The sequence below is a fragment of the Geitlerinema sp. PCC 7407 genome (genome assembly GCF_000317045.1).
In the GTDB taxonomy this organism is placed as follows: Bacteria; Cyanobacteriota; Cyanobacteriia; order PCC-7407; family PCC-7407; genus PCC-7407.
Genome location: NC_019703.1, coordinates 1,510,451 through 1,740,360, shown reverse-complemented (window position 1 = coordinate 1,740,360; position 229,910 = coordinate 1,510,451). Strand labels below are relative to the sequence as shown.

General features: G+C 58.1%; 196 protein-coding genes, 2 tRNA genes, 1 other RNA gene and 2 pseudogenes (2 of these 201 running past the window's edge). 101 read left to right on the top strand and 100 right to left on the bottom strand.

Going from position 1 to position 229,910, the window contains the following annotated elements; genetic code table 11:
- Positions 1-804, top strand: partial view of an efflux RND transporter periplasmic adaptor subunit gene (locus GEI7407_RS07395; RefSeq protein WP_015171518.1) — the 3' portion only. Its footprint begins 537 nt before the window's first position; the window shows 804 of its 1,341 coding nt (coding positions 538-1,341); its start codon lies off the left edge, out of view; its stop codon occupies positions 802-804.
- A gap of 26 nt (positions 805-830) precedes the next feature.
- On the opposite strand, the gene GEI7407_RS07390 is transcribed toward GEI7407_RS07395, so the two are convergent.
- The 3 genes from GEI7407_RS07390 to GEI7407_RS07380 form a co-directional block, all read right to left on the bottom strand.
- Positions 831-1,763 (bottom strand): PrsW family glutamic-type intramembrane protease, encoded by a 933-nt coding sequence (locus tag GEI7407_RS07390; RefSeq protein WP_041268322.1) that lies wholly within the window; start codon positions 1,761-1,763, stop codon positions 831-833.
- 6 nt (positions 1,764-1,769) lie between these two features.
- A complete protein-coding gene (locus GEI7407_RS07385) occupies positions 1,770-2,714 on the bottom strand; it encodes a class I SAM-dependent methyltransferase (RefSeq protein ID WP_015171516.1) in 945 nt (314 codons plus the stop codon).
- Positions 2,715-2,900: 186 nt separating this feature from the next.
- Positions 2,901-3,362, bottom strand: a complete 462-nt coding sequence (locus GEI7407_RS07380) for a pentapeptide repeat-containing protein (protein WP_015171515.1) — start codon at positions 3,360-3,362, stop codon at positions 2,901-2,903.
- Positions 3,363-3,564: 202 nt separating this feature from the next.
- Here GEI7407_RS07380 and nei point away from each other — a divergent pair, with 202 nt between their 5' ends.
- From nei to GEI7407_RS07365, 3 genes are all read left to right on the top strand, one after another.
- The gene (gene nei / locus GEI7407_RS07375; protein ID WP_015171514.1) at positions 3,565-4,386 is read left to right on the top strand and encodes an endonuclease VIII; all 822 of its coding nucleotides are present in this window, start codon (positions 3,565-3,567) and stop codon (positions 4,384-4,386) included.
- A gap of 289 nt (positions 4,387-4,675) precedes the next feature.
- Positions 4,676-5,344, top strand: coding sequence for a 1-acyl-sn-glycerol-3-phosphate acyltransferase (locus GEI7407_RS07370; RefSeq protein WP_150109732.1), 669 nt, complete (start codon positions 4,676-4,678; stop codon positions 5,342-5,344).
- Between the two features lie 115 nt (positions 5,345-5,459).
- Positions 5,460-6,182 carry a lecithin retinol acyltransferase family protein gene (locus tag GEI7407_RS07365; protein ID WP_015171512.1) on the top strand — a complete coding sequence of 241 codons (723 nt, stop codon included), beginning with the start codon at positions 5,460-5,462 and terminating at the stop codon, positions 6,180-6,182.
- On the opposite strand, the gene GEI7407_RS07360 is transcribed toward GEI7407_RS07365, so the two are convergent.
- Together GEI7407_RS07360 and GEI7407_RS07355 are read right to left on the bottom strand one after the other, a co-directional pair.
- Entirely contained in the window at positions 6,128-6,829 is a 702-nt protein-coding gene (locus GEI7407_RS07360) for an HAD family phosphatase (protein ID WP_015171511.1), read from the bottom strand. The two genes, GEI7407_RS07365 and GEI7407_RS07360, sit on opposite strands and share 55 nt — an antisense overlap.
- Positions 6,830-7,010: 181 nt before the next feature.
- On the bottom strand, positions 7,011-7,346 hold the full coding sequence (locus tag GEI7407_RS07355; RefSeq protein WP_015171510.1) for a hypothetical protein: 336 nt from the start codon (positions 7,344-7,346) through the stop codon (positions 7,011-7,013).
- A 229-nt stretch (positions 7,347-7,575) separates the two neighbouring features.
- Between GEI7407_RS07355 and GEI7407_RS07350 the strand changes: the two genes are divergently transcribed.
- From GEI7407_RS07350 to GEI7407_RS07335, 4 genes are read left to right on the top strand one after another with little or no spacing between them, the layout of a single operon-like run.
- Positions 7,576-9,045, top strand: a complete 1,470-nt coding sequence (locus tag GEI7407_RS07350; protein WP_015171509.1) for a TldD/PmbA family protein — start codon at positions 7,576-7,578, stop codon at positions 9,043-9,045.
- A 38-nt stretch (positions 9,046-9,083) separates the two neighbouring features.
- Positions 9,084-10,421, top strand: coding sequence for a TldD/PmbA family protein (locus tag GEI7407_RS07345; protein WP_015171508.1), 1,338 nt, complete (start codon positions 9,084-9,086; stop codon positions 10,419-10,421).
- Between the two features lie 59 nt (positions 10,422-10,480).
- Complete coding sequence (locus tag GEI7407_RS07340) at positions 10,481-10,873, top strand: 6-pyruvoyl tetrahydropterin synthase family protein (RefSeq protein ID WP_015171507.1); 393 nt, start codon at positions 10,481-10,483, stop codon at positions 10,871-10,873.
- The gene (locus GEI7407_RS07335; RefSeq protein ID WP_015171506.1) at positions 10,866-11,477 is read left to right on the top strand and encodes a 7-carboxy-7-deazaguanine synthase QueE; all 612 of its coding nucleotides are present in this window, start codon (positions 10,866-10,868) and stop codon (positions 11,475-11,477) included. The genes GEI7407_RS07340 and GEI7407_RS07335 overlap by 8 nt, the downstream gene beginning before the upstream one ends.
- A 21-nt stretch (positions 11,478-11,498) precedes the next feature.
- Here the strand turns inward: GEI7407_RS07335 and GEI7407_RS07330 are convergent, their stop codons facing one another.
- The 6 genes and pseudogenes from GEI7407_RS07330 to GEI7407_RS20965 all read right to left on the bottom strand — a co-directional run bounded on the left by GEI7407_RS07330 (position 11,499) and on the right by GEI7407_RS20965 (position 17,468).
- A complete protein-coding gene (locus GEI7407_RS07330; RefSeq protein WP_015171505.1) occupies positions 11,499-11,789 on the bottom strand; it encodes a hypothetical protein in 291 nt (96 codons plus the stop codon).
- Between the two features lie 13 nt (positions 11,790-11,802).
- A complete protein-coding gene (locus GEI7407_RS07325; RefSeq protein WP_015171504.1) occupies positions 11,803-12,948 on the bottom strand; it encodes a class I SAM-dependent methyltransferase in 1,146 nt (381 codons plus the stop codon).
- Between the two features lie 748 nt (positions 12,949-13,696).
- Complete coding sequence (locus GEI7407_RS07315; protein WP_015171502.1) at positions 13,697-14,731, bottom strand: ParA family protein; 1,035 nt, start codon at positions 14,729-14,731, stop codon at positions 13,697-13,699.
- On the bottom strand, positions 14,728-15,918 hold the full coding sequence (locus GEI7407_RS19960; protein ID WP_015171501.1) for an ATP-binding protein: 1,191 nt from the start codon (positions 15,916-15,918) through the stop codon (positions 14,728-14,730). The genes GEI7407_RS07315 and GEI7407_RS19960 overlap by 4 nt, the downstream gene beginning before the upstream one ends.
- Positions 15,919-16,263: 345 nt before the next feature.
- Positions 16,264-16,758 (bottom strand): annotated as a pseudogene (locus GEI7407_RS07305) (diguanylate cyclase domain-containing protein); the annotation flags it as partial.
- A 404-nt stretch (positions 16,759-17,162) separates the two neighbouring features.
- A complete protein-coding gene (locus GEI7407_RS20965) occupies positions 17,163-17,468 on the bottom strand; it encodes a hypothetical protein (RefSeq protein ID WP_015171499.1) in 306 nt (101 codons plus the stop codon).
- A gap of 330 nt (positions 17,469-17,798) precedes the next feature.
- Between GEI7407_RS20965 and GEI7407_RS07295 the strand changes: the two genes are divergently transcribed.
- From GEI7407_RS07295 to GEI7407_RS07285, 3 genes are all read left to right on the top strand, one after another.
- On the top strand, positions 17,799-18,815 hold the full coding sequence (locus GEI7407_RS07295; protein ID WP_015171498.1) for a histone deacetylase: 1,017 nt from the start codon (positions 17,799-17,801) through the stop codon (positions 18,813-18,815).
- 138 nt (positions 18,816-18,953) lie between these two features.
- The gene (locus GEI7407_RS07290; RefSeq protein ID WP_150109731.1) at positions 18,954-19,814 is read left to right on the top strand and encodes a hypothetical protein; all 861 of its coding nucleotides are present in this window, start codon (positions 18,954-18,956) and stop codon (positions 19,812-19,814) included.
- 93 nt (positions 19,815-19,907) lie between these two features.
- Complete coding sequence (locus GEI7407_RS07285; protein ID WP_015171496.1) at positions 19,908-21,029, top strand: hypothetical protein; 1,122 nt, start codon at positions 19,908-19,910, stop codon at positions 21,027-21,029.
- Between the two features lie 49 nt (positions 21,030-21,078).
- Here the strand turns inward: GEI7407_RS07285 and GEI7407_RS21915 are convergent.
- The 5 genes and pseudogenes from GEI7407_RS21915 to GEI7407_RS20950 form a co-directional block, all read right to left on the bottom strand.
- Positions 21,079-21,416: pseudogene (locus GEI7407_RS21915) on the bottom strand (DUF5615 family PIN-like protein).
- Positions 21,413-21,637 carry a DUF433 domain-containing protein gene (locus GEI7407_RS19955; RefSeq protein ID WP_015171495.1) on the bottom strand — a complete coding sequence of 75 codons (225 nt, stop codon included), beginning with the start codon at positions 21,635-21,637 and terminating at the stop codon, positions 21,413-21,415. Before GEI7407_RS19955 ends, GEI7407_RS21915 begins: the two are co-directional and overlap by 4 nt.
- 372 nt (positions 21,638-22,009) lie before the next feature.
- Positions 22,010-22,489: a tetratricopeptide repeat protein gene (locus tag GEI7407_RS20960; protein ID WP_150109730.1), complete on the bottom strand. Its 480-nt coding sequence runs from the start codon at positions 22,487-22,489 to the stop codon at positions 22,010-22,012.
- Positions 22,490-22,615: 126 nt separating this feature from the next.
- Positions 22,616-23,311, bottom strand: a complete 696-nt coding sequence (locus tag GEI7407_RS20955; protein ID WP_015171494.1) for a hypothetical protein — start codon at positions 23,309-23,311, stop codon at positions 22,616-22,618.
- A 13-nt stretch (positions 23,312-23,324) separates the two neighbouring features.
- Positions 23,325-24,068 carry a hypothetical protein gene (locus tag GEI7407_RS20950; protein WP_015171493.1) on the bottom strand — a complete coding sequence of 248 codons (744 nt, stop codon included), beginning with the start codon at positions 24,066-24,068 and terminating at the stop codon, positions 23,325-23,327.
- 724 nt (positions 24,069-24,792) lie between these two features.
- Between GEI7407_RS20950 and GEI7407_RS07265 the strand changes: the two genes are divergently transcribed.
- Positions 24,793-25,113 carry a hypothetical protein gene (locus GEI7407_RS07265; protein WP_015171492.1) on the top strand — a complete coding sequence of 107 codons (321 nt, stop codon included), beginning with the start codon at positions 24,793-24,795 and terminating at the stop codon, positions 25,111-25,113.
- 174 nt (positions 25,114-25,287) lie between these two features.
- Here the strand turns inward: GEI7407_RS07265 and GEI7407_RS07260 are convergent, their stop codons facing one another.
- Both GEI7407_RS07260 and GEI7407_RS07255 read right to left on the bottom strand, forming a co-directional pair.
- Entirely contained in the window at positions 25,288-25,827 is a 540-nt protein-coding gene (locus GEI7407_RS07260; protein ID WP_015171491.1) for a DoxX family protein, read from the bottom strand.
- A gap of 348 nt (positions 25,828-26,175) precedes the next feature.
- Complete coding sequence (locus GEI7407_RS07255; RefSeq protein WP_015171490.1) at positions 26,176-28,323, bottom strand: S-layer homology domain-containing protein; 2,148 nt, start codon at positions 28,321-28,323, stop codon at positions 26,176-26,178.
- Positions 28,324-28,377: 54 nt separating this feature from the next.
- Between GEI7407_RS07255 and GEI7407_RS07250 the strand changes: the two genes are divergently transcribed.
- From GEI7407_RS07250 to GEI7407_RS07240, 3 genes are all read left to right on the top strand, one after another.
- Positions 28,378-29,679: an FGGY-family carbohydrate kinase gene (locus GEI7407_RS07250; protein ID WP_015171489.1), complete on the top strand. Its 1,302-nt coding sequence runs from the start codon at positions 28,378-28,380 to the stop codon at positions 29,677-29,679.
- 479 nt (positions 29,680-30,158) lie between these two features.
- Complete coding sequence (locus GEI7407_RS07245) at positions 30,159-31,265, top strand: glycosyltransferase family 4 protein (RefSeq protein ID WP_015171488.1); 1,107 nt, start codon at positions 30,159-30,161, stop codon at positions 31,263-31,265.
- Positions 31,266-31,409: 144 nt separating this feature from the next.
- Complete coding sequence (locus GEI7407_RS07240) at positions 31,410-32,483, top strand: glycosyltransferase family 4 protein (protein ID WP_015171487.1); 1,074 nt, start codon at positions 31,410-31,412, stop codon at positions 32,481-32,483.
- A gap of 30 nt (positions 32,484-32,513) precedes the next feature.
- On the opposite strand, the gene GEI7407_RS07235 is transcribed toward GEI7407_RS07240, so the two are convergent.
- Entirely contained in the window at positions 32,514-33,701 is a 1,188-nt protein-coding gene (locus tag GEI7407_RS07235) for an RNA-guided endonuclease TnpB family protein (RefSeq protein WP_015171486.1), read from the bottom strand.
- A 221-nt stretch (positions 33,702-33,922) separates the two neighbouring features.
- A complete protein-coding gene (locus tag GEI7407_RS07230) occupies positions 33,923-36,160 on the bottom strand; it encodes an amylo-alpha-1,6-glucosidase (protein ID WP_015171485.1) in 2,238 nt (745 codons plus the stop codon).
- 865 nt (positions 36,161-37,025) lie between these two features.
- Between GEI7407_RS07230 and GEI7407_RS19390 the strand changes: the two genes are divergently transcribed.
- Positions 37,026-40,781: a PAS domain S-box protein gene (locus tag GEI7407_RS19390; protein ID WP_015171484.1), complete on the top strand. Its 3,756-nt coding sequence runs from the start codon at positions 37,026-37,028 to the stop codon at positions 40,779-40,781.
- Here the strand turns inward: GEI7407_RS19390 and GEI7407_RS19385 are convergent.
- Both GEI7407_RS19385 and GEI7407_RS07205 read right to left on the bottom strand, forming a co-directional pair.
- A complete protein-coding gene (locus tag GEI7407_RS19385) occupies positions 40,769-43,348 on the bottom strand; it encodes an ATP-binding protein (protein WP_015171483.1) in 2,580 nt (859 codons plus the stop codon). The two genes, GEI7407_RS19390 and GEI7407_RS19385, sit on opposite strands and share 13 nt — an antisense overlap.
- Positions 43,349-43,928: 580 nt before the next feature.
- Positions 43,929-44,336, bottom strand: coding sequence for a PleD family two-component system response regulator (locus GEI7407_RS07205; protein WP_015171482.1), 408 nt, complete (start codon positions 44,334-44,336; stop codon positions 43,929-43,931).
- A 397-nt stretch (positions 44,337-44,733) separates the two neighbouring features.
- Between GEI7407_RS07205 and GEI7407_RS07200 the strand changes: the two genes are divergently transcribed.
- Complete coding sequence (locus GEI7407_RS07200; RefSeq protein WP_015171481.1) at positions 44,734-46,245, top strand: DEAD/DEAH box helicase; 1,512 nt, start codon at positions 44,734-44,736, stop codon at positions 46,243-46,245.
- Positions 46,246-46,324: 79 nt separating this feature from the next.
- Here the strand turns inward: GEI7407_RS07200 and GEI7407_RS07195 are convergent, their stop codons facing one another.
- Complete coding sequence (locus tag GEI7407_RS07195) at positions 46,325-47,620, bottom strand: D-Ala-D-Ala carboxypeptidase family metallohydrolase (protein ID WP_015171480.1); 1,296 nt, start codon at positions 47,618-47,620, stop codon at positions 46,325-46,327.
- Between the two features lie 608 nt (positions 47,621-48,228).
- Here GEI7407_RS07195 and GEI7407_RS20945 point away from each other — a divergent pair.
- Complete coding sequence (locus tag GEI7407_RS20945) at positions 48,229-48,849, top strand: hypothetical protein (protein WP_015171479.1); 621 nt, start codon at positions 48,229-48,231, stop codon at positions 48,847-48,849.
- 42 nt (positions 48,850-48,891) lie between these two features.
- Positions 48,892-49,677, top strand: coding sequence for a hypothetical protein (locus tag GEI7407_RS19950; RefSeq protein ID WP_015171478.1), 786 nt, complete (start codon positions 48,892-48,894; stop codon positions 49,675-49,677).
- Positions 49,678-49,760: 83 nt separating this feature from the next.
- On the opposite strand, the gene GEI7407_RS07185 is transcribed toward GEI7407_RS19950, so the two are convergent.
- Positions 49,761-50,150 carry a hypothetical protein gene (locus GEI7407_RS07185; protein ID WP_015171477.1) on the bottom strand — a complete coding sequence of 130 codons (390 nt, stop codon included), beginning with the start codon at positions 50,148-50,150 and terminating at the stop codon, positions 49,761-49,763.
- Between the two features lie 1,043 nt (positions 50,151-51,193).
- Between GEI7407_RS07185 and pyrC the strand changes: the two genes are divergently transcribed.
- Positions 51,194-52,246, top strand: coding sequence for a dihydroorotase (gene pyrC / locus GEI7407_RS07175; protein ID WP_015171476.1), 1,053 nt, complete (start codon positions 51,194-51,196; stop codon positions 52,244-52,246).
- A 31-nt stretch (positions 52,247-52,277) separates the two neighbouring features.
- Here pyrC and GEI7407_RS07170 read toward each other — a convergent pair whose 3' ends face one another.
- The 10 genes from GEI7407_RS07170 to GEI7407_RS07130 form a co-directional block, all read right to left on the bottom strand.
- Positions 52,278-52,781: a hypothetical protein gene (locus GEI7407_RS07170; protein WP_015171475.1), complete on the bottom strand. Its 504-nt coding sequence runs from the start codon at positions 52,779-52,781 to the stop codon at positions 52,278-52,280.
- A 474-nt stretch (positions 52,782-53,255) separates the two neighbouring features.
- Positions 53,256-54,098 (bottom strand): nitrate ABC transporter ATP-binding protein, encoded by an 843-nt coding sequence (locus GEI7407_RS07165; protein WP_223294495.1) that lies wholly within the window; start codon positions 54,096-54,098, stop codon positions 53,256-53,258.
- A gap of 258 nt (positions 54,099-54,356) precedes the next feature.
- Entirely contained in the window at positions 54,357-56,360 is a 2,004-nt protein-coding gene (locus GEI7407_RS07160) for a nitrate ABC transporter ATP-binding protein (RefSeq protein ID WP_015171472.1), read from the bottom strand.
- Positions 56,361-56,404: 44 nt separating this feature from the next.
- Complete coding sequence (gene ntrB / locus GEI7407_RS07155; RefSeq protein WP_015171471.1) at positions 56,405-57,250, bottom strand: nitrate ABC transporter permease; 846 nt, start codon at positions 57,248-57,250, stop codon at positions 56,405-56,407.
- Between the two features lie 210 nt (positions 57,251-57,460).
- On the bottom strand, positions 57,461-58,810 hold the full coding sequence (locus GEI7407_RS07150) for a CmpA/NrtA family ABC transporter substrate-binding protein (protein ID WP_015171470.1): 1,350 nt from the start codon (positions 58,808-58,810) through the stop codon (positions 57,461-57,463).
- 623 nt (positions 58,811-59,433) lie between these two features.
- Positions 59,434-59,874 carry a hypothetical protein gene (locus GEI7407_RS07145; RefSeq protein ID WP_015171469.1) on the bottom strand — a complete coding sequence of 147 codons (441 nt, stop codon included), beginning with the start codon at positions 59,872-59,874 and terminating at the stop codon, positions 59,434-59,436.
- A gap of 235 nt (positions 59,875-60,109) precedes the next feature.
- Positions 60,110-60,268 carry a hypothetical protein gene (locus tag GEI7407_RS21330; protein WP_190274180.1) on the bottom strand — a complete coding sequence of 53 codons (159 nt, stop codon included), beginning with the start codon at positions 60,266-60,268 and terminating at the stop codon, positions 60,110-60,112.
- A 19-nt stretch (positions 60,269-60,287) separates the two neighbouring features.
- On the bottom strand, positions 60,288-61,874 hold the full coding sequence (locus GEI7407_RS07140; protein WP_015171468.1) for a glucose-6-phosphate isomerase: 1,587 nt from the start codon (positions 61,872-61,874) through the stop codon (positions 60,288-60,290).
- A gap of 66 nt (positions 61,875-61,940) precedes the next feature.
- Positions 61,941-62,240, bottom strand: coding sequence for a hypothetical protein (locus tag GEI7407_RS07135; protein WP_015171467.1), 300 nt, complete (start codon positions 62,238-62,240; stop codon positions 61,941-61,943).
- A 47-nt stretch (positions 62,241-62,287) separates the two neighbouring features.
- On the bottom strand, positions 62,288-62,497 hold the full coding sequence (locus GEI7407_RS07130) for a hypothetical protein (RefSeq protein WP_015171466.1): 210 nt from the start codon (positions 62,495-62,497) through the stop codon (positions 62,288-62,290).
- Between the two features lie 225 nt (positions 62,498-62,722).
- On the opposite strand from GEI7407_RS07130, the gene GEI7407_RS07125 reads away from it, so the two are divergent.
- The 3 genes from GEI7407_RS07125 (at position 62,723) to GEI7407_RS07115 (ending at position 67,214) form a co-directional block, all read left to right on the top strand.
- Positions 62,723-63,853, top strand: coding sequence for a branched-chain amino acid ABC transporter permease (locus GEI7407_RS07125; protein WP_015171465.1), 1,131 nt, complete (start codon positions 62,723-62,725; stop codon positions 63,851-63,853).
- A gap of 52 nt (positions 63,854-63,905) precedes the next feature.
- Positions 63,906-64,745: an ABC transporter ATP-binding protein gene (locus GEI7407_RS07120; protein ID WP_015171464.1), complete on the top strand. Its 840-nt coding sequence runs from the start codon at positions 63,906-63,908 to the stop codon at positions 64,743-64,745.
- A 264-nt stretch (positions 64,746-65,009) separates the two neighbouring features.
- Positions 65,010-67,214, top strand: coding sequence for an ATP-binding protein (locus tag GEI7407_RS07115; RefSeq protein WP_015171463.1), 2,205 nt, complete (start codon positions 65,010-65,012; stop codon positions 67,212-67,214).
- A 51-nt stretch (positions 67,215-67,265) separates the two neighbouring features.
- Here GEI7407_RS07115 and GEI7407_RS07110 read toward each other — a convergent pair whose 3' ends face one another.
- On the bottom strand, positions 67,266-67,841 hold the full coding sequence (locus tag GEI7407_RS07110) for a GUN4 domain-containing protein (protein ID WP_015171462.1): 576 nt from the start codon (positions 67,839-67,841) through the stop codon (positions 67,266-67,268).
- 369 nt (positions 67,842-68,210) lie between these two features.
- Between GEI7407_RS07110 and rd the strand changes: the two genes are divergently transcribed.
- Positions 68,211-68,375: a rubredoxin gene (gene rd / locus GEI7407_RS07105; protein ID WP_041268790.1), complete on the top strand. Its 165-nt coding sequence runs from the start codon at positions 68,211-68,213 to the stop codon at positions 68,373-68,375.
- Here rd and GEI7407_RS07100 read toward each other — a convergent pair.
- A complete protein-coding gene (locus GEI7407_RS07100) occupies positions 68,349-69,482 on the bottom strand; it encodes a saccharopine dehydrogenase family protein (RefSeq protein WP_015171460.1) in 1,134 nt (377 codons plus the stop codon). The genes rd and GEI7407_RS07100 overlap by 27 nt on opposite strands.
- A 132-nt stretch (positions 69,483-69,614) precedes the next feature.
- Entirely contained in the window at positions 69,615-71,309 is a 1,695-nt protein-coding gene (gene crtO / locus GEI7407_RS07095) for a beta-carotene ketolase CrtO (RefSeq protein ID WP_015171459.1), read from the bottom strand.
- A 163-nt stretch (positions 71,310-71,472) separates the two neighbouring features.
- On the opposite strand from crtO, the gene msrP reads away from it, so the two are divergent.
- Positions 71,473-72,468, top strand: a complete 996-nt coding sequence (msrP, locus tag GEI7407_RS07090) for a protein-methionine-sulfoxide reductase catalytic subunit MsrP (protein ID WP_015171458.1) — start codon at positions 71,473-71,475, stop codon at positions 72,466-72,468.
- A gap of 77 nt (positions 72,469-72,545) precedes the next feature.
- Here the strand turns inward: msrP and GEI7407_RS07085 are convergent, their stop codons facing one another.
- Positions 72,546-73,385: a DUF3153 domain-containing protein gene (locus GEI7407_RS07085; protein WP_015171457.1), complete on the bottom strand. Its 840-nt coding sequence runs from the start codon at positions 73,383-73,385 to the stop codon at positions 72,546-72,548.
- A 108-nt stretch (positions 73,386-73,493) separates the two neighbouring features.
- Positions 73,494-74,021 carry a tetratricopeptide repeat protein gene (locus GEI7407_RS07080; RefSeq protein WP_041268308.1) on the bottom strand — a complete coding sequence of 176 codons (528 nt, stop codon included), beginning with the start codon at positions 74,019-74,021 and terminating at the stop codon, positions 73,494-73,496.
- A 133-nt stretch (positions 74,022-74,154) separates the two neighbouring features.
- On the opposite strand from GEI7407_RS07080, the gene GEI7407_RS07075 reads away from it, so the two are divergent.
- Positions 74,155-74,964: an ion transporter gene (locus GEI7407_RS07075; RefSeq protein ID WP_015171455.1), complete on the top strand. Its 810-nt coding sequence runs from the start codon at positions 74,155-74,157 to the stop codon at positions 74,962-74,964.
- 269 nt (positions 74,965-75,233) lie between these two features.
- Entirely contained in the window at positions 75,234-75,797 is a 564-nt protein-coding gene (locus GEI7407_RS07070) for a Uma2 family endonuclease (protein ID WP_015171454.1), read from the top strand.
- Between the two features lie 90 nt (positions 75,798-75,887).
- Here GEI7407_RS07070 and GEI7407_RS07065 read toward each other — a convergent pair whose 3' ends face one another.
- Positions 75,888-76,286, bottom strand: a complete 399-nt coding sequence (locus GEI7407_RS07065; protein WP_150109729.1) for a hypothetical protein — start codon at positions 76,284-76,286, stop codon at positions 75,888-75,890.
- 306 nt (positions 76,287-76,592) lie between these two features.
- On the opposite strand from GEI7407_RS07065, the gene GEI7407_RS07060 reads away from it, so the two are divergent.
- From GEI7407_RS07060 to GEI7407_RS07045, 5 genes are all read left to right on the top strand, one after another.
- Positions 76,593-77,774 carry a TRC40/GET3/ArsA family transport-energizing ATPase gene (locus tag GEI7407_RS07060; protein ID WP_015171452.1) on the top strand — a complete coding sequence of 394 codons (1,182 nt, stop codon included), beginning with the start codon at positions 76,593-76,595 and terminating at the stop codon, positions 77,772-77,774.
- Between the two features lie 154 nt (positions 77,775-77,928).
- Complete coding sequence (locus tag GEI7407_RS07055; RefSeq protein WP_015171451.1) at positions 77,929-79,137, top strand: 5-(carboxyamino)imidazole ribonucleotide synthase; 1,209 nt, start codon at positions 77,929-77,931, stop codon at positions 79,135-79,137.
- Positions 79,138-79,220: 83 nt separating this feature from the next.
- Positions 79,221-79,407, top strand: a non-coding RNA gene (ssrS, locus tag GEI7407_RS19945) — 6S RNA.
- Between the two features lie 295 nt (positions 79,408-79,702).
- On the top strand, positions 79,703-80,968 hold the full coding sequence (locus GEI7407_RS07050; RefSeq protein WP_015171450.1) for a pitrilysin family protein: 1,266 nt from the start codon (positions 79,703-79,705) through the stop codon (positions 80,966-80,968).
- 141 nt (positions 80,969-81,109) lie between these two features.
- Positions 81,110-82,429 carry a pitrilysin family protein gene (locus GEI7407_RS07045; protein WP_041268785.1) on the top strand — a complete coding sequence of 440 codons (1,320 nt, stop codon included), beginning with the start codon at positions 81,110-81,112 and terminating at the stop codon, positions 82,427-82,429.
- Here GEI7407_RS07045 and sipA read toward each other — a convergent pair.
- Entirely contained in the window at positions 82,426-82,698 is a 273-nt protein-coding gene (gene sipA / locus GEI7407_RS07040) for a regulatory protein SipA (protein ID WP_015171448.1), read from the bottom strand. The genes GEI7407_RS07045 and sipA overlap by 4 nt on opposite strands.
- Positions 82,699-83,112: 414 nt before the next feature.
- Between sipA and GEI7407_RS07035 the strand changes: the two genes are divergently transcribed.
- Positions 83,113-83,766 carry a (2Fe-2S) ferredoxin domain-containing protein gene (locus GEI7407_RS07035; RefSeq protein ID WP_015171447.1) on the top strand — a complete coding sequence of 218 codons (654 nt, stop codon included), beginning with the start codon at positions 83,113-83,115 and terminating at the stop codon, positions 83,764-83,766.
- A gap of 389 nt (positions 83,767-84,155) precedes the next feature.
- On the opposite strand, the gene GEI7407_RS07030 is transcribed toward GEI7407_RS07035, so the two are convergent.
- From GEI7407_RS07030 to petH, 4 genes are all read right to left on the bottom strand, one after another.
- Complete coding sequence (locus GEI7407_RS07030; protein ID WP_015171446.1) at positions 84,156-84,608, bottom strand: CAAD domain-containing protein; 453 nt, start codon at positions 84,606-84,608, stop codon at positions 84,156-84,158.
- Between the two features lie 290 nt (positions 84,609-84,898).
- Complete coding sequence (locus GEI7407_RS07025; RefSeq protein WP_015171445.1) at positions 84,899-85,897, bottom strand: L-lactate dehydrogenase; 999 nt, start codon at positions 85,895-85,897, stop codon at positions 84,899-84,901.
- Between the two features lie 96 nt (positions 85,898-85,993).
- Complete coding sequence (locus GEI7407_RS07020) at positions 85,994-87,328, bottom strand: homoserine dehydrogenase (protein WP_015171444.1); 1,335 nt, start codon at positions 87,326-87,328, stop codon at positions 85,994-85,996.
- Positions 87,329-87,609: 281 nt separating this feature from the next.
- A complete protein-coding gene (petH, locus tag GEI7407_RS07015; protein ID WP_015171443.1) occupies positions 87,610-88,842 on the bottom strand; it encodes a ferredoxin--NADP reductase in 1,233 nt (410 codons plus the stop codon).
- Between the two features lie 570 nt (positions 88,843-89,412).
- On the opposite strand from petH, the gene GEI7407_RS07010 reads away from it, so the two are divergent.
- The 3 genes from GEI7407_RS07010 (at position 89,413) to GEI7407_RS07000 (ending at position 93,965) form a co-directional block, all read left to right on the top strand.
- On the top strand, positions 89,413-90,423 hold the full coding sequence (locus GEI7407_RS07010) for a phosphoribulokinase (RefSeq protein ID WP_015171442.1): 1,011 nt from the start codon (positions 89,413-89,415) through the stop codon (positions 90,421-90,423).
- A 179-nt stretch (positions 90,424-90,602) separates the two neighbouring features.
- Positions 90,603-93,329 (top strand): valine--tRNA ligase, encoded by a 2,727-nt coding sequence (locus GEI7407_RS07005; protein WP_015171441.1) that lies wholly within the window; start codon positions 90,603-90,605, stop codon positions 93,327-93,329.
- A 144-nt stretch (positions 93,330-93,473) separates the two neighbouring features.
- Entirely contained in the window at positions 93,474-93,965 is a 492-nt protein-coding gene (locus GEI7407_RS07000) for a hypothetical protein (protein WP_015171440.1), read from the top strand.
- A gap of 191 nt (positions 93,966-94,156) precedes the next feature.
- Here the strand turns inward: GEI7407_RS07000 and GEI7407_RS06995 are convergent, their stop codons facing one another.
- Positions 94,157-96,211 carry an AarF/ABC1/UbiB kinase family protein gene (locus GEI7407_RS06995; RefSeq protein ID WP_015171439.1) on the bottom strand — a complete coding sequence of 685 codons (2,055 nt, stop codon included), beginning with the start codon at positions 96,209-96,211 and terminating at the stop codon, positions 94,157-94,159.
- A gap of 237 nt (positions 96,212-96,448) precedes the next feature.
- Between GEI7407_RS06995 and recN the strand changes: the two genes are divergently transcribed.
- From recN to GEI7407_RS06965, 6 genes are all read left to right on the top strand, one after another.
- On the top strand, positions 96,449-98,248 hold the full coding sequence (recN, locus tag GEI7407_RS06990) for a DNA repair protein RecN (RefSeq protein ID WP_015171438.1): 1,800 nt from the start codon (positions 96,449-96,451) through the stop codon (positions 98,246-98,248).
- Between the two features lie 526 nt (positions 98,249-98,774).
- Positions 98,775-101,399 (top strand): adenylate/guanylate cyclase domain-containing protein, encoded by a 2,625-nt coding sequence (locus tag GEI7407_RS06985; RefSeq protein ID WP_015171437.1) that lies wholly within the window; start codon positions 98,775-98,777, stop codon positions 101,397-101,399.
- A 110-nt stretch (positions 101,400-101,509) separates the two neighbouring features.
- Positions 101,510-101,869, top strand: a complete 360-nt coding sequence (locus GEI7407_RS06980) for a hypothetical protein (RefSeq protein WP_015171436.1) — start codon at positions 101,510-101,512, stop codon at positions 101,867-101,869.
- A gap of 606 nt (positions 101,870-102,475) precedes the next feature.
- Positions 102,476-102,985, top strand: coding sequence for an inorganic diphosphatase (locus tag GEI7407_RS06975; RefSeq protein WP_015171434.1), 510 nt, complete (start codon positions 102,476-102,478; stop codon positions 102,983-102,985).
- Positions 102,986-103,163: 178 nt separating this feature from the next.
- Entirely contained in the window at positions 103,164-103,562 is a 399-nt protein-coding gene (gene panD / locus GEI7407_RS06970; RefSeq protein WP_015171433.1) for an aspartate 1-decarboxylase, read from the top strand.
- Between the two features lie 12 nt (positions 103,563-103,574).
- Positions 103,575-104,480, top strand: coding sequence for an MBL fold metallo-hydrolase (locus GEI7407_RS06965; RefSeq protein WP_015171432.1), 906 nt, complete (start codon positions 103,575-103,577; stop codon positions 104,478-104,480).
- Here the strand turns inward: GEI7407_RS06965 and GEI7407_RS06960 are convergent.
- A complete protein-coding gene (locus GEI7407_RS06960) occupies positions 104,477-105,556 on the bottom strand; it encodes an anthranilate phosphoribosyltransferase family protein (RefSeq protein ID WP_015171431.1) in 1,080 nt (359 codons plus the stop codon). The two genes, GEI7407_RS06965 and GEI7407_RS06960, sit on opposite strands and share 4 nt — an antisense overlap.
- A 24-nt stretch (positions 105,557-105,580) precedes the next feature.
- Entirely contained in the window at positions 105,581-106,537 is a 957-nt protein-coding gene (locus tag GEI7407_RS06955) for a LysR family transcriptional regulator (RefSeq protein WP_015171430.1), read from the bottom strand.
- Between the two features lie 446 nt (positions 106,538-106,983).
- On the opposite strand from GEI7407_RS06955, the gene lptC reads away from it, so the two are divergent.
- Positions 106,984-108,171 carry an LPS export ABC transporter periplasmic protein LptC gene (gene lptC, locus GEI7407_RS06950; protein ID WP_015171429.1) on the top strand — a complete coding sequence of 396 codons (1,188 nt, stop codon included), beginning with the start codon at positions 106,984-106,986 and terminating at the stop codon, positions 108,169-108,171.
- 21 nt (positions 108,172-108,192) lie between these two features.
- Here lptC and GEI7407_RS06945 read toward each other — a convergent pair whose 3' ends face one another.
- Positions 108,193-109,524 carry a D-alanyl-D-alanine carboxypeptidase gene (locus GEI7407_RS06945; protein ID WP_015171428.1) on the bottom strand — a complete coding sequence of 444 codons (1,332 nt, stop codon included), beginning with the start codon at positions 109,522-109,524 and terminating at the stop codon, positions 108,193-108,195.
- A gap of 240 nt (positions 109,525-109,764) precedes the next feature.
- Between GEI7407_RS06945 and GEI7407_RS06940 the strand changes: the two genes are divergently transcribed.
- The 4 genes from GEI7407_RS06940 to trxB all read left to right on the top strand — a co-directional run bounded on the left by GEI7407_RS06940 (position 109,765) and on the right by trxB (position 114,933).
- Positions 109,765-110,430 carry a cofactor assembly of complex C subunit B gene (locus GEI7407_RS06940; protein WP_041268307.1) on the top strand — a complete coding sequence of 222 codons (666 nt, stop codon included), beginning with the start codon at positions 109,765-109,767 and terminating at the stop codon, positions 110,428-110,430.
- Positions 110,431-110,940: a DUF456 domain-containing protein gene (locus tag GEI7407_RS06935; RefSeq protein WP_015171426.1), complete on the top strand. Its 510-nt coding sequence runs from the start codon at positions 110,431-110,433 to the stop codon at positions 110,938-110,940.
- 154 nt (positions 110,941-111,094) lie between these two features.
- Positions 111,095-113,467: a bifunctional serine/threonine-protein kinase/ABC transporter substrate-binding protein gene (locus GEI7407_RS19380; protein ID WP_015171425.1), complete on the top strand. Its 2,373-nt coding sequence runs from the start codon at positions 111,095-111,097 to the stop codon at positions 113,465-113,467.
- A gap of 104 nt (positions 113,468-113,571) precedes the next feature.
- Entirely contained in the window at positions 113,572-114,933 is a 1,362-nt protein-coding gene (trxB, locus tag GEI7407_RS06925) for a thioredoxin-disulfide reductase (RefSeq protein WP_015171424.1), read from the top strand.
- Positions 114,934-114,936: 3 nt separating this feature from the next.
- Here trxB and GEI7407_RS06920 read toward each other — a convergent pair whose 3' ends face one another.
- Positions 114,937-115,848, bottom strand: coding sequence for an Npun_R2821/Npun_R2822 family protein (locus tag GEI7407_RS06920; RefSeq protein ID WP_015171423.1), 912 nt, complete (start codon positions 115,846-115,848; stop codon positions 114,937-114,939).
- A 132-nt stretch (positions 115,849-115,980) separates the two neighbouring features.
- Here GEI7407_RS06920 and GEI7407_RS06915 point away from each other — a divergent pair, with 132 nt between their 5' ends.
- Together GEI7407_RS06915 and GEI7407_RS06910 are read left to right on the top strand one after the other, a co-directional pair.
- Positions 115,981-117,198, top strand: coding sequence for an ABC transporter permease (locus GEI7407_RS06915; RefSeq protein WP_015171422.1), 1,218 nt, complete (start codon positions 115,981-115,983; stop codon positions 117,196-117,198).
- Positions 117,199-117,283: 85 nt separating this feature from the next.
- Positions 117,284-118,729, top strand: coding sequence for a glycoside hydrolase family 13 protein (locus tag GEI7407_RS06910; RefSeq protein ID WP_015171421.1), 1,446 nt, complete (start codon positions 117,284-117,286; stop codon positions 118,727-118,729).
- A 146-nt stretch (positions 118,730-118,875) separates the two neighbouring features.
- On the opposite strand, the gene GEI7407_RS06905 is transcribed toward GEI7407_RS06910, so the two are convergent.
- From GEI7407_RS06905 to GEI7407_RS06890, 4 genes are all read right to left on the bottom strand, one after another.
- Positions 118,876-118,949, bottom strand: a tRNA-Pro gene (locus tag GEI7407_RS06905).
- Between the two features lie 50 nt (positions 118,950-118,999).
- Positions 119,000-119,365 (bottom strand): DUF1818 family protein, encoded by a 366-nt coding sequence (locus GEI7407_RS06900; RefSeq protein WP_015171420.1) that lies wholly within the window; start codon positions 119,363-119,365, stop codon positions 119,000-119,002.
- A gap of 6 nt (positions 119,366-119,371) precedes the next feature.
- Positions 119,372-119,983, bottom strand: coding sequence for a hypothetical protein (locus tag GEI7407_RS06895; protein WP_015171419.1), 612 nt, complete (start codon positions 119,981-119,983; stop codon positions 119,372-119,374).
- 4 nt (positions 119,984-119,987) lie between these two features.
- A complete protein-coding gene (locus GEI7407_RS06890; RefSeq protein ID WP_015171418.1) occupies positions 119,988-120,215 on the bottom strand; it encodes a DNA-directed RNA polymerase subunit omega in 228 nt (75 codons plus the stop codon).
- A 482-nt stretch (positions 120,216-120,697) separates the two neighbouring features.
- Here GEI7407_RS06890 and GEI7407_RS06885 point away from each other — a divergent pair, with 482 nt between their 5' ends.
- Entirely contained in the window at positions 120,698-121,393 is a 696-nt protein-coding gene (locus GEI7407_RS06885) for a GDSL-type esterase/lipase family protein (RefSeq protein WP_041268777.1), read from the top strand.
- Here the strand turns inward: GEI7407_RS06885 and GEI7407_RS06880 are convergent.
- From GEI7407_RS06880 to GEI7407_RS06835, 10 genes are all read right to left on the bottom strand, one after another.
- Positions 121,390-121,935 (bottom strand): pyridoxamine 5'-phosphate oxidase family protein, encoded by a 546-nt coding sequence (locus GEI7407_RS06880; RefSeq protein WP_015171416.1) that lies wholly within the window; start codon positions 121,933-121,935, stop codon positions 121,390-121,392. The two genes, GEI7407_RS06885 and GEI7407_RS06880, sit on opposite strands and share 4 nt — an antisense overlap.
- Positions 121,936-122,000: 65 nt before the next feature.
- On the bottom strand, positions 122,001-122,531 hold the full coding sequence (locus tag GEI7407_RS06875; protein WP_015171415.1) for a pentapeptide repeat-containing protein: 531 nt from the start codon (positions 122,529-122,531) through the stop codon (positions 122,001-122,003).
- Positions 122,532-122,996: 465 nt separating this feature from the next.
- Positions 122,997-123,569: a PEP-CTERM sorting domain-containing protein gene (locus tag GEI7407_RS06870; RefSeq protein WP_015171414.1), complete on the bottom strand. Its 573-nt coding sequence runs from the start codon at positions 123,567-123,569 to the stop codon at positions 122,997-122,999.
- 102 nt (positions 123,570-123,671) lie between these two features.
- Positions 123,672-124,274: an urease accessory protein UreG gene (gene ureG / locus GEI7407_RS06865; RefSeq protein WP_015171413.1), complete on the bottom strand. Its 603-nt coding sequence runs from the start codon at positions 124,272-124,274 to the stop codon at positions 123,672-123,674.
- A gap of 132 nt (positions 124,275-124,406) precedes the next feature.
- Positions 124,407-125,102 (bottom strand): urease accessory protein UreF, encoded by a 696-nt coding sequence (locus GEI7407_RS06860; protein ID WP_015171412.1) that lies wholly within the window; start codon positions 125,100-125,102, stop codon positions 124,407-124,409.
- A complete protein-coding gene (ureE, locus tag GEI7407_RS06855; RefSeq protein ID WP_015171411.1) occupies positions 125,083-125,526 on the bottom strand; it encodes an urease accessory protein UreE in 444 nt (147 codons plus the stop codon). Before ureE ends, GEI7407_RS06860 begins: the two co-directional genes overlap by 20 nt.
- A gap of 36 nt (positions 125,527-125,562) precedes the next feature.
- Positions 125,563-125,802 (bottom strand): 2Fe-2S iron-sulfur cluster-binding protein, encoded by a 240-nt coding sequence (locus GEI7407_RS06850; RefSeq protein ID WP_015171410.1) that lies wholly within the window; start codon positions 125,800-125,802, stop codon positions 125,563-125,565.
- 148 nt (positions 125,803-125,950) lie between these two features.
- Positions 125,951-127,438, bottom strand: a complete 1,488-nt coding sequence (gene cobQ / locus GEI7407_RS06845) for a cobyric acid synthase CobQ (protein WP_015171409.1) — start codon at positions 127,436-127,438, stop codon at positions 125,951-125,953.
- A gap of 279 nt (positions 127,439-127,717) precedes the next feature.
- Positions 127,718-128,134, bottom strand: a complete 417-nt coding sequence (locus tag GEI7407_RS06840) for an Npun_F0494 family protein (protein WP_015171408.1) — start codon at positions 128,132-128,134, stop codon at positions 127,718-127,720.
- Between the two features lie 207 nt (positions 128,135-128,341).
- Entirely contained in the window at positions 128,342-129,196 is an 855-nt protein-coding gene (locus tag GEI7407_RS06835; RefSeq protein WP_015171407.1) for a pentapeptide repeat-containing protein, read from the bottom strand.
- 347 nt (positions 129,197-129,543) lie between these two features.
- Here GEI7407_RS06835 and ilvD point away from each other — a divergent pair, with 347 nt between their 5' ends.
- The 4 genes from ilvD (at position 129,544) to GEI7407_RS06815 (ending at position 133,291) form a co-directional block, all read left to right on the top strand.
- Complete coding sequence (ilvD, locus tag GEI7407_RS06830; protein ID WP_015171406.1) at positions 129,544-131,229, top strand: dihydroxy-acid dehydratase; 1,686 nt, start codon at positions 129,544-129,546, stop codon at positions 131,227-131,229.
- A gap of 165 nt (positions 131,230-131,394) precedes the next feature.
- Positions 131,395-132,117 carry a pyridoxine 5'-phosphate synthase gene (locus tag GEI7407_RS06825; protein WP_015171405.1) on the top strand — a complete coding sequence of 241 codons (723 nt, stop codon included), beginning with the start codon at positions 131,395-131,397 and terminating at the stop codon, positions 132,115-132,117.
- 73 nt (positions 132,118-132,190) lie between these two features.
- Complete coding sequence (locus GEI7407_RS06820; protein WP_015171404.1) at positions 132,191-132,517, top strand: MgPME-cyclase complex family protein; 327 nt, start codon at positions 132,191-132,193, stop codon at positions 132,515-132,517.
- A gap of 69 nt (positions 132,518-132,586) precedes the next feature.
- The gene (locus GEI7407_RS06815; protein ID WP_015171403.1) at positions 132,587-133,291 is read left to right on the top strand and encodes a hypothetical protein; all 705 of its coding nucleotides are present in this window, start codon (positions 132,587-132,589) and stop codon (positions 133,289-133,291) included.
- A 155-nt stretch (positions 133,292-133,446) separates the two neighbouring features.
- On the opposite strand, the gene GEI7407_RS06810 is transcribed toward GEI7407_RS06815, so the two are convergent.
- From GEI7407_RS06810 to folD, 3 genes are all read right to left on the bottom strand, one after another.
- A complete protein-coding gene (locus GEI7407_RS06810) occupies positions 133,447-133,911 on the bottom strand; it encodes a divergent PAP2 family protein (protein ID WP_015171402.1) in 465 nt (154 codons plus the stop codon).
- A 71-nt stretch (positions 133,912-133,982) separates the two neighbouring features.
- Positions 133,983-134,930, bottom strand: a complete 948-nt coding sequence (crtE, locus tag GEI7407_RS06805; protein ID WP_015171401.1) for a geranylgeranyl diphosphate synthase CrtE — start codon at positions 134,928-134,930, stop codon at positions 133,983-133,985.
- A gap of 158 nt (positions 134,931-135,088) precedes the next feature.
- The gene (folD, locus tag GEI7407_RS06800) at positions 135,089-135,970 is read right to left on the bottom strand and encodes a bifunctional methylenetetrahydrofolate dehydrogenase/methenyltetrahydrofolate cyclohydrolase FolD (protein ID WP_015171400.1); all 882 of its coding nucleotides are present in this window, start codon (positions 135,968-135,970) and stop codon (positions 135,089-135,091) included.
- A 300-nt stretch (positions 135,971-136,270) separates the two neighbouring features.
- On the opposite strand from folD, the gene GEI7407_RS06795 reads away from it, so the two are divergent.
- Positions 136,271-136,711 (top strand): CU044_2847 family protein, encoded by a 441-nt coding sequence (locus GEI7407_RS06795; protein ID WP_015171399.1) that lies wholly within the window; start codon positions 136,271-136,273, stop codon positions 136,709-136,711.
- A gap of 245 nt (positions 136,712-136,956) precedes the next feature.
- Positions 136,957-138,393 carry an amidase gene (locus tag GEI7407_RS06790; RefSeq protein ID WP_015171398.1) on the top strand — a complete coding sequence of 479 codons (1,437 nt, stop codon included), beginning with the start codon at positions 136,957-136,959 and terminating at the stop codon, positions 138,391-138,393.
- On the opposite strand, the gene GEI7407_RS06785 is transcribed toward GEI7407_RS06790, so the two are convergent.
- Complete coding sequence (locus GEI7407_RS06785; protein WP_015171397.1) at positions 138,390-139,202, bottom strand: EndoU domain-containing protein; 813 nt, start codon at positions 139,200-139,202, stop codon at positions 138,390-138,392. The genes GEI7407_RS06790 and GEI7407_RS06785 overlap by 4 nt on opposite strands.
- Positions 139,203-139,582: 380 nt before the next feature.
- Here GEI7407_RS06785 and smc point away from each other — a divergent pair, with 380 nt between their 5' ends.
- Entirely contained in the window at positions 139,583-143,206 is a 3,624-nt protein-coding gene (smc, locus tag GEI7407_RS06780) for a chromosome segregation protein SMC (protein WP_015171396.1), read from the top strand.
- Between the two features lie 45 nt (positions 143,207-143,251).
- Positions 143,252-144,256, top strand: coding sequence for a PRC-barrel domain-containing protein (locus tag GEI7407_RS06775; RefSeq protein WP_015171395.1), 1,005 nt, complete (start codon positions 143,252-143,254; stop codon positions 144,254-144,256).
- 99 nt (positions 144,257-144,355) lie between these two features.
- Here GEI7407_RS06775 and GEI7407_RS06770 read toward each other — a convergent pair whose 3' ends face one another.
- Both GEI7407_RS06770 and lipA read right to left on the bottom strand, forming a co-directional pair.
- Positions 144,356-145,273, bottom strand: a complete 918-nt coding sequence (locus tag GEI7407_RS06770) for an NAD(P)H-dependent glycerol-3-phosphate dehydrogenase (protein ID WP_015171394.1) — start codon at positions 145,271-145,273, stop codon at positions 144,356-144,358.
- Positions 145,274-145,278: 5 nt separating this feature from the next.
- Positions 145,279-146,175, bottom strand: coding sequence for a lipoyl synthase (lipA, locus tag GEI7407_RS06765; RefSeq protein ID WP_015171393.1), 897 nt, complete (start codon positions 146,173-146,175; stop codon positions 145,279-145,281).
- A 543-nt stretch (positions 146,176-146,718) separates the two neighbouring features.
- Here lipA and GEI7407_RS06760 point away from each other — a divergent pair.
- From GEI7407_RS06760 to GEI7407_RS06750, 3 genes are read left to right on the top strand one after another with little or no spacing between them, the layout of a single operon-like run.
- Positions 146,719-148,143 (top strand): N-acetylmuramoyl-L-alanine amidase, encoded by a 1,425-nt coding sequence (locus GEI7407_RS06760; RefSeq protein WP_015171392.1) that lies wholly within the window; start codon positions 146,719-146,721, stop codon positions 148,141-148,143.
- Positions 148,144-148,200: 57 nt separating this feature from the next.
- Positions 148,201-148,812, top strand: a complete 612-nt coding sequence (locus GEI7407_RS06755) for a hypothetical protein (protein ID WP_015171391.1) — start codon at positions 148,201-148,203, stop codon at positions 148,810-148,812.
- Positions 148,813-148,815: 3 nt separating this feature from the next.
- Positions 148,816-149,577: an ATP-binding cassette domain-containing protein gene (locus GEI7407_RS06750; protein ID WP_015171390.1), complete on the top strand. Its 762-nt coding sequence runs from the start codon at positions 148,816-148,818 to the stop codon at positions 149,575-149,577.
- Positions 149,578-149,623: 46 nt separating this feature from the next.
- Here the strand turns inward: GEI7407_RS06750 and GEI7407_RS06745 are convergent, their stop codons facing one another.
- Positions 149,624-150,418, bottom strand: a complete 795-nt coding sequence (locus tag GEI7407_RS06745) for a response regulator transcription factor (protein ID WP_015171389.1) — start codon at positions 150,416-150,418, stop codon at positions 149,624-149,626.
- A 279-nt stretch (positions 150,419-150,697) separates the two neighbouring features.
- On the opposite strand from GEI7407_RS06745, the gene GEI7407_RS06740 reads away from it, so the two are divergent.
- On the top strand, positions 150,698-150,940 hold the full coding sequence (locus tag GEI7407_RS06740) for a DUF6761 family protein (protein WP_015171388.1): 243 nt from the start codon (positions 150,698-150,700) through the stop codon (positions 150,938-150,940).
- 155 nt (positions 150,941-151,095) lie between these two features.
- On the opposite strand, the gene grxD is transcribed toward GEI7407_RS06740, so the two are convergent.
- The 3 genes from grxD to GEI7407_RS06725 all read right to left on the bottom strand — a co-directional run bounded on the left by grxD (position 151,096) and on the right by GEI7407_RS06725 (position 152,633).
- The gene (gene grxD / locus GEI7407_RS06735) at positions 151,096-151,419 is read right to left on the bottom strand and encodes a Grx4 family monothiol glutaredoxin (protein ID WP_015171387.1); all 324 of its coding nucleotides are present in this window, start codon (positions 151,417-151,419) and stop codon (positions 151,096-151,098) included.
- Positions 151,420-151,507: 88 nt separating this feature from the next.
- Complete coding sequence (locus GEI7407_RS06730; RefSeq protein ID WP_041268305.1) at positions 151,508-151,768, bottom strand: BolA family protein; 261 nt, start codon at positions 151,766-151,768, stop codon at positions 151,508-151,510.
- A 268-nt stretch (positions 151,769-152,036) separates the two neighbouring features.
- On the bottom strand, positions 152,037-152,633 hold the full coding sequence (locus tag GEI7407_RS06725; protein ID WP_041268304.1) for a hypothetical protein: 597 nt from the start codon (positions 152,631-152,633) through the stop codon (positions 152,037-152,039).
- A gap of 255 nt (positions 152,634-152,888) precedes the next feature.
- Here GEI7407_RS06725 and GEI7407_RS06720 point away from each other — a divergent pair, with 255 nt between their 5' ends.
- The gene (locus GEI7407_RS06720; protein ID WP_015171384.1) at positions 152,889-154,988 is read left to right on the top strand and encodes a S8 family serine peptidase; all 2,100 of its coding nucleotides are present in this window, start codon (positions 152,889-152,891) and stop codon (positions 154,986-154,988) included.
- Here the strand turns inward: GEI7407_RS06720 and GEI7407_RS06715 are convergent.
- The 3 genes from GEI7407_RS06715 to grxC are packed head-to-tail and all read right to left on the bottom strand — an operon-like array spanning position 154,938 to position 156,710.
- Complete coding sequence (locus tag GEI7407_RS06715) at positions 154,938-155,780, bottom strand: 1-acyl-sn-glycerol-3-phosphate acyltransferase (RefSeq protein WP_015171383.1); 843 nt, start codon at positions 155,778-155,780, stop codon at positions 154,938-154,940. The genes GEI7407_RS06720 and GEI7407_RS06715 overlap by 51 nt on opposite strands.
- A gap of 49 nt (positions 155,781-155,829) precedes the next feature.
- Positions 155,830-156,381 carry a tRNA adenosine(34) deaminase TadA gene (gene tadA / locus GEI7407_RS06710; protein WP_255347615.1) on the bottom strand — a complete coding sequence of 184 codons (552 nt, stop codon included), beginning with the start codon at positions 156,379-156,381 and terminating at the stop codon, positions 155,830-155,832.
- Between the two features lie 14 nt (positions 156,382-156,395).
- Positions 156,396-156,710: a glutaredoxin 3 gene (gene grxC / locus GEI7407_RS06705; protein WP_015171381.1), complete on the bottom strand. Its 315-nt coding sequence runs from the start codon at positions 156,708-156,710 to the stop codon at positions 156,396-156,398.
- A gap of 356 nt (positions 156,711-157,066) precedes the next feature.
- Here grxC and glpX point away from each other — a divergent pair, with 356 nt between their 5' ends.
- From glpX to GEI7407_RS06685, 4 genes are all read left to right on the top strand, one after another.
- On the top strand, positions 157,067-158,104 hold the full coding sequence (glpX, locus tag GEI7407_RS06700) for a class II fructose-bisphosphatase (protein WP_015171380.1): 1,038 nt from the start codon (positions 157,067-157,069) through the stop codon (positions 158,102-158,104).
- Positions 158,105-158,444: 340 nt separating this feature from the next.
- Positions 158,445-159,731 (top strand): glutamyl-tRNA reductase, encoded by a 1,287-nt coding sequence (locus GEI7407_RS06695; protein ID WP_015171379.1) that lies wholly within the window; start codon positions 158,445-158,447, stop codon positions 159,729-159,731.
- A 125-nt stretch (positions 159,732-159,856) separates the two neighbouring features.
- Complete coding sequence (locus GEI7407_RS06690) at positions 159,857-160,804, top strand: phosphodiester glycosidase family protein (protein WP_015171378.1); 948 nt, start codon at positions 159,857-159,859, stop codon at positions 160,802-160,804.
- Between the two features lie 76 nt (positions 160,805-160,880).
- On the top strand, positions 160,881-163,892 hold the full coding sequence (locus GEI7407_RS06685) for a UPF0182 family protein (protein ID WP_015171377.1): 3,012 nt from the start codon (positions 160,881-160,883) through the stop codon (positions 163,890-163,892).
- A 105-nt stretch (positions 163,893-163,997) separates the two neighbouring features.
- Here the strand turns inward: GEI7407_RS06685 and GEI7407_RS06680 are convergent, their stop codons facing one another.
- From GEI7407_RS06680 to GEI7407_RS06640, 9 genes are all read right to left on the bottom strand, one after another.
- A complete protein-coding gene (locus GEI7407_RS06680; RefSeq protein WP_223294494.1) occupies positions 163,998-164,690 on the bottom strand; it encodes a class I SAM-dependent methyltransferase in 693 nt (230 codons plus the stop codon).
- 206 nt (positions 164,691-164,896) lie between these two features.
- Positions 164,897-167,512 carry a M1 family metallopeptidase gene (locus GEI7407_RS06675; RefSeq protein ID WP_015171375.1) on the bottom strand — a complete coding sequence of 872 codons (2,616 nt, stop codon included), beginning with the start codon at positions 167,510-167,512 and terminating at the stop codon, positions 164,897-164,899.
- Positions 167,513-167,815: 303 nt separating this feature from the next.
- Positions 167,816-168,508 carry a manganese catalase family protein gene (locus GEI7407_RS06670; protein ID WP_015171374.1) on the bottom strand — a complete coding sequence of 231 codons (693 nt, stop codon included), beginning with the start codon at positions 168,506-168,508 and terminating at the stop codon, positions 167,816-167,818.
- A gap of 167 nt (positions 168,509-168,675) precedes the next feature.
- A complete protein-coding gene (locus GEI7407_RS06665) occupies positions 168,676-169,893 on the bottom strand; it encodes a DUF790 family protein (RefSeq protein ID WP_041268303.1) in 1,218 nt (405 codons plus the stop codon).
- A 143-nt stretch (positions 169,894-170,036) separates the two neighbouring features.
- Positions 170,037-171,629 (bottom strand): DHA2 family efflux MFS transporter permease subunit, encoded by a 1,593-nt coding sequence (locus GEI7407_RS06660; protein WP_015171372.1) that lies wholly within the window; start codon positions 171,627-171,629, stop codon positions 170,037-170,039.
- Positions 171,630-171,761: 132 nt separating this feature from the next.
- The gene (locus GEI7407_RS06655) at positions 171,762-173,144 is read right to left on the bottom strand and encodes an HlyD family secretion protein (RefSeq protein ID WP_015171371.1); all 1,383 of its coding nucleotides are present in this window, start codon (positions 173,142-173,144) and stop codon (positions 171,762-171,764) included.
- A gap of 172 nt (positions 173,145-173,316) precedes the next feature.
- Positions 173,317-173,808: a MarR family winged helix-turn-helix transcriptional regulator gene (locus GEI7407_RS06650; protein ID WP_015171370.1), complete on the bottom strand. Its 492-nt coding sequence runs from the start codon at positions 173,806-173,808 to the stop codon at positions 173,317-173,319.
- A 228-nt stretch (positions 173,809-174,036) separates the two neighbouring features.
- The gene (gene feoB / locus GEI7407_RS06645; RefSeq protein WP_015171369.1) at positions 174,037-175,830 is read right to left on the bottom strand and encodes a ferrous iron transport protein B; all 1,794 of its coding nucleotides are present in this window, start codon (positions 175,828-175,830) and stop codon (positions 174,037-174,039) included.
- A complete protein-coding gene (locus GEI7407_RS06640) occupies positions 175,827-176,093 on the bottom strand; it encodes a FeoA family protein (protein WP_015171368.1) in 267 nt (88 codons plus the stop codon). The genes feoB and GEI7407_RS06640 overlap by 4 nt, the downstream gene beginning before the upstream one ends.
- 607 nt (positions 176,094-176,700) lie before the next feature.
- On the opposite strand from GEI7407_RS06640, the gene GEI7407_RS06635 reads away from it, so the two are divergent.
- The 3 genes from GEI7407_RS06635 (at position 176,701) to GEI7407_RS06625 (ending at position 179,615) form a co-directional block, all read left to right on the top strand.
- Entirely contained in the window at positions 176,701-177,300 is a 600-nt protein-coding gene (locus tag GEI7407_RS06635) for a hypothetical protein (RefSeq protein ID WP_015171367.1), read from the top strand.
- Positions 177,301-177,605: 305 nt separating this feature from the next.
- Positions 177,606-178,403 carry a glycine zipper family protein gene (locus GEI7407_RS06630; RefSeq protein ID WP_015171366.1) on the top strand — a complete coding sequence of 266 codons (798 nt, stop codon included), beginning with the start codon at positions 177,606-177,608 and terminating at the stop codon, positions 178,401-178,403.
- Between the two features lie 360 nt (positions 178,404-178,763).
- Positions 178,764-179,615 (top strand): hypothetical protein, encoded by an 852-nt coding sequence (locus GEI7407_RS06625; RefSeq protein ID WP_051030700.1) that lies wholly within the window; start codon positions 178,764-178,766, stop codon positions 179,613-179,615.
- A gap of 9 nt (positions 179,616-179,624) precedes the next feature.
- Here GEI7407_RS06625 and GEI7407_RS06620 read toward each other — a convergent pair whose 3' ends face one another.
- The 5 genes from GEI7407_RS06620 to pcrA form a co-directional block, all read right to left on the bottom strand.
- The gene (locus tag GEI7407_RS06620) at positions 179,625-180,650 is read right to left on the bottom strand and encodes a glycosyltransferase (RefSeq protein ID WP_396229523.1); all 1,026 of its coding nucleotides are present in this window, start codon (positions 180,648-180,650) and stop codon (positions 179,625-179,627) included.
- A gap of 358 nt (positions 180,651-181,008) precedes the next feature.
- The gene (locus tag GEI7407_RS06615) at positions 181,009-181,572 is read right to left on the bottom strand and encodes a Uma2 family endonuclease (protein ID WP_015171363.1); all 564 of its coding nucleotides are present in this window, start codon (positions 181,570-181,572) and stop codon (positions 181,009-181,011) included.
- A 130-nt stretch (positions 181,573-181,702) separates the two neighbouring features.
- Entirely contained in the window at positions 181,703-182,329 is a 627-nt protein-coding gene (locus GEI7407_RS06610; protein WP_015171362.1) for a Uma2 family endonuclease, read from the bottom strand.
- A 39-nt stretch (positions 182,330-182,368) separates the two neighbouring features.
- Positions 182,369-183,304 (bottom strand): GIY-YIG nuclease family protein, encoded by a 936-nt coding sequence (locus GEI7407_RS19935; protein ID WP_015171361.1) that lies wholly within the window; start codon positions 183,302-183,304, stop codon positions 182,369-182,371.
- A 195-nt stretch (positions 183,305-183,499) separates the two neighbouring features.
- Positions 183,500-185,881, bottom strand: a complete 2,382-nt coding sequence (pcrA, locus tag GEI7407_RS06605) for a DNA helicase PcrA (RefSeq protein WP_015171359.1) — start codon at positions 185,879-185,881, stop codon at positions 183,500-183,502.
- A 202-nt stretch (positions 185,882-186,083) separates the two neighbouring features.
- On the opposite strand from pcrA, the gene GEI7407_RS06600 reads away from it, so the two are divergent.
- On the top strand, positions 186,084-187,862 hold the full coding sequence (locus tag GEI7407_RS06600; protein WP_223294493.1) for an ABC transporter ATP-binding protein: 1,779 nt from the start codon (positions 186,084-186,086) through the stop codon (positions 187,860-187,862).
- A gap of 11 nt (positions 187,863-187,873) precedes the next feature.
- Here the strand turns inward: GEI7407_RS06600 and GEI7407_RS06595 are convergent, their stop codons facing one another.
- Entirely contained in the window at positions 187,874-189,496 is a 1,623-nt protein-coding gene (locus tag GEI7407_RS06595; RefSeq protein ID WP_015171357.1) for a S8 family serine peptidase, read from the bottom strand.
- 122 nt (positions 189,497-189,618) lie between these two features.
- Between GEI7407_RS06595 and rpe the strand changes: the two genes are divergently transcribed.
- The 5 genes from rpe (at position 189,619) to ilvC (ending at position 194,518) form a co-directional block, all read left to right on the top strand.
- On the top strand, positions 189,619-190,320 hold the full coding sequence (gene rpe / locus GEI7407_RS06590) for a ribulose-phosphate 3-epimerase (RefSeq protein WP_015171356.1): 702 nt from the start codon (positions 189,619-189,621) through the stop codon (positions 190,318-190,320).
- Positions 190,321-190,508: 188 nt separating this feature from the next.
- A complete protein-coding gene (locus GEI7407_RS06585) occupies positions 190,509-192,032 on the top strand; it encodes an FAD-dependent oxidoreductase (RefSeq protein ID WP_015171355.1) in 1,524 nt (507 codons plus the stop codon).
- 401 nt (positions 192,033-192,433) lie between these two features.
- Positions 192,434-192,955 carry a photosystem I assembly protein Ycf3 gene (locus GEI7407_RS06580; protein WP_015171354.1) on the top strand — a complete coding sequence of 174 codons (522 nt, stop codon included), beginning with the start codon at positions 192,434-192,436 and terminating at the stop codon, positions 192,953-192,955.
- A gap of 54 nt (positions 192,956-193,009) precedes the next feature.
- Positions 193,010-193,300, top strand: coding sequence for an Asp-tRNA(Asn)/Glu-tRNA(Gln) amidotransferase subunit GatC (gene gatC / locus GEI7407_RS06575; protein WP_015171353.1), 291 nt, complete (start codon positions 193,010-193,012; stop codon positions 193,298-193,300).
- 222 nt (positions 193,301-193,522) lie between these two features.
- On the top strand, positions 193,523-194,518 hold the full coding sequence (gene ilvC, locus GEI7407_RS06570) for a ketol-acid reductoisomerase (RefSeq protein ID WP_015171352.1): 996 nt from the start codon (positions 193,523-193,525) through the stop codon (positions 194,516-194,518).
- A 103-nt stretch (positions 194,519-194,621) separates the two neighbouring features.
- On the opposite strand, the gene GEI7407_RS06565 is transcribed toward ilvC, so the two are convergent.
- Positions 194,622-194,795: a hypothetical protein gene (locus GEI7407_RS06565; RefSeq protein ID WP_223294492.1), complete on the bottom strand. Its 174-nt coding sequence runs from the start codon at positions 194,793-194,795 to the stop codon at positions 194,622-194,624.
- 216 nt (positions 194,796-195,011) lie between these two features.
- Here GEI7407_RS06565 and GEI7407_RS06560 point away from each other — a divergent pair, with 216 nt between their 5' ends.
- The gene (locus GEI7407_RS06560; protein ID WP_015171350.1) at positions 195,012-195,419 is read left to right on the top strand and encodes a response regulator; all 408 of its coding nucleotides are present in this window, start codon (positions 195,012-195,014) and stop codon (positions 195,417-195,419) included.
- 36 nt (positions 195,420-195,455) lie between these two features.
- Here the strand turns inward: GEI7407_RS06560 and GEI7407_RS06555 are convergent, their stop codons facing one another.
- On the bottom strand, positions 195,456-195,638 hold the full coding sequence (locus tag GEI7407_RS06555; RefSeq protein WP_015171349.1) for a hypothetical protein: 183 nt from the start codon (positions 195,636-195,638) through the stop codon (positions 195,456-195,458).
- Positions 195,639-196,282: 644 nt separating this feature from the next.
- On the opposite strand from GEI7407_RS06555, the gene GEI7407_RS06545 reads away from it, so the two are divergent.
- The 3 genes from GEI7407_RS06545 to GEI7407_RS06535 all read left to right on the top strand — a co-directional run bounded on the left by GEI7407_RS06545 (position 196,283) and on the right by GEI7407_RS06535 (position 197,808).
- Positions 196,283-196,468 (top strand): PCP reductase family protein, encoded by a 186-nt coding sequence (locus GEI7407_RS06545; protein WP_015171347.1) that lies wholly within the window; start codon positions 196,283-196,285, stop codon positions 196,466-196,468.
- Between the two features lie 132 nt (positions 196,469-196,600).
- On the top strand, positions 196,601-197,140 hold the full coding sequence (locus tag GEI7407_RS06540) for a phosphoribosyltransferase (protein WP_015171346.1): 540 nt from the start codon (positions 196,601-196,603) through the stop codon (positions 197,138-197,140).
- Positions 197,141-197,442: 302 nt separating this feature from the next.
- Positions 197,443-197,808 (top strand): hypothetical protein, encoded by a 366-nt coding sequence (locus tag GEI7407_RS06535; RefSeq protein ID WP_015171345.1) that lies wholly within the window; start codon positions 197,443-197,445, stop codon positions 197,806-197,808.
- A gap of 110 nt (positions 197,809-197,918) precedes the next feature.
- On the opposite strand, the gene GEI7407_RS06530 is transcribed toward GEI7407_RS06535, so the two are convergent.
- Positions 197,919-198,890 (bottom strand): AEC family transporter, encoded by a 972-nt coding sequence (locus GEI7407_RS06530; protein ID WP_015171344.1) that lies wholly within the window; start codon positions 198,888-198,890, stop codon positions 197,919-197,921.
- Positions 198,891-199,035: 145 nt separating this feature from the next.
- Here GEI7407_RS06530 and GEI7407_RS06525 point away from each other — a divergent pair, with 145 nt between their 5' ends.
- The 3 genes from GEI7407_RS06525 to GEI7407_RS06510 all read left to right on the top strand — a co-directional run bounded on the left by GEI7407_RS06525 (position 199,036) and on the right by GEI7407_RS06510 (position 204,399).
- Positions 199,036-199,857, top strand: a complete 822-nt coding sequence (locus GEI7407_RS06525) for a D-alanyl-D-alanine carboxypeptidase family protein (protein WP_015171343.1) — start codon at positions 199,036-199,038, stop codon at positions 199,855-199,857.
- Positions 199,858-199,991: 134 nt separating this feature from the next.
- Positions 199,992-200,687 carry a hypothetical protein gene (locus GEI7407_RS06520; protein ID WP_015171342.1) on the top strand — a complete coding sequence of 232 codons (696 nt, stop codon included), beginning with the start codon at positions 199,992-199,994 and terminating at the stop codon, positions 200,685-200,687.
- A gap of 964 nt (positions 200,688-201,651) precedes the next feature.
- Positions 201,652-204,399: a cadherin-like domain-containing protein gene (locus tag GEI7407_RS06510; protein WP_015171341.1), complete on the top strand. Its 2,748-nt coding sequence runs from the start codon at positions 201,652-201,654 to the stop codon at positions 204,397-204,399.
- Positions 204,400-204,407: 8 nt separating this feature from the next.
- Here GEI7407_RS06510 and sbcC read toward each other — a convergent pair whose 3' ends face one another.
- Positions 204,408-207,443: an exonuclease subunit SbcC gene (sbcC, locus tag GEI7407_RS06505; protein WP_015171340.1), complete on the bottom strand. Its 3,036-nt coding sequence runs from the start codon at positions 207,441-207,443 to the stop codon at positions 204,408-204,410.
- Between the two features lie 499 nt (positions 207,444-207,942).
- On the opposite strand from sbcC, the gene GEI7407_RS21965 reads away from it, so the two are divergent.
- The 7 genes from GEI7407_RS21965 (at position 207,943) to GEI7407_RS06470 (ending at position 213,442) form a co-directional block, all read left to right on the top strand.
- Positions 207,943-208,152 (top strand): hypothetical protein, encoded by a 210-nt coding sequence (locus GEI7407_RS21965; protein ID WP_015171339.1) that lies wholly within the window; start codon positions 207,943-207,945, stop codon positions 208,150-208,152.
- A gap of 227 nt (positions 208,153-208,379) precedes the next feature.
- Complete coding sequence (gene accD, locus GEI7407_RS06495) at positions 208,380-209,315, top strand: acetyl-CoA carboxylase, carboxyltransferase subunit beta (RefSeq protein WP_015171338.1); 936 nt, start codon at positions 208,380-208,382, stop codon at positions 209,313-209,315.
- A gap of 229 nt (positions 209,316-209,544) precedes the next feature.
- Positions 209,545-209,742: a translation initiation factor IF-2 gene (locus GEI7407_RS06490; RefSeq protein ID WP_041268766.1), complete on the top strand. Its 198-nt coding sequence runs from the start codon at positions 209,545-209,547 to the stop codon at positions 209,740-209,742.
- Between the two features lie 112 nt (positions 209,743-209,854).
- The gene (gene psbV / locus GEI7407_RS06485) at positions 209,855-210,346 is read left to right on the top strand and encodes a photosystem II cytochrome c-550 (RefSeq protein WP_015171336.1); all 492 of its coding nucleotides are present in this window, start codon (positions 209,855-209,857) and stop codon (positions 210,344-210,346) included.
- A 423-nt stretch (positions 210,347-210,769) separates the two neighbouring features.
- Entirely contained in the window at positions 210,770-211,267 is a 498-nt protein-coding gene (psbV2, locus tag GEI7407_RS06480; RefSeq protein WP_015171335.1) for a photosystem II cytochrome PsbV2, read from the top strand.
- A 152-nt stretch (positions 211,268-211,419) separates the two neighbouring features.
- Positions 211,420-212,571 carry a glutamate--cysteine ligase gene (gene gshA, locus GEI7407_RS06475; protein ID WP_015171334.1) on the top strand — a complete coding sequence of 384 codons (1,152 nt, stop codon included), beginning with the start codon at positions 211,420-211,422 and terminating at the stop codon, positions 212,569-212,571.
- A gap of 409 nt (positions 212,572-212,980) precedes the next feature.
- On the top strand, positions 212,981-213,442 hold the full coding sequence (locus tag GEI7407_RS06470; RefSeq protein WP_015171333.1) for a tRNA (cytidine(34)-2'-O)-methyltransferase: 462 nt from the start codon (positions 212,981-212,983) through the stop codon (positions 213,440-213,442).
- A gap of 208 nt (positions 213,443-213,650) precedes the next feature.
- Here the strand turns inward: GEI7407_RS06470 and GEI7407_RS21325 are convergent, their stop codons facing one another.
- Positions 213,651-213,818, bottom strand: a complete 168-nt coding sequence (locus tag GEI7407_RS21325) for a hypothetical protein (RefSeq protein ID WP_190274179.1) — start codon at positions 213,816-213,818, stop codon at positions 213,651-213,653.
- Between the two features lie 835 nt (positions 213,819-214,653).
- Here GEI7407_RS21325 and GEI7407_RS06465 point away from each other — a divergent pair.
- Positions 214,654-217,020, top strand: a complete 2,367-nt coding sequence (locus GEI7407_RS06465) for a peptidoglycan DD-metalloendopeptidase family protein (RefSeq protein ID WP_015171332.1) — start codon at positions 214,654-214,656, stop codon at positions 217,018-217,020.
- 204 nt (positions 217,021-217,224) lie between these two features.
- Positions 217,225-217,297, top strand: a tRNA-Met gene (locus GEI7407_RS06460).
- 97 nt (positions 217,298-217,394) lie between these two features.
- On the opposite strand, the gene GEI7407_RS06455 is transcribed toward GEI7407_RS06460, so the two are convergent.
- On the bottom strand, positions 217,395-219,392 hold the full coding sequence (locus tag GEI7407_RS06455) for an amylo-alpha-1,6-glucosidase (RefSeq protein ID WP_015171331.1): 1,998 nt from the start codon (positions 219,390-219,392) through the stop codon (positions 217,395-217,397).
- Positions 219,393-219,805: 413 nt separating this feature from the next.
- On the opposite strand from GEI7407_RS06455, the gene GEI7407_RS06450 reads away from it, so the two are divergent.
- The 3 genes from GEI7407_RS06450 (at position 219,806) to GEI7407_RS06440 (ending at position 222,201) form a co-directional block, all read left to right on the top strand.
- On the top strand, positions 219,806-220,411 hold the full coding sequence (locus tag GEI7407_RS06450; RefSeq protein ID WP_015171330.1) for a peroxiredoxin: 606 nt from the start codon (positions 219,806-219,808) through the stop codon (positions 220,409-220,411).
- A 155-nt stretch (positions 220,412-220,566) separates the two neighbouring features.
- Positions 220,567-221,109, top strand: a complete 543-nt coding sequence (locus tag GEI7407_RS06445) for a peroxiredoxin (protein ID WP_041268764.1) — start codon at positions 220,567-220,569, stop codon at positions 221,107-221,109.
- A 120-nt stretch (positions 221,110-221,229) separates the two neighbouring features.
- Positions 221,230-222,201, top strand: a complete 972-nt coding sequence (locus GEI7407_RS06440; protein ID WP_015171328.1) for a bestrophin family protein — start codon at positions 221,230-221,232, stop codon at positions 222,199-222,201.
- 11 nt (positions 222,202-222,212) lie between these two features.
- On the opposite strand, the gene GEI7407_RS06435 is transcribed toward GEI7407_RS06440, so the two are convergent.
- On the bottom strand, positions 222,213-222,644 hold the full coding sequence (locus GEI7407_RS06435; protein ID WP_015171327.1) for a hypothetical protein: 432 nt from the start codon (positions 222,642-222,644) through the stop codon (positions 222,213-222,215).
- 113 nt (positions 222,645-222,757) lie between these two features.
- On the opposite strand from GEI7407_RS06435, the gene GEI7407_RS06430 reads away from it, so the two are divergent.
- The 6 genes from GEI7407_RS06430 (at position 222,758) to GEI7407_RS06405 (ending at position 229,563) form a co-directional block, all read left to right on the top strand.
- Positions 222,758-223,159, top strand: a complete 402-nt coding sequence (locus GEI7407_RS06430; RefSeq protein WP_015171326.1) for a hypothetical protein — start codon at positions 222,758-222,760, stop codon at positions 223,157-223,159.
- Positions 223,160-223,215: 56 nt separating this feature from the next.
- Positions 223,216-224,226 carry a DUF4349 domain-containing protein gene (locus GEI7407_RS06425; protein WP_015171325.1) on the top strand — a complete coding sequence of 337 codons (1,011 nt, stop codon included), beginning with the start codon at positions 223,216-223,218 and terminating at the stop codon, positions 224,224-224,226.
- A 727-nt stretch (positions 224,227-224,953) separates the two neighbouring features.
- Positions 224,954-225,823 (top strand): 3-deoxy-7-phosphoheptulonate synthase, encoded by an 870-nt coding sequence (gene aroF, locus GEI7407_RS06420; RefSeq protein WP_015171324.1) that lies wholly within the window; start codon positions 224,954-224,956, stop codon positions 225,821-225,823.
- A 202-nt stretch (positions 225,824-226,025) separates the two neighbouring features.
- Complete coding sequence (locus tag GEI7407_RS06415) at positions 226,026-227,393, top strand: NAD-dependent succinate-semialdehyde dehydrogenase (RefSeq protein ID WP_015171323.1); 1,368 nt, start codon at positions 226,026-226,028, stop codon at positions 227,391-227,393.
- A gap of 46 nt (positions 227,394-227,439) precedes the next feature.
- Positions 227,440-229,098, top strand: coding sequence for an acetolactate synthase large subunit (locus GEI7407_RS06410; protein WP_015171322.1), 1,659 nt, complete (start codon positions 227,440-227,442; stop codon positions 229,096-229,098).
- A 57-nt stretch (positions 229,099-229,155) separates the two neighbouring features.
- Positions 229,156-229,563 (top strand): MAPEG family protein, encoded by a 408-nt coding sequence (locus GEI7407_RS06405; protein WP_015171321.1) that lies wholly within the window; start codon positions 229,156-229,158, stop codon positions 229,561-229,563.
- 14 nt (positions 229,564-229,577) lie between these two features.
- Here GEI7407_RS06405 and GEI7407_RS06400 read toward each other — a convergent pair whose 3' ends face one another.
- Positions 229,578-229,910, bottom strand: the 3' end of a protein-coding gene (locus tag GEI7407_RS06400; protein ID WP_015171320.1) for a caspase family protein. The gene runs 2,040 nt beyond the window's last position; the window shows 333 of its 2,373 coding nt (coding positions 2,041-2,373); its start codon lies off the right edge, out of view; it ends in the stop codon at positions 229,578-229,580.

Genomic DNA, 229,910 nt, shown 5'->3' with positions numbered 1-229,910 from the left:
GATCGCCTCGATGAAGTGCTCAATGAAGCCCGCAGCGCTCGGGCCGGCGTCGCCCAGGCCGAAGCCCGCGTCACCGAAGCCCGAGGGCGCCTCCAAGAGCTGCGCAACGGCAGCCGCCCCGAAGAGATCGCCGAAGCCGAAGCCCGGGTCGCCGAAGCTCGGGGGCGGCTGCAAGCCGTCGAGGTGCAGCAAGAAGACACCCTGATTCGAGCCCCCTTTAGCGGCGTGATCACCCAGCGCTACGCCGATCCGGGATCCTTTGTGACGCCGACCACCTCTGCGTCTGCCACCGAGTCCGCCTCTTCCACATCGGTGGTGGCCCTGGCAGAGGGCCTGGAGGTGCTGGCCCGGGTCCCCGAGGTGGACATCAGCCAGATTCGCCCCGGTCAGCCCGTCGAAGTGATCGCCGATGCTTATCCAGACGAGGCTTTTCAGGGAACGGTGCGCCTGGTGGCACCGGCGGCGGTGCGGGAGCGGGACGTGACGTCCTTTGAGGTGCGGGTCCAGCTCAATGAGGGCCAGGACAAGCTGCTCTCGGGCATGAATGTGGACCTCAATTTCCTGGGCGATCGCCTCCAAAATGCTCTGGTGGTGCCCACCGTCGCCATCGTCACCAAAGAGGGCAAAACCGGCGTCCTGGTCCCCGATAGCGAAAATCAGGCCGTGTTCAAGCCGGTTACCGTCGGCCCCTCGATCGGCGACCAAATCCAGGTGCTCGAAGGCCTCGACGAAGGCGATCGCGTTTTCCTAGAGCTCCCGGAAGACCAGAAACTCCAGGACATTCTCAGCGACGAGATTCAGTAGCCAAGATTCGACCCCCAGAGTCGCCCCTAGGGAAGGTGGCGGCGGCGGGCGGTGCGGCGCAGGTACACCCAGATCCCCCAGGCCAGCAGCGCCGAAACAACGTCCCGACTGAGAAACAGCAGCCAGCGCCCCTCCAAGACACCCCAGCCCGCCGAGGCGATCGCCCGTCCCAGCAGCAGCACCCCCAGCAGGGAGTTTCCCCCCAGGGCCAGCGCGAACGCCACCAGGCCCCGCTGCCACCAGCGCTCAGCCCGAGTCCGGCCCGAAATCAGGGTCAAGGGCACCCGGTCCCGCGATCGCCGTTGCAGCATCTCGAAGCGCCAAAACAGCCACACCAGCAGCGGAAAAAAGCCGTAGCTCAAAAACCGCGTCTCCGGAAAGCGAGCCGTCGACGACAGCCAATTGACCAGAGCGTGAAAGCCAATCCCTTGCAGTAGCCCCGCCAGGAGCGGCCCGCCCCCTCCCATGGCCAAGGCGTAGCCGTAGGGCGCTGCGAACAGAGCGTGCACCGGCGTCCCCAGGAGACGCTCGAAGGCTGAGGCCTGACCGCTGGCCAAGTAGAGCCAGGTTTCGTGGGCCGTGAAGCCGCAGGCGATCGCCGTCGCAGCGCTAAAGACCGTCGCAGGCGATCGCCTCTGGAGCTGAGCGAGGGCCGCGCTGGCCAGCAGCGCCCCCAGAAACTTCGCGCCCTCCTCGATAGGCCCCACGGCCAGCAGCTGGCGCAGGGCCGTCCCCAGCAAAAACACCCCCGGAAATCCCAGGGGCGATCGCCTCGCCAAGGCCATAAAGTCGAGATTCCAGCGCTGGCCGACCAGCAAGGCGCCCCCCGCCAGGAGCCAGCCCGCCACCAGGCCCGCCGCCCCAAGCCACCAAGTTGGCGATTGCCCGCGCCCCTCGCAGTACAGCCAAAAGAGCGCGGGCGGAATCACGGCCCAGGCCAGCTGCCCCAGCACTGCCACCCGGCGCTAGATCGCCTGGGCCACCAGGGTGACGTGGCGGGGTGTGTTGAAGGTGCGCGTGGGCCGTGTGAAGCCCGCCGCTTCGATGGCCTGCTCCATGTCTAGGGCGAAATAGGAATCGAGATAGGGCTCCGTGCTCTTGAGCAAGGTCAAGATGAAGGGCGGCATCTTGGCGTACACCTCAGACTGGGGGTTCATATCCATGATGGCCAGGTGGCCGCCTGGGCGGAGCAGTCGCCGAGCTTCTTTGAAAATCGCGATCGACACCTCTTGGGGCAGCTCGTGGAACATCAAGCAGGTGGATACCAGATCAAACGACTGGTCCGGCAGTCCCGTCGCCTCAGCGGGCGCGTGGACCCAGGTGACCGACTGCTGGCGGCGCTGGGCCTGGTAGCGGGCGATCGCCAAGAAGTAGGGCGACAAATCCAGCCCCGTCATCTCAGCCTCGGGATACACCTGCTGCAGCGCAAAGGCATTCATGCCCACCCCACACCCCAGGTCCAAAATCCGTCGGGGCGGCTCCGCGATCTGGGCTTGCAGCACCTCATGGTAGCTGCGGCGCATCCGCGCATCGCCCTCGACTCCAGCGTCGGGCCACAGGCGCGAGTGCACCGCGTAGGCCGCCACCTCTTCCTCCGCCGCCGGTAGCCAGCCCAGATTGCCCTCGTCGTAGGCGTGAAAGTTCTTGAGATAATAGTCGGGATAGCGGACTGCGGGGTTGGTCACCGCTGCCAGCTCCTGCTCCCATTCCGGGGCGATCGCCGCTGAGCCGCCCCGAGACAGCAGCGTCTGCACTTCTTGTTCCCAGTGGATTCCCATGGACTCCGCCCGCCGCATCATCATGGTGCGCGCTCGCTGCCGCATCAGGTTAAACAGCGGCTGAATTCCCAAAACGCCATTAATGAGCCGATCGGTGAGGCGAGGCCCCGGCTTCACAGTTCCCACAGTCATGAATTCACGCTCGTTATCGACGGTTTTGATTGCTTAGCAGGAATTTTCCCAAGCGCCTCCCCAGCCGCGGGAGCCAAGGGCTTCACTGGGTTCCCCAGGCCTATTATCCCAGAGCCTTTGGAGTTCCTAGCGGGCGATCGCCCCTATCGGGCCGCCAACCGTCCTCGAGCGCCTCCTAAACTTGCCTCAGCCCGAGACCCGCCCATCCGGCAGCACTGTCTCAAAAAGCACAGCGCTCTGGAGCGCCGCCACGGACACCTTGGCTCCCTGGAGGTTGGCGTTTGCCAGATCAGCGCCCGCCAAATTGGCCCCGGTCAGGTCAGCCCCGCTGAGGTTGACATAGCTCAGGTTGGCCTGCTGGAGATTGGCCGATCGCAGGTTCACTTTGCTCAGATCGGAGTAGCTGAGGTCGCAGGCTTGCAGACAGGCGTGCTCCAAGATGCCACCCGCCAGAGAGATGCGCGACAGGGTCTGATGGCTGAAATTGACGTAGCTCAGGTTGGGGGCAACCACCTGTAGTCGACCGTTGTTAAAGACGGCTTTGCTGAAGGTGCGATCGCCCGCTGCGTAGCGCTGGAGAAAGACACTGGCGAGGCGGGCCAAGTGCTGCTGTACCGCTTGAGCAGTGAAGCGAGGTTGGGTGTTCATTGGTGGGGCCACGGATACACTAGTAGTTCTTTTTAATACCATCTCTATTTATCCATGGCGGACAAAATTCAGTATATTTACTGAATTAACAACATTAATTTGCGTTAAGGCTCTGCACAAACGCAGAACCCCCTTTTTTCCGTCCCTTGCTCCCGCCGGGGACACCTGGCAAGCTAGGGTTGCTGCCACCCACCGTGCATCCATGCCAGAAGGTCCTGAAATTCGGCGCGCCGCAGACCAAGTCGAGCGAGCGATCGCCCGCCAGCCCCTGACAGAGATTTTCTTCGCCTTCGAGCACCTGAAGCCCTACGAAACCAAGCTCGTCACCCAAGAGATTCGCGGAGTCGAGACCAAGGGCAAAGGGATGCTGATCTGCTTCGCCCAGGGCCTGAATATTTACAGTCACAACCAGCTCTACGGTCAGTGGATGGTGCGGCGCGCCCAGGACTACCCCCCGACCAACCGGCAGCTTCGCCTCGCGATTCACACAGCCCAGAAGTCAGCCCTCCTCTACAGCGCGTCGGACATCGAGGTGCTGGCCGACGCCGAGCTGGCGACCCATTCGTTTTGGGGGCGGGTGGGGCCGGATGTGCTGAATCCTGAGACCACGCCCGAGCAGGTGCGCGATCGCCTGTTGGCTCCAGAGTTTCGGCGGCGGCGTCTGACCACCCTGCTGCTGGATCAGCATTTTTTGGCGGGCCTCGGCAACTATCTGCGCAGCGAGGTGCTGTTTGTGGCGCGGGTCCATCCAGCGCGGCGGCCCCTCGACTGCACCCCGGACCAGATGGCGCGCCTCGCCGAGGGGGCGATCGCCCTGCCGCGCCAGTCCTACGAAACCGGCGGCATCACCAACGACCTCACCCTCGCACAATCTCTCAAGGCAGCCGGCCAGCCCCGCCGACTCTATCGTCACTGGGTCTTTGGCCGCGACGGTCAGCCCTGCTTTGTCTGCGAGACACCGATCGAGAAAATCGACGCGGGCGGGCGACGCTGCTACTATTGCCCCCAATGCCAAAGCGCCTAGGGCCAAAGCGCTTTGGGCAGGCTTTTTGGCTCTTTGCAAGACGGATTTTCCGCGCTTCCGTCTGCCAGGATTTGCTACAATCCAAAACCGGTTTGGCGACTGGCTGGGGCGACCGGGTTCTTGACCTCACGCCAAAATTTTCGCTGGGTGGTCAGCCCCAAAACTCCAGCTTCTCTCCCGCGCTTTGCTGATCTCTGCTGGCTGGGGATAGGTTGACTGTTCCTCGCCCAAGTCGCCCCTAGGGAGCGCCAGTGCTCCCTTGATCCTGCCCGCGATAGGAACCTCTCCCTTGAGCAAAACAAACGTCAAAACCTGGTTTTATTGGGTCATTTTTCCCATCCATCGGCTCTTTTTGGGCTTTTATTTCCGAGCTATTTTGATCGAAGGGATCGAGCATCTGCCCCTAGAAGGCCCGTTGATTTTGGCACCGAAGCACTTCAGCCGCTGGGACCCGCTCCTCGTGGGACTGCTGAGCGTGGAGCCGCTGCGCTTCATGGCCAATGCCAATCAGTTTGAGGGGGTGCAGGGCTGGATGATCGAGCGCCTGGGGGCGTTCCCGGTGGATTTGGCGAAGCCGGGCATCTCAAGCCTGCGCTGCACCATCGAACTGCTGAAGGAAGGGCGCAAGGTGGTGCTGTTCCCAGAGGGGGGAATCGTGCGCAGCCAGGTGCTGCGATCGCTCAAGCCGGGTCTCGCGCGCTTGGTATTGCAAGCAGAGTCTTTGGCCAAGTTTTCGGAGTCGGTGCCGGTGGTGCCGATCGCGCTGCGCTACGAGCCGGGGGCCTTTTTCCGGGCAAAGGTCTATATCCAGATCCAGCCGCCCCTCTACAGCCGCCAGTTTGAGGGAGAGCGCGATCGCGATCGGGCCGATCGCTTCACCGAGGCGCTGGAGCGATCGCTGCGAGAGGGCCTGACCCACATTGGCGCGGAGAAAAGTCTCCAGCCCGATAGCGAATAGATTCAGCCGTACCGGTCCCTTCGGGTTTCCCGTCCCGTGGCTGCCGGTCGCCGCGTGCTACAACGGGGGTGCAAAGGGGCGATCGCCCCTCTCGCTCGTGACGTTTCTCCTGGCCATGGCACGCGCAGATCACCTTTACGTTTACCGCCACTACGGCTTCATCACCCACCACGGCATCGACTGTGGGGACGGCACCGTCATCCATTACAAAGAGGGCGAATCCATCGTTCGCACCACGCGAGATTTTTTTGCGCGGGGCGATGAGATTTTGGTGCGGGTCTACGATCGCTGCGACCCGCCCGACGTGGTTCTCAAGCGGGCCTTTAGCCGCCTGGGCGAACGAGACTACAGCGTCATTTTCAATAACTGCGAACACTTCGCGACCTGGTGCAAAACGGGCCAGAGCAGCAGCGACCAGATCAACAGTGCCCTGTCGGTGTCCTTTGCGGGGGGCGTGCTGGGAGGAACGCTGCTGGGGGGTGCCTTTGCGGCCCCGGCGATCGCCGCCCTCGGGCTCTACGGCGTCCACCAGCTCACCAGCCGCGCCGCCGCTACCCGCGATCCGCAGGCCAGCCGTGCCCTGCTCCAGGAGGCCCTAGAGCAGCTGCGCACCACCCACCAGCAGATCGAGCCAGCCTACCAGGCAGCCGTGCGGGAGGCCGCCCAGTGGCAGCAGGTCGCCGAAACCGCCCTGCGCCAGGGCAAGGAAGAGGTGGCCCGGGCGGCTCTCCTGCGCAAGCGCACCTGCCGCCTCCAGGCCGAAGAAAAGCGCGAACAGCTCAATCAGCTGCGGGCGATCGCCGTCTCCCTCGAAGGCAGCGTCAAAGCTTTGTCCTGATAGAGCCGCTCCAGCACCTCGGCTAGGCGCGGATCGGTGAAGTCCTGTACCACCAGATGCGCCCCCACCTCGTAGAGATGATCGGGGTCGTGGGTCGAGGCGATGCCCACGGTAAAGATCTCGGCGCCCACCGCCGAGCGAATCCCCGACGGCGAATCCTCAAAGGCGATCGCCCCCGCAGGCTCCTCCCCGAGCTGGGCCAGGGCGTGGCGGTAGGGGGCCGGGTGGGGCTTGCCCTGGGGCATCTCCGCCGCCAGCACCACCAGCCCAAAGGTTTCCTGGAGGCCCAGCCCCCGCAGCATAAATTCAGCGTTTTCTCGCGGGGCATTGGTGACCACCGCCGTTTTCAGGGCGCGATCGCTCAGCCAGCCCAGCACATCGTGCAGCCCCGCCATGGGCTGCAGCGTCTCCACCAGCTCCCGAAAATAGACCTCCTTGCGATCGGCAAAGGCCGTGCTGGTCGCCTCATCGTAGTGGGGAAACAGGTCCTGCATGATCACCGGATTGAGGCGGCCGCTGATCCGCGTTTGGTAGAAGTGCTCGTCGATCTCGAGGCCATGGTCCCGCAGCAGCTCCTGCCACGCCCGAAAGTGCACGGGATCGGTATGGGTCAGCGTGCCGTCCAGGTCAAAAAGAAGTGCCGCCATGGCTGTAACATTCCGCAAGGTTTCTACAGCCCCATTGTGCCTCGGGGGCGATCGCTTTTGTCGGTCACCCGGCGAACACCCCCTCGGTTTCACCTTCGTCACGCAGAGTCAGAGGAGCAGCCCTTGCGCTCCTCTGACACAGGCAACAATTCTCTGGCCAACTCCGATCGAAGCGCAGGAGTTAACGGGTCAAACTTTCCAGACTCAGGGGCACCAGATCCCCCGTCGTCGTCAACCCCAGCCACATCTGCTCCTGGGGGCGAATGCGCTTGCCCGTCAACACGCACTGCTCCTCGCGCTGGGCAGTGGCCGGCAAGCTGGCGCGAATTTCATCTTGGGAAAACTGAGGCCGATAGTCACCGGACTTTTGCTGGACGTAGCTCCACAGCACGTCGCGAATCAGGGCCTGATAGCCCTGGTGGCCAGCTAGCTCCTTGAGTTTGTCCTTCAGCTCGCGCTCCAGGCGGATGCTAGTGACTTCCATGTCGGTGGTGCTTGTTCTCATCATGGTGGGCATTGTTAAGCGCTCCTAGGAAATTTAGACAGCATGTACTACACCTGTAGTATGACACCCGTTCCTGGGAGTGTCCAATGTCCCCGCTCAGAGCGTCTCCCCCAGCCTTCCGAGACCCTTGCTAGACTGAGAAATGCAGGCGATCGCCCCTTGAAAGGGTTTTCAGAAGGCGATCGCCTTTGCTTTGGTTTTGCTTTGACTGTCTTCCTAGCGCTAGCAAAGGACGCGATTCATGCCGCCGACTCTTCTGCTCTCTCGCGAACTGCCTACCCTCCAGTACGACGCCACCCCCAATCGCTTCGATAGCAGCTGGGAGGCTCCCCTCTCCACCCTGCTCGGCCTGGGCCGCGCGGCAGGCGCAGACTTCGTGGAGTTCTTCTTGGAGCGCGTCAACTACATCAGCGCCCTGGCCGAAGACGAGCTGATCACCAGCATCTCGCCGCGTCTGTCCACCGGGGCCGGAGTCCGCATTTTCCGGGGCAAAGCCGACTGCTACGTCAGCACCAACAACCTCTCCTTCGACGGCCTCAAAACCGCCCTCGAGAAGGGCCTTTCGATCTTGGGCCTGCACCTGCCCGGCCCCAACGCCTACATTCCCGAGATCAATCTTGAGCCGCTGCGAGACTACGCCGTCCTGCGCAGCAAAGACGTCTGGCTGCCCGAGTGCAGCCCCATCAGCGAGATGGGCGATGTACTCCTAGCGGCCAATGCCAGCCTGGGCCAGAAAGCGACCCATGCCCAGTCTCGCCGCACCGCCTACTTCCGGGATTGGCAAGAGGTGCTCGTCGCGGCCAGTGACGGCACCTTCGCCCACGACATCCGCCTGACCCAGTCCGTCGGCTGTAGCCTCCTGTGCGCCGACGGTGCCCACCGCTCCTCCATCAGCAAGCGCGACGGCAGCACTGATGATCCGGCCTTCCTACGCACCTGGAACTACGGCGCCAACGCCGAGGAAGTCGCCGAGTCCGCGGGCAAAATGCTCTACGCCGACTACGTGGAATCCGGCACCTACCCGATCATCATGGCCAATCAGTTTGGCGGCGTGATTTTTCATGAGGCCTGCGGTCACCTACTGGAGACGACGCAAATTGAGCGCAAGACCACGCCCTTTGCTGACAAGAAAGGGGAGAAAATCGCCCACGAAAGCCTGACCGCCTGGGATGAAGGGCGATCGCCCAATGCCTTTGGCACCATCGACATGGACGATGAGGGCATGCCCGCCCAGCGCACCCTGCTGATCGAAAACGGCATTCTCAAGAACTTCCTGTCGGACCGCGCTGGCTCCTGGCGCACCGGCCATCCCCGGACCGGCAGCGGTCGTCGCCAGGGCTTCGCCTATGCGGCGGCGTCCCGGATGCGCAACACCTACATTGCGCCCGGTGACCACAGCCTGGATGACCTCTTTGCCTCCGTCGACAAAGGCATTTACTGCAAGAAGATGGGCGGCGGCAGCGTCGGCGCGACGGGCCAGTTCAACTTCGGCGTGGATGAGGCCTACCTGATCGAAAACGGCCAGATCACCAAGCCCCTCAAGGGCGCCACCCTGATCGGCGAAGCCAAGGAAATCATGAACAAAATTTCTATGTGCTCGCAAGATCTGGGTCTGGCGGCGGGCTTCTGCGGCTCCATCAGCGGCAGCATCTATGTCACCGTGGGTCAGCCCCATATCAAGGTTGATTCCATCACGGTGGGCGGTCGATAGACGCAAGCAATTGTGCAGAGATTCTAGGGAAGAGCGCAGTGTTAGATATTCAAGAGTTGTCCAAACAGGCCCAGATCGCAGCAGAAGCGCTGGGCATCCAGAAGTTCGATGTGTGTGGGTCTTCGGTGGACGAGACCAGTGTGCAGGTCGACCAGGGAGAGCCCAAACAGGTCAAAGCGTCCAATCGCTCGGGCGTGATCGTGCGGGTGTGGAATGACGAGCATCAGGTGGGGGTGACCAGCACCACCGATGTGGATCCAGAAGGGCTCAAGCTGGCGCTGAAAACCGCTCAGGAAGCGAGCTTTTTTGGCATTCGGGAGCACGCGCCGGACTTCAGTCCGGAGGCGGCAGTGGCGATCGAGGTGCCAGCCCACGAGCGGGTCGCGCCCGCCCCGGTCGACCAGCTGATCGAGAAGCTGGTCGACGCCGAGAAGCGCCTGACGGAAGCTCACCCGGCGATCGCCGGGGTTCCCTACAATGGCCTGTCCCAGCGGGACGTGGAGCGCTTCTATCTCAACAGTGAGGGAGCCAAGCGCCACGAGGTGGGGTCCTACGCGTCCATCTATCTCTACAGCAAGACCGAGGAAGAGGGCAAAAAGCCCCGCAGCGCGGGCGCTTTTCGGATCAGCCGGGGCCTGAATGCGCTGGATGTGGAAGGCTGCCTGACGGAGGCCGCCGAAAAAACCATCAGCCACCTCAACTACGACAAGATCCCCTCGGGCAAGTACCGCGTGGTCTTTTCGCCGGAGGCTTTCTTGAGCCTGCTGGGGGCTTTTTCGAATCTGTTCAATGCCCAGAGCATTTTGGATAAGCAAAGCCTCTCGACGCCGGAGTCCCTGGGCAAGGCGATCGCCTCTCCCCTGCTGTCGGTCTATGACGATGCGCTGCACCCGGCCAACGTGGGCGGCGAAGCCTTTGACGATGAGGGGACGCCGACCCGCCGGATCCCCCTGATCGAAAACGGCGTGCTAGCCAACTTCATTCACAGCGCCGGAACCGCCAAGCGGATGCAGGCCCAGCCCACCGGCCACGCCAACATCGGCGCTAAGGTGACCGTGAGTCCGCATTTTTACCATGTGGTGGGGGCACCGGCAGAGACGACCTACAGCCTCGATGAAGCCGAGAATGTGGTGCTGATCGACGATGTGTCGGCCCTCCACGCGGGGGTCAATGCCCTTCAGGGGTCCTTCTCGCTGCCCTTTGATGGCTGGCTGGTCAACAAGGGCGATCGCGTGAGTATCGAGTCGGCCACAGTTGCCGGAGATTTTCTGGAACTGCTACAATCCATTCTCTTTGTGGAGCCAGAGGCCGAACTCACGCCCAATGGGGTGAGCCCGCGCGTGTGGGTTGAGGGTCTCTCGATCACGGGCGAGTAGTTCGCGCAGCGCCTGGGGGCGATCGCCCGCCGTTCAATGTTTCTTTGAGTACCGCCAACATGCCCAAGTGGAAGCTGGTGACCGAGTTCACCTTCGACAGTGCCCATCAGATCCGTGACTATGACGGCCCCTGCGGTCGTCTGCATGGTCATACCTATCGGGTGCGCATCGAGGCCACCTCGCACCAGCTCCACGCCTCCCAGTACTGCCCCCATCCGGTGATGGTGGCGGACTTTCGGACCCTGCGCTGGGCTAAGCGCGACGTGACCAAGGGCGGCCTAGACCACGGCGTGCTCAATGAGGTGATGCCGCCAGAGTACGAAACCACGGCGGAGATGATCGCCCAGTACATCTACGATCGCACCAAGAAAGATCTGCCCGAAGGCATCAAGCTGAAGGTGGCAGTCTCCGAAACTCCCAACACCTGGGCTGAGTACGAAGACGATGACTAAGACCGAGGTCCTCACCTACCCTGTGGTAGAGATGTTCCACTCGGTGCAGGGAGAAGGCCACTGGGCCGGTACCAGCGCATTCTTTGTGCGGCTGGCGGGATGCGATGTGGGCTGCTGGTTTTGTGATACCAAGGAGTCCTGGAACGCCAAGCGCCACCCCCAGCACTCCGTGGAAGAAATTGCGTCAGCGGCGATCGCGGCTCGACCGGCGATCGCGGTGATCACGGGCGGCGAGCCGCTGCTCCACGATCTCGGCCCCCTCACCCAGGCCCTGCGATCGCGCGGTCTGCGGGTCCAGCTCGAAACCTCGGGTGCCCATCCCTTCAGCGGTCACCTAGACTGGGTTACCCTTTCCCCCAAACCCTTCAAGGCTCCGCATCCTAGCGTCTATTGCCACGTCAATGAACTGAAAGTGGTCATTACCCAGGCCCAAGACTTTGCCTGGGCCGAAGAACAGGCAGCTCAGGTGCCCGCCAGCGCGCTGCGGCTGCTGCAGCCGGAGTGGAGCACCCCCGAAAGCCAGCAGCTCATTTTTGACTACGTGCTCCAGCATCCCCAGTGGCGCGTTAGCCTCCAGACCCACAAGTTTTTGGGCGTTCGCTAGCGGTCCCGTGAGTCTCCCAGCCTAGGACTTGGGGGCGATCGCCTCCTGGTCTGCCGCCACAACTCGCAAAATGCGCTCGACGTAAGCCGATCGCTGCTGAGCGCGCTCCTTGGCTGCTGCCTCATCCGGCTGGTAAGCGGAGATTTCGGACTGGGACAGCAGGCCCTTGGCCTCGGCCAGCCGCTCCACTGCATCGAGGCGATCGCGCAGGACAGACACCTCTTCCGCCAGAGCCAGCACGATCGCCAGCAGCTTATCGGTCTCTGAATTTTCGAAATAGATGGGGCGCTTGCCCTTCGCAACTTTCGTCATAGATTCGCCTCAGCTATTTTTGCGCGACCAACAGATACCAACTCCCTCGACTGGCAAAGCCACCTTTTTGAGCTTGCTCTGGATCGACCGCCATCGGCGCAGCCGTCTGGGCCACTCGCTCCACCGCAAATCCAGCCTCGACCGTCAGGGCCACCAGATCCAGTTGCCGCATCGCACTCCACCACGGCTCATTGTTGTGACGGGTCTCCCAGTCAAACATGAAGGCCGAGAAAGGATCCATGGCTTGGTAGAGGGGCGCTTCTGCGTGGACCATCCAGCCCCCCGGCTTCAGCAGGCGGTGGCACTCTCGCAAGATGTTGGCGATCGCCTTGGGCGGAGCCTCATGCAGCAAAATGTGGGAGACCACTAAATCAAAGGATTCGTCCGCAAAGTCGGTGTGCTCAGCGTTTTGCTGGGAGAAATGCACCCGTTTCCCGAGGGCCTCGGCCCGCACGTGGGCATAGCGCAACACCGGCGCTCCCACGTCAATGGCGTACACTTCAGCTTCGGGGTAGGCGTCCACGTAAGGCAGGGTGCTATGGCCCACAGAGCAGCCCAGGTCAAGAATCTTGGCGGGTTGCAGATCGGGATGCTGAACCTTGAGATGGTTTTGCACCACGGCTTGTCCCATACCGTCGTTGAGCGGGCCAAGACGCCCCATGGCATAGAGATAGACGCCGCGATCGTAGGTGACGCCCGCCGCGATGTCGTCTGCCCGGTCTTCGCTGTGGTAGCCCCCCGGCATGCAATGGATATCCACCGCCGTGTGATAAGCCGGAACCTGAAAGGCTGGGTCAATCCGCAAAGACCCGACGGCCTGGGCCTGGAGCTGCTGCGATCGCGCCATGAGTTCGGGCAGCTGCCGCTCGACGCTGAGGTTGACGGACTCCCACATCATCTCCTGGGTGGTCCGCCGCAGAGCGCCCCACATCCGGTAAAAGGGCTCTTGCTCCATCAGCTGTCGCACTTCGTGGCGCGTTTCGGGCGATCGCTGGTGCTCCTGCTCAAACTGTGGCTTGAGGCGCTGCTCATAAATGGCGCGATTGCCTGGAGAAACGTGAGCTGCCACATACTGTTTGAGGCTGTGGACAAACTGCTGTCGCGCCAGTTCATCATGGTTTAGCTGCGGCAACATCGCGTGAAGCAACTGACCATCCATAGGGACATCTCCTGATGGTTCAAACCTACTGAGATCAATCGGCTAGTTCAAAACCAGATTGTGCAGATGTCCACTAATCTAACCGGTGATTCTCTGATAGCTGCGATCGCATTACAGAACTTAGAATTAAAGCCCTTTTATTTGAAGTTAAGTCGCACCATTTACACTTTCAAGCCCTTTTGTTGGGTTGTGTTGCTACTAAGCAAATTTACTTTTATCTTTGGTTATTTGTTGCTTTATTTCTTGGTGCTGAGGGCACACGCAAATTTTCTGATGATGTTTGAATTTTAGTTTAAAAATACTGCTGAGCTAGGTTCTCTAAAAACTGACGAGAAGATAGATAAAGCCATAATTTGATTCAAGCGATTTTGAGTGAGAATCATCGTTATAAAAACCTGCACTAAAAGGGCGGTTCAGGTTTCTATGGTTCAGGTCGCTAATCGTAGTGCTTTAGGCGAATTGCATCCTGCACCGGATCCAGCAATTTTTTAGGAAGTGGCTACATAGAGATGAGTAGATGCACTGTGTATTCAATAGTACATCTACTCATCTCCGTAAGGAATCTGAATTTATGCGGAAAGATTCTCGCTAATCAGCTCAAACGACGTATTATGCAGAAATACTCTATATAAGTAGTAATTTACATAGGCTGGATCATTCTGCCTAACTATCGCTATTGGGATCTTAGGCGGAAAAATTCCGTCTATTAATAGTTAGACCGATACCCCAAACCCTCAATGTATTTGAGCTACTTCAATTCTGGTTCGAGAGTGAGTTGGGAGTTGGGCAAAAATAGTTCCGTCCGATCAGCAATCCTTTGAGCTAGATCCTTGAAATCCCAGTACACTAGCTTTACAGCAGCAATGTGAGCACCGATCGCTCCATCAGCTGGTTTAAGCTGGAAAATGGGCTTATGAGACTCTTGAGCCATTGGCATCAAGCTTTGATAGTGTTTAAGTAATGCTAAACGATTTGGATCGATTGATTGCGTTGAAGTGGTTTCATTTGGTTCTTGAAGAACCTCAGCACTATAAATGTGTGGAATTCGTTCAATCCATCTTTGAAACGCCTTTACAGGACGGTCAAATCGAACACCATGCTGGAGAATAACATAGCCAACAGGTTGCATTTTCCCTTTTGGTAAAGCTAGATCTGAGACTGGGTTTTTTGGGATACGCTCCTTCCATTCTTCTCTCCAGCGTCTTACGGTTGGACCGAGGTTCTTGAGTCCCTGCAATGAGAAAAGATCTGGTGAGAGAGGAACTACAACGTAGTCTGAGGCAATAAGAGCTGCTCGGTTAATTGCTCCTAAGTTGGGTCCTAAATCAACTAAAACAATATCAGCACTATTAATAGATGCTGCTTGACTCAATATTCGCCAGAAAGCCGAGATAACTCTGAATGCTCGTTCTTTGCGATCAAGACAATCAGACCATTGGGAGGACAATTCATCTTCAAATCCAGATAGCTGTAAATCACCAATCAAAAGGCTTAATCCATCTTCTATTTTTTCTAGATTCGGAGTTGCAATATCACCAATACCACTTAATAAGGGTTTGACGCATCGAAAGATGGTATTAAAGCTACCGGCATTGCTCCCTTCCCAAATCTCTTCCAATCGATCTTCATCCAGAAAAGCCGCTGTTAAATTAGCTTGAGGATCTAAATCTGCTGCTATCACTTTTAGCCCTAAATCAAAGTACATCCAAGCTAAATGATAGACAAGGGATGTTTTTCCAACTCCTCCCTTATTATTGAAGAAGGCAATAATTGGTGCGGTCATGGTTGCCTCCTAATCACAACTGACATATATGAATCCTCAATAGCAAATTCTGCTGGGGGGTTCCCATTTTTCTTCAATTCCTTTTGAGCAGTTGGAATTCCTATACCAAAGCGCTGAACATATCCTAGGTTCTTCATTGCTTCCGCCAAATGAGGATTTCGATAATCGGTAACACCTTGACCAAAGTTTTGACGATTCACTTGTCCAAACAATCCACCTGGACTTTGAATTTCAATTCGATCATTAAACCAATAAACCCGCACCGGAGCATTGGTTTCTTCATATGAACGGTGCATGACAGCATTTCGTACAAGCTGCTGTAACGCGACGATAGGGTAATCAGGCTGCTTTATTTCTACAGGTTGCGCTGTGATATCAGAAGCTGTCGAAATATTGGCTTGTAGAACTTCATCTACATAACGTAGTAAATCGGTAAGAGAACCACTAATATCTTTTTGGTCTCGAATAGGATCGGTTAGGTCAGTTCCGTCAAAGCGGACAAATTGAATGTAAAATCCTGGAATAAACTGCCTAGGTTCTTTTCCAGCCACTAAAATACCCAAGCTAGTTGGACGCGAATCCGGTTCTGGAGTCGCAAATCGTAATGAGATTAGCTTCTGTGTTAAAGACCGCTGATTTTCAGCTAGCACTTCTGGTGCTAATGCTGATGTCAAATATTCGCGTTGAAAAATATCCAGATTTAAATCATCAATAGAAGCGGAAATAAAAGGGCGCAAATCAAAAGGTAAGTCTCTTGCGCGTCTTTTTTCATTAAGGCGACGTTCTTCTTCAGGTGTTGCTGTTGCGCGTCGGGGTCCAACTCGAATATATGTCCGTCCATCGAATCTAACTGGAGGAGCATCTGACGGTTCTACAATAACAACGGCTAACTCACAGTTACCTAAAGTACGTTTATTAACTTGTAGTACTGGGAACGGCAGAATCTTTCCTTCAGAGCGTATATTGGAGAGGCTTAGAAGAAGCTCGTCTGTAATAGGCAGGTTAGCACAGGTCCCATCATCGTTAACTCCCACAAAAAGGACTCCAGGCTTCTTGTGATTTGGTAAATCGTTAGCAAAAGCACAAATTGCCTGTCTAATTTTTTTTCCGTCTGAAATTGACGCTTTACGCTCAACTCTATCAGATTCAAGATCACCTAGAAGTGCCGTCAGCTCTTGATCATCCATGTATTAGTCTCTAAAGTCCTCCTTACTAATCATAATCATTAAGGGTAGAGTTGCGATAAATCGGTCTAACAACCGCGCTGCACCGGAACGCCGCAAAACGTTGGTTGAGTTGCAAAGGTTATCTACGTCCGGTGAGCGCGATAGTTTGCCCCTTTCTATTGACATCAAATGTTAGTGCTTGGGGACACTATAGCGGACAACATAACCTGTTGTTAACCGCACGGCGATCGCAAATCGGCGTTGCGGTTCAGCTCGATCTTATGCGGCTTGAGTGATTGGTGGGGGCGCAGCTAAAAGCTTATCTGTCAGTATTCAAAGCTATACAGGAAAACCTTGGTCTACCCATTAGTCGTTAGCCCAAGATTGGGGGACAGAGATCTGAAGAAGAGGGGCGGCAATGTCTATGCCATCTTGTTTGAAGATGTAATAACGATTTTTGCCACTCAGTTTAGCCTGGTACATGGCTTGATCGGCTTGGTTCAAGAGTTGCTCAGTATCCACGCAGTTAGCCTGCGGGTAAAAGGTCACCCCCAAGCTAGCGGAGACATGCATGACCGATCCGTTTAACTGCACGGGCTGGGATGCTGCCTCCAGCAAACGCTGAAAACTGGCAGCACTGGAGCCTTGGTTGCAATTGAGCAGTACCGCAACAAACTCGTCGCCCCCCAAACGAGTAATGGTATCCCCTTCGCGCAGAGTCTGTTTCATGCGCTGGGCGACAGTCACCAGCAATTGGTCACCGGCTTCATGACCATAGGTATCGTTAATTGCCTTGAAGCCGTCCAGATCAAGATAAACCAGGGCTAGTTGCTGTCGTGACATACTCCTACGCTGATACTGACGTATGCAGCGTAGGCTTCTCAGTGACCCCTGGTATCCCATCGGGCGTTTCCTGAGCTTTATTGACGATACGGGATGCCCCACCGCACCGGAACAATACAAAGAGTGTTGTTCTCTCCTTGGTACTGCTGGAATTTTACCTGCCCACAGATGCGACAACGAATCGTCTGTTTCTAGGCAGAACCCCATATTCCAGGTTGTCAAGGTTCAAGTTTCAGGGCGGCGATTAGCTCAAACCCTTAGCCTGATTATCTCACACCCGTTTTGCATCATGAGAGATTTGCTCGTTTTCTCCATCTCCCCTGCTCGGACCTGCGGCATAGGTCAGAGGAGTGTCGTTCGTTCGTTCGCATTCATCTCAACGCCAAATCAAAGATTATGGCGTGAGGCTTCTGCTGCTTTGGCTAACCGCTCGACCTGGGCCATGGCCTGGTGCAGGCGATCGCCCAGTAGCATACGATTGGGCAGATGGGTAAGCCTATGGTTGCAAGGGGTCGTTCATTGCCTAGCTGTCGCACTTCGTGGCGCGTTTCAGGCGATCGCTGGTGCTCCTGCTCAAACTTTGGCTTGAGGCGCTGCTCATAAATGGCGCGATTACCCGGAGAAACGCGAGTCGCTACATACTGCTTGAGGCTGTGGACAAACTGCTGTCGCGCCAGTTCATCATGGGTCGGCTGCGGCAACATCGCGTGAGACAACTGCCCATCCATAGGGATATCTCCTATTGGTTCAAACCTACTGGGATCAATCGGCTGATTGGAACCCAGATTGTGTAGATGTTCACTAATCTAGCTGGTCGTTCTCTAACAGCTGCGATCGCATTACAGAACTTAGAATTAAGGCCCTTTTGTTTGCAATTCGGTTGCACTGTTCCTGGTTCCAAGCCGCGTAAATCTTGTCTGCGGACTGGGAAATCTGAAATCAAAAGAAAGAAGTCCCTCAAGCCAACAGATAGGCTAGCGAGGTTAACATATTCAGACAACACAGCTTAGAAACCATCAATCTCTTGATTAAGCAAAACTATCCTTGAGGGAGCATTAATGAAGCTTGCTACTTCTTTTCACCCTCAAGCATTTCTCACATCAAAGCCATTTCAAGAAATTTCTTTCACAAAGTATTCTTTTACTTACTACAACCAAGTTCGGCAAGCCATTAAGCAGTCATTTTCAGATAACACCGAGCTGCCTTTACGCAAAGCTCGAATCGCCGATTATTTACGGGTTCACAGTCAGGCTTACCTGCATAAACTGGCCAAAAAAGCGTTAGGACAACCCCTGGATGCGGTCAGCTTAGGGTTGCCGCCGCTGAGCATCGAGTGTGAGGGCCTAGAGCACTGTTTACCGGGCTACCTCTACGGTTTGGGGAGCATGATGGAGGCGATCGATCAGATGAAAGAGGGGTATCTAGAGCGGGCCTACTGCTTTAGCATGGTGGGCCATCACGCCCATCGAAACTGGGGCCATGGATACTGTCTGCTCAATCCCCTCGCGGCGGCAGTTCGCTACGCCCAGACCCAGGGATTTAGCAACGTTTTGATCCTGGACTGGGACATTCACCACGGGGATGGGACGCAGGAAATTTTTAGCCATGACGCGACGGTTTACTGCATTAGTATTCACAGCGCCTTTGATCTCTACATGACCAAAGCCTCCGACCTAAAAGCTGGCACCACGACGACGGCAAAAGAGGTCGGTCACTGCAATATTCCGGTCGTGTCGGAGGGGTTTCCGGTAGAGGTCTTCGAGGAAGAGGGGATTACAGGAGCGTTCTATTTAGGGCGGGAAAGCCTCCAGGTGTTTCAGCAGGCCCTGGAAGAGGTGCCCTGGAGTCCGGACCTGATCGCGATTTTTTCGGGCTACGACTCCCACAAAGACGACTGCGGCGCCCAAACAACGGGCTGGAGCAACGACGATTTTTGTCGGCTCACCCAGATGGCGCTGGAGCTGGCGCGGCGATCGGGCTGTCCGGTGCTCTCGTGCCACGGCGGCGGCTACAACCTGCCGGTGACGGTCTCAGCGGCGATCGCCCATTTGCACACCCTGGCTACCTACGCCTAGATCTGGGCTGCTTTCAGCGGCACTTTTTGCCCCTTTGCGGAATCTTGCTATGGGACGCCGAAGACTTCAAAAAACCCGTTGTCTTCCGTTTTGTTCCTTCTCTTGCGCACTTTTTGGACTCCAAGGATGCACCAATCTATGACGTCAGTTTCCAAACTGGGGCTTTTGTCTCTGGCCTTTGTGCTGCCGGCGATCGCCGCGACGCCCTTTCCGGGCCTCAGTCTTACCCCACCGGCCTTGGTCAGCTTTGAGGCGTCCACTGAGCCCGACAGGGAGGGGCGGCACACCTTCTCGGCCTCGGCGGGAGACATCGTCGTCCTCACCCTGGAGACCCCACCGGGCGAGCGCCAGGCCTGCTATCCAGAGATGGTTGACGGCGGTCGCTTTAGCCCAGTGGGCAGCACGATCCGCCCCACGCCCAACAGCGAGAGCCTCGTGATCGAGATTGAGGAGTCCGGAGACTTCCAATATCAGCTGATGCCGCTGCGGCGATTTTCCCTGGGCGACACAGGCTCAGCTCCCATGGACCAGCCCCTGGCAGACCCCGCCTCCCACGGCTGCAAGGTCACGGCTCGGCTCGGCTCAGAGACTGAGAAAAACTGGGCGATCGCCAACCGCCTAATCGAGGACTACAGCGGCCCCGAGCAATCCCTCGAGCTCTACCGCCAAGTCCTGGCCACGCAGCCCGCTTCTCCCGAGCCCTACGAAAACTACGTGGGCCTGCTCATCAGCCTCAGCTTCCGCGACCAGCCAACAGTAGACGCCCGCGATCCAGAAGCCTTGGGCCAGATGTTCCTCGGCCTGCCGGATGACATGCGCTCGGAGCTGATCGGCGGCCTAAGGCAGCTAGCCGACATCTACGAGGCGAATCCCGATTGGGAATCTCGCTGGGGTAACGACCTTGTCGTTACCCCAACGCTGCTGCAAGAGTATGCCAGCTATGTGGAAACTGGCGTTGCTTCAGATTTGATGAAGTCAGTGATGTTTTCTGAGCAATAAGAAACCGTCCAAGCGATCTAGCCAAAGTCATTCGGAAGCGCTGACTAAATCTAGCTTTCATCAGCGCTTCCTCATCCTTAAAAGGAGTCCAAAATGTTGAGAATTTCTGCACGCTTTTCCGCTCGTTTTGCCGGAGCAGTTTTGTTGAGCTTGGCGAGTCTCGCGATCGCCGGATGTGCGAGCAGCGCTAGTTCCCAAAGGCCGCCTGACGCGAAGGCCAGCGTGAAGGCCAAGGCAGCGGACAAATCGGAGGCGATCGCCCAGCGCCAATCTACTCGTTCCCCAGCAACAACCGTCGCAGAACTCAGTCCCAGCGAAGCCTTTCAGCGCGATCTAGATCGGCTTGGGCTCAAGGAAGGGATGCCTTACGAAGAAGTGCGGAACTACCTGCTCGACCTGGGATGGCGAACGCATTTCGAGGGCGACGAGCCCAATCGGAATGACGCGACGGTCCGAGAGCTGCTGGACCTCGGCTATGAAGAAGTTAAAGACTGCGCCGGAACAGGTCTAGGGCCTTGCCGCTTTGAATTTATCAATGAGGGCGGCCAAATGCTGATCATTTCTACGATTCAGAATGGCTCTGGCAACAATCGAGAGCGGTTTCTCTGGCGCTGGTCTCTGGTCCAAGGGACCACCCCCGAATCAGGAAATATAGAGGATTTTCCTGACGGCCCGCCTTTTTACGGCACTCGATATTTCAATTTTTATGGGGGGAATGGTACGGGGCAATCTGTCACCATTGAGCAGGATGGTACGACCACAATTGAACGCCACGGCACGATGAGCAGTTTGGTCGAGTATCAAGGCGTCTTCTCGAATCCCATCATTCTTCCCGATCAAACGGGTCTTTTGTTCAAAGAAGGCAAAATCTATCGTCTCAGAGCCGATGGCGAGCTTGCTCAGAACTGCACCGGAGAGGAAACATTCTGTGAATCTGAGCTTTATGAACCTTCAGGACCTGCGATCGCGGACGGCTTCTATGGTGTAGGAAGCACGGGCCAGGGGCTAGAAGTTGCGGGCGATCGCTATCGATATTACGACGAGATGGGTCAACAGGACTGGCAGCCGATCGAGGACCTCACCTCGATCGCCGACGGCGTGATCTTCGACGGCCAAAACTATTGGTGCAGCCTCCCCCAAAACGAACCCGGCGCATGTACCGCTACCGGCTGGAAAACCATCGAAGAAAGCCTATCAGAGCAGGAAGACCAGTAGCTCACTCACCCTTCGCCATACACTGTTTTTCCTAACGCAGCCTGCACAGTTAGTCTCCGCTGATTTCTACTAGCGTCTCGCCAGAAGCTAAGAGTTCCAAAGCTTTAGGTAACGTCTTGCTCAGAATTTCGCGCAGTCTGGCATTGGAAGTGTTGCCACAGGTCAACCAAATAATCTGTGGCGGCGCACCTAGTCGATCCACCAAATCGACAAAGTCACTATCTTTGGTCATCACAATAGCCTCTTGAGCTTTAGCCGCTTCAAAGATTTCAAGATCTCGGCATCCCTTAACCCAAGCTCGCGTAAGGCTATTGCTTCGACCCCTAAGGTGTTGGTAATCCAAGTTGCTATGGCCGGAGGCAGGTGTGCATCTACCCAGATTGTCATGCCAATAAAACTGGGTGGTTCAGCTTGCGAGAAGCGTACAGAAGTGATGCTTTTAGATCGTCTGCTTCAAGATCAGGCATCTCTTCTAAAATTTCGTCCGCACTAAGACCCACTGCAAATAAATCTAGAACATCTGACACGCGAATTCTCATTCCTCTAATACAAGGACGACCACCACATTGGCGAGGATTGACAGTAACTCTTTCAAGTAGGTTTTGCATACCGTATTACTCAATACACATTTTAATAGTGTTAATGAATTTTCTAGCGCTGAAGAGGGAGCCATAGCCAGTCTATCTGCCTTAGAAAAGGTAGAACTCTAGAGTAATGACAAATTTGTAATAACGAAGTCTAAACATTGAGACTTAAACGCATTAGGCTCCAGACAACACTTTATAGACAATTCAGTAAATTAACAGTATCTATTACCAGCTGGCAGCCTTGAATCAGAGTCGATAACCTCTTGACGGTCAGTATATGTGAGTGTCGTATCATTAACCTGTGTTTGATACCTGTAGGTAGCAGTTGCTTAGTATTGGCTAAAGTTGATGAATATTGAGTTTCGTGCCCCAATTCGACCTACGCAAGCTGCATCACTCAATGCCCATTCTGCGCTCTTCAATCACTCCTTGCACAGATTCGGCCTGTGCGTCCATCCATCGAGCTCTCTCCTCATCTCCTCGTGCTCTTAAAATCTCTGCAGCCTTACGAGCATCCTCAATTCCTCTTTGTTCTTGACCGGGTATCATAGCAAATGCAGCACTACGAAAAGAGTAAGCCTCTACCATTTCAGGATTAAGTTCAATAGCTCGGCTATACTCGTCGACTGCTGCCTGATACTGTCCTGCTTTAGCCAGTTGACGAGCGTTCTGAAAAGCTTCTTCATATCTATTTGGCATATCTTCACCTTCTCTAGTCTTTGAATTACATAGATTTCCTAAATCACTCACCTGCCCAGACGAGTTAATAATAAAGCAACCTGGCTGTTCTTGAGCTTTAGCTACAGCATAGAAAATAGCAAGTGTAGAACTTAGAGTCACTGCTAATGATATAAATACTAATCTTGACTTCATTTAGTATGCCTCTTACATCTTTTCATGATTGGCACAGTGTCTTTAATAGCAAGAGTTAATTTTCAATCTCTGTAATTATTCAAGCCTGTTTGTGAAGTCAGTTTTCATTCACAATTTCCTTCCTTGTTATCGTCCTATGTAATCCATTTGTTCAATTTGATCAGATGCCAATCCATCTATTTTCAAGAAAGTTTTTTTTCCAATGTTAAAGCTTTCCATAACATCAATCGAGGGAATATACGCGTCTTTATTACGGATAGATTCATCAACAAATTTATATATATTCTTTATGTTTTTAGCCTGAATTTTTCTATAATTAGATTGAAATTCAATTAATAATCCTTCTTGAAAGAAGAATCTTTCTTCTAGTACACCATTTTTATAAATGTAATATTCAGTAAGTCCAAATGTATCGCTTGCTGAATAGAAAATCACACAAGTACGTAACAGTTCTGAAATTCTTAGAGCATCTGCTTCTAATAAATTAATTTTTAACTCTAACGGAGAATATAGTATTTCCTCTACTTCTTGAATACTAAGTTTAGTTGGATCGATCTCCTGTAGTGAAAAGTAAGGTACATATAGTAAGCTCCAAGGGTGTCCTTTTAATCGAAAAACAAAGGTACTATCTCTCCTAATCTCAATTTCACGTCCGTATACATTACTTTCCCAAATATTCATATTTTTTAATGACATAAAAACTTGAGCAACTGATTTAACTGATGCCTGAACAAGCATAATTCTCAGATTAGTGTCATAGCTGCAAACTCCTCTGGCTCCTTGTAGTGAAATTTTGTCTGGCTTTCGAATAAAGAGTGACATTTAAATTATAGGCCTATGGAAAAAACACTGGAGTTCCGGGATTGCGAGGAGAGAGTGGAATTGACAGTCCCGAAAGGTATACCCATGGATTAAGCAGGATTGATCCACTTACCTGAGCATAAGTTCTTGTACGACCTGGAACATTCTCATAACACCCTATCGCATGCCAAACAGCTACACCCTCATTAGCAGCAAGTTGTATTGTTAATTGACTGATAGCGCTTATATCAGACGTAGTAATAAAAGTAATTTCTGGTATTGATCCACTCAAGGTAGAAACACCAGCAGGGCTGAGATTGCCTAAATGATCTATGTGCCCGCGAATTTGATGATTCTCATAACTGGGTGGTAAGCGAGTACCTATCACTGCCTTTACTTCATCAAACACGCTATCAACGAAGATTTGGGATCCACTTGGATTTACAACTAGAAGTGGTAATACAACATCAGGTACTACATTAGGTATACCAGCAAATTGCTGTCGTGCAGGTGATTGAAATGCTCTTGTATTATTTAGGACTGGTGGATTGCTGTTAAAATATAATGAGCCTCGAGAAAAATCCTCAAATCTTCTTCCTGCATCTTGTGGTGTACCACCAACTAATTGGTTAACTTGGCTCTTAGGAAACGGAGACATTGGGGCAGTAACTCCAAAAGAGGGACAAGTTGGAGTTTGCGATAAGACTTTAAATGGCATCATGATATCTATAGTTAGCATTCCACAAATGATTGCTATTGTTTGCAATGAAAACTTCATAAGCAAAGCCTCTAAAACAAAAACAGCTTAACTACGAATAGATATATCACAAATTCGCTCTGGCAGTCATTTCAACCTTGTTAAAATTAGCATCTTTAAAAGACAAGTCATTGGTAGACAAAAAAGTTTTTCCCAAGATAACTAAATCAACAAATATTCAGAATTAGGTTCGCATGTTACTGAAGAATTAGAGCTTAATAAGCTTATTCTTTCATAGTATATTGTTTGTACTAAGTAGTAAGCATCTTTCAGGATATTTTCATATTTTCATACACATAATCTAAATTAACAGTTGAATACGTTCTAAGAAATTGCTAAATCATCAGGTGCGTGAAATTATCGCGGAGCCTGAAAGCGTTAGTGAAACAATTAGCCTAGGAAGTCAATTTTTTGGGTACTGCATCCTAAGCTTAGAGAATAGAGAATAGGGTGCTGGGGGCGATCGCCCTTTTTTAGGCCTAACTTTTCCTAAGAATTGGTACGAGATCTTTACACAATTTTGGGTGGGGCGATCGCCAGAAAGCTTGTGGCATCAAGGTCTTTAGACTTTTTCAAACGTTTCGATATATCAAGTCCCGCTAACAGCCATTAAGTCTTTTTTCAGGCCCGAGCATCGGGCAAAAGACATGCGCTTCAATGAAACTGTAGCAACCAACAGCCAGGCGTTTCGCGAGCTTGGTGCGGTTTGGCCTCCGCGCTAGATCCGCTATCGGAACCCTTTACTATGAATCTCTATTCCCAGCTAACTCAGCTTATTTTCGACTTCTATCGGGAAGATCCGCAGCCGCTCCAGCAACTGCAACCCCTGCGCCGATGCAAGGTTTCCCGTTGGTGGGGCACCTTCAACGTTCGATGCTTCGACCTCGAAACAGCCAACGCACTGATCGCCGCTCAATCTTCTCTTGTCGAGCCCATCGCTCAACTGCGCCTCGCTCACCAAATCAAAATTTTGCTCAACCGGGATGTCCTGACCGTTGTCCCCGTCCAGAAACACCGCAGCGGCTCCCGCAGCAATCAGCACCTGTGGCACGACGCAGAGTTTTGACTCACGACAAAGTTAAAGGGCGATCGCCCGCTTCCTTCAGACCCAAATGTCACTACAAGAAAAGGGGTTGTCATCACCGCGTGATCGACAACCCCTTTGTTTTGGGTTTTAACTAGGTCTTTCTGAAGTCGCTGCTAACAGCGCATCCGAGCGAGCCGGGACGGCACCACCATCCTATTTTTCAGAAACCACTTCCGAAGTTTGATAGGACTTTTCTAGAGAGCGGAGCTGGCTGTCTTGGGTGTCGCGGACCGCAGCGCTGAGCCAGCCGCTCAGGAGCGAGTCAACGGAGAACAGGCCCGCGCCATTGATCAGGAAAAACAGGAAGCAGGCCGCATAGATGGACGACAGCTCCAGATACGGAATGCTGAAGCCCGCCACCAGGACATGGTGGTACATCGCCACCAGCATGGTGCCAAAGAGGCCCGCCGCAGCCGGTCGCGTCAGGAAACCCAGCGCCAGCAGAGGAGCTGCGATCAGCTCGGTGTAGGCAGCGCAATAGCTAAAAAAGATGGGAAACGGCAAGCCGATGACTTTCACGTAGGCTTCCGCAAAGCCTTCGATGTTGCCAAGTTTATCGAGGCCGTTGTGGATCATCATGATCCCCACCACGAGGCGCAAAACAGTCCAGCCGATTTGGGATAGATAGCTCGGGGCGAAGGTGGGCTGCAGGGCGAGGGCAGTCCAGCCGCTCAGACGCTGAGTGAGTGCCATGTCGTTTCTCTCCAGAACAAGGGGGATTGGTCGCCTGTCAATTTAATAATCTTAACAAAAATCATTAAATCTCATAATAAAAGGTAAATAAAATGCTCTAAAAATGAGAAGTTTTTCTGGAAGAAATGCGGGGCTTCTCAGCGACTGTGTCAAGGTTTCCTGTCTTTTTAGCTGTCTCGCAGGGAGGGTCTTGGGCACAGTAAATTGTGAGAAGCTTTAGCGTTTGGTTGATTTTGATTAAAAAATGCAACAAAACGGCTGTTTACGGGCCGCTCTGCTGCATTTCGAAGAAAGCAAGAACAAATTGGGGATCAAGTCCCAGGCTCTGGGGATCAAGATCGAGAAAGATTAGGGGGTGACGATATGAGGAGAGGCGATCGCCCCTAGGCGGCCCTGATAGACCAGCGCTTGGTAGACCATGGCCGCCACCTCGGCGCGGGTCGCGTCTCGATTGGGGCTTAGCCGGTCCGCGCTGGGATAGCTCACCACCAGGCGGCCCTGGGTCGCGGCGGCGACGGCAGCCCGGGCATAGCCAGGAATCTGGGCGCGATCGCCAAAGCGATCGAGCACCGACTCCTCAACGGGCGGCAGATTCAGGCCGCTGGCCAGACTCACGATCACCTGCACCCTCGGCAGGGTCCGGTTCGGCGCAAAGCGGCTCTCCGAAACCCCCGCCAGGAAGCCGCCGCGATAGGCTCGGTCGATGGCCCCGTAGGCCCAGAAATCCGCCGGCACATCCTGAAACTCAAGGCTGGGCCGCAGGGGCGCCGGGTCGAGAGCCTTGGCCAAGAGGGCCGCATACTGGGCTCGGCTCATGGTGCTCTCGGGCTGGAAGGTGCCGTTGGGCAGGCCGCTGATCAGCCGCTGGCTCGCCAAAGCGCGAATGAAGTCCGCCGCCCAGTGCCCCTCGATGTCGCTGAAGGTGGGGCTGACGGGGTCCGGCTGGACAATATAGGGAGAGGCAAGCGCTGGCACCCGCCCCTGGACCACCAGGCTTTGGTAGACCAGGGCGACGACTTCGGCGCGGGTGATGTCTCGCAGGGGATCGAGCTGGGCCACATTGGGATAGCTGACCACCATCCGGCGATCGACGGCAGCGGCGACCTCGTCGGCGGCGTAGCTGGGGATCTGGGCGCGATCGTCAAACACCAGCAGCGAGTTGGGAGAGCCGCCCGTCAGCTTGAGACCGCTGATCAGAGAGACCACAGCCTGGACGCGGGTCAGGTTTTGGTTGGGCCGAAAGGTGTTGTCCGGAAAGCCCGACACAAAGCCCATTCGGCTGGCCTTGGCGATCGCCCCCCGCCCCCAAAAGTCCGCCGCCACATCCTCAAAGCTCGGCTCCGGCAGCACCAGCGGCTGATCAAACACCTGAGACACCAGCGCCGCGTACTGGGCGCGGGTCAGCTTCTCATTGGGCCGGAAGGTGCCATCTTCAAAGCCGCTCACCAACCCCCGACTCGCCAAGCCCTGGACAAACCCCGCCGCCCAGTGTCCTTGCAGATCGCTAAATCCAGAGGCGATCGCCGTGGGCAGTGGCGTCGTGGGGCTCGGGGCCGGGGTGGGGCTCGACGACGGCGCTGGCAGCGGGCTCAGACTGGGGTTGGGCACCAAAATCTGATTCGCCTCGAAGGCGACGCTGCCCTTCACGCGGGTGGGGTTGAGGTGGTTGCCCACCGACAAAACGTTCAGCGTGGTGGCATTGTGCAGATCGAGCGCGCCGTTGCCGCGAAAGAAATTGCCGCCGGGGTCTTGGCCTTGGCCCAGATCTGGCAGGGCCATTTGGGTCGCCACGAGGCCCGCTTCGCGATTGTTCTCAAAGCGGTTGTTGCGCAGGACCGGGCGGCTTTCTCCGGCCAGCACCAGGCCCGAGCGATTTTCGGTGAAGCTGTTGCCCACCAGCAGCGGCGCGGCGTCAGCCTTGAGGGAAGCGCCGTAGCCCGTATTTTGAAAGCGGTTCTCCCGCAGCTCGCCCTTGGCGTTGCGATCCATGGCCAGGCCGCAGGAGCCATTGGCCACAAAAACGCAGTTCTGGACTAAGGGGCGCGCATTGCCCGTCACAACCACTCCTTCGCGCTGGCAGTTTTTGAGGGTGCAGTGGGCGAGGGTGGGGGCGTCGTTGCCCTGGATCCAGACGCCGGTGCCGCTCGTGGCGGGATTGATCACCGTGACGCCGCGCAGTTCGCTGCGATCGCCCAACAGCACAGTGATTTGCTGGTCTCCGTCCAGGGTGGGCCGGAGACCGCTGCCCTCCAGGATCACGCTGCTGCCCTGACTGCCCTCGTCGCCGACCACCTGCACCCCAGCGGGCACCCCCAGCGGAAAGGTTTCGCCGCTGCTGGCGCGGTAGGTGCCCGGAGCAACCCGAATCACTGCGCCAGCGCGGGCCTGAGCCAGAGCGCGGCTCACGGTTTTTAGGGGAGCGCTGGCGGTGCCGGGGGCGCTGTCGCTGCCGCGCAGGCCATTGACATAAAGGATGGTGGACGGAGACTGGACCATGGAAGGCCTCGCTTTGAGATGATGTGAAAGCTGAGCAACGGAGAAGACAACGGGATGGCGCTGGCGCTGGGGTTTGATTTTGGGACGTCGGGGGCACGGGCGATCGCCCTGGATGGGGCAGGCGCGCTCCGGGCAGAAGCCGTCTGCCACTTCACCGGATCCGCTATCACCGACCCCGAGCGCTGGAAAAGCGCTTTATTTGACCTTTTGGGGCAGCTTCCGCCAGAAATTCGCCAGCAAATCACGGCGATCGCCCTCAATGGGACCTCTTCGACGGTTTTGCTGTGCGATGGGGCCGGTCAGCCCTTGGCTGCTCCCATCCTATATAACGATGGCCGAGGCGCAACGGTGCTTGACCACGTGCGGGCGATCGCTCCAGCGGGCCACACTGTCCTGAGCGCCACCTCGTCCCTGGCCAAGCTGCTGTGGTGGCGCCGCCAGGGCCTCACAACTGGCGCAAAGTCGATCTATTTACTGCACCAGGCGGACTGGCTGAGCTTCTGGCTCCACGGACGGCTGGGGATCAGCGACTACCACAACGCCCTGAAGCTGGGCTACGACGTGGCGGCCCTGGCCTATCCCCAGTGGCTCACCGATGCCCTCGACACTCTCATGCCCGGGCTGCGGCTGCCTCACGTTTTGGCTCCCGGCGATCCCATCGGTCCGCTCCAGGGCGCGATCGCCCAGGGCTTTGGCCTGCCGCCCCAGTGCCAAATCTACGCGGGCACCACCGACAGCATCGCCGCCTTTTGGGCCAGCGGCGCTGAACGTCCGGGCGAGGCCGTCACCTCCCTGGGCTCCACCCTGGTGGTCAAGCTGGTGAGCGATCGCCGCGTCGACGATCCGCGCTACGGCATCTATAGCCATCGCCTGGGCGATCGCTGGCTGGTGGGGGGCGCTTCTAACACTGGGGGAGCCGTGCTGCGCCATTTTTTTGATGATGAAACCCTGACATTGTTGTCCCAGCAGATCGATCCCCACCAGGACAGCGGTCTAGACTATTACCCGCTGCTCGCGCCGGGGGAACGCTTTCCCCACAATGATCCCCGGCTTTTGCCCCGGCTGACGCCCCGCCCCGCAGACGATCGCCGGTTTTTGCAGGGGCTGCTGGAGGGGATCGCTCGCATCGAAGCCAGCGCCTACGAGCGGCTGAGCGCCCTCGGAGCCTCGCCCGTCCAGCGGGTGTACACGGCGGGGGGCGGTGCGCGCAACGCAGTCTGGACCGAAATGCGATCGCGCTATTTGGGGGTGCCGGTGCGGTCCTCGCCCCACACCGAAGCCGCCTACGGGACCGCCTGCCTTGCAGCGGGGCTTGTGGGCGCGCCTGAGGGAGCAGAGACGCGCTTGGGCGAATAAAGAACTGAAAAAAGTCTTAATGTCGCTCAATTAGCCAGAATTTGCCAATAAATCTACGGATTTTAGCAGCCTTTTTGACCGGCGATCGGTCTAATCCGGTGATTTCCAGCCTTTCTCAGCGCAAATGCCCTGAAAGCACCACTAAAGGCCGCAAAACTCCCTAAAACTCTTTCAAAAGGCCCAAAAAAGTCAGTTGGAGAACTGGGAATAAGGGTGTTAAAACCTTTAGCAAATTCCTCACGTTTCTTAATTCTTGGAAATTTGAGGCAACAATGAGCAGCAGTGCCCCTCTCATCGTCTTTCCATCGTAAGGATGAGATACACCCGCAAGAGAATTCGTAAACTTTGACGTAAATTGCGACGAATGCGATCGCATTTCGTCCCCTCTCGGACGCTATCGAGAGATTTCAGCGCGTTGCAACGCTTGACAGCTGTCTACCTGAACCTAATTCAATTTACCGATCACGAGGAGGTTCACAGTGCGAATTGCACAGGTAGCCCCGCTATGGGAGCGAGTTCCCCCCCCTGCCTACGGTGGGATTGAACTCATCGTTAGCCTCTTGACTGAAGAGTTGGTGCGGCGGGGTCATGAAGTCACGCTCTTCGCTTCTGGAGACTCCATCACCACCGCCAAACTGTCGTCGGTTCACCCCCGAGCGCTCCGCCTAGACTCCAGCATTCGCGAGTACGGCATTTATGAAATGCTGCACTTGAGCAGCGTCTACGATCGCGCCGCCGACTTTGACGTCATTCACTCTCACATGTGCTGTGCGGGCTTGCCCTACGCCAAGCTCGTCAAGACGCCCACAGTGCATACCCTGCACGGCATCTTCACGCCGGACAACGAAAAGCTTTTTGTCCACGCTCGTCGCCAGCCTTTTGTCAGCATCTCCGATGCTCAGCGAGAGGAGCGTCTCGGCCTAAACTACGCGGCGACGGTCTACAACGGCATTGATACCAGCCAGTACCCCTTCCACGCCCAGCCAGATGAGTCGCCCTATCTGGCTTTTGTGGGGCGGATCTCGCCGGAGAAGGGGGCGCACCACGCGATCGCGATCGCCCGTCAAGCTGGCTGGAAGCTCAAGATGGCCGGGAAAGTAGACCCCGTTGACGTGGGCTATTACGAGTCCGAAATTAAGCCCCTAATCGACGGCCAGCAGATCGAGTATCTCGGGGAAGTCACCCACAGCGAAAAAACGGCCCTGCTGGGCGGCGCGGTGGCGACGCTGTTCCCGATTACCTGGCGCGAGCCCTTTGGGCTGGTCATGGTGGAGTCCATGGCCACCGGGACGCCGGTGATCGCGATGCGCATGGGCTCGACGACGGAGGTGATTCGCCATGGACAGACCGGGTTCCTGTGCGATCGCCTGGAGGACTATCCGGCGGCGATCGCCCGGGCTGGCAGCCTTGACCGAATGGTCTGCCGCGAGCACGTGCTGACCCACTTCAGCGTCAAGCAGATGGTGGACGGCTACGAAGCGGTCTACCGGCAGGTGATGGCTCAGCGCTTTGTCAACAATGGCCATCACGCGCCGAGCGCTGGCTCCGGCAGCCCCGCCTCGACCTCTTTCTACACCTCTCTCTAACTCCCGCTTTGCCTAACCCTGGTCCTCTCACCCTGTTCCTTTAATCGGGATCGCTGTCATGGGCAGGCCTCAGAGCATCTCTGCTTGGGCCCTCCATGACAGGCGCTATCCCCTACTCTCGTTTTTTGTGAGGTCTCACGTTGTATGCGGATTGCTCAAGTTGCGCCTCTATGGGAGCGAGTTCCGCCTCCCGGCTACGGTGGCATTGAGTTGGTGGTTGCCCATCTGACTGATGAGCTGGTGCGGCGCGGCCACGAGGTCACCTTGTTTGCGTCGGGAGACTCCGAAACCCAGGCTAAGCTGATTTCCGCCGTGCCCCGGGCGATTCGCCTCGATCCGTCGGTCAAGGAACCCGGGATCTACGAATATTTGCAGCTGGCCAGCGTGGGCGATCTGGCCGATCAGTTTGACCTGATCCACTTCCACACGGGGCTGTCGGCTTTGCCCATCGCCCATCTGCTCAAGACCCCAGCGATGCACACCCTCCACGGCCGCTTCTCGGCAGACAACGCCAAGGTGTTCGATCGCTATCGGTCCCAGTCCTATATCAGCATTAGTTTGTCTCAGCGCGAGGGCGGCCCAGAACTGAACTACGCCAGCAATGTCTACAACGGCATTGACGCTGGAGCTTATCCCTTTTGTGCGCAGCCCCAAGGGGAGCCCTACCTGGCCTTTTTGGGTCGCCTGTCGCCGGAAAAAGGCCCCCATCACGCCATCGAGCTGGCCCGCAAAACGGGCTGGAAACTGAAGATGGCGGGCAAGGTGGATGTGGTGGATCGGGCTTTCTTTGAGGAGGCGATCGCCCCTCAGCTGGACGGGGATCAGATCGTGTATCTAGGCGAGCTGGACCACGACCAAAAAGCGGCACTGCTGGGCGGTGCGGTGGCGACGCTGTTTCCCATTACCTGGCGCGAGCCCTTCGGGCTGGTCATGATCGAGTCCATGGCCACCGGGACGCCGGTGATCGCGATGAATCTGGGCGCGGTGCCCGAGGTGATCGTCCACGGACAAACGGGATTTGTCTGTGAGAGCCTGGCGGAGATGGAGGCGGCGATCGCCCAGGTGTCTAGCCTCCAGCGCCAAGCTTGCCGAGATCACGTGCTGAATCGCTTCAGCGTGGCGTGCATGGTGGATGGCTACGAAGCGGCCTATGGCCAGGTTCTCGGAGAAACTGCGGTGTCCGTGCCAGCGCGGCGATCGCCCCGGCGCGTCGCCTAGGCCGAGATTCCCAAAACCCCATTTAGTAAACTACCCCGCCCTAAGAGGGACGGAGCTTTCAGTAGCCCTCAAAACGACATCCTGCAAAGAGCAAGACATCATCTCGGAGCCTCTAGGCGCGTTTACGATGCGCCCCAAAGTGGCAATATTTTTTGCCCCATTCACATCCGCATCTCCAATCCAGCCGCAATTTTGGTTCAAGCACTCAAACTTTTTGCCCTGCCGGTTGCCAATCACCTTGCAGCAATGGCACGTCTTAGACGTGTAGCGAGGGTCCACAAACCGGATGCTGACGCCAAACTTCACGCCCTTATAGGTCAGAAATTGGCGTAGCTGATAAAACGCCCAACTGTTGCTGCGTCTGCGCTCTGTCTTGGAGCGGGGCATCTGATTGGTGCGCTCTCTGATGCCGGTTAAGTCCTCTAGAGCAATGGCTTGATGGTTGTTTTTTGCTTGCTGGATCAGTCGATAGCTGATGGTGTGGTTGAGCCATGCTTGGAATCTTCGCTCTCGTCCACTCAACCGTTGCAAGACCTGTCTCGCTCGTCTGCGAGTAGATCTTGTGCCTTTGGACGCTTTGCGTTGCAGCGAAGCTCGCACACGACTGTACTGGTCTCTGACTTTCGTGACCTCCTTGCCGCTAAACTTTGAACCTTCAGAGGTACAGGCGATGTCTGTTCGTCCCAGATCTACACCTAATACTTCGTCTGTCTCTGAAATCTCAGGGGGCTCAGACTCTAGCTGGATTTGCAGATAGAAGCTGCCATCTTTTCGTTTGACCAGGGTGGCTGATTTGGGATTCTGGCCCTGCAAGAGATGCTTTTGGTAGTTGCCGATATGCAGTCTGAACTTTTCTCGCCCTTTCAACATCGTCAGGCTGACTATCCAGCCGGATTCTTTGAAGGTGAATGTTCGGGCGTCATAGGTGGCTGAGGTGGGAGCAAATCCTTTGACGGGTCTTCCTTTTTGCTTGGCTGTCTTTCGATTGGCACAAACCCGCCGGATGGCGTGGATGGTCATCTGGGCAGACAGGCCTGAGTGTGCTCTAGCCTCTTTGTAAATCAGGGACTGAACGGCGATCTGATTAGTCAGTTTCTCGGGAGTCTGAGCATTCACGAACTCACAGCATTTTGCAAAGGCAGAAAGGACCGCATCAAGCTTTTCAACCTGTTGCGGTAATACTTCTAGCTTGCAAGACACTGTGAGGACTTGAGGCATTTTTAAAGCGTGAAGTTTTTTGTTCTAACCATAACTTATTGGGGTGTATTGGGAGGCATTGAGCCCCCAATACACTCCGCTCTTCCTCCCTACCCTGAAGAGGGATGGGGACTCTCGCGACTTAGTTGAATTCATTACTTGTTTAAACGCTGCATCGGCGGCGTATCGGGTCAGGCTTGGGTTTGCCCGATACGCTGCTTTGGCGCGATCGCGCCTCCCGGCTACGCTTCGATCACCACCCGCAGGTTGCCCCGCTTTTTCACCACCCGACAGGACAGCGTCTCGCCCGATCGCTCAAACTCCAGGTCCAGCAGCGTCGAGCCGATGCGCAGATTCTGCATCGACAGGCGCTGGAGAGACGGCAGCAGGGCCGGGTCGAGAATGCGCAGGTTGTTGGCCGGGGCGTCGGGGACCAGGTTCACCATCAGCGTGATCAGCTGGAATAGGCTACCGGTGGCCCAGGCCTGGGGCGAGCAGGCCACGGGGTACTGCACGGGGCTGTTGTTGGTGAGGCGCTCATAGCCGCAAAAGAGCTCCGGCGGGCGCTGATAGGGCTGCTCTAGGGTCATGTCGATGATGCCCTGGGCCACCTCGAGGGCCGGCGCCATGTGCCCCGTCGATCGCAGGCCCAGGGCCGTCAGGGCATTGTCGTGGGGCCAGACGGACCCAACGTGGTAGCCCATGGGGTTGTAGGCTGGGGACTGGCTGCTCAGGGTGCGGATGCCCCAGCCGCTAAAGAGATCCGGCGCCATCAGCCGCTCGGCCACGCTGTCGGCCTTCTCGGGGGTGAAGATGCCCAGATGCAGGCAGTGGCCCGGGTTGGAGGTGATGCTGTCGACGGGGCGGCCTTGGCCATCGAGGGCGAGGGCGCAGTACTGCTCCTCTTCGAGCCAAAAGTCTCGGTTGAAGCGGACCTTGAGGCTGCGGGCTTCTTCTTCGAGGCGATCGCCCAGTTCGTGCTCCTTGCGCAGGCGGGCGATCTGGCTGAGCCGAATCTTGGCGGCGTAGACGTAGGCCTGGACCTCGCACAGGGCGATCGCCCCCTCGGCGAGATGGCCCTTGCTATCGACAATGCAGTTCCCCGAGTCCTTCCAGCCCTGATTGACCAGGCCCCGCTTGGACTTGCGGGCGTAGGACAGGTAGCCCCGGTCATCCAGACTGCTGTCGATCCACTCCATGGCGGCGATCGCGTTTGGCCAGAGGCGATCGAGGGTGTCGCGATCGTGGGTCCAGGCGTAGTACTCGGCATAGAGCATGATCCACAGCGGCGTGGCGTCGATGGTGCCGTAGTAGGGCGTGTGGGGAATCTCTTGGCAGCGAGCCATCTCCCCAAAGCGCAGCTCGTGAAGAATCTTGCCCGGCTCCTCGTCTCGCCAGGGATCATGGTTTTCTCCCTGGAATCGGGCCAAGAGGGACAGGGTTTCTAGGGCGATCGTCGGGTCCAAAATCAGGGTCTGGGACGCCGCAATGATCGAGTCGCGGCCAAACAGAGTCGAAAACCACGGCACCCCCGCCGCCAGGAACTTCGACTGCTCAAAGCTCTGGCGCAGCAAATAGACGTCCTGCTCCGCCCGATCCAGGATCTGGTTGAAGGCCTCGTTGTCCGTGCGGATGCGCGCGATCTGGTGCTGCCACTCCTGCTCATCGAGAATGTTGGCCGCCAGGGCCTGGGTGAGGGTACTGGGCGCTGAGGTCGCGGTGTTTTGGTCATGGCTCAGCAGCGCCAGGCGGTACCCCAGGCGCTGCTTGGCCTGGGGTTCGAGCTTCAGATGCCACACCGCCGTTTGCCCCTTGAAGTAGCTCGGTAGGGTGTGGCTGAAGTGGATTCGCGACTCCATCAGCACGCCGTCGAGTCCCTGATAGGCCAGCACGAGGCGATCGGTTTCTAGGGTTTGGCGAGACAAAACCTCCTCTAGGGTCAGGCCGGGAGGCAGCATGCGCATCAGCCGGCCCCGCTGCTCTCGCCCGAAGCCGCGAATCTCAAACAGGTCCACAAAGTCCGCATCGAAGCTCAACGAGAGGGTGAGCTCCACCGGCTCGGTGTTGTAGTTGCTGACTTCGATGTCTTCGAACAAGCCCGCATTGATCACCAGCTCTCGCTGGATGCCGATGGTCTCGGGGGGAATGTGGGGCAGGCGGGGATTGGCGCACAGGACCGACAGCGCAAACCCCCGAGCGGCGCTACTGCTCAGGAAAATGGGCGATCGCCCCTCGATTTGCAGCTCCAGGCGGCTTAGATAGCGACTGTCTTTGTAAAACAGCCCCATGTTGGTGGTTTGGTCATCCTCCACGCAGCCAGCAATATTGCCCAGGGTGTCGGTGATCAAAAAAATGTCGTCTTCTTTGATGGTCATGGTGGGCTGGGGCTGGCCCTCGAGGACGCAGGGCCAGTCTGCGATCGCCCACTGCTCCGCCGTCACAAACTGCCGGCCCTGTAGCTCAAGAATTTCGGATTTCATGCACGCTCCGCTTGGGGGACAAAACTGCTGTTTTTACCCAGGCCAGGAATTGTGTAGAGGCTGATTTCCTGGCACCGCTCCGTTACGGTCATGCTAGCAAGCTCTCCCGAGCTGCCAAGGCCTCCCAAGATAGATGTTTGCGGCGAAATATCCAGGGCACCGGAAGGCAAAGCCGAGATCCACGGCTCCCGCGATCGCCCCGCACGCCCCGCGCAAATTCTGGCATCGGCCTTGGGGATACTTCCGTCTGCGCTATTTTGCTTCCACATGCGGCTGCTTGTGTCTCCTTTCAGCCGCGATCGCCCTCAATCCATCCACAATCTTTTTGGGATCATCACTATAAATTTTTGTCATAATTAAAGACAGTATTTAGAATTTATCGCTACTTATAGTGAGAGAAGTTAGCGTGCTTTTTGACCTAGTCATGTCATATTTTTCGATTAACGCAAAATTAAGTTTAAGAGAATAAATTTTTCGCCAGTCTCTGATTTTAGCCAGACATTCTCAAATCGATCCGGGCATCTCTCCAGGCCGCTTCTAGAGATTTATTCTCTATTTGTAGGCCATAGTACCTAGCTTTGAGAGCAGGCTCTTCCGGTAGCTTCTCTAACCAAGTTCCTTCGCAATCGTGCTGAGTTTTAGATTATCTTTAAACTGATTTCGATTAGCCTGAAAGCCTCATCGATTGAGAACCAAGAAAATTTCCTGGCTTCATAAAAATAGACTTAAGGATTTTTTAAAAGCAAAAAATTTTCAGCAAAAATTTGGTTTTGGATCATCTTTCTCTTTTTGACAATCCAAGTCCCTGATCTCTCAGGGCAAAGATTCACCCACAACGACCTGCTTTGGAGAGGAATAAGGAATCATGGGGCTTGAGATGGAGCCAGCCAGCTTAGACGATGTTTTGATCACCGAAGAACTGTTCCATCGTCCCCGAAAGACTCCCAACTTGCAGGCTGAGAATGACGCTTTTCGGACCTTGGCTCGCCAGCTCGTAGAGCAGCCCCAAACCATGCTAAAGACGCTGGTTACCCTTGCCAAAAATCTCTGCAGGGCGGGCACAGCAGGCGTCAGCCTTCTAGAAACCGATGGAGATGGAGCCGCGATCTTTCGGTGGGCGGCGATCGCCGGGGAGTTGGCCCACCAAGAGCACAACAGCATCCCCTACGACAACAGTCCCTGCGGTTTTTGTTTGCAGCAGCGATCGCCCCAGCTCTACACCTATCCCGAGCGCTACTGGACCCACATCCGCAGCGACACCACCCCCATCGTCGAAGCGCTCATGGTGCCGCTGATCTCCAATGAGCAGGCCCTGGGCGTGATTTGGATCGTCTCCCATGACCCGGGACGGCGCTTTGATGCTGAAGATCTACGGGTGATGACGAGTCTGGCAGATTTCACGGCCGCAGCCCTCTACAGTCACCAAACCCGCCAGGCCGCCGAATACGCCCAGAGTCTGCTGCACATGCTCCTCGAGCACGTTCCCGAAGGCATCACGATCGCCGGGGGACCGCCCAACTTTCCGCTGATCGCCAACAGCCGCCTGGCCCAGGAGTGGCTTGGCCGCCCCAACGAGGCCCTAATCGGCATGCCCTCCCAGGAGCACCTCCAGTTCTACAACCTGTTTCTGCCCGATGGCGTGACGCGCCCATCCCCCGAGCAGCTGCCGCTGTACCGAGCGGCCCGCTACGGCGAGATGCTGCGCGATGAAGAATGCATCATTGAGCGGCCCGACGGCACCCGCATCCGCGTCAGTACGAACGTAGTCCCGGTGCGCAACGCCCAGGGAGACATCATCGGCGCGATCAGCTGCTGGCGCGATGTCACCGAGCAGCGGTTCATCGAGGCGGCGCTGCACAAGCGAGAAACCGACCTAAACCTGATTACCAATGCTGTGCCAGCTCTCATTTCTTTTGTAGATGCCGAGCAGCGCTACCGGTTCAATAACCGGACCTATGAGGAGTGGTTTGGCCGGCCTCCAGAGGAGGTCTACGGCAAGACGCTCTGGGAAGTGCTGGGGGAGAGGGCGTACCAGGCCATTCGCCCCTACGTGGATCGGGTCTTGGCCGGACAGCAGGTCTCCTTTGAAGCTCAAACACCCTACCAAGAAGGCGGCACTCGCCACATTCACGCCACCTATGTGCCGCGCTTTGGGGCGCGAGGCGTTGAGGGGTTTGTGGCGCTGGTCAGTGACATCACCGAGCGCAAACGAGCGGAGGAGGCGCTGCGCCAGAGCGAGGAGCGGCTGCGCATTGCTCAGCAGGCAGCCCAGGCAGGGGTCTGGGACTGGGACATTGTGCACAATCGGATGACTTGGTCAGAGGAATACTATCTGCTTTATGGATTCGACCCGGCGATCGTGGAGCCGTCCTATGAGAGCTGGCTGGCTTCGGTGCTAGAGGCAGATCGCCATCGCGTGGATGAAACGGTTCGCAAGGCGTTCATGGCTCCGGCCAATCTGAATGTGGAGTTTCGGATTTGGCATCCGGAGCGGGGCGAGCGCTGGGTGACGGTGATCGGCCAAACGTTTTATGACGCTGAGCAGCAGCCCATCCGGATGACCGGCATTGTCCTAGATATCACCGATCGCCGGCGAATCGAGATCGCCCTGAGCGAGAGTGAGTTTCGCTACCAGACCCTGGTGAAAAATATGCCGGGGATGGTCTACCGCTATGAGCCGGAGGAGCTGGCGGGCGATCGCTTTACCTATGTGAGCTCTGGCTCGCGGGATCTGCTAGAGCTGGAGCCAGAGACCGTTCTGGAAAATCCCAATGCGCTGTGGTCTTTGATCCATCCCGAGGATCGGGCCTCGCTCCACAGCTCGGTGGCGATCGCCGTTGCCGAGGCAGCTGACTGGGCGTGGGAAGGCCGCTTGATCACGCCCTCCGGTCAGGTCAAGTGGCTTCAGGGCCAGTCGCGGATGGAGGTCACCGAAACCAGCAAGGTCTGGGACGGACTGCTGATCGACATCAGCGATCGCAAGCAGGCCGAGGAATCTCTGCGCCTGAGCGAAGAGCGCTATCGGCTTTTGACGTCCATTCTCAGCGCCCTCGTTTGGGTGAGCGATGCCCAGGGAGCTTTCACGAAACCCCAGCCTCAGTGGGAGGAGTACACCGGCCAGAGCTGGCAAGACAGTCAGGGCTTTGGCTGGCTCCAGGCGATCCATCCCGAAGACCAGGCCGAGGTTATGGCCCTGTGGGAGCAGGCCCTCGCCCAGCGGACCCCCTACCACGCCGAAGGACGCATGTGGCACGCAGCGCGGCAGGAGTATCGCCACTTCAAGGTGCGGGGCGTGCCGCTGCTCAATCCTGACGGCTCGGTGCGCGAATGGATTGGCAACATTACCGACATCCACGAGCGGGTGCAGGCAGAGCGCAACCGCGAGCGGGTGCTCCAGCAGGAGCAGTTTGCCCGAGAAGCCGCCGAGCAGGCTAACCAAATCAAAGACGAATTCTTGGCGGTGCTGTCCCACGAGCTGCGATCGCCCCTCAACCCGATCCTGGGCTGGGCAACGCTCCTCCAAAGCCACAAGCTCAGCGAGGCCAAAACCCGCGCAGCCCTAGCCACCATCGAGCGCAACGCCAAGCTGCAAGCAGAACTGATCGAAGACTTACTCGATGTTTCGCGGATTCTGCGCGGCAAGCTCAGCCTCCACCCCGTCTCCGTCGATCCCTACACCACGCTGCAAGCCGCCCTAGAAACGGTCCGCCTCGCAGCCGAAGCCAAATCGATTCAGATTCACACCCAGCTCGACACCGCCGTGGGCAACATCCTGGGAGACCCGGCCCGTCTCCAGCAGGTGATTTGGAATCTGCTCTCGAATGCCGTCAAGTTCACGCCGCCCGGTGGCCTAGTAAGCGTGAGCCTAGCGCAGTGCGACTCCGAGACCGGGGAGCAGCCTGCCGACCGAGCCGAGCCCCCCCTGACCCGCTACGCCCAGATCACCGTCACCGACACTGGCAAGGGCATCTCAGCAGATTTTCTGCCCCATGTTTTCGACTACTTTCGCCAGGAAAACAGCGCCACCACCCGCAAGTTTGGGGGGCTGGGGCTGGGGCTGGCCATCGTCCGTCATCTGGTGGAGCTGCACGGCGGCACTGTCCAGGTCGAGAGCCTGGGGGAAGGGCACGGCGCGACCTTCCGGGTTCGCCTGCCCCTGCTCAGCGCACCGGATGCCGGGGGAGAGCCGCCCGCCCAGGAGCCCGCGATCGGCGCGTCCCTCCAGGCCCCCCTGAGCCAGCGGCGCATTCTGATCGTGGACGATGACCCGGACACGCGGGACTACCTGACGTTTGTGCTGCGGCAGGCGGGGGCGCAGGTGACGGCGGTGAACTCGGCGATCGCGGGCCTCGAGCAGGTGAATCGGTTCCGGCCGGACCTGCTGCTGAGCGACATCGGCATGCCGGACATGGACGGCTACATGCTGCTGCGCCAGATCCGGGCGCGATCGCCGGAGGAGGGCAGCCACACCCCGGCGATCGCCCTGACGGCCTACGCTGGGGAAAGCAACCAAAAACAGGCGATCGCCGCTGGATTTCAGCGTCACCTGAGCAAGCCCGTGGACCCCACAGAGCTGGTGACGGCGATCGCCGATCTCCTAAGCACCTATCAGCGCAAATAGGTTGGGGCAGCCGTCACGGCAGGACTGAGGGGCAACGTCACGGTGAAGGTTGCCCCTTGATCTTTGCCGGGACTCTCCGCCTCGATTTCGCCGCCGTGCAGCGTCACCAGCTGCCGCGCGATCGCCAGCCCCAGCCCCAGCCCCCCGTGCTGGCGCGTGATGGAGCTATTTTCTTGGCGAAAGTAGTCAAACACGTAGGGCAAAAACTCAGGCCGGATGCCCTGGCCGGTGTCGCTGATGCGGATCTGGGCGCTGGCCCCTTGCTGATCGAGCTGAATCTCGACGCGCCCGCCCCTAGAGGTGAATTTGATCGCGTTGAGCAGCAGGTTTTCGACCACCTGCTGGAGGCGATCGCCGTCTCCCACGACCAGATTCATCGTCTCCGCTATCTGGGTGCTCAGGGCGATCGCCTTGGCCTCCGCCTCGGGCTGGACTCGCTGGATCGCCACCTTGAGGACCGAGCGCAGATCCACCGGATGCTTATTGAGCAGGAGCTTGCCCTGGAGCAGGCGAGAAATGTCAAACAGATTCTCGATCAGCTGGGTCTGCAAGCGAGCGTTGCGCTCGATGGTTTCCAGGGCGCGGGCCGTGATCGCCTCGCTAAACTTGCGAGTGCGCAGGGCCTCAGCCCAGCCCAAAATCGCGTTCAGCGGCGTCCGCAGCTCGTGGGAGACAATGGCCAAAAATTCGTCCTTGAGGCGATTGGCCTGGTCGAGCTCCTCGGCCTGCCGCTGCAAGGCGCTGAGCGCCAGCTGCAGCTCCTGCCGTCGCAGGCTGACCTCTTCGACCAGGACTTCGAGGTCATGATTTTGGCTGGCGAGCTCCTGCTGCAAGAGGTCGCGCACCCGCTTGACGGCGACCAAGTTGCCCACGCGGGCCTGGAGCTCCTCAACCGAAAAGGGCTTCATCAGGTAGTCCTGAGCTCCCTGGCGCAGCAGCTGCACCCGCAGGTCGTCATCGGCTTTGGCGGTCAGCATGACGATCGGGGTGCTGTCAAGGGCCAGGTGAGTGCGGAGCTGATGCACGAGCTGATCGCCGCTCAGATAGGGCATCATCACGTCACTCAAGATCAGATCTGGCTGCAAGGCGATCGCCCGCTCTAGGCCCTCTTGGCCATTGGCCGCCGTCGCCACCCGATACTCCTGGGCCAGGGTCGTGGAGATAAATTGATTCATCTCCAGGTTGTCCTCGACCACCAAAACGAGGGGCTTGCTGGGGTTAGTGGCCAGTTCTGGGGGAGCGATCGCCGCAACGGTCCGCAGCTCCTCGATCATCAGCGTTGCCATTTCTTCAGCCGGAGCCAGGTCTGCTGTCGAGAATAGACGCGCGCCCGGAGGCGCCATCAGGGGCAGCTCTACCGTGAACTGGGCGCCGCCTTCGGGGGCATCGCTGATGGCGATCGCGCCGCCCTGGAGCTCCGCAAATTCCTTGGCGATCGCCAGCCCCAGGCCCGTCCCCCCAAAGCGCCGAGTCGTCCCCCCCTCGCCCTGCCGAAAGCGCTCAAAAATGGTCTCCCGCAGCTCCACAGGCACGCCCGGGCCGCTGTCGCGCACCGACAGGATCGCCCGAGTGGCCGGAGCCTGTCCGTCATCGGTGGTCAGGCAGCAGGCGATCGTGCCCCCACCGGGGGTGAACTTGAACGCGTTGGCAATCAGGTTCAGCAAGATTCGCTGGACTTTGAGCCCGTCGATCTGGGCGGGCAGGGACTCCGGCAGATCGAGGGTGAAGGCAATGCGTTTTTCGGCGGCCAGTCCGTCAAAGTTCGCCGCGCTCAGGCGCACGAGCTGGGCCAAGTCGCCTGGGGCATAGTTCGGCGTCATCCGGCCCGCCTCCAGCTTGGAGACATCCAGCAGATCGTTAACCTGCTTGAGCAGCAGGCGAGCGTTGCGATCGACAATTTCGAGATCTTGACGCTGCTCGCGGCTGAGGCCGCCTTGGTGGAGCAGTTTCTCCAGCGGCCCCAAAATCAGCGCGAGGGGCGTTCGCAGCTCGTGGCTCACATTGGCAAAAAACTGGGTCTTGATTTGGTCCATCTCTTTGAGCTGGTCATTGAGGGCCGCCAGCTTGTGATTGGCCGTCTCAAGGTGCGATCGCCGCTCTTCAGACAGCTTGGCGGTCTCCATCAGCCTCAGAGCCCGAGGCACCAAAAAAGGCAGCACGCTGGCCGTGGTGACCGAGGCGATCGCCGTCACCACCTTGAGCGCTCCCGACAGCCAGTACAGCGGCCGCCACAGAGTCCACACCTCCATGGCGTGGGTGCCGCCACAGGCCACGATGAAGGAGCCAAAGGCCAAGAACATCCAGTGAAAGGGAATCTCCTGCCGAGTCTTGTAAACCAAGTAGGCCAAGGTCGCCGAGATCATCACGTAGGCCAAGGCAATCAAAGAATCGGAAATAACGTGGAGCCAGACCAGACCCGGCCGCCACAGATAGCAGTGGCCATGGGGAATAAACCCATTGGCCGTTAGCAGCGAGTGCCAAACCCCCGGAAACAGCAGCGCCAGCGCAGCGGCAGCGATCAAGACCGCCGCCCCAGAGCTCCAGCGATTGTGAGAGATGCCGATCATTTTCACGCCTGGGAACAAAATCTTTTTAGGAATGCCAGCTAGGCCCTCTTTTTGCGATCGCAGGGCACTCCATTAGCCATTTTGGAACACAGTCTCTGCCGTTTCTTCCAAGTTTTATTTTTGGAGAGAAACATAGGAAGCGAGGTGTTTCAGTGCATCTAAGCACTTTTTAGACATTCCTTTGTCTATCTTGACAAATATTGTTACCTGGTGGCCAAAAATTTGCTCCCAAACCACCTCCCTAAAAACCACCACAGGGGCGATCACTGATTCACCTTTTCCCGCTACCGGTGCACCCTGTCTGCCAAGAAGGTTGAGCAAATTTTGTTCAGCTCAGAAGGGAATCAGCATCAAAATATTTTTTCTAGAAAATATAGATACAAGCAGAAAATGAAATTTGAAGCAAAAGACAGATTATAGAAATAGAGCTAGAAATTCTGCCAATTTCTAGCTCTATTTCAACTCGAAAACAAGGAAAATCAAGGCCAAGGTTTAGTCTTTGCAGCAATGGGGGCGATCGCCAACAGAGCAGCTTCAAAGTCTCGACAGCCATCAAGGAACAGCTGTCGCCAAGATGGATTCAAACACCGCCAGATGAGCATTTTGGCTGACTAAAGTGCAAAAAAGCCTCAACCCGGGATAACAACGTATCAAATTGAATTGGCTTGCGAATAAAGTCGTTCGCTCCCAGGGCTAATCCTTGAACTTCATTAACATCTTCATAGGCAGTCACCAGCACGATCGGAATAAAGGGCAAATCAGAATTCTGGCGAATCCTTCGAGTCGCTTCATAGCCATTCATCCCTGGCATCATCACGTCCATCAAGATCAAATCAGGCGGGGATTTTTCGATTTTCTCAAGGGCAGATTTGCCGCTGTCTGCTGTCTCAACTTCATAGCCTTCCGCTTCTAAAACGGTTTGTAAGAGAAACAAATTATCATTGAGATCGTCGACAACAAGAATCCGAAAATTTTGGGAAGAACACACAGCTCAAAGGCTCAAAAAATAGATTAAAAGGAAGCACCTAATTCATTGTTTCCCGTTTTGCGGAGCGCTCACCTCACACTTTAGATAGAAGTTATGCTACATCGGCGCAAATGGGGATCTAACGACTCTCAAAAGCCGAGGTTTTTGGCTGAAATAACGACATAGTAGGCGATCGCAGCCTTAGGCCCGCTTGGGCAAGATCGAAACGTCTGATGGTGTGAGTTCCTATTGTGCCGATGTTTATCCGAGAAAACACTGAGAATCTTAGAGGCTTCAAAACCTACGGTCAGTCAAAGCTGGGATTTACTTAGGCAGCCAAAGAAGCGCGATCGCCCACGCTGCCAGCTTTCGAGGGAAAATTAGAGGCAGTCAGAGGAAACGCTCACGCCCCAGACCCATGGCTCGAACTTCTACGCTGTCCTTCGATCGCGGCACTTTGATTTTGCATCCACCGCCCCGGGGTCGGGCCTGGATTGACTTTGCGACCTGGGACGATCGGGTGGAGCGCTTTCGCATCCCGGCCTACTACTACCGCGCGCTGGTGGAGCGGCTCCAGCTCGAAGGGGTGGACTTTGAGGATGCGGCCAGCGGTTTCGGAGCCCTGGACCTGACGCCCCACACCCAGATGCAGCCCTACCCCCACCAGGCGGAGGCGCTGCTGGCCTGGAAGCAGGCCCAGCGGCGGGGCGTGGTGGTGCTGCCGACGGCGGCGGGGAAGACCTATCTGGCCCAGCTAGCCATGGAGGCGACGCCCCGCAGCACGCTGATCATCGTGCCGACCCTGGACCTGATGCATCAGTGGTACGCCCACCTGCTGGCGGCGTTCCCGGATGTGGAGATCGGGCTGCTGGGGGGCGGCTCGCGCGATCGCACGCCCATTTTGGTCTCGACCTACGACAGCGCCGCCATCCACGCCGAGTCCCTGGGCAACCAGTACGCCCTGATCATCTTTGACGAGTGCCACCACCTGCCCAGCGACTTCAACCGCGTCATCGCCGAGTACGCGATCGCCCCCTACCGGCTGGGCCTGACGGCAACGCCGGAGCGAGCCGACGGCCGCCACGAAGACTTGCAGGTGCTGATCGGGCCGGAGGTCTACCGGCGATCGGCGGAGGATCTGGCCGGCAAGGCCCTGGCAGCGCACGAGATCGTCCAGATCAAGGTGACGCTGTCCCAGGAGGAGCGCGATCGCTACAACGCCTGCATCGCGGAGCGCAACGCCTTTTTGCGCCAGGCCAAAATCAACTTTGGCAGCCTGGACGGTTGGCAGCGCTTCATTCGAGAAAGTGCGCGATCGCCCGCTGGACGCCGAGCCATGCTGGCCCACCACGAAGCGAAGGCGATCGCCCTCGGCACCGACGGCAAGCTGCGGGTCTTGGCCGATCTCCTGGGCCAGCATCACCCCGAGTCCGTGCTGATCTTCACCAACGACAACGCCACGGTGTACCGCATCTCCGAGGCCTTTTTGATCCCCGCCCTCACCCACCAAACCCCGGTCAAGGAGCGTCACGAAATCTTGCAGCGCTTCCGCGCCGGCGAGTACCGCGCGATCGCCGCATCCCACGTCCTCAATGAAGGCGTCGATGTGCCCGAGGCTCGGGTAGCAGTGCTGCTGTCGGGTACCGGCTCCGCCCGGGAATACATCCAGCGCCTGGGGCGAGTCCTGCGCAAGGGCAAACAAGCGGACAAGCAGGCCATTCTCTACGAAGTCGTCACCGAGGACACCCTCGAGGAGCGCACCTCAGAGCGGCGACGCGGCAGCACCTGGGCAGCCAAAAAGCCCCAGCAACTGGAGCTGGTCAAGCCTGCTCCAGTCTACGAGCTGCCCCGCCGCGCCACGCCAAAGGCCGCCGAAGACACAGCCACCTGGAAAACGCCACCCCCCAACCTGGACGACGTGCCCTTCTAGCACCCTCCTTACAGCTTCTAGCCCCCCTTCCAAAAGGGGGGTTGGGGGGATTATTGAGCCCAACCTCAGCCAGACATCCTTAGAAGCCCCACACGCGGCGCGGCCCAATGTCCAGGTGCAGCACATCGGGCAGATTGCTATAGATACCCACGCCCCCCGGCCACCACAGCATCACCGCATTGGCTAACCGGCGACCGCTGTAGCCATTGACCTGGAGATCCACCGCCTTGCCGTAGAGATGCTGGCTATTGGACACGCCGCCCACCGCCGCATTGATAGCCGGTGGGCGATACCAGGAGTTCACCAGGAAAGGCTGGCCGATTTGTTGACGAGCCCGCTCTAGCTGGCGCGCCAGCGCAATAATGCTATCGACAATGTCCACGCTATCGGGAATTCGGGTGCCATCCTTGGTCGCCTCACCCCAGGTGAAGCTGCCCCCCGGAATAATCGGCTGATCCGTGTAGAACGTGCTGACATTCCCCGGCAGCCGGAAGCTATATCCAGAATACGAAGGCGTCGTGGGCGGCGTCGGCTTCGGCACCGGATAGACGACCTTACCGCCGATCTCCACTCGGGCATGGCCATCGTAGACGTACCAAGTGCTGAGGTACTGGATGTAGTCCTTCTCGTACTTCAGCGCAAACTTGATGTGCCGGTTAAAGGAGCCGCTGCTGTCGGCATAGGCATAGGACTGAAGCTTGAAGGCCGTACCCGCCTGCACCGACACGACTTCACTCGCTGCTAGCTGCGAGGAGTCCAGCGGACGCCGCTTAAAAAGAGTATTGCTATTGATGCGCAGAACCGGCGTGTTTGGGTCTTCTGGCGGATAAACCACCTGGCCGTCATACTCGATGTAGCCATGCTGGTCGTAGATATACCAAGTGCTCAGGCCGCGCAGATAGTCCTTTTCGTACCTCAGCGCAAATCGGATATGGCTACTAAAGTCTCCCTGAGCGTCTGCATAGGCATAGGAATGCAGGCTATAGGATGTGCCGCTCTTGATCTCGTAGATTTCATCAGCGGACAAGTTCGACGACTGAAGCGGACGGCGCTTGAGGAGCGTGTCGCGAGTGACGTAGAGAACCGGTAAGTTCTCTTGATCTTCTTGGGGATAGACAACCTTACCGTCAAATTCCACCTGGACGTGGAGGTTGTAAACAAACCAGGTGTTGAGGTTGCGAATACTCGTATTTTTTAAGGCAAATTTAATATGGCCATCAAAGGGGCCATTGGCGTCAGCGTAGGCATAGGACTGAATCTCGTAGGTCGTACCCGCCTTCACGCTATAGATCTCTTCGGCGGCCAGGGTACTCCCAGGCTCAGGTCGCAGCTTGAACAAAGTATCTTGCCGGATCCGAAGAATCTGCTGGACCATACATCACCTGCTTTTGCTCTACGGCGAATGACAGCGCCCTCCCAAATCTGCATACCAGGCATTTGAATCGAGCCTGTAGGAAAACGCTGTCAACACACTACCGCAGATTTTGGCATACGCACCAAGCTGAAATAGAGAGCCGTTGGGTAGAGCACTTTAACGACCAAGTTCACCCGCTGCAGGCAGCTTTCGCAACCAAATCATCCCACGTTCAGCATTTTGGTACCGACAGATAAAGTTTCAGTTTTGCTCAAACGACCAAGCTCACCGGACACAGGAAAGCTCAAACACCAAGCTAACTCACTTGCAGCGTTCCGGTGCAGAGGATTTCTATGCAGCGTTCGGCATCAAGGTGACCTAGCACAGCTTCATAGAACAAATTGGTCGTGCATATTGTCATTACCAAAATTTTTTCTTAAAAGTACGGGAATCCGTACTTCTCGCAATCATTTTCTAGACAAATATTCAGTACATCACGGTTAAGATCAGCTAAACACTACGGATAGTGCTTAGCTTGTCCAAATAGCTACATATAGCGTATTAGCTTGGGACTTTTAAGCAAGTTTTGTTTAGTTACTGGTTACTTAGTAATTTCATAGGAGGTCTTTGTGGCTAATAAGTTCAAGGTTAAATTGAAAGTGACCGGCTTTGAACTGGAAATCGAGGGTAGTCGGGAAGATGTCCCTTTGATGGCTCAAGCAGTAGGACAACAGATGTCTGGATTGTTACTTCCAGCATCAGGAATAGCTGAGGGTGAAATCATTGAGGATAAAACTTTGCCTCAAGTTACACTCGAATCACAATCAAAACCTCAGAGAAAACAAGTTAACCGACGACGTTCTACAACTTCTGCAAAATCAGCGTCGAGCCGCAAAAACTCAGTAGTTGCGATTGATTGGAAGCATGATTCTATGAAGTGGGGGATCCCTCAACAAGATTGGACTACTGCTAATAAATCAATTTGGCTTTTGTATGTTGTTTCTAAAGAGGCTGGTGTTTCTGAGCTAACAGGCAGGGAAATTTCTACAACTTTCAATAAACATTTTCGCCAGTCTGGTCAACTCAAGACTGGTTACATCAATCGTGATCTTGGTAAAGCAAAAGGTTCTAATGGCAAAGTTGCTCTAGTTTCTGAAGACGCCACTAAAAATCCCTCAGCTTGGTTTCTAACTCAGGAAGGGGAGAAACGCGCTCAAGAACTAATATCCAAAGCACTTGAACAAAGCTAACTAGTCTAAAACCATATTGCTCATCAAAAACGAGGTTAATGTATGGCGTTAGCCGAAAGAAGCTTCATCGTTCAAAGTATCTCACCTCCAGTTGATTGCTTACTTGCAAATCAACTCATGGATGAATTTATTTCCATGGAGCGACGATACATTCAGTGCGACTGGGAACCAGCAGAGTTAGATGGAGGACAGTTCTGTGAGGTTCTTGCTAGAGTTTTGTATCATATCGATTCGGGCAATCTTAACCACTCTAAATCGTTTGACGATTGTTGCAAGTATATCGAGAATGATCAAGTTCAACATACTATGCAACCTCGACAGAATGCACTTCACCTTACACGTGTTTTGCGTACAGTCTACAAATTTAGGAGCCAACGCGGTGCTGTACATATAAGCCCACACTATACTCCTAATCATATGGACTCAAAATTTGTAATCGAGTCTATACGTTGGTGTATAAACGAAGTGCTTCGTATCTTCTGGCAAGGTGACAGGGATAAAGTAGCTAAAACAATACGTGAGTTACTTCAATTTGACGTTCCTTGTATTGGAAAGTTTGAGGACAATCTAATTGTTCAAAGAACAGATTTAAATGCCGATGAAGAAATTATCATTCTTCTTCACTACGCTGGAGAGATTGGTTTTAGCCGCTATGAAATTGGTCGCTATGCTCAATATTCTTCATCTTCCGTAACAAAGGCTCTCCAAAAATTGTCATCACCACAATTTCGGCAGATTGTGCTATTGTCTAACGATCGTTATCGATTGACTGATCTTGGGTCAAAGCGTTTGAGAGAGGAACTGGCAGATAAGTTATTACTTCAATGATTCAGCATACTGAGTCTTCTAACACAAGCTGAAAATTCTATCACTACAAGTGTAGCTTCCAACAAGAAGCTTTAGTGAATGGTTTAATTTTCAGCATCTTCATTTTTGCCTTCATCTTCTTGAGAGGTGGCAGGAATATTAAGACACCAATAATCTGAGTCTAGTGCTAAAGACAGAGCATCTTTCCAGCCAACAAATGTAGTGTAATCTTGCTTGTTCTCAACTAGCTCTTTTAAGAATTTTTGCTCAAAACAGCACTTAATCACTGTTAATCTTTCTTTCTTATCTTCACCACCAAAAAAATCTTCAAAGATTTTATTCGTTGAAATCAATGGGATGGAAGAATTATCGTCAAGTATTTTCTCCATTAGTTCAGCATAGGAGAACTGAATTTTGACATTCAACTTCTCTTCAGCTGCATGAATAAGAGTAGATACCGGCACAGAAAAGCATATTGTTTTACGTTTTTCCATATTGAACTCACATCATTGAAGTAGTGGCAATGAGATCTCGACAACATTATTGGAGCAAGGTTTATGTCTAACCAGCAATTTTCTGAGCACTTCCCAAACGGGGATTAGGCTGCATAATAGCGGTCTTGAAGCATGAACTCCGCTAAGGCCGCATCGTCAGACTAACAATGCTCATCGGCCCCAACGCAGGGCTAGAGTGCCAGTTTCTCTCAATGTTTTTAATCTCTAACTGTTAGTGTAAGGCAATATAACCTTCATTTTCTACTTGTGTCGATTTTTTCACACAGTACACTGTTTAAGCAGATTAGCGAGAATCTTTCCGCATATTTTCAGATTCTTTACGGCGACAAGCAAACATAGTGTTCTCTACTTTGGAGCGTATGAAGAGAGTATCTTGCCAATGTTGAGTTTTGTGCTCTAGCCTACACGAGAAGCCGTCACTCAATGCCCATTTCGCGCTCTTCGATCACTCCTTGAACGGATTCCGCCTGTGCGTCCATACACTGGGCTCTCTCCTCATCTCCTCGTGCCCTCAAGATCTCTGCGGTCTTACGAGCATCCTCGATTTCCCGGTGCTCTTGCCCAGGTATCATGGCAAATGCAGCACTGCGAAAAACATAAGCCTCTACCATTTCAGGATTCAGCGCGATCGCCTGGCTATACTCGTCGATCGCTGCCTGGTACTGTCATTTTTTAGCCAACTGACGGGCGTTTTGAAAAGCTTCTTCATATTTATTTGGCATAGGTTCACGCTCTCTAGTTTTCGGACTATGCAGCTTGCCAAAATCACTAACTTATCTAGACAGATTAATCACAAGATAACCTGCCTGCCTCAGCACTTGCCAACTGCAATCACCAAAGAGAAAGCGATCGCCCTTATGCAGCCAGAGTGAGCCTCAACTAATCACCTTATGAGTGCCAGCTCAATGTCTGGAGTATTCAGACACAATCTTGGCGATCGCCCCTTCCCAACAACGCGCGATCGCCCTGAGCGCCACTCTCCTCAGAGCATCACAAAGCACTAGCAGTTCTATAATCGGGAGATGCAAACACTTACGATCACCCGACCTGACGACTGGCATCTACATCTACGCGACGGCGAGGCGCTGAAAGCGGTACTACCCCACACCGTGCGCCAGTTTGCCCGCGCGATCGTCATGCCAAACCTAAAGCCCCCAGTGCGCACCGTCGCCGATGCTGCGGCCTATCGCGATCGCATTCTGGCAGCCATTCCGGCGGGGCAGCGCTTTGAGCCCTTGATGACGCTCTACCTCACCGACAACACCACCCCCCAAGAGATCACCCGGGCCAAAGAGTCTCAGTTTGTCAAAGCCGTCAAGTATTACCCAGCCGGAGCAACCACCAACTCAGACTTCGGCGTGACCGACATTCGTAAGTGCAATCGCGTCTTTGAAGCAATGCAAGAGGTAGACCTGCCCTTACTCCTGCACGGAGAAGTGACCGATCAAGGCGTTGATATGTTCGATCGCGAAAAAGCGTTTATCGAGCGACACTTGATCCCCTTGAAGGAGCAATTTCCAAACCTGCGCGTGGTGTTTGAGCACGTGACCACCTCCGATGCGGTGCAGTACGTTCTGTCTGCCAACAACGTCGCCGCAACGATCACGCCCCAGCACTTGCTCTACAACCGCAATGCCATTTTTCAGGGCGGTATTCGACCCCATTTCTATTGCTTGCCCGTTTTGAAGCGTGAGGAGCATCGCCTCGCCCTTCTGCAAGCGGCAACCTCTGGCAGTCCCAAGTTCTTTCTGGGCACCGATAGCGCTCCCCATCCTCGCGATGGCAAGGAAAGCTCCTGTGGCTGCGCGGGCTGCTATTCGGCCCTGCACGCGATGGAGCTATACGCAGAGGCTTTTGAGAGCGTTGATGCCCTCGACAAACTAGAAGCCTTCGCCAGCTTCTACGGGCCAGATTTCTATCAGCTCCCGCGTAACACCGAGCAGATCACTTTAAACAAAACGACCTGGCGCGTTCCCGACGAGGTTCCATTTACCGAGTCATCTCTTGTCCCTTTGCGAGCAGGCCAAGAGATGACGTGGCAGATGGCTGACGCCAACCTAGCAAAGGAAGGCTAACTAGTGGCTGATCATTAGACAAGCGCAGAGCTTAGCGAATGGGCTGGAAGTTTTGCGTAAATTGCATCCAGCTTTGAACTTTGCCTCCCGTGATATTCAGGGTCGGAATAGCTGTTGTGCTCGGCTCGTCGGCTTCTGCCATGAAGATGGACGTCATTTCAGGTTTGCCCATGCCATAGGCGATCGCCAGGTCATTCGCGAGTTGGCAGCTAATCCGAAACTCTCCCATCCACTCATCAGTATTCGCTATGTAACGCCAGATTCTATCTTCGCGGCTCGGGGTCGTTTTGCACTCTTGATGCGTCACTTCGACCATCTTGGCAATGTGGACGTCATAAACCCGCAGGTTTCCACCATAAAAGCTTTGAGTCGTGTCAGACACAGGAGTTCGCAGAACCCATACATCCCCACTGATGCCGATCGTCGTACCATCTGAGCCTACAGTCTTACCCGGTTCGGCCTGAACCTCTGAGACGGCGATCGCGCCTAAAAACAGAGTTGAAATCGATGCTATGAGATAAGGTTTGAGGATCATTAGTTAATGGTTGAGTTTGAGAAACTGAAATTTTGAGAGAATGCTCCAGTCTTTGTAGCTTTAGGCTACTGGGCAGCATGTCATCTTTGCAGAATATCTAAAGTCTTAAAGACGACATAGTTTGAAAAGCCATTGAAGATTAGATTGTCTAACTCAGCGCCTCCATGGCCTACATTGTCCAGCATACCTACGGCATAGCACTCAGCTTTTCCGGAAGCCAACCGATCTCCTCTCACGAGCAAAGCGCGCGGGATACTGCGTTGCTCTACCCCAGTCACAAAATGCAGCACAGCTTCCAGACATAAAAAAACCGCACCGGAAGGGCGGTGCGGGGAGACTTGCAACTAGTCAAGAAAACTTCAAAGAAGAAAAGCGTATTTAAGGGCAAAGAGGATACTCATGGGCAGCCATGAACTGGACTTCAAATGAGGCTTAGATCCTCTTCACCACCGGTAGGAAAGAGATAAAGCTGTCCTACTCGTCGTCGTCATGGGCAAAGCGGTTGTATAGGAAGTCCAGCGCCTGATTTCGTAATTCGTAGTACTGGGGATCTTCCATGATTTCAACTCGGTTGCGGGGACGAGGAAAGGGAATGGTCATGATTTCTCCAATCTGCGCCGCCGGGCCATTGGTCATCATCACCAGCCGATCGGCCAAGAACAAGGCCTCATCGATATCGTGGGTAATCATCAAAACGGTGCAGCGATGATCATTCCAGATCTTCAGCAGCTCCTCTTGCAACTCCTCCTTGGTGATGGCGTCTAGAGCGCCAAAGGGCTCATCCAAAATAAGCACCTCTGGACGAATGGCTAGCGCGCGTGCAATGGAGACCCGCTGCTTCATACCGCCAGAGATCTGGGACGGCTTTTTGTCGGCTGCCTCCGTTAGCCCCACAAGCGCTAGGCTATCTCGAACCAGCGATCGCTTTTCAGCAACCGACTTATTCGGATGAACCGAATCAATCGCCAAATAGATATTTTCAAAGGCTGTCATCCAGGGCAGCAGGGCGTAGTTTTGAAACACCACCATGCGGTCTGGACCCGGCTTGAGAATTGGTTTTCCCTTCAGTTCGACCCGACCAGTAGTCGGCTGATTAAAGCCAGAAACCATGTTCAGCAAAGTTGACTTGCCGCAGCCTGAGTGGCCGATCACGCAGATGAATTCACCCGCATTAACCCTCAGATTGACATCCTGGAGAACTGAGTACGGGCCTTTGCTCGTGGGATACACCTTGGACAGATTCTCAATGACTAGATAGTCATCTGCTGACTGCTGGGTGGCAGAGCGAAGCTGATCTAACGAAGCTGATTTCGCCATAGAGTGGGTCATCATAGATAGAGTTGGGTGATATGGGTTGCAAACGAATCAGGGCTGATGTTTCTGGCTCATCGAGGTCGACTGAAATTAATCGAAATTAATGGAAGTTATGCAGGTGCGATCGCACAGCCAACCCCAAACGCCCTCAACCGCCAGCAAACTTATTCGTAGGAGCCTAGAAGCCCTAGGCCCCACTACCTGCAACACACAAGGTCTTAAAACGAACCTGAAACCATCACGAAAGTCTAAATTGATAGACTAAGCTGCCAGCACCGAGCTAGAGGCTAGGACAACATCCGCCATTGTGAAATCGCGCTTGATCGTCAGGCCATTGAGATACGCAATCGGATCATCTGCGGTGAATACCGTGCCGTCAAACATTTGGATCGGGCCACTGCTGTAAGACAAATCCGTAAGCCCCAACTCCCGCGCCGCAGTGCTGAACACCCCAACTCGGCAAACACGCTCCAGGATTTCCACCCAATTGCGCGGAAAAGGCGTGTACCCCCAGCGAGCCAATTCGACCATGTGCCAGAGATGCTCAGTCCGGCTAGGACGATTTGCCCCTTTGCCGAAGAACAGGTGATGCGCCGCCTCCCGCATCGGCTGATCCAGACTGCAGGCCAAGGTATCAGGACTTCCCAAGTGAATATAGGCTTCTTTGGTCGCCAGGTATTCTCGCTGGGCCAAAATGTGGCGAATTTCGGCTTCGTTTGCCGGATCGGCGCAATACTGACCCGCTTCTAGCAACGCCTTCACCAGCGCAATGTGGGTATTGGGATAGGCATTGGCCCAGTCTTCCCGCACGCCCAAAACCTTGCCAGGATGGCCCTGCCACACTTCCAGATCCGTGGCCACGGTAATGCCCACTCCTTCTATGGCACTGCGCAGATTCCAGGGCTCACCGATCGAAAATCCGTCAATACTGCCAGCCTTGAGATCGACCAGCATTTGGGCTGGCGGAATCGTCTGCAACTGCACATCGCGATCGGGATCGATGCCAGCCGCCGCCAGCCAGTAGCGCAAGAGCAAGTTGTGCATCGACGACGGGTGCACGACTCCAAACCGGTGCTGCTGTTCGGGAGAGTCCAGCAGCAGGCGCTTGAGATCGGCCAGGGTGTGAATTCCCTGGTCGTAGAAGCGCTTTGCCAGCGTAATCGCGTTGCCATTGCGAGTCATCGTCAGCGAGCTCACCACCGGGAGCGGCTGAGTATCTTCGGCTCCTAAGGTCAGCCACAGCGGCATTCCCGAGGGCATTTGGGCCGCATCTAGATAGCCGCCGCTGATGCCATCCACAATCCCGCGCCAGCTGGTTTCCCGCACCAGCTTCACTTCATCGAGACCATGCTTGGTGAAGAAGCCCTTTTCTTGGGCGATCGCTAGGGGAGCGCAGGCGGTGAGCGGCACAAAGCCAATATCGAGGTTGACTTTTTCTAGGCCGTGGCGCGCGACAACTGCCGCCTTGCGTGCCCGCAGCTTTTTGACCTGCTTTTGCTGATTGAGAAAGTAGATCATCTCGCTGCGCAAGCTGTAGTAGCTGGGGTGCTCGACCACGTCCAGGCGCTTGCGGGGGCGGGGAATATCAACCTCTAGAATGCGGCCAATCTGGGAGCCTGGACCGTTCGTCAGCATTACGATGCGATCGGAGAGCAAGACGGCCTCATCGACATCGTGGGTTACCATCACTGCCGTGACCTGGTTTTCCTCGCAGATGCGCATCAGCTGCTCTTGCAGATTGCCTCGGGTCAAGGCGTCCAGAGCGCCGAAGGGCTCGTCTAGCAGCAGCAGTTTAGGGCGAGTAGCCAAGGCCCGGGCGATCGCAACCCGCTGCTTTTGTCCGCCCGACAGCATAGCGGGCAATTTATCAGCGTGGGGGCGCAGCCCAACCATATCAATGTGCTGCTCAATGATCGATCGCCGCTCACCCGCAGGCAAGTCTCGCATCACCTCATCCACCGCGAGGGCAATGTTTTGCCGCACCGTCATCCAGGGCAGCAGCGAATAGTTTTGAAACACCACCATGCGGTCTGGCCCAGGCCGGCTAATCCGCTGGCCTTCTAGGGTCACCACGCCCTCACTGGGCAAATCCAACCCAGCAATCATATTCAGCAGCGTGGACTTACCGCAGCCCGAGTGCCCGATTAGAGAGACAAACTCTCCCTTTCTAATCTCCAGATCAATTCCCTTGAGGGCAATGTATTCTTCCCCACCACTGAGGGGAAACACCTTATCGATTTGATCCACTGCAACGAGTACAGCCATGGTTTCTCTCCCGATGTCCTGAGGTCACAAAATGAGGTCAATTTCTATTTGGGTTCAGCAGGCAGAATCCAGTTCTGGAGATAGGCCATACCGCGGTCGAGTAATAATCCCACAGCGCCGATGTAAAACACCGCGAGAATCACTTCGCTAACGTAGTTCTGCTGATAGGCATCCCAGATAAAGAAACCGATTCCCACAACACCAGACATCACAATTTCAGCCGCAATAATGGCCAGCCAGGCTAAACCGATGGCAATTCTCAGGCCGGTAAAAATGTAGGGCAGCGCAGACGGAATCAAAATCTTGAAAAAGTACTTGCGCGGAGAGATTTGCAGCACCTGAGCCACGTTTTTGTAGTCCTGGGGAATCTGCTGCACGCCCACCGTCGTGTTGATCAAGATCGGCCAGATCGCTGTGATGAAGATAACGAAGATAGCCGCCATCTGCACATTTGGCAGGGCAATTAGGGTGATAGGCACCCAGGCCAGGGGAGCAATCATGCGGAGGAACTGGAAGATCGGATCTAAGGCCTTGTTCAAGGTCTGATTAGTGCCGACCAAAATGCCTAAGCCGATTCCAACAACCGCAGCAGCCAGATAGCCTTTGGCAACTCGCGATAAGCTAGCCAGCGTTTGCCAGAATAATCCCTTATCTAATCCGCCGCGATCGTAGAAGGGATACATCAACATCTCGCGGGTTCGAGTCTCAGTGACTAGGCTCAAGGGGCCAGGTAACTTTGTGAAGCCTAATGAGGACAGCAGTTGCCAAATAATCAGAAACCCTAAAACACCAACAACGGGTAGCAGAATATTGTTGTATTTTTTCCAGATTTTTTGAGCCGAATTAGAGGAATTGGGCCGCCGAGTGCGGATACCTGCAGGGGTCACCATGAATTCTCCTAAGAATCAAGATGTCGTTACAAGGACAGTGAGAAAAATTAGTTAGCAACAGAGATCACGTCAACTTTTCTCGCGAGTTGAAGTGCTTACCAACTTTGATCACAAGGGGACAGAGAAGCCAGAATTCAGCCCATCAAAGGAAGCTACTTTCGCCACATAGTTGGCCCATGATCCCAGGTCCAGGGAAGCTGGACCGAACGCCTAGATTCGCTTAATCGCTAGGCTGTTGAGATAGGCTTCAGGGTTCTCTGGATCGAACTGGGTGCCATCAAAGAAGGTTTCTACACCCCGGGAGGTACTGGTCGGAATATCCGAGAAGCCAGCTTCTTTCGCCGCTTCTAGCCAGAGGTCCTCACGGTTGACCTTGTCAATGATTTTCTTGGCCGTATCGATGTCTGTGATCGAATTCTTATGGAAGCCCCACCGCAGCGTCTCGGTCAGGAACCAGAGGTCATGGCTCTTATAGGGATAAGAAACACTGCCTCGGTCATCCTTCCAGTACAGCGGCCCTTTCTTGAAGTCATTGACGGCGGGCTTTTCATCTCCCATCTCATATTTGCCCGCATAGGGAGGCTCTAGGATGCTAGCCGGAATATTGAAGTAATTGCGCCCGGAAACAATCTGGATCAGTTCTGCCCGGTTATTCGGATCGTCGCACCACTGCTGTGCTTCCATGACGGCCTTCAAAATGGCCTTGGTTGCTTTGGGATTTTTATCAACCCAATCAGCTCGGATAGCGAGATACTCCTCGGGGTGATAGGGCCAGATTTCAGCGGTTAGTGCCGCCAGGAAGCCGATTTTATCGTTGACAATTCGATAGGGCCAGGGGTCACCGGTACTAAAGGCGTCCATGGTGCCGGTTCTCATGCCCTGAACGGTTTCTGGCGACGGCACAGCCAGCAAATCAATATCATTGTCAGGGTCAATTCCACCCGCTGCGAACCAATAGCGAATCCAGAAATCCTGGTTCACGTTGGGGAAGGTGTGGGCAGCTTTAAACTTACGGCCGTTGGTCGATTGGAATCCCTTGATGTAGTCAGCTGCACCCGAGATATCTAGCCCTAATCCCTTTCCAGCGTGAATGCCGGAGATGGCGATACCATTGCCCTGGGTATTGAGCTGGGCGAGAACATACATTGGCGTTTTTTGGCCGTTTGTAATGATGCCCTCGGTAATCAGATGGGGCATAGGCATTTGCCACTGACCACCATCAATACCACCATTGCCTGAACCGATGGTGACATTATCCCGTGCGGAGGCCCAGCTCGCCTGCTTGGAGACTTCAGCGCCCGTCATCCCATACTTGGCGAAAAAGCCTTTTTCCTTTGCGATGATCAGAGGCGCAGATTCCACAATGGGAACGTAGCCTAGTTTAACCGTAGTGGTTTCGGGGGCATCGCCAGCGGCCACAGGCCCAGCAGAGGGAGTCGATGAGGAAGCGTTATTGGTGGCCGAAGGAGGATTACCTAGGCATCCTTTTAGCAAGATCGAGCTAGCAGCGGAAGCACCTACGGTGATCAAAAACTTTCGACGGGACGTTCTTAGGGTCATAGATTTTCCTGATGGTTTCATCAGGTAACTAGCTGACTATTGATTCGGTACAGGCTTGAAAATGCAAGCAAGACAAAATTGCATCAGGATGTAGAGGCATCACCGCTCCCACACCTAACCGCCTGATGGCATATAAATGCCGTTCGAGGTAGTGGAATGAAAACTGACTGATCGGTAGCTGGTACAGCGCGATTCAGTGCCGTTGCTAGAGCCAAAACATAGATTTAAGTCTATGTGTATTAAAAGCGTCATCTAGCAAACTCTATATAGAGAATCTCAGAAAAGTGGGGGGATGTCTAGACGCATCGAAATTAATTGTTCAATTCAGACTATAAGTAAAACTTTTATATTAAGCCGATCGGCAAAGAATTGATTAATCAGTAAGTATGGATTCTATTTAATTTTCTCTATGATTATCTCTAGACCAAGGGTCTCGGGTCTATTTGCCTCGCAATTTAGGTCTGAGCCAGGAAGGGCGATCGCGCACCGGAAGCCAGCGCGTAGCGTGGGGGGAATCCCACGTCCAAGCCAGACTCGAGAATTTAGTCGCGTTTTGAAGACAAAAAAATCGCACCGGAAGGACGGTGCGGGGAGACTTGCAACTAGCCAAGGAAACTTGAAGATTAGGCGCTGAGGGGATACTCGTGGGCGGCCATGAGACGGGCGATCGCGGCCATGTCGTAAGGGATGGGAGGCCGCATCGGGCGGTAGTCTCGCTCATCGGCGATCCCGTGGCGCAGCACAGCGTTGACGAGGACGCAGGGCTCGGGGCTGAGGTTAATCGCGCTGTGGGGAATCCCAGGCGGAATCGTGACAACCGTTGGGTAGCGATCGCTCAAATAGAAGTACCGATAGGCGCGATTTTGCAGAGAGATCAGCACGAAGCTCCCGCGCACTACTAAAAGCTGGTCTGTCTGAAAGTGGTGAACATAAAGGTCATCAATGGTGTTGGGAGGAATCTGCACCATCATTGTTTCGTGGCTGGACTGAGGGGTATAAAACTCAGCCATTCCTCCCTTAAAAGCAGAAATCGGACGAACTTCAATACTGCTTATTAAACCCATGATGACCTTCCTGCAATTGCTTGCTGACAGCAGCTTTCACTGATAATCTTTTTGCTCTATTTCTGAAGATTTCTAGCCCGAAGCACGCTTCAGAGGGGATTTCAGAAAGTGGCTGAGCTTGAGGGGCTAGGGAAAACTGCGATGTCTTTAGTTTAGAGAAAGTCTAGGGATTTTTTGTGGGAAACGCTACAAATAGAAGATTTTGATCTCTCATTTTAGAGTTTTGTAGTATTAATCACGATTCGACAATCAGCTTTTCTTTTGATAGTGATAACTCAAAGAGAAGTCCTAGTTTTTGGGTAAAAAAGCGCGCGATCGCCCCTTTTTCGGCTGTATTTTTCCCGACTGATTCACCAAAAACCCCCATCAACGCTGACGGGGGCTCAGAAAGCATCAAGCAACTTCAAAGAAGACTAGGCAGCCGATACCTTGAGGCTTGCGGGCTGTCCGGGGTCTCCCTCTAGGCGAATGCCGCGATCGTTGGCGGCTAGGTGGCGCAGGGTGAGGTAAATGCTCTCAATGCGATCGCCCGCGCCCAGAGACTCGGCCAGCTCTCCCAGGGACAGCGGCCGACCCGCGCTCTGGATCGCCTGGAGCACCTGGCGCTGGAGATCTAGCACCGCAGCGGCGGCTTTTTTGCCCGCTTCTACGCCGGGTTGGTGGTAGGCGTTAATATTCACCAGGGAGGCGTAGAGGCCCACGGCGCGATCGTAGAGGGCAATCAGCGCCCCGACCCGTTGAGCGTCCACTTCGCCAATGGTGACGGTGATGGAGTCGCGGTGGTTTTCGTAGAGGGCCTGACGGGTGCCCTGGAGCAGGCCCGAGAGATAGTCGCCGGAGGTGACGTTCGGCTCGACCTCTACAGCCGCGCCGGGGCGATCGCGCAGCACCTCAATAAAGGTCATGAAGAAATTGGGCACGCCTTCCCGGAGCTGCTGCACATAGGCATGCTGATCCGTCGAGCCCTTGTTGCCGTAGACCGCGATGCCTTGGTAAACCTGCTTGCCATCGAGGTCGAGCTCTTTGCCCAGGGACTCCATCACGAGCTGCTGGAGATAGCGGCTAAACAGGAGCAGGCTGTCTTTGTAGGGCAGGACCACCATGTCCTTATCGCCTTTGCCGTTGCCAGCGTAGTACCAGCTCAGGGCCAGCAGCGCCGCCGGGTTGTGGCGCAGGGAAGACACTCGGGTCGCCTGGTCCATGGCCTTGGCCCCGTCGAGCATGCCCTGGATGTCGATGCCCTGGAGGGCGGCGGGCAGCAGGCCGACGGCGGACAGCTCCGAGGTGCGACCGCCCACCCAGTCGTACATGGGGAAGCGATCGAGCCAGCCTTCGCCAGTGGCGATCTGGTCGAGCTTACTGCCTTCGCTGGTGATGGCGATCGCGTACTGCGGGAAAGACAAACCGCGATCGGCGTAGGCCTTTTGGACCTCGACCATGCCGTTGCGGGTTTCGGGGGTGCCGCCGGACTTGGAGATGGTGATGACCAGGGTGCTCTGGAGGCGATCGCCCACTTTGGCCAACACGCGCTCGATTCCCGCCGGGTCGGTATTGTCAATGAAATGCACCGTCAGCGGCGGATTGACGGCTCCTAGGGCCTCAGCGACAAACTGGGGACCCAGGGCAGAGCCACCAATCCCAATGGACAACACATCGGTGAATTTCGGAGCCTGGGGAGGATGAATGGCCCCGCTGTGGATCTGGTGAGCAAAGGCCTTGATCCGCTCTAGGGTCTGGGTGATTTCGGCCTTGATTTCGGGGGTGGGGGCCAGCTCTGGGTCGCGCAGCCAGTAGTGCCCCACCATGCGGTCTTCGTCGGGGTTGGCGATCGCCCCAGCTTCCAGTGCCGCCATGTCCTTGAAGGCCTTCTCAAACTTCGGCGTCATCGCTTCTACAAACGCCTCATCAAAGCCCATACGGCTGATGTCGAGATAAAACTCCAGCCCTGCATGGTAATAGAGCCAGTCTTGATAACGTTTCCAGAGCGCAGCGGCATCCATAGGTAGCTCTCGCGTCGTGTATTCACCCTCTCAGTTTACCGAGGAGCGCTGTTTTCCCAGCCCTGTCTAGATATCTGGCTTGGGTATGACACGCAGGAATTTGACGATTTGCCCCGTAATTTCGACTCCAATCAGGCAATCGCTCAGCTCAAAGCGATAGAAGATGGGGCTCGCGTAAATTTGCCGAAATCCGGGCATTTCTTGAATCTGAGTTAGCGTTAATTTGTCCTGAAAAACAAATTGAAAGACCCGCTGATAGACTGCGGGCTCAAGATTCTTGAGATCGAGCAGAAATGAGCGCTCGTAGCGAATTTCATGGCTCACGGGACGATCACTACTTGGAAGGACGGTCGAGGGCTGAAACAACGGTACAGCCTCCCTGTAAGGATTAGGTTGGCATTCTCCAGCAAGATCTAGAGAAATTTGATCAGTTCTAGGGCTTCTTCGTGGGTGAGGGAATCACCGGGGGTCAGCGATCGCTTGGCCTCTTGGATGGAGCGCAGGACGTAGAAGTCCCAGTAGAGCGATCGCAGCAGCGGCCACAGGGTGTTGATTTCATCATCCGACAGCCGATCGACTAAGTGATGCACGCGATTTCGGAGCAGGTTCATGGCTAACTTCATAGGGGTTGACCTGTCGCAAGGGACAAGGCTGCTATCACTTTAGAGCGTTCCCAACCGGGCGCTGGACCCATTTCGGCAGGCTTCTGGCAACGGGAGTCATTACCGCAGATACAAGGCGCTCCCGCGGCTAGGGTAGAATTCGATTGCTGGTTGCCTAGCCAGTCGCGGCAGGGACAAAATGCCCTGTAGATCCGCTGTTTGAGCCCCTCTGATTATTCCCAACCCATGGATCGATATATCGGTTACCTGGTTTTTCTCACGATTTCCACCGCAACCTTTGCCCTCTATAGCCTTGGCCTAAATCTCCAGTGGGGCTTCACGGGTTTGATCAATTTCGGCCATGTCGCTTTTATGACAGTAGGCGCTTACACGACGGTGCTGCTGAGCGCCAGCGGAGTGCCGCTGCTCGTGGCGGTGATCATCGGCGCGGCGATCGCAGCTTTGCTGGGATTGCTGGTGGGCTTTTCGACCCTGCGCCTGCGAGAGGACTACCTGGCTATCGTCACCATCGGTGTCTCAGAGGTGGTGCGCCTAGTCGCCCTCAACGAAGAGTGGCTGACTCGCGGAGCCTTTGGGGTCCAGCGCTTCCCTTTGCCGCTAGAGCGCTTTGACCCAAACCTGCTGGGCCGCCTGGGCATGATCGGCCTGTGGACGGCGATCGCGGCCTTGGGCGGCTGGCAGCTGTGGCGCTGGGCCATGGAGCGCCCCAAAGCGCCCAGACAAATCGGCGATCAGCCCGTCAAAGCCCTGCGCTGGTCCATCGGAGCCCTGATCACAGCGGCCTTGGTGAGCATTTTGGGGCTCGTGATCTACATCGCCGGAGCCGCCGCCCTCTACGACTACACCTACAAAGCGGGCCTGATGCTCCTGAGCGTCGCCACCGTAGCTTTGGTCTTTTGGCGGCTGGAGTGGCTGGTCAAGTCTCCCTGGGGCCGAGTCCTCAAGGCCATTCGCGAAGACGAAGAGGTCGCCCGAGCCCTCGGCAAGAATGTGTTTTGGTACAAGCTGCAATCTTTCATGCTGGGAGGAGCGATCGCGGGCATCGCGGGCGCCTTCTACGCCTGGCAGCTAACCGCCGTCTATCCCGACAACTTCCGGCCCCAGATCACCTTTGACGCCTGGACCATCGTCGTCCTCGGCGGCGCCGCCAGCAACCCTGGCACCCTCTTGGGCGCGGTGATTTTCTGGGCCTACGACTCCGTCACCCGCTTTGCCCTACCCGCCATTTTGCCCATCGACGACGCTCGCCTCGGCGCCCTGCGGATCATGATCATCGGCCTCCTGCTCATGGTCTTGATGATCTGGCGTCCCCAGGGCATCCTGGGCAAAAAAGAAGAGCTGACCCTAGGCCGCTAAGCCCAACCGCCCTCTCCCCTGCACCCGAAGTTCCTTACTGCCGACCCGACCGATGGACAACAACCTAACCCCCCCCACCGACGGCTCTCTCGAAGAAATCTTGGCCCAAGTCGAAGAGCAGCCCGCCCGGCCCCCCATTCCCCTGCTGGCGGCGGGCGGCCTGTGCAAAAGCTTTGGGGGGCTGCGGGCCGTGGATGAAGCCGCCATCGAGGTGCCCCGCGGCAGCATCACGGGGCTCATCGGCCCCAACGGCGCTGGCAAAACGACGCTTTTTAACCTGCTAGCCGGGTCGATTCGGGCCGATCGGGGCCGCGTGATCTTCGACGGAGAGCCGATCCAGCAGCTGCAGTCCCACCAAATCGCCCTCCAGGGCCTCGTGCGCACCTTCCAGGTGGCGCGGGTGCTGTCGCGGCTGTCGGTCCTCGAAAATATGCTGCTAGCGGTGCAAAAGCAAACGGGCGAAAACTTCTGGAGCGCCTGGTTTCAGCCCAAGCAGATCGCCCGCGAGGAGAAAGCCGCCCGCGATCGCGCCCTAGAGATCCTCGAGTCTGTGGGGCTGGCGCACATGGCCCACGAGTACGCAGGCTCCCTCTCCGGCGGCCAGCGCAAGCTGCTGGAGATGGCCCGCGCCCTGATGACCAACCCCAAGCTGGTGCTGCTGGACGAGCCCGCCGCCGGCGTCAATCCCACGCTGATCAATCAAATCTGCGAGCACATCGTGCGCTGGAACCAAGAAGGCCTGAGCTTCTTGATCATCGAGCACAACATGGACGTGATCATGTCGCTGTGCGATCGCGTCTGGGTCCTCGCCGAGGGCCACAATCTCGCCTCCGGCACCCCCGAAGAAATCCAAAACAATCCCCAAGTCCTCGAGGCTTACCTGGGCCAATAACCCCCTCGAGAGCCCGCAGATTCTAGGCAAATTTCGCACCCTCCCCCCTGACAAAAACAAACAAATTGCAGGGAAATAGGTAGCGCCGTTTGCGCCGTTTAAAAAATTTTTAGGCCGCAACCGTTTATTTACGGCGAAAAAGAGCGAATAACTCAGGAAAACAGCCCATTGACCGTTAAAGTTACGATTTTGCCCCTATGGGTATTTAAGTCATTTCAGGGAATCCTAAAAGCGAGCAATCCATGGCCTTCCCTGTAGTTGACTATGAAACTTTCCAAACCCCCTAAAGGTCGAGCCTTTCCACTACAGCTTCTCCTGGTTCTACCCTTTCTCTTGCAAATCTTCGGGACCGTGGGGCTCGTAGGTTTTCTGTCCTTCAAAAATGGCCAGAAGGCCGTCAACGATCTAGCCGATCGCCTGATCGATCGCACAGGGAGAGCCGTCGATCAGCATCTCGACAACTACCTCGCGATTCCTCACAAAGTCATCCAGATGAACGCTGATGCGGTGAAGATGGGGCTGCTGGATGTACGCGATCGCGAAGAAGTCGGGCGCTACTTTTGGCATCAAATGCAAATCTATGACCTCACCTACATAGGCATGGGCCTCACCACGGGCGAGGGCGTCGGCGCAGGACGCTACGACGGCAAAACTCTCACAATTGACGACTGGAGCGCTCAGACCTCCAACAACTGGTCTGCCTACGCCACCGACAACCAAGGCAACCGCACCGAGCTCCTAGAAACCCTAGAGTGGAGCAACTTCAGCGAATCCTGGTACCTAGAGCCCATCAACGCCGGCAAGGCCCTCTGGTCTCGCTTCTACACCATCAACTATCCCGGCTATCCCTACATTGCCGCCTCTGCCGGTCGCCCCATCTACGATGCCCAAAACCGCCTGCTCGGCATGGTCAGCGCCGACATTCATCTGCTCAGGCTGAGCGAGTTTTTGCGGGAGCTCGATGTCAGCGCCACCGGGAAAGTCTTCATTCTCGATCGCGACGGCCTCTTGATTGCCAGCTCCAGCGAGCAGGAGCCCTTTGTGGTGCGAAACGGCGAGATTCAGCGCATCAATGGCATTGATAGTCCCGATCCCGTTGTGAAGTCCGTCACCCAGAGTCTCCAAAAGCAGCTGACGTCCTTTAGGAACATCAACGATCATCAAGAGCTGCACGTCGAGGATGCCCAGGGGGAGTCCTATTACGTACAGGTGACTCCCTGGCAAGACAAGTACGGACTGGACTGGATTGTCGTGGTGACGGTGCCCGAGAGCGCCTTCATGGCCCAGATCAATGCCAACACTCGCACAAGCATTTTGCTGTGCATTGCGGCCCTGGCGATCGCTTCTGTCGTCGGGATTCTCACCGCTCGCTGGATCACGCGGCCAATCCATCGCCTCAACGCCGCTAGCGAAGCGATGGCCTCCGGCGATCTTGAGCAAACTGTGGAAGAAAGCGGCATCCAGGAGCTCAACCGGCTGGCGCGCTCCTTTAACTACATGGCGGGGCAGCTGCGGGAGACTTTCGCGGCGCTGGCCAAGAGCAATGAGGATCTCGAAGACCGGGTTGATCAGCGAACTGCTGAGCTCAAGCAGGCCATGACCGAGCTACAGCGAACCCAGGCCCAGGTGATCCAGAGCGAAAAGATGTCCAGCTTGGGTCAGCTGGTGGCGGGGGTAGCCCACGAAATCAACAATCCGGTGAATTTCATTCACGGCAATTTGGTCCACATTGAGGAGTACACCCAGGATTTGCTGGGGTTTGTGAGTCTCTATCAGGATCACTATCCCAATCCTGAAGCTGAGATCCAAGAAGAGGCCGAGGCGATCGACTTGGAGTTCATGCAGGCGGATTTGCCGAAGATGCTGTCCTCGATGAAGATGGGGACCGATCGCATTCGGCAAATTGTGCTGTCTCTGCGCAACTTCTCGCGGATGGATGAGGCAGAGATCAAGCCGGTGGACATCCACGAGGGAATCGACAGCACGCTGATGATCTTGCAGCACCGCCTGAAGGCGCGACCAGAGCGACCTGAAGTTCAGGTGGTCAAGGAGTATGGAAACCTGCCGCTGGTGGAGTGCTACGCAGGCCAGCTCAATCAGGTTTTTATGAATATTTTGACGAATGCGATCGATGCTCTAGAAGAGTCGAATGCGTCTCGCTCGTATCAAGATGTTCAGAGCCATCCCAATCGCATTACGGTGCGCACAAGATTGAGGGATGATCAGTGGGTGGAAATTGCGATCGCAGACAATGGCCCCGGCATTCCTCGGGAAATTCAGCAGCGAATTTTCAATCCCTTTTTCACAACCAAGCCCATCGGCAAGGGAACAGGCATGGGCATGTCGATCAGCTACCAAATCGTCACCGAAAAGCATCACGGCAGACTGGACTGCTTCTCGATGCCGGACCAAGGCACTGAGTTTATTATTCAGATTCCAGTCCGCCAAGCAGCGGCTCTCATGAACTAGACAAGCCGTCTTGCTTCGATCTTTTTGCGGCTTTGAAGCTGAGTGCTCTGACTAAACATTACAGGTGGCGAGCTGGGGAAGGAGGATGTCCCAGCTACTGGCTTGGGTTTCGACGACGGTGCTAGGGGCTGAGCATTTATCGTCGACGCAGCCAAAGGCGAGGGTTTCGTTCCAGGTTTGGTCGGCGGGGTAGTAGCCGAGGGGCGTTGCTTGGGGAGCGGTGGTCGCTGGCCGCGTCCAGCCAACTTGCTCGCGGAATCGGGCGACGCTTTCGGGAGAGGCCGTTTGGCGATCGCCGCTGTCTTCGAGGTTGCGCCAGAGCTCATGCTGCACGCTAAAGCCAAAGAGGCCGTCACTTTGGGTGACCCATAGCTGATCAATGGCTTTGAGCTGGTCGCAGGGAAACTGTTTTTGTCCATCCCATGCCTGGCTGGGGTTGAGGAGGTGCCAAGTCAGGTCGCTGGCGGCTTGCCATTGCTTTCGCTCCAGTAGGCTCTGGAGGCGCTGCAAAGAATCGGTGTCATCGGACGGGCGATCGGGGTCCAGCGAGGCATAGGTCACAGCAGAACCCGTGAGCAAAACGGCGATCGCGGCAGCGACGTAGAGAGGCATTTTGCGGGTGGCCATGGACAAGGTTGGGGGAAAGATTGCAGAAACCAGGATCCAAAAAGCCGCGATCGCCCACCCTTCAAATACTTGGGTAATTTTAGGGAAATCAGGTCTCGCAGCCAGCAATAAAAGCTACTCGTAATTTTTCGACACTTTGGATCCAACTGCATCGTCGCAAGTTCCGGAAATTTCCCGAATCCTTCCATCGGGGGAGAGTATGAGCGAATTTTTACCGCTAGATTTTGTGTAACTTGCGGTGGAGCAAAGATACTCGAAGGTTTAGCGGGCGATCGCCCCTAGAATGCGCTCTAGGCCACCGCCGCAGGTCCCGCTTAGCGGGAGTCAAGCACTATCAATCGCGCTAGTTTGCGCTTCCAGGAGGATCCTTTGCAGAAATACATGTGCACCATTTGCAACCACATCTACAATCCGGCCGAAGGCGATCCAGACACAGGCATCGCGCCGGGAACTGCCTTCGAGGATCTGCCGGAGGACTGGACCTGTCCCGCCTGTGGCGCTGCCAAGTCAGACTTTGAGCCCTTTGAGGACTAGGGGAGTTGGCTGCCCCGGATAAAGCGTGACCTGGCGCTGGGCCATCGTGGCTTCAAACTGAGCCGTCGAGAGGGCAGCCTCTACGGGCCACACGCCCGGTTTACGCAGTTGGCCCGTCAGGATCAGCTCCGCTAGGCTGCCAGTGCCTGCACCCGCGGCGATCGCCGTGTTGGGGTGCACCAGGCTCGATACGACCTGGGCCGCTTCTCCGGCCTTGGTGCCCGTCACCTGGGAGCGCATGGCCACCCCGATACCGCTAAAGCGATCGGTGACGTTGGTCATGGCGTAGCTGACCCGCGAGAGAAACTCGACGGTGGCGGGATTTTGCAGCAGGGCCGTCGGGAAGCGGTGGGCCGCCATCCAGGTGAGATGGTTGTAAAAGTCGGGCAGGGAGCCAAACTTGGTGATCACCGTTTTGGCGCCGAAAGTATTCGCCAGGGTGACCGTTTCGGGCATTTCGTACCAGTACACGTGGGCGCGGCCATAGGGCGCCGGAAACTCCACCGCTTCTCGCTCGGTATAGGGCTCGACCTCCTGCCACTGGCCGTCGATGCGCGCCTGAAAGGGCCGCTGAAGCCCTAAAAACGTCGTGCGCATCACCGTCAGACCCGCGCCGCCCGAGCCCGCGACGATGTAGCTCAGGTGAATGGTGTCTACCTGGTCGAGCTGCTCCACATCCCGCTTGACGAGGCTATTGGAAATGCCGGGAAAAATGCCGGTGTTGACGATGGCGGTGACTCCGGCCTCAGCAGCGCGATCGCCCTTAGCCAGGGCTCGCTGGGTAAAGCTGCGGTTATCGCTGACGTCTAGGTAGGGGACGCCTTGGTCGATGCACTGGTCGAGGACGCGGCCGTCTCGGTAGTGAAAGGGGCCTGCGCAGTGAATCACTAGGTCAGCAGCGGCAATCGCCCTTTGGAGGCCCTCGACCTCCGCCAGATCCAGGGCCAAAAAGCGCGCGCGATCGCCCAGTTGCTGAGCGGCGATCGCCCCCTGAGCGGGCTGGCGACCGGTAATCGTCACTTCAGCTTCGGTGTGGGCCAGCACATCCTGGGCCACGCTGAAACCGATGCGGCCCGCTCCTCCCAAAATCAACACCTGCTGGGTCATGGCCCTTTCCTCCCTATCACGCTTGTCTATCCCCAGGCGCGGGCGGGGCAGCTTGACAGCCCCAAATCCCGCACTGGGTGCAGGTTCAGCCTAGCGCTGCCCGCCCCCCGGGGTAAAGCGCGGGCGATCGCCCTAGAAGAGCCCAAACACCGACTTTGCGACTCCTCCCAGAGATCGGCCCGCCTCCGCCAGCGACTGCCAGGGCGATCGCTGGGCCTGCAAAAACACCCGCGCGCAGTTGCGACCCGGCATCCCCGAAATCGAGCCCCCCGGATGGGTGCCCGCCCCGGTGAGATAGAGGCCCTCCAGAGGGGTTTTGTAGTTGGCAATCTCTGGCAGCGGCCGCAGAAACACCATCTGCTCCAGGGTCATATCCATGTGGTAGTAGTTGCCCTTGTAGGCACCCAGGCGATCGCCCAGCTCTGCCGGACTCTCGACCCGCCGCGCGATAATCGACTGCTTCAGATTAGGGGCATAGTCCGCCAGCTTGTCCAGCACGCGATCAGCCACCTGCTCCTTGAGCTCGGTTGTCCAGCCTGTGCCGTTTTGGCCCGTGCCCTCCGCCCCCGCAATCTGGTAGGGCGCAAAAAACTCGATCCACAGCGTGTGCTGTCCGGGGGGCGCCATAGAGGGATCCCGCATCGTCGGCACCACCGCATAGAAAGACGGGTCAGCATCGGGAATCTCGCCTACCGTCGGCTTGCTGTGGGCAATTTCCACCTGGCGCACCGAATCGGCAATCAGCACAGAGCCAATCAGAAACTCGTCCCGGTGCTCAAAGCGCTCGAAGCGCGGTGCCTCTGACAGGGCACAGTCGATTTTCAGAATGGTTTCGTTGTTGTTGACGATCTTGCGGGTCAGGCGATCGCGCAGTTCTGGGTCCGCTGCGTCCACGTCCGCCGCCTCGACACACTGCAAAAACAGCCGCCGCGCATCGATATTGGAAATCACGCCGTGGTTGGCTCGATACTCCTGGCCCTGGTGAGTGCGCACCCCCACCACCTTGCCCTCGTCGATCAGCACGCGATCGACACTTTGCTCAGTGAGGATCACCCCGCCCTGCTCGCGCACCAGTCGCACCAAGGCATCCACCAGCGCCCCCGTCCCGCCCTTCGGTCGGGCCATGCCGGGGTTGTGACGCATTGCCATCATGATCGCCCCGATGGCAATGCCTTTTTGCGAAGGCGGCGCTCCTAGCTCCGAAGCCAAGCGCGCCAGCGGAGCCTTGAGAAATTCGCTGTCAAACCACTCGTTGAGCAGATCTTCCGGGCTGCTGAGCATCAGGCGCACCAGATCCAGCGTGCGGTGGGGAATATCCAACACCGCCAGCAGGTCTCGCAGCTTGTCCAGGTCGTAGTTGCCCGCAATGTCCAAAAAGGACTGGGGCGGCGCGTTAAACACCGGGATCAGGGCCTGAATCATCTTTTGCCAAAAGGCGCTAAATTCGGCGTATTTGCGAGCGTCGCGATCGCTGTAGCGGGCAATCTCGGCGCAGGTCTTTTCCACCGACTTGTGCCCCAAAAAGTACTTGCCGTCGGGGTGGGGACAAAACACCACCGGATCACAGGGCAGATACTCCAGGCCGTACTTCGTCAGCTCTAGCTCCTCCACCACCGGCCCGAGGTGAATAAACTCATGATCGATGGCGCAGAGGTTGAACCGAAAACCAGGGGCCTCCTCGGGCATCACTTCTTCAGTCGTGGCCGCGCCTCCAGGAACGGAGCGTTTCTCAAGCAAGAGGACGCTATAGCCCGCTTTTAGCAGATAAGCAGCGCAAACCAGCCCATTGTGGCCTGCGCCAATGATAATCACGTCGTAGGTGTCCATGCCTGGCTCTCTGGCGATGCGGATGACCTTAGCCTAGGCGGTGGGCGATCGCCCTCAATCAACCGTTGGCTAGAGAGCAGCCTCTGCTAGGAGATGGGTTTTGGGGTTGTCGCCCCCGGGATCAGGCTAGAGTTTGTAAAGGATTGTTGAGCGTCAGGTTGTCATGGTCTTCATTCGTGTGCCCAAGCCCTGGGAAATGCCCGATCGCGCCGTCACGTCAGAGCAGTTTTTCTGGAATCGGCGGCGCTTTCTCAAGTCTGTCATTGGCGCGGGGGTCGGTCTCGGTGCCCTGTCTCTGACCGGTTGCAGCACCCAAAAAGATGAGCTCACCCTAGAGAACGTGCGCCCTGGGGTGCAGCCGCTGACTGGCATTGCGCGCAACCCTGCCTTCGCCCAGGTCGATCGCCCCATCACAACAGAGCTTTTGGCCGCCACCTACAACAACTTCTACGAGTTCGGCAGCAGCAAAAATGCCGTCTGGCGCAATGCTCGGGCCTTGCCAACCGAGAGCTGGAAAGTGGAGGTCTCGGGCCTGGTCAAGAATCCCAAAACCTACGATTTGGACGATCTGCGCACCCAGTTCCCCATTGAGGAGCGGGTGTATCGCTTTCGCTGCGTGGAGGCGTGGTCGATGGCGCTGCCCTGGATCGGCTTCCCCATGCGATCGCTGATCGCCGCCGTCGAGCCCACCTCCCAGGCCAAGTTCGTGCGGTTCACCTCGTTCTACGACAAAGAGGTGACGCCCGGTCCTCTGCTGAGCTTTGGGTCGCTGCCCTGGCCCTACACCGAGGGCCTGCGGATCGAGGAAATGGCCAACGAGCTGGCGTTTTTCGCGATCGGCATCTACGGCCACACCCTGCCCAAGCAGCACGGCGCGCCGGTGCGGATGGTGCTGCCCTGGAAGTACGGCTTCAAGGGGGCCAAGTCCATTGTGAAAATCGAGTTTGTGGAGCGGCAGCCCGCCACATACTGGAATACGCTGGTGCCCAACGAGTATGGCTTTGAGGCGAATGTGAATCCCCAAAAGCCCCATCCCCGCTGGTCTCAGGCCGAGGAGCGCTTCGTAGGAGATTCCGCCGAGTTTGAGTGGGAGATGCGGGAAACGCTGCCCTACAACGGCTATGGCGAGTACGTGGCGTCCCTGTACGCGCGGGCCTAGGGCAGCAGAGGCCGAGTTCTGGCTGTGAGAACTCGGCCTCTGAGCAATGCACAAACAAGCGTGAGCACCGGAAGCTCCTAGCTTTGGGGTTCGGGGGCCGAAGGCGGCGTCGCTGAGGGCGCGGGCAGGACGCGGTAGCGCAGATACCAGCCACCAAAGGCGATCGCGACAATCAGCAGCGCCCCAAAGGCCACCGGATTGGCCATCCAGAAGACGGCCTCTAGGTGGTTGATCTGGCCTGCTTTGAGGTGCCAGAGGAGCTGGCGGCCGTCTTGCTCGACCTGGGGGGCGATCGCCCCTGGCGCAGTCACGATGGGTCGCGCACCGCCGGGCGTCGTCAGCCGAAAATCCAGATCGACGAGGGAGCCTGGACTGACAATCACGTTACCTTGGGGACCAGTGACGCCCAGGGACCGCAGATCGAGGTCATAGACCAAGCGATTGCGCACCCAGAAAATCCAGTTATTTTGCCGGAGAGCAAACTGGGCCGTTACGTCAGGCAGCGCGCTAAAGAGGCCATTAATAGAGTCGCTAGGCTCGAAAAAGGCGTTGAATTTGCGGTTGAGATCGCGTCCGTTGTCGAAGGGCAGGGTGATCTCGAGGGCGCGATCGCCCGACCGGCGAGCGCTGCCCTCGAGCTGGCGGGCGCGACGGGTCAGGCCATCCAGCCACTGCTGGGCTGTGGCGTTGCCGATGCGCTCATCCAGTCGGACCTGCTGCACCAGCGTGCCCCCCTGGGGACTGTCAAAGTTGACGCCGACGTCGTATTTCACGCACCCGGTCAGCAGCAGCGAGGTGAGCAGCAGCAGCCACACAGCGCGCCAGCGGACCAAAACACGCAGCGATCGCCCCACAAAAGCGCCCAGCAGCGCAAGCGGGTTTCGACGGGGGCGACGGGTCATGGAGTAAGACGGCATGGATTTCGATAACTCCCAACAGCAAGGCCAAGGGCAGCGTCCCTCGGGCTTTATTGTATCGCTGAGATTCACCCGCCCAACATCAAAAGCGCGCCCTTCCTGCGCGCCTCAGCTCAGCCACACCAGCCCGCCAATCAGCACCACCGCCAGCCCCAGGGCCAGCCAGATAAACCGATTGTCCTGGGTGTTGACCTGGCTCAGGTCGATGGGCTCGGGTTCCGGTTTGGGCTTGGGCTTGGGCGATCGCTTCACCGCCTGCACAGCGCTCCCGAGCTGATTGCTCGGATCGCTCTCCTCTAGCTGGCTCATGTCGGGAATCTCCACCAGCCACTCTTTGCGCCTAGACAGGGCGGGCGCTTCCAGGATGAACTTCAGCCGGCGGCCCTGCTTTCGGGTGTCCGGATCGGGATGGCGGCTCAGCTTGGCGCAGAGGGCGATCGCCTCCGATCGCTGGCCCGCCGCTTCGTAGGCCGTCGCCAGCCAAATCTGCACCTCTCCCCCAAAGCGCGATCCTGGACTCACCAGCGCGTTGGCCCGCTCCAGGCTGCGCACCGCGTCCCCATAGCGGCCCCGCTCAAAGGCATCTCGCCCCGCTGAATATTCTTGTTTCGCAACACCTAACTGCTCTGAAGTCACAGCCCCAAGGAATATAGCCTGCTCTTGCATGGTACTATCGCAGCCTCCGAAAGCGTCTGCCCCAGCCTCTTCTGGGAAAAATTGCCTTCAAGACGGAAAATCAAGAAGTTGGCGTTTTCAGTGGCGATCGCCCATGGATGACCGGATCAAATCCCCCCTCACACCCGACAACTGGCGAGCCCAAGTCCGCTTTTACCTCGAGGACATCGAGACGCCCCTAGGACGAGCCATCACCCTCAGCATCACCGGCTTAGTCGTCCTCTCTGCCGCGATTTTCGTCGTTGAAACCTACGCTATTCCAGACAGCGTGCGGCTGAAGCTGGACACTCTAAATTTCGGGATTTTGCTGCTATTTTTGGGCGAATATCTCCTGCGATTTTGGAGCGCCGAAAATCGCCTTGCCCATTTTTTCAAGCTGTATTCCCTGATCGATCTGATCGCTGTCTCGCCGATTTTGCTAGGAGCAACAGGCATCGGCTTTATCCGCGTCCTGCGCTGGTTCCGGATTTTGCGACTGGTTCGCTTCTTCGAAGGCCGGACCATTTTTGGCTATGTCAGCAGCGAAGACAGCGCGATTCTTGCCCGCATTCTCTTCACGCTTTTCAGCATTATTTTTGTTTTTTCTGGCCTAATCTATCAGGTCGAAAATCCTAAAAATCCTGAATCCTTCGACACCTTTCTAGACGCGTTTTACTTCTCGGTCGTCACCATGTCCACAGTCGGCTTTGGGGACGTGACGCCCATTTCCGAGGCAGGTCGCGCCCTGACCGTGCTGATGATCCTGACCGGCATTGCCCTCATCCCAACCCAGCTCGGCGACCTCTTCAAGCGCCTCGTCAAAACCGCCAATCAAGTCGAAATTCTGTGCTCTGGCTGTGGCCTCCGCTTCCATGACACTGACGCCCAGTTCTGCAAGCGCTGCGGCGATCGCCTAATCAAATAATCGAGAATCAAAAAGTAAAGACGTTGCGCAAAGCTTTTTATTGAGAACCGACATTAATATTCAGTAAATCAAGACAAGAGTTCGAAAAATCAGACTTGCCTTAACTTTTTACAAATTAGTCATCTTTCAAAAAGACATACAAATTCCAGCTAACTAGCCAATTTAGGTCAATGCTTTAAACTCTAAAATTCTAGACTCACTGCATCTTTCACAGATTCCACAGAAAATAAGACAATATACATATCCCTGAAAGCCTTGAAGGCTGAATTATGATTGCCTCCCCTGAGCCCCATCTCAGCGCAGAAGCCTATCTAGCCTGGGAAGCCCAGCAAGACACTCGTCACGAATATGTGAACGGGACCATCACCGCAATAACGGGTGGCAGCGTTGCCCACAATTTGCTTGCTCTCAACTTGTACAGCGAGCTGCGCCCCCATCTGCAAAAGCGCGGCTGCATAGCAACCGTCGCAGAGGTCAAAGTCCAGGTCAGCAACTCGATTTATTACTACCCTGACCTTGTTGTCACATGCAGCGATCGCGATCTCCAGGGCAGGCAGTTGATTCAGGCTCCCTGCCTGATCGCCGAAGTCCTCTCTCCGGGCACCGCAGCCAGCGATCGCGGGGAAAAATTTCGAAACTATCGCAATCTCAGCAGCCTAAAAGAATACGTGCTGATCGACTCTGAGAAAGTCAGCGTTGAGCGATACCGGCGCGGGGAAGGACATACGTGGTTCTATCATCCCTACAGTGCTGGCGAAACCCTTATTCTCGAAGGCTTAGAGATTGAGCTAGCGATCGATTCGCTCTACAAGAACGTTTCTCTGGAATCGTGAAACCTTACTCACTTCCAGAAGTATTTCGAGCTAGTCTCAATAAGAAGCATCAGGAGACCAGCAAAAAATTAGACGCTCAATTATTTCTGATCAGCGTACATCAGCTACAAGTCTATCAAGCACATCTTCAAGACAGGATTTCAAGCGGCTATCTCGGGTTTTCACATAGGCTGCAAAAGCCATCCATTCTTCTAAACGCATTTGAAGATACTTACTCGGTTTATAGCCATCGGCAGAGACTCTTATTGTGTCGTCTGAGAGATTGGATTTTAATTTTAAATACCTGCCTCTATTACCTGTAACTCTGACTTTAATTTTCCAAGTTATATAGTTTCCATCCTTGAGATAGAATTCACCCAGCTCCTTTTTTCCAGAGTGAACTAAATCTTCATAGATGCTCTTCACAGCATAACCAGCATATCTAGCGGCCTTATAAGACTCCATAGATACTTTGACTAATGTAATAATTTCAAGAGTTGATATGGGCATAAGTTAGATCTGGTAAACAGCGTTAACTCTAGTTATCCCCACAGCAACAGAAAATATCTGCTGAATTTTAAATTTGTCTGAAAGCGAAGCGATAAAGCTAGCAGCCCAATATCCTTGCTAAGGATGTTTTCATTTTGCGGGCCAGAGCCTTAGAAACCGCTGAGGGGCGATCGCGCTTTTCTCTGGCCCTTGAGTCGCGCTCGGAGCACCCGATTTTTATCTGATGCCCAGAGTAGATAGGCTTTTGCGGTCCCGTACTATCATGTAAACAAATATAAACACTTCTCAGACAGAGCAGGACTCTCCATGCGCGTAATTCTGATGACCGGCAAGGGCGGCGTTGGGAAAACCTCCGTTGCAGCCGCCACAGGTCTCCGCTGTGCGGAGCTGGGCTACAAGACCCTGGTGCTGAGCACAGACCCAGCTCACTCCCTCGCCGACAGCTTTGACATGGAGCTGTCCCACGAGCCCCGCCTCGTCAAGCCCAACCTGTGGGGCGCCGAGCTCGACGCCCTGATGGAGCTCGAAAACAACTGGGGTGCCGTCAAGCGCTACATCACCCAGGTGTTGCAGGCCCGGGGGCTCGAGGGCGTGGAGGCCGAAGAGCTGGCCATCTTGCCGGGCATGGACGAGATCTTCAGCCTGGTGCGCATGAAGCGGCACTACGACGAAGGCGAGTACGACGTGCTGATCATCGACTCGGCCCCCACCGGGACCGCCCTGCGCCTTCTGAGCCTGCCCGAAGTCGCAGGCTGGTACATGCGCCGCTTCTACAAGCCGCTTCAGGCCATGTCCGTCGCCCTGCGTCCGGTGTTTGAGCCCCTGTTCCGGCCGATCGCGGGCTTCTCGCTGCCCAACAAGGAAGTGATGGACGCGCCCTACGAGTTTTACGAGCAGATCGAGGCCCTGGAGAAGGTGCTGACCGATCCCACCCAAACCTCGGTGCGCCTAGTCACCAACCCCGAGAAAATGGTGATCAAAGAGTCTTTGCGCGCCCACGCATACCTGAGCCTCTACAACGTGGGCACTGACCTAGTCGTCGCAAACCGGATCATCCCCGATCAGGTCCAAGATCCCTTTTTCCAGCGCTGGAAAGAGAACCAGAAGCAGTATCGCGACGAGATTCACGAGAACTTCCGGCCGCTGCCGATCAAAGAGGTGCCGCTCTACTCCGAGGAAATGTGCGGCCTCGAAGCGCTGGAGCGCCTAAAGGAGACGCTCTACGCAGACGAAGACCCGGCCCAGGTTTACTACAAGGAAACAACGCTGCGGGTCGTGCAGGAGCAAAATCAGTACAGCTTGGAGGTCTATCTCCCCGGCATTCCCAAGAGCCAAATCGACCTGAGCAAGTCGGGCGATGAGCTGAATATTCGCATCGGCAACCATCGCCGCAACTTGGTGCTGCCCCAGGCTTTGGCGGCGCTGCAGCCGTCGGGGGCCAAGATGGAAGAGGATTATCTCAAAATTCGGTTTGCGCCGATGAATTAGGGTTCGAGCCTGACCGCAAGCGGGTTTTTGAGCAAGAGCAGGGCGATCGCCCTGCTTTTTTGGCTTGAGGGGCGATCGCCTCCGGGACTGGTTCGATCGCCAGGGAAATTGCATCGGATAATAGGAGATCCTGTTTTTGTCGGAGACCCGTTCCATGGCTTCAGATCCCGCGATCGCCTCTAGTGGTGAAACCCTAGCCCCTTCATCGGCCCAGCGCATCGGCGTCATAGGCGGTGGTCAGCTGGCATGGATGATGGCCCAGGAGGCAGGCAAGCTGGGGATGGAGCTGGTGGTCCAAACCCCCAAAGACAGCGACCCTGCGGTGGCGATCGCCGCTGATCGGGTGCTGGCCGCCATTGATGACGCCGCCGCCACCGCCCAGCTGGCCCAGCAGTGCGAAGTCATCACCTTCGAAAACGAATTTGTGGATCTCGATGCCCTGGAGCAGCTCGTCCAGCAGGGGGTGTGCTTTCGGCCTGCGATCGCCAGCTTGCGACCGCTGCTCGACAAGTACGACCAGCGCTGCTATCTCCAGTCCCTGGGGCTGCCGGTGCCTCGCTTCATCGCCCTCGAGCCGGAGTCCCCGCCCGAAGCCCTCAGCCAGCTCGGCTTCCCCGTCGTGCTCAAAACCCGCCGCCACGGCTACGACGGCCAGGGCACCTTTGTCCTCAAGTCCCTGGCTGCCCTCACAGAGCTCTGGGAGCGCCTGGGCCGCGCGTCGGTGCTGCTGGAGGAGTTTGTGCCCTTCGAGCGGGAGCTGGCCGCGATCGCCTGTCGCTCGGTCAGCGGCGACATCGCCGTCTATCCCATCGTCGAGACCCAGCAAGAGGATCAGGTGTGTCGGCGGGTCATCGCGCCAGCACCCATCGCCGCCGCCGTTGCCCAAGACGCCCAGGCGATCGCCCGCACCCTGCTGACGGGCCTCAACGCCGTCGGCGTCTACGGCATCGAGCTCTTTTTGACCACCGATGGCCGCTTGCTGGTCAACGAAGTCGCCCCCCGCACCCACAACTCCGGCCACTTCAGCCTGGACGCCTGCGCCACCTCCCAGTTTGAGCAGCACCTGCGGGCCGTGGGCGATCGCCCCCTCGGCAGCCCCGCCCTGCGCAGCGACGGCGCCGTGATGATCAACCTTCTGGGCTACGAGAGCTCCACCAGCGACTACAGCAGCGTTCGCCAGCGCCTGGCCGAGCTGCCCCAGGCCCACGTCCACTGGTACGGCAAAACCGAGTCCCGCCCGGGCCGCAAACTGGGCCACGTCACCGTCTTGATCGACGCTCCCCCCGAAGAGGTGCGATCGCGCGCCATGGCGATCGCCCACACCGTCGAGTCCATCTGGTATCCGGCCCTGGTCCAAAGCTAGGCCCTCTCAAGGCGATCGCCCGTCAGAAAATCTGAGCTGTGGGGTGTGCAATCCGGCAAACCCACGCTTAAAATAGTCACTAAGCTTCACTGCGGCGTTGGTGACTGCCAATAGCGTTTTATGATCTATGCTTTTTGAATTAGGGAGTCAAGCCAGTTTCGGCGGCAGTAGACCGGGCATGTACCCGGAAACTTCTAAGCCTGAAGCCAAGACACCCACCTGGCATTAGCCAGGTCAAAAACTGAGGTAAGACGGCGTTGCGGTGAAGCTCAATCTTTTTAAGAAGTCCCTTGTCGAAGCGATAGGGGATTTTTTAATGGCAATTTTTGGATGAAGTCTCCCTGGTTGGCCCGAAAGAGCGGCCCGAGAGAGCAATATCAGCGCCGCTTGACTTTTGCCACGGCCCGTCCGGACGCGATCGCGCCTGTCGCCGTCTGAAGCGCGATCGCCCCGGCCAAGGCAGCCAAACTTCTTAAGAATTTTCGTAGAAACAGCCGACGCCGCAGACCCAAGGCCAGGCATTACAATGGTCTAACATCGGCCGCAGAGTGAGTTCCCCATCGTATTGTCAACCATCGCTATCTCCTCAAGTTTCGGCGCCAACATTGATCGGCTCAGCAGCGGTCTTACGCTGATCCATCAACACATCCCGGCCACGCCCGTTGCCGTCGTAGATGTTTGGGTGAAGGCAGGCGCAAGGGTTGAGCCCAATGAGTGGTCTGGTATGGCCCACTTCCTGGAGCACATGATTTTCAAGGGAACACATCAGCTGCGCCCAGGCATGTTTGACCAGGCGATCGAGACCCAGGGTGGGATCACCAACGCCGCGACCAGCCACGATTACGCCCACTTTTTCATCACCACCGCAGCCCAGCAGCTGGGGGCGACGCTGCCCTATCTCTCCGAGCTGCTGCTCCACGCGGCAATCCCGGACGATGAATTTGGGCGGGAGCGAGACGTGGTCCTCGAGGAAATCCGCCAAACCCAGGACAACCCGGACTGGCTAGGCTTTCAGGCCCTGATGGAGACCATCTACCAAGATCATCCCTACGGACGGCCGGTCCTGGGCACGGAGGAGACACTGCTGCAAAATTCCCCTGCCCAGATGCGGCAGTTTCACAGCAGCTACTACCAGCCCGAGAACATGGTGGTGGTCGTGGCGGGCGGTGTGGAGTACGAGGCGACGCGGGCGCTGGTCGAGGAAAATTTTCGCGACTTTGTTCCGCCGGGAGACTGCTCACCTTTGGTTTACAGTGCGGATCCGCCGCTGACCTACATTCGTCGCCAAGAGATCCGGCTGCCCCGCCTAGAGCAGGCGCGACTGCTGATGGCGTGGACGGGGCCAGGGGTGGATCAGCTCCAAGACGCCTACGGCCTAGACTTGCTGGCGGTGCTGCTGGGAGAGGGGCGATCGTCCCGCTTGGTGCGCGAGCTGCGGGAAGAGCGGCAGTTGGTCCAGGGCGTTAGCTGCGATTTTTCTTTGCAGCGCGATTCTAGCCTGTTTACGATCAGTGCATGGCTCGAAGTTGAGCATTTGGAGCGGGTTGAGGCGATCGTGGGCGATCGCCTAGCGGCCTTGGCCCACGGCCCGATCTCGGAGGCCGAGCTGGCCCGCTGCAAGCGACTCCTGTGTAATGATTATGCGTTTTCGACGGAGACGCCTGGGCAGTTGGCGGGTCTATATGGGTACTATGGCACCATCGCAGACGCGGCATTGTCCACGAGTTATCCCAGGTATATCCAGGCGCTCCAGGCCAGTGACTTGCAGCAGATTGCTCAGCAATACCTGTCGCCCTACCGCTATGCTGTGACAATTTTGCGATCGCTCTAGAGCGGCACTCCGATCGCGTTTGAAGCGTCCTTTGATTTAGCTGACTCAGCGCGATCGCCCCGGAGAGCCTCTCTTTCCCTGCTTTGCTTTGCTGATTTCCCAAGACTGATTGACTTTAGAGAGTAAGGATTCTTTGTGCCCGTGATTCAAACTGGACTGTCTCCCTCCCAGAGCCACAAACCGTTCCGCGCTGTCCTGGACAACGGAATTGTTGTCCTTGTGTCCGAGAATCCCATTACCGACATCATCGCCGCTCGCCTGTTTGTCCGGGCGGGCAGCCGGTGGGATCCCCCGGAACAGATGGGGCTGGCGTCGCTGCTGGCGGCGGTCCTGACCAAAGGCACCGACCAGCTGTCCTCGATGGACATCGCTGAGCAGGTGGAGTCGGTGGGGGCGAGCTTGGGAGCAGACGCCACGAGCGATTATTTTTTGATCAACCTGAAAACCGTTTCGGCGGATTTTTCGAGCATTTTGGCGCTGGCCGCCGAGCTGATGCGATCGCCGTCGTTTCCCGAAGCCGAGGTGGCGCTGGAGCAGCGGCTGACGCTCCAAAATATTCGATCGCAGCAGGAGCAGCCCTTTTCGGTCGCTTTTGACCAGCTGCGCCGGTTGATGTACCACGACCACCCCTACGGTTTTTCGACCCTAGGCACGGAGGAAACCGTCTCTCGGATTGGCCGAGAAGACTTGCTGCGCTACCATCAGCAGTTTTTCCGGCCCGACAATTTGGTGATCAGCCTCTCAGGGCGGATTACGCCGACGGAGGCGATCGCCCTGATCGAGGGGGTCTTTGGCGACTGGGCGATCCCCGAGCAGCCCCTGCCGACGCTGGACCTCTACCCGCCCCAAACCCAACCCCGCACCAGCATCACGCCCCAGGCCACGCAGCAATCGGTGGTGATGCTGGGCTATTTGGCAGCCCCAGTGCCCACGGCCGCGGACTTGCTCAGCGGCCCGATCGACTACCCTGCCCTCAAGCTACTCAATACCTATTTGGGCAACGGTCTCTCTAGCCGCCTGTTTGTGGAACTGCGAGAAAAGCGGGGCCTGGCCTACGACGTTTCGGCGTTTTATCCGACGCGCCTGGATGTCTCCCAGTTTGTGGTCTATATGGGCACCGCTCCGAGCAATACGGCGATCGCTGTGGAAGGCCTAGAGCGCGAAGTCCGGCGGCTGCGGGACCTCTGCCTGAGCGAAGAAGAGCTCCAGGCGGCGAAGAACAAGCTGCTCGGTCAGTACGCTCTGGGCAAGCAAACCAATGCCCAGATTGCCCAGGTCTACGGCTGGTACGAAACCCTAGGCTTGGGGGTGGAGTTTGATGGGGCCTTCCAGGAGGCGATCGCCGCTGTGACCCCCGAAGCCGCTCTGGCAGTCGCCCAGCGCTATTTCCTCGAGCCCTACCGCTCCTTGGTCGGTCCCGAAAGCGCCGTCAGCGCGATCGCCAGTCCCGCCGTTCTCTAGGGCGCAGAACGGTCTCCGGCAGGCGGCTCTGGCGTCGCCACTGCCTCTTCCTCCGTCACCAGCGCCAAATACTGACTATCAAGCAGATAGGCCCCGCGCGCGAAGTGCACCACCCAGTAGCCTCCCGGCCGCCGGTCCATAATGATGCCTTTTTCACCCAGCGGGATCACGTTGGGGGGACGCAGCATCGGCATCGGATCGGCGGTTTTGTAGTAGGGCGGCAGGGTTTGGACTTTGACGCAGTCTCCCAGCGAAAATTCGTCACTCATAGGCGTTCGGTCCTCTGTTTTCTGCTTTTATTGTCCCGTTTGTTGGCGATGTGCTTCGGCGATCGCCCGGGTTAGCCATGGCTTTTTCCGCCATTTTGGCGCACTGGACTGGCAGAGTCTCCTGATTTATTGAATATTATTTGCAATAATAGAGTCAGATTTTCTCCTCGGGGCATCGCTATCACCCCAGAGCCATCTCTACAGACCGAGATTTAATTTTCTCAATTTCACCTAGAACCTTTATCAAGACTGACTTTCAAGCGTTTTTTCCAGATCGAGCGCGCCTGAAGACGAGGGTCAAGCCGACTCTCTCCCTTGCCAACGTCTCTTGTAGGCGATCGCAGTCAGGAATCATTGGCAGTTAATGTCCCAGACAGCCTTCGATTGCTCACCCCACCCCAGACACTTTTTTCTATGGCTAAGTCAAAGTACGTCTCCGAATTTGCCCTCAGCGGTCGCCTCGTGGCTTTCTTGGTCGGCGACCAGCCAAAGTACCTGCGGCTGCAAACTGCCGATAGCGAACTTTTGATCAAGATTCCCAAAGAGGATCGCTTCCGGCTACCGGAGGTCCTGAGTCTGGGCGTCTGGGTCCACGTCGAAGGCGAGCGCAAAGTCGATTTCAAAAAGGGCCTCGTCAAGCACAAGGCCCACACGATTGTGCCTACTTCTGTCGAGCAGACAGGAGGAGCGACCAGTCCCGCTGCGGCTCAGCCTCCTGCTCCAGCCACAGCCAAGCCAGCCTGTATCCTGGTGTGCCGCAAGTCCGACTGCTGGAAGCGGGGGGGCCGCGAAGTCAGCGCCGCGCTACAGACAAACTTGCGCGATCGCGGGCTGGACGAACAGGTGACGATCAAGGAAACCGGCTGCATGAAGCGCTGCAAAGCAGGTCCCAATATCGTCATGCCGGACAAAACGCGCTACAGCCGCATTTCGGCCAGCGAGGTGCCCCAAATTCTCGATCGGCACTGCGAGACCGCGAGCCCAGCAGCCCCGGCCCCCGACCGGCGTCCATCGACTGCGCCAGCCAAGCTGGCTCCCGTCGCCCAGTACTGTCTGCTGCGCAGCTAGACCGCAGCGATCGCCCCTTCGCGAGCAATCTCAACCTTGTTTCCAAGCACGCTCTCAGCCCCAGACGCAGCTCTGGGGTTATTTTTTGGTACACGAGCCATTAGCCCAAGCGGCTTGTAGGGCTAGCAGGCAGGGCCATGAGGCGATCGCCTTCCGCCCAATCTAGCGTCTTAGGGCCTGGTCTCAGCATGCAGCCTAGGCGAAATTTTGAGTCTACGGTTGGCCTTGAGAGTCTTCACAAGCAGGACCGCAAAAGAGGGGAGAACGATGCTTTGTTCTCCCCTGATAGACGGTTTAGAGGGCAAAGTCGCACCCAAGCACGGCCTTCGCCAGCGGTTCAGTGGGGAGCGAAAACGACAGACTCCTGAACGGAGCACCATCGACAACCGTTAGCGCTGAGAACCACCAATGACTTGGTCTTTGAGGGAGCTCACTTCGTCCGCTAATTCCTTGCGGCTAGAGGCGCGCAGGAGATAGCGATAGGTAAACCAGCCAGAGTAGGCGATGCCGACAACTTCAAAGAACGGAGACAGCAAAGGAACTTCATTGATGGCCGATAGCACAGCCAGAGTCACCTTGGCGGTCACGAAGGCAGTTAAGATGAGACCCACCGTGATCAGCGGGCGACGATTGTCTGCGAAGAAACTCGAAATGTATTCCGGAAGTTGGGCGAGTACTTCGTAAACCTGATCACGAATTTCCTCCCACTGTTCTTTATTTTTGGTGCGGGAGATAGGGGCGATCGCACCAGGACGATCAGCATTGACATCCATCGTCGCGAACTCCGTTGGGGTTGCAACCTCGGCAGTTTGAAATTCGGTTTTGTTGGTTTCAGGATCCATCGTTTTGCCCGAATAATAACGACTGAAAGGTGCTTACTGGCTTGGTTTGGAACCAGTTTCCAGTCAAAGCACCACGCTGCTGCGCCCAAAGGGCGGCTCTTTCTCAAACATACCTGACACTAGTGCAGAGCTTTACAAATTGCAAGGCAATCTCGGAAGGAAAGCTCAATATTGTAAAGAAGAATTAAGCTCTCTGAGCATTAGGACATTCGCGCTTTTTCGTATTGAGAAATCACCCTTTCATCCAGGTTTCTAAGGTGTGCAAAGGGCGATCGCATTTGGCGCGCAGATCAAGAAAGATCCAGCTCACGAATCACCGCTTGCAGCGTTTCCGCAGAGTGACGAAGCTGGGCAAGCTCAGTCTCAGGCAGAGACAAGTTGAGAATGCGGCTCACCCCCGAACGGTTGACCACGGCCGGCAGGCTCAAGCACAGGTTTTCTAGGCCGTGCTGCCCCTGGAGCAGGGTGCTGACGGTCATGACCCGATTTTGATCGCGCAAAATCGCCTGAACGATTTGGGTGACTCCCAGACCGATGGCGTAGCAGGTGGCGCCTTTGCGCTGGATGATCTCGTAGGCGGCGTTGCGGGTCTGCTCGAAGATGGACTCCAGCAGCGCGCGATCGCCCTCGTCACAGGCCACCAGGCCCGATTCACACAGGTTCATTCCCGAAATATTCGCCTTGCTCCACACCGGCACCTCGCTATCACCGTGCTCACCGATGATGTAGGCGTGCAGGCTGCGCGGGTCGATTGTCAGCTTCTGGGCCAGCAGATAGCGAAATCTCGCCGTATCGAGCACCGTCCCAGAGCCCAGGACGCTGTGACTCGGGAAGCCGGACAGGCGCAGCGTCACGTAGGTCATGATGTCTACGGGGTTGCTGACCACCAGCAGCAAGGCGTCTGGGCAGTGGCGAACAATCTCTGGGATCATGTCCTTGAAGATGGCCACATTGCGCTGCACCAAATCCAGGCGCGTCTCACCTGGTCGCTGCTTGGCACCGGCTGTGATGATCACGATGTCGGCGTCGCTGCCGTCAGCCAGGGTACCGGCCATGATGCGCGTCGGCTCGACAAAGGGAAGGCCATGGACCAAGTCCATTACTTCGCCTTCGGCTTTGTCGCGGTTGACGTCCACCAGCACCATTTCATCCAGGGTGTTCTGGATCAGCATGGCGTAGGCGATCGCCATCCCTACCTGTCCAGTGCCGATGATCACGCCCTTGCGGCGGGGCAAGGGGCGACGCTGGCTCGAGGCCTCAAAGGTGTTGGAAAACAGAGTGTCAAACATAGGCAACTACCCAGACATCGCAACTCAAGGTCTAGGCTACTTTAGCTCCCCCCAAAAGTTTGTCGTGCTCAGGACGGATTCAGCGCAATTCTGGAATTAGAGCACCCGCAGCACGCTGGGGATGCTCTCCACAGCGCCCATGGCTCGGATGTCATCCAGCGCCTGTCGGAAGTTGCCCTCCCGCACATCGTGGGTCACGACCACGATCTCGGCCAGGGAGTCCCGGAGCCCCGTTTGAACGATGGACTCTAGGCTCACGCCGCGATCGCCAAAGCACGTCCCCAGCTTGCCAATCACCCCAGGCTGATCATGGGTCAAAAAGCGCGCGTAGAACCGCGTCACCAAGTCCTCCATGGGAGCGATGGCGCAGTAGTGCTGGTGGGAGCAGGCCAGCAGGGGATCGAGGGGCAGGTGCTTGCGCGTCTCGTCGGAGGTCGCCGCTTCGCGGCCCACCTTGAGAATGGCCGCGATGTTGAGCACGTCCGACACCACAGCGCTCGCGGTGGGGCCTGCCCCGGCTCCCGGCCCAAAGAACATCACCTGACCGATGGGATCGCCCTCAATCAAAATCGCGTTGTAAACATCGCTGACGCTGGCCAAGGGGTGGGTCGTCGGCACCAGGGTCGGATGGACCCGCACCTCGAGCTGGGGCTGACCATCGGCGGCCACGCCCTCCAAGCGACGGGCGATCGCCAGCAGCTTGATCACAAAGCCCAGCCGCTCCGCATAGGTGATGTCCGCCGCGCTGACGCTGCGAATGCCCTCTCGGTGCACCTTCTCCAGATTGATCCGGCCATTGAAGGCCAGAGAGGCCAAAATCGCGATCTTGTCCCCTGCATCCAGGCCGTCCACATCCGCGGTGGGATCGGCCTCCGCGTAGCCCAGGCGCTGGGCATCGGCCAAAATCTCGGCGAAGTCGCCACCCTCGCGCTGCATCCGCGTCAGGATGTAGTTGGTCGTCCCGTTTACGATGCCCGTCACGGCCTGGATCCGGTTCACGCCCAGGGACTGCTTGAGCGGCTCAATCACCGGAATACCGCCCGCCACCGCCGCCTCTAGCAGCACATAGACCCCAGCCGCATTGGCCGCCGTGAAAATCTCGTCACCATAGCGGGCAATCACGGCCTTGTTTGCCGTCACCACGTGCTTGCCGTGGGCGATCGCCTGCAAAATCAGCGATCGCGCTGGCTCCAAACCGCCAATCACCTCGATCACCACATCCACGGCCGGATCCGTGACAATCGACTCCAAATCCGTCGTGAACTTCTCAGGCGGCAAATCCACGCTTCGCGGCTTATCGAGGGAGCGCACCCCCACCCGATAGACCTCCAGCTCGCGCAGCAGCGGATGGCGCTGATCCGGATCCAGCAAAATCTGCATGGTCCCAGTTCCCACCGTTCCCAAACCCAACAAGCCTACCTGAAAAGCCACAGTCTCTTGGTCCACGCAAACGATTCAACACAGACAATTGTAGGGGTTTAGGGCTAGCCCAGACGGCCTCCCCGCCCATTTCCCCCAGCAAAATTTTTGGGTCAAGCCGCGATCGCGACAAAAGGGATCGCCAAAGAGGCATTTCCCCTTCAGCGATCCCTTCTGGAAAATTTTTGAGCTATCGGGATCAGCACCTCAGGAACCTACCTGCGATCGCTGCCCAAACTCAGTCAATTTGCCACCTCAAAAAGCGCAAGCGACTTTCAAAATTCGCCCTTGCTTTAGTAGGTCTCAACGTGCCAGCGCTCTGCTTTCTTGAGCTGCTTCTGGTAATCAGACCACTTCACCCCATTCTTCGCCGCTGCTGCCGTCAGAGCCGCGTCGATACCGTCTTCCATCCCCTTCAGACCGCAGATGTAAACGTGGGTCTTCTCCTCTTGGATCAGCTTCCACAGCTCATCAGCGTGCTCAGCAACGCGGTCTTGGATGTACATCTTGCCGCCTTCCGCATTCTTCTGCTCCCGGCTAATGGCATAGGTCAAGCGGAAGTTCTCAGGAAACTCCTTCGCCATCCCTTCTAGCTCTTCGCGGTACAGAATATTGGCCGACACAGGAATACCGAAGATCAGCCAAGCCAAACCATTGAACTTGTAATCCGGGTTTGCCTTGCGCTCAGCTTCCTTGAACATCCGCCACAGGTAAGCGCGGAACGGCGCAATACCGGTGCCCGTTGCCATCATGATCACCTTCGCATCGGGATCTTCAGGCAGCAGCATTTCCTTGCCGACCGGGCCGGTGATCTTGACATCATCTCCCGCTTTCAGGTTGCACAGATAGGTCGAGCACACACCGTAAACGGTTTCTCCGGTCTCCGGGCTCTTGTACTCGAGCTGACGGACACAGAGGGAAACCGTCTTGTCATCCACGCGATCGCCATGGCGAGTCGACGCAATGGAGTAAAGGCGCAGCTTTTCTGGCTTACCCCGCTTGTCCGTGCCCGGCGGAATAATCCCGATGCTCTGACCCTCTAGGTAGCGCAGATCGCCCTCAGAGATATCAAACATCAGGTGGCGAACCGTACCAATACCACCCTCAGCAACTAGCTCTTCATTAGAAAGGCACTTGCCGATAAAGGGATTATTTGGACGATAAATATTAACCGGAATATCAACGTTTTTCTTGTGGGCTTTCGCTTCAGTCATGGGCTTGCTTTCCGTCTTTGACTGGACTGGCGAAGCTTCAGACTTAGGCGCAGCTTGACCCTTCGAGACGGCACCACCATCAACCGTAACAGGATGAATGGCAACGATTTTGCCGCCGAGGCGGGTAATCCGCTGCATCTCTTGATTCATGCGGTTGTAAGGCACTGTGATAAACACACTGCCGCTGCGGCGAATCGGATAATTTAGCTTATCGGTTTCTGCATTCTGGCGCAGACCCACGACCTCATAAATAAAGAGGCGGTTACCAGACACTGCGGTGGCCGCACCGCCAGCTACGCTTGGATTGAACATTGCTAACCTAATTAATCTCCGAGACCCATCTTGGGCACGTTGAGCAACGTGCTCTTATCACCCTAAACCAGTTTTGTCACCAGAACTTAATCAGGCGACAAGAGCCAGGTTCATAATTTAGCGTAGCATTGGGAAGCTGCACCCATCGGTCCTTGGCTTCGAGGCCCACAGAGGGCTACAGGTGCCTCGCTCCGGGCCGTGGGGTCACAATACCCAGAAAAGCCATCTCTCTGCTGTTGTTGATGACGCAGTTTTAATAAAAATGCACCGCGAAACCTTAGCATTAGTATTTAAGCGGGATGATTCGAAGCGCGACAAACTTGTTGGGGAATTCCGAGTCTGGTAGGATCTATCCTACATGGGTAGTATTAATACCTAGTTACGCTGGCTCGGATCTTCCGTTGCAGGCGGCGGTAGGGTTACTTATCGCGGCCGCTGTCCTGGTTTCTGCGTGCTTCAACTGGGGTTCCAGTGTATCCATTGAAAGCTGCTTAGAAGACCTTGGGACTGTTTTGGGCATCCGCAAGATTTTCTTTTTAGTGAACTGTTTTTATCGTTTAGAGGGAACCTATGACCAGTAAGCCGGACCGTGTGGTTCTGATTGGCGTTGCCGGAGACTCTGGATGCGGCAAGTCGACTTTCCTGCGCCGACTGGAAGATCTGTTCGGGAAGGACTTCATCACGGTCATCTGTTTGGATGACTATCACAGTCTCGACCGGAAGCAGCGCAAGGAAGCAGGGGTGACCGCCCTCAATCCGAAGGCAAACAATTTTGACCTGATGTATGAGCAAATCAAAGCGCTCAAGAACGGTCAGGCGATTGATAAACCAATCTACAATCACGAAACCGGCGAGATTGATCCGCCAGAGCGGATCGAGCCGAACCACATCATCGTGGTAGAGGGTCTTCATCCTCTCTATGATGCGCGGGTGCGTGAACTGCTTGACTTCAGCGTCTATCTCGACATCAGCGACGAGGTGAAGATCGCCTGGAAGATCCAGCGCGACATGGCTGAGCGCGGCCACACCTACGATGACGTGATTGCGTCGATCAACTCCCGCAAACCGGACTTCACGGCCTACATCGATCCTCAGAAGGAATTTGCTAATGTCGTGATCCGCGTGCTGCCGACTCAGCTGATCAAGGATGACACTGAGCGGAAGGTGCTCCGCGTGCAGATGATCCAGCGCGACGGTGTTGAAGGGTTTGATCCGGTCTACCTCTTTGACGAGGGTTCGACGATCCACTGGACGCCCTGCGGTCGCAAGCTGACCTGCTCCTATCCGGGTATCAAGATGTACTACGGTCCGGACTCGTACTACGGTCACGAGGTCTCGATCCTGGAGGTTGACGGCCAGTTCGACAACCTAGAGGAAGTGAGCTACATCGAGAATCACCTGAGCAACACTTCGACGAAGTACTACGGTGAAATGACTCACCTGCTGCTTCAGCACCGCGACTACCCCGGCTCGAACAATGGTACCGGCCTGTTCCAGGTGCTAACGGGTCTGAAGATGCGGGCGACCTATGAGCGCCTGACTTCGAGGGAGGCAAAGGTAGCTACGCCTGCCAACGCTTAAACTACCGTTCAGGTGTCCGAAGAAGGGGGCGATCGCGTTTTGAGGGCGATCGCCCTTTTTCGATCCGGGCCGCCCGCAGCCCTCAAGAGCACCGGCTCAAACCGCCGGACGCAAACCTGTGTGGCACAATCGTTAGGGAAACTCCCGGCAAGCACTTTTTCATTGCACTAAAATCTTCCATGACTGCAACGACTCCCTCCCTGCCAACCCAATATGATCCTGTGGACACTGAGGCCCGATGGCAGCAGTACTGGGAAGCCCATCAGGTCTTTCAGGCCGATCCCGAGCAGGAAGGCGAGCCGTACTGCATCGTGATTCCGCCCCCCAACGTGACGGGCAGCCTGCACATGGGCCACGCCCTCAACATGTCCATCATGGACGTACTGACGCGCTACCAGCGGATGCGGGGCCGCAACACGCTTTGGCTACCCGGCACCGACCACGCCAGCATCGCAGTCCAGACCATTTTGGAAAAGCAGCTGAAGGCGGAGGGCAAGACGCGCTACGACATCGGCCGCGAGAAGTTTCTGGAGCGGGCCTGGGCGTGGCGCCAAGAGTCTGGCGGCACAATTGTGCGGCAGCTGCGGCGGCTGGGCGTGTCCGTGGACTGGAGCCGCGAGCGCTTCACCATGGACGAAGGGCTGTCGAAGGCAGTTCTAGAGGCATTTGTTCAGCTCTACGACGAGGGCCTGATCTATCGGGGCAACTATCTGGTGAACTGGTGCCCTGCTAGCCAGTCAGCCGTGTCGGATTTGGAGGTGGAACCCAAGGAAGTAGACGGCCATCTGTGGCACTTCCGCTATCCCCTCAGCGATGGATCGGGCTTTGTTGAGGTGGCGACGACGCGCCCCGAGACGATGCTGGGCGATACGGCTGTGGCCGTCAATCCTCAAGACCCGCGCTACCAGAGCCTCATTGGCAAAACGCTGACGCTGCCGATCATGGGCCGCCAGATTCCGATTATTGCCGATGAGCTGGTGGACCCTGAGTTTGGGACGGGCTGTGTGAAAGTGACGCCAGCCCACGACCCTAACGATTTTGAGATGGGGCGTCGCCACAATTTGCCGTTTATCAACTTGATGCACAAGGACGGCACGCTCAACGAGAATGCCGGTCCTTTCGAAGGCCAGGACCGCTTTGTGGCGCGCAAGAACGTGGTGGCTCGCCTCGAAGAGGAGGGGGCACTGGTGAAGGTGGAAGACTACCGCCACTCAGTGCCCTACAGCGATCGCGGCAAGGTGCCGGTCGAGCCGCTGCTGTCGACCCAGTGGTTTGTGAAGATCGAGCCCCTGGCTCAGCGAGCGCTGACGGCCCTAGACGGCAGTCAGGAGCCGGCTTTTGTGCCGGAGCGCTGGACCAAGGTCTACCGCGACTGGCTGGTGAACCTGCGGGACTGGTGTATCTCGCGGCAGCTCTGGTGGGGACACCAGATCCCGGCTTGGTACGTTGTCAGCGAGACGGGGGGCGAGATCACGGACCACACGCCCTTTGTGGTGGCGCGCAGCGAAGAGGCGGCGATCGCCCAGGCCCAAGAAAAGTACGGCGCAGGTGCCCAGCTCGTCCAGGATCCCGACGTCCTCGACACCTGGTTCTCCTCGGGTCTGTGGCCCTTCTCGACCCTCGGCTGGCCTGAGAAGACTGCGGATCTGGCGACCTACTATCCCACCAGTACCCTGGTGACCGGTTTTGACATCATCTTCTTCTGGGTGGCGCGGATGACCATGATGGCTGGCCACTTTACCGGCCAGATGCCCTTCAAGACGGTGTACATCCACGGCCTGGTCCGGGACGAAAACAACAAGAAAATGTCGAAGTCGGCCAACAACGGCATTGATCCGCTGGTGCTGATCGACAAATACGGCACGGACGCCCTGCGCTACGCCTTGATTCGGGAGATTACCGGCGCGGGTCAAGATATCCGGCTGGAGTACAACCGCAAGACCGACGAGTCCTCCACGGTGGAGGAAGCGCGCAACTTCACCAACAAGCTGTGGAACGCGTCTCGCTTCGTGATGATGAACCTGGACGGCCAAACCCCGGCTCAGCTGGGGGCACCGGACGAGGCAGCGCTGGAATTGTGCGATCGCTGGATTTTGTCCCGCTTTAATGGGGTGGTGCAGCGCGTCAGCCACAACATCGATCACCACGGCCTGGGAGAAGCCGCCCGCGAGCTGTACGAATTTATCTGGGGCGACTTCTGCGACTGGTACATCGAGCTGGCGAAATCGCGGCTCCAAACCGAAGGGCCGGGCCGCCGCGTCGCGCAGCAGACCCTCGCCCACATCCTCGACGGCATTCTCAAGCTGCTCCATCCCTTCATGCCCCACATCACGGAGGAGATTTGGCACACCCTCAACCAGACGGGCGACGATCGCTGCTTGGCCGTGGAGCCATACCCGGTTGTTCAAGCGGGCCTGCTCAACCCAGCCCTGGAGGAGGAGTTTGAGCGCATCATTGGCGTGATCCGGACCCTGCGCAATCTGCGGGCCGAAACCGGCGTCAAGCCCGGTCTCAAGATTCAGGCGATTCTCCAAAGTGAGCAGGCGGCCGAGCGCCAAACCCTCGAGCAAGGAGCGACCTATATTCGCGATCTGGCTCGGGTAGAGGAGCTAAGCATTGTCCAGACCCAGGACGACACGGCCCTGAAGCGCACCATTGTGGGGGTGACGGGCACCGTACAGGTCATCATGCCCCTGAGCGACATTGTGGACGTGGACGCTCTGCGGACAAAAATGGAGAAGGATCTGGGCAAAATCGAGGCAGAGGCGACCGCCCTCGCTGGACGCCTGGGAAATGCCAAGTTTGTAGACAAGGCACCGGCGGATGTCGTGCAGGGTGCGCGCGATCGCCTCAGCGAGCTGCAAGTCCAGGCCGAGATTCTCAAAAATCGCCTCAGCCGCCTGTAAATGAGCCAGCAGGAACCAGGAGCACGCCTTGCGCTTCTGGTTTCTGGACGGCAGCCATCAATGAGGGTGCATTCTCTTGAATGGGTCAGCTATCCGTCCTCTCTTTGTTCAAAGCCGTTTTGCGGAATGTGGTAGGAGTCGGCAATGCTGTATTTAGCCCAAGTGCAGAAAAAGGGCTTCCTGGGTAAGACAGAACTGCGGCTGCTGGCGCAGCAAGAATCTGAGCACACTTGGACTGTCTTGAGCGCAGACGAACTGGTCCTAACCAGCGAGACGGTCGTCGTCAATGAAGGGGTGCTGGTGCTGGTGGACCTGTCGAGCGATCGCCAAGTGCTGCGCGTCGACGATGCCAAGGACTGGGTTCTGGAGGTTCTCCAGACGTTTCTGACCAATGGCGTCACGCCAAGCTTTCTCAAGGAAGAGAGCGATCGCGCTGAGCAGTGGCGTCAGGAGCTGACCCTCCAAAGCCAGGAGATCGGTCGCAAAGCCCTGGAAGTGGAAGCCCGCCGCGAGCAAATCCAGATCCTCGAAGACACGCTCAAGCGACAAAAGAAGTATCTCGAAGACGTCGCGGCCCAGTTCAACATCCAGCTCGAGTTTCCAGCCCTGGATCTGGACGAGGAAGACGATCGCTAATCCGGATCGCTTCGACGGGGCGATCCGGACTAGCGATCGCCGGTTCCGTTCACAATCCCCGCCCCCCATCTCAGCCCAAGGCCCTGCTCTGGCCGATCTGCCTGAGAACCAAACAATCAAAAAGCCAGGGAAGACTCCCTGGCTTTGTTATTTCAGTGCGTGCTGGGCAGAGACACAGGCGATCGCCCCGTCTAGCGCTGAGCTGCGGGCAGCCTCGGCACCGACGGCACAGGCCCCTTGCGGGCAGAGATCGGCTCATCGGAGAGAGACTCCACCAGCATCTCCCGGATCAGCCGCGCCACCAAGCGCTGGGTCAGTCCGCCCGCGATTTGCTGGCCCATCTGGTAGAGCTCCGGCTTTGCCAGCACCTGCGACAGCGCCGACGCGGTCTGGACCGGGTTGAAGCCCGGGGTTTCACGCAGAATTCCGATGATTCGCTGAATATGCTCCAACGTCTGCTGATCGGCTGGGTCAGGGGCCGTCGTGCTCACCGCCAGGCCCACTCGCTCCTGAAGCGCATGGGTAAAGCGATAGAGAGCGTTGCGTCCCAAGACGTCCACACTCTTGACGATCTCCTCGACCAGGCGATCGCGAATGAAGGTCCCCCGCTCCGAAAACAGAAACTCCGTCGCCTGATTGACCGCCTTATTTAGGTCATAGTCATCGCTGCCGCGCGCATTCCGCAGGAGGTTTTCCAGGCGATTCCAGCGGAAGCTGCCTTCCTTGAACAGCAAATCTCGCAGAGAAGTGCGCAGTTCCGGTGCCGGGTCCGTCAGCAGGCGCTTGGCCACGTAGGGATAGGCCTTGCTGAGCACCTTGAACTCTGGATCCACGTTGATGGCGATGCCCTCTAGGGTCACCAAAGAGCGAATAATCAGCGCGTAGTAGGCCGGCACCCGGAAGGGGTACTCGTACATCAGCTCCGAGAGCTGATCCGTGATGCTCTTGAAGTTGAGCTCCGCAACACTCGCCCCTAGGGCGTTTGTGAACACGTTCGCCAGGGCCGGAATAATCGGCGTCAAATCCGTATCCGGCGTCAAAAATTCCAGCTTGACGTAGTCCTGGGCCAGCCCCTCAAAATCTCGGTTGACCATGTGGACCACCGCTTCGATCAGGCCATAGCGCTGATAGGGCTTAACCTCGCTCATCATGCCAAAGTCGAGATAGGCCAGCTTGCCATCTGGTGTGGCCAGGAGGTTGCCAGGGTGGGGATCGGCGTGGAAAAAGCCGTGCTCCAGGAGCTGTCGCAGGGAGCACTGGACCCCCACTTCGACCAAATATCCGGCATCGATGTTTTGCTCTCGGATCTCTTGGGGCCGCGTCAGCTTCGTGCCGGTGATCCACTCCATGGTCAGGACACGCCGATTGGTGTACTGCCAATAGATCTGGGGCACGTAGATGTCCTTGAGATGCCCGTAGAGCTCCGCAAAGCGCTCGGCGTTGCGGCCTTCCTGGGTGTAGTCCATTTCTTCCAGGATGCGGCTGCCAAACTCGTCCATGATGGCAACCAGATCGCTGCGAACCCGGCCAACCGTGCGCTGAATAAACGCCGATAAACCCCGCAAAATGTAGAGGTCTAGAGTGACCTGCTGGGCCAGGCCAGGGCGCTGGACCTTGACCGCGACGACTTCGCCGCTCTTGAGCCGGCCTTTGTACACCTGGCCCAGGGAAGCCGCCGCAATGGGGTTGGGGCTCAGCTCAGCGTAGATGTACTCGGGGCGATCGCCCAGTTCCTCTTCGATGAAGCGATAGGCTACCTCATTGGGGAAAGGGGGGAGCTGATCCTGGAGCTGGGCCAGCTCTTCGAGGTAGAGGGGCGGCACCAGGTCCGGACGGGTTGACAGAGCCTGACCGACCTTGATGTAGGCCGGTCCCAAAGTCGTTAGCATCTCCCGAAGACGAACGGCCCGCTTGCGCTCATTGGCCTTGACTCGCCGGGTTCGCTTGTCCCACCAGATCGCCACACCAAAGGTCAGGAAAGGCCAGATGATGCTGAGCATGCGCCACCAAACTTGGAGGGGGCGGCGGCGATAGTAGGCGGCAATGACCTGGGGGTCGTAGCGTAGGGCGATCGCCTCGGCCTCTGTGAGCGAGATCTGCTCGATCGCCCGCTCCCGCGCCATTGGCGTCTCCTTAGCCATCAAGTCAGTTGTCTCCACGAGTTCTGGCGGCTCGATCGGGATAACCGGGATAGCCACTGACTCTGCGGTCCGCGGATAATCTGATGAGACAGGTTTAGCATTCATGGACGATGGTTTTGAGGATGCGGCTATTTATTAACAATTGTAACGATTAGCCTAATCGCTAAGATGAGGAAGGAGTAGACCCGGCCTGCTCCGCTAGGTTTGTTACAGGTGAATCTTTTGATAGCTGGAGCGGCGATCGCGCGTTTCGGCTGTTTTTTTCGCAAAACATCCCGATTGCTTCCCAGTGTCGCCTAGATCTTGCCCGGTCGACATCTGTTCCCAGAATCGTTTTCCTGCATGCTAATTTCTTTGCGCATCGAAAATTTTGCCCTGATTGACCAGCTGGAGCTTCCCTTTGGTGCGGGTCTCAATGTTTTGACGGGGGAAACCGGTGCGGGCAAATCCATCATTCTGGACTCCATTGACGCGGTGCTGGGGGGGCGGATCACCGGGCGAGCCATTCGCACGGGTGCCGGTCGCGCGGTCATCGAGGCCACCTTCAAGCTAAATCTCGACCTCAGCGCCTGGCTCGAGCTTCAGGAAATCGACAGTCTCGAAGACGACTGGCTGGTGTGCAGCCGGGAGATGACGCTCAGCAGTAGCGGGGTGCGCAGCCGATCGCGGGTGAATGGGGTGCTAGTAAACAAGCAGCAGATGGAGGAGTTGCGCGATCGCCTGGTGTCTATCACGGCCCAGGGCCAGACTGTCCAACTGGGCAAAGCCACCATTCAGCGAGAATGGCTCGACAACTTTGGCGGCGATCGCCTCTTGCACCAGCGAGAGCAGGTCAGCGCAGCCTTTAGCCAGGCCCAGAGCGCCCTCAAAGCCCTCGAAAAGCGCCGCCAAGCCGAGAGTCAGCGGCTACAGCAGCGAGATATCTTCCAGTACCAGGCCAAGGAGTTGGCCGCTGCCAGCCTTGGGGAACCTGACGAGCTCGAGCAGCTCGAGCAAGAGCGCCAGCGGCTGGGCCACAGCGTGGAGCTGCAGCAGCAAAGTTACGACGTGTATCAGCGGCTCTACCAAAACGAGGCTGGGGGAGAGGCAGCGGCGGATTTGGTGGGCAAGGCGGAGGCCATTCTTCAGGATATGGTGCGCTACGATCCCCAGGTTCAGCCGATTTTGGAGCTGGTGAGCGGCGCGCTGGCCCAGATCGAAGAAGCGGGCCGGGAAATGAGTGCCTACGGCGACGATCTCGACACCGATCCCGAACGCCTGCAAGAAGTCGAGTCGCGAATCGTGGAGCTAAAGCAGCTCTGCCGCAAGTACGGTCCGACCCTGGCAGACGCGATCGCCCACTACGAGCGCATTTCGGCGGAGCTGGCCGAGCTGGAGGGCGAAGGCCAGTCCATCGAGGCCCTCGAGAGCGCCTACGCCAAGCATCAGGCCCAGCTACGAACGGTCTGCGATCGCCTCACCGAGCTGCGGCGGGAAGCGGCGATCGCCCTCGAAAGCCGCCTGATCAGCGAGCTCAAGCCCCTGGCCATGGACAAAGTGCAGTTCCAGGTGGGGCTCACCCCGAGCGATCCCAGCGCCAGCGGCGCCGATCGCATCACGTTTCTCCTGAGTCCCAACCCCGGCGAGCCCCTCCAGCCCCTCGCCGACATCGCCTCCGGCGGCGAGATGAGCCGGTTTTTGCTAGCCCTCAAGGCCTGTTTTTCCCAGATTGATCCCATCGGCACCCTCATCTTCGACGAGATCGACGTGGGGGTTTCGGGGCGCGTTGCCCAGGCGATCGCCGAAAAGCTCCATCACCTCGGCCAGCACCATCAGGTGCTTTGCGTTACCCACCAGCCCCTCGTGGCGGCCATGGCCGATCACCACTTTCAGGTCAATAAAGAAGTCATTGATCCCTCGCGCGCCAGCGCCGAAGCGGAGCAAGAAGACGTGCGCACCGTCGTACGGGTAAGCCAGCTCGATAGCCAGCAGCGGCGAGAGGAGCTAGCCCAGCTAGCGGGCGGTCAGTCTGCCCAAGAGGCGATCGCCTTCGCCGACTCCCTCCTCAGTCAGGCCAACGACCTGCGGCAAGCCAAGGCAATGCCAGACGCAGCAGCGGTTTTGGGCAAGCCCAGCAAAGCCCGGTCCCGCAGCCGCCGCTGAGCCCAGCCTTGTAAAACCAGTCTATTCATCCCCCGCGTGGGAGGCGATCGCCTCCCACGCGATTTTTCTCATCATTGCGGCCAAACCCTCTAGCCACAGGTCATAATTCGACGCGATCGCCCGAGAAGTTTTTCTGGCGAGAGTGCTAATGTCAAACTATCCACCTCTATCTCCGCAAAGATTCGTAGAATCTTTAACCCATCCTCGCAATGGCAGTGTGCAAGTTTCGTCTGGGTATTCTCCGCTTCAAAGAGCCCATTAGGGCCAATGCAGCAAACTGACCCAACCCGGGAATCCTGAGCAGTGAATAGTAGGACACATCTCCCCTAGCCCCAAAATGCCAAAATTTGACTAGGTTTCCAGCCCTCAGATTCGCTCATCACCCAAGAGATCTTGGCCTTCTCCCTGTTCCCCTGGCTCAGCATCCCGGCAGGACGCTTTTTAGCAACGGCCCAAAGCGTCGCCCAAGCATCAAAATCGCATCTGCCTTTTGCCATTCCTACACAGCCAGCCTGCGTGAATCTCCATGACATCCTCGCCTTCGCATCTGCCTGTCGATAAATCCGCCAATGCCCCGTTCAGCAACGTGATCGAGGTAAATGCTCAACCCGAGCACACAGCCGGAGCGATGGTTCCTCGATCGACCATCCGAGCAGCTGGCGGAGGCTTGGCAGCTGCACGCGGAACCTTTGCCGCCTTCCTCGCCCCTCTCACCCAGGACACCTTCAAGCAGGTCGTCTCCGACGTCGAGTCCAAGCTGCGCGTCGTCAATCAGACCCTGTCGATGCTGGACAACTTGCTCTCCAGCCAGGGCTTTGACGCCATTCTCGACGAGATGCTGCAATCAATCACCCTCAAAACGGGAGAACTGCTGGGGGCCGATCGCACCACTATTTTTTTGCTGGACGAGGACAAAAACGAACTGTGGTCCAAGGTGGCAACCGGCGAGGGCGGTGCCTGTCTAGAGATTCGGATTCCAGCCGATCGGGGCATCGCGGGCGAAGCCGCCACCTTCAAGCGAGTCATCAACATTCCCTACGACTTTTTTGATGACCCCCGCTCTGCCGAATCCCAGAAACTCTACAAAAAAACGGGCTATCGTACCTATACCCTTCTTGCACTGCCTCTGCTGAACGATCAGGGAGATTTGGTGGCAGTTGTACAACTTTTAAACAAGCTCAAAAGCCCCCACGACCCAGACAGCAGCCTCGAAGAGCGGATCGATCAGCACGGTTTCAGCGCTGAGGACGAGCGGTTATTCGCAGAATTTGCTCCCTCGATTCGGCTCATCCTGGAGAGCTCGCGATCGTTCTACATCGCGACCCAGCGCCAGCGAGCCGCTTCGGCCCTGATGAAGGCCACCCGCTCCCTCAGCCAGAGCAGCCTCGACCTGGAAGAAACCCTCAAGCGGGTGATGGAGGAGGCCCAGGAGCTGATGAGCGCCGATCGCAGCACGCTGTGGCTCGTCGATCGCGATCGCAATGATCTGTGGACCAAAATTCCTGGCGTCGGCGAGCTTCGGGTCCCGATCGGGATTGGGTTTGTCGGCGAGGTGGCAGTTTCTGGGCAGCCGCTGCTGATTCCCTTCGACCTCTACGACGATCCCCGCTCCAGCAAGTCCAAAGAAACCGACCAAAAAACCAAATACCGCACCTGCAGCCTGCTGTGCATGCCCGTTTTTAATGCAGACGGCGAGCTGATCGGCGTCACCCAGCTGATCAACAAAAAGCGCCAGGGAGAATTTTCGCCCTACAACCCAGAGGACTGGCCGGAGGCACCGGACTGCTGGAAAGCCAGCTTCAATCGCTCTGACCAAGAGTTTATGCAGGCGTTCAACATTCAGGCGGGCGTGGCCCTCCAAAACGCCAAGCTCTTCGCCACGGTCAAGCAGCAGGAGCAGATGCAGCGGGACATCCTGCGCAGCCTCTCCAATGGCGTCATCTCCACAGACAAAGATGGCCGGATCATTGCCCTCAACGACAGCGCTCAGCGCCTTCTGGGCATCCATGAAGCCTCGCGCCTTGAGGGTCAATCGATCTGCGATCTGATCAAGATCAAGGAAGGCGATTTCTCGAAGTGGTTTAACCAGGCGCTGGAGGGAGGCACGGAGAAATCTCGACAGCAGTACTATCCTGACCAAACCCTGATTTCCCATAGCGCTGAGCAGCACAGTATCCATCTGTCCATCAACTCCATTGCCGATGCCACCGATGGCAAGACGATCTACGGGGCGCTGGTGGTGATGGACGACATTAGCGATGAGAAGCGGCTCAAGAGCACGATGTATCGCTACATGACCCAGGAGCTGGCGGAGGAGCTGCTGCGCTTGGGTGATGCCAAGCTAGGGGGCGATCGCAAAGAGGTTTCGGTCCTGTTCTCGGACATCCGGGGGTACACCACCCTCACCGAAAGCCTCCAGGCCGAAGAGGTCGTCAGCATGCTCAACGAGTACTTCGAGTCCATGGTGGAGGCCGTCTTCAAGTACAAGGGCACCCTGGACAAGTACATCGGCGACGCCATCATGGCCGTCTATGGCTCTCCCCTGCCCCTAGAGGACCACGCCTGGATGGCCGTCCAGACCGCCATCGAAATGCGCCAGCGCCTGTTCGAGTTCAATCAGCGCCGGTCTGCTCGCCAGCAGCCCTTCATCCGCATCGGGGTCGGCATCAACTCCGACAGCGTGATCAGCGGCAACATCGGCTCTAGCCGGCGGATGGAGTTTACGGCCATCGGAGATGGCGTCAACCTGGGCTCGCGCCTGGAGGGAGCCAGCAAGCAGTATGGCTGCGATGTTGTCTTGAGCGAAAACACCTACCGCCTCTGCTCCGACCACCACCACAAGCTGTGCGTGCGTGAGCTGGACTATATCCGGGTCAAGGGCAAGACTAATCCGGTCGCGATCTATGAGCTGGTCAGCATTGGATTTGACGATGTTCCAGCGCCCAAGCTGGAAGTAATTGAGCACTACCAGAAAGGCCGCGAGTACTATTTACACCAAAAGTTTGCGCTGGCGATGGGAGAGTTTGCCCGCGTCCTGGAGGTTGATCACCAAGACAAGGCGGCGGCCCTGCACCTGGAGCGCTGCCAGCACTGGCTCCAGTCTCCGCCGCCCGCCGAATGGGATGGCTCCTGGAGCTTGACAGAGAAATAGGGCGCGGGGGGCAGTGATCGCCAGGGGTGCGAGGCCAGCTTCCCCCCTGATTTTCAGGGCGTGCTAGGATAGTCTCACGCGAGACTAAGCATGATACTGAATCCATATCCATGAGCATGATGGAAGGGAGTTCTACTCCCGAAGGGTTGATGGATATCGAGGCGGTGCAGAAGGCACTCAACCGCTCCCGAGCCTCGGTCTATCGATATGCCAATACCAGCCCTGACATTTTGAATCCGCCCTACAACCCCAAGCTGCTCAACCCGGAGTTCCGGATGAGCCGCGATGAGCCGCTGCTGTTTCATCCCAATGAAGTAGCCCGGTTTGCGCGGGATGTGTTGCGCATCAAGCAGGTGACAATTGAGGTGCAAGAACCGCCCCCCAATGCAACCGAAGAGTTGTTGCGGGCAATTTTGGGGGAGCTCCAAAGCATTCATCAATTACTGCGATCGCGCTCCAGCGTAGGCTAGGACTGTTTTCCTGACAACAGTATCCCTCCGCGGAATCATTAAAATGGAAATTGAAGGGCCTATGATAGTAGGCCTTAGCCTCTTAGCCTCATACAACTGCTTTTTATTTCTTTTATGGAATCAGGTAGCCCGTCTGCCAACGTTCCCGACCGACCTGCTAACCGATTCGCAGCCGTTCTTGGAACCCTGGTCGCCCTTGTGACGTTGATTCTGCCGGTAGTCATCATTGCGTACTACTCGTCCGACAGCAACTCACAAACCGCGCCATCACCCACCTATCGGCTAGGACGCATGAGAGAGTAAAGCAGCTTTTCTAGCGTTGAGCGACCCTATCAGAGCAGGCGATCGCCTTCGGAACTGGGAGACCGGCTGCCCTTGCAGATTTTGGGGCAGCCGGTGCCCCGTTGAGAAGGTGTCTCGATCGCTTCGAGGAGCTCACCAAAGCACCGTTTAGCCCTCGACTCAGCGCTCAAGTTATTTCTGCTACCCGCCATCTTCTAAAATGCTACTCGGGGGTAGGATCTAGGCCTCTGCCTGGGAACTATGTCATAGGGTTCAGAGCCAGGGGTCGCACCCTCGTGTTTTGTCAAAGCTTGGAGAACGACTGTGGACTTATCTCGGATTCCGGCACAACCGAAAGCTGGAGTAGTCAATGTTTTGATTGAAATTCCGGCAGGCAGCAAGAACAAGTACGAGTTTGATAAAGACCTGCAAGCCTTTGCGCTAGACCGAGTTCTGTACTCTTCGGTCCACTATCCCTACGACTACGGTTTTATTCCCAACACCCTGGCCGATGACGGCGATCCCCTTGACGGCATGGTGATCATCGATCAGCCGACCTTCCCGGGCTGCGTGATTGCTGCTCGCCCCATTGGGATGCTCGAGATGATCGACGGGGGCGATCGCGACGAGAAACTGCTCTGCGTTCCGGACAAAGATCCGCGCTTTGCCAACGTCAAGAGCCTCGATGACATCGAGCGCCATCGGCTCGACGAAATCGCAGAATTCTTCCGCACCTACAAGAACCTCGAAAAGAAAACCACCGAGATTCTGGGCTGGCAAGATGTGGCCGCAGTCAGTGCCCTAGTGGAGCAGTGCATCCGGGCTGCTGGCTAACTTCGTAAAGCCTTTGGCTGAGGGCCGCTCAAAACGTCTCTCAGCCGCACCACTCCTGAAACTCCCCCAAAAAGTCCCGATCTTCCGTCGGTTTCCCGGTATATAACAGAGTGGAACATAGATCCAATGGGGGTGTTAGCAGCCGTTCCTTCTCTTCCCTTGTGAGTCCCTGGGCACCATGCAGCGAACCGTTCTTTTAGCCAAAATTCATAATTGCCGTCTTACTGATGCCAACCTAGACTACGTGGGTAGCATTAGTATTGATCAGAGTCTTATGGAGGCGGCAGGAATTTTGCCTTACGAACAGGTTCAGGTCGTCAACATCACCAATGGTGAACGCCTGACAACCTATGCGATCCCCGCGCCACCCAAGTCTGGGGCGGTGGAGCTCAATGGCGCTGCTGCAAGACTCGGCATGAGGGGCGATCGCGTCATCATCATGACCTACGCCCAACTCACCCCAACCGAGCTCAAGCTTCACTCTCCGACCGTCGTCTTGGTGGATGAGCACAATCGGCTTACCAGTATCCATCACTACGACGATCTACTTTCCAACGATCTCATTCCCACGGGCTAGTTTAAGCGAGCTATGCCGAACCTAGAGTCGTCAGCCTCAATTCCCACCATTACCAGCGATCGCGAATCCTCCCCAACTAGCCCTGCTGCTGCCTGCGTCGTCAACTTTTGGGGGGTGCGCGGTGGCATTCCGACCCCCGGCAAAAACACCGTCCAGTACGGTGGCAACACCGTTTGTGTCGAGGTGTTGGTGAACGGGCAGCGTCTGGTTTTTGATGGCGGTACGGGTCTTCGGGTCCTCGGTCAATCATTGCTGTCCGAGATGCCCCTCGAAGCCCATCTCTTCTTCACTCACTCCCACTGGGACCGGATTCAGGGATTTCCCTTTTTCACTCCAGCCTTCATTGAAGGAAACCACTTTCACATCTACGGCACCGCTGCTGTCAACGGCGCGTCGATGAAGCAGCGCCTGTCTGACCAGATGCTGCGGCCTCATTTTCCGCTCCAGCTCCAGATCATGCAGGCCACGCTAGAGTTTCACGATTTGCTGCCGGGCGACATGATCTGCCTGGGAGAGGTGACGGTGGAAACAGCGTCCCTCAACTACCCCACGCGGGCTCTGGGCTTTCGGGTCAGCTGGCAAGACCATGCCATTGTCTATGCGACCGATACGGAGTGCGAGATTGGTCAACCAAACAGCGCCCTAGCCCGATTGGCTAAGGGCGCTGATTTGCTCATTTATGACATTGCTGACACTGCCGAGGAATGCTATGGCCCCCACCGCACCAACGACTGCTGGCAAGATGGCTGGCGGACCGGTGTCGAAGTGGCCCAGGCCGCTGGGGCCAAGCAGCTTGTGCTGATGCACCACAGCCCCGCCTACGATGATGCCTATCTCGACCAAGTGTCTGCGCAGCTACAGGCGGCATTCCCCAAGGGGCTTGTGGCCCGAGAGGGAATGAGATTGCACGTTTCTTAAGGGTTTTGCACTGGCTGCTCGGCTGGGGAGTGGGCGATCGCCCGCTGTAGTTCTGCCAGCTGGCGGGCTGCTGCGCCCTGGACGAGCAGCTTTTCGGCAAGGGCCAGTCCCGCATTCAAGTCCGGGCAGGCGCCGCAGTGCCACAGGTAGCAGCCCCCGTTCCAGATAGCCGCATCCATGAGTTCGCCAGGCTGACCTTGCAAGACGCTTTGCAGGTCTTCGGTCAGCTTGGGGAGATCTTCGAGGGGCGCTTCTCGCCCAGCCAGGTCGTAGTCCCGAGGCACTAAGAGCTGCCGTTCAAAGTAGGGTTCGGCCTGGGTCTGGTAGACCCCCAGAATGGCGGTGCGATCGCGGGGCAGGTCGCAGCTTCCTTCTAAGCCCTTGACGGTCAGATAGCGCTTCACGCCGCGCCGGGTCAGAGCATCCTCAAACATGCGCTCCGTAGGCGGATGGACGTAGCCCGCCACAATCTGCATATCGCCAGCGTAAGGAGCCCAGATTAGCTCTAGGGTGGCAATGGGGGGGCGCTTGCCGAGCTGCTCGCGGTAGGGCACCAGCCCCTGAGCTAGCGGAAAGTGGTGAGGCAAATAGACAAATCCAATGCGGCTTTGGCGAAAGACCCGCTGCACCTGAGCCAGGGATAGCTGGGTCCAGTCCACGCCCAAGCCTTGCCAGACCTCGGTGAGAGGGACGCCGTACTTGGTGGGGAGGCGATCGCCGCCGTGAAGCACCACCGGGCACCCCGCCGCGGCCAACATTAGCGTGGTTAGGGGGCTGATGGGCGCCGTGCGCGATCGCCCGTCATAGGGAATGCCCAGGACCGTCACCGGATGGTCGAAAGACTCCGGCTGCAGCTTGGGGCCCCACTGGTCGTAGGCATCCAGCATTCCCGCCAGCTCCTCCCCCGTGGGACGGCGAATGCGGTGAGCAATCAAAAACGCCCCAATTTGGGCAGGCGTTGCCTCTTGGCGCAGCATCATCGCCATTGCCTGGGCCGCTTCGCTCCGGCTCAGAGGCTCATTGGTGTGGGGACCGCTGCCCACTTTCTTCAGCAGTTCACGAAAAGTATCGCTCATCAAAACCTCCCTTTTGGTCAGAGGCTAGGCCATGGCGTAGTAGACCGTGTCAGAGGCGCCCCCAGCCCCACCAGACGCCTTGGGGCTGGGAGTGGCGATCAGCTCGTGGACGAGCTGACGAAACCGCTGAATGGGGGGAATATTCAGGCGATCGCGCGTCGTCACCAGCACCACCTGGCGCGTCAGTCCCGGCGCAGCGGGCGATCGCACCGCCAGCAGCGGATCGCTCAGGGCGTTTAGGATCGCCGCCCGAGGCAGCAGCGCAATCAGCTCCCCTTGGCGAATAATGCCCCGAAACGCGTCCAGCGTGTTGAGTTCTAGCACCGCATTGAGCGTGGCCCCCTGACGCTGAAACTGCTCCTGCACCAGCCGCTGCATCCCGTAGCCATCCTTGAAGACCACCTGGGGATACTTGACCAGCTCCGACCACGGCACTGGATCAAACTGGGTCAACGGATGATCCGCCGCCATCAGAATCTCAATGGATTCGTCATAGAGGGGGTCAACCACCAGCTCCGCATTGGCCGTCAGCAGACGATTGTCCATCACGATCGCCAGATCCACCAAGCCATCGCGCAGCACCTTCAGGGCGCGATCGCTCCCCAAAGACGTCACGCGAAGCTGCACATCCGGATAGTCCTGGCAAAACCGCTGCAGCACCGGCGGCAGATACTGACCGCACACCGAATGGATCGCCGCAATGCACAGCTCAGGCTGCTTTCCAGCCATCAGATCCGCCAGTTCTTCCACCGCCTGCTTCCACTCTTGGCAAATGCGCCGAGCGCGGGGCAAAAAGCGTTCTCCGCCAATCGTCAGCTTGACCTGGGCCCCTCGATGAAACAAAGACACCCCCAAGTCCGCTTCCAGGCCCTGGATCTGTCGACTAACTGTGGACTGAGTGACTTTGCACTGGCGCGCCGCCTTCTGAAAACTGCCGGTCTCCGCCACCGCCAAAAATGCCTGCAACTGTTCTAGACGCATCTTGTTTCTAGATAACGGATGGCAGCAGCGCTAGCAGTTTCCGTACGGCCTGGCTGCTGGTCACTCGAACTTTGACCATTAGGGACACTGCTATCGGCTGCGTTTCGCTGGCAAAGGAGCAGACTGGATGTTCCTAGGTATTTAACCCTTCGCGGTCTTCCTCCAGCACCATCAAACTAGCAAACGCAGTTCTGGACGCCGATTGTTTTCTCAACAACGGGCGTTGCTGCGCCATAGCCTGCCAAAAAGCTACGTTAGGTGAGTTGTCTCGCAAATTTTGTATTCTTGGCTACAGTATTTTGGCGAGACTGCGATCGCCCTCTTTATCTTCCCCGTCAACCACCGCCATTTCGAGCCGCGATCTGTTCCAATTGAGACAGTCCCAGCGGAAACAACCACCCCCCCACCCAGTCTTCACATTCAAGGCCTCCGAAGAGTGACTGTCCATGCCCATCTTCTCCCCTGCGTCCCGGATTCCTCGCCTCGCTCCCCTTATTTTGAGCAGCGCCATTGTCGTTCTTCTGGGGCTGAGCAGCTGCAGCAGCCGCAATCGAGCCGCCGAACAGCTGGCTGAAGACAGCGCGACGGCCCAGCGCTTTAGCAGCAACCTGACCTTCGAGAACATCACCCTCGAGCAGGCAGACGAGCAAGGTCGCACCCTCTGGAAAATCAAAGCCAAGAGCGCAACTTACGACAAAGACAAGAAAGTCGCTCAGATTCAAAACCCCACTGGGGAGCTATTCCAGGATGGCAAGGCCGTTTTCAACGTCAAAGCCTCAAAGGGTGAGGTGCGGGAAGACGGCGATCAGATCTTTTTGCGGGGCGACATCGTGGCGACGGATCTGCGCAACGGGGTCGTGCTCCAGGGCAAAGAGATGGAGTGGAAGCCCAAAGAAGATCTGCTCGTGGTGCGCAACGGCATCACGGGCACCCATACCGACGCCAATGTGGTCGCCCAAGAGGCGCAAGCGACCACCCGTAAGCAAGAAATCAAGCTGGTGGGCGGCGTAGTCGCAACCACCAAAGATCCGCAAGCGCAGCTCAAGGCAGATCAGGCACTCTGGCAAGTCAAGGAAAGCCTAATTGTGGCAGAGGTGCCAGCAGAAGCGGGCGATCGCACGGTGAGAATCGATCGCTATATCAACAATCAGCTCTCGGACACCGCCGTCGCTCGCCGCATCGAAGTCAACGTCAAAACCAAAGTGGCGCTGCTCAAAGAAAAAGTGCAAATGAACTTTAGCGAGCCGCCCCTCCAGGTCACGGGCAGCCTGATCACCTGGAACTTCGACACCCAGATTGCTTCCTCCACCCAGCCTTTCACCGCCTACCACCAGACCCAGCAGGTTACCCTCTCGGCCAATCAAGGCGACCTCAACATTCCCCAAGACATGCTCTATCTGCGGACCAACGTCCTGGCCGTAGCCCAGCGAAACCAGTCTCGTCTCCAGTCCAACACCCTCGACTGGAACCTCTCCAGCGGCCAGGTTCAGGCCAATGGCAACGTGGTGTATCGGCAGATCGATCCCGCCTTTGAGCTGACAGGCCCCACCGCCGCAGGCAATCTGAACGACCAGACCGTCGTGGTGCAGGGCGGCCAGGTCGTCACCGAAATTGACCCCACGGAGCTCAACTAAGGCCTTGCCCTGCGCCCTGGGCTAGCTCGACGTCTGGGCCTTCGCCACGTTGCTGCTCAGGGGCTGGTTGCGGCGGCTGTCACCGAGGCGGGCGTTGGGGTCGTCCTTGGGCGAGGTCGGCTGCAGCGGCAGCGGCAGGGTGTTTGCGGATCCCCACTGCTGGACGAGAGCCTGCAAGAGCTGGTCTTGCTGTTTGCGGAACTGGTCGAGGTCTTCGCCCCGATTGAAGATGGCGAACCACACCAGGCCGCGATCGCGCGTCGGAATCGCCCCGGCGAGGGTGCTGACATTCCACAGCGTGCCGGTCTTCACGGCGGCGGCGGTGGGGATTTTGCGATCGATCAGGGTGCCCACGTCTCGCCCCGAGATCGGAAACAGGTCCGCTACGTTCATTCCCTGGGGCTGGAGCTCCCGCTGGATCGCCGCAAACATCGCGCACACGGCCCGGGGAGAAATTTTGTTTTCTTCGCCGAGGCCCGAGCCGTTTTTCAGCACAATTTCTTCCCGAGGCACCCCCGCCCCTTCCGCTGCTTTTTGGGCCACTTGGGCTGCGCCTCCCAGGTTTTGGGCGAGCATTTCGGCCATGGGGTTGTTGCTGTAGATGTTGAGCTGCTTGAGGATCTGGGCCAGGGTCAGGGACTGGTGGCGCAGGAGGGGCTGGGCCTGGTCGAGGCCGCCTTGGGCCGCGCGAACCTGACCGGCGATCGCCACCTGGGGCTTGGGGGTGCCCGGCGGCAGGGTGCCGTGCTGGAAGGCCGCCTCGCTTTGCCAGCGCCGAGCATCTAGGCCCTCGCGCAACAGCTCACCCGCCTTGAGCGGGTTCTCTTCATAGTTCATGTAGAAGTTGCCCAAGATGATCAGGTCGCCGGTCACCTGGCGCACGCCCATCTGGTTGAGGCTGTTGCCCAGGGCGATCGCCTCCTCCCAGACAAAGAAAGGATCCGCGCCCCCCTGAATCACCAAGTCTCCCCGCAGCGTGCCGTTTTCCACCGGCCCTGTGGCGCTCACCAGGGTCTCAAAGCGGTGGTCTGGTCCCCAGGTCTTGAGAGAGGCCAGGGAGGTGGCCACCTTGGTCAGCGAAGCCGCCGGCAGGGGCGTAGTGCCCTGGTGATTGGAGAGCAAGTTAGGCCCCGCCTGAATCCAAACCCCCTGCTGCTGCAGCTCTAGGCCACGGGTCGCCAAGCCCTGGAGATATTGCTGGGTGGTGGTTTGGGCTTTGGGGTCCGGCTTGCTTAGCAGCACAATCCAGGGGGTGCCGTCGAGGGCGTACTGGTTCACGGAGGGCAAGGAGGAGGAAACCCCCGTGGCGTCTAACCAGAGCGCCAGGATTCCAGAGCTGAAGAGTTCTAGCACGCCTTGTAAATCTCCTTGGATAGACGATGGACTGGGGCCGGTGCCTTGGGAGAGCGCCACCCTGGGCCGCCAGGCAGTAGCAGCGCTGCCCAAGCAAGCTCTCGACAACGCTAGCGCTTTGGGCTGGGACTGCTGATGGTTGATAGTAGCGGACAGAGCCAAAATTGGGGAGACCGCCTTGCCGGTCGAAGGGGGCGATCGCTGCTAGTGTGGAAGAATGGCGGCTGTCTCACCAACCCAATGGCAAAACCAGACCAAAATCAAGTTTTACGACGCTTACCGCTGGTGGTGGGAGCCCTGGGTGGGGTTCTTTTGTTCACCAACCGGCTGCTCACTCCGCTGCTGACCGACTCCCAGGCCCGCTCCGATGCTCTGGGGGTGATCCTGAGCGCGCTGCTGATCTTGACGGGGCTGCTGTGGCAGCGGGTCCAGCCGCGATCGCCCGATGCTGTCGATCTGGTCGGCCCCGAGGGCTTCGATCTGGCCTCCGATTTGCCAGAGCCAGTCAAAACAGAACTCGCTTGGGCCTCCCACATTCTGCTGACCAACACCGTCACCAAGTCCCTGGTGGTGTGGTACGACGGCCAAGTGCTGCTGCGCCGGGGCATTCTGGGGCCGGTCGCAGGCGTGAAGCCAGGCCCGATCCTGGAGCGGGTCCAGCAAAAGCAGCGGCCCGTTTATCTAGTGGACCTCAAGGTCTATCCGGGCCGCATTGAGTTTGACTATTTGCCCGAAAATACCCAGGGCGTGATCTGTCAGCCCTTGGGCGATCGCGGTGTGCTGATCCTGGGAGCCAACGCGCCTCGCAGCTATACCCAGCAGGACGAAAACTGGGTAGAGGCGATCGCCGCCAAGCTCGACCACACCCTCAGTCAGTCCCTTGTCCCCGCTCACCCCCCCGCCTAAATGCCTACCCTCACCCTTTACTGGCTTCTCGTGCTGCTCATGGTCGTCGGCATCATCGGTGCCGTCGTGCCCGGGCTACCAGGCTCCAGCTTGATCGTGGTTGGCGTCCTGATCTGGGGCTTTGTGAATGGCTTCGCGAGCATCAGCACCGCCCTCATCGTCACGGTGTTAGTCTTGCTGCTCAGCGTCGGGGTAGATCTTTTGGCTGCTTACCTGGGGGCGAAACAGGCCGGCGCCAGCCGCTGGGGCCAAATCGGCGCCATTATCGGCTTTTTCCTGGGATTTTTTGGTCTTTTGCCCGCCTTTTTGCTGGGAGGCCCCCTGCTGGGCATGCTGGTCGGCCCGCTGCTGGGCGCCATCATCGGCGAATATTTTTACTGCCGAGACTTTCAGCGATCGGTCAAGGCAGGCATCGGCATCGTCGTCGGCACGTTGCTGGGCAACCTGATCCAGGGCGCGCTGGCCTTGGGCGCCGTGATCGTTTTCCTGGTGACGACCTGGCCATACTAGGGAGGTTCGCTCCTCGAAAATTTTGGGTGCCAGAGCGAATACCGGCCCAGGAGTGCCGCGAGGCTATCCCTAGCCCATACAATGCCAGTATCGCCGTCTGTTGGAACATCACATCAGGTTGCAACATTCGGCTTTGCTGCGCTGCGGGAAGGCCATGTTAGGGAAACAGTTGGGTGGACGTTACCGAATCGTCGGTATGCTGGGCGCTGGCGGCTTCGGCCAAACCTACGTGGCAGAAGACACGCTCCGCCCCGGAGATCCTACGTGCGTTGTCAAACAGCTCAAGCCTGCTCGGCAGGATGAGGCGTTTTTGCAGGTGGCTCGTCGCCTGTTCAAGACGGAAGCCGAAACGCTGGAGCGTCTGGGCAATCATCCGCAAATTCCTAGGCTTTTAGCCTATTTTGAGGAAAATCAAGAGTTTTATCTGGTTCAGGAGTTTATCGCTGGGAAGTCGCTGACCGAGGAAATCAGCGACGGCCAGCAGATGAGCGAAGAGCAGGTGGTGCAGCTGTTTCAGGAGCTGCTGGACCTGCTGGTGTACGTCCACTCGGAAGGGGTCATTCACCGAGACATTAAGCCGAGTAATCTAATTCGCCGCACCAGCGATGGCAAGCTGGTCCTGATTGACTTTGGGGCGGTGAAGGAGATTCACGGCCAGATTGCCAGCCTGCCGGAGAATGGCGAGTTGACGGTGGGCATTGGCACCCAGGGCTACATGACCCATGAGCAAATCGCGGGGCGGCCGCAGTTTAGCAGCGATATCTACGCGGTGGGGATGATCGGGGTCAAGGCGCTCACGGGGCGATCGCCCATCAAGCTACCCATCGATGTCCAGACAGGGGAAATTCTCTGGCGGGAAGCCGCGCCGCCGGTCAGTGAAGCTTTTGCTGCGCTTTTGACCAAAATGGTGCGCTATTCCTTCACGGAGCGCTATCAGTCGGCGGCAGCGGTGCTCCAGGATTTGTACACGCTCCAGCACGAGGCGCTGGAGATGACGCTGCCACCGGTCACGCAGATTCCGCCGGAGGGCAGCGCCTCAATGCTTTTGGCGCAGCAAGGGCGGGGTCGTCCTTCGTGGAGAGTGGTGACGGGGGTCGGCGCGACGGCGATCGCCACGGTTGTGGCCCTGATCGCACTAAAAAACTGGGGGCCGTCTTTGGCACCCCTGGACTTGCCCCAAGTGGCCAATACTTCTTTGCAAGAAGTCAGCAGTCAGATTAGCTTTGGCGATCGCATCTTGACTCCAGGGCCGGCAAATCTGCGCAAGCAGGAGGGGGTCGATCGCATTGCTGCCGGTAACTATGATCAGGCGGTCCAGGCCCTAGAGGCGGCGCGCCGCGAAGCCCCAGACGACCCAGAGACCCTGATCTATCTGAACAATGCCCGAATCGGCAACAAGAACGCCTACGCCATCGCGGCGGTGGTGCCCTTGGGCGATACGCCCTTCTCGGCCCTGGAGATGCTGCGGGGTATCGCCCAGGTCCAAGACCAGGTTAACCAGGCGGGCGGCATCAACGGGACGCCGCTGAAGGTGGCGATCGCCAACGACAACAGCCAACCGGGCCTCGCCCAGCAGGTGGCGCGCGCCCTCGTGAGCAGGCCCGAAATCCTGGCCGTGATTGGCCACGGGGGCAGCGATGCCAGCCTGGCCGCCGGACCGATTTACCAAAACGGTCGGCTCCCCATGATCACGCCCATCAGCTCCGCCGTGCAGATCAGCGAGCTGGGCAACTACATTTTTCGGACCATGCCCAGCGATCGCCTGATGGCCCGCGCCCTCAGTAGCTACCTCACCGATCGCCTCGGCAAAAACCGCGTGGCGCTTTTTTACAACGCCTCAAGCGCCTACAGCAAATCCATCACCGACGAGTTCAAGAACGCCCTGTTCTATCGAACCGATAGCAAAATTGTGGCCGAGTACGACCTCTCCAGCCCCGTTTTCAACGCCTACGACAACGTTGAGGAGGCGATCGCCCAAGGCGCAGAGGCTATTTTTATCGCCTCCCACAGCGGCGTCTCCGATCGCGCCCTCCAGGTCATCCAGCTCAATCAGCGCCGTCTGCCCATCCTGGCCGGCGACAGCATCTACACCCCCAAGACCCTCCAGGTGGGAGCCGAGAACGCCGTCGGCATGGTGATCGCCATTCCCGCCGACGCCGTGCTCAGCAACACCAGCAACGCCTTCAAGGCCCAGGCAACCCAGACTTGGGGCGGTCTGAAGGAAATCACCTGGCGATCGGCCATGGCCCACGACGCAGCCCAGGCCATCCTAGTCAGCCTCGAGCAAGACTCCAGCCGTCGCGGCATTCAGCGATCGCTTTCTAATCCCGACTTTAGTGTCGCAGGGGCGACCGGCTCCCTGCGCTTCACAGAGTCGGGCGATCGCGACGGCGGTGTCCAGCTCGTCACCGTCGCCTCCATCGAGGAGCCAGGCGGCTTCCAGTATCGATATCAGCTGCTGCCAGCCAGCCAGCCAGCCCCGAAGCCCACCCCCAGTCCCCAAAGCCCCGAAGCCCCACCCCGCTAGGACAGCCCAAGACCCGCGATCGCCAGATCTTTGGCCAAGGCACCGCGATCGCTCAATGGTTATACTATACTAGTCGTAGTCGTTATGAGTTTATATAAAGATCCATGTCGCACCCAGCCGTAGAAAATCTTGTCATCATCGGATCGGGTCCTGCGGGCTACACAGCAGCCATCTATGCAGGCCGCGCCAACCTGAAGCCAGTGGTTTTCGAAGGCTATCAGGCAGGCGGACTGCCCGGCGGACAGCTCATGACCACCACCGAAGTCGAAAACTTCCCCGGCTTCCCCGACGGCATCACCGGCCCCCAGCTCATGGACCGCATGAAAGCCCAGGCCGTCCGCTGGGGCGCTGAGCTCTACACCGAAGACGTCACCTACGTCGACCTCAGTCAGCGGCCCTTCGTGATCCGCTCCGACGATCGCGAAATCAAGGCCCACAGCGTCGTCATCGCCACCGGCGCCACCGCCAAGCGCCTTGGCCTGCCTAGCGAGCATCAGTTCTGGAGTCGCGGCATCTCGGCCTGCGCCATTTGTGACGGCGCGACTCCCCTGTTTCGGGGCGCAGACCTGGTGGTGATCGGCGGCGGCGACACCGCGGCCGAGGAAGCGATCTACCTGACCAAGTACGGCTCCCACGTCCACCTGCTCGTGCGCCGGGAGGGAATGCGCGCCAGCAAGGCCATGCAGGACCGCGTCCTTGAGAATCCGAAGATAACCGTCCACTGGAACACCGTCGCGGTGGACGTCTACGGCAACGGCCTCATGGAAGGGGTGCGCGTGAAAAATATCCAGACCAATGTCGAGTCAGACATTCCCGCCAAGGGGCTGTTCTACGCGATCGGCCACACGCCCAACACCCAGCTTTTCCAGGGGCAAATCGAGCTCGACGAGGTCGGCTACATCGTCACCCACGGCTCTGTCGAAACCAACGTCGAGGGCGTTTTCGCAGCAGGCGATGTCCAAGATCACGAATTCCGGCAGGCCATCACGGCAGCGGGGACCGGCTGTATGTCAGCCATGCTGGCAGAGCGCTGGCTGTCGTCTAAGGGCTTGGTCCAAGAGTTCCACCAACAGGCCAGCGAGGAGGCCAGCAGCGCCGAGGCAGCGCCCGCCAGCAGCGCGGCTTCTCCCGAGACCTTTGACGTGAGCGTGACTCGTCACGAGGGCGGCTTTGCTCTACGGAAGCTCTACCACGAGAGCGATCGCCTGATTGTGGTGAAATACGCTTCGCCCACCTGCGGCCCCTGCCACACCCTCAAGCCGATTTTGAGCAAGGTGATCGACGAGTTTGACCCCAAGGTCCACTACATCGAAATCGACATCGAGCAAGATCCCGAGATCGCCGAAGCTGCGGGCATCGTGGGGACACCCACGGTTCAGTTCTTCAAGGACAAAGCCAAAGTAGCTGAGATCAAGGGCATGAAGCAAAAGAGCCAGTACCGCGACACGATCGAGGGCCTGATCTAGGCGTTAGAAGCGGCTTTTGAGCGATCGCTTGAACTGCTGCCACAGGCTCTCTTTGGGGCGCGGCTTGGGCTGGTAGGCGGGCACGCTCGAGTTCAGGTTGCGGTGGTACTCCCACACCTCCCAGTAGGGGCAACCGGGCTCGATGCGAATCCCCGCCCAGTGCAGATACTGGAGGGGCTGGCCCAGATTGGGGTCGACCAAGCGATGCCCCTCCTGCTGAAACTGGGGACTGCCAGCCCAGTTGCCCGGCGCCTTGCCAGGCCGCCGCACGATATTGAAGCGGCGCGCCACCCGCTGCAAGATCATGTAGTTGATGATGGGCTGGTCTGAGGTTTTCTGGGAGAAGTCAAAGTAGTCTGGGTGGGCGGCACACTCCCGAAAGGTTTCGTAGAGGTCTTCTTCTGACAGCAGGCCTTTTTTGGAGGCCCAAAAGCCACCATTGAACATGTCTTTGAGGGTCGCCTCGCTAAACACGCCGGTTTCGAGCACCTTGGGGGTAAAGACGTTGGTGATGCCCCCGGCGTGCTGGTAGTCGCAGCACAGGAAGTCGTAGTCAGCGAGGTAGTTGAGGTTGTCGATGATTTTCTCGAACACCACGATGTCGGTGTCGATGTAGAGAAATTCATCAAAGGGGCCAAACCAGCAGGCCTGCTTGCGAAATTGGTTGGGTCGGGCAAAGAATTCGCCGCCAAAGATCGCGTGGAGGTTGTCGGCGATGCGATGGATAAAGTCGAGATCGGGATAGACCTGAACGCCGTAGGCCTGAGCGAGCAACTGGGCGATCGCCTGGTAGTTGTCGTCGTAGGGAATGAGCATAATAGGCGTATCAGGGTCATAGAGACGAAGGCTGTTGAGCAGCGCGATCGCCTGATCCATTACGCGATCGTTAGCGGTGATATAGATTCCACGACTCATGGTGCGTCCTCTGCGTCTTCCTTAACTTACCCAGAGGAAGCGGAAGATCAGCGCTGTTGAGCCTCAAAATTCGCGATTTTGCGCCTTGGCTTACCTGCCCCTGTTGTCCACGCTCGTTACCGGAGCTTGCCCATGGATCTCGCCGAAAGCCTCAAAATGGCTGTCAAGACCCTGGTCACCAACCGAACCCGCAGCGCTTTGACGATGCTGGGGATTGTGATTGGCAACGCGTCGGTGATCGCCATGATCGGCGTGGGAGAGGGGGCTCAGCGCTTCATCAAGGACCAGTTCGAGGCCCTCGGCCCCAACGTTCTGTTTGTGCTGCCGGGCAGCCCCGACGCGGTGAACCGGCCGGTGATTCCGCCCAAGACGCTGGTGCTGGCCGACGCCGAGGCGATCGCCTCCCAGGTGCCCTCGGTCCAAGCCGTCGCCCCCGAAATCACCTCCAGCGAGCTGGTCAAGTACCGCAACAAGAACTCATCGTCCCTAGTCATCGGCACAACCCCGCCTTTCACGGCGGTTCGCAACTTCGAGGTCGAGCGGGGCCGGTTTCTGACCGAGCTAGACATCCGGCGCACCGATGAGGTGGTGGTCCTGGGGTCGGCGCTGGCCCAGAAACTCTTTGAGGGTCAAAATCCCATCGGCAAAACCGTGCGGATTCGCAACGTTCGGCTGACCGTGATCGGCGTGATGGAGCCCAAGGGCTCCAGCCTCGGCACCGACTTTGACGATACGGCGATTTTGCCCATCACCACCATGGCCGATCGCGTGGTGGGGCGCACCTCGCCCTACGGCCTGGAGGTGACCTGGATTTTCGCGTCGGCGCGGGACGAAAACAGCATGGAGGCGGCCCAGTTCCAGATCGAAAATCTGCTGCGCCAGCGCCACCAAATCACCGACGAGGACGATTTCACCGTCCGCAACCAGAAGGACTTGCTGGAGACCTTTGGAGCAATTACCGGGGCGCTCACCCTGATGCTGGCGGCGATCGCCGGGATTTCGCTCCTAGTCGGCGGCATCGGCATCATGAACATCATGCTCGTGTCGGTCACCGAGCGGACCCAGGAAATCGGCCTGCGCAAAGCCATTGGGGCATCCCAGCAGGATATCCTGCTGCAATTCATCATCGAGGCGGTAATCCTGTCCGCAGCGGGGGGCCTGATCGGTACGGGGCTGGGGATTGGCGGGATTGTCTTAGTCAGCAACTTCACCCCCCTCAAGGCCAGCGTTTCCCTTAGCGCCATTGTCATCGCCGTCACGGTGTCCGGCGGCATTGGCCTATTTTTTGGCGTGGTGCCAGCCCGCCAGGCCGCCCGTTTGGACCCCATTGTGGCCCTGCGCAGCAGCTAAACAATCAGCCTCCGAGAATTCCTTTTGACCGTCCAAAATTTGCGTCAGCCAGTACCCTGGTGAATGAAGAACCAAGGTGACGCCGATGCAGATTCACACGCCTGATTGGGTGAAGCACGCGGTTTTTTACCAGATCTTTCCCGATCGCTTTGCCCGCGCCCAGTCGCCTCATCAGCGAGTGTTGGTGTCCGGGCCGATGGAAGACTGGGAAACACCGCCCACCCTCCAGGGCTACAAAGGCGGCGACCTGTGGGGCGTGGTTGATGAGCTGGACTATCTTCAGGATCTGGGGATTACGGCGATTTACTTTACGCCGGTGTTTCAGTCGACCAGCAACCACCGCTACCACACCCACGACTACTATCAGGTCGACCCGCTGCTGGGCGGCAACGAAGCCTTGCGATCGCTCCTCGACGAAGCCCACCGCCGGGACATGCGGGTTGTCCTGGACGGCGTTTTTAACCACGCGAGCCGGGGCTTCTTTTTTTTCAACGACATTTTGGAGAATGGCCCCCATTCCCCCTGGCTCGACTGGTTCATCATCGAGGGCTGGCCCCTCTCGGCCTATGACGGCTCCAAGCCCGCGAACTATGAGGGCTGGGCAGACAACCGGGCCTTGCCGAAGTTCAATCACGACAATCCGGCGGTGCGCGAGTACATCATGAACATTGCGGAGTACTGGATTCGCTTTGGGATTGATGGCTGGCGGCTGGATGTTCCCTTTTGCGTGACGGCGGAGGGCTTTTGGCAGGAGTTTCGCCAGCGGGTGAAGACGCTGAATGCCGAGGCCTACATCGTGGGAGAGGTGTGGACGGATGCCCGCCAGTGGCTCGACGGGACGCAGTTTGACGGGGTGATGAACTATCTGTTTACGGGGCCGACGATCGCCTTTACGGTGGGCGATCGCGTGGTGATGGAGCAGGTGACCACGCCGGACTACGAAGCCTATCCGCCGCTGGACGCCCACAGCTACGGGGCCAAGATGCAGGCCTTAATAGACTTGTATCCCTGGGAGATCCAGCTGGCGCAGCTCAATTTGCTGGCCAGCCACGATACCGCGCGAATGCTCTCCATCGCGGGGGGCGATCGCGCCAGTGTGGCCCTCGCGACTCTGCTGCTGATGACCTTTCCGGGCGCTCCCAGCATCTACTACGGCGACGAGGTTGGCTTGGCGGGCGGGCTCGACCCCGACAGCCGCCGCACCTTCCCAGATTCGAGCCGCTGGGACCAAGAGTTTCTCGAGCTGCACCGCCGCCTGATCCAGCTGCGCCAGCAGTTTCCGGCCCTGCGCATCGGTCACTACCACATTCGCCAGGCCGAGGGAATGCTCTACGTCTTTGAGCGCACCCTCGAGGGCCAAACCCTGGCGATCGCCGTCAATGCGGGCACCGAGACAGCTGATGTCGAGCTGCCCGGCAGCCCAGCCCCCGAGGTGTGTTTTGCCACTCAGCCCATCACCGTCAAGGACACGGGCTCATCAGGCGTTTTTCGCCTCCCCGGTCGAACCGGCTGCATCGTGAAGCTCACCTAGGGGCGATCGCGCCACAGAAAATTCGGAGATGGCTGGCAGGTAGCTCCTTGGGCTCCTCCGCCTCTCACAGAGCTTTGTTTAAAGCATTTAAAAAGGTGAAAAATGCAAAAAAGGCACTTCAGAAGTCTGAAGTGCCTTTTTCCGGATCGGAGCGGCGGGATTTGAACCCACGACCCCTACTACCCCAAAGTAGTGCGCTACCAAGCTGCGCTACGCCCCGTCGCGGAATTCAATAGTAACACACGTTTCATAAAGAAACAAAACTTTTTCCTAAAAAACCTTTAGCGTCTGGCTGGCCCGCAGTAGGTCGGGCACCGACTTAGCAGGCCAAAAACCCTCTGCGCGGCGGCCCGAGGCCAAAATGAAGCGCAGGCTGTAGGCCGTGGGAAAGCCCTCAACTTCCATCCAGAGGCGATCGCTTTCGGCTTCGCAGGCGAGGCGCTCCTCGTCCATCAGCTCGGTCGCCATCGCCTGCATCGTGCCAGCTAGCTGGCCCAGCAGCTGACAAAAATCCTCTAGCTCAGCCGCCGTTAGCTCGATGGACCAGTCATCGGTACCCACCAGTCCCTGAAAGTCAGACGCGCTGGGGTCCCAGCCTAGGCGCCAGCCCGGCCCCTGCTTGATCAAGCGTTCCATGGCGCCCTACTTCAGCAAATCCGCCGAGCCCGGCTGGGGCAGCCCTGGCAGGCCTTGGGGCCGATTGGGCCGCGGGGTTGCTGGGGCGGGAGTGGGGGACTGGCTTTCGGTCAGGCGGGCCTGCCGGTTCGGATCGAAGTAGTTGACCAGTGCCTGCACTAGGGCCTCTCGCTCCGCTCGCGTCAGCTTGGCAATGGCGGCGCGATCGCCCTCTAGCGGGTTCATCGCCAAGGATTCACGGCCAGGGTAGCGGGCCTCTTCGATCAGCTCGTTGGCCCCCAGGTAGTCCGCCAGGGTGAGTTTCCAGTCCAGACGGTACTGGGGCGGGCGATCTTTGACAAACAGGTGATAGCGAACCAGACGATCGGCCAAGGTATTGTCTTCGGCAACCTGGCCCGAGCTGAGGCTCTTGTACTGGTTTTCCAGCGGCAGGGTAGGCAGCGCCTGATACACCGCGGCCCCTGCCTCCCGGTAGACCAGCCGCCCTGAGGTGGCGGCAGGCGGTGGGGGAATTTGGGCAGTGGCGGTCGGGGACAGCGGCCCCGCACCAAAGCAGAGGCTCACTGCCAGCCCGAAAGCCAGCAGCAAGGCCCATTGAGTAGAACGTGCGATCGCCACCGGTTTACTCTCCGATAATCTCGGGCTGGGTGAGCTCGTCCGACATTTCGATAATGGCGCGCAGCACCGGCTTCATGATGGGATCATCGCCATTTTCGAAGTCTTCGTAGCGGCGGCGCTTGGCTCGGTTGGCCACCTGCACCGTGATGCGATAGCGGTTGGAGGCAGCACTGATCAGATCCTCAGCTCGGTACATGAGCTGAGTGTTGTCAAAGCTATTGCGTTTTTGCATGGATGTCGATTTGACCTTGAGTTGCCGTTGAGTCATGCCAGAGTGGATCGAGGGTTGGTAGGGATGGTTCAGAAATTGAGGTGAAATTGTGGCTCTTACGGTCGAAATTTGGGCGATCGCCGCTTGTGGATACAATTTGCCTACTGTACGCATCATGCACCAAATCCGAGTCGATTGAATAGCTCGACGGCGCGATCGCCCTTGCAGGTTCCGCCCGCCAAATTCCCCGCCGCCGACTCCCAAACCATCCTGGGCAGACGCGCGAGCACCCGAAAGCAAAGACAGATCGAAGCGCTATCAGAGCGCTTCAGACTAGCTAGCAATCTTCTACCTTTTAGACGCGCTTTCGCAGCTTGGCAGCACCCAGGGCGCGATCGCCTGCCCCAGAGTGGCGCCAGGGTTGCAAATCATGTGCTTCTTTTAAGATTTGAAAACATCCTCGCCGGAATGTTACAGTTCCGCACAGGGTCATGATTGTTGATATGCAAACACTGGCACATCCGTCTTCACTCCCGCGCTCCGCAGCGATCGCTCCGCAGCCAAAGCGAATCGTTGCGCTCGGTGACAGCCTCATCTACGGCTATGGCGACCCTGAGGGGGGCGGCTGGGTCGAGCGGCTGCGGCGACAGTGGATGCAGCCCGGGACCGCTGGCCACATTCTCTACAACCTGGGAGTGCGGGGCGACGGCGTCAAGCAGGTTTCCCAGCGCCTCGAAGTGGAGTTTCGCCACCGGGGAGAGCTCCGCAATCGGGTCCCGGACGCCATCATCCTGTCGATCGGGGTGAATGACTCCGCCAAGGTGGGGCGATCGCAGGTCAAGAATTACACTCCCATCGACTCCTTTGAGACGCAAATCTCAGCGCTGCTCACCCAGGCGCAGCAGCTCTGTCCGGTGATCTTTGTGGGCATGATCCCGGTGAATGAAGCGAAAATGCCCTTCCTCGACTGCCTCTACTACAGCCACGCAGACCAGTACCGCTACAAGGAAGCCACGCGCCAAGCCTGCGCAGATCACCGCATTCCTTACCTGGATCTGTTTGATCTGTGGATGAGCCGGGGCGAAGCGTGGGGTCAGGTTCGCCTGTGTGAAGACGGCCTCCACCCCAATGTGCTGGGCTACCGGGCCATCCTCGACGATGTGCTGGCCTGGGAGGCGATCGCCCCGCTCAATCGCTAGTCCGCCAACAGGTTGGTTGGCAGCCCGTCAATGCTGACCAGATTTCGGGTCTGCCAATACTCGCGAATGCCGTCTTCGCCTTTCTTCTCGGCCCACTGATACAGCGTGTCGCGATCGCGCATTTCGTCGCACACCGGCACACCGTAGCCGCAGGAGGTCTGGGCGCTCTCGACCTGCATCGTCACGATTTGGCGCGTCCCCGGAAACAGCTCGAAGTGAGGGGCGATCGCCGACCAGGCTTCGTCTCGTGGAAACACCACTTTGCCTCGGCCATAGAGCCGCAAAATCAGGGGCTTGTGATCAAAGCTGCAAAACATCACCGTGATGCGATCGTCTTGCTGTAGGTGGGCCGCCGTCTCGTTGCCGCTGCCCGTCAAGTCCAGATAGGCCACGGTGTGAGCGTCTAGGCACCGAAACGTACTCATTCCCTTGGGCGAGAGATTAATGCGTCCCGCTGCGGGAGCCGTCGCCGTGAAAAAAATTTTTTGCTGAGCAATAAAGCTCTGAAGCTCCGGCGTCAGCTCCTCATAAAACTTTGCCATCCGAGTTTTCCTCTCATCAGGGGTCCCAGGCCGTCGGTCGGGGCTGTCCCCGACCGCAACCCTCTCTAGCAACCCAGGCTATCGCGGGTCGCCACGCCTGTCACCGGATTGACTCCCTCCGCCCGCTTGCAGAGCTCCTTGAGCTCGTAGCGATCGAGGATGGCGTCGCTAAAATCAGCTCCCGTCACGTCCACGCCCTCAAAACTCGTGCGGGTCGCTGTCACATCCACCAAAATCGCGTTGCGCAGGTTGGCATCCAGCCAGAAAACGCGATCGGCTAGGGCGCCCGTCAAGTTTGCCCCTTCCAGATTGGCATTGAGCAGCACGCCCTTCGTCAAGATGGCGTTACTCAGGTTTGCGCCCTCGAAGTTTGCGTTGCGCATCTCAGCGCTGACAAACACACCCCCCGACAAATCCTGATGAGAAAAGTCGTGATCGTTGAGGCGAATATTGCTGTAGTTGATCACCGATGGCTCCTCCGCCAAGGCAGGCTGGGCCGTGAGCAGCAGCCACAGGCAGACGAGCCCCAGCAGCCAAAGCAGGCCTAGGAGCCGTTTCCGAATCGTTTTTAGGGATGTCACAGGAAGCGTTAACATTATTCGACTTTATGTTTGAATCTACTTTTATTTTCGCAGTTCTCGGAGAGCCTGAGCAGAGTTCGATCGGCTTTGTTAAAGTCTTCTGGGCGATCGCAGACTTCATCTTTTGGCGAAGTGCAGATTTTACGACCAATCAAATTCACGCGTTTCTTGATTGGGTTTAAATTGATTTAAATCAGGAAATTTAGCATGAATCTTCAGTCATTTTCGAGAATTTTCATGCAAAACAAATCATGATTTTTAAAGTTTATTTTATATTGCTAATATCTAAAATCTAGACATTTGTTTAGCAGATTAGAAGATATTTTATCTAGATTTTTACTTATAAAAGTCAACGACTAGAAGTAAAAAAATCATTTAATCAGGTCACAGTAAATTTTTCTAGCAGCAGTATCTTTGGGAGGCGATCGCGGTCGGGACAGCAAGCCAGCCCATAGACCGCGATCGCCTTATCAAGTGGGTCTAGCTGCAAGCAGCCTTTCGCTTGAGCAGACATCCACCAACCGCCAGCAGCGCCAGTCCAGCGATCGCGCTGCTCTCAGGGACGTCCTTCGCTTCTGCGGCGTTCCAGCGATCGCGGGAGAAGACCTCAAACTCCTCTGAATTTTCTCGATTAGAGTAATAAACAGTTGTAGAGTTCGTCTGAAACAGGCCAAGGGTTGCACTGTTCAAGAAGAACTCATCTCGGAGCGAAAAGCCCATATTGGGATTGATACTATCCGTCTTGGGAGACAGATTGAAGCCAAGGAAATTGAGGCCCCGACCAGACAAGGAGAAGTGAGAAAACTTGAAGGGTGTCAAGAAAGAAAAAGACGTACCTGGCAAGCCCGAGTAGGCAGCCTTTAGGTTGCGCAGATTGAGGACGCTGTCTTTGTCATCTGCCAAATCTCCTTCGATCTGACCCGACAGCGTTTCTCCCGAAGAAAACGCATAGGAAAAGTTAAAGGTTGCGGCTTGGGCCGAGTCAGCCTGAAGGCCGTAGGCAGACACGAGCAGAGCCGTCGTAGCCGCGAAGGTGAGAGATTTCCTGAGCATCAGTGAAGCCTTGAGAACGGAAGTGAACTTCCTAAAGCAACATCGGAAATTCTCAGTTTCCGAAAAATTACGGATGATTTTGCTAGAGATTTTGTAAATCGACTACTGCTTCAGGAGGTAGAGCTCAATAAAGTGAATGATTTCTGACAGTCCCTGCTGCGTTTTCAGGTTCGTAAAGACAAAGGGTTTTTCCCCACGCATCCGCTGCGTGTCGCGTTCCATCACCCCTAGGTCAGCGCCTACGTGGGGTGCGAGGTCAATTTTGTTGATCACCATCAGGTCAGACTTGGTGATGCCAGGGCCGCCTTTGCGGGGAATTTTGTCGCCGGCGGCCACATCAATGACGTAGAGGGTGAGGTCGACGAGCTCGGGACTGAAGGTAGAGGCCAGGTTGTCGCCGCCGCTCTCGACGAAGATGATGTCTAGGGGCTGAAAACGCTGCTCTAGCTCTTCGATGGCGACTAGGTTGATGGAGGCGTCTTCGCGGATGGCGGTGTGGGGGCAGCCGCCGGTTTCGACGCCGATGATGCGATCGCGCTCTAGGGCCTGACTGCGCACCAAAAACTGCGCGTCTTCCTGGGTGTAGATGTCATTGGTGACGACAGCGAGGCGATAGCGATCGCGCAAAGCCTTGCACAGTGCATCCACGAGGGCCGTTTTGCCGGACCCCACAGGACCTGCAACCCCGATGCGTAAGGTACTCATTCAGCGCCTCCTGACAAACTGTCTTAGCTGCTTTTTAAGGACTTCTTAGGCCATTAGAGCAAATATCTCTACATTCTGGCTTTTAGCAAGTATTTGCTTGATTCGAAGGCTCCTGACAAGGGCGATCGCCCGCTAGCTGCGAAACAGGCGCGTGTACTGGGTCTCGTGCTGCATACTGGCCAAGGCCAGCCCCCAGCCGCAGTTCCCCAGCGCATCGTCCTCCAAAGTCAGCGCCGACTGGACGGTGGCTTCGAGGATCGGCTGCAGCTCCAGCAGTAAGCGCTGACCGGCAGTTTGGCCGAGGGGAATCAGCTTGACCCCGGCGTTGATCAGGTTGCTTGACCAACCGTGGAGGTACCCCAGGAGGGCCGCCTCTAGGGGAATTTGCCAGTGGGCTGCCGCCAGCGCAAAGGCCACGGCAAAGTTGCAGGTTTCCTGGAGCGGGGCGATCGCCCCGCCCAGATCCGGGGCCAAGACTTGCAGCAAGCGCAGGAGCGATCGCCCCATTTGCCAGCTCTGCTGCCGCAGCTCCTCGGTTTCGCGAACTGCCGACAGCCACTGGTTCCAGGCTTGCAGCCGCTCCCAGTCCGTCGCCTGCGCTGCGCCATAGGCTCGCACCATTAGGGCCGCCTCCAGCCGGATCGCTCCCACCTGTAGCTCCTGGCGCAGCCACTCCTGCAACTGTGCTGCATCGGTCACGATGCCTTGTTCCACGAGCCTTTCTAGACCTTCGGAATAGCTATAGGCCCCCACTGGCAGAGCCGCGCTGGCTAGCTGTAGCAGGCTCAGGAGCGATCGCCCCCCCACCTCAGTGCTCATGGGTCCCATGGTAGGCCCCCGCCTCTGGCTGAAAAGGAGCGACTTCCGGCTCTACAAGCAAGCCCAGCTGCTCCACCAAGGCCTGAAGGACCGGATCGGGGGACAGCCGAAGCAGCGTCGGTTGCAGCTCCAGGGCGACGTGGCGATTGCCCAAGTGGTAGGCCGCCCGCAAAAGATCGAAGGGCGTCTGGCCCCGCACCGTCAGCACCGGCTCCGGCTTGGCCACCACGCGGCCCCAGCACTGGCCATCCTCCGCTTCTAGCAAATCTCCCTCACGCAGCACCGTCCCCCGAGGCAGCTGCAAATGAACGGCTGAGCCATCGTCGAGGGTCAGGCGATAGCGACTGCGCGATCGCTCCTCCGCCGTCAGGGCCAGCGTGCAGTGCACCTCTGCCGCCGCATCCGGGGGCGATCGCCGCACCAGAGTCACCATAGTCACGGCTCCCAAACCAACAAACCGAGATCCACCTTACCAAGTCGGGTCCACAAACAGGTTCACCGTGAGCTGTTCCGCCCCGCTTGGCACCGATGAAATGCAGGCGCACAGCGTTGGCCCGCCCTCAATTTCCACTTCGCAGGCGTGACACGAGCCCATCAAACAGCCCGTGGGAATCATCACGCCCGCGCGTTCTGCCACCGTCAAAAAAGCCTCGCCGGGCTCTGCCTCAACCGTGACATCATCAGGAAGGAAGCGAATCTGGACACCCATAATTCTAAAGATTGTCTAAATGAAAAGGCGATCTGGCAGAGATGGCGTTTACTGTTTAGGTCAAGGACAAACGGGTACGTTGCACCGAAAGGGTTAGGGATATTAAGCGCACCAAGCGAATCGCTGGGCGCTTATTTTTTTGTCCAAATCAAGACAGAATCGGCTCGAGATTGAGGTAGGGCTCGATGTTTTTGGCCAAGGTATCCAGCATGGCCTCCCGCTGCTCTCGGTAGTTGGGAATGCCCGTGGGCAGAGACGCCAATCCCCGCTGCTGGCGCAGGCGGTTGAGCCAGGCCCGTCGCCAGGGGCCATTGTCAAACAGTCCGTGGAGATAGGTGCCCCAGATGGACTGGGTGCTGTCGACCATCCCCAGCATCGGCTCCTCAAACAGCGCTTTGTATTCCGATTCTCCCGTTCCGTCCTTATCTAATTCTAAGAACTGGGTTCGGCCTTGGTGAATTTCGTAGCCCGCCACCGGCAGGCCCGGCTGGGGATAGTGGGAAGAAACCAGGCGCTGGCGAGCGACTTTTTGGCCAGTGATGACCGTCTTGAGCGGCAGCAGTTCTAGGCCTTTGTAGCGGCCCTCTTGGCCTTCGATGCCCTCTGGATCGGCGATGATTTTGCCCATGATCTGGAAGCCGCCGCAGATCCCCAGGAGGGTGCCGCCCGCCGCCACATAGTTCTGGAGGGCTTCTGCCATGCCGTGCTTCTGCATGGCCAGCAGGTCGGCGATCGTGGTTTTGGTGCCCGGCAAGATGACGGCGTCTGGGTAGCCGAGGGGGTCCTTGAGGCCGAGGTATTTGACGTTGACGCTGGGCTCGGACTCGAGCGGGTCAAAGTCGGTGAAGTTGGAGATGTGGGGCAGGCGAATCACCGCAATAGTGGTGTCGGTGTTGGGTTTGCGGGGTCGCCGGTCCATCAGGTCCAGGGAGTCCTCAGCCGGGAAGACCTGGTCGAGCCAGGGCACCACGCCAATGACCGGGATACCGGTGCGCTCTTCGAGCCACGTAATGCCGGACTCTAGGAGCGATCGCTGACCGCGAAACTTGTTGATCACAATGCCCTTCACCAGGGCACGCTCGTCAGGATCCAGTAGCTCCAGGGTACCGACGACGTGGGCAAAAGCTCCCCCGCGATCGATGTCCACTACCAAGATCGTCGGCGCATTGAGATACTTGGCAACCCGCATGTTGGTCAGGTCGCGATGCTTGAGGTTGATTTCGGCGGGACTGCCGGCGCCCTCGCAGATGATCAGGTCAAATTCTTCGCGCAGACGTCGCAGGGACTCTTCGATCGCCTGCCAGCCCACCTCAAAATACTGGCTGTAATAGTCCGCGGCGCCCACGCGGCCGACGGGCCGCCCCTTGAGAATCACCTGAGAGGTCATGTCGCCCTGGGGCTTGAGCAAAATCGGGTTCATTTCGACCCGCGGGGTCACCCCCGCCGCCCAGGCCTGGACCGCTTGGGCATAGCCAATTTCGCCGCCGCTGGTCGTGACGTAGGCATTCAGCGCCATGTTTTGGCCCTTGAAGGGAGTCACACGCCAGCCTTGGCGCGACAAAATACGGCACAGAGCAGCCGTAATCAGGGATTTGCCTGCATGGGACGTTGTCCCCACAACCATGATGGCTTTCATCTAAATCTCCGAGAAATCCCGTGCGTGCGAGTCCCAATTTGGGCCAACAGCGCCTCGCCAAAGCTGGGGACCCAGGACAGAGAAATCAAGATTCAACGTCTGCCGCTGGCTGCTGGATCGCAAAACTGGGTGGATATTGTTTTGGCGGATGCTTCCTGTACGACCCCCTGAGTTGACAGAGAGTTCGACATTTTACTTTATCCCAGGGTGGCCTAGGGCGGACGCTTCTGTCATGTAGCCTCACATGCCAGGGTCATCGATCCGGGTTATCCAGCAGCCCTAAAAAGGACGGCGCAACCAGCGGGTCAAGAAGTTTAGCAGGTGGTCGGCGATCGAAGGCTGGGTCAGGCGATCGCCCCGCTGACGGCTTTGGCTGGCATTGTCGAGCAGGTAGCGGCACAGCGGCGTCAGGCGAAAACTATCGGTAATCCCTTGGCCATCGACCTCCCGGCGCAGCACGCCCACCTGGATCAGCCACAGCATGCCATTTTCCGCCGCCAGATCCGAGATGACACGCTGGGTGTACTGGTTTTGGAGGCCCGCCCGACCCGCGATCGCCTTCAAACCGACACTCTGGTAGCACATCGTATTAAACAAGTGCAGCCGAAACGGCGAGCAGCGAATCGCCCGCGCCGCTCGGTGAAGCGATCGCTCAGAGTACTGCACGCTGTAGGTTTGAGAAGAAGTTGCAGGCATGATGGGAGAAACTAGAGGTCGCTGAAAACCAAAGATTAAGTCGGAGGCGTGGAGTGCTCCAGAGGCATTTCACGCTCTGTTACATATCGTGACATACTCCCAAGCCTGACCACTGGGCACCCCCACAAAATTTGCTCTCCCACGTCACAGCCATTGGCGCTTAGCCCACGGGACTCTAGTAAAGGCTGCTTGTTAAGACTGCGAGGGTTAAGCGAAAACTTGACCATTGGGCATCGTCGCCCCGCTCAGGTTCGCATTCTGCAAATTGGCGTCCCGGAGATTGGCCCGCCGCAGATTGGTATCGATCAAAATCGCCTCACTCAGGTCTGCCTCGCTGAGGTTCGACCAGTTGAGCTTGGCCCGATAAAGATTCACCCGGATCATCTTGGCGCCCCGGAGACTGCTCCAGATCAAGCTAGCGCCCCGCATCTTGGCGTTGGTGAAGTTGGCGCGACGAAGGTTAGTGCTGCCGAGGTTAGCGCGCGTCAAGTCGGCGTCCGAGAGATTTGCGCCCTCAAGAGACGCACCGCTCAGCACGGCTTGGCTGAGGCGAGCCCCCGTCAGATTGGCACCGTTCAGAACGGAGCCGGACAGGTTGGCATTGTCGAGAATGGCGTGCTCGAGGCAGGTTTCAACCAAACGAGCGCGGCTGAGGTGAGCGCCGGTGAGGTTGGTGCCGTAGAGATTTGCCCCGCTGAGGTTGGCTTCGCCGACAATGGCATCGGAGAGGTTGGCGCTACGAAGGTTGACTTCGCTGAGGTTGGCGCTGCGCAGGCTCGAGCCGCTCAGATCGCTGCCCATGAGGTTAGCCCCCAGGAGATTTGCCCCGATTAGGTTGCATTCTTGGAGCATGGCTCCCCCGAGGTTGGAGCCGCTGAGGTTGGCTTCGCGAAAGTTCACGCCAGTCAGGTTAGAGCCGCTCAGGTTCACTTCTATTAGATGAGCTTCGCGGAAGTTCACATCCCGCAGATCAGCATTGACCAAATTGACTCGGGTCAGTTTGATTTCTCGAAAATCACGTTCGCCGGCTGCATACCGCCTCAATAACTCGCCAGCATCCATAGGTTCGGTCTCATCCCCTTCTCCATCAGCATGCCCAAAGGCTTCCTAAATTTAGCGCCTTTGGGGCCAAAGCGCTTAATCTTAATGCTTTTGAGACGCGATTTGGGACTGGTGGATTTTTTCTTGTTTGAAGTGAGAGACGCTCGGAACTTAGAGGGCGATCGCAGGGGAGCTAAGGTCCCCAATTTGGGTTTTCAGATTCGGCCCCCAAAAAGGGATAGCATTCTGCGAAAATCAGAACAATGACGCTTCAGTGACTGGCCAAAGCGGGGGTTCCAGAGCGGACCGTTCTGGGCTCTAGGGGCCAGTTGTCCACGATTTCATTGCTTTGACGGGAAGAACACGGGATGCCTGAGAATCTTAGAAGCCAAGCGGTGACCCAAGGCGTGCAGCGGAGCCCTAACCGAGCGATGCTGCGGGCTGTGGGATTTGGTGACAATGATTTCACCAAGCCCATTGTGGGGGTTGCCAACGGCTATAGCACCATTACGCCTTGCAATATGGGGCTCAACGGCCTGGCGCAGCGCGCTGAGGCGGCTGTGCGCACGGCTGGCGGTATGCCACAGATCTTCGGGACGATCACCATTAGTGATGGCATCTCGATGGGGACTGAGGGAATGAAATATTCCCTGGTGTCGCGGGAGGTGATCGCCGATTCGATCGAGACGGTGTGCAATGGCCAGAGTCTAGACGGGGTGCTGGCGATCGGCGGCTGTGACAAGAATATGCCGGGAGCAGTGCTGGCGATCGCCCGCATGAATATTCCGGCGATTTTTGTCTACGGCGGCACGATCAAGCCGGGACATCTTGACGGCCGCGATCTCACGGTGGTGAGCGCCTTTGAGGCGGTGGGCGAGTACAGCGCTGGCAAGATCAGCGAAGAGCAGCTTTTGGCGGTCGAGCGCAATGCTTGTCCGGGGGCGGGCTCCTGCGGCGGTATGTACACCGCTAACACGATGTCTTCGGCCTTTGAGGCAATGGGCATCAGCTTGATGTACTCCTCGACCATGGCGGCCGAGGATGCAGAGAAAGCCGACAGCGCTGAAAAGTCGGCGCTGGTGCTGGTAGAGGCAATTCGTAAGCAGATTTTGCCGAGCCAGATCCTGACGCGCAAGGCTTTTGAAAATGCGATCGCCGTGATCATGGCGGTGGGCGGCTCGACCAACTCCGTGCTGCACCTGCTGGCGATCGCCAACGCCATCGGCGTTCCCCTCACCCTCGATGACTTCGAAACCATCCGGGGCAAAGTCCCCGTCCTGTGCGACCTCAAGCCCTCCGGTCGCTACGTCGCCACCGACCTCCACAGGGCCGGCGGCATCCCGCAAGTGATGAAGATGCTCTTGGTGAAAGGCCTGATCCACGGCGACGCCCTGACCATCACCGGCCAGACGGTCGAAGAGCTCCTCGCCGATATTCCCGAGACCCCCAGCCCTGATCAAGACGTGATCCGCCCCTGGGAAAATCCCATGTACCAGCAAGGTCACCTGGCCATTTTGAAGGGCAACCTAGCCACCGAAGGGGCTGTCGCCAAAATCACCGGCGTCAAAAAACCCAGCATCACCGGTCCTGCCCGCGTGTTCGAATCCGAGGAAGAGTGCCTAGACGCCATCTTGGCCGGCAAGATCCAGGCCGGTGACGTGGTGGTGGTGCGCTACGAAGGTCCCAAGGGCGGTCCGGGAATGCGAGAAATGCTGGCCCCCACTTCCGCCATCATTGGTGCCGGTCTCGGCGACTCCGTCGGCTTGATCACTGACGGCCGTTTTTCGGGCGGCACCTTTGGTCTGGTCGTTGGCCACGTGGCCCCAGAAGCGGCCGTGGGCGGCGCGATCGCCCTAGTCAAAGAAGGCGACTCCATCACCATCGACGCTCACCAGCGCCTCCTCCAGATCAACGTCTCCGAGGAAGAGCTGGCCCAGCGCCGCGCCCAGTGGCAGCCCCCCGCTCCTCGCTATCAGCGGGGCGTCCTGGCGAAGTACGCTCAGCTCGTGTCCTCGAGCAGCATCGGCGCGGTGACGGACCTGAACCTGGGCTAGAGACGTCTCGCCTCTGAAGTTCAAATGAACGATCGCGCGCTGGCTTTGCTTCCAGCGAGGCAGGCGCTGCGATCGCCCCATCCCCGCCCCCGATCAACCCAAATCGGCCCGAAAACCGCTGTAGAATAGGGGGCGGACTGTGCACGGCAAAAGGGAGAACGAAGTTTGCCTACCCTCGGTGTCAACATCGATCACATTGCAACCATTCGCCAGGCTCGCCGCACTGTGGAGCCTGACCCGGTCGCAGCAGCTGTTTTAGCAGAGCTGGGCGGAGCAGATGGCATTACCGTCCACCTGCGCGAAGACCGCCGTCACATCCAGGATCGCGATGTGCGGCTGCTGCGCCAGACCGTGCGGACCCATCTCAACCTCGAAATGGCCGCAACCGATGAAATGGTGGCGATCGCCCTCGACATCAAGCCCGACTATGTCACCTTGGTGCCCGAGCGTCGCGAAGAAGTCACCACCGAAGGGGGCCTCGACATCGCCGGTCAGCTAGAGCGCATGAAAACCGTCGTAGGCACGCTGCAAGACGCCGGCATTCCCGTCAGCCTCTTCATCGACGCCGACCCGGCCCAGATCCAGGCCTCTGCGGACACCCGTGCCCTGTTTATTGAGCTGCACACCGGCCGGTACGCCGAAGCAAAAACCGACGAAGCCCAGGCCCAGGAACTAGCCGCGCTAGAAGCAGGCTGTCAGCAAGCGCTGGGGGCAGGTCTACGGATCAACGCAGGCCACGGCCTGACCTACTGGAATACCTACCCTGTGGCCTGTTTGCCCGGTATGGAAGAGCTCAACATTGGCCACACCATCATCAGCCGAGCGGCTTTGGTGGGCCTAGAGCGCGCTGTGCGGGAAATGCGGCAAATTATTCGCGGCGAAGCCTAGTCCCCGCAACAGCCACAGATTTTGACTGAGTTTGACAACGAGAATTTCAAAACCATTGGGAGGGCTATCAACGATGACAACCTACTATTTCTTGGCGGCTAGCCAGCGCTTTCTGCTCGAAGAGGAACCCCTCGACGAGGTGCTCAAGGAACGGACCCGCAACTATCAAGAGCAGGAGCGGGAAATTGACTTTTGGCTGATCAAGCAGCCGGCCTTTTTGGATGCGCCCGAGCTGGCCGAGATCAAGGCCAAGTGCCCCCAGCCTGCGGCTGCGATCGTCTCCACCAATCCCCAATTCATCACCTGGCTCAAGCTGCGGCTGGAGTTTGTGGCGACTGGCTCCTTTGAGGCGCCCTCGGCCACCATTGCAGACCCGCTGGCCTCTTTGGCGTCGGTGTAGCTGGCATCAGCTTGAACCAACTGGCGGGAGCCTGCGGATCTCTCGCTCAATGCTCAGGAGGAAGGCGTAATGTGGATTCGTAGATTCCAAAGATCGCTGGTGGCTGGCGGCCTTGGGCTCGGTATGGTGGGCAGCGCGATCGCGCCGAGCCAGGCCCAGACGACCAATTATGCGGAGTGCCAGCCACCCCAGGGCCAAGAGCCCTTGGTTTTGGTGGTCGCGCCGACCGCCGAAGGGCAGCAGCGGGTCCGTCGCGCCATCCCTGCCAAGCTGGCGGCCACCCCGTGCCGCTATCTCAAGGATGTGGTAGTGCGGGTCTCGGGGTTTGAGACGGATTCGGAGGCCAGCAGCTGGGCGCGCTATGTCTACGACAACTTGGCGCTGCCTGCTTTCATTGCGCGATCGCCCGAGGTCACTTCCTCGGAGGCACCGGCAGAAGACCAAGACTACGGACCGCGATCGCTCCCCACAGGCTACGTGGTTCTGGTGGAGTACTTCAGCCAGCCCGAAACCGCGACCCGGCTGGCTCAAGCTACCAACAGCCCCGTGGGGCTAGCCGTCTACGGCCAAAAGCCCTACCTCTTGGCCAACAGCACCCGCGATCAGCAGGCTGCAATGGAGCTGCTACAGCGCCTGACCCGTCAGGGCTTCTGGCCGATTTTGGTCGATAGCAGTCGCGTGGTCGTCTTGACGGCTGAAGTTGCCGAGCAGTCCGCAACCTCAGCGGCAGAGTCCCCAGAGACGTCCGAGCCCGCCGACTCTCCTGCTCCGTAGCTCCCAGCACACCCGGCGATCGGGCCGAAATCTTCAAACACGAACACCCCCCCGCATAAGAAACGTGCGGGGGGGTGTTCGCATTAGTTACAGATCACTCGGGAGCTATTGGGAGCTCTTGAATATCGCAGGGTCTGACAAAAAACGGTCAGCGCCTAGTAGGCAGGAGCAGCTACCGTCGAGAGCCAGGCGATCGCCACTCCCAGCATCGAGCCGATAATCACCTGTACCGGAGTATGCCCCAGCAGCTCCTTGAGACGGTCTTCGTTGAACTGGTACTCGTCTCGGAAGACCTCATCGATGATTTGGTTGAGGATCTTGGCCTGCTTGCCCGCAGCCTGGCGCACTCCGGCAGCATCGTACATCACGATGATGGCGAAAATCAGGGCAACAGCAAACTCATTGCTGGCCCAGCCCACGCTAAGGCCAACGCCGGTTGCCAGGGCCGTTACCAGGGCAGAGTGAGCGCTGGGCATCCCTCCCGTTTCGACCAGGGCCCGCAGATTGACCTTGCCATGACGCGCAAACTCAACGATCACCTTGAGCACTTGAGCAATGAGACAGGCTAAAAGGGCAACCAGGAGAGTCCGATTGCTGAGAATATCGCCAATGTCCTGCATGATTTCTACGAATGAAGAAGGATGACGTGAGAAGCGAATCCACGGAGAGGTTTACCGCAAGCCCCAGGTGCTTAGTGAGTCCGGGCAACGATGTAATCGGCGATCGCCAGCAGCGGCTGGGCGTTGGGATTGGTCGCGTCCAGCTCAGCCTTGGCAGACTCGATGAGCTGGGCAGCTTGGCGCTGGGACTCCTCGATTCCCCACAGGCTGGGGTAGGTCACCTTTTGGGCTTGGAGATCCTTGCCCACAGACTTGCCCAGTTCCTCTTGGGTCGCTGTGATGTCGAGAATATCATCCACGATCTGGAACGCAAGGCCAATATTTTGGGCGTAGCGCGAGAGGCTTTGCTGTAGCTCAGCCGAGGCACCTGCCAGCACGGCCCCGGACACCACCGACGCCTCCAGTAGCGCAGCAGTTTTGTGGGTGTGGATGTAGTTCAGGGTTTCGATGGAAACATCGCTGCGACCCTCGGATTCGAGGTCGACGACCTGGCCACCCACCAAGCCCGCCGCACCCACAGCACGGGCGACTTGAGTCACGACTTGCAGCACCCGCTCCGCCGGAACATTGCGCGTTTGGCTTGCGATGTACTCGAAGGAGTAAGCCAGCAGACCATCCCCTGCCAAGATCGCCACGTCCTCACCGTAAACCTTGTGGTTGGTAAGTTTACCGCGACGGTAGTCATCGTTGTCCATGGCGGGCAGGTCGTCATGGATCAAGGACATGGTGTGAATCATTTCCAGCGCACAGGCTGTGGGCATGGCCATTTCGGACGTGCCGCCAGCTAGCTCGCAGGTCGCTAAGCACAGAATGGGTCGAAGGCGTTTGCCACCCGCCAGCAGCGAGTAGCGCATCGCTTCGTATACCGTCTCGGGGTAGCTCATCGGCACCGATGCGTCGAGAGCTGCCTCGACCTGGACCTGACGCGCTGTCAGGTAGGCCTTCAAATCAAACGGGGTCTCCCTTTGGGGCGCGATCGCCTCATCCGCTATCACTCTTTGATCCCTTGTACTGGTCATTGACATGTCCTGCTGGGTCCCCTCGTCATGCTGTGCAGCCTGGAGCGGGGTTTCCTGTAACTCATTCTACGGGGCTAGCTGTCCACATTGAACACAAAGAGGGGTTCAGGTCAGGCGAAGCCAAGGTTGCCAGACCCCGGCCCCCTCTTTGGGGCCTTCTAGGCAAGGCCGTGGCGCTGACAGTAGCTCCAGACGGTGTTTTCGAGCAGCATGGCGACGGTCATGGGGCCAACGCCGCCGGGCACCGGGGTGATGAGGCTCGCAACTTGGCGGGCTGTATCGTACTCGACATCGCCCACGAGGCGAGACTGACCGTCAGGGCCATCTACTCGGTTGATCCCAACGTCGATCACGACAGCGCCGGGCTTGACCATGTCGCCGGTGATAACGTCGGGCTTGCCGACGGCGGCGACCAGAATGTCGGCGCTGCGGGTCACCTCGGCGAGGTTGGCGGTCCGCGAGTGGGCAATGGTCACAGTGGCGTTGGCCTCCAGCAGCATTAGGGCAAGGGGCTTGCCGACCAGGATGCTGCGACCGACAACGACGACTTGCTTACCGGCGATCGCCACGTCGTAGGCTGACAAAATCTTCATCACGCCAGCGGGCGTGCAGCTCCGCAGTCCCGGCTCACCCCGTACCAGGCGGCCCAGGTTCACCGGGTGCAGACCGTCTGCGTCTTTGTCCGGGTGAATCTGGTAGAGCAGCGGCACCGCTTCGAGGTGAGCCGGCAGGGGAAGCTGGACCAAGATGCCATCGACGCGATCGTCTTCGTTGAGCTGATGAATGGTGTCTTCGAGCTCGGCCTGGCTGGTTTGCGTCGGGAAGTGCTTGCCAAAGGAGGCAATGCCAACGCGTTCGCAGGAGCGCTCCTTGTTGCGAACGTAGGCAGCGCTCGCGGGGTTGTCACCGACCATGAGCACCGCTAGCCCCGGAGGTCTGCCGACGCGAGGCTGAAGCGTTTGAATGCGATCGCGCAGTTCGGTTTGGATCCGCTGCGCTAAGGTCTTTCCGTCCAAAATCGAGCCAGTTTGGGAAGACATCAGCAGAACACTAGCGAGCGAAAAGAATAGAGTTGGAATCGGCGGATACGCCAAACCTTACCAGTGTCTCAGATCCGGCCGCATTTTGGGCAGCAGTTCCCGCGCACGACTCCCAAGTTCAGGGTTTCTCCAGCTTTCTCGGCGGGTTCAGGTCAAGGGGCACAGGCCCCACTTTTGCTCCCAGCCAGCCAAAGCGGCCCACTTTTCCCCTAGAGGGCTCTCACCCACCTTAACGGCCTCCCAGGAAGCCGCTAGCGTAGGAAAGCATTTGCCAACCGAGTCATTAAGGAAGCGCGCGCTATGGCCCAGCTCACCCCCATTCGCCTAGAAGATGGCACCGTGATCTACATGGAGACCACAGAAAACATTCAGGCTCCGGCGGTCAAGACACCCAGTTCCCAAGGAGCCAGCGAAGTGCCCCGGGAATTGACTCGGGCAGACTATGGCGCAGGGGACAAAGGCTGGGGACGGGCCAGCGTTGCGCCAGTCGCCAATGGCGATCGCCCTCCGCAAGAGGCCGCCCTGCAAAATTTCCAGGCCATCGAGCACACCATTCGCACCTACACCGCCTATACCCTCAATGCCTTTCGGCAAGTCGCCGTGGCCAACATTGACAAAGTGACCATGGAGTTTGGCCTGAAAGTCGGGGGTGAAATGGGGGTCCCCTACATCACCAAGGGCACCGCCGAGAGCAATATCAAAATCACGGTGGAGTGCTCTTTTCCCCAGCGAGAGGCCTAGCAAAGCGCGCTGCCCAATCGAGCCGCCGAACTGGTCTAGTTGAGGGGACCGATGGAAAAGGTGTCCCACGGCGATCGCCCTTTGGGGACTTTTCGCCACAATGAGCAGTGGAGCAAAGCAGGCGGGATTGTTTGCAAAGACTGCGCAATGGCTGTGCAAACGACCCGAGGCATACAGCGACAGCATCCAACCGCTGTATGCTCAAAGCTGCGCTCCGCTGTTGCATGGGACGGGATAACCTAACAATGAACCCAACGGATTTAGCCTTTGCGTCTGCGCTTCACCAGGCTGACCTGATTCGCCAAAAACAGCTGTCACCCCTGGAGGTGACAACGCTGTACCTCGATCGCATCGAACGCCTCAATCCCCATCTAGGCAGCTACTTTACGGTGATGGGAGAGCAGGCGATCGCCCAGGCAACCGCCCAAACCGAAACGCTGGCCCAGAGCGATCCGTCGGCACTCCCGCCCTTCTTTGGGGTGCCGATTTCGATCAAAGATTTGAATCCGGTGGCTGGGGTGCCGTGCAGCTACGGTAACCGGGCTCTGCTCCAGCAAGAAGCCCCCTACGACGACGGCGTGGTCATGCGCATTCGGGGGGCAGGCTTCGTCCTGCTCGGCAAAACGGCGACCTCTGAGCTAGGCTCCTTTCCCTACACCGAGCCCGAGGGTCTGCCGCCTGCGCGCAATCCGTGGGATCTGGACTACACACCCGGGGGATCCAGCGGCGGCGCAGCGGTGGCGGTGGCGGCCGGACTGTGCGCCCTGGCTCAGGGCTCCGACGGCGGCGGGTCGATCCGGGGACCCGCCGCCTGCTGCGGCATTGTGGGGATCAAGCCGTCGCGGGGACGAATTACTCACGCCCCGGTGGGCGATCGCCTGAGCGGCATCGCCACCAATGGTCCCCTGGGGCGATCGGTGGCAGATGCGGCGGCTTTGCTAGACGTGCTGTCGGGCTACGTGACTGGGGACCCCTACTGGCTGCCCAATCCCGCCCAGCCTTTTGTCAAAACGGCCCTCGAAGGCGCTCAGCGGGGCGCAGGGCGATCGCTGCGGATCGGGTTTTCTTCAGAGATTCAGCCCATCGGTCAGGCCGTAGCGCCCTATCAGCAGGCCGTCGAGCGCGTCGCCCAGCACCTTGAGGGGCTGGGGCATCAGCTGATCCCCACCCAGCTAGACTTGGCCGGTCTCGTGGAACCCTTCACCACTGTCTGGCAGGCCGGCGTCGCCGCCGCCGGACTCCCCCCAGAAATCTTGAGCCCCGTCAATCGCTGGCTTCTGGAGCGCAGCGGCTCCTGCGCCAGCTATCTCCAGGCCGTCGCCCAGATGCAAGTCATCGCGCGGCAAATTGTCGGGCTGTTTGAATCCCTAGATGTCCTGATCACGCCGGTTTATCTGCACTCCCCCATTCGAGTGGGCGCGTGGGCTGATCTAGCGCCCGAGGTCGTGCTCGAGAAGATGACCCAGTGGATCGCCTTCAGCCCCCCGTTCAATGCTTCGGGTCAGCCAGCGATCGCCCTTCCCGTCGGCCTAGACGAGCAGGGCTTACCGATCGCCCTGCAGCTGGTCGGCAAACCGGGCGACGAAGCCACCATCATCGCTCTGGCCGCGCACCTCGAAGCCACCTTGCCCACCGTTCCTCGTCAGCGGCCAACGGCCCTACAAGCCCTCGAAGCGTCCTAGCGGCTGCGGCACGCATTGCCCCGGGGCGTGGCGTCTGGGTAGTAGGTGACGATAGCTGAGCCGTTGCTCACAAAGACGGCCGAAAACCCAGCGCGGCTATCGCGATCCTGAATGCTGGCGGTACAGGCACCCTCCCGGTTGCCCTGGGCTTTGAGCAGGCGCGTCGCGTCCGTCAGCAGCTCCTGGGCATTACTTGGGTAGGGATAGCCTTTGATGGTGTCGGTGTAGGTGCGATCGCCCGCCCGGATCACAACGCCGACGGTGTACACCGCGCCGGGAACCACTTCTTCCTGCTGGGTGTTGTTGGGCAAGCGGCCGCCCTTGCCCTGTTGCTGTAGCTGCCAATAGCGCCCGACATAGTGCAGCCCGCCCACCTGGCCGTCCTCCTTGGGCTCACCGCAGAAAATGTGGGTAAAGCCCCGGCGCTGACTCCAGGCGCGGGTGAGATCGTCGAGGAACGCCTCGCGCGATCGCCGACCGGGCCGCAGCTCCCCGCCCACCGCCTGCTGGACTTGGGCCAAAACCTGGGGATGGTCTTGGAGCAGTTTGCGAAAGCGGCTCCCGGGCACAGCGCTCCCAAAGGGACCGCAGGCCGCCAAAACCGCCTGATCAAACCCATTGAGCTGAGGGGGCGGCGGCGTGACGTCTACCGGCCGGCTGCGGGGGAAGCGCACCTGAACCGGATTCTGGACTGTGTCAAAGAACGGCAGCAGCTGAGAAGACTGGGCCGCCAGATCCGCAGGCAGAGTGCAGGCTCCCAGAACCGCCATTAGCGCCCAGGACACCCCTAGAACCGAAAAAGGCTTCATCAAACATCTCCCAGAAATCCTACGGAATGACCTGCCGCCAAGTTCTTGAGTATTGATCGCAATCCTAATCGCCGCATTGTCGTCACGGTCTCAACTCAGCGCTACAGCGCGATCGCCGCTGAGCATTTCCTATCATCTTCTATGTTGGCGGAGTTTGGCGGGTTTCCAGAGAGCACCCCAGCAAGCTGTCCCAAAATTGTCTGGTCTAGCGGAGAAAGCTCGTGTTTTCTGACAGAGCCTCGTGCTAACCTGAGGGGCATCCTTGGCCAGGGACAAATAGAAGTATTTTTGTACTAATATAAAAACTCTGAGCGCTCCAGCGTCTTGGGGCGCGATCGCAAGGGTGATTGAATCTGTTAGCGTCTGGTTGGCTGGCCTGAATGGTCCATATTAAACGGGTTGAGCTGTCTCATTTCAAATCCTTTGGCGGCACGACGGCGGTGCCGCTGCTAGATGGCTTTACGGTCATTTCGGGACCTAATGGTTCAGGCAAGTCCAATATTCTGGATGCACTGCTGTTTGCCCTGGGCCTCTCTAGCTCCAAAGGAATGCGGGCAGAGCGCTTGCCGGACCTGGTCAACCAAACCCACAGCGGGCGGGGCCGCTCGACGGTCGAGGCCAGCGTGACTGTGACCTTTGACCTGTCGGGGGTGGTCGATGACCTGGCTCAGGACATGGCCAACGGCAATGGCAACGGCGCTCAGGATGAAGAGGGCGATCGCCCGGACTGGCTGAGTTTGCGGGAGTGGAGCGTGACCCGCAAGCTGCGCGTGACGCCCCAGGGGACCTACACCTCGACCTATTCGATCAACGGGGTGCCCTGTACGCTGACGGATTTGCACGAGCAGCTGGGCCGCCTGCGAATTTATCCCGAAGGCTACAACGTGGTGCTCCAGGGGGACGTGACAGGGATTATTTCCATGAATCCTCGGGAGCGCCGCCAGATTATTGATGAGCTGGCGGGGGTGGCGGCCTTCGATCGCAAGATTGACCAGGCCAAAGAGAAGCTGGACACGGTGCGAGAGCGCGAAGATCGCTTTCGGATCGTGGAGCGGGAGCTGATGGCCCAGCGCGATCGCCTGGCCCAGGACCGCATCAAAGCAGAGAAGTATCAAAAGCTGCGATCGCAGCTCCAAGAAAAGAGTCAGTGGGAAGGGGTGCTGGTGTGGCGCGCGTCCCAAAATCGCCTGCAACAGCTCCAGGCTGCCATGGCAGAGGGCGATCGCCAAAGGCTCGAAAAGCAGGCTCAGCTGGTCAGCCTGACCCAGGCCATCGAAACGGCGGGGGCCGACCTCGAAACCCTGAACCAGCGCGTCAAGGCCCTGGGCGAAGAAGAACAGCTCGCCCTCCAGGCCACGTTGGCCACCCAGGAAGCCGAGCAGCGCCAGCTCCAGCGCCAAGTTCAGTCCCTAGAAGCGGCCCAAAAATCCCTGGTCGAGCAGATTGCTCAGACCCAGCAAGATCTCGAATCCCACCGCCAGACCCTGACGTCTCTGGTCCAGCAGCGGACCCAGATCGACACGCGAGATCTGGCGGCGCTGCGGCAGGCCCAAGCCGAGGCCCAAAGAGCCCTAGAGGCCAGTCGAGAAGCCGCCAGCGACATTGCAGCCCAGTCCGAGGCCTGGGTGCAGGAGCAGACCCAGCTCCATCGCCAGATCGAGGACTTGCAGAAGGTCGTGAATCCGGGCCGCAGCGAGGAAGCTCGTCTGCGCGAGCGCCTAAGCCAGCTCGGTGAGCAAATCAAAGCCGAAACCCAGGAAATCGAGGCCCTAGGAGCTGAACTAACCGAAAAGCAGGCAGAACTGGCGATCGCCGAAACCAAGCTGACGGAAACCCAGACCCTGGTGGCCAACCTGGCCCAAACCCTGGCCGCAACAGAGCAAGACCTGCAAATCCAGCAGGAAACCCAGACTCGCCTGCTCAAGGAGCAGCGCGACAAGCAGCGCCAGCTCGACAAGCTCGAAGCCCAAAGCCAGGCGCTCCAGGAAAGCCAGGGCACCTACGCTACCAAGCTGATTGTGCAGACGGGCATGCCGGGGCTCTGTGGCTTGGTCGCGCAGCTGGGACGCGTGGATTCGCGCTATCAGCTCGCTCTGGAAACCGCCGCAGGAGCGCGTTTGGGCCATCTGGTGGTCGAAGATGACAGCGTGGCGGCGGCCTGCATCGAGCTGCTCAAGCAGCGCCGCGCCGGTCGGGCCACCTTCTTGCCCCTCAACAAAATCCAGGCGCCCCGCTTCCAAAAGCTGTCGCCGTGGCAGCGCCCGGAAGGCTTTGTGGACTATGCGGTGGAGCTGATTGACTGCGACGATCGCTACCGCGATATTTTCGCCTACGTTTTTGGCTCAACGGCGGTGTTTTCGAGCCTGGCGGAGGCGCGGCGCGTCCTGGGCCAGTTTCGGATCGTCACGCTGGAGGGCGAGCTGCTGGAAACCAGCGGCGCCATGACCGGCGGCAGCGTCTCCCAGGCCAGTACGCTGCATTTTGGCACCGTCGAAGCAGGAGAGTCGGCGGAGGCGATCGCCCTGAAGACGCGCCTCAGCGAAATCGATCGCCTACTGGGCCGAGTCGAGGGGGCGATCGCCCAAGCAGCCATCAATGCGCGCCAGCAGTCCCAGGCCCTGGCCGAAGCCCGCACCAATCAGCGCGAACAGCAGCTTTTGGTGCAGCAGCTCCAGGGGGCCATCCAGCGCCTCACGCCCCAAAAGGCCCAGCGTCAAATCCAGCGCAGCAACCACACCCAAGAAATCGCGACGTCTCAGACTCGCCTCCAGACCCTAGAGGTCCAGCTCCAAGAGCAGGAGGCTCAGCTGCAGCAATGGCGGCAGGCCCTGGCAGCTCTAGAAGAGTCGCAAACCCACAGCGAGTGGCAGCAGCTCCAGGCCCAGATCCGCGATCGCGAAGCGGCCCTAGCCGAAAAAACGTCGGCCCTGCGGGTGGCCGAGCAGCGCCTCCAGGACCTAGATAACCAGCGCGATCGCCTCCAGGAAAAAATTCAGCAGGCCCAACAAAAGCTCCAAGAGGCGCGATCGCAGCAAACCGGCCAGATCCAGCAGCAAAGCGCCCTCCAGGACCAAATCACCGCCCAGGCGACCCAGATCCAGGCCACCCAAACTTCCCTAGCCGCCCTCGAGCAGACCCTGGGAGCCGAAAAGGAAAAGCGCGATCGCGCCGAGCGCCAGTACCGCGAGCAGCAGACCCAGCGCCAGCAGCTCGAGTGGCAAATCCAAAAAATCCAGGAGACCCACGAGGCCCAGCAGCTCCAGCACCAAGAGCTGACGGCCCAGCTGGAGGCCCAGCGGGCGGAGCTGCCCGATCCCCTCCCCGAGGTGCCCGCCGATCTTGGCCTGGAGCAATTGCAGCAAGAGCTGCGATCGCTCACCAAGCGCCTCGAGGCCATGGAGCCCGTCAACATGCTGGCCCTCGAAGAATTCGATCGCACCCAGGCCCGCCTCGACGAGCTCAGCCAAAAACTAACCACCCTCGAATCCGAACGCACCGAGCTGCTGCTGCGCATCGAAAACTTCACCACCCTGCGTCAGCGCGCCTTCAAAGACGCCTTTGACGCCGTCAACCAAAACTTCCAGGCCATCTTCGCCGAGCTCTCCGACGGAGACGGTTACCTCCAGCTCGACGACCCCGAAGATCCCTTCGCCAGCGGCCTCAACCTCGTAGCCCACCCCAAGGGCAAACCCGTGCGCCGTCTAGCTTCTATGTCGGGAGGTGAAAAATCCCTCACCGCCCTCAGCTTCATTTTTGCGCTCCAGCGCTACCGCCCTTCGCCCTTCTACGCCTTCGACGAAGTGGACATGTTCCTCGACGGAGCAAACGTAGAGCGATTAGCTAGAATGATCAGACAACAAGCCGACCTGGCGCAGTTCATCGTTGTGAGTTTGCGACGTCCGATGATCGAGTCAGCCGATCGCACCATTGGCGTTACCCAGGCGCGCGGTGCGTTCACCCAAGTCCTTGGCATCCAACTGCACAGCCAAGGCACTTCTGTATGATTAAGATTGTTACCAACCCCAGGGATTTGAGACCAGGACTCAGAAATGACATCTGAATATATTTGGCAACGTTCCGATCTCCTCAATACCCAGGTTATCACCCGCGATACGGGCAAACGCCTCGGCGTGGTCAGCGAAGTTCTCGTTGACATTGACCGTAGAGAAGTGGTGGCCCTGGGCCTCCGGGAAAGCCTCATCTCCCGGATTGTCCCTGGTGTGCCGCAATACATGTTGTTGAATCAGATTCGTCAGGTCGGGGACGTGATCCTGGTTGACGACGATCGCGTTCTCGATCAAGAAGTCGCTGTTGAGTCCTACAGCCGTCTGATCGCCAGCGAGGTGATCACCGAGACGGGCGAGCTGTTGGGTAAAGTACGCGGATTCAAGTTCGACATCGAAAGCGGCAAGGTGCAATCGCTGATCTTGGCCAGCATTGGTATGCCGATGATTCCGGACCAAATCGTCAGCACCTACGAGCTGCCCATCGAAGAAATTGTCAGCAGCGGCCCCGATCGCCTGATTGTCTTTGAGGGAGCCGAGGAGCACCTGGTACAGATCACGGTTGGGGTGCTGGAGCGCCTTGGGATCAGCGCGCCGCCCTGGGAGCGTGAGTTCGAGGAGGACTACTCGGTGCCAACGGTGCCGACAGAGAATCAGCTCGGACGCGGTACGCCCCTCCAGGCTCCGGCCCAGCCCTACCGCGCGCGTACTCCGGTGGCCGAAGAGGCAACCTGGGATGATGACAACTGGGGTCAACCCGAGCCTGAGCCGGTGCAGCGCCGGGCGATCGCCCAGCCCGAGCCTCGCTACTACCAAGAAGAGGTGGAAGAGGACAACTGGAACGAAGCGAGCGGCCGAGAAACCTACTACGATCGCAGCTATGAGGCTTCGCCTTCTCGCAAGGAGGTGAACTACGTCGAGGAGTATGAGGAAATGATGGAGGAAGATGCTTGGGCAGATACCAAGTCTTCTGATCCTTACAATCCGCCTCGGGTGAATATTCCCAAGAAGACCAAGGCTCCGGAATACGAAGAAGAGCCGGGCTACTAAGAACCCAAACTTGGCTAGCCACTGAGCTGGCAATAGACCCTATTGATGCCTGAAAAGAAGGGGCGAGCAATGCTCGCCCCTTCTTGTTTCTTGTATTAACTATTCGGATTTGGTGTCGCGCTGCATCAGGGCGCTGAGGGCGCGCTGGGGAGTGGTTTCGCCGCGCAGCAGGCAGTCGATCTGGCGGGTGACAGGCACTGAGATCTGGTAGCGATCGGCTCTTTGCACCATGACTTGGGTGGTGTTGATGCCTTCGGCGGTGCCCTCTAGGTGGGTCAAGATTTCGGCTAGAGATTTCCCCTGGGCCAGGCCATAGCCGATCTGGTAGTTGCGGCTGAGGGGGCTGGAGCTGGTGGCCAGGAGGTCGCCCAGGCCCGAGAGACCGTAAAACGTAGCTGCGCTGGCTCCCCAGTGGGTGCCGATGCGAATGATTTCGGCCAGGCTGCGGGTCATGAGGGCGGCTTTGGCGTTGGTGCCGAGGTTCAGGCCATCGCAAACGCCAGCGGCGATCGCCATGACGTTTTTGAGGGTGCCCCCGAGCTCCACGCCCAGGGGGTCGCCGCTGGTGTACACCCGAAACAGGGCCGAGGAAAAGGCTTCTTGGACGATTTCGGCAGCTTGGGGGTCGCGACTGGCGACCACGCTGGCGGTGGGCAGCTTCTGCTGAATTTCCTTGGAGAGATTGGGGCCGGACAAGACGACGATGGGGTTGTTGGGGAGTCGGTCTTGCCAGATCTGGGTGGGGGTCAGGGCAGTTTCGGGCTCTAGGCCTTTGGTGGCGCTAACCAGGATGGTGCTGGGGCTGGGTCCGCAGGCGCGCACCTGGTCGGCGATCGCCCGCACGCCCTTCATCGAGACCGCAGACACCAGAATGTCAGCCCCGGCGATCGCCTCGGCCAGCGGTTCACCGTCGCTGCGGGACCACAGCTTCACCCTATGGCCCTGATCGGCAGCAAGCTGAGCCAGGGTCTTGCCCCAGGCCCCCGCCCCGATCACCGTCAGATGTTTGGACGTCATGCCGATTATCCCTGGGAGGCGATCGCTCCCCGCTCGCGCGGATAGCGCTCCATCAAGGCCCGCACCTGCTCCGCATGGTAGGAGCTGCGGGTCAGGGGCGACGAAACCACCTGCAAAAAGCCAATAGATTCGCCGTAGGTTTGCCAAGCCTGGAACTGCTCAGGCGTGACGAACTCCTGCACGCCCAGGTGCTTGGCCGTGGGCTGGAGATACTGGCCGATGGTGAGAATGTCGCAGTGGGCAGCCCGCAGATCGGCCATCACCGCCCGCACCTCCTCATCGCTCTCACCGAGGCCCACCATGATGCCGGACTTGGTGTATACCCAGGGCGCGAGCTCGTGGGAGCGTCGCAGCAATTCTAGCGATCGCTCATAGCTGCCCTGGGGGCGGACCCGGCGATAGAGCCGAGGAACCGTTTCCGTGTTGTGGTTCATCACCTCAGGGGCCGCCGCCAAAATCGTCTCCAGCGCCGCCCAGTTGCCGCACAGATCGGGAATCAGCACCTCGATCGTGGTCGTCGGCGACACGGCCCGCACCGCCTCAATGCAGCCCACAAACTGAGACGCCCCGCCGTCATCTAGGTCGTCCCGGTTGACCGACGTGATCACGACGTGCTTCAGGCCCATGCGGCGCACGGCCTCTGCTAGGCGCGTCGGCTCCGTCGGATCGAGGGCCTTAGGCTTCTTCTCGAAATCAATATCGCAGTAGGGGCAGGCGCGGGTGCAGGCTGGCCCCATGATCAAAAACGTTGCCGTGCCGTTGTTAAAGCATTCGCCAATGTTGGGGCAGGATGCTTCTTCACAAACCGTGTTGAGCTCCAGATCTCGCAGGACCCCCTTCACGTTGCCCACTCGCTCCCACTGCGGCGCTTTGACCCGCAACCATTCAGGCTTCACAACCACGACCGGCTCAACCCTTGAAACTCATAGCCTCCATGGTACCGTCCTTTGGGGTGGCCTGGGGGACTGGGGAACCTGAAACTTTCCCAGGCCACGGCCGCGCGATGCAGCCAAGCGATATAGAGAAAGATTATTTTCCGCTTGTCAGCGGGGGATTTGGGGTAAGATTTCAGCGATTCTGGTTCAAAAGCGCTATCTGTGTGCATCTTGAGGCCGCAGCGTTCCAGAAACTGGGAAAGTCAGTGTCCCGATCTTGGGGCTGCTGAGATAGCAACTTGCGCTAGCAGCAGCAATCAGGCACTGACACGAGCCTCGGCCTGCCTCACCCAGACTTGTTCTCAGGTTCTTGGCCCCTCTCAAGGTGTCGTCTGGGGGCCTTGGGCAAAAGACGGCCTGAAAGATGGGGAATACCGCAGTGTATGCTGTGGCTGCGAACCGAGAATCCTGGGCCTGATAGGAGCAGCGGGTGAAGCGTCGAGATGCGACCAAGGCTGACCTTTACGCTGCTAAAACGGTCTCACTCAAACGACTAGGGAGCGATCGCCCATGGGACGAATTATTATTTCGGCTGGACACGGTGGCTATGAAGATGGCCGCATTGATCCGGGTGCCATTGTTGCTAGCACCACAGAAGCGCGGGAAATGATGCTGCTGCGCGACGCCGTCGTGACGGAGTTGCGATCGCGCAATTTTGAAGTGCTATCGGTGCCCGATGATCTCAGCTTGACTCAGACCATCGCGTGGATGAACAGCCGAGCCCGCAGCACAGATGTCGCCCTAGAGATCCATGCAGACGCTTTCTCCAATCCGTCCGTGCGAGGGGCCAGCGCCTTTTACATCGCCTACAATGCCGAGCGCCGCAACCATGCAGAACTGATTTTGCTGGCCCTGCTGCGGCGGGTGCCCCAGCTGCCCAACCGGGGCGCCAAGCCTGACACCGAGACAGCGGTGGGCAGTCTGGCCTTTTGCCGAAATGTGGCTGCGCCCTCTTTGCTGCTGGAAGTGGGCTTTTTGACCAACCCAGACGATCGCTTCTTGCTCCAAAATCGCCGCCGAGACATGGCCCTGGGCATTGCTGACGGTTTGGCGGCCTGGAGCCGGGCTGTGTCGGGTGTGTCGCCCGCGCCAACCCCCACGCCCACTCCTACACCAACGCCCACGCCGACCCCCACGCCGACTCCGGTGCCGACGGTGACGGCAGTAACCGGCACCTACCCGCCCATCAACATCAATGTCAACAACCAGCTCTATGGTGAGCGCGGCATTATCGTTAATGGCAACTCCTACATTCCCATCGATCTGGTCGATCGCCTGGGCGTGGATTTGGCCCAGGCGCCGAATATCATTCGGATCAGCTACCGGGGCGTTGTCTACATCAAGGCCGTGGACCTGCGAGACTACGCTGTGTCGATCGCCTGGGATGCCGCCACGCGCACCGTTTCTTTGCGATCGATCCTCAAAATTTGCCCCGGCTTCCTGGATCGGATCATGAACCACGGCAACACCTCCGAGGTGCAGCTAATCATGTTCCTCAAGTCCAACAACGAAACGGCTTTGACCCAGTTTCCCGACATTCCCAAGCTCTACCGCGAAGAGGCAGCCATCGAAGGGGTGAACTACGATATCGCCTTCTGCCAGATGTGCCTGGAAACGAATTTCCTGCGCTTTGGTGGGGACGTGAAGCCCAGCCAGAATAACTTTTCGGGGCTCGGCGCTGTGGGCGGCGGCGCGGAGGGGGCGAGCTTCCCCAGTGCGCGCCTCGGGGTGCGTGCCCAAATTCAGCACTTGAAAGCCTACGCCAGCACCGAGCCGCTGGTGCAGGAGCTGGTGGACCCGCGCTTTAACTTTGTGACGCGGGGGATCGCGCCGCTGGTGGATCAGCTCAGCGGCCGCTGGGCGGCGGACTTGCAGTATGGCACCAAGATTTTGGCGCTGCTGCGGCGCTTGTATGAGTCGGCGGGCTTTTTGTAGGGTGGGGCTTGCTACTGTTTAAAAGGCGCGATCGCTCAACGCCTGAAGTAAATCCCTATGTCTGCAAATCCTGTGCCCAGTTCTTCCTCTGAGGGGACTTATTCACTAGAGACGTCTGCCCTGAGCTTTCCCTTGGTGTTTCGTCTCTCTCCCTTGATCCGCGTGACGCTGTTGGCGCTCTATGGGGCGCTGACGGTGCCGCTGCCGTTTTTGCCCCAGGTGACAGGGGAGGTGATCCCGCCGAGGCTGCTGGCGATCGCCCTGGCGGTGGGCTGGCTGGCCCTCTACGCAGCTCTGACGGAGCGAGTGACGCTGGATGAAGAGGGCATTCGGGTGAGCTATCCGGCCTGGGTGCCCAAACTCTTTCGGAAAGGGTGGTTTTTGGCCTGGAACGACGTGCAGGCCCTGAAGCCGCGCACGACGGGCCAAGGCGGGCTGGTCTATTACTTCCTCGATCGCGCGGGCCAGGGCTACTTGTTGCCGATGCGGGTGGCGGGCTTTTCGCGGCTGGTGCAGGCCGTAGAGGCCAAGACGGGGATCGATACGCGGGACGTGCGGCCTTTGTCGCAACCGTGGATGTACCTGGCGCTGCTGGTGTTGACGGTGCTGCTGCTGCTAGTGGACGCCTGGACCATTTCGACCGCTTTGCAGCAGGGCTTTCTGGGCTAAGGTATGACCCAGTCTCCGCTAATTTTTTGCCTGGATGGGGTGAGCGTCCGAGCCTCGGTGGGCGCGGCTCTGCTGCTCAAGGAAGTGTCTTTGCGGGTGTCGGTGGGCGATCGCCTGGCGATCATCGGTCCATCGGGCTCCGGCAAGACGACGCTGCTGCGCCTGTTCAATCGCCTGCAAGACCCCACGGCTGGCACACTGACCTTTCGGGAGGGGGCGATCGCCGCTCAGGCTCCGGTGGCGCTGCGACGGCAGGTGGTGCTGGTGCCCCAGGAGTCCAAGCTGCTGGGCCTGACGGTGGCAGAGGCGATCGCCTATCCGCTCAAGCTCCAGGGCCTATCGGCCTCCGCCCTCAAAGCCCGCGTGACCACCTGGATCGACCGGATGCAGATCCCGTCGGAATGGCTCGATCGCACCGAAACAGAACTCTCCCTCGGACAGCGCCAGTGGGTGGCGATCGCCCGCGCACTGGCCATGGAACCCGCCGTGCTCTTGCTCGATGAGCCTACCTCAGCCCTGGACGTGGGTCGGGCGAGCACTTTGGCGACCCTGCTCCGGGACCTTTCAGAAACCACGAACCTAACGCTGCTGGCAGTCACGCACCAGCTGCAATTTGCCCAGCAGGTGGCAACCCGCATGATTTATCTTCAGGCCGGTGCGATCGTCCAAGCGGCGATCGCCTCCGAAGTGGATTGGCAGGGTGTCGAGCAAACCCTAATTTCTCAAGAGGCCCAAGCCGCTGCCGAATGGGATGACGATCTCTAGCGTGCCCCAGGAAAGTGCCGCGCCCGCAAGAATGATCCCCCGGGAACTATAGCGATCGCGACGTGTACAGAGACGGGCTGCGGCCCGTACTGGGCGGGGGTGCTGGGGACATCGGGTTCTGGCGCTCCGGCGCGTCAGCGGGGCCGCCATTGGGATCGAGAACTCGCGGATTGAAGCGGTAGCCCACATTGCGCACCGTCTGAATCAGGCTCGGCTGGCGCGGATCAATCTCGATTTTCTTGCGCAGGGACAGGACGTGGGTGTCCACGGTGCGGGGATTGTCGATGGCGTCCGGCCAGGCCCGACGCAGCAGCTCAGAGCGCGTCAGGGGCATGCCGTCTGCCTGGGCCAGCACAAACAGCAGGCTAAACTCCTGGGGCGTCAGGTCGACAAATTCTCCCTTGTAGCGAACCCGCCGCTGCACCAAGTCGATTTGCAGATCTCCGTAGTCCAGCGACGAAGGCGGTACGGTGCTGCGGCTCCGGCGCGTCAGCGCCTCCACTCGCGCCAAAAACTCCTGCATGCCGAAGGGCTTGGTGAGATAGTCATCAGCGCCAGCCTTGAGGCCAGCCACGATGTCGGCTTCGCTGTTGCGCGCCGAGAGCATCAAAATCAGCGATCGCTGCTGGTGCTGGAGCCAGCGGCAAAACTCCAAACCGTCACCCCCCGTCAACTCCGAGTCCAAAATGACCAAACTCGGCTGACGGGCCAAAAAAACTTCGCGGGCCTGCTGAATTTCGGCGGATAAGTGAACCCAGTAACCCACCTGCTGCAAGTGCCAGCCCAGAAGCGATCGCAGGTGCGGGTTTCCCTCGATGATCTGAATGCAAACTGATGCCACGGCAGCGTCTGTCCTTTTCCTCGGGTGAGTTCAAGGTATCAAAGCATTTGTCAGGGATTTGTAACTGCTGCTACCCTCCCCAATCTAGCGTGATCACTGCTGCTTTTCACTCTTCTGATCCGAGAACGCCAAACTCCTGATAGAGCAGCGCCGCCGGGAGTTCCGGTTAAAATGAGGTTATCAAGCAGCGATCGCCTTTTTGATACTCCGAGGCTCGTCAACCTCAGTGCCCCCGAGCCCGTGCCCCCAACGTCCATTGTCCCTGTAGAATACTCGACTATGCTCCAGGATCCGAAATCCGTTCGTTATTACCAGCGAGTGACAGACTCCATGGTAGATCTGTGGCGGCGTGGGTACCGCTTCGACGATTTGCGGCTCTACGTGGATGGATATCTCGCAGCCCTGCGCCATGCAGATGTGCTGGAGCCCTATCTGATTCACCGCCTCGAAGAGGAAACAATGCGTTTTCTGCGCGATCCGTCCAACTTCCTGGAAACCCAGCCAGAGCCTGACTACTACTGACTTGCGCTTCGACTCCAAGCCAGTCACAGACCCCCAAACTCAAAAGTCCAAGCTGCCCTCTAGGAGGATGGCTTGGACTTTTGCACTTGAGGCTGTACGAGCAGCCTTTGAATTTGAGTCAATCACTCGCGGTCAAAGGCCTAGAGCGATCGCCCTTAGGAAGCGAGGGCAACCTCGACCATTTCCTGGAGCTCACCCTTTTGGTAAAGCTCGATCAAAATGTCAGATCCGCCAACGAATTCTCCATTGACGTACACCTGGGGAATGGTCGGCCAGCTCGAATACTCTTTGATCCCCTGACGAATATCGTAGTCTTCGAGCACGTCCACCGTTGCGTAGGGAACGCCCAGGGTATTGAGAATCTGCACCACGTTGTTGGAGAAACCGCACTGGGGCATGAGCTTATTGCCCTTCATGAAAACAAGAATCTTGTTTTCTTTGATCAAGGTATTGATGCGTTCTTGAAGCTCTGGCGTCATGGTTTTACCCAATTGATTGATAGAAGTGTGAGTGATAGACGCGCGCAGGGAAAATCCGGTCTAAACGGCGTCCAGTTTGGGGAGCTGACTAGGCTGAAGGCTGAGCCGCAGCCCAAGCTTCGGGGGTATAGGTCTTGAGAGCAAGGGCGTGGATAGCTTCGGTGGCCATGGCCTCGCGCAGAGTGCCGTAGACAAGCTGGTGCTGCTGCACCAGGTTCTTGCCAGCAAAGTGAGAAGAGACAACGATGGCCTGGTAGTGATCGCCACCGCCCGTCAAGTCTTGGATTTGTACCTGGGCGTCTGGTAGCCCTTGTCGGATCATGGATTCAACTTGACTGGGACTGATCATTCTTCTTTCCAGTTGCTCCTTAACTAGTGGGTGGACCTGTGGGGTAAAGGCGCGATCGCCGTCGCGCCAGCGCAAGACTGTTTGCCCGTATGCTTAATAGTCTAAGTCAAATCGCCTAGGCCAAACTCACTCCGCTTTGGTGTGCCGATCGCTTTGGCTCTGGGAGTGTCCACCGCTGGCGATCGCCGCAAAAAAAGCCGTCCCTTCCAGGCTGAGACGGCGCGATCGCAGACATCCACATGTCAACTTTTGAAATAGAGACTCCAGGCTATCGAGCGCTCGTGTCTCCGCCCGAGCGGGGATAGGGCGCATCAACAAAGCCCAGCTCAAACAGCTGCTGATAGGCCTTTTGGCCCAAGTCGCGGGTCGGCTGCTGACTGCGCACCAGCTGCACCAGCAGCGGCACTGCTAGCTCAGGCTTGTTTTGGGCGCGGTGGACCAGAGCGAGCTGATAGGTCGCCTCATCGCGCATCTGAGCCGTGTCGAGGGCTTTGCGGCGCTGGCTATCCGCAATCCGGTTATCGATGCCCGAAAAGCTGGAAGCGATTTCCTGATAGAAGTTGGAGAGCTGATTAAAAACTTGGCGAGCTTCCTGAAGCTTGGCGGCGGCGAGGGTGTAGTTTTCGCTGGAGACAGCGGCGCTGGCCTCCTGCATCAGGCGCTGTCCGCCGGGCATGCTCAGAATGCTGCTGTCGAGGATGACGGGGCGCGCTTCATCGAGATCTGTTGCTCCGGCCGGCTGGTCGAGCTCGGCATCGGGCAGAGCGCTCTGGGCGAAGGTCGCCGCTGGGCGCACAAGGCCCAGGGATGCCGCAACCAGCAGCGGTGTTACGCAGAGTTGGGAGAGGAGGCGAACAGATACCATGCGAGTAACTTTGTGTGTATCGGGAAACGGGTCTTGGCAAACTTCGGGTATCTTATCATTGCCCGTTCGGGTTCGCTGTCCGTGGTCCTGAGGGGCAGCAAACCGCAAAAAGGCTAAGACCTGAAGCCTGGCTAGAACCGACTTTGAGCAAAATCAATTGGTTCCCCGAGGTCTGCAAAGCGGCTTTGCGAGCGACCGCTGGAGCTGTGGGGCTGGGCGGGTCGTGGAGCCAGCAGCCTAGAGGAAGCCAGTTGCATGGATAATGTGTTCGATCCGCTGAGGGCGGGAACCGGAATTCCGCGTCGGAGTGAAGGGGTAATTTTGCAGCGGGGCGGGGCGGAGCTAGCCCTGGAAAAGGTGGGCGATCGCTTCACGGTGCGGCCCCGATCTGGGGGATCGCTCTCTCAGTGGCAGTCGAAGCTGTCTGCGACCCACCGCCGCACGGTGCCCGCGACCCAGCTAGAAGAATTTTCGGTGGCGCCCGATCGCCTCGATGCGGCGATGGCCGAGGCGCGATCGCTGCCGGAGGTGGCCTTTGCCAGCCACGTGTACCGTCTGGCGGCGGATCCGGGCACGCTGATTTATCTCACGGACCAGCTGACGGTGCAGTTCGTGCCGGGGACGCCCGAGGCTGATATGGACGCGATCGCCCAGCGGCTTCACTTGCAGCGATCGCAGCCTGTACTTGGCTTGCCCAGCACCTTTACCTTTGTGGTGACGCCCGAGGCCCTCGACAATCCCGTCAAGCTGGCCAACCAGCTCACCCGTGAACCCCAGATTTTGGCAGCCGAGCCCAACGTGATCGTGCGCGCCCAGCCCCACTATCGCCCCCGGGACTCCTTTTATGCCAAGCAGTGGTACCTCCATCACAGTGGCGGTCCCGAACTGGCCGCTGGTTCCCACATCGACGTGGAGCGGGCCTGGGACCTGACCCGGGGCGATCGCGCCATTGTCGTGGCCGTGGCCGACGACTCCCTCGACCTCAACCACCCTGATTTTCAGGGCTTCGGCAAAATCGTAGCGCCGCGCGATCTGCTCGAAGACGACTTTTTGCCGCTGCCCGCCACCACCGAAACCAGCCACGGCACCGCCTGCGCCGGCATTGCTGTTGCCGAAGAAAACGGCGCCGGGATCGTCGGTGTCGCCCCTAGCTGCTCGCTGATGCCGATCCGCACCACCGGCTATGTCGACGATGACGCCATCGACCAGATCTTTCAGTGGGCCATGGATCACGGGGCCGCCGTGATTTCCTGTAGCTGGGGCGCGGGCGCCGTGAACTTTCCCCTGTCCCTGCGCCAAAAGGCCATGCTGACCCGCGCCGCGACGGAGGGACGCCAGGGCAAGGGCTGCGTGATCGTCTTCGCGGCTGGCAACACCAACCGCCCCCTCAATGGCCGCATCATGGAGCAGGGCTGGCCGCCAGAAACCCTCAAGGGTCCGACAGACTGGCTGTCGGGGTTTGGCGTGCACCCCGACGTGATCGCCGTATCGGCCAGCACCAGCCTCAGCCGCAAAGCCTTCTACAGCAACTGGGGCCGCAATATTTCGGTGTGTGCCCCCAGCAACAACGCCCCACCGGGGATCTGGCTCCAGCGAACCGGCTACATCGCGACGCCCCCAGTGGTCCAGGTGGATGCGCGAGGCCAAGGCGTATTTACGACCGATCAGGTGGGACCGGCGGGCTACGATCAGGGCAGCTTCACGGCCTATTTTGGCGGGACATCCAGCGCTTGCCCGGTGGTGGCCGGGGTAGCAGCGCTGGTGCTGTCGGTCAATCCGAATCTGAGCGCGGTGGAGGTGCGGCGAATTTTGCAGCAGACCGCTGACAAGATCGTGGATCCTGACCCCGATCCGCAGCTGGGCACTCAGCTGGGAACTTATGACGCCAACGGTCATTCTCAATGGTTTGGCTATGGCAAGGTGAATGCGTACCGAGCAGTGCAGGCCGCTCGCAAAACGCTAGTGACCCCGCCTGCGGAAACCGCGCAGATTCGGCTCAGCGACGCCCCTGGCTACAGCATTCCCGATCGCGATCCCTGGGGCGTGACGAGCACGCTGGAGGTGATGGCCGATCAGCGGGTGCGCGATCTAAAGGTGACGGTAGCGGTCGCCCACGAATACCTGGGGGATCTGTCCCTAACGCTGATTTCACCCTCTGGCCAGTCGGTGCTGATCCAGGGGCGGACCCTGGGTCGCCAAACCCAGCTGCGCCAGACCTATACGTTGCAGACGACGCCGGGACTGCGATCGCTGCTTCAGCAGCCCGCCCAAGGGCAGTGGCAGCTTCAGGTGATTGATCACGCCTTACTGAATGTCGGAACGCTCGAGTCGTGGGAACTGGTGCTGAGCGTGTAGGGTGACAGTTTTCAAACTGTCCACGCTGGGCCACTGCTTGCTCTGGCTGCGGCTGGACCCGGCGAGAGAGCGGTGAGTCGACTGGATCCGTTCGCGATCGAGTTCTTGCAGGCGATCGCCCAAGTCTCGAATCAGGTCCTTTGCGGCTTCCTTGGTGGGGCGATCGCAGTAGTCCTGGACCGCCAGGGGCTGGCCAATCCGAATCTCCACGTCGCAGCCCCACTTCGGGCAGCTCGGGTCGTAGTGCAAGCTCATGGGCACAACCCGCAGATTGCCCAGCGGGTTGCTGGTGTGGGCCTGGATGGCAAGGCGGCCAAGACCTGGCTTGAGGGGATGCACCTCGCCATCGCGATAGATGCCGCCCTCGGGAAAGATCACCAGCATTTCTCCCTGACGCAGCAGCTCCACACCGTGGCGCAAGCTGGCAATGCTGGGCCGGCGAGTGTCCACCGGGAAGCCGCCCAGCCGCCGAATAAACCAGCCCTGCACCCCCACCACTTCATCCGCAGACACCATAAAGCGCGGATCGCGGCCGGTCACGTGGCGGCCTGCGGCAAAGGGAATCATCAGGGCGTCCCAGCGAGCGCGGTGAGTCGGGGCCAAAATCACCGGACCGTCTGTCGGCAGGTGCTCGCGACCATAAACTCGAATGTTGCCAAAATAGGACGGCAAAACCAGGAATCGGCCTAGGGGATAGACCACTGGCATCAGCCACGGCGAGATCCGGGAGGGGGCGGTGCCAGGAACTAAGGCAGCGTCGTCACGGTCAGATTGGTGGGAAAGAAGGGTCATGGGATTCTCAACAACAGTCGTGGCGTCTCACTGAGAACATGCCTCCACCCTAATGGGATTCGCTGGGGGGAGCGTCTCTCTGGGGGACACTTCTCGCATTGTCCTGGGAGAGGGCTGGCGTTTCAAGCTGAGGCCGTCGGCGCTGGCGAAACCAATCTTGGAGTTGCTGCCGACAGACAGACTCCAGAATACCGCCTAAGACGGGCAGGCGATGGTAGGAGGCGAGGCTGTCGGGCAGATTGAGAACGGTTCGAATCGCGCCGGTTTTGGGGTCATCGGCGCCGTAGACGAGACGCCCCAGACGGGCCTGGAGCAGAGAGCCAGCGCACATAGGACAGGGCTCCAGGGTGACGTAAAGCGTGCACGCCTCCAGGTGCCAGGTGCCGAGGCGATCGCCCGCTGCCCGCAGCGCCAAAATTTCCGCGTGGGCCGTGGGGTCGCGATCGCGCTCCCGACGATTTTCGCCCGTGGCGATCAGCTCATTGCGCCCATTGACGATCACGGCTCCCACCGGCACCTCACCGGCTGCTCCAGCTGCCGCTGCTAGGGCGATCGCCTGCTCCATCCAGTGACAGTGCTGCCGATAGCCCGAATCTTGAATGCCGCTGTGCACAACTAATTCGGGGCGGCGGCTAGCAGCGGATCGAGCTGACCCTGGCGATCGAGGGCGTACAGCTCATCGCAGCCGCCGATGGGCTGCTGATTGATAAAGATCTGGGGCACCGTGCGGCGACCCTCAGCGCGATCGGCCATTTTGGCGCGGGCTGCTCCGTCCCCATCAATCTTGTATTCGGTAAAAGGGACGCCCTTCCAGCGCAGAAGCATCTTGGCGCGGATGCAGTAGGGGCAAGTTTGCCACGTGTAAATCTCGACGTTGGCCTGGACCTGCTCTGAAGGCCGGCCCAGCAAAAAATTGAACAGCTGAATCATGGTTTGAACCTGTCGATAGCGTTAGGTTTCATGGTGTTGGCTTTCATCGATCTTAAAATCTCGGGGCTGAAGTGGGCGAGGAAGCAGCGATCGCCCAAACCCCGACGGCAAAAACGCCTTGGCCTCCCGAGCCTCTTTTGCGCAGCCCGCGCAGGTTGAAAGATCAGCGCCTGTTTGGGCCGCTTTCCATCGCCCCAAAGCCAGTGCCCTCGGGATCTAGGGCCAGCTCTGGCAGCAAAACTTTACACGGGCTGAGCAAATGATTCTGCCGTGGGGGTATCTGGCCTTTGGTAGACTTAAGAACTGGAATCGCCGAATAAAACGACGCAATATCAGCAGTTTGGAGGACATACTTCGTGGAAAGTACGCTCGGTTTAGAAATCATTGAAGTGGTTGAGCAAGCCGCGATCGCGTCTTCTCGCTGGATGGGGAAAGGCGAAAAGAACACGGCAGACCAGGTTGCTGTGGAAGCCATGCGTGAGCGCATGAACCGCATCCACATGCGGGGCCGCATCGTAATCGGCGAAGGCGAGCGGGACGACGCTCCCATGCTCTACATCGGCGAGGAAGTGGGCATCTGCACCCAGCCGGATGCTCGTAACTACTGCAACCCCGACGAGCTGCTCGAGATCGACATCGCTGTTGACCCTTGCGAAGGGACCAACCTGGTGGCCTATGGCCAAAACGGTTCTATGGCGGTGCTGGCGATTTCCGAGCGGGGCGGTCTGTTCGCAGCTCCCGACTTCTACATGAAGAAGCTGGCAGCGCCTGCAGCAGCCCGGGGCCATGTTGACATCAACAAGTCGGCCACCGAAAACCTGAAGATTCTGTCTCAGTGCCTCAACCGCTCTATCGAAGAGCTGGTGGTTGTGGTCATGAAGCGCGATCGCCACATCGACCTGATCAAGGAAATCCGCGAAGCGGGTGCTCGAGTGCGCCTGATCTCCGACGGTGACGTGTCCGCTGCTATCTCCTGCGCCTTCTCCGGCACCAACGTCCACGCGCTGATGGGTATCGGTGCTGCTCCCGAGGGCGTCATCTCCGCCGCCGCAATGCGCTGCTTGGGCGGTCACTTCCAGGGCCAGCTGATTTACGATCCCGAAGTCGTCAAGACCGGCCTGATCGGCGAGAGCAAGGAAGGCAACCTGGCTCGTCTGAAGGAAATGGGCATCGAAGATGCCGATCGCGTTTACAACGCTGATGAGCTCGCTTCGGGTGAAACGGTCCTGTTTGCCGCTTGCGGTATCACCCCCGGCACCCTGATGGACGGCGTGCGCTTCTTCCACGGCGGCGCTCGGACCCAGTCTCTGGTCATCTCCAGCCAGTCCAAAACTGCGCGCTTCGTCGATACCATCCACATGTTTGATGAGCCCCAGTCTCTCCAACTGCGATAGACCTTGGGGGGCTGGCCAACTCAGTTTTGGGGCGGCCAGCCCGCTTTCCCGCACCTGCTTGAGATCCTAAGTTTTACAGAGTTTAGAGCGACGCCCCCGGCTTGCCAGGAGAGGGCTTCGCAGTAGAGGATGTCTGAAACGCCCGTAAATTCGTTTATTGGGAGTTCTCGGGAGAGGGATTCGATCTCTTAGGCATCGTCTCGGTGGCTTGGGTCACCGTTAACCATTCATATAACTTGCATAAAACCTGAGACTGCCCGCGATCGCGGCTGAGTTGGCACTGGCAAAACCAGCCGTCCCGCATTGGGGGTAGTTGGGAAGAACACGTTAGGGAGGAGACATGAATATCGTTGTAGTGGGCCTGAGCCACAAAACGGCCCCCGTCGAAGTTCGTGAAAAGCTGAGCATTCCTGAGCCTCAAGTGGAATCTGCGATCGCCCAACTGTGCGGCTATCCCCACATCGAAGAAGTGGCGATCCTCAGCACCTGCAACCGCCTCGAGCTCTATTTCGTGACCTCCGACACCGAGCAAGGCGTCCGCGAAGTCATTCAGTTTCTCGCCGACCACAGCAAGCTGCCCATGCACCAGCTGCGGCCCCACCTGTTTATCCTGCTGCACCAGGACGCCGTCATGCACCTGATGCGGGTGTCTGCGGGCCTCGACAGCCTCGTCCTGGGCGAAGGCCAGATCCTGGCCCAGGTCAAGCAAGCCCACAAGCTGGGTCAGCAGTTCAACGGGGTCGGGCGTCTGCTCAATCGCCTCTTCAAGCAAGCCATCACGGCGGGCAAGCGAGTGCGGACCGAGACCAGCATTGGCACAGGCGCTGTGTCCATCAGCTCGGCGGCGGTCGAGCTGGCCCAGATGAAGCTGGAGATGCTGGACTCGTGTCGGGTGACCATTGTGGGAGCGGGCAAGATGTCTCGCCTGCTGGTGCAGCACCTGATCTCGAAGGGAGCCTGCAAAATCTGCGTGCTAAACCGCTCTCTGGGACGGGCTGAGGAGCTCGCTCGCCAGTTCCAGGAGATCAACATCGAGGTGCGGCCCCTCGACGAGATGATGACGGCGGTGGGTGAGTCGGATCTGGTGTTTACCAGTACGTCGGCAACAGAGCCCATTCTGCATCGAGAAAACCTGGAGCCGGTGCTGACCGGGCGCACCATCACCTTGATCGATATTTCGGTGCCGCGCAATGTCCACGCCAATGTCAATGATCTGGCCCTGATTCACGCCTATAACGTGGACGACCTCAAGGCCGTGGTGGCCCAAAACCAGGAGAGCCGTCGCCAGATGGCCATGGAGGCTGAGCTGCTCCTTGATGAAGAGGTGGACGCGTTTGACGTGTGGTGGCGATCGCTGGATACCGTGCCCGTGATCAGCAGCCTGCGCGACAAAATCGAGACCATTCGCGCCCAGGAGCTCGAAAAAGCCCTCTCTCGCCTCGGCTCAGAGTTTGCGGACAAGCACCAGGAGGTGATCGAGGCCCTGACGCGCGGCATCGTGAACAAGATTCTCCACGATCCGATGGTGCAGCTGCGGGCGCAGCAGGACATCGAGGCCCGCCGCAAGGCCATGCAATCGCTGCAATTGCTGTTCAACCTCGATAGCAGCGAGCAGTATAGCTCGTAGCTGGGGGGCGATCGCGCCTCTAGAATCCCCTCTGACATCGATGGCATGCTAGGGCAGAAAACATCTGCTGGGCAGGTCACGAAGTCAGGGGGGATATTGCTATGCAACGTGGACGCAGGTGGGCAATGGTTCTGGCGGGGCTGGTGGGGCTGGCGATCGCCCTGGGACTGGGCTGTACGCAGCGGTTTGTTCCCACTCCAGGCAACCCGCCCCCAGAAGTCGCTGCTTCCCCAAGTTCGGCCCCGCTCCCTGTGATGGTGCGGCCAGAGCGCCCCGAGAGCGACCTGCCTGCGGGCATTCAGTTTTTCCGGACGGACAATGCTGGCCAGCTCGCAGAAGACGGGGCGAACCACGTGATCGTGTTTGACCCCAGGTCGCCAGAGCTGGACTTCAAGGTCAACCTAGGAATCGCCCACCCCCTCTACGCCCAAAATCCCGATGGCAGCCTGCGGCGGGAGTATGTGCCCAAGCGCTTTCGGGAGCTGGTGCAGGATGAAAATGCTCAGCTCGAGGGCCAGTGGCCGATCGCCGCGATCAACGGGGACTACATCGATGTGGACGATACGCCCCAGGGCCTGAACGTGTCGCGGGGCGTCGAGTATGCGGGGCCGTTTGCGGAGCGGCGATCGTCCTTCGCGATTTCGGGGGGGCCGCCGGAGACCCGGCAAGGGACGATCGCGGTGGGCCGCCGCGACGATCCAGCGCTGCAATTCAATGCGGTGGGGGGCAATGGCCGCTTTTATCGCCAGGGGGAGTTTCGCGACATTTGCCAGGATCTCGGCGAGATGGCCTGCTGGCGAGAGACCAACCGCTCCATGGCGGCGATCGCGGCCAATGGCCAGGTGATTTTGCTGGTCAACAGTTCTACGACGCCGGAGCAGGTGCTCTATCCTCACCAGTTTGACGAGGTGCTGGCGGGCATTTCGGAGCGGCTCAGCCTAGGACCGATTCAGGAGGCCATGCTGCTAGATGGCGGCCTCTCGACGGCGCTCTACTTTAACGGGCGCATCTACGTCGAGAATCTCAATCCCATGGGCTCGGTGCTGCTCATCTACGCCCAATCGCCGGCTTGATAGCTGGAAACAATGCCCAGGAACGCGCTCTAGGCAGCACAATGGGGGTACAAAGGGTACAAATTCGGACGTGGGTATGGGATCGCCGTTTTGGAAGCAGACAGGCTGGTTCGCCCTGGGGGCCTTCGGGCTGTGGGTGCTGCTGGATGTGGTGGCGAATCTGGTCGCCGAAAGCCTGTGGTTTCAAGAGGTTGGATTTCTGGGGCCGTTTTGGGTCCAGCTGGGGGTGCGCGGGGCCATTTGGCTGGTTGTGCTGGCGGTGTCGCTGACGTTTTTGCTGGGAAATTTGGCGATCGCCCACCGCTGGCAGCACCACAGCGCCCCAGAAGAGCTGCCGCTGGTCCAGGGCACCAACTGGAAACCGATGGAGCGCACGCCCAAGGCCCGCTGGCCCGGGGCGCTGGGCGTGCGCCCCTTGCTGGTGATTGTGGTGGTCCTGGGCATCGCGCTGGGGGGACTGCTGTGGCACTACGGCTATGAGGCGCGGACCTACTGGCATCCCGCCCTGGGCCTGCCGGGACAAATGATGCCGCTGCCCCAGCAACTGCAAATTCAGACGCTCTGGACGACTTGGCGATCGGGTTTGGAGCCCTCGTGGCCGCTGCTGAGCATCGGGGCGATCGCCCTGCTCTGCTTGATCAAGCCGCGCCTGAGCCTGACCGCTGGGGCGATCGCCCTTAGTTTCGCCCTGGGGTTTGTGCTGTCGGGCCAGTGGGCGCGGCTGCTGCAGTGGCTCTACGCCACCCCCTTTGCCATTGACGACCCCATCTTCCACCGGGATATCGCCTTCTACGTCTTTGGGCTGCCCATAGGAGAGCTGCTCCAGTACTGGGCTGTCGCCCTGAGCCTCTACAGTTTTCTCTCCGTGGTCTTGGTCTACCTGCTCTCTGGCAAGAGCCTCAGCACCGGCTGGTTTCCGGGGTTCGTGCCCGCCCAGCGACGACATCTGACCGGACTGGGGGGCATAGTGCTACTGGCGATCGCCTGGAGTCACTGGCTGAGCCGCTATGGCCTGCTCTATGGGCGTTTCGGCGTCACCTACGGGGCGGGCTACACCAACGCCAACGTCCAGCTGCCCGCCAGCACCCTCTTGGCGCTGATCGCTCTGAGCATCGGGCTGTGGCTGCTATGGCGCGCCTACCACTGGTCTGATCAGGAGGCATCCAGTCATCGATCGCTGTGGCAGTCTCTGGGCGTGTACGCGTCGGTCATGGTGCTCGGAAGCGTGGTCTTGCCCTCGATGCTTCAGCGGCTGGTGGTCCAGCCCAACGAGCTAGCGCGCGAGCGCCCCTACATCGAGCACAACATCGCCTTTACGCGGCAGGCCTTTGACCTAGCCAGCATTGACGCAGAAACCTTCAACCCGTCGGGCAGCCTTTCCTATGAGGACATTCAGGCCAATGCCTCCACCATTCGCAATATCCGCCTGTGGGACACCCGGCCCCTGCTAGAAACCAATCGCCAGCTCCAGCAAATCCGGCTTTATTACCGCTTTCCCGACGCTGACATCGATCGCTACAACATCATTCCGGAGAACGGCACCGAACCGGAGCGCCAGCAGGTGATCATCGCCGCGCGCGAGCTGGACTACAGCGCGGTGCCCGACCAGGCCCAGACGTGGATCAACAAGCACCTCGTCTACACCCACGGCTACGGCTTCACCCTCAGCCCCGTAAACCGCGCCGGTCCCGGCGGTTTGCCGGACTACTTTGTCAAAGATATCGGCGTGGAGTCGCCTACTTCGGGAGAGGGCACCCTGGCGACCTCCAGCGAGAATATTCGCGACAGCATTCCCATCGGTCAGCCCCGCATCTACTACGGTCAGCTCACCAATACAACGGTGATGACGCCCACCAAGGCACCAGAGCTGGACTACCCGAGCGGTGACGAAAATGTCTACAACGTCTATGACGGACGGGGCGGCATTCGCCTCAATGACGGCTGGCGACGGCTGCTGTTTGCCAAGTACCTGAAGAATTGGCAAATGGTTTTGACTCGCAACTTCCAGCCGGAAACGCGGGTCCTGTTTCGCCGCAACATCGATGATCGCATTCGGGCGATCGCCCCTTTCCTGCGCTACGACCAAGATCCCTACCTGGTGGTCGCCGATGCCGATCTGGGCCTCGATGCACCGGGCGATCGCGCCTCGGCCGAGGATCAAAACTATCTGTACTGGATGGTCGATGCCTATACCCTGAGCGATCGCTACCCTTACTCAGACCCCGGCGACCATCACTTCAACTACATTCGCAACTCGGTCAAGGCCGTCATCGACGCCTACCACGGCTCGATCGTCTTCTACGTGGCCGACCCCAATGACCCCCTGATCCAGACCTGGCAGCGCATCTTCCCAGAATTCTTCCGCCCGCTGAGCGAGATGCCAGAGACCCTGCGCACCCACATCCGCTATCCCATTGACCTGTTTGAGGTGCAGTCCGAGCGGCTGCTGGCTTACCACATGACCGATCCCCAGGTTTTCTATAACCGGGAGGACCAGTGGGAGGTGCCCAGCGAAATCTACGGCGGGGAAGCGCGCTCAGTGGAGGCCTACTACCTGATCACCAAGCTGCCCACGGCCTCCGAGGAAGAGTTCATCGTGCTCCATCCCTTCACGCCGACGGGCCGCAATAACCTGATTGCGTGGCTGGCGGGGCGCTCCGATGGCGAAAACTACGGGCGGCTGCTGCTCTACCAGTTCCCGAAGCAGCGCCTGGTCTACGGGCCGCAGCAGATCGAGGCTCGGATCAACCAAGATCCGGTGATTTCCCAGCAAATCTCGCTGTGGAATCGCCAGGGCTCCCGGGCGATCCAGGGAAATCTGCTGGTGATTCCCATCGAGCAGTCGCTGCTGTACGTGGAGCCGCTCTACCTGGAGGCCGAGGAGAACAGCCTCCCGATCCTCGCCCGGGTGATTGTGGCCTACGAAAACCGCATTGCGATGGCTGAAACCCTCGATCAGGCCCTGCGCGCGATCTTCCAGGGTGGCCCGACTCCGGCCTCGGACGCGGCGCCTGAGAATGGCCCCCTGCCGACGATTTTGCGGGAGGTCGAGGACCCGGACTCGGGCCTCTCTCCCGCAGCGCCCTAGGGCTGGGGCCGCTTTCCTACAAAAACGCGATCGCCCTCTGAAAAGGCGATCGCGTTTATTTTCTATGGGTCTCAATCTCAATCGGGGGAGGCAAGATGTGCGGCGCTAGGCTTTGGTGTTTTTCACCAGGATCTGACAGCTACAGAGGAAGGGGTTGGGGCTGTCGGTGCGCTGGTCGCTGATCACCTCAAGGGTCAAGTTGCTGTTGTAGATCAGCTCGTCGTAGTCCATGAGGGCGTTCCACTTGATTTTGCCGGTGGGAAAGCCAAATTTGGAGGTGCCGTCGGCGATTAGTGCCTGCCACTTCTGGATGTCTGGGTCGCGGGACATGCAGTAATCCAAAATCGCGATGAGGGAGCCGGGCTTGGTGACGCGCAGGATCTCCTGCATCACGCGGACGGGGTCGGTGACGACGCACAGCGTGAAGCCTGAGCCTGCCGCATCGAAGGCGTTGTCGGGCAGGTCCAGGTTGGTTAGGTCAGCAATTTTGAGCGTGAGGTCGGCGGCGACTTGCTTTTTGCGGGCTTCGGCCAGCATGCCTTCGGACAAATCAACGCCCGTGACGTGGACCCCCGCTGGGTAGGCAGGCAGATTGAGGCCGGTGCCGACGGCGGCTTCGATGATTTTTTGGCCGGGCTGGAGCTGAAGCGAGTCGATCAGGGGCTGGCGATCGATGTACCAGTAGTAGTTCATCACTGCTTCATAGTCCGCTGCGCCAAAGTTGTAGGCCTCGATGGCTTGCTCTTTGGGCAGAATCTGCAGTGTTTCTTGAAGAATTTGCATGGGGGCTTGAGTCATGTTTTGAGTTTGCTCTAAGACCATTCAGCGCTAGGTTCCGAGAAAAGACGACAAAATCTAACGATCTTTTTAACTATTTTGTACCGAAAGCATTAATAAGTCGGTATCCCACACAGCCAGGACGAAAAAGGGCGATCGCCCAGAGCCAGTTCTGCTGGAGGCGATCGCCCGCTGGATTGTGAGAGTTGTGAGGCCGGTAATGCTAGTTAGGCGTTGGCTTTGGCCTCGAGGGATTCTAGGCGGCTGCGCAGCTCTTGGTTGGATTTCTTGAGCTGATCGAGCTCTTCTTGCATTTTCTTCACCGCTGCGTCGGACCCGATGGTCTTTTGCACGCGCTGAATCGACTCCTCGGCGAGGCGGCGCACGCGGCCGTCTGGGGTCTGGTCAGCCAGCGATCGCAGAACGCCGATGGCCTTGGGGGTTTCCATCTGGCCCAGGGCGACGGCGACGGCCACCTGGGTCAAGAAGAAGGTCTCCCGAGCGAGCTCGTCGAGGCGCTGCAAGATTCGCTCCAGGTTCGGCTTGGTTTGGCCGCTGGAGATGGTGCCGAGGGCGCGAATGGAGGCAAGACGCAGCGATTGGGGTACGCCAGGGGCCGTGTACTCCAGGATCACCGTCAGGGCATCCTCGGAGGTCTTGAGCTTGCTCAAGCCCGCGATCGCCCCCGATCGCACAGTTTCATTCCAGCCAGCCCGCTCCTTGAGCACTGACTTCAGCAGCTTGATGACCTTTTCGGCCTTGGGCTTGTCGTCGTCGCTGTTGACGGCGGCGATCGCCCCGATCGCCTGGGCCGCCGCCGACTCCACGTAGTAGCTGGGGTCGCCCTTCTCGACCAGAGGCTTGAGTGCCTTGTAGCTCTCCGCCGTCTTGATCTTGCCCAGGGCCTCCACGACGGCCCGACGCACGCGCGCCTCGCTATCCTTGAGCCCTGCGCGCAGCCCCTCAAAGGCCTGATCCAGCTTCACTTCGCCGAGCTGGTGGGCCACCTCCGCCCGCACGCCCCAGAATGGATCGGACTTCAGCGCCTCGCTCAGGGCCTTCACCGCCTCCAGGCCGCCCTTCTTGGCGATCGCCTCCGCCGCATAAATGCGGGAAATCGGGTCGGGGTCATACTGGAGCTGGGCCTTGAGCTCCGGCAGGCCATACTCCAGCTGCACCGTCTTCAGGAAATGGTTTCCCTGATCAAAGCTGACAAAGCTGGGTTTTTCCGCCAGGGGGAAGTAGAAAGCCTGCTCGCGCTCGTGCACCCGCACCGTAAAGGTCTGGAAGGTCGGCTGGGCCGGGGTTTTGCGACGGCTCGAAGACTTCACAAAGCCAAAGGCGATCGGCAGCTTGAGATCAAACAGGCCGCTCTGGGGGCTGGTGTCGTCGTCCTTGGCCTGGGTTTGGGTCACCGTGATCTTGGCCAGCTTGCTGTCGCCGTCCCAGCTATAGGCTACCTTGTAGTCTGGATGGCCGCCCCGGAACACGTACTGATCAAACAGGAACAGCAGGTTGCGTCCAGTGGCCTTGTCGATCGCCCGCAGCAGGTCCACCGTCTCCACCGTGCGGTGAGCGTTGTCTTGGACAAAGGTGTGAATGGCCCGCCAGAACAGCTCATCTCCCAGCTCAGCGCGGATCATGTGATAGACGCAGGAGCCCTTTTCGTAGAGGTGGCGATCGTAGAGCTCGATGGCCTCCCGATACACGTGGGTGACGATGGGGCGACGATAACGGGAGCTGTCCTCGGCCAGATAGCTGCGAGCTTCATTGAGCCGGTAATAGGCCGCATCCTCGGGGCCGTACTCAGCATCGGTCCACATCACCTCGCTGTAGGAGGCCATGCCCTCTTTGATCCAGGCGTGGGACCAGTGCTTGATCACCACCAGATCCCCAAACCACTGGTGGGCGAGCTCGTGGGCAACCAGGCTTTCGGAGCCGCGGTTGTCGAGGGCGGCGCGCTCGTCAATCAGGCAGCGATCGGTCAGCAGGGTAGTGGAGGTGTTCTCCATGCCGCCGAAGATGAAGTCATCGACGCAGACTTGGGCGTACTTGGGATAGGGATAGGGGTAGCCGTACTTTTCGCTAAAAAACTCGATCATGCGGGGCGTTTTGCCCATGGTCCGGCGCGCGTCCTCTTCCCGGCCCTTCTCGACGTAGTAGGTGACGGGCTTGCCGTTCCATTCGTCTCTGATTTCGGCGAAGTCTCCCACCGCCAGGGTCATCAGATAGGTGGGGTGGACCTCCTGCTGCGACCAGTGAAAAATCTTGTCGTCGCCGTCTTCTTGGACGCTCAGTAAGGTGCCGTTGGAGATGGCCTGGTAGGGTTTGGGGACGCGCACCCGGATTTCGGAGGTGGCGAGCTGGCCGGGATAGTCGAAGCAGGGAAACCAGAAGCGGGAGTCTTCGTCTTCGCCCTGGGTCCAGACCTGGGTGGGCTTGTGGGGATAGTGCTTGTCGGGGCCAACGAAGTAGAGGCCGCGCTGGGGCTGCTCCACGCGATAGGCGATCGCCAGGGTGATGGGTTTGCCGGCCTGGGTGGGCTTGCTGAGCCGGATGTGCAGCTGCTCACCGTCGTAGTCAAAATCCTGCTTGGTTTTGCCGATCTTCACAGCGTCGATCGCCAGATTAACGGCGTCCAGGGTCAAAGACTCCAGGTTGCTGCGAACGGGGTTGAGGCGAATCGAGCAGGTGCCTTGGTAGCTGCGATTGGGCAGATCGAGGACTAGATCCAAAAAAATGTGCTCCACCTGACCGGGGCGATCGGGATTGTAGTGGGGCCGAGCGCCCGGTAGCTCAAAGGACTTGTAACCGTTATTGTCATCAAACAAAAGCTGCGACATAGAACCAGCAACCCGGATATAGCGACGGTGGAGGCGCTCTGCTGCCAATCGGAGCAACTGCCTCAGGGTCACCCCAAGGCCAGCGCAGTCCGTCAGAGCGCCTGAAGATCAATACTATGCAGATTCTAGGCCCCGCTCTGGGGGCGAAAGATCTGGATCCAGCGTACCTTGCCGAATGGGCCTGCGTAGTTGCCCAAAACTCTATTTGACAAGGCCAGCAGACAAAAAACTCCCCGCCTGCGTACCCGGAACGCGATTGGCGGGGAGAGTGCCCTTCGAACTTGAGAAACTGGGAGCCGGACGTCAATTGGCGTGCTCTGCCACCGGGTCGGCGATGTAGCGGAAGTTGGGCTCTGAGTTCCAGGGGCCGCGCTCGTCCGTGGCGCCGTTGGAGGACAGATTGTAGTAGATGTCCACGGTCTCGTCGGGCTGGACATTGCCGAAGAACGGATCGTCCAGTTTGCCCAGAGAATTCAGTGCTTCCATGAACATCTTGGTGTGAGAGATCTCGCGGGTGAGCAGGTGCACCAGGGTCTGCTTGCTGCCCTCGTCCGGCGCGAGCTTGATCAGCTGCTCGTAGGTTTGGCGAGCGCCCGCCTCAGCGGCGATGTCTGCCCGCAGGTCTCGCACCACGTCGCCGCCTTCGTTGAGGTAGTTGGCGGTCCAGGCGTTGCCCTGGCTGTCGAGGAAGTGGGGGCCCATGCCGCGCACCGCAAACAGGCTGCTCTTGAAGGCGTCGGTCTGATCAACGTTCTTGGTGTGAGCCTCGATCATTTTGCCGACCATCTCTAGGTGGCCAAATTCTTCGACGGCGATGTCTTGGAGCATGTCCCGAATACCGGGGTTCTCGGTATGAAAGGACTGCACCCAATACTGGAGGGCAGCGGAGAGCTCTCCGGTCGCGCCGCCAAACTGCTCTAGCAGAAGCTGCCCGAAGCGGGGGTCAGCTTCATTCACGTTGACGGTGTGAATAGCTTCTTTTTTATGAAAAAACATGGGGCTTTTCCTGTGTGGTGGTCAATCCAGCCTGTCAGCCAGTCAGGTGCTGGGCGTCCCCGCAGATGATGCGATGGGGGAGCCCAGCCGCAATGGTTTAAGCCTAGATCGGGCCTGGATTGGCTACCTGCGTCGCAGGAGAGAGTTCGCTCGGGCGATCGCCGAGGCTAGGGATCGATCGCCTGAAGGACGGCTTTGGGCGAGAGCTTGTCTTTGAACCACACAATGCGGGCGGGGACCTGATCGACGTTGACACCCGCTTTTTCCAGGTTGAGGCGCTCGGAGATGGCGAGGATCAGGTCATCGCGGCCAGACTGGCGCACCTGGGAAAATTTTTTGCGCAGGTAGTCGGGCCGCCAGTAGCCGACGATCTCCAATAGGAGCGATCGCCCGTCGGGGTGCACCAGCCGAAAGTCCGGAATCATCACGCTGCCAGGAATCGGAATCAGGTCAACTTCTCGCTCCAGCCGCCACTCGGTCTTTAGGCTGTCCCAGCGATTGACAAAGGATTCCTCGATCATGCTGTCGTAGGTCTTGCCGGGGGGGTAGTGGGTGACCAGGCCGCAGTCGGAGTCGAGGGCAAAGCGCTTGGCCTTGACGGTGTCGCTGTAGGAGTCGCGGATACGCAGGTTGGCGGTGAGGCTCCAGCGGGTGACGTGGAGCAGGGCGGGCACGAGTTTGGCGATCGCCAGTCCGTAGCGCGTGCTGGGCTTGAACAGGCTGGTGGGGCCGTCGATGGTGATGGTGAAGCCCTGGTCGGCCTCGCCCTCGATGTAGGCCATGAGCTGAAATAGCTTCAGGTAGCGAAACAGGAGCTTGTACTCGCCCGGATCGTTGCGGTGGGCGTTGATCACCAAGTCCGTGGCCTTGTAAAAGATGCCCTGGACCTGGGAGAGGTTGTAGCGGTGGAGCAGCGCCTCGGGGGTGGGGGCGTCAAACTGAGTGAGAATGCGGTTTTCGGGCAGGTCGGCGTAGAGGCCAGCCTGAATGTGGCTGGGCAAAACTTCGCGATCGAGCTCCTGGCTGAGGGCGATCGCCAGCATCTCCAGCGTCAGCTCTGTTGCTTGGGGGCTCAGCACCCCGCGGGCCGCCGCCGAAAACACCCGGTGCCGCAAAGCCTGGGGCTCCAGCGGGCTAATGATTTCGAATTCGCAGAAGCTGCTGCGCAGTAGATGCGCCAGACCCCGCTTGACCCGATAGTCCGGGCTGTCTCCCTCGAGATCTTGGAGCTGGCGATCGAGGTGTCCCTGGGATTGGCCGCGACAGGCCACAAAAATCTCAATCACCTCTTCAGCCAAGCTGAGACTCGCTTTGTCAAGCTTGAGGCGTTTGGGCAGGATTTCTTCGCCGCTATAGCGATGAATCAGCAGATCTGTCGGTAGCACGGGCGTTGCTTCGAACGGTGACGGCTTCTTCGTGACCCCTAGTATCCCATCGGGCGTGACCTGAGCCTTGTTTTTAATCTGCGAGATCTCCACCGCAGACTATGAAGGTGACTGACTGGGAGCTGGGCGCAATCAGTCCTGTTCTAGTGGCCCCCCACAGACACCGAGCGATCGCCCCCCTTGCCCAGCAAAAACAGCAGCGGCAGCGTCACCAAGAAAATGAGCCCCACCACCCAAAACAAATCCTCAAAGGCCAGCAGCATAGCCTGCCCCTCCAGGGTTTGGTCGAGCAGCGCCAGCGCCTGCTGGTGGGCCGTGGCGGCATCAGCCCCCTGGCTTTGCATAGCACCCATCAGAGCATTGATCCGCTCCTGGGTTTGCAAATCGTAGGGAGAGACATGCTCCACCAGCACCGCGCGGTGGAACGCGTGGCGGCGATCGAGCACCGTCGCCAGCAGAGCAATGCCAATGCTGCCCCCCAGCTGCCGGGTGAGGTTATAAAAGCCCGACCCCGCCGGGATGTCCTGCTTGGGCAGCGGTCCCAGGGTCACCAGACTAAGGGGCAAAAACATCATCACCACGCTGACCCCGCGCCAGAGCAGCGGCCAAAAGAGCGCATCGCTGCCGGTGTTGGGGTTGAGATCGGCCAGATTGAACATGATCACAGCAATGAAAATGCTGCCCCCGGCAATCAGCACCCGGCCATCGACCTTGCCCGACACCTTGCCCATCACCACCATGGTGACGGCGGAGGCCAGCGCCCCCGGCATGATCAGCAGGCCGGTCTGCTGGGCCGTGTAGTTGAGCACTGTCTGGGCATAGATAGGAATCACAAACAGGGTGCCGTACAGGCCCATACCCACCACCGCCGAATACACGCTGCCCGCCGCCAGGGAACGGTGCCGCAGCACCCGCAGATCCACCGCTGGCTGGTCCGTAGACAGCTCTCGCCAGATAAACAGTAGCAACCCAACGATGGCGGAAACGGCCAGCAGAGTAATGGTGTGGGACTCAAACCAGCCGTCCTGCTCCCCTTCTTCTAGAAAAGTTTGTAGGCTGCCGAGGGCGATCGTCAGCAGCGCAATTCCCCACCAGTCCACCCTGGGAATGGGGCGATCGGGCCGCAGATCGTCGGCGGGCAAAAAGATCACCGCCATCAGCACCGCCACAATCCCCACCGGCACATTAATAAAGAAAATCCAGCGCCAGCCCAGAGCATCGGTGAGGTAGCCGCCGAGGGTCGGGCCAATGGCCGGCCCCGCGATCACCCCCACCCCAAACACCGCCTGGGCCACCCCCTGCTCCTCAGGGGGAAAGGTTTCAAACAAAATCGACTGGGCCTTGGCCAGCAGGCCGCCCCCCAGCAGGCCCTGCAAGACTCGCGAAGCGACCAGCGCCGACAGATTGGCCGCCAGCCCGCACAGCACCGAGGCCACCACAAAGCCCACCAGCGAAAACACGAAGTACCGCTTTTTGCCAAAGGCCTCCCCCAGCCAGGCGGTGAGGGGAATGATGATCACATTGGCGATCGCGTAGCCCGTCACTACCCAGCCAATCTCGCTGATGGTCGCTCCCACGCTGGCTTGCATGTCCGTCAGCGCCACGTTGACGATGCTGGTGTCGATCACCTCCAGCATCGCCCCCAGGGAAGCCGTGAGGGCGATCGCCCATTTCAGCCAGCTAGCGGGCACAGGGCGTTTTTGGGACAAAGAAGATTTAGTCGTTGCTGATGCCATGAAATGAAAGATGGATAGGGTGGTGAAAATCGGCTTGAATCTTGGCTTGAACTTTGATGTGAATCTTGAATTCAGCGGCTCTATCAGCCCCTCAAAACTCAGCACTCAAAACTCAGCACTAAAACTCAACCCCTACTCCTGCGCCGTATCCACGCTCACCGTCGCCGACAGTCCCGGCGCCAGCCAGTCCTCAAACCCATTCACGCTCGCCAAATCGAGGCTAATTTTGACCGGAATGCGCTGCACGACCTTGGTGAAGTTGCCGGTGGCATTGTCGGGGGGCAACAGAGCAAATTGCGCGCCCGACGCCGGAGACAGACTTTCGACCTGACCCTTGAAAGTATGACCGGGCAGGGCATCGACGGTAATCTCGACCGGTTCACCGGGGCGCATGTGGGCAATCTGGGTTTCTTTGAAGTTGGCCTCGATCCAGAGATCGGTGCCGACCACGGCCATTAGGGGCTGACCGGGCTGTACCTGCTGGCCCACTTCCACGGTCTTGTGGCCCACAACGCCAGCGGCAGGAGCCTGAATGGCGGTATAGCTGAGCTGAAGCTGGGCCTGTTTCAGGCTGGCCTCGGCCTCAGCGATCTTGGCCTGGGCCGCTTCAAACTGGCTGCGGTTGACGGTTGTTTGTACGCCGCTGGCCTGGGCCTGTTGCAGGCTCCCCCGACTGGTTTGTAGCTGGGCCTGGGCCTGGGCCACCCCTTCCTGGGCTTGGGTGACTTTTGCCTGGGCCTGGGTCACCTGCTGCTGGGCCGATTGGCGCTGGGCCTGGGCGATGTCGTAGGCCTGTTTGGCAGCGTCGCGGTCTTGGGCCGAGATGGCCCCCTGGGCGTAGAGGCCCTGGTAGCGCTGGTAGTCAGTGGTGGCTTTTTGTAGGGTGGCCTCGGCTTGGGCAAGCTGGGCCTGGGCGACGGGCACCCCGGCGCGGGCAACCTCTAGGGCAGCCTGGGCATCGGCGATCGCCGCCGATGCGCCAGTGATCCCGCCCTGGGCACTGGTCACCTGAGCCTGGGAACTGGTATCCGCCTGGGAAATAGATGCTTTGGCCGCCTCGGCCTGCTTCTGGGCCGCCGCGAGAGCGGCCTGGGCCTGCTTCACCGCGAGATCGTAGTCGCTGGCATCCAGCTGCACCAGCAGATCTCCAGCAGCCACCGGCTGATTGTCTTCTACGGCTACCTGCGCCACCTTGCCAGGGACGCGGCTGCTGATTTGGTAAACGTGGCCCTGGAGTTGGGCATTGTCGGTCTCCTCGTGGGTGGAGGCGTAGGCCCACCAGCGGCTGCCAAAAACGCTCCCGGCGATCAGCCCTACACCCGCGACCACCAAGAGGAGCGCCGACGGGCGGCGCTTGGGCGGCTTGGTCGATGGTTCTGAGGCGTCTGCCAGAGCGACATCCTGAGAGGTATCCGGCGGAGCCGATTCGACCGCGGGTGACTGAGTCGAGGTCGCCAAGCTGTCAGCTCGCTGGCCGTTTTGGCGGTGATCAGGGGTGAATGCTGGGTTGGCCATAACTGCGGTTTCGATTCACTAAGGGTAAAGATGGTTAGTATGCGTAGTAATTGGGCAATAAAAAAAGAACGATGGGCTGGAAAGCGTTGAGCTGAGGGAGTTTTGCCCAGGATGGAACCCTAGATAGGGGTGCATTGGCCGCGCGATCGCGCCCTGGGGATTCCTGCCCTTGCTAGGGACGGATCAAGTTGGCGATCGCGCGATCGACCACATCCGACACCAGCTTTTGCTCCGCTTCGGTGATGCCAGCAAAGGCGACTTCTCGTACTTGTAGGGCAAAGGGGGGCAAAATTGCTTCCATCTCGCGGCCCATATCGGTCAGCCAAATGCGCCAGATGCGGCGATCGTGGGTATCGCGCTCCCGCCGCACCAGGCCGCGCTCTTCCATGCGATCGATCACGCCAGTCATAGTGCCGCCCACCTGGCTGAGCTTTTCGCCAATCTGGGAGGTCGCTTGGCCGTCCTGCTCCCAGAGGCAGCAGAGCACCACCCAGTGAAAGGGGGTGAGGCCGTAGGGGTCGAGCTTTTCTTGAAAGCACCGTGTCATTAGCTGGGCCATCAGGCGGATGCGGTAGCCCAGCCCACGGGGGGCGCGCACCTCTTGCCAGTGAGGCAAAGCAGAGACTGCCGGAGACGTTTGACCCGTTTGTAGAGAGGTCGCCATAGAAACTACTTCAAGCACTAATCGTTAGTGTACAAAGTTTTTGGCGCAACGGCATTTTGAACTCAGCTCATTTCCATGGGAGCAGTGCATGGGGGGGGAGAGCAGGTGGCCAGCACAATAAAATCAGCTTTGGTCACCATCGCAAAGGTGATGTTCTGCTGGGTCTTGTGGGAGACCTCGATCGCTTCGGCCACCTTGGAGGGTGCATCGGTCCCCCCCGTCTCGTCGCTAAAACCCCAGTAATCGCGCTCCCTGATAAAACCCAAAGCTGGCCAGCCAAGCCAAGCCCAGAGACCAGCCGACCGAAAGCATGGCAAATTTCAAGCTCTTGGATTCGCTCTTGAGCACCGCAATCGTCGATAGGCAGGGCACATAGAGCAGCGTAAACAGCATAAAACTGTAGGCCTGGACCCAATCTAGCTGCTGCACCAAGGCGCTGGCCAAGTCGCCCCCTTCGGCAGTACTGTAGATCACCGCCAGCCCCCCCAGGACAATTTCTTTGGCGATGAAGCCAAAGAACAGCGCCACCGTGAGATGGGAATCGATGCCCAGAGGGGCAAACAGGGGCTGAAGCGCCTGGCCGATCAGTCCTGCTAGGGTTTCGCTGCTGGCGGTGGGCACATTCGTCGGCAGGTTATTTAGCAGCCAGATGGCAATCACGCCAAAAATAATGAACCGCCGCGACCAAAACCAAAAGTGCTTGACCTCACACCAGGCGCGGATCAACATTTGTCGCACCGTCGGAAACCGGTAGGGCGGCAGCTCTAGCACCAGGGGCTCTCGGCTGGGAAATTTGCCCTTAAACAGGGCCGCCGTCAGCAGGGCTGCGGCAAAACTCACCAGATAGAGGCTAAAAATCACCCTAGGCGACTGCTCGGGGGCGAACAAGGCCGTCGCCATAAACATAAATACGTTGAGCCGAGCTGAGCAGAGCGAAAAGGGAATGATCAGCATCGACAGCATGCGCAGACCGGGCGATCGCATCACCCGCGTCCCCAAAATCGCGGGGACATTGCAGCCAAAGCCCATCAGCGCCATCACAAAGGAGCGACCATCTAGGCCCAATCGCTCCATCAGGGCATCCATCAAAAACGCCGATCGCGACAGATAGCCACTGTCTTCGACGATCGCCATGAAGAGAAAAAACAGAAAAATCACCGGCAAAAATGCCGCTACGGTGCCGATGCCCTGATACAGCCCATCGAGCAAAAATCCTTTGAAGAAAGCGGGCAAGGGGGCCAGAATCGGCTCTAGGGCAACCCCCCTGAACCAGTCCAGAGCATTCCCCAGCCAGCCCTGGAGAGGGGTACCCAGGGCATAGATTGCCTGAAACACCAGGTACATGGCCCCAAAAAACAGCGGCAGGCCCAGCACCGGGTGCAGCAAAATGCGATCGAGCCGCTCGCTCCACCGATCCGAGAGGCGGAGGGGAATCTGAACAGCCCCATCCAGGGTGGTCTTTAGCTCATCGGCAAGCTGCGGATCGCCCAGGAGCTGGGCCTCTAGCTGCTCGATCTTCACCGGGGGCTGCAGCTCCTGAAGGGCGGCAGTCACAGCGGCGATCGCCCTCTGGTAGCCAGTGCCGTACTTGGCGCTGATCGGCTGCACCGGCATTCCCAAGCGCTGGGACAGAGCCTCCGGGTCTACCGTCACCCCAAACCGACGGGCCTCGTCAGCCATGTTGAGCAGCACCACAGCAGGCAGCCCCAGTTGCCTCACCTGTAGGGGCAAAATGAGCTGCCGATCAATTTGAGTCGTATTGAGAATAATTAATATTAAATCCAGCGGAGCCTTTTCTAAAAAACGCCGGACCACTGCCTCATCTTCAGAAAAACCCCGCAGGTCATAGATGCCGGGTAAATCAACCACTGCCACCGGTTCGCCATCCAAGTTGACCTCCGCCATCATCAGGTCAATGGTAATCCCGGGCCAGTTACCAATGTGGGCATGGGAGCCCGTCAGGCGGTTAAAAAAGGTCGATTTGCCCGTGTTGGGCATGCCCAACACCGCGATCTGCCTCATGCGGCTGCACCCGCAGGCGAGACGGACTGGCTGGGAGCGATCGCGATCTGGCGGGCATCGCAGCGGCGCACCATGACCTCGGTCATGCCCACGCGCACATGCAGCGGGCCGTTCATCACCCCGCGCCGCAGCACCGAGATTTCTTGGCCACAACGCAGCCCCAGCGCCCCAAAACGGTGTTGCAGCCCAGGGTCAATATAGAGGGCAACAATGGTGGCAGACTGACCGGGTTGGATATCAACAAGGCGAGGATGGCTAGGCATAGAGGAGTTCACAGGCAGGCCAGTGTATTGCGACTTATTCTCAAAAACAGATTACTATAATTTGCCCAGTTGCAGCCTAGGGACATCTTCCTACCGCGAGACCGGCGTATCGGGGGGGTCGGGCGCGCGGGCCAGAATAGGCGAACCCTTCGGACTCAGAGTCCCATACCAGCCGTCGACTTTGTAGCTGACGGCCTTGATCTTGAAGACTCCCGCCCATAGCTAAATCGGCTTTCTTCAGGCAATTTTTGGCAGATTGGCGCGCTTGCTCTGGGCGCAGTCTGGCTTCGCTTGCGGGAATGTTGATCCACTTCCCCATCTCAAGACGCGGAGATTCGGGACTCAAGCAGAGACAGCAGACAAAGCCTGACTGACATCTCCTAATCTTCGGAGCAACAACACGCCTTCACGTCACGCCAAAGCAAAGATTGTGGCGGTAAAGCCGCTGGCTGAACTAGCTGAGGGCAAAGGGACAAAGAAATCAAAAGCCTACGCCGACGGATTCACCTACGGTGTAGAAGTATGTCACTGTATTGTCTTTTGGCTCTCTCCCTCGAAATCTCCGTCTATAACCTTGAAGCCTCCAGTATTTGTCAGTTTTGCATTCATGCGTGCGTCTTGGCCTCTGCTCCTGCTGGCGATCGCCTTCTTGGCGGTTCAGATCTTTTTGTATCTCTTCATCGTGACGGATCTGGAGGTGATTCCAGCGGTCTACAGCCTGTATGAGTCCGTGCTCAAAGCGCTGGCAGGGCTGAGCTTGGGAGTGGGTTTTTATTTGATCTATCGCGTGACCAAGCTGCTGCGTCGCCGCAAAGCCTGGATGCGGGCGATCGCCGCGACCATCAGCGCTCCCCTCGTGCTGCTGTGGGTGTCAGGGCTGGGCGTCATCTTTTTGTGGCCCACCGATGGTTTTTTGTGCATCCGCAACGAGGTCTCCACCGTGCCGTTCCCGGAGCACCACGCCACCCTTTATCTAGTCCGCTACGGCTGCATTCCCGATGGCTACGTGGACGTGCGGGCGCGCCTGGGCTGGCTCCCCTTGACTGTCTCCGTTGCTACCAGCTCCAAGTATCTAGAGCGGGTCGATCTGCGCGTGATCAATGGCATTGTGGTGATTCCTGTGCGCGACAATTTCGTTTTTTATGACCTGCGCACAGGGCGCCGCTGGCAGCAGTTTCCTGGGCCTAGTTCTCAGCCTCGGCCCTAACCCATTGGGCGATTCTGGAATCGAGGCGATCGCCCTTCAAACTTGTCGTTGATTATATTTTTGCTCAACGCATGGATGCATGCTTAATAAAGAAAATTCCTAATCCAAAAGAGGTACGCAAATTTTTTGGAAATAGTTTGTTTTGCCAGCCTCATCCTTGGGATATAACCTCAGAAAAAATCTTAAAAATCAACACTAAACCTTGAATAAACGCTTCCCTGTCTTTGGGGTGAAGATCGTATTTCTTGTCAGTAATAGCATTGGTTCATAGCAAGTTTTTCTGACAAAGAAAGCGAGATTTAGTCATGGATGACGATAAAAACCTAAACACCCGTGAGCATCGTTCTGATCTTGAAAAACAGCGAGACGAAGATGCGAACCGCGACCCGATTAGCGGTCAGCCGGGGGCTCATCCTGTCGGCACCGGGATCGGGGCCGCTGCCGCTGGCACCCTAGGGACAGCCATTGGTGCGGCAGCCGGGCCGGTGGGAGCCGTGATCGGGGCGGTGGTCGGCAGCGTTGCCGGGGGACTGGCAGGCAAGGCCACCGCTGAGGCCTTCGACCCGACCGTCGAGGATGAATACTGGCGGGAAAACTACCGGACGCGGCCCTACGTGAAGGGCGATCGCCCCTATGAGGACTACCAACCGGGCTATCGCGTTGGCTACGAAGGCTACCACCGCTACGGTACCGAGGGCCAAACCTACGAGCAGGCCGAGCCCGACCTCCAGCGCCGCTACGAAGCAGACTACGGCTCCTCAGGAGTAGGCTGGGGCGATGCTCGCTACGCTGCCCAAGATGCCTGGAACCGGGTCGGCTCCTACTCGATCGCGCGTGAGGAAGACGAATACTGGCGCGGGAACTATCCCTCGTCCGCCTACTTTGATCCCAACGTGCCCTACGAGCAGTACCAACCGGCCTATCGCATGGGCTATGAGAACTACGTGCGCTACCGCAACTCGGGCCGAACCTACGATGAAGTGGAACCCGAGCTCCAGCGCGACTACGAAAGGCACTACAGCCGCTCTGGCCTGGGCTGGGAAAAAGCAAAACACGCCGTTCGGGACGCTTGGTTCCACGTAGAACGCGTTTTTAACCGTTAATTTTTTGAGTTCAACTGAGTTCAATCAAGCTGAGACTAGGCTGGAAACCCGTGGGCGATCGCTCTTTTTTCAAGAGAGCGATCGCCTTTTTTCTCTAATTTAATTCTCAAATAAATTTTATCTAGAACTATCTAGATTTACCAACTGATTTCAATATCACCAATAGTGATTCTTTTAGAGTTTAAAGAAATTCAGCTTCTAAAACGAGTGCAAAAATTTTAAATACAAAAGCTTTAATGCCAATTTCGGAAAATACGAAAAAATCGACGACAGCCTAGCAGGAATGCTACTATCGATTTGCAAAAGTTTTGGCGAAGTAAAAAGCTTATGAGCGCTAAAAAATTGCAGAGTTTCCAACTCATGAACGCTCAGCACGCAGAATTGTACGATCGCCTACAGCGCTTTTCCCTCGACCAACCTGCTTCGAAATTGCCCTTCAGCCAGCGACTCGCCCAAGAAAATTCCTGGTCGCTGGACTACGCTCACCGAGTCATCGAAGAGTACAAAAAATTCGCGTTTCTCGCCGTCGTCTCTGGGCACTCCGTCAGCCCCTCTGATCCGGTCGATCAGGTGTGGCACCTGCACCTGACCTACACACGCTCCTACTGGGAACAGTTTTGTCCCCAGGTGCTGCGTCACCCCCTGCACCACGAACCGACCGAGGGTGGCCGCACCGAAAACCACAAGTTCCAAGACTGGTACGCTCAGACCCTCGCTAGCTACGAGCGCCTGTTTGGCCAGCGACCCCCCAAGGACATCTGGCCCCAACCCGCCGATCGGGCCAGAAACAAAGAAAAATTCGTGAGGGTGAATGCCCAACAGCACTGGATCGTGCCAAAGCGGCCTCTACAGCGCAGCTTGGCAGCTAGCCTGACGCTGACCCTGCCACTGCTGCTAGGAGGATGCTACGTCACCTCATCAGTTAGCCTGACAGCCTTACTGTCTTGGTTGCTGTTTGCGCTTCCCTTCATTGGCTTTGTTGCCCTGGTTCTTCAGGCCTTTGCCCGGAGACGCCGGAAACCAACGCCGATGCCCAGGAGCCAATACGAGCCCTGCACTTCCTGCGACAGTGGCGATGGCTTTGGTGCCTTTGGCGATGGTGACTCCGACAGCTCTTGGGGGACTGATAGCTTTTCCTATGGCGATAGTAGCGGTGGCTGTGATAGTAGCTGCGGAAGCAGTTGCGGAAGTAGCTGCGGTGGTGGGGATTAATGGCTCAAGTCAGGAGGGTTGCAGGCGTGGATTAAGTGCAGGGGCTTGGGTGCGGATTACCTGCTCGATCACGTCAGCTGCATAGTTGACGCCGCCCGCTGCCTGGATGGCTGTCTGCAACCTGGCCGCATTTTCCCGATAGGCGCGATCGCCCAATACCTGCTGAATCGCAGTTCTCAGATGGGAAACGCTTAGCTTCTTGAGGGGAACAACCTCACCAGCACCGACTCGCTTGACCCTAGCAGCCATACCGGGCTGATCGGTCGTGATGGGAATCGCAACCATCGGGACACCACTGCTCAAACAGCTCACGGCTGTGCTGCCTGCGTGGGTAATGACCAACTCGGCACGGTTAATGAGCTGCTGATGGGGTGGAAAAGGGACTACCAGCGGGTTACCAGGAAAATTAGTTTGGGATGGATCGGCCTTGGGATTACCCAAAGAAATAACCAGCTGCGCATCAATTCCCAGGCAAGCCTCAGCAATGGCATGAAAAATTTTCCAGTTGTGGCTTTGGAGCGTGCCGAGGTTGGCATAGATGAGAGGCTTGTTGCTCAGAGAGTCGAAAGAAAAATGCTGCTGATCGAGGGAAACAGGCTCAATTTCTAAAGGGTTCTTTAGGGGGCCAGCGTAGTGAAACCACGGCACTAGCTGCTTGCGAGGAAAATCAAGTTCCTGGGGCAGCTGCGCAATTTGGGCAAGGCCCGAATAGGAATCGCTGCGCTGGGCGTGAGGCGGTAGATTCCATTGCTTTCGTTGCTGAACGAAGGTATCCCAAAGCTCGCGCGTGAAGAAGTTAACGAGGCGGTAGCCCAGCCGGTTTCGGAGTCTGGCTAACCGGGTATCGCTATATTCCCAAGACGTAAAGTAGGGGGGAACGCTCGGCTCTTGCTGAATCGGCAAAGCGTTGCAGATGGTGATGAAGGGAAGCTGGAGATAATCAGCGATCGTCCCTCCGGCCCCCGTAACTTGATCAACCAAAAGAATGTCTATACCTACATTTCGGATGGCGCTAGGCGCATCGCGAAACAACATTTTTGCTTCGTCTTGGAAGAACTGAATCGCAAATTTCAGTCCTTCTGTTCCGGTTAGCTTTCCGAGCTGAGCATACATTTTGTCGATGCTCCCTGGCGGAAAGTCGCTGGCCCCAATTTCACAAAACTCTAGACTGGAGCGAGCGATTTTCTCTCTGACCTCTGGCACACCAAAGAGGGTGACTCTGTGTCCTCGACGTATCAGCTCGCCACCCAAGTTGCACATGGGGTTGAGGTGACCGATCGCACCAGGGCAGAGAACGCCGATATGAGACATCTTTCAGACTCTGAGAAATAATATTCTCAGTATAGATTTAATTATTCCTGCTTCGACTATCGATGAGTCTGCGTGGGTTGATTTACTCCAGCAACCAGCCGAATACTAAACCTACGCTCACGTTTAACTCTTGGGCAAAGTGAGGAACTGGGAGTTGCTGTTCTGACTGGTCAAAAGCTTCTGGCTGCTGCTTGGGAAGGTATACAAAAACTGTCTGCTCATCCGGATCGATCAGCCAACCCATCTGAGTCCCATGATTCAGACAATGCAGAATATTTTTAGTTACTTTGGTTTGGCTCTGGTCCGGTGACAAGATTTCAATGGTCCAGTCAGGAGCCATGGGAAAGGCGTTGGCGATTTCGCCATTTTGGTCACGGGGAATTCTTTCCCAAGTGAACACAGAGACGTCTGGAATGAGCGATCGCCCACCAAAGGTACAACGCAGTTCTGAAAATGCTCGCGCAATACGCTGAGGTTTGAGGGCTACATTGATAGTCGTAGAAAACTCAGTTTGAATTGTGCTGTGCTTTCCCTGAGGCATTGGCTTCTGAATAATCTGCCCACCGATGTACTCGCTAGCTGGCTTTGTTTCTGGCAGATTCAGAAATTCCTCTAAGGTAATGGGTTTAGATGGAGACTGTACCATTAGAACTGCCTCGTAACAGGAGATAGGGCTTAATCGAGTCTGGCAATCCAGGGTGAGGGATGGCAGATATTGCCTCGAAAATGAGTGTAGCGCTTCCAGTTGGCAATGACTGATACTGTTACGTCGTCTGCTATCTACCCGCTCTTAATACTTGTTCAGCTGTCAGTTTCAGACCTGAGAAAGTTGGAGAGATAATCGCTCGATCGCCTCGAAACTGCTGAATTTCATACTCTCCATCTACTAATGTACAAATAGAGAGAGTCGGTTGTTTGGGTTTCCCAATGTGTCGAGTACCCCCCAATCCTGCGTAGTCTGCAATCCAATACTCAGGGATGCCTAATGCAGCGTAGTCTTCGAGCTTGCGGGCATAATCGTTTTGCCAGTTGCTGCTCACCACTTCCGCCACAAATTTAATCGAAGTGCCCAGCGTTAAGATTGACTGGTCATACCAAAGGGGCTCTTTAGGTAGCTCATCTTGGTCGACAACTGCGACATCAGGACGAAATGCCATCATGCCAGTGCCGGAAGGGCGAAATAGGCCTCGCTGAAGGACAAACCAAGGTAGGCCTGCTCCGTCGATCTGGACACAGATCTTCGTCGTTATAAAGGCTGCAACTTCTTCATGCAAGCCTGTTGGTTCCAAGTCGAATACCTCTCCATCGATCAGTTCGTAGCGATTATCACCGCCATAATGAGCGAGAAACTCGTCAAAGCTAAGTGGTTTTTGTTGGATTGCTGAATCGACTGCAATAGCCATAGGTCAACTTAGCCCAATCAATGCCTTAATTCTATCAAGTTAAAATTCTAGCTTTGGTACTGGATCGTTATTGATCGCACATATTGTAGAATACCTTTCTTTTAAGTGTTGATGGCTTGAGAGTAGATTCTGTAGCTGATCGTCAGTCAAACAAAGGATTTCTACTCCACTGACGCTACAGGGTTTTGCATCACATTCTAAAGGAAACAACTTTCGACCAATTTTCGAATCACGAGCCATTTCCAGCCTTTCGGCAAAGGACATAGCTCTTACTTCTTGTCGCATAGAATCATATTCGGCTAGGGAAAGTGAAGTCCATGACCCAAAGCGTCTCTCTTCCATGACTTTATACATGCTGGGATTGTGCATAATACGTTCTTCGAACCAAGGAAGCAGATGAATCTCAATCCCGTTACACCTTGTCTGCCAATGGGCACCATCACGTCGTCGAATAACTTCTGTCCATCTAAATAAACTATTTGGCTTTCTTGTGATTGCTTGTAGGGTTTTACGAAGAGTAGTAGTTGCAAGCCGTGTTTCGCTATAAGCAGCTAGATAGCCTAAAACAAGTGTTTTCAGCTGCCGGTTATTGGCTGAACATACTCCAAAACAAATCACTCTTTCGTTCAACTTCTTGAGCGATAGTGTGAGCATCTGAAAACCAGGAACAATCTTCCGCCCAGGAACCTTTGTTTGGTTTAATACTGGACAGTAATGCTCAATATACTGGCGTTCCAGATCATTTAGATCACTTTGATTACAAGCAAGCCAAAACAATCGCACTTCACGTTTTTTGCTTACTGCGTCCAATTGAGGAAAACGATGATGATTTTGCCAGCGATTTCTTAAATTGGTTGCTAATCCAACATAGAGAACTTGATCGCTCACAATCGCAAAGTAAATTGCGGAACAGTCAGGTAATCTTTGACGTTCTGACAGCTTTATGTTCGGCAGTGTGGTGAATTCCTGCAACACAGGTTTTATCAACTCGTTGCTGACTTTTCCTATGATTCCCAATCCCTCTAGTCAGTTCAACATTCAGGACTTAACAACTAACTTTTTTGCCATTGTCACTACGGATGACATGGAGCAACAAAGCTAGATATTAAGTGCTAGCCCTGCTAGAAAAGCCGCTCCCAGTCGCATTAGTTTTTAATTCTGAAATTGTCGTTACTGCATCACGCGTTCTAGGGGCGCGAGGCGGGGATCCAGGATTTTTTGGCCGATGCCGGGAAACTTGACCGCGATGTGGACCTTGTTGCTGCCGTTGTCGAAGACGTGCGTCACCTGACCCACCCCAAAGCTCTTATGGATGAGGCGATCGCCCACGGACCATTTTTCGGCGGGCTTGGCGGGGGTCTCTTCCTTCGATGATTTCTGGGTGGCGGCGCGGCGCTGCTGCTGGCGCTCCGGGATGGTCGACTGGATGCGGTAGTTGGGCACCGCCGTTGCCGTATTGGCGATCAAGAACTCCCGTGGCAGCTCTGCCAAGAAAAGCGACGGCGTCGCCGACTCGCGAGACCCCCACAGACGGCGCGATCGCGCGTGGCTGATGAACAGGCGCTCCTGGGCGCGCGTGATGCCCACATAGCACAGCCGCCGCTCCTCTTCTAGGGACGCCGGGTCCTGCATCGAGCGGAAATTGGGGAACAGGCCCTGCTCCAGCCCCACCAAAAACACCACCGGGAACTCCAGCCCCTTCGAGGAGTGCAGCGTCATCAGAGAAACGCGCTCCTCCTCTTCATTGTTGCTGTCGCGGTCCGAGGCCAGAGAAGCATTGGACAAAAAGCCCGTCAGCGTCGTGTCCTCGTTTTCCTCCTCGTACTGGAGCACCGCGTTGTATAGCTCCTCCACGTTCTGGATCCGGTCAAGGGCTTCGTCGGTGCCCTGGGCCTTGAGGTCGCTGATGTAGCCCGTGTCCTCGATGATGCCCTGGACGATCTGAGAGGCAGAGACTTCGTCGAGGCGCGATCGCCAGGTTTCCAGGATCTCAGCAAAGCGCGTCACTGACTTGGCCGATCGCCCCGCCAGCGTCGCGACCGAGGTTTCATCAGAGAGGATTTCCCACAGCGGCACCCCTAGCTCCTGAGCCGCTGTCTGGAGACGATCGATCGTGGTTTTGCCGATGCCTCGGCGGGGCGTGTTGATCACCCGCAGCAGGCTCACGCTGTCTGATGGGTTGGCGATCGCCCGCAGATAGCCCACAATATCCTTTACTTCTTTCCGGTCATAGAAGCGCAGCCCCCCCACCACCGTGTAGGGCACATTGGTCCGCACCAGCACCTCCTCAAAGGAGCGCGACTGAGCATTGGTGCGGTAGAGGATCGCAAAATCGCCCCAGTTGAGATCGGGGTGAATCTGGTTCAGGGTGCGGATCTGGCTGACCACTGCCTCCGCTTCTTCCCGCTCGTCATCAAAGCAGAAGCACCCAATGGGCTCCCCCGCGCCCCGCGTCGGCTTGAGGACTTTGTCGATGCGCTCGGTGTTGTTTTCGATCAGGTGGTTGGCCACCTGCAAGATATTTTGGGTCGAGCGGTAGTTTTCCTCCAGCTTGACCATGGTGCGGGTGTCGTCGTCCGGCAGTCCGTCCCCAAAGTCCGCCTGGAACCCCATCAAAATCTTGAAATCCGCCGCCCGGAACGAATAGATCGACTGGTCCGCGTCCCCCACCACAAACACCGAGCGGTGCTGCCACTGCTCAAAGGTGCGAGTGTCTTCGCCGTTGGTGACCAGCAGCCGGATCAGGTCGTACTGGGTGCGGTTGGTGTCCTGATACTCGTCCACCAAAATGTGGCGAAACCGCTGGTGCCAGTAGGCCAGGACCTGCTCGTTTTGGCGAAAGAGCTGCACCGGAATCAAGATCAGGTCGTCGAAGTCGAGGGCGTTGTTGGCGGCGAGGCGAGCCTGATAGCGCGAGTAGACATCGGCAATCACGCGCCCCTTGTAGCTGGAGATTTCTCGCTCCACGTCCTGGGGCGACCAGCCCTGGTTTTTGGCGTTGCTGATGTCGTAGCGAACGTTGCGCGGATTGAACTTCTTGTCGTCGAGGTTCAGCTCATTGACGACGATGTCCTTGACCAGGTCCTGGGAGTCGGAGTCATCAAAGATCGAGAAGGTTTTGGTCCACGTGTGGCCTTCGCGGCTCTGGTACTTGTCGATGTCAAAGCGCAAAATCCGGGCGCACAGAGCGTGAAAGGTGCCGATCCACAGGGGTTTGGTGATTTCTTTGTACACCTGCGATCGCAGCTTGGTCTGCTCGTAGGGCGTCAGCAGGTTGAGGGGTTTGCCGTGATCGGCCTGGGCCTTGCGCTCGGCAAACAGCTTTTCGATCCGCTCCTTCATTTCGCGGGCGGCCTTGTTGGTGAAGGTCACCGCCAAAATGCTCTCGGGGTCGACGCGATGGGTCAGGACCAAGTTGGCGATCCGGTAGGTCAGCGCCCGCGTCTTGCCGGAACCGGCTCCTGCTACCACCAAGAGGGGGCCGCAAAAGTGTTCGACGGCCTGACGCTGGGAGGGGTTGAGGTGGCTCAGAAAGTCGGTGAACTGGGTCATGGAGCGCAGAGAAAACAGGTGAACGGCTAACGGGGGGCGATCGCCAAAAGCGCTGAAGCGTCTGGGAAAGGGCGATCGCCCCGCGCCCTTCTAAGGGTATCGTATCCAGTTTCCTCCAGGGGGATCGATTCCTTGCCTAAGATGGAACCACGGCCCCTGTACCTGCCATGTGACCGTCTCTTTCCCGATTGATTGTGTAACTGTGAATCATCATCCCCATCCCCTCCGCCGCCTGACCCGCTATGGCCGCCGCTACCGCCGCCAGATCCGGTGGGCGATCGCCTGCTCCATCCTCAACAAGATCTTTGACCTCGCGCCCCCCGCCCTGATCGGCATCGCCGTGGACGTCGTTGTCCAGAAAGAAGACTCCTGGCTGGCCAGCTGGGGATTGCAGAGCGTCCAGAGTCAGCTGCTGGTGCTGTCGCTGCTGACCCTGGTGGTGTGGGGCCTAGAGTCCGTCTTTGAATACGCCTACGCCCGCCTCTGGCGCAACCTGGCCCAGAACATCCAGCATGACCTGCGCCTAGACGCCTACAGCCATCTTCAAGATCTGGAAATGTCCTTCTTTGAAGAGCGCAGTACCGGCGGGCTGATGTCCATTTTGAGCGACGACATCAACCAGCTAGAGCGCTTCCTGGACGTGGGGGCCAACGAGGTGTTGCAGGTCAGCGCCACGGTGGTGGTGATCGGCGGTGCGTTCTTTTTCTTGGCGCCCACCGTGGCCTGGATGGCCATGCTGCCCATGCCCTTTATTCTGTGGGGGTCGATCACCTTCCAGCGGTTCCTGGCGCCGCGCTATGCCGAGGTCCGCGAGAAGGTGAGCCTGCTCAACGGCCGCCTGGCCAACAACCTCAGCGGCATCATGACGATCAAGAGCTTCGCCACGGAGCAGTTCGAGCGATCGCGCATTGAAAGCGACAGCGAAGCCTACCGCCAGAGCAACCACCGGGCAATCGTGCTCAGCGCGGCCTTCGTCCCCCTGATTCGCATCATTATCTTGGTGGGCTTCACGGCCACGCTCTTTTATGGCGGCCTAGAAGCGGCGGCGGGCACTATGGCCGTCGGCACCTACAGCGTGCTGGTGTTTTTGACCCAGCGGCTGCTGTGGCCCCTGACTCGCCTGGGCGAAACCCTCGACCAGTACCAGCGCGCCATGGCCTCGACCAACCGGGTGATGAACCTGCTGGATACGCCCATCGCCATTCACTCTGGGACGCTGCGGATCCCGCCAGAGTCGGTCCAGGGGCACCTCGCCTTCGAAGAAGTCACCTTTGCCTATCCCGGTCGCCAGGCCGTGGTGGAGCAGCTGTCTCTGAAGGTTCCTGCGGGCAAAACCATCGCCATCGTCGGCTCGACGGGCTCTGGCAAGAGCACGCTGGTCAAGCTGCTGCTGCGCCTCTACGAAATCGAGCAGGGCCGGATCACCCTGGACGGGACGAACATCCAGAGCATTTGGCTGGGCGATCTGCGGCGGGCGATCGGCTTGGTGAGCCAGGATGTGTTTCTCTTCCACGGCACCGTGGCCGAAAACATCACCTACGGCACGCCAGACGCAACGCTAGAAGAAATCGTGGCGGCGGCCAAAGCAGCTGAGGCCCACGAGTTCATTTTGCAGCTGCCCCAGGGCTACGAAACCATCGTCGGCGAGCGGGGCCAAAAGCTCTCGGGCGGCCAGCGCCAGCGACTGGCGATCGCCCGCGCCATCCTCAAAGATCCGCCGATTTTGATCTTGGATGAGGCGACCTCGGCGGTGGACAACGAGACCGAGGCAGCGATCCAGCGATCCCTCGATCGCATCACCCAAAACCGCACCACCATCGCGATCGCCCACCGCCTCTCGACCATCCGCAGCGCCGATCGCATCTACGTGATGGACTCCGGCAAGCTGGTCGAGCAGGGCAGCCACGAGGATCTACTGGCCCAGGGCGGCATCTATGCCGGACTGTGGCGGGTGCAAATGGGTATGCGATCGCTCTTTTAGGGACGCTTCTTCTAGGGCTGCTGGGGTGCTGTCCACCAGGCGAGGGCATAGGGCTGGATTGCCTCGTTGACCTGCTGGCGGTAGACCACCCGCAGCTTGTAGCGCCCTGCCTGAGGCACCGGGAAGAACAAATGCTCAACGCTGTCGACCGCGCTCACCGAGGACCAGACACTCTGAGAAATGTCGTCGTCTTCGGCCCGCATTAAATAGAGATCGAGATTGTTGAGACCGCGATCGCGAAACTCCTCGCCCAGATCGTAGGCGCCGTTGCCATTGCGATCGACCAGATCGACCTGCCGATGCCACGCCAGGGTCGCCGACACATAGCTCCCCGCCGCCAGCGGCTCCGCCAGGACATAGTCCCGATAGGGGAGCGCCGCTTCTCCGCCAGCGGCCTCCACCGCCCGATAGTCCCAGCCGATCGCCGGCACAGGAGCCTGGGGGCTCCACTGGCCCGGACTAAATTGCTCGTAGGCCCGGTAGGCGCTGAGGTGGCCAGCCCCCATTTGCAAATCGAGGGGAATCTCGCGGTTTTGGTAGGCGTCGGACTCCAGCCAGCTCCGGTTGCTCTGGGTTAGCAGGGTCCGCGTCATGCCCAAACGCTTGCCGCTGCCGTCATCGAGAACTTTCTCAGCGGAGTTCATCAAGACGGCCTTCATCACCTCCGCTCGCCGCGCATCCAGGCTCCACTGGGGCTGCTGCTGCCGCAGCTGGCGATCGCCGTACTCCTGGAGCAGCGCCACCGTCCCCGTCACGTGGGGAGCCGCAAAGCTAGTCCCGCTCGATCGGCCCACCGAGCCATCCAGGCTCATCAGCGAAATCCGGCTGCCCGGCGCCACCACCGACACCGATCGCCGCGGCCCGACATTCTGCTCAAGCCCCACCAGCGGCTTCCCAAAGCCGTAGGTCGCTTCCCCCAGGTTGGCAAAATCCACCTTCGAGAAAACGCCATCCCGCTGGGTGCTAAAGGCCACCGTCACCCCATTAAAGTTGTCCGTGGGAATGGGAATACCGCCGCGCCCCTGGTTACCCGCAATCACATAGAGAGTGTTGTGAACCCGGGAAGACCAGTCCACGCACTGGGTCAGCAGCGCGTTGCCGTCGAGTACCGGCTTTTCTCGGGGGTCTTGGCTCAGGGACTCCCCAAAGCTGAAATTGATCGCCCGCACATCGCCGCCATTTTGGAGAGCAACGTGCTGCGCTGACAGACACTCCTCGGGCTGGCCGTTGCGCTTGAGCAGGCCCACCGCCGACGAGTAGAGCGTCGCCTGGGGCGCGACCCCCTCGAATCCCTTGGTGCTGCTCACCATGATGCTGGCCACGCTTTGGGCATGGGGATCGACGTTGGCGTTGGTCTTGGCCGGCAGGTTTTGAAAAAAGACTCGCAGATCTGTGATGGGCTGGCGATTGGAGACGGCTTTGTCGAGGCCAAACAGGCCAGGTCGCCCAATCTCGACTTGCCCAAGGGCAATTTTCTGGCCCGTGAGATTGTAAGGATCTTGATGCAGCCGCTGAGCGTCGATGCCCCCGGCCCCCATGGAGTTGGACGCTGCGAACACGGGCAGGGCGATCGCCCCTAGACCTACGCCGACTCCCCACCCCAGCCATCGAAGCTCTATCCTATGTTGCACCACAAGCACCACTCCGAAGCATTCGAGATCCTAGCCTGTGTCTGGGCACAGAGGATTAGAGGATTTCTGAACATTTTGTTAAACTGGATACGACAAACCGAGGACCTAGGAGAGCACCAGCGACCATGACCGACACGAAATCCCAAAAGCCTATTGTTGTCGCTCCATCCATCCTATCAGCAGATTTCAGCCGCCTAGGCGACGAGATTCGAGCCATTGACGAGGCGGGGGCCGACTGGGTTCACGTGGACGTGATGGACGGTCGCTTCGTTCCCAACATCACCATTGGTCCCCTGATCGTTGAGGCGATTCGGCCTGTGACGACCAAGCCCCTCGACGTTCACCTGATGATCGTCGAGCCTGAGAAGTACGTCGCCGACTTCGCCAAAGCGGGTGCTGACATCATCTCGGTCCACGCTGAGCACAACGCTTCTCCCCACCTGCACCGCACGCTGTGCCAGATCCGCGAACTCGGCAAGCAAGCGGGCGTGGTGCTGAACCCCTCTACCCCCCTCGAGCTGATCGAGTATGTACTCGAAGTGTGCGACTTGATCTTGATCATGAGCGTCAACCCTGGCTTTGGCGGTCAAAGCTTCATCCCGTCGGTGCTGCCCAAGATCCGCAAGCTTCGCCAAATCTGTGATGAGCGGGGCCTCGATCCCTGGATCGAAGTGGACGGCGGCCTGAAGGCCAACAACACCTGGCAGGTGCTGGAGGCAGGCGCCAACGCGATCGTGGCGGGTTCAGCCGTCTTCAACGCGCCGGATTACGCCAAGGCGATCACCGACATTCGCAACAGCAAGCGTCCGGAACTGGCAACGGTCTAAGGCTGGTCCGGTTTTCCTCGATAAAACCGATTTTGTGAAGAAAGGGGGCAGCCCGGGCTGCCCCCTTTTTTGTGGCGAATTGGGGCAGCTCTGCCCTTTGGCGAGAAGAAGTCTGGCAGCGGATAGAGGAGAAGCGTCGACGGGTGCAGTGCAATCAAGGCAGATATGCACGAAGAGGACGCTGGTCTATGAGTGGTTTGTCTGGAAAGCCCGTTTCCTACTGGATCGACTCGACGCCTGAGACCGACTATCCCGGCTTGATGGGTGATATCGAGGTGGATGTGGCCGTTGTGGGCGGCGGCATCGTGGGGATTACAGCGGCTCTGCTGCTGAAGCGGGCTGGCAAAAAAGTGGCCCTGATCGAGGCAGACCAGATAGTGCAGGGGACGACGGGATATACCACCGCTAAACTGACGTCTCTGCACCGCTTGGTGTACGCAGACCTGGTCCAGCAGCTCGGCGAGGACAAGGCGCGCCTCTACGGCGAATCCAATCAAGCGGCGATCGCCTTTGTGGCTGATCTGGTGGCCCAAGAGCAGATCGACTGCGATTTTTCTCGCCAGAGCGCCTACACCTTCGCCACCACGGAAAAAGACTTGAAGCAGGTCCGGTCTGAGGTCGAGGCGGCTCAGAAGCTGGGTCTGCCAGCGGACTTTGTGACGGAAACTTCGCTGCCCTTCCCGGTGCTGGGGGCCGTGCGCTTCGCAGACCAGGCGCAGTTCCACGTCCGCAAATACCTGCTGCACCTCGCTGCCCAGATTCCCGGCGACGGCAGCCACGTATTTGAGCAGACCCGGGCCGTGTCCCTAGAGGGCGAAAACCCCTGCTCAGTGGTGACCGATCGGGGCACAGTGCGGGCCCAGGATGTGATCTTGGCGACCCATCTGCCGTTTCGGGATGAGGGGCTGTACTTTGCCAAGAGCTTTCCCCGACGGTCCTACCTGGTGGGTGCACCGATCGACCCGGCGATCGCCCCCCAAGGCATGTTTATCGGAGCGGGCGAGGACTACCACTCCATTCGCACCACGCCCCACGAAGGCGGCACCCTGCTGATCGTGGGAGGCGAAGGCCACAAGACCGGCGAGAAAGAAGACACCGAAACCTGCTATCGCCGGCTCGAAGACTACATGCGCCAGCAGTTTGGGGTCGAGCCGACCTACCGCTGGTCCACCCAAGACATTGTTTCCTTTGACAAGCTGCCCTACATTGGCCGCCTGACGCCCCTGCACCAGCATGTGTACGTTGCCACCGGCTTTAGTCTGTGGGGCATGAGCAAGGGGACTCTATCGGCGATGATTTTGTCGGACCTGATTCTGGGCCGACCCAATCCCTGGGCCAGCCTCTACGACTCTCTGCGAGCGACCCCCTTCGTCTCCAAGAAGTCCATCCAGGAAAACATCGATGTGGCGGCCCACTGGATCGGCGATCGCTTTAAGGGCTTGACCGATCACTCCCTTCAGGACCTGCAACCGGGAGAGGGGCGTTTGGTCACTATCGACGGCGATCGCATTGCTGCCTCCCGCGACGAGCAGGGCAACCTCCACACGGTATCGCCCATCTGTCCCCACTTAGCCTGTCTAGTGAGCTGGAACAACGCCGAACAGAGCTGGGACTGCCCCTGCCACGGCTCACGCTTTAGCTGTGACGGCAAAATCCTAGAAGGCCCTGCGGTCGAAGGCCTCGCGCCCAAGTCCGTCGAGGTCAAGGCCTAGGGTTTTCTGAGTTTTATCTAAAGTTGCGTTCACACCCGACGCACCCTAGCGCGTCCTGCGATTCTCTTCATGGCGATCGCAGGGCGTTTTCTTGAGTCCAGACCCGCCAAAACAAAAAAATCCCCGGCATGAGGACGGGGATAAGTATCAGGGTGCATCTACCACTCTTGTATTCGTCGATACGGGCTTCCCTCCGGACAGTTCTGCAAATTTCCTGAATTTCCCTGGCTGGGGTTCCCCGAGTTGCCGGGGCCGCGATCGCGGCGGGCAGCCCAGGCGATCGCCTCAAATCACTGCGTGGACAGCGGCAGCAGGGCGCTAAACTAAAAAGCAATCGATTCAACCACTGTCAATCGAGCCCACCGACGGCTCTTCCGTCCCAGGGGGTTTAAGAAGCCGCTATGCCAAGAACACAACGCAACGACAACTTCATCGACAAAACCTTCACGGTGATGGCAGACCTGATCCTCAAGCTGCTGCCCACCAACCAAGCCGCGAAGGAAGCCTTTGCCTACTATCGGGACGGCATGTCAGCCCAGGCAGACGGCGAATATGCCGAGGCCATGAAGAACTACGAAGAAGCGCTTCGTCTGGAGCAAGACCCCTACGATCGCAGCTACATTCTCTACAATGTGGGGCTGATCTACACCAGCAACGGCGATCACGACAAGGCCCTAGAGTCCTATCACGAGGCCCTAGAACTCAATCCCCGTCTGCCCCAGGCCCTCAACAATGTGGCAGTGATCTACCACTTCAAGGGAGACGAGACCAAGGAGCAGGGAGACCTCGAAGCGGCCGAGGAGTGGTTTGACAAGGCCGCAGAATACTGGAAGCGGGCGATTCGTCTCGCGCCCAACAACTACATCGAAGCCCAGAACTGGCTCAAAACCACGGGCCGCTCCAAGATGGATATTTTCTTCTAAGTACAGGCCGCGCTGGCCTAGATTGCTAACCCTGTCCTACGTTGATGAAGATTCATGATTGATCGCGAGCAAGTTCACAAAGTGGCAAACCTGGCCCGTCTGGAGCTGACGGCTGAGGAAGAAACTCAGTTCGCCACCCAGCTCAGCAGCATCCTGGAATACGTGGAGCAGCTGAGCGAGCTGGAGACGGAGGCGGTGCCGCCGACAACCCGGGCCATCGACGTGAGCAACATCACCCGCCCCGATACGCTACAGCCCTACGGCGATCGTGATGTGGTGCTGGCGGGTGCGCCCGAGCAAGAGGGCGACTACTTCCGCGTCCCGCAGATTATGGGCGGCGAATAGCAAGATTTCCGGTTGCTGGGGCAAATGAGCCGGATTTGAGAGAGGGGGCGATCGCCCCCTCTCTTTGCATGGAGGCGGGGCTGGGGCTGAAGGGTGGCCGCACGGGCCCATCCACTGCGGCAGAACTGCTGCGAAGTCCTCAAGGCTCCCTAGGGTCCCCTTTCTGCTAGAATCAAGAGTCTGCCAATATCACGAACAGCGCGCTGCAAGGAGAGACTGACCATGGCCCGCATGTACTATGACTCGGACGCTAACCTCGATTTACTTCAGGGAAAAACGATCGCCATCATTGGTTATGGTTCTCAGGGCCACGCCCACGCCCTCAACCTCAAAGACAGCGGTCTGAATGTGATCGTCGGTTTGTATCCGGGAAGCCGCTCAGCAGCCAAAGCTGAAGCTGCGGGGCTCAAGGTCCACTCGGTTGCTGACGCCGCCAAAGCCGCAGACTTCATCATGATTCTGCTGCCCGACGAGGTGCAAAAGACCGTTTATCAAAACGAAATTGCGCCGAACCTGACCGCGGGTAAGGTCCTGTCCTTTGCCCACGGTTTCAACATCCACTTCGGTCAAGTGGTGCCCCCCGAAGATGTGGACGTGGTGATGGTCGCACCCAAGGGCCCTGGCCACTTGGTGCGTCGGACCTATGAGCAAGGCCAAGGCGTGCCGGCTCTGTTTGCGGTGTACCAAGACGCGACGGGCCAAGCCCGCGATCGCGCCATGGCCTACGCCAAGGGCATCGGCGGCACCCGCGCCGGTATCCTCGAAACCACCTTCCGCGAAGAAACCGAAACCGACCTCTTTGGTGAGCAGGTAGTGCTCTGCGGCGGTCTGAGCGAGCTGATCAAGTCTGGCTTCGAGACCCTGGTGAATGCTGGCTATCAGCCGGAGCTGGCCTACTTCGAGTGCCTGCATGAGGTGAAGCTGATCGTTGACCTGATCGTGGAAGGCGGTCTGGCCACCATGCGCGACAGCATCTCCAACACCGCTGAGTACGGCGACTATACCCGCGGTCCTCGCATCATCACCGACGAAACCCGCGCCGAAATGCGCAAGGTGCTGAGCGAGATTCAGTCGGGCCAGTTCGCTCGGGAGTTTGTGCTGGAGAACCAGTCTGGCAAGCCTGGTTTCACCGCGATGCGTCGCCGCGAGGCCGAGCATCCCATCGAAGAAGTGGGCAAAGACCTGCGAGCTATGTTTAGCTGGCTGAAGAAGAACTAAAGTTTCAGGGTGTTTGGCGATCGCCCTTTATCAGGCGCGATCGCCCATCTCCAGTTTGAGGATTAGCATTTTATCCCCTCCACGCGAGGGGATTTTTTTTGCCCTAGCGGCCTTGGTTTTCCTGATCGATCGCCCGCTCGGTTCGCCCGTAGGGATTGGTTTTCGGCTGCCAATCTGGAAACAGACTGAGCAAGGCGCCGTTGGCAGTTTCTCGAATTTGGCGGCTTGGGGCTCCGATCGCCCCCGGCAACACCTTGTCACCAATGGCAATGTACACAAGCAGAACCAAAAACAACAGGGTTAGGTTGGATTTCGTAAACATGATATCGGCGACCGGCGATCGCAAGTCAGTCTTTCTGCTATTGTTCCCCTGAGTTGCCTGGGATCCGTCGTTTTTATCGCCAAATACTCTTCACGCTAGCAAGAGTCTCTCGGAGATCTTAAGATGATGGGATCAGCACTCATTCTCAAGACAAGCCCCTAGCGTCACACCGTGAGCCCCACCGAACCGATCGCTTCAGAGCCTGCCAGCCACGCTCGGATCTTGTTAATCGAGGACAATGACATCAACCGTCGGCTTCTGAGTGAATATTTGGTTCATTTTCACTACGAAGTCACTGACCTGCCCGACGGAACGAACCTCTTTGGGGCGATCGCCGAAATCCATCCCGACATTATCCTGCTAGACCTTAAGCTTCCCTACATTGATGGCTTTCAGCTCCTGAGCGAGCTTCGTCAGCACCCTCAGTGGAGCCGATTACCAGTCATCGTGGTCTCAGCTTTCGCCTTTGTCACCGACCAAAAGCGTGCTTTGGCGCTCGGTGCCCGACGATACTTCGTGAAACCCATCAATCCACTGCTACTGCGAGAAGCGATCGAGGTAGAGCTCGAGCGGTCGTGAGGCACAAGCAGTACGCCAAAGCACCCTGACATCCCTTCACTTTGGGTTGCGCTGGTCGTCAATGTAGTCCTCCACAACCCGGCTGAGATCCTGAATTGAGCTGCTAATTTGACTAATTCTGGCTTCGAGCTGCACCGCTAGCAAGCTCACCGTCTGCAATTCGTTCAAGAGCAGGTCAATTTGATCTCGGTAGCGGGTCTCAAGCTCATCAATTTCCATAAGTGCTGAATCGCAGTGACGATTAGTGTAATTTAAAACACACGCTACCCCTCTGCTATTCCGTAGTTTTTTGGATAAAATATCCTACTTTTGTTTGTCTAGGAGGCAAAAGGCTAGCTTTTCAGGAGTTTTTCTACTCTCGAAAAAGTTAATTTTCGATACGTGATCCATCTTTATTTTGTATCAAATTTTCGAGCTTAGCGAGTTAATTCAGTAATATTCCTGAATAGTCAGAATTTGTAATTTTTCCAGGCTGGCGAATGCTCAGAAAGGCCAGCCCATCAACTACCTAGGCCTAAAGGCGACCGCATTATTCACCATTAGCCAAGAAACTCTCAGGGGCGATCGCCTGCCTTCAAAGCTCATCTGCGATCGCCCCTCAGCCCCGTCACCGCCCCCTAACTCCCAAAAATGGGCTTGTGGCGTCTCTCTAAAGACCCGCTCGCGCGGCTGTCCGTTCCCGAACAAGCTCCAGAAGCCCAGAGGCCTCTGGGACACCCCATCAGCCCTGCTCAATACGTAAATAGTTGGCAACAGTTGAGACTTGCCCATCGCCGCCTCGGTAAGATGGGGGAGCACTCAGAGCGATCGCCCTTTCTTCGGAGTAGCGGCGATATTTTCTACTTCGGGAGGTTCTAGAAGCCATGGGAGAGCGCAACTATTCCGACACCCTCCGGTGGACTGCCGCAGCGGAGGAAAAGCTCAAAAATATTCCCTTCTTTGTACGAGCCCAGGCCCGTCAGCGCATCGAAGCCCTAGCCCGCGCCGCCGACACCGAGACCGTCACCGCAGACATCGTCGAGCAAGCCCGCCTCGAATTCGGCCAGTAGCGGAGGCGTCAGTCCCGCTTTCTCCGACCTGCCGCCAACCCAGGATGTTTATCACAAGCCAGCACAACTCCTGTCGCAGTTGTATGATGCTCACTGGCCGAACTCACCTGTCTTTTGGATTTTCCAGCAGCCATGTCGGAGACCTCAGATTTATACGTCACCTGGGCGGACTACCACCAAAAAATTGAGCAGCTTTCCACGCTGATTTACCAGTCAGGCTGGGAGTTCAATCAGATTGTTTGTCTCGCCAAGGGCGGCGTGCGGGTTGGAGACATTTTGTCTCGGCTCTACGACGTTCCGCTCGCCATCTTGGCCACCTCCTCCTACGGCGGCCCCAACAACCGCCTGCGAGGGTCGCTGACGTTCTCCCAGGACCTCACGAAAACTACCGCCAACCTGGGCAGCCATATTTTGCTTGTGGATGACTTGGTGGACTCAGGCATCACCCTCCAGCGCACCTTGACCTGGCTGGATCGGCGCTATGGGTTCTACATCGACGAGGTGCGCACTGCGGTCTTGTGGTACAAGGCCTGTTCGGTCATTGCGCCGGACTACTACGTCGACCACCTGCCCCACAACCCCTGGATTCATCAGCCCTTTGAGCGCTACGAGCAGATGACACCCGCCGAACTGGCCGCAAAAACGGCCCCGGCAGCTAGCCCCGTCAGCTAGGACAGTCTCGGACGCTCTAGGACGCTCAGAAATGTCGCTCTCCCAACTCAAGCTGCTAACTATAGAGCCGGTTTTGGGGTGCCAGGGGGCGGCCCAAACGCTTCCTAGCGCCGTTGCTATACTGGACCCAATCCCCTCAAAAGACCAAGCAGTGGTGCCAACAGCCCTTTGTCTTTTAGAGTGAAAGGCCCAAGGCGTCCTGCTCTGCCTGACTTCGGCGGTGCTTTGAGGGGTTGATTCTAGGGCCTATGATGCGGGCGATCGCAGGCAGTTTTTGAAGTTGACACCGACAGAGGTGACCCATGCGAGACTCGAGCAGCCGCTACCACGTAGAAACGGTTTCTTCTGCGCTGGGCGGCAACAAACGGCTGGGTGCATACCTGATCGAGGCTGGATTGATTACGCCGGCGCAGGTGGATGTCGTGCTCAATGACCAGCAAGTCACGGGCATGCGGTTTGGCGAGATTTTGGCGACCCGGGGCTGGGTCAAGCAACAGACCATTGAGTATCTGATGCAAAAGGTGATCGTGCCGGAGCGAGAATCCGCCAAGCAAGCGGGAATCGCCTATCCGGACAAGACTCGGCAGCGATCGCAGCCCACATCTGCGCCAAGGTCCACTAGCGTTCCATCGAGCGCGCCCAGAGACGATGTCTCCTGGGCTGGCTAGGACTGCCGCGTTCTCGTTAACGATTAGCTTGGCCGGTAGGCAGTCCACTCGGTGTGCAGCAGCAGTTTCAGCGTTAGGGTGTGAGGGCGATCGCCCTCACGCCCTAACGCCTAGGCTGAACTAGCGGTGAAGCCAAAAAGCCACAGCCAAAACGGCAGAACTATCAACAAGCTGAAGGTACCGACGGCCAGTGAGGTGACAGTCAGGCTGCGATCGAGATCGTAGGCCTCTGTAATCACCAAGGTCGCGAAGGCAGGCGGCATGGCCATCTGCAAAATCAAAACCTGCTGAGCTGGGCTACTGAGCCCCAGCCAGGGCAGCGCCGCGCCCAAGACCAGGGGCACAATCAGCATTTTGATCGTGAGGCTGGCGATCGCGTGGGGCCACTGATTCCAGGTCGCAAGCTGACTGAGGCGCATCCCCAAGAGGACCAGGGCCACGCCGATCACGCCCCAGGCCAAATGACTGAGGGTTCGCTCCAGCAGCGCGGGCATGGGCTGATCCTTCCACAGCAGGCCCAGCAGCAGACTGGCCAAGGCAGGATTTTTCAGCAGGGCTTGCAGCATCTGCAGATTGCTCGGGGCACTCATGCCATAGCGCGCCGCGATCAAGACCCCCAAGCCATAGGCTCCGATGGTCGAGCCGATCAGGTCATAAAAGAGCGCCCAGCCAAAGTATTGCGGGCCGGCAATGGCCAGGGCGATCGGATAGCCCAGATATCCGGTGTTGCCCACCATCGAGGAGAGCAAGAAGCTGCCCTGGGATGGCTTTGCCCAGGGGGAGAGGGGGCCGTCCGTCCCTGGTCCCAAGCGCTGACTGGAGCGACGCATCCACAGCGCCGCCAAGGCAATTCCCAGCAGCATGGCCGCCCAGGCCGCGATCGGCGCGATCCAGACACCGCCCGACAGATCGGTCTGGCGCAAGAAGCTAAAGATACTCAGCGGCACTCCCACCCAAAACAGGCTTTGGCCCAAGCGAAGCGCCACCGATGGCGGCAGCCAGCGCCCCAAGAGCCAGCCGATCGCGATGCCGCCTCCTAGCTGGAGGTAGAGGCCAAGCAGTTTTGGGCCAAAGTTTGTCATGGAGGAAGAAAAGGGGCGATCGCCAGAAAAACCTCTAGGGTAGCGCGTCAAGCAGGTGCCAGAGAGCGAAGTTCTAGGCTACCCTGGGTAACCAGATTGACACAGTACACTTGAGAAGTTGCGTTCGCAGGGCAGGAGCAGAGCGGTGGATAAGGTCTCGGGCAACTCCAACAAAGGCTTAAATTCACCGGACGATATTCCCGCTGCGGTGAGAGATACACCGATTGCCCCCCATGCTTCTTCATCCCAGCGGTTGCTGTGGATTGGAGGGGGTGCCGCCGCGATCGCCCTGCTCCTGGGGATCGTCTTCAGCGTCGTTTTACGCACCCGCCCCGCGCCCAACCCCGTTGCGGCAAACCCCAGCGCATCCCCCAGCAATTCCGCTACTGCGCCCAGCCCCGGCACCGACACCCCCAACCCAGAAGATGGCACGCTGCTGGGCCACTTCAGCTACGAAGAAGCGCCCCGAGAAACTCTGCGCTCCATCACGCCCGACGGCAGCATTCAGCTTCGTCAGGCCGCTGCGGACCAGTTCAGCGCCATGGTGAGTGCGGCGGCCGCCGAGGGAGTGTCTCTGGTCCCCATTTCTGGCTTTCGATCGCTGGCTGATCAGGAGTATCTATTCTTTGAAGTCAAGGCGGAGCGCGGCCAGGTTGCGACCAAGCGGGCTGAGGTCAGCGCGCCTCCCGGCTACAGCGAGCACCACACCGGCTACGCTGTGGACATCGGGGACGGCAATACGCCAGCGACCAACTTGAGCCAAAGCTTCGAGGAGACGCGGGCCTTTCAGTGGCTCCAGCAAAATGCCGCTTTTTACAGCTTTGAGCTGTCCTTTCCCCAGGGCAATCCCCAGGGCGTCAGCTATGAACCTTGGCACTGGCGCTACGTGGGCGATCGCGCCAGTCTAGAGACGTTCTACAAAGCGCGGGAGCGGACTGCTGAAACAGCTCCCGAGGCAGCGCCCTAGGGACACGAAAATATCCCAAAAAGCAGTTTTTTGCAGTTTTTTGCGGATTTATCAGGACTTTTTAGGACTTTTCAAGTTTTTTCGAACGTCTTCGGACTTTTTGCCTGTTGTCTTTCAAGAGCGAGCACTCACGGATGAATCAAACTGCGCTGAATGTCACGGCGATCGCCGTTTTTGGGATGACGCTTTCGGCCTTGGTAGGGCCAGCGCTGAACCTGTCTCCCGCGATTCCTGCGATCGCCGTGGTCGGCATTCTGGGCATCGCCACCCTCGACGCTTGGGCTTGGCAGGGGCAGAGCGGCACCCTGCTGATCGACTGGCTCTCCAGTTTCTCCCAGGCGCATCGCGATCGCGTCTTGCACCACGAAGCGGGACACTTCCTGGCGGCCTACATTTTGGGCATCCCCGTCACCAGCTACGCCCTCAACGCCTGGGAAGCCTTTCGCCAAGGCCAGCCAGCCCAGGGCGGCGTGCAGTTTGACCTCGGTCCCCTCGAAGGAGAACTCCAGCAAGGCCTGATCTCCAGCGTCTCCATCGATCGCTACTGCACGGTGTGGATGGCGGGCGCCGCCGCCGAAAAGCTGGTCTACGGCAATGTCGAGGGGGGCGCAGACGATCGGGCCAAGTTTCAGCAGCTCTGGGCTCAAATGCGGCGATCGCCCGAGGAAGGCAGCCAGAAAGTGCGCTGGTCCGACCTGCGCGCCCGCACCCTCCTAGAAACCCATTGGGAAGCCTACGAAGCGCTGGTCGCTGCGATGAAGCAGCGGGCCTCCGTGGAAGATTGCTGTCAGATCATCGACCAGCATCTCCTGAGCCCTACGCACTCCTAGGCCACCCGCCCAATCCTTGTCCAAGCTTTGGCTAGAGCGCGATCGCCCCTTTCTGGTGACAGGGGCGATCGCGCATTGCGGCTGTCGCGCCAAACCTATCAGAAGAATCTATCAATTCCGGCCTGACAAATTCAAAATTGTTTTGACTAGACTCGATGATTTTTAGAAGCTTAAAGGCCAAAAACTGGCTTAATCGCCTATAAAAACTTTCTTTGGAGCATTTAGCGCGCTTTTAGTGCATAAAGCTGGTCCTAGGAACGTTTTTTGAAAATATTGTCTACATTATTTCTTAAGACTTCATGACAACTCTAATGAAGCGCCACAGGAATTAAAGAAACGGTAAAATTCAGAACACCGTAATTTCACGTTCAGTGGATCTAACTAAGATTGTGAGTACGATTATGTACTGAGCCCTCTCAGCAAGTCTTTGGTCATCCCCCTTTGAAAACTCGCTTTTTGCTTGTTGCCAGTACGTATTTGTCAGGGTTGTCATCGTTTCCATGCCCCCACTCTGTGCACCCTGCTGGAAGCCCAGCAGTCTCTGGGCTCCGACATGAGCCTGGGTCTTGTTTAGACGTTTCTGATGTTCCGCTGCTCTCCCCTGAAAGGCCGCAGCGATTTGCCCCCAAGACTCAGTGCTTCTTTGCCAAGTCCGCCCTCAATTCTGGCTGCTGAAGCCTCGCTGAGGAACCGCCCACAGATCGGAGCAACCCAGAAATACTCTCTGCCCCCATATCTCGGCTTTTATAACCGAGCGCGATCGCCTGACGGTCTTTGCCTGCGACTCGCCCTATTTTGCCCCCGTTAGACGGCAAAAGGGCCTGCCTAGGGCAGCCAAGCACCGAGACGCGATCGCCCCTCTGATGGTTTTCGATCCTGGCGATCGCCGGGATTGACTTCCCCCCAGACTTGGTGGGGACAGACTGTGCTGCCAATCTACCTGTGCTCTCACCTTGCAACTGCTATGTCGCTGACCTTCCTTTCGCTGTTCGACGATAATTTCTACCGCTTCACCAACCCCGACGTCTACTACAGCATCGGTCAGGGAGATTTCCCGAATGGCCAGGCCCACTTCGAGACCTTTGGTCGCTTCGAAGGGCGCGACCCCGGCCCCCTTTTCAACGCCCAGTACTACCTGGAGCAAAACCCTGACGTGGCAGCGGCGATCGCCCGCGGCACCTTCCGCAACGCCCTAGATCACTACATTTTGGCGGGACAGTTTGAAGGACGAGCCACAACCCCATTCTTTGACGAGAAGTACTACCTCGCCAACAACCCCGACGTCGCCAATGCGGTCCGCAATGGCGTTGTCAGCAGCGGACTCGAGCACTTCATCGTCTCCGGGGAAGCCGAGGGACGGCGTCCCTTTGAGGGGTTCAACGAGCGTGCCTACCTCAGTACTTATCCGGACGTTGCGACCGCCGTGGCCAACGGTATTTTCCGCAGCGGCTTCTATCACTATGTGCTGCTGGGCCACCGAGAAGGTCGCCAAGGACTGGGGAGCCAGTTTCCGCCCTCAGCTCTGCCGGACAGCGTGCGGGTCCAAGAAGACAGCACCGCGCTCTTGTCGGGTCTGCTGCTGAACGACAGCGACATCAACGAAGACCCCCTGCGGATCACCCAGTTTAGTCAGCCTAGTCACGGCAGCGTCAGCGTCGGCAGCAATGGCCACCTGGTTTACAAGCCCAACGCCAACTATGCCGGGGACGATCGCTTTACCTACACCATCAGCGACGGTCGAGGCGGCACGGCCCTGGGCGCTGTGACGGTCTCCGTGGTGCCGGTGAATGACGTGCCGACCGCAGCGCCTGACCGGATGACCACCAGCGAAGACACTGCCCTGGTCATCACGCCGGCCAACGTCTTGGGGAACGATCGCGACCTCGATGGGGATGTGCTGCGCCTGGTCAGCATTTCTCAGCCCCAAAATGGCACGATCGCCCGCAACGCCAACGGCAGCTACACCTATCGGCCCCGAGCAAATTTTCACGGCACCGAGTCTTTGATTTATCAAGTCAGCGATGGCCAAGGGGGCACGGCTAGCAGCCAGCTGACAATCCAGGTGCGCTCCGTCAATGATGCAGCGCCCGTCGCTAGGCCGGACTTCGCGACCACGCCCGAGGATATGAAGGTCACGATCGCCAATGTCTTGGCCAATGACAGCGACGTGGATGGCGATCGCCTGTCTCTGATCGGCCACAGCCAGCCCAAAAATGGCGCCGTCGCTCGTCAGGGCGATCGCTTCGTTTACACACCTAGCACTGACTTTGCAGGCACTGACAGCTTTACCTACCAGGTCAGCGATGGCCAAGGCGGCATCTCCACGGGCGTGGTCACCGTGACGGTCACCGCCAGCAATGACAAGCCGGTGGCGGTAGATGACTGGGTGACAGCGACAGAAGACACCCCCATGGTGCTGTCCAACCTGCTGAGCAATGATTACGACACGGACGGCCACGCCTTCGAGTTGCTGGATGTCACCCAGCCCACCTACGGCACCGTTCAGCTCGGCAAAAATAACACCGTGCTCTACACCCCCAATGATGACTATGCAGGGGGCGATCGCTTCACCTACACGATCCGGGAAGAGCAAGGCCGCATCGCCACGGCAACGGTGTACGTCGAAGTGCTCAACACCAATGACGGGCCGGTCGCAGTCGACGATCGCTACGAAGTCGAGGAAGATGTGCCGACGGTGCTCAACGTGGTCGCCAATGACCTCGACATCGATGACGACGCCCTTCAGGTCCAGAGCTGGACAAACCCCAAGCACGGCACCATTACTAAAAACGAGAACGGTCTCCTGATCTACCGGTCCGAATCGGACTTCAATGGCCCCGATCGCTTTACCTACATCGTCATGGATGCTGAGGGAGCGACCGCCGTTGCCACGGTGAATCTGACGGTGACGGCGGTGAACGACGCACCCTCGGCGGTGGATGACACGCTGCTGTTCCGGCAGGAGCCCTTTATTTTCCAGCGGGCCGATCTGCTGGCCAATGACGGCGATCGCGATGGGGACATTTTGGTGGTTGACCGATTTACCCAGCCTGAGCACGGCGAGCTGGTGGATCTGGGCAACGGCTCCTACCGCTACACGCCCGATCCAGGCTTCAAGGGCAGCAGCGACGCCTTTACCTACACGCTGCGCGATCGCCGCGGAGCAGAATCGACAGCGCGGGTGACCCTGAGCCAGTTTGAGGGCGTCCGGGTGAATTTCCAGCCTGCTTCGACGCTGGCGGTGCCTGACTACTTGATCGATACGGGAATGGCCCTGGGCGATCGCGGCAATGGCTACCGCTACGGCTGGATCGACCAGCTAACGGGTCTCGCGGCCAACAATGCCTGGAGCGCCTACGATCGCAGTCCCGGCAGCCGAGACTCTGTGCCCAAGGAGCGCAGCGATACCCTGATCGCCATGATGGAGAAAGGAAACTTTGCCTGGGAGATGGTGATTCCCAACGGGACCTACGACGTCCTGCTGGGCGTGGGCGATCCGGAAGCGACCGACAGTCACTACCGAATTTCGGTCGAAGATCGCCTGATCGTGGACGAGAACACGGCGGTTAGCGGCATTAGTCAGCTAGTGGTGCGCGACACGATCACGGTTTCCGATGGCCGCCTGACCATTGGTAACGACCTCGACGGCAGCAGCCCCGACGCCTTCAAGAACGCGATCGCCTTTGTGCACATCATGCCGGTCTTTGCTTAGGCTGCCGCTTAGATATGCAGGCTGAGGTGGGAGCCGAGCTCGGTCTTACCCACCTCAATGCGCGACTGAAAGGCCTCCTTGAAGCGGGGCATGTGGGTGATGGTGAGAATACAGGCAAAATCGGGTGCGATCGCGTTGATGGCGGCAATCAGGCGATCGCACCCTTCTTGATCTTGGGTGCCGAAGCCCTCATCAATAATCAGCATCCGCAAGGCCGTACCCGATCGCTGGGCCAGTAGCCGCGCCAGGGCCAGACGAATGGCAAAGCTGATTCGAAACGCTTCGCCTCCGGAATAGGTCTCGAAGGGGCGCGTTCCTCGGGTATCGGCGATCAAGATATCCAGGGTGTCGATCAGCTTGGTCACGCGGCTGCGGGACTTGGCGGCGCGGCGGCCTGCCCGCTGCGTCACGAACTGGACGTGCAGCTGGTTGGCGCTCAGCCGGGCCAAAATTTGGTTGGTTTCCACCTCCAGCTGGGGCAGCACATTTTCGATCATCAGGGCCTGAATGCCGTTTTTGCCAAAGGCCTGGGCCAGCTCCCGATAAACGCGGTGGCGGTGGTGAAGGGCGACGATTTGGCGGCGCTGCTCGTCGGACTGCTGGGCCATCCAGGCCAGCTGCTGCTGCTGCTGCTGCAATCGCCCCAGGTCCGCCAGACATCGGTCCAGGTCGGCTCGGCGCTGGTGCATCTGCTGCTCGATCTGGGCGATCGCCGGGGCGTGATCGGGCGAGGTGGTCAGCTGGGTCGTCAACTGTGCGATTTGCTGAGCGACGGTTTCGGCGTCCTGCTGGCGCGCGGCCAGACGTTCCGCCAGCACTTCGCAGCGCTGGAGCAGCTCGGGGTGCTGCTGCTGGGCCTGCTGCAGCTCTTGATAGCGCAGTTGCCACATTTGGTTGTCGCGCAGGGTTTGACGCAGGGCGTTGTGCTGATCGGGGTCGTAGTCTAGGTTCGCTAGCTGCTGGCGCAGGGCCGTCATTTGCTGCTGGCGCGGCGAGCCGTCGGGGCGCTGGCTTTGGGCGATCGCCTCCTGGAGGGCGACCAGCTGAGCCTGGAGCTGGGGCTCTCGCTCTGCTAGCTGCTGCCGCCGCTGCTGGGCCTGCTTGATCTCGGCCTGCTTGATTTCGGCCCAGCGCCAGCGATCGACCTGTCCCCGGGCTAGGGCGTGGGTTTTCTCGTCGTAGCTGAGCTGGGCCAGGGTCTCATCCAGCAGGCGCAACTCCTCCGAGAGCTGGGGCGCATAGTCTTGGGCCTGGAGCGATCGCTCGATGCTGGCCATCTCCGTCTGGACCTGGGCTAGCGATCGCTGAGCCTCCAGCGTCGCCTGAAGCTGCTGCTGGAGCTGGCCCCGTCGCTCTCGCACCAGCCCCTCTTGGTCCAGCTCTCGCCCCAAGTCCCGATACTCCTGGCGCAAAACCTGAATTTCTCGCTCTGAGACCGCCAGCTGCTGCCGCACCACCCACAGCAGATCCTGCAGCTCTCCCTGAGTCGCCTGATGCTTTTGCTGAACCAACGCCCAGTGCTGCTCATCGAGGGGGCGATCGCACAGCGGACACAGCGCATCCGGTTCGCCCAAGAGCTGCATTTTCTGCTCCAGCTCCGCCAGCTGCGTCTCATAATCGCGCTGATGCGCCTGCAACCGGTCCATGAAGCTGCGCCGCTCTAGGCCCTTTTCCTGGACGCGCTGACGGTAGATGCGCCGCCGCTCCAGATACTCCAGCTTGCCGGTCAAGTCGACCAGCGCATTTTCTAGGGTAGGCTGCTGGGACTGCTGAGCCTGGAGCTGCTGAGCCGACGCCTGCAACTCCTCCCAGCGGGCACTGAGGCGCGCCGCCGCCCGATCGAGCTGGGCCTGGAGGGGCTGCCGCCGCTGGGCCAGGGGCGCAACCTTCATTTGCAGCTGATCGAGGTCAGCCAAGCTCTGGCGAGCCTGGGTCAGCTGGGCCAGCGCCGCCTCGACCTCTCCTTGTTTAGACAAAACCTGCTGCGCCTCCAAGTCCTGCTGGCGCAGGGCCTCCAGCTGGGTTTCGAGCCGGCCCAGCTCTGCCTGGCGATCGCTCGCCTCCCGAGCGATCAGCTGCTGGAGATCCTGTATCCCGTGCTGAAGCTGCTGATACTGGCGAAATTTCTCGCTTTGACGCGCTTCTTGGGCTTGCAGCGCCTGAAAGTCTGCGTACTGAGCCGCGATCGCCTCGGACTGCGCCAGCACCACCTCTAGGGCCTCTTTTTGGCCCTGGGCAGCAGCAATTTCTTGCAGCAACACCTGCACATCCTGCAAAAGCTGCTGGTGTTGCTGCTGGTGCCAAGTGAGTTCTTGCTGCCAGCTCCGGCGCTGCTGCTGCTGGGCCTGCCATGCCTGAAGTTGGGCTTGGTCCGCATCTTGAGCCTGCTGAAGCTGCTCGAGATCCGCCTGACGCTGGGCCTGATCTGCCGCGATCGCCTCTCCTAGGGCCAGCTGCTCCTGGAGCTGGGCCCAGCTCTGCTCCAAAAGCTGAATTTGCCCCTTGTACTGGCGCGCCAAGTCCTTCGCGCGATCGCCCAGCTCATCGTACTGGCCCAGTTTGAGCAGGTCCGCCAAGATTTGCTTGCGCTCGCTAGGCCGCTTGAGCATAAACTCGTCCGCTCGGCCCTGACGCAAATAGGCCGAATTGACAAAGGTCTCATAGTCCAGCTTGAGGCAGTCCAAAATCAGCTGCTGCGTAGCCCGCAAGCCTCGCCGGGTCAAGCTGCGAAAGCCCTCCAGAGTCTGGGCCTGAAACTCCAGGGCGCTATGCTGGCCCCGGTAGCGGGTGCGGATTACCCGGTACACCTGCCCCTGCGCCTCAAAGACAAAGTCCACCTGGGCTTCTTTGGCCCCCATATAAATGACGTCGTCCTCCACCGCAGCCCGACTCTCGCCCCACAGCGCCCAGGCGATCGCCTCGAGTAGCGACGACTTGCCCGCCCCGTTGGGGCCGCAAATGCAGGCCGTGTGCAGCCCCTCAAAGTCTAGGGTCGCTTCGCGATAGCTCAGAAAACATTTGAGCGTCAGTCGTTTCGGAATCATGCCAGTTTGGGGATATTGCCACTGGGCGCTGCCAGATGCGTCGATCAGATGCTGCGGCCCTCTCGGCAAGGGGCCGGGCCGCGATCGCGCCCAGCCAGCGGTGTTCCTTGCCAGCTGTGGACTTTAGTACAATTATTCTCGTATCCTACTGCGCAATCGGAAAAGTCACCCTCGCAGAGCCGGACAGCAGGCTGTTTCCTTCTGCAAAGGCTCGCGCGGCACGCCCAGTCAGTCCTCCCCACCCGTCCCGATTTTTTCACCCTGGTCCGCCTCAGGCCGGTCAGCTCCAACCACCCTCGCTGAGCAAATCGTCCACCGGCGCGATCGAAGCAAAACAACCATGGGACAATCAAGGTCTGGGTTGACACCCAAGGCGCTGATTTCGCTGTTTTGGGCGGCGATGTCTTGGGTCTGTGGCACGCTAGCGCAGTCCGGCAACTGGTCTATGGCTAGGCCAAGGCGACGTTGCGATTCTGATAAGATTACCTAAGATTGTCTCGTGTCCTGGATCACACTTCGAACCACGCGCTTTCGGTGGGAAGCCGACATGATGCAGCAAATGTTGATTACGCAAGGGATCGAAGCCCGCGTAGTTGACTTGGGGACATCGGTTTATTTGGGTACCGGAAGTCCAGCAGCCCTTCAAGTTCGCCTTGGCGATCGCTGGACTGCGCTGCTTCTTCTGAGCGATCCTGAGGAGTCTTCTTGAGGCGATCGCCACAGATTTTGGGGTTTAGCAGTGCTCAAGTTTGGTGAGGATTCTGGGCCAAAATGCCCCACTGATCTTCAGGGGCGATCGCCCAACTATTGGCGCTCATTACGGCGACCCACACCCAAAGCCTCCATCATGGGCGGATGAAAATCCGGTACACTGTGGTCTGTTTTTGAAAGCGATTTGAAATCAAAACTGCGGTCTAAGGGGAAGCAAGAGTTTTCATGTCTTTATTTGATTGGTTTGCGAATCGTCAGAAGTCCGGTCCGATCAGCCCCGATCGCCAAGAGCGGGAAATTGCAGACGGCCTGTGGCACAAATGCGAGTCCTGCGGCGTTTTGACCTACACCAAAGACCTCCAGGCCAACCAAATGGTGTGCCTCGAGTGCAATCATCACATCCGCATCTACAGCGATGAGCGCATTGAGCAGCTCATCGATGAGGGCACCTGGTCTGCCATGGATGAGGTTGTGAGCCCCGTTGACCCCCTCAAGTTCCGCGATCGCAAGTCCTACAGCGATCGCATCCGCGAAGCCCAGGACAAAACTGGCCTCATCGACGCCGTCAAAACTGGCCTTGGCAACCTGGACGACCTGCCCGTCGCCCTGGGGGTCATGGACTTTCGCTTCATGGGCGGCAGCATGGGGTCTGTGGTCGGCGAAAAGCTCACCCGCCTGATCGAGCGCGCCACCCGCGAGCGCTGCCCCGTGATCATCATCTGCGCCTCTGGCGGCGCCCGGATGCAGGAAGGCATGCTCAGCCTGATGCAGATGGCCAAAATCTCTGGCGCCCTCGAAAAGCACCGCGAGGCCCGGCTGCTCTACATTCCTGTCTTGACCCACCCCACCACTGGCGGCGTCACGGCTAGCTTTGCCATGCTAGGCGACATCATCATTGCCGAACCCAAGGCCATGATTGGCTTTGCAGGCCGCCGCGTGATCGAGCAAACCATTCGCGAAAAGCTCCCCGAAGATTTCCAGACCGCAGAATATTTGATGCACCATGGCTTTGTGGACGCCATTGTGCCGCGCCCGCAGATGAAGAAGACGCTAGCCCAGCTGATTCGCCTCCATCAGCAGCCCCTTACGCCCGCTTCCCACCGCATTCAGCTGCCAGAAGCCATTCCCCTCGGCTCTGCCGGCCACACAGACGGCCTCTAACTTTTGGGTTCTCTCTTCACCCAAAGGTCTTAAATTCTGGGACATTGGCCTTGAGCGAGCGATCGCCCGCTGGTTTGGCTGGGTATCTGGCGCACAGCCCTCGATTTTGGGCTTAGCTTTGCTGTGGCGGGCCGGGAAAATTGGCGGAACCAGTTCCTTGGGAAAGAAATGGCTCAGTGGCATGATATTGGTATTAAAGCGTCTCAATCTCGCCCTGTTAGGCATCATCATGGGGTTTGCAGATCTCTCCATCCTGGATATCGCTGAGGACTACAACCTCTCTGTGGAAGCGGTGCTGTCTTTGTGCGATCGCCTGGGGATTTCCTATCGAAACGCCCAAACTCGGCTCGCCCTGGAGGATGCCAAGGCAATTATTGCCGAAGTAACGGTTCTTGAGGAACCGCCAACGCCGCCAGCGGAGTTTTGATGACCTCGTCTTTGGTTCGAAGTTGCGAGTCAAAGACCTGGGAGATTGAGTGAATTGAATGCCCTTGTTGTGTTGAGCAACCGATAACTGAGCCACGTTTTTAAGGAGAACCATGCTTAAAAGATACATTTGGCTCGCTGTGGCCACTGTATTTTTCACCTTTCAGTGGATGGTGGGAGGGGCCGCCGCAGCCGACATCGATGCGGCTACTCGGACTGTTCCCCTGAATGATCAGGGCGAGACCATCACCCTGAGCCTGAAGCAGGTGCAAGAAGGCAAGCGCCTGTTTAACTACGCCTGCGGTCAGTGCCACCTCGGCGGTATTACAAAAACCGATCCCAACGTTGACCTGAGAACTGAGACGTTGGCACGGGCAACTCCGCCTCGTGACAGCATCGAAGGTCTGGTGGACTACATGCACAATCCCACCACCTACGACGGCTTCACTGAAATTGCTGAGCTGCATCCGAGCACCAAGAGCACGGACATCTTCCCCAAGATGCGTAACCTGACGGAGGATGATCTAGTGGCGATCGCTGGTCACGTTCTGACTCAGCCCCGCATTTTGGGCGATCGCTGGGGCGGCGGTAAGATCTACTACTAAGACACCTGTGGTATTGGGTGATTCATCGATGACAGGGGGCGATCGCTGCGTTTCTGTTTTGCTGGTTGGCGAACTTTTGGTTCTTTGGACTGGCGATCGCGGATCGGTCTCTGCCATCGATGAATCCTTCTAGACTGCTGCCCTGTCTTCATCAAGGGCGATCGCCCGCCTGAAGCCACCGTTTATCATATTTCGCCTTATTATTTAGAAAATCCTATCAATCAGGATTACTCATATTTTTAGGGCGGTTCTTCCCATAGCTGGCGAAGCACTCTCCCAAAATTCAGACTCAGCTGTCCTTTTTATCGATCTGGAGCTTTCAAGCGGTTCCAGTGCCCAGTGACTGCTGTGCGCCCACCTGTTTAACGACCTATCGTTATCTCGTCTGTTCTTTCGTCGTCAACTTTTGCCTAGATTTTCTCCATGGCTCCTCTGCTTGCGCTTCTGCATCGCTTTTGCTTCGGACTATTAGTCATTGTTAGCGTTTGGACCATAGGAGGGGCTGCTCAGGCAGGGGATCTAGACACCTATGTGGTGAGGTTCCTCAAGGTCCAAGAGCCTGTGCCGATTGTGATAGATGGGCAGGGCAACACTCGGGATTTTTCTGCCGAAGAGATTTCTGAGGGCAAGCGACTGTTTGAAAACAACTGCTTAAACTGCCATGTTGGTGGCTCTACGCTGCCGGATCCGCGAATTTCGCTGTCCCTAGCAGATCTCGCCGGGGCTACCCCACCCCGCAACCACGTTCAGGCGCTGGTGGATTTTATGCGAGAGCCCCTGAGCTATGACGGGACAGAGGCGGCGTATCTTTGCCGCGAGGTACCGCCTAGCTGGCTCTCGGATGATCAGGTGGCCAACCTCGCTGCTTTCATCCTGCGCGCTGCGGATATGGCGCCGGGCTGGGGAGCGAAAGAATTTTAGGAATATTGGGGCGATCGCCCCAATAGCCCGATCTTCTGGGGTCCAATCTCAAATTTCCTGCTGGAAGTAGCCATCTCTTCGGACAGATGAAGGCTTCTGAGGCCCTCGCACAAGCTATATAAAAGTTCTTTGTCGTCTCCTGAGGCAATCGCGTGCTGCTATCGAAAGGCTTTGAAGTCGAGATGTACACTGGCACCCCTCAAGGGGACATTGTGGGATTCTCAGACCAGATCGTCGCGGAGTTGGACAGTTTTGTCCGGGAGCCTGACAATCGCAACGTCGAGTACACCACTCCGCCGCTGAGCTGCTACGATCGCCTGCTCTGCGACTTGATCCGTCCCCGCCAGCAGCTGCGCGCCTACCTGAAAACCCTGGGCGACTACACGCTGATTCCGGGCAGTACGCTGTCTCTCGGCGGCAGCGATCGCTTTTATCGGTCAGACCCTGCCAACCCCTATCACGGGTATATCGAGCAGACCTACGGCACCACCGTTGTCACCGCTAGCATTCACATCAACATTGGTATCTCGGACCCCGAAACCCTTATGCGGGCTTGCCGCCTGGTTCGAGTTGAGGCGCCTCTCTTTTTGGCGCTGAGCGCCGCTTCACCCTTTCTAGACAGCAAGGTCACTGGTCAGCACTCCACTCGCTGGTCCGTTTTCCCCAAAACGCCCGTTCACGTTCCGCTATTTGAGAGCCACCGTCACTATATCCAGTGGACCGAAGCTCAGATCGAGGCTGGCACCATGCAAAACGTCCGGCACCTGTGGAGCTCGGTGCGCCCAAATGGCGATCGCCGTCCTTACAACCTCAACCGCCTAGAGCTGCGCATCTGCGATCTCATGACCGATCCGATCGCGCTTTTGGCCGTGACAGCACTCCTCGAGGCTCGAATTCTCCAATGCATCGAAGACCCCAGCCTCGATCCGCTCTCCATTAGCCTCTTTCCCAGCAACAGCCGCAGTCAGGACCTCGTGGCGATCGCAGACGCCAATGAAATGTCCGCCGCCAAAAGTAGCTTGGACGCACCCCTGCGCCATTGGCGAGACGGCCACATCTTGAGCGCTCGCGACTGGATCGAGCAGCTTTATCAAGAAGTCCTGCCCACCGCGAAAAAGAACGGCTTTGGCTGTTTCTTGCTGCCTTTGCGCAAAATTCTGCGAGACGGCAACGAAGCCCAACGCTGGCTATCGCTCTATCAACAGGGACTGAGTCCACGGCAGATTTTTGTCCAGGCCATTCAAGATCTTGAAGAGCAGGAGCGAGAACTCGCCAGCAAGCTGTGCCACCCCCTCGTGGCGTGACCGCTTTTACAGCCGCTCCGCGCCTAAAGTCAGCATTCTTCTCGTAGGCTGCTCAGGTTCACTGCGTATTTGTCGCCCCAAAAAGAGCGGAACGCGCTTTCTTGCATCCCCTATCAATCGCGCGGGCGATTCCCTCTTTTTGGCAGCAACCACGGGAACAACCTCTGGCTCAAAGCCTGATTTCATCAGGCTTTTTGGGTTCATTCATTAGCTTTATTTATTTAATTAGGCTCATTTTCTAGAAAATCACAATTGTTTAGCCCCACTCCGATCAGCCTGGGTTGGGGTGGATTAGCCATCAGAATATTTAATCAATTTTCGATTCGAGAGGGCCATTAAAAAAAACTATTGGTTTTGCGGTATTCTCTAGGGTTTCGACCGCGAAACGATACTGAGTACCTTGCCTGAAATGCCCCGCATTGTTCTCGTTAATCCCCAAATTCCACCCAATACTGGAAACATTGCTCGAACTTGTGCAGCTACCGGCACGGAGCTCCACCTTGTAGGTCCTTTGGGCTTCGAGATTAGCGATCGCCAGCTCAAGCGAGCCGGCCTAGACTACTGGCCTTACGTAGATCTGCACTACCACGAGACATTTGATGCATTTGAGGTCTACCATCAGACCCTTGGCGGACGTCAGCTGGGCTTCAGCGCTTCAGGACAATATAACTATTCTAAGTTTGAGTTTCAGGAAGAAGACTGGTTACTCTTTGGCTGTGAAACCCAGGGGCTGCCGCGAGAAGTTTTAGCGCAGTGCGACGCTACCCTGCACATCCCCATGAGCCAAGCCCACGTGCGCAGCCTCAATCTTTCCGTCAGCGCTGCCATTGGCCTCTTCGAAGCGCGGCGCCAGCTAGGTTACCTCGGCTAACTCCGCTCCAGATCCATCAGCAAGGCGATCGCTCCTGTGCTCGTCTCCTTTTCAGTAATCTCGAAGTCTTCGGGGTTACTGGCCGGAATTGGCTTGGAAATTTAGCGGCGATCGCTCTCTCGCAAACTATTGCCTAAAAGCTCTCGATAGATAGGCGCAAAAGGCGATCGCCCTCCGCTTGTCTATATATTTTGGGTTTCATCCCTCGCTATCTATCTGCCATTTCACCAGAGCAATGCGATCGCTCTTCAAGCAGCAAAAGCTCTCCTCTATCTTCTCTATAGGTTTCTCTCATCAGCGAACCTGTATCTTCATCGATAGATACAAGAAAGAATTTTTCTTTGACTTCCCTCATCCTGAGCTTGGCAGCTTTCACTGATCCTTCTCTCATGCACGTCAAAAGCATAGAGGTTGAGAGAATCAAGATTTTTTAAGCGTCCTTCAGTCGCCTACACTACCAATCCCGTAATAAGTCAATAAGAAATTTCTATCAGGAACCTCATCCATCCTGGGAGATATCCTGATGGACCGAAGTAAAGCCTTGGGTACCCTTGCGCACGGATCTCTAAGCCCCTGAGAAACACAGTCAAAGCCAAGAGAAACCGATGCTCTAGAGCAAGACTAGAAGCGGATTACAGGCGATCGTCTCTGAGGTTGCCGCCACCATTCGGTAGCAAATTCTACGGATGTGAAGTTCTAAATCCTACGGTTGTCATTTCGTGAACAATAGGCGTAGATTTTTGTCTACATTGAGGTCGCAGAGGACATCAGGGTCAAGCCAGAAGGGTTGCAGTCTAGTCATCTCAAGCACTAGAAGCTGACAGGTCAATGCATTTTTGACACGCCCTACAGGACCCCAGACAGGAGTGCATCTCAGATTCCTCATTTCGTAGAAAAGGTGATGTAAACTGCTTTCGGGCCTTCAAAAAGTGGCATTGCCCATTAACAGTTTCGAACCACTTCTCCCAATACCCTGTCTGTCCTACTGTTGATTCTTCTTGAGCCATGTAAACTTGTCTAAATCAAAAAACCAGGGTACTCTTGCCTAAGCATATTTGCCGTTGGTGATCCTGATCGCTTACGTGATGTGATTAGAATCGTTGACGAAAAGCAGTTAGATGGACTCAAGAGCAGTTAAACGCTGGTCACTAGGAGGTCGTTCTTTGAAACGAGCATTTCCGCAGAAGGTTAAGCCTGTTACATCCCGAGCCATGAGCGAGCTAGAGCGCCTTTCTCAGGCCCTCGCCTCTGACGCAGAAGCTTGGGAAGAGCAAAAACAGGTTCTTCCAGAAGCCCCTCGCCGACGCGCTCGCACCTCTGCTGCGATGATTGGTCTGGCACTCTCGATGGGTGCTTCGCATTTGCTCCTGCCGCAGCAGGATGATGGAGCCATGGCTGCTGAGCCCATGGCCGCCGAACCGTCGGCCGTAGGTCTCGCTGACGCTCCTGTGGCCCCTTCCGTCCCGGAAGATCAAACGGTTGCCTTCTCATTCCCAGAGTCTTCTAGCGCGACTCACTCCGTGCGAGAAGGGCAAACCCTTTGGCAGATTGCAAGCCTGTATCAGGTCAATGTCAATGACCTAGCGTCTCTCAATGGTCTGACGCCTGACGCGTTGCTTTATCCTGGCCAGACCCTCAAGCTTCCTGCACCGAGCGAAGTGGCCTATGCAACCTATGCAATGAGCCCCACTGTCAGCGATGTGCAGCCCAGCCCAGCAGCAGACGAACTAGAGGCTCCAGAGCCCCCTGCCGCTGAGGTCCCCGTTGAGACCGCGACTGAAAGTCTAGACAGCCAGCTGAAGACCGAGCAAGAAGTCGCGCTAGCTGAACTCAAGCAAAAGAGCAACGCGCTCAAGAGCAGCCTGGCCGACCTAAAGAGCCTCAGCCAATCTGAAGCAGCGTCTACCACCGCACCTGCTTTTGTTGAGTCGTCGGTCGAGCCCTCCGTTTCTGAGGCTGATGTGGCTGAGCCCAGCCTTCCAGAAGAAACCGAGATTGCTAGCCGCTCAACGGCTGTTGAAATTCCGGTCATGACGCTGCCTGAGCGGGCAACCGAGTCTTCGAGCAAGGCTCTAGAGCCCTCAGCCCAGAGCTACGCCATGCCTGAGAAGGCTGATAGTCTGCAAGCTGCAGCCAGCCCGACACTAGCTGCTCCCAAAGCTGCTGAGCAAGAAGCCGCTGTAGTCGAAACTGAGACAGCAGAGCCGAAGGCGATCGCCTCTGAGCAGGTCAACGTCCCCACGGTTCCTAGCTTGGCAGTGGCGATCGCTCCTCAGCAACCTGAGAGCAACGCGACACTCGCTCAGCCCCAGGCTGTCGTAGAGGCCTATCGCGTCAACTCCGGCGACACCCTGAGCGCGATCGCGCGTCAGCACGGCGTGTCTCAGTCTGAGCTGATCGCTTTTAACGGCATCGACAACCCCAACTTGATCAAAGTCGATCAGGTGCTGCGCATTCCCCAGCAGTCTGTGGAGACGCCCTTCAGCGTAGCAACGGTTACTACCCAGCCTGTCACCATCGCCTCCGCAACTCCCATTCCTGTCTTGGATGAAGAGACTGAGGCAGAAGCGCAAAAGGCCGATTCTCCCGAACTGCCTTTGGTCGTTGGCCTGACACCGGCGGCTCCCGCTGAGGAAGCTGCCACAGAAGAAGGCTTACAGGTCGCAACGGCTCCGGTCAGCCGCCCTGGCGTAGCTCAGCCCGAGAATCAAAGCGTTCCTCAGTTTGGCGCCGAGACGCAGCTTGACACCTACACGGAAGGTCTACGAGCTGAAATCATCAGACTCCGCGAAAAATACCAAACGCAGAGGGATGACTCAGTAACCGTTGCAACCCGCAATGAGCCTGTTGCTGAGCCCCAAACCGTTGCGGTTGTTTCCACCAGCAACGATGCAGCCTCTCTAGGCGGCAGCCGCGTCAATCCTGAATTCAAGCCCAACCAGTACACCAACGGTTTGCAAGCTGAAATCCGGAACCTGCGCGAGCAGAAAGCCAGCGGTCAGGCCAGCAGCCAGTCTGTGACGATCCCAGTCAACCCGCCTGCGGCTCCGCAAGAGCAGGTCGTCGCCGCCGCCAATATCGGATCGGCAAGCTATGACCCAATTGTCAAAACCGCGATCGGCCAGAGTGTTTCTCCCCAGCTGCCACCCCTAGCTGCCGCTGACACCTATCTGCCCAAGGAAAGTGCAACGTTCAAGGGTTACATTTGGCCCGCTGAGGGGGTTCTCACTTCCGGCTACGGCTACCGCTGGGGCAGAATGCACCGGGGTATTGACATTGCCGCTCCTGTAGGAACTCCTGTTGTGGCAGCAGCTCCTGGTGTGGTCATCACCTCGGGCTGGAACGACGGTGGCTACGGCAACCTGGTTGAAATCCAGCATCCTGACGGCAGCATCACCCTCTACGCACACAACAACCGAAACTTGGTTCGGGTAGGTCAACAAGTCGATCAGGGTCAGCAGATTGCTGAGATGGGCAGCACTGGCTATAGCACCGGTCCCCACTCTCACTTTGAGATTCACCCTTCGGGCCAAGGCGCCGTTAATCCTTTGGCTCTCCTGACCTCGCGGGATGGCTAAGCGAGTTCTAGGCTAGTTCACCGATTGCAAGCGATTTGAAAAAAGGGAGCCTTCAGGCTCCCTTTTTTTGAGCCAATCCTTGTAGGCCCTGTATTTAGAAAATTTTCAGATTTTTTGGCAAAAGGGGTAGCGATCGCCCTTTGATTGTGTTAAGTTACTAAAGCTGCTGATTTCGGCAGCGAAAATTTCAAGCGAAGTTCGCTCGGCTCAGTAGCTCAGTGGTTAGAGCAGGGGACTCATAAGCCCAAGGTCGCAGGTTCAAATCCCGCCTGAGCCATACAAAAGAATTTAAACGAAAGAGAGCCCATTAGCTGGGCTCTCTTTCGTTTAACACATGCCCAGGATCCCAGACTCATGGCCGCAGATTGGCTGCGTCAGCTCAGCTCAAGCTCTAGGGCACGAAGAATCTCGGCAACTGACCACGCTTGGGCGATCGCGCCTTGTGGGGCATGGGGCGGATCGCCATCGAAAATTTCAGAGACAGAGCCCAGGCACGCCTGGGAGGTCAGGTGATCGAGAAGGGGCTGCCAGTCAAAGGGGAGCGGCTCGTCAGGGTAGAAGCGCCGCCACGCCCGTACAAAGGGACCGATCAGCCAGCTCCAGACGGTGCCCTGGTGATAGGCGCGATCGCGATGGAAGCGATCGCCCGCGTAGGTGCCGATGTAGTCCGGATCGCTGGAATCGAGCGATCGCAGGCCATAGGGCGTCAGCAGGCGATCGCGGGCGATCGCCAAAATCTGGCGTCCCTGAGTCGCAGGGAAAGCGCAGTGAAACAGCGAAAGGGCAATGACCGCATTGGGCCGAATCTGAGCATTTCGTGAGTCGTCGGGCGCTAACCCATCAAACAGATAGCCTTGGGAGCGGTTCCAGAACTTTTGCAGGGAGGCCTCGACCTGGGCGGCCTGGTGACGATAGTGGGCGGCTTGGTTCAGCAGCGCCGGTGCCGGTGGGTGACTGCGATGGGCCAAGCGCTCTGCCCAGTCCCTCAGCCACGCCAAAGCCGAGTACCACAGCGCATTAATCTCAACGGGCTTGCCCCGTCGCGGCGTCACCACGTAGCCGTCTACGACCGCATCCATCCACGTCAGCGCCACCCCAGGCGCATTCCATCCCAGCAAGCCATCAGTCGCGTCCACGCAGATGCTGTAGTGGGTCCCCGCTGTTAGGAACTTGTAGATTTTGCGAGCCGTAGGGTACTGAGTAGCTAGAAAGTCCCAGTCCTGGGTTGCCTCCAGGTACAGCCCCAGGGTTTCAATCCACCACAGCGTGGCATCCAAGCTGTTATAGATCGGGTCAGCGTCCGTTTCAGGAAAGGTGTTGGGAATGAGGCCATCGCGGCAGTAGCTGCCAAAGGTTTCTAGGAGACCGCGGGCCAACTCCCAGCGCCCCGTGGTCAGCGCCAGTCCCGGCAGAGCAATCAAGGTATCGCGGCCCCAGTCACTGAACCAGGGATAGCCTGCGATCGCCGTTGGCCCTTGGATCGACGTCCGATGCACGATGAACTGATCGCTCGCGCAGCACAGCTGGCGGCGCGCCTCCAGATAGGGATGGGGCGATCGCAGCACGGGGGCAAATAACGCAGCCAAACGCTCCGCCTCAGCAGCCACCGCTTGATCAAAGCACGGGTCCGTCAGCGGGGCGCTCGCCAGACCCACAAATGCCCCCAGGGTTACGGTTTCTCCCGGTGCCAACCTCACCGCCAGTTCGCCCGGACAAAACAAGTCCTCTTGATCCGCCAGTCCCCGCTGCGTCTCTTCGGGATAGCGGTAGCGCAAATACCAGGAGTCCTCCGGGGTGTAGAGGCCCCGCGTCCAGGTCAGGTGCCACGGCGTCCCCAGAATCGCAGGGCGCTGGGCCTGGAAACACGCCCACTGCGAGCCAACAATTTGGGGAAAGCGCAGATCTGGGGCCATGTGTTGCTGATGGTGCAAGTTGCGATCGCCAATCAGCGGGCGCAAACGCAGCACCGCCGGGCGATCGCCCTCGTAGCGGTAGCGCACCAGCACCCCTTGGCCCGCAGCAGCCATCTCAGGGCTTGCGTGGGGCATCGCGATTTGCCGGGTCAGTTGCCAATCAGACTCCTGCCAGACCCAGGTCGGCACCGGCTCGCGCGCAAAGGTCTGCAACTGCCGATAGCCCTGGGGATGAACGGCCCCGTCTGCCCAACAGTTGGTGCTCAGCGGCCAGGAGTCCTGCGCCACGACCAGTGTCGCCTCTAGATGCGAGAGCAGGAGCGATCGCTGACCCGGCGGTGCCAGAGCCGCCACCAGCCAACCATGATAGGTGCGCGTCCGGGCATCCCCTACAGTTCCGCTGGCCATGGTGCCCAGGCCATTGGTCAACAGCCACTCCCGCCCGTCAAATGTCTCCATTGGCCTACCCTCTGCGGCACACCGCCGATCGCGAGCAATGCATTCGAGCCATGCACCCATGAATTGACCGAGTGAACTGGCATTCGCTGAGCTCACTGAGGCTTTTTGTGGCGATCGCCTCTCACCCCAAGCCAATTTCACAGTTCAAATTTCACCCTTCAGGCTGCCCTTACACCCACGCCTGGAATTGGATTATCGGCCAATCTTAGGCTAGAGAACAGGCGATCGCCCTCCGTAGCGACTCTCAAGCCAGCCCAAAAACTTTTATCGCCCCTCAGGCTTAGTCAAAATCGTTATGACTATGATATATTCGTAACAGTTCGTAAATAACAGTTTACTGTCGGCACACCACGCTCCCCTCAGGGATCAGCGATGCAGTAGCCATAGACGTACTCGCTAAGGAGAAGAGACTCATGACCTATCCCAACGAAGGCTGCATTCGGGTTGGCCAATCTGCTCCCGACTTCACCGCTACCGCAGTAGTAGACCAAGAATTCAAGACGATCAAGCTTTCTGACTATCGCGGCAAGTACGTCGTCCTGTTCTTCTATCCCCTCGACTTTACTTTCGTCTGCCCGACGGAAATCACCGCTTTCAGCGATCGCTACGAAGAGTTCAAGCAGCTCGGCACCGAAGTTCTCGGCGTGTCCGTGGACAGCGAGTTCTCCCACCTGGCTTGGATCCAAACCGATCGTCGCTCCGGTGGTCTGGGCGACCTAAACTATCCCCTGGTTTCTGACATCAAGAAAGAAATCAGCGCCGCCTACAACGTCCTCGATCCTGAAGCTGGTATCGCTCTGCGCGGCCTGTTCATCATCGACAAGGAAGGCGTCATCCAGCACTCCACCATCAACAACCTCTCCTTCGGCCGCAGCGTTGATGAGACCCTGCGGACCCTGCAAGCCATCCAGTACGTGCAGTCTCACCCCGATGAGGTCTGCCCCGCTGGCTGGCAGCCCGGTCAGAAGACCATGAATCCCGACCCCGTGAAGGCGAAGGAATACTTCGCAGCGGTGTAATCACCCTCAGCGCTTCATTCGCGCTCCCAAAGCCCTGATACTGAGAAGTATTGGGGCTTTTTGGTTGGGGTGCTCAGCCTCAGCCTAGCCTTGCTAGGGGCGATCGCCCCTAACTGCTTCCCACCTTTTGTTCCTCAGGAGAATCTTGAGTCATGGTGCTAATCTCCACAGACTTTAGCGGCCTGTTCAACCAGCGATTTTTTAATAATCTCCTGCCCATCCCTGCCACTTCCCGGCTACAGCTGGGCCAGTCGACCCCATCCTTTAGCCTGCCTGACATCCGCAACAAACGGACCGTTTCCCTCAGCGACTACCAAGGCCGGCCCGTTATCCTGGCCTTCACCCGCATCTTCACCGAAAAGCAATACTGCCCCTTCTGCTTTCCCCACATCAAGGCCCTCAATGAGCAGTACGAGCGGTTCGCAGAGCGGGGCATCGAGCTGCTGATGATCACCAGCACCGACCCTGAGCAAAGCACCATCGTAGTTCAGGACCTCGGCCTGAAAATGCCCCTGCTGAGCGACGAGAGCTGCCAAACCTTCCGGGCCTACGGGACCGGTCAGGCGCTGGGCGCACCCTTGCCAGCCCAGTTTGTCCTCGATGCCCAGGGACGTCTGCGCTATCGCCACCTCTTCTCGTTCATCGACCACAACGCCAGCCCCGAAAAGCTGCTGTCAAGGGTCCAAGGTCCAGCCTAGGGCCAGCATTTCTCGACGAACCAGAGATAATCTGGGATTCTCTGCAATTTACCGGCAAAATGGGTACCCTTAGAGCGGCCGGGCGATCGCGCCTCCCTATTTTCTGCGGCTCCTTCTTCTATGGCAAAACGCGGCTCCTTCAGTAAAGACCCCTTTTCCCTTAACCATCGTCACTGGTTTCGGACGGCATTGCAGTTGCAGGGCTCTGTCATTCCCTCCGTCATGCCGCGGGTCATTCTATGCGGCCTTTTTGGCGTGGTGATTACCTACTTCCACAAGACGATCGCGCCGGTCTCGCTGCCGTTTCTGAGTAGCCTCATTCCCAATCTTGTGCTGGGTTTGCTGCTGGTCTTTCGGACCAATACCGCCTACGAGCGCTACTGGGAAGGGCGAAAAATCTGGGGAAACGTGGTCAACAGCATCCGCAATCTGTCGCGGCAAATTTGGGTTTCGATCCTGGAGAAGGACGAGCAAGACCATGCGGAGAAGGTGGCGGCGTTGCGACTGCTCAGCGCCTTTGCTGTGTCGCTCAAGCTCCATCTGCGCCAAGAGCCCGTCAACAGTGAGCTGAGCCATCTGCTGTCGATTCAGCAGTTTGAGAAGCTCCAGACCATGAATAATCCGCCGCTGGAAATCATGTTTTGGATCGGGGATTATTTGCAGCACCAGTACCAGCGCGATCGCCTGCAAGTCTATCAGCTCACAACCCTTCAGCAGCTGCTCAACAACCTAGTAGACGCCCTTGGAGCCTGCGAGCGCATCCTCAAGACGCCGATTCCCCTCGCCTACGCCATCCATCTCAAGCAGCTTTTGCTGCTCTACTCTCTCACGCTGCCTTTTCAAATGGTGGGCGAGCTGGGCTGGTGGACCGGCATCACAGCGGCTATTATCAGCTTCACGCTGTTTGGCATCGAAGAAATCGGCATCGAAATCGAAAATCCCTTTGGGCGCGACTTTAACGATTTGCCCTTGGACACGATTTGCACAACGATGCAGCGCAATATCGAAGATCTGATCACCCTGAGCCCTTCGGTGCGGACCTACCAGGAGCCAGACCCCACTACCCTGCAAAATATTCATCCCGGAAGCTAGGGAGGAAATCTTTAAGCAGGGGTCTCGGCGTTAAAGAGATCAAAGCTTTGGCGGCAAAACTCTCGTAGCTGATCGGCGATCGCCTCTTTGGGCTGCGCTCGCCCCTCAAACTCCCAGTTGCCCACGGTCGAAAAGCGCCACTGCTCCCCTTGGTGGGTGAACCCGGCCACATCAATGCCGATCGCTCGGTGGGACGCCTCCAGCGGATCGCGATAAAACCGAATCTGGACCAAAATGCTGCGGCTCTGAAAGCGGGGACTCCAGCCAGGCAGATGGAAGCCAATGTCGATCGAGTCTGGATCCATCCACTCTCGAGTATCCGGATCGTTGGCCCAGGGCTTCATATCGGCCTTGGCATCGGGAAACTTTGAGCGAAACAGGTTCACCACCGCCGCAATCTTGCTGGCAAGCTGGAAATCTGTAACTTGTTCAGCAGCATTCACTCCCCTTCCTCCTGCATCATCCAGACGTTATAGTCCCGTACTATTCGTATAGATACCTTCCTTCAGCTGGCTAGCCCCTAGACGCTAGCGCCTTGATCTCCGGAGTTAATTAAATGGCCATTCCTTGTCACATCATCGTAGAAGGAAATCCAGCAATCATCTATGCAAGCCGGAACGGTGCTCCGGACAAGGTGCGCCGGATTCTCCAGCCGTTTCTAGAAAAATTTTGGCAAGAACGAGAAACCTCTGGAGAATACCGCGATACACCTGAATGCCTTTTGGCTCAAGTCGTAGTGCGCTTTGGCTTTGAGATTTGCGAGGACGACTTCTCGAATCTACGGGTTGGCCTGAACTATGCGCCGGATGCGGAGTACCTCTATCACATCGCGGGCGATCGCACGGTGAGCGTCTGGCAGGCGACCGAAGCCTATCGCCAAAACCCCGCCCTAGGACTGGCGGTGTGTCAGCCGCTCACCGAGGAAGTGTACCGGGTAGCCAGTCCGGCCGCTCCCTGAGGTGATCCGTAACGGTTTTCGCAACGGTCCCGCTGCGGCTAGGCAGTTTTTCTAGGATGGGGGTATCGAATGATTCCCCCATTCTCGTTTATCGGGCCGCCAATCCCGTCAATCCTGGCCGGATCAAGATGCGCATGTCTCGCACTTCTTCAAGAATTTTGCTGGTTTTGCTGGTTGGCAGCACGCTACTGGCAGGCTGTAGTGCCCAGAAGGCTGAGTCCGTCGATGACGGCTCTCTTTTGCAACAGGTGATCCTGCCTGATGCACCGGCCAATATGGCTGAAAGAGCCCCCACCATAGCCTCAGCGCCGCAGCAACCGGTGGGGGCGATCGCCTCCGTCACAGCACCCAAGCCTCAACTGATTCGGCGAGCCAATCTGAGCCTGGTGGTTACAGATCTCCAGGCCACCGTACAGCAGGTGACTAACCTGGTGCGGCAGCAAAGTGGGGACGTGTTGCAGCTCCAAGAAGATGCAGCGGGAGGCGATCGCCCTCGGCCCAGCGTTCAGATGGCAGTGCGCGTTCCCCAAGCCAAGCTGGACAGCATCCTCGAAGCTCTGAGCGGCCTGGGCACCGTCGAGCAGCGCAGCGTCGTTGCAGAAGATGTCTCGACCCAGCTAATTGACCTAGATGCACGGCTGCGCAACCAGAAGCGCACCGAAGCGCAGCTCCTCGAAATCCTCGATCGCTCGGGCTCCGTGGGAGACGTCCTAAAAGTCACCCAAGAGCTCAGCAAAACGCGAGAAAGCATTGAGCAAATCGAGGCCCAGCTCAAGTACTTGCGCACTCAGGTGGCTTTCTCAAACATTCAGCTCAGCCTCAGCCAGTCTCCGAGCAGCGCCCCCCCAACCCAGCCTGTCTCTACGGAACTGCGAGACGCCTGGAACCAGTCCACTTACGCCCTGGGTGAGTTCACCACTAACTTGATGCAGCTGGGTATCTGGCTGCTGGTATACAGCCCCTACTGGCTGATCGCGGTGGTTATTCTTTGGGCTACGCGTCTGCGCCGCCGCAGCCACCAGCGGGCGATCGCCTCCAGCGCTGCTACTCCTCCTAGGGACTCTTGAGTCCTGATTTGCAGCGGCTTTAGAGGGCGATCGCCAAGTTTTAGCCAAAACTGAGCCAAAATCTAGCCAGATTGGCACCGGTCTCGGAGCAGCTTTTGGTACAACCAATACAGCGTTCCTCGAAGCAGTCCCACTCCATCAAAATCGCCTGCGTCTACCGACCAGCTCTCATCCCCAATGACGCCTCTTGAAGCATCATTGGGGATGAACTAGGCCTCAAGAGGTGTTGACGCTCTTTTCTAGCTTTGTTAGAGTCGCAGCAGTCGATGTCTTGTTCTGTCGAGCCGATCGCTTCGGGCTCCGGCTCATACCAGATCACAGAAATTCCCTGGAACGCACCACCATGTTTGGTTTCTCAAGCTTTTACTTTTATTGGTTTACGTCGGTTCACTTGGAGTGAATCCAGCTCGCGCATGGAACTCTAGGTGAACCGCAGGACTCAAAACCTGCGGTTTTTTATTTTCGGTTTTCACTTCGACGCTCTGCCTGTTCTCCTCTAGTAGCCCACCATGATTCAACCTATCTCTAGCTGGTTTTATGGCTTTTATTTTTGGCCCAGGACCTCACCCGGGTAGATTGGTCATGCTGTACGCAAAGCCCGGGACCACGACGGTTTCGGGCTTTTTTGTTGCTCAGTTGTTGCCCAGTAATTACCCAGCTTTCTAGAATCTTCGACCCGCTCTGATTTCGTTCACATTCTCTAATCATTCATTTCCCAAGCACTCCCATGAAAGACGCTAAATTGACCGCCAAAACGCAGCAGCAAACCCGCAGCCAAATTGCTTTATCGGACACCGTCACCATCGGTGGCCGCGACCTAGTGATTGTTGGTGGCCCCTGCGCCGTAGAGAGCCTCGCCCAGATGGAAGCCGTCGCCGAAGCGCTAGCAGTAGCGCCGGTGCAGGGCATTCGGGGAGGGGTCTACAAGCCCCGCACCTCGCCCTACGCGTTCCAGGGGATGGGCCAAGAAGGCTTAGAAATTCTCGATACGATTCGGCGGCGCTACCAGGTGCCGGTGGTGACCGAGGTGATGGCGATCGCCCAAATCGAGGCCGTCGCAGCCCACGCCGACGTGCTCCAGATCGGCAGTCGCAACATGCAGAACTTCGATTTGCTCAAGGCGCTAGGCACCGTGGATAAGCCCGTGATCCTCAAGCGGGGCCTCGCCGCCACCCTCGAAGAATTCGTCATGGCGGCGGAGTACATCCTCAGCCACGGCAATTCCCAGGTCATCCTGTGTGAGCGCGGCATTCGCAGCTTCGATCCCTACACGCGCAATGTGCTGGACCTGGGCGCGGTGGTAGCCCTCAAGCAAATCACGCACCTGCCTGTGATGGTGGATCCGAGCCACGCAGCCGGCAAGCGGGAGCTAGTGGCCGATCTGGCGCGGGGTGCGGTGGCCTGCGGAGCGGATGGGCTGCTGATCGAGTGTCATCCGGAGCCCGAGAAATCGGTTTCCGACGCGCGCCAAGCCCTCTCCCTGGAGGACATGGTGGACCTGGTACACAGCCTGCGTCCCGTCGCGGCTGCGGTGGGTCGAGGCATCGCAGCGGTGACGGCTAGCCAGCCATCGCTGACGATTCCCCAGTACGTCTAGGCTGGAGGGTTTTCTTGACATGCTCTCTGGTGTTGTCCGCAAAACCAGGGAGTATGTCAAGAAAACGCAACGTTCGGCGAGGGTTTTCAGCCTGGCAAAGTATAACTGAGAGGACAGCCCTCGGCTGGGTGCCGGTTTCGGCGATCGCCCGTCCCGCGCGATCCGGCCCAGGAACCACTGCTATTTCACGGGAGAGCCGGTCATGGGAATTGCGAGCATTAACCCCGCCACCGGGGAAACCATCCAGACCTTCGAACCCCTCAGCGATCAAACCCTCGACGCAAAGCTAGCCCAGGCTTGGGAATGCTTTTTGCGCTACCGCAAGACGTCGCTGGAGCAGCGATCGCAGTGGCTCAGTCAAGCAGCCGAAAACCTGGAGGCCCACAAAGACGCCTATGGTCGCATCATGACCCTAGAAATGGGCAAGCCGCTCAAAGCGGCGATCGCCGAGGTCGAAAAATGCGCCTGGGTTTGCCGCTACTACGCCGAGCACGCCGCCGAGTTTTTGGCTGATGTGGCCGTGAGCAGCGACGCCAGCGAGAGTTTTGTGCGCTATCAGCCCATCGGCCCAGTTTTGGCCGTCATGCCGTGGAATTTTCCGTTTTGGCAGGTGTTTCGCTTCGCGGCGCCAGCCCTGATGGCGGGCAACGTGGGCCTGCTCAAGCACGCGTCGAATGTGCCCCAGTGCGCCCTCGCCATCGAACATATTTTCCAGGAAGCGGGGTTTCCGGCGGGGGCCTTCCAGAGTCTGCTGATCGAGGGCAGCCGGATTGCCGACCTGATGGCGGACGAGCGGATCAAGGCCGCCACCCTTACCGGCAGCGAACCCGCAGGGGCCAGTCTGGCCGCCGCCGCTGGCAAACACATCAAGAAAACGGTCTTAGAGCTCGGCGGTAGCGATCCTTTTGTGGTGATGGAGAGTGCCGACGTGGAAGCCGCTGTGACCACGGCAGTGACCGCCCGCATGCTCAACAACGGTCAGTCCTGCATTGCGGCCAAGCGGTTTATCGTGGCGCGGGCGATCGCCCCGGCTTTTCGTCAGCGCATGGTCGAAAAGTTCCAGGCCCTGCGGGTGGGCGATCCGCTGCTGCCCGACACTAATATTGGGCCGTTGGCCACGCCGGATATTCTGGCCGATCTCCATCGGCAGGTGCAGGAGTGCGTCGCCCAAGGGGCCAAGGTGCTGGTGGGCGGCGAACCCCTCAGCGATCGCCCGGGCAACTTTTATCCGCCGACGCTCCTGGCCGAGATTCCGCCCGGCACCCCCGCCGACACGGAGGAATTCTTTGGTCCGGTGGCGCTGCTGTTTGAGGTGGAAGATCTCGATGAGGCGATCGCCCTCGCCAACCATCCCACCCTCGGCCTGGGAGCCAGCGCCTGGACCCAGATTCCCGCCGAGCGCGATCGCCTAATTAACGAGCTAGAAGCGGGGTGTGTCTTTATCAACGGCCTCGTCAAATCGGACCCGCGTCTCCCCTTTGGCGGCACCAAGCACTCCGGCTATGGCCGCGAGCTCAGCCGCGAAGGAATTTTAGAATTTGTCAATATCAAGACGGTTTGGATCAAATAGATTTTCCAGGATCAAGATCACCGAACGCGTGCGCATGTGAGGAGCCATGGACCCCCAAAACGGTCAAGTCAATACCGCCGAACTGCTGATTCAGTGTCTCGAAAATGAAGGGGTGCGCTACATCTTCGGCCTACCGGGCGAAGAAAATCTGCAGGTTCTAGCCGCCCTCGAGTCTTCCTCGATCCAGTTCATCACCACCCGCCACGAGCAGGGGGCCGCCTTCATGGCCGACGTCTACGGTCGCCTCACCGGCCGAGCGGGCGTCTGCCTGTCCACCCTGGGGCCTGGGGCCACCAACCTGATGACCGGCGTGGCCGACGCCAACCTCGACGGCGCGCCCCTGGTTGCGATCACAGGACAAGTAGGCACCGATCGCATGCACATCGAGTCCCACCAGTACCTGGATTTGGTGGCGATGTTCGGGCCAGTGACCAAGTGGAGTAGCCAGATCGTGCGCCCCAGCATCACGCCGGAGCTGGTGCGGCGCGCTTTCAAGCGGGCGGAAACCGAGAAGCCCGGCGCCGTCCACATCGACCTGCCCGAAAACATCGCTGCCATGCCCGTGACCGGCAAGCCCCTCAAACGGGACACCAAGGAAAAGACCTACGCCTCCTATCACAGCGTCAACGAAGCGGCGGCGGTGATCTCCCGCGCGACCAACCCGCTGATCTTGGTGGGCAACGGGGCCATTCGGGGCCATGCCAGCGAGGCGCTGACGGAGTTTGCGACCCAGCTGAATATCCCGGTGGCCAATACCTTCATGGGCAAAGGGGTGATTCCCTATACCCATCCGCTGGCCCTGTGGACCGTCGGCCTCCAGCAGCGGGACTACATTAGCTGCGGCTTCGATCGCACGGATCTGGTGATCGCCGTGGGCTACGACCTGATCGAGTATTCGCCGAAGCGCTGGAATCCGGACGGCTCGATTCCCATCGTGCACATCGGCAGCAGCCCGGCGGAAGTGGACAGCAGCTACATTCCGGTGTTGGAGGTGGTGGGAGATATTCCTGACGCCCTGACGGAGATCTTGCGCCGGGCCGATCGCCAGGGCAAGCCGGATCCCTACGCCATTGGGCTGCGGGCAGATATTCGAGCGGACTACGAGCAGTACTCCCAGGATGACAGCTTCCCGCTGCGGCCCCAAAAGCTGATCTACGATCTGCGGCAGGTGATGGGGCCGGAGGACATCGCGATTTCGGATGTGGGGGCGCACAAGATGTGGATGGCGCGCCACTACCACTGCGATCGCCCCAATACCTGCATTATTTCCAATGGCTTTGCGGCGATGGGGATCGCCATTCCCGGGGCGATCGCCGCTAAGCTCATCTATCCCGATCGCAAGGTCGTTGCGGTGACGGGAGACGGCGGCTTCATGATGAACTGCCAAGAGCTAGAGACGGCGCTCCGCGTGGGAACGCCCTTCGTCACGCTGATTTTCAATGATGGCGGCTACGGCCTGATCGAGTGGAAGCAGCAAAATCAGTTCAAGCGATCGGCTTTTGTGCATTTCAGCAACCCCGACTTTGTGAAATTCGCTGAGAGTATGGGCCTCAAGGGCTACCGCGTAGAGGCAGCCTCAGACCTCATCCCCATGCTCAAGGACGCCTTAGCCCAGGAGGTTCCCGCCGTGATCGACATTCCTGTCGACTACCGCGAGAATTTACTCTTCAGCCAAAAATCCGGCGATCTGCACTGCGCCATGTAGCTCCAGATTCTGGGACGATAGCAATCATTGCCCAGACTCTAGAACGCAAACGCACCTATGCTAGATTCTCAATTTCTCTGGCCGGAACTGGTCACCACCCTGGCGCTGGTGATGTATTTCGTTGTGACGATCAATGTCGGCCGCGCCCGGTTCAAGTACAAAGTGCCGGTGCCCCAAACCACCGGTGAGCCGAACTTTGAGCGCTATTTTCGGGTCCAGCAAAATACCCTCGAGCAGATCGTGCTCTTCTTGCCAGCGCTGTGGCTGTTTGCTCTGGTGCTCAACCCGGTTTGGGCGGCGGGCTTCGGCGCAGCCTGGGTGGCGGGCCGAGTCCTCTACGCGTGGGGCTACTACCAAGCCGCCGAGAAGCGCGGCCCGGGCTTTGCCCTGAGCTCCTTGAGCGTGATGGCGCTGCTGCTTGGGTCCCTCGGCAAGATTGTTTGGCTGCTGATCCAGGGCGCTTAGCGCTCTAGCAGGCCTTAGACAACTTGATAAACGAAGCCGAGGGTGGCCCACTGATTCACGTCGAGGGCGTAGCCGTCGGTTTCGACGCCCAGGGACTGGGCCGTGGGGGCGCTGGCCTGATGCAGGTCTTCGATGAGGGCTTGAGCGATTTCGAGGGGATTGTCCGGCGTGTCAAAGCGCTGGAGGTCCCCGCGCGATCGCATGCGGCCTTCTAGGACCGTCAGCGTTTGGGTGAAGGGCTGGCGACTGCACACCAGGTAGGTCTGGGCAACGCCCACAGGCCCATCCACAATCCACTCAAATTTCCCAGTGGGCTGGGGCAGGACGATGGTTTCGCCGGGGGCAAT

Bases quoted from the DNA above. Each gene is read 5' to 3' on its own strand.
- GEI7407_RS07380 (WP_015171515.1), bottom strand. From the start codon at position 3,362: ATGAACACCCAACCTCGCTTCACTGCTCAAGCGGTACAGCAGCACTTG.
- GEI7407_RS06880 (WP_015171416.1), bottom strand. From the start codon at position 121,935: ATGGCAAAGTTTTATGAGGAGCTGACGCCGGAGCTTCAGAGCTTTATT.
- GEI7407_RS06955 (WP_015171430.1), bottom strand. From the start codon at position 106,537: ATGCGTCTAGAACAGTTGCAGGCATTTTTGGCGGTGGCGGAGACCGGC.
- GEI7407_RS06725 (WP_041268304.1), bottom strand. From the start codon at position 152,633: ATGGTATCTGTTCGCCTCCTCTCCCAACTCTGCGTAACACCGCTGCTG.
- GEI7407_RS20965 (WP_015171499.1), bottom strand. From the start codon at position 17,468: ATGGATGGGCAGTTGTCTCACGCGATGTTGCCGCAGCCGACCCATGAT.
- pcrA (WP_015171359.1), bottom strand. From the start codon at position 185,881: ATGACCCAGTTCACCGACTTTCTGAGCCACCTCAACCCCTCCCAGCGT.
- GEI7407_RS06775 (WP_015171395.1), top strand. From the start codon at position 143,252: ATGACATCTGAATATATTTGGCAACGTTCCGATCTCCTCAATACCCAG.
- GEI7407_RS06540 (WP_015171346.1), top strand. From the start codon at position 196,601: ATGTCGGAGACCTCAGATTTATACGTCACCTGGGCGGACTACCACCAA.
- GEI7407_RS19380 (WP_015171425.1), top strand. From the start codon at position 111,095: ATGTTAGGGAAACAGTTGGGTGGACGTTACCGAATCGTCGGTATGCTG.
- GEI7407_RS07330 (WP_015171505.1), bottom strand. From the start codon at position 11,789: ATGACGAAAGTTGCGAAGGGCAAGCGCCCCATCTATTTCGAAAATTCA.
- GEI7407_RS06750 (WP_015171390.1), top strand. From the start codon at position 148,816: ATGACCCAGTCTCCGCTAATTTTTTGCCTGGATGGGGTGAGCGTCCGA.
- GEI7407_RS07005 (WP_015171441.1), top strand. From the start codon at position 90,603: ATGACTGCAACGACTCCCTCCCTGCCAACCCAATATGATCCTGTGGAC.
- GEI7407_RS06870 (WP_015171414.1), bottom strand. From the start codon at position 123,569: ATGCTCAGGAAATCTCTCACCTTCGCGGCTACGACGGCTCTGCTCGTG.
- GEI7407_RS06465 (WP_015171332.1), top strand. From the start codon at position 214,654: ATGAGCGAGCTAGAGCGCCTTTCTCAGGCCCTCGCCTCTGACGCAGAA.
- GEI7407_RS07350 (WP_015171509.1), top strand. From the start codon at position 7,576: ATGCCGCCGACTCTTCTGCTCTCTCGCGAACTGCCTACCCTCCAGTAC.
- GEI7407_RS06890 (WP_015171418.1), bottom strand. From the start codon at position 120,215: ATGCAAAAACGCAATAGCTTTGACAACACTCAGCTCATGTACCGAGCT.
- GEI7407_RS06695 (WP_015171379.1), top strand. From the start codon at position 158,445: ATGAATATCGTTGTAGTGGGCCTGAGCCACAAAACGGCCCCCGTCGAA.
- grxD (WP_015171387.1), bottom strand. From the start codon at position 151,419: ATGACGCCAGAGCTTCAAGAACGCATCAATACCTTGATCAAAGAAAAC.
- pyrC (WP_015171476.1), top strand. From the start codon at position 51,194: ATGCAAACACTTACGATCACCCGACCTGACGACTGGCATCTACATCTA.
- GEI7407_RS07030 (WP_015171446.1), bottom strand. From the start codon at position 84,608: ATGGATCCTGAAACCAACAAAACCGAATTTCAAACTGCCGAGGTTGCA.
- GEI7407_RS06965 (WP_015171432.1), top strand. From the start codon at position 103,575: ATGCCGAACCTAGAGTCGTCAGCCTCAATTCCCACCATTACCAGCGAT.
- GEI7407_RS07150 (WP_015171470.1), bottom strand. From the start codon at position 58,810: ATGACCCTAAGAACGTCCCGTCGAAAGTTTTTGATCACCGTAGGTGCT.
- GEI7407_RS07240 (WP_015171487.1), top strand. From the start codon at position 31,410: ATGCGGATTGCTCAAGTTGCGCCTCTATGGGAGCGAGTTCCGCCTCCC.
- GEI7407_RS07285 (WP_015171496.1), top strand. From the start codon at position 19,908: ATGTTGAGAATTTCTGCACGCTTTTCCGCTCGTTTTGCCGGAGCAGTT.
- GEI7407_RS06720 (WP_015171384.1), top strand. From the start codon at position 152,889: ATGGATAATGTGTTCGATCCGCTGAGGGCGGGAACCGGAATTCCGCGT.
- GEI7407_RS07200 (WP_015171481.1), top strand. From the start codon at position 44,734: ATGGCTCGAACTTCTACGCTGTCCTTCGATCGCGGCACTTTGATTTTG.
- GEI7407_RS19390 (WP_015171484.1), top strand. From the start codon at position 37,026: ATGGGGCTTGAGATGGAGCCAGCCAGCTTAGACGATGTTTTGATCACC.
- GEI7407_RS06760 (WP_015171392.1), top strand. From the start codon at position 146,719: ATGGGACGAATTATTATTTCGGCTGGACACGGTGGCTATGAAGATGGC.
- GEI7407_RS06915 (WP_015171422.1), top strand. From the start codon at position 115,981: ATGGATCTCGCCGAAAGCCTCAAAATGGCTGTCAAGACCCTGGTCACC.
- lptC (WP_015171429.1), top strand. From the start codon at position 106,984: ATGCCCATCTTCTCCCCTGCGTCCCGGATTCCTCGCCTCGCTCCCCTT.
- ntrB (WP_015171471.1), bottom strand. From the start codon at position 57,250: ATGGTGACCCCTGCAGGTATCCGCACTCGGCGGCCCAATTCCTCTAAT.
- GEI7407_RS06660 (WP_015171372.1), bottom strand. From the start codon at position 171,629: ATGGCATCAGCAACGACTAAATCTTCTTTGTCCCAAAAACGCCCTGTG.
- nei (WP_015171514.1), top strand. From the start codon at position 3,565: ATGCCAGAAGGTCCTGAAATTCGGCGCGCCGCAGACCAAGTCGAGCGA.
- smc (WP_015171396.1), top strand. From the start codon at position 139,583: ATGGTCCATATTAAACGGGTTGAGCTGTCTCATTTCAAATCCTTTGGC.
- GEI7407_RS20960 (WP_150109730.1), bottom strand. From the start codon at position 22,489: ATGAAGTCAAGATTAGTATTTATATCATTAGCAGTGACTCTAAGTTCT.
- GEI7407_RS06620 (WP_396229523.1), bottom strand. From the start codon at position 180,650: ATGTTGTTTCGCGATGCGCCTAGCGCCATCCGAAATGTAGGTATAGAC.
- GEI7407_RS07355 (WP_015171510.1), bottom strand. From the start codon at position 7,346: ATGCCCACCATGATGAGAACAAGCACCACCGACATGGAAGTCACTAGC.
- GEI7407_RS19960 (WP_015171501.1), bottom strand. From the start codon at position 15,918: ATGGATGATCAAGAGCTGACGGCACTTCTAGGTGATCTTGAATCTGAT.
- GEI7407_RS07385 (WP_015171516.1), bottom strand. From the start codon at position 2,714: ATGACTGTGGGAACTGTGAAGCCGGGGCCTCGCCTCACCGATCGGCTC.
- GEI7407_RS07290 (WP_150109731.1), top strand. From the start codon at position 18,954: ATGACGTCAGTTTCCAAACTGGGGCTTTTGTCTCTGGCCTTTGTGCTG.
- GEI7407_RS07250 (WP_015171489.1), top strand. From the start codon at position 28,378: ATGGCGCTGGCGCTGGGGTTTGATTTTGGGACGTCGGGGGCACGGGCG.
- GEI7407_RS06610 (WP_015171362.1), bottom strand. From the start codon at position 182,329: ATGGCTATTGCAGTCGATTCAGCAATCCAACAAAAACCACTTAGCTTT.
- GEI7407_RS06535 (WP_015171345.1), top strand. From the start codon at position 197,443: ATGCGAGACTCGAGCAGCCGCTACCACGTAGAAACGGTTTCTTCTGCG.
- GEI7407_RS06670 (WP_015171374.1), bottom strand. From the start codon at position 168,508: ATGTTTTTTCATAAAAAAGAAGCTATTCACACCGTCAACGTGAATGAA.
- msrP (WP_015171458.1), top strand. From the start codon at position 71,473: ATGGTCTTCATTCGTGTGCCCAAGCCCTGGGAAATGCCCGATCGCGCC.
- GEI7407_RS06615 (WP_015171363.1), bottom strand. From the start codon at position 181,572: ATGGTACAGTCTCCATCTAAACCCATTACCTTAGAGGAATTTCTGAAT.
- GEI7407_RS06875 (WP_015171415.1), bottom strand. From the start codon at position 122,531: ATGTTAACGCTTCCTGTGACATCCCTAAAAACGATTCGGAAACGGCTC.
- GEI7407_RS07145 (WP_015171469.1), bottom strand. From the start codon at position 59,874: ATGGGTTTAATAAGCAGTATTGAAGTTCGTCCGATTTCTGCTTTTAAG.
- GEI7407_RS21330 (WP_190274180.1), bottom strand. From the start codon at position 60,268: ATGCTTTCTGAGCCCCCGTCAGCGTTGATGGGGGTTTTTGGTGAATCA.
- GEI7407_RS06820 (WP_015171404.1), top strand. From the start codon at position 132,191: ATGACAACCTACTATTTCTTGGCGGCTAGCCAGCGCTTTCTGCTCGAA.
- GEI7407_RS06985 (WP_015171437.1), top strand. From the start codon at position 98,775: ATGACATCCTCGCCTTCGCATCTGCCTGTCGATAAATCCGCCAATGCC.
- GEI7407_RS06585 (WP_015171355.1), top strand. From the start codon at position 190,509: ATGAGTGGTTTGTCTGGAAAGCCCGTTTCCTACTGGATCGACTCGACG.
- GEI7407_RS07000 (WP_015171440.1), top strand. From the start codon at position 93,474: ATGCTGTATTTAGCCCAAGTGCAGAAAAAGGGCTTCCTGGGTAAGACA.
- psbV (WP_015171336.1), top strand. From the start codon at position 209,855: ATGCTTAAAAGATACATTTGGCTCGCTGTGGCCACTGTATTTTTCACC.
- GEI7407_RS07235 (WP_015171486.1), bottom strand. From the start codon at position 33,701: ATGCCTCAAGTCCTCACAGTGTCTTGCAAGCTAGAAGTATTACCGCAA.
- GEI7407_RS06860 (WP_015171412.1), bottom strand. From the start codon at position 125,102: ATGGGACCCATGAGCACTGAGGTGGGGGGGCGATCGCTCCTGAGCCTG.
- petH (WP_015171443.1), bottom strand. From the start codon at position 88,842: ATGTTCAATCCAAGCGTAGCTGGCGGTGCGGCCACCGCAGTGTCTGGT.
- GEI7407_RS06850 (WP_015171410.1), bottom strand. From the start codon at position 125,802: ATGGGTGTCCAGATTCGCTTCCTTCCTGATGATGTCACGGTTGAGGCA.
- GEI7407_RS06935 (WP_015171426.1), top strand. From the start codon at position 110,431: ATGCCTACCCTCACCCTTTACTGGCTTCTCGTGCTGCTCATGGTCGTC.
- GEI7407_RS06960 (WP_015171431.1), bottom strand. From the start codon at position 105,556: ATGAGCGATACTTTTCGTGAACTGCTGAAGAAAGTGGGCAGCGGTCCC.
- GEI7407_RS06730 (WP_041268305.1), bottom strand. From the start codon at position 151,768: ATGATCAGTCCCAGTCAAGTTGAATCCATGATCCGACAAGGGCTACCA.
- GEI7407_RS06815 (WP_015171403.1), top strand. From the start codon at position 132,587: ATGTGGATTCGTAGATTCCAAAGATCGCTGGTGGCTGGCGGCCTTGGG.
- recN (WP_015171438.1), top strand. From the start codon at position 96,449: ATGCTAATTTCTTTGCGCATCGAAAATTTTGCCCTGATTGACCAGCTG.
- folD (WP_015171400.1), bottom strand. From the start codon at position 135,970: ATGTCTTCCCAAACTGGCTCGATTTTGGACGGAAAGACCTTAGCGCAG.
- GEI7407_RS07035 (WP_015171447.1), top strand. From the start codon at position 83,113: ATGGCTAAGTCAAAGTACGTCTCCGAATTTGCCCTCAGCGGTCGCCTC.
- GEI7407_RS06630 (WP_015171366.1), top strand. From the start codon at position 177,606: ATGGATGACGATAAAAACCTAAACACCCGTGAGCATCGTTCTGATCTT.
- GEI7407_RS07185 (WP_015171477.1), bottom strand. From the start codon at position 50,150: ATGGAAAAACGTAAAACAATATGCTTTTCTGTGCCGGTATCTACTCTT.
- GEI7407_RS07165 (WP_223294495.1), bottom strand. From the start codon at position 54,098: ATGGCGAAATCAGCTTCGTTAGATCAGCTTCGCTCTGCCACCCAGCAG.
- accD (WP_015171338.1), top strand. From the start codon at position 208,380: ATGTCTTTATTTGATTGGTTTGCGAATCGTCAGAAGTCCGGTCCGATC.
- panD (WP_015171433.1), top strand. From the start codon at position 103,164: ATGCAGCGAACCGTTCTTTTAGCCAAAATTCATAATTGCCGTCTTACT.
- GEI7407_RS06425 (WP_015171325.1), top strand. From the start codon at position 223,216: ATGGGGGTATCGAATGATTCCCCCATTCTCGTTTATCGGGCCGCCAAT.
- GEI7407_RS07060 (WP_015171452.1), top strand. From the start codon at position 76,593: ATGCGCGTAATTCTGATGACCGGCAAGGGCGGCGTTGGGAAAACCTCC.
- GEI7407_RS07110 (WP_015171462.1), bottom strand. From the start codon at position 67,841: ATGGCCACCCGCAAAATGCCTCTCTACGTCGCTGCCGCGATCGCCGTT.
- crtE (WP_015171401.1), bottom strand. From the start codon at position 134,930: ATGACCAGTACAAGGGATCAAAGAGTGATAGCGGATGAGGCGATCGCG.
- GEI7407_RS07130 (WP_015171466.1), bottom strand. From the start codon at position 62,497: ATGAAGTTAGCCATGAACCTGCTCCGAAATCGCGTGCATCACTTAGTC.
- GEI7407_RS06740 (WP_015171388.1), top strand. From the start codon at position 150,698: ATGCTCCAGGATCCGAAATCCGTTCGTTATTACCAGCGAGTGACAGAC.
- GEI7407_RS07315 (WP_015171502.1), bottom strand. From the start codon at position 14,731: ATGACCGCACCAATTATTGCCTTCTTCAATAATAAGGGAGGAGTTGGA.
- GEI7407_RS06900 (WP_015171420.1), bottom strand. From the start codon at position 119,365: ATGGAACGCTTGATCAAGCAGGGGCCGGGCTGGCGCCTAGGCTGGGAC.
- GEI7407_RS07365 (WP_015171512.1), top strand. From the start codon at position 5,460: ATGGCACGCGCAGATCACCTTTACGTTTACCGCCACTACGGCTTCATC.
- GEI7407_RS06530 (WP_015171344.1), bottom strand. From the start codon at position 198,890: ATGACAAACTTTGGCCCAAAACTGCTTGGCCTCTACCTCCAGCTAGGA.
- GEI7407_RS06470 (WP_015171333.1), top strand. From the start codon at position 212,981: ATGCCCCGCATTGTTCTCGTTAATCCCCAAATTCCACCCAATACTGGA.
- GEI7407_RS06770 (WP_015171394.1), bottom strand. From the start codon at position 145,273: ATGACGTCCAAACATCTGACGGTGATCGGGGCGGGGGCCTGGGGCAAG.
- GEI7407_RS06840 (WP_015171408.1), bottom strand. From the start codon at position 128,134: ATGCCTGCAACTTCTTCTCAAACCTACAGCGTGCAGTACTCTGAGCGA.
- sipA (WP_015171448.1), bottom strand. From the start codon at position 82,698: ATGAGTGACGAATTTTCGCTGGGAGACTGCGTCAAAGTCCAAACCCTG.
- GEI7407_RS07170 (WP_015171475.1), bottom strand. From the start codon at position 52,781: ATGATCCTCAAACCTTATCTCATAGCATCGATTTCAACTCTGTTTTTA.
- GEI7407_RS06510 (WP_015171341.1), top strand. From the start codon at position 201,652: ATGTCGCTGACCTTCCTTTCGCTGTTCGACGATAATTTCTACCGCTTC.
- GEI7407_RS07065 (WP_150109729.1), bottom strand. From the start codon at position 76,286: ATGCCCATATCAACTCTTGAAATTATTACATTAGTCAAAGTATCTATG.
- GEI7407_RS07100 (WP_015171460.1), bottom strand. From the start codon at position 69,482: ATGACCCAGCAGGTGTTGATTTTGGGAGGAGCGGGCCGCATCGGTTTC.
- GEI7407_RS07120 (WP_015171464.1), top strand. From the start codon at position 63,906: ATGGACAACAACCTAACCCCCCCCACCGACGGCTCTCTCGAAGAAATC.
- GEI7407_RS06555 (WP_015171349.1), bottom strand. From the start codon at position 195,638: ATGGAAATTGATGAGCTTGAGACCCGCTACCGAGATCAAATTGACCTG.
- GEI7407_RS06450 (WP_015171330.1), top strand. From the start codon at position 219,806: ATGACCTATCCCAACGAAGGCTGCATTCGGGTTGGCCAATCTGCTCCC.
- GEI7407_RS06415 (WP_015171323.1), top strand. From the start codon at position 226,026: ATGGGAATTGCGAGCATTAACCCCGCCACCGGGGAAACCATCCAGACC.
- GEI7407_RS07075 (WP_015171455.1), top strand. From the start codon at position 74,155: ATGGATGACCGGATCAAATCCCCCCTCACACCCGACAACTGGCGAGCC.
- GEI7407_RS07325 (WP_015171504.1), bottom strand. From the start codon at position 12,948: ATGGATGGTCAGTTGCTTCACGCGATGTTGCCGCAGCTAAACCATGAT.
- GEI7407_RS06940 (WP_041268307.1), top strand. From the start codon at position 109,765: ATGGCAAAACCAGACCAAAATCAAGTTTTACGACGCTTACCGCTGGTG.
- GEI7407_RS07255 (WP_015171490.1), bottom strand. From the start codon at position 28,323: ATGGTCCAGTCTCCGTCCACCATCCTTTATGTCAATGGCCTGCGCGGC.
- GEI7407_RS06680 (WP_223294494.1), bottom strand. From the start codon at position 164,690: ATGACTCAAGCCCCCATGCAAATTCTTCAAGAAACACTGCAGATTCTG.
- GEI7407_RS06685 (WP_015171377.1), top strand. From the start codon at position 160,881: ATGGGATCGCCGTTTTGGAAGCAGACAGGCTGGTTCGCCCTGGGGGCC.
- crtO (WP_015171459.1), bottom strand. From the start codon at position 71,309: ATGGACACCTACGACGTGATTATCATTGGCGCAGGCCACAATGGGCTG.
- GEI7407_RS06440 (WP_015171328.1), top strand. From the start codon at position 221,230: ATGGCAAAACGCGGCTCCTTCAGTAAAGACCCCTTTTCCCTTAACCAT.
- ilvD (WP_015171406.1), top strand. From the start codon at position 129,544: ATGCCTGAGAATCTTAGAAGCCAAGCGGTGACCCAAGGCGTGCAGCGG.
- GEI7407_RS06455 (WP_015171331.1), bottom strand. From the start codon at position 219,392: ATGGAGACATTTGACGGGCGGGAGTGGCTGTTGACCAATGGCCTGGGC.
- GEI7407_RS07125 (WP_015171465.1), top strand. From the start codon at position 62,723: ATGGATCGATATATCGGTTACCTGGTTTTTCTCACGATTTCCACCGCA.
- GEI7407_RS07335 (WP_015171506.1), top strand. From the start codon at position 10,866: ATGACTAAGACCGAGGTCCTCACCTACCCTGTGGTAGAGATGTTCCAC.
- rpe (WP_015171356.1), top strand. From the start codon at position 189,619: ATGACCGACACGAAATCCCAAAAGCCTATTGTTGTCGCTCCATCCATC.
- GEI7407_RS07360 (WP_015171511.1), bottom strand. From the start codon at position 6,829: ATGGCGGCACTTCTTTTTGACCTGGACGGCACGCTGACCCATACCGAT.
- GEI7407_RS07260 (WP_015171491.1), bottom strand. From the start codon at position 25,827: ATGGCACTCACTCAGCGTCTGAGCGGCTGGACTGCCCTCGCCCTGCAG.
- GEI7407_RS19385 (WP_015171483.1), bottom strand. From the start codon at position 43,348: ATGATCGGCATCTCTCACAATCGCTGGAGCTCTGGGGCGGCGGTCTTG.
- GEI7407_RS06675 (WP_015171375.1), bottom strand. From the start codon at position 167,512: ATGTCGCAGCTTTTGTTTGATGACAATAACGGTTACAAGTCCTTTGAG.
- GEI7407_RS06430 (WP_015171326.1), top strand. From the start codon at position 222,758: ATGGCCATTCCTTGTCACATCATCGTAGAAGGAAATCCAGCAATCATC.
- GEI7407_RS07140 (WP_015171468.1), bottom strand. From the start codon at position 61,874: ATGGATGCCGCTGCGCTCTGGAAACGTTATCAAGACTGGCTCTATTAC.
- GEI7407_RS06520 (WP_015171342.1), top strand. From the start codon at position 199,992: ATGAATCAAACTGCGCTGAATGTCACGGCGATCGCCGTTTTTGGGATG.
- GEI7407_RS07160 (WP_015171472.1), bottom strand. From the start codon at position 56,360: ATGGCTGTACTCGTTGCAGTGGATCAAATCGATAAGGTGTTTCCCCTC.
- GEI7407_RS07265 (WP_015171492.1), top strand. From the start codon at position 24,793: ATGAATCTCTATTCCCAGCTAACTCAGCTTATTTTCGACTTCTATCGG.
- GEI7407_RS07070 (WP_015171454.1), top strand. From the start codon at position 75,234: ATGATTGCCTCCCCTGAGCCCCATCTCAGCGCAGAAGCCTATCTAGCC.
- GEI7407_RS06580 (WP_015171354.1), top strand. From the start codon at position 192,434: ATGCCAAGAACACAACGCAACGACAACTTCATCGACAAAACCTTCACG.
- GEI7407_RS06995 (WP_015171439.1), bottom strand. From the start codon at position 96,211: ATGAATGCTAAACCTGTCTCATCAGATTATCCGCGGACCGCAGAGTCA.
- GEI7407_RS07055 (WP_015171451.1), top strand. From the start codon at position 77,929: ATGGCTTCAGATCCCGCGATCGCCTCTAGTGGTGAAACCCTAGCCCCT.
- GEI7407_RS06650 (WP_015171370.1), bottom strand. From the start codon at position 173,808: ATGGCGACCTCTCTACAAACGGGTCAAACGTCTCCGGCAGTCTCTGCT.
- GEI7407_RS07195 (WP_015171480.1), bottom strand. From the start codon at position 47,620: ATGGTCCAGCAGATTCTTCGGATCCGGCAAGATACTTTGTTCAAGCTG.
- GEI7407_RS20950 (WP_015171493.1), bottom strand. From the start codon at position 24,068: ATGAAGTTTTCATTGCAAACAATAGCAATCATTTGTGGAATGCTAACT.
- GEI7407_RS06405 (WP_015171321.1), top strand. From the start codon at position 229,156: ATGCTAGATTCTCAATTTCTCTGGCCGGAACTGGTCACCACCCTGGCG.
- cobQ (WP_015171409.1), bottom strand. From the start codon at position 127,438: ATGAAAGCCATCATGGTTGTGGGGACAACGTCCCATGCAGGCAAATCC.
- GEI7407_RS06410 (WP_015171322.1), top strand. From the start codon at position 227,440: ATGGACCCCCAAAACGGTCAAGTCAATACCGCCGAACTGCTGATTCAG.
- GEI7407_RS19950 (WP_015171478.1), top strand. From the start codon at position 48,892: ATGGCGTTAGCCGAAAGAAGCTTCATCGTTCAAAGTATCTCACCTCCA.
- GEI7407_RS06790 (WP_015171398.1), top strand. From the start codon at position 136,957: ATGAACCCAACGGATTTAGCCTTTGCGTCTGCGCTTCACCAGGCTGAC.
- feoB (WP_015171369.1), bottom strand. From the start codon at position 175,830: ATGAGGCAGATCGCGGTGTTGGGCATGCCCAACACGGGCAAATCGACC.
- GEI7407_RS06785 (WP_015171397.1), bottom strand. From the start codon at position 139,202: ATGAAGCCTTTTTCGGTTCTAGGGGTGTCCTGGGCGCTAATGGCGGTT.
- GEI7407_RS06635 (WP_015171367.1), top strand. From the start codon at position 176,701: ATGCGTGCGTCTTGGCCTCTGCTCCTGCTGGCGATCGCCTTCTTGGCG.
- ureE (WP_015171411.1), bottom strand. From the start codon at position 125,526: ATGGTGACTCTGGTGCGGCGATCGCCCCCGGATGCGGCGGCAGAGGTG.
- GEI7407_RS06490 (WP_041268766.1), top strand. From the start codon at position 209,545: ATGGGGTTTGCAGATCTCTCCATCCTGGATATCGCTGAGGACTACAAC.
- GEI7407_RS07025 (WP_015171445.1), bottom strand. From the start codon at position 85,897: ATGTTTGACACTCTGTTTTCCAACACCTTTGAGGCCTCGAGCCAGCGT.
- psbV2 (WP_015171335.1), top strand. From the start codon at position 210,770: ATGGCTCCTCTGCTTGCGCTTCTGCATCGCTTTTGCTTCGGACTATTA.
- GEI7407_RS06655 (WP_015171371.1), bottom strand. From the start codon at position 173,144: ATGGCCAACCCAGCATTCACCCCTGATCACCGCCAAAACGGCCAGCGA.
- GEI7407_RS06980 (WP_015171436.1), top strand. From the start codon at position 101,510: ATGAGCATGATGGAAGGGAGTTCTACTCCCGAAGGGTTGATGGATATC.
- aroF (WP_015171324.1), top strand. From the start codon at position 224,954: ATGAAAGACGCTAAATTGACCGCCAAAACGCAGCAGCAAACCCGCAGC.
- ureG (WP_015171413.1), bottom strand. From the start codon at position 124,274: ATGAGTACCTTACGCATCGGGGTTGCAGGTCCTGTGGGGTCCGGCAAA.
- GEI7407_RS06545 (WP_015171347.1), top strand. From the start codon at position 196,283: ATGGGAGAGCGCAACTATTCCGACACCCTCCGGTGGACTGCCGCAGCG.
- GEI7407_RS06835 (WP_015171407.1), bottom strand. From the start codon at position 129,196: ATGGATGCTGGCGAGTTATTGAGGCGGTATGCAGCCGGCGAACGTGAT.
- GEI7407_RS06795 (WP_015171399.1), top strand. From the start codon at position 136,271: ATGGCCCAGCTCACCCCCATTCGCCTAGAAGATGGCACCGTGATCTAC.
- sbcC (WP_015171340.1), bottom strand. From the start codon at position 207,443: ATGATTCCGAAACGACTGACGCTCAAATGTTTTCTGAGCTATCGCGAA.
- GEI7407_RS07230 (WP_015171485.1), bottom strand. From the start codon at position 36,160: ATGAAATCCGAAATTCTTGAGCTACAGGGCCGGCAGTTTGTGACGGCG.
- GEI7407_RS06755 (WP_015171391.1), top strand. From the start codon at position 148,201: ATGTCTGCAAATCCTGTGCCCAGTTCTTCCTCTGAGGGGACTTATTCA.
- GEI7407_RS06625 (WP_051030700.1), top strand. From the start codon at position 178,764: ATGAACGCTCAGCACGCAGAATTGTACGATCGCCTACAGCGCTTTTCC.
- gatC (WP_015171353.1), top strand. From the start codon at position 193,010: ATGATTGATCGCGAGCAAGTTCACAAAGTGGCAAACCTGGCCCGTCTG.
- GEI7407_RS07115 (WP_015171463.1), top strand. From the start codon at position 65,010: ATGAAACTTTCCAAACCCCCTAAAGGTCGAGCCTTTCCACTACAGCTT.
- GEI7407_RS07295 (WP_015171498.1), top strand. From the start codon at position 17,799: ATGAAGCTTGCTACTTCTTTTCACCCTCAAGCATTTCTCACATCAAAG.
- GEI7407_RS06810 (WP_015171402.1), bottom strand. From the start codon at position 133,911: ATGCAGGACATTGGCGATATTCTCAGCAATCGGACTCTCCTGGTTGCC.
- GEI7407_RS06910 (WP_015171421.1), top strand. From the start codon at position 117,284: ATGCAGATTCACACGCCTGATTGGGTGAAGCACGCGGTTTTTTACCAG.
- GEI7407_RS20955 (WP_015171494.1), bottom strand. From the start codon at position 23,311: ATGTCACTCTTTATTCGAAAGCCAGACAAAATTTCACTACAAGGAGCC.
- GEI7407_RS07085 (WP_015171457.1), bottom strand. From the start codon at position 73,385: ATGCCGTCTTACTCCATGACCCGTCGCCCCCGTCGAAACCCGCTTGCG.
- trxB (WP_015171424.1), top strand. From the start codon at position 113,572: ATGTCGCACCCAGCCGTAGAAAATCTTGTCATCATCGGATCGGGTCCT.
- GEI7407_RS07340 (WP_015171507.1), top strand. From the start codon at position 10,481: ATGCCCAAGTGGAAGCTGGTGACCGAGTTCACCTTCGACAGTGCCCAT.
- grxC (WP_015171381.1), bottom strand. From the start codon at position 156,710: ATGATTCAGCTGTTCAATTTTTTGCTGGGCCGGCCTTCAGAGCAGGTC.
- GEI7407_RS06715 (WP_015171383.1), bottom strand. From the start codon at position 155,780: ATGACCCTTCTTTCCCACCAATCTGACCGTGACGACGCTGCCTTAGTT.
- GEI7407_RS07010 (WP_015171442.1), top strand. From the start codon at position 89,413: ATGACCAGTAAGCCGGACCGTGTGGTTCTGATTGGCGTTGCCGGAGAC.
- GEI7407_RS06885 (WP_041268777.1), top strand. From the start codon at position 120,698: ATGCAAACACTGGCACATCCGTCTTCACTCCCGCGCTCCGCAGCGATC.
- ilvC (WP_015171352.1), top strand. From the start codon at position 193,523: ATGGCCCGCATGTACTATGACTCGGACGCTAACCTCGATTTACTTCAG.
- GEI7407_RS06920 (WP_015171423.1), bottom strand. From the start codon at position 115,848: ATGAGTCGTGGAATCTATATCACCGCTAACGATCGCGTAATGGATCAG.
- GEI7407_RS19955 (WP_015171495.1), bottom strand. From the start codon at position 21,637: ATGCAAAACCTACTTGAAAGAGTTACTGTCAATCCTCGCCAATGTGGT.
- GEI7407_RS06690 (WP_015171378.1), top strand. From the start codon at position 159,857: ATGGTTCTGGCGGGGCTGGTGGGGCTGGCGATCGCCCTGGGACTGGGC.
- GEI7407_RS06640 (WP_015171368.1), bottom strand. From the start codon at position 176,093: ATGCCTAGCCATCCTCGCCTTGTTGATATCCAACCCGGTCAGTCTGCC.